The following is a 230,686-nucleotide window of genomic DNA, read 5'->3' as shown; positions in this document are numbered from 1 at the left end:
CTGCGCGGCGACCTGTCGCGGGTGCTCTACGACGACACCCGCGACGGCGTCGAGTACCTGTTCGGTGACCGGATCGCCGAGTTGGTCCAGGACGCGGACGGGGTCGACGTGACGTTCGCGGGCGGCGAGAAACGGCGATTCGAGGTGGTGGTGGGGGCGGATGGACTGCACTCGGGGTTGCGCGAGGCGGTCTTCGGCCCGCGCGAGCGGTTCGTGCGCCATCTCGGGCATGTGCTGGCCTTCTACACCGTGCCGAACGAGTTCGGGCTGGACCGCTGGCTGCTCGACCACCGGGAGGCCGGGCGCTCGGCCGGATTGCGTCCCATCCCGGACCCCACCCGGGCGATGGCGATGTTCTCCTTTCCCGCGGGCGATTTCGACGTCGACTTCCGGGATGTCGCGGCGCAGAAGCGACTGCTGCGCGAGCGGATGGACGGTATGGGCTGGCTGAGCGCCGAGATCCTCGCGCACGTGGACGACGCCCCGGATTTCTACCTCGACCAAGTCGCCCAGGTCGTGATGGACAGCTGGTCGAGCGGGCGAGTGGTGTTGCTCGGGGACGCGGGGTTCAGTTCGTCGCCGATGTCGGGGCAAGGGACCGGGCTGGCCCTGGTCGGCGCCTACATCCTGGCCGGTGAGCTGGCCGCCGCCGGGTGGGAGCCGAAGGTGGGATTCGCCCGCTACGAAGCGCTGATGCGCCCGTTCGTGGAGGCCAACCAGGAGATGGCGCGGTTGAACGCCCGCAGCCGTGAGGTCGACGCACCGGACACGCTCTTCGATGGCGACTGGCTGCCGGAGTTGATCGAGCGCGCGATCAACGGCGTCGACCTGCCCGACTACGCAGGCCTGCCGGACGCGGGCCCGTCGCGGGCGACCTCCCCGACGATCACGGGGTGAGGACGACCATTCCGCGGTGTTCGCGCGCCTCGATGCGACGGTGCGCTTCGGGGGCGAGGGAATCCGCACGCTGGTCGAATCCGTCGCCGGGCGGACGTAGACGGGCGATGCCTGCCGCGACGACTCGCGCGCGCGACGTGGTGGGTGTTCGGATCGCGCCGATGACTTTCCGACCGCCCGGTCGTCTACCTTGCTGGGTGATCCGACGAACAGGAGTGGGCATGGCGGAAGCGTTCGGCGCGGGGTCGGTGCGGGCCAATGGTGTCGAGATCGGGATCGAGGGTTTCGGTGGCAGGGGCGATCCGCTGGTGTTGCTGGTCGGTGGGACGACGATGTTGTCGTGGCCCGACCCGGTGTGTGCGCGTCTCGCGGCGGGCGGGCGGCGCGTGGTCCGCTACGACCTGCGCGACTCCGGGACCTCGACCACCATCGATCCCGAGAATCCGGCGTACGACCTGCGGGATCTCGCCGCGGACGCGGCCGCGCTGGTCGGGGCGCTCGGCGCGGAGACGGCGCATCTGGCCGGGATCGGGGTCGGCGGGATGGTGGCGCAGGTGGCCGTGCTGGACCATCCCGAGGTGTTCCGCGCGCTCACCCTGGTCGGCACGCGGGCGGTCGCGCCCGGTCCGGTGGACGAGGATCTGCCCGATCACGACCCCGAGGTGATGGGCGCGCTGTTCGCCCACGAGATGCCGGACTGGACCGACCGGGAGGCCGTCGCGGCGTTCGCCGCCGCGGGCGCGGACCTGCTGGGCGACGCCCCGGAGCAGGCGCGTGCGACGGCGGCGCGGGTCTGGGACCGCACCCCGGCCGCCGATCCGGCGGTGCACCTGGCGAATCAGTTGGGCATGGTGTTCTCCCGGATCGACTGCGCCCCGCGCTGGCGCGAACGCCTCGGCGACCTGGACCTGCCGACGTTGGTGGTGCACGGTCGCGCCGACCCGTTCTTCCCGGTCGGCAACGGCGAGGCGCTGGCCGCCGAGATCCCGGGCGCGCGACTGCTGGTCCTCGACGACATGGGCACCGCCCTGCGCGACACGGCGGCCGATCGGGTCGCCGCCGCGATGCTCGCGCTCTGACCGCCAAGCGCTAGACCGGGTGGCCGATCATGCTGTGCAGGCAGGCGATCAGGCTGCGGGCCTGCACGTTGACGTAGTGGCTGTGGCGGAGCAGGCCGACGAGTTGGTCGAGGGTGAGCCAGCGGTGGTCGGGGTGGTCGGCGGGGGCGAATTCGTCGTCGGTCTCGACCACCAGGTAGCGGGTGCGGGCGTGGTAGAAGCGGCCGCCCTCCTCGGAGTGGGTGGCGTCGAAGCGGATGCGCGCGGGGTCGGCGTTCAGGACGGCATCGAGGAAGGGCGGTCGGTCCTCGGGGGCCGCGGCGGCGTAGTTGATCACGGTGCACTGGACGGTGGGGGCGAGTTCGACCACGTCGAGGTAGCCGGGTTCCACCCTGGCGTCGACCAGGACGTGCAGGACGCCGTCGATGCGGCGCACCAGGAAGGCGGCGAGGCTGTCGCTCGCCGGGCTGAGCATGGGTTGGGACCAGCGTTTGACCTCGCGTCCCGAGGCGTCGACGTCTACGCCGATGATGCTGAAGTACAGGCCGGTCTCGTGGGCGATCCCGCGCGGCGACCGCTCCCAGCGCCGGACCTCGCGCAGCGGGACGCGCGTGGCGGTGATGTCGGCGCGCGTGCGGGCGTCGGTGATCCAACTCAGGACGGCGTCGGTGGGATGCAGGGCGCCGAATTGCGCGCTGCACGAACGCAGCAGCGCGGCGCGCAGGTCGTCGGCGGCGGGCGCCAGCGCCATCAGGTCGTTGCCGGAGAACGGCAGGCAGGACAGCACCGTGCGGGCGTCCATGTTCACCATGTTCTCCTGCGCGAGCAGGCGGTGCACGAGATTCAGCGGCATCCAGTGGAAGTCCTCGAGGACCTCGATCGCGCCGGTGACCTCCACGACCATGTTCCGGTTGCGTTTCTGGTAGAACCAGGACCCCTGTTCGGATTGGAGCACATCGGAGATGACCCGGTGTCCGCCGGTGTCGGTGAAGTACTCCAGATACGGGACGGGCCTGCCCTTGTGGACTCGGGTGTAGTTGCTGCGGGTGGCCTGCACGGTCGGTGAGAGTTGGATGCCGTTGCAGTTGCCGGGTTCGACCTTGGCCTGCATCAGGCAGTGCAGGACGCCGTCGAATTCCTTGACCAGGATGCCGAGGATGCCGATCTCGGGTTGGTTGATGATCGGCTGGGTCCAGTGCGCGATCCGCGCGCCCAGTTGCCGCACGTCGAGTCCTTCGATGGTGAAGAACTTCCCGCTGGTGTGGGTCAGGTTGCCGGTGTCGGGGGCGAAGAACCAGTCCGACAGGGCGTCGAGGGGAACGGGGGTGACCTGGGTGCGGTTGCGTTCGGCGCAACCGGCGAACCAGTCCTCGAACTCGGCGACCCGACCGGCGGACGGGGCCGGGGCCAGGGTCGATTCGGCTATCCGGATCGGCAGTCTCACATCGCTGGTGCTCAGCAGGCCCGACATCACGCTCTCTCCGGTATCGCGATCATGGTGCGGCGGTGGATGTCTCGCGGATCAGCGCGCGCATCGAGTCGGCGGGTGTGCGACGGGGTCGCCAGCCGAGTTCGGTGTGGGCGCGGGTGGCGTCGACGCGGGTCCAGTCGCCGCCTTTGCTGGTGACCGCGGCGGATTTCTCGCGCACGGCGGACGCGGGCAGACCGGCCGCGGCGACCAGGCCGTAGACCAATTCCCGCAGCGGGGTGGCGGTTCCGCTGCCGATGTTGAACACCCGGTGTTCGCCCCGGTGGCGCGCGGCCAGCAGGACGGCGTCGGCGACGTCGCGGTTGTCGACGTAGTCGCGGCGGGCCTCGGCGATGGTGAGTTCGATGCCGACGTCCGGGTCGACGCCGGGCAGGGTGGCGGCCAGGTAGCCGAGGAAGCTCGCCGCGGCCGGATCGGGGCCGTAGACGTTGGCGACCCGCAGCACGATCGCGTCGACGGTCCCGGCTTCGGCCGCCGCCAGGATGCGCCGTGAGCTCTCGTATTTGGTGCGGGCGAAATCGGTTTCGGGGGTGTGCTCGGTGTCTTCGGCCAGGGCGGCGCCCGCCGGTTTGATGCCGTATTCGTGCACGGTGCCCAGGTGGACCAGGCGCGGGGTGGGGCGCATCGCCGACAGCGCGGCCACCAGGTTCTCGGCGAGGCGGATGTGCGCGCTGGTCAGCTCGTCGGCCGAATTCGACCAACTGCCCGCGGCGTTGACCACGATCCGCGCGTCGAGCGCGGTGAGCGTGGCGGCGAGGTGTTCGGGGTCGACCGCGGCGAGATCCAGCGGGACGAACCGGTGCCGCGCGACGCGCGCATCGGGCGTGCGCGACAGCACGACGACGCGGTGACCTGCCTCGGCGAAGGCCGCGCACACGTGCCGTCCGACGCTGCCCGTGCCGCCGAGCACCGCGACCGTCGATGCGACGCCGTCCTGGTCAGCGGCCATGGTGGATTCCGTCCGCGGCCAGGCAGTCGGCGTAGTCGGGCAGCAGGCCCTGCTCGCGCAGTTCGGCCAGCGTCGGGGCGACCCGGTCGCGGTCGGAGACCACCAGCGCGCCGTCGTCGGACCAGGGCAGTCCGAGCGCGGGATCGAAAGGGTTGAGCGCGATCTCGCGTTCGGCGACGTAGGCGGTGGAGACCATGTAGGCCATCACCGAATCCGCGTCGAGCACGTGGAAGCCGTGGCCGACGCCCAGGGGCAGGTAGACCGCGCGCAGTGATCGCTCGTCCAGTTCCACCACGTCCCACGCGCCGAAAGTCGGTGAGCCGACGCGGATGTCGAGCACCAGATCACGCACCCGCCCCTTCGGGCAGTACACGTATTTGGCCTGGCCCGGTGGGGTGGCGGTGAAGTGGATGCCGCGCACCACGTCGCGCGCCGAGCGGCTGTGGTTGGTCTGCGCGACGGTGAAGCGCTCGCCGGTGGCCGCCTCGAACGCGGCCTCCTGGTAGGGCGAGACGAACAGTCCGCGGTTGTCGCGGTGGATGTCGGGCGTGAATTCGACCGCGCCCGCCACCGCGAGGGGGCGCGCCTTCATCGGCCGTTCCCCGCCTGGATTCCGCCGACCAGTCGCTCGATCTCGGCGACCGCGGCGTTCGGCGTCTGGGTGGACAGGATCTCCGCGCGCAGTTTGGCCGCGCCCCCGCTGAAGGTCGGTTCGTCGAGCAGTCGCCGCACCGCCGCCGTCACCTGCTCGGCGGTGGTGCCGGGCGCGTGCAGGCGCAGTCCCGCGCCTGCCTCTTCGGTGCGCCCGGCACGCAGCCACAGGTCGCCGTGGCGCAGGGTCGGGATGAGCTGGGGCACACCGAGCAGCGCCGCGGTGGACCAGGTGCCGAATCCGCCGTGGTGCACGACGGCCGAGCAGGTCGGCAACAGCACCTGCATCGGCGCGAACCCGACGGCCCGGACGTTGGCGGGCAGCGGTCCGAGACGTTCCTGTTCGGCCTCGCTCAGCGTCGCGATGATCTCGGCGTCGACCTCGGCCAGTCCGGCGAGGATTTCCGAGAAGGGCAGGAAGGTCGCGCCGAGCGCGGCCCCGAACGAACTGCCCGAGGTCACCGCGATGCGCGGGCGTTCGGCCGGTTCGCGCAGCCACGCCGGGACCACCGAGCGGCCGTTGTAGGGGGTGTAGCGCACGGGCACGCGCTCGACGGTCAGCGGCAACTGCACCGTCGCGGGGATCGGGTCGATGGTGAAATGCCCCGACAGCACGGTCTCGGAGAACTCACCGCCGTGGGCGGCCACCTGCCTGCCGACCCAGTCGGCCAGCGGGTCCTGCTGCGCGGCGGCGGGTTGCTGGTCCTTGAGTTCCAGGAACGCGGTGCGCATCGTGGAGTAGATGTCGACGTTCCAGATCAGTCGGGCGTGCGCCGCGCCGATCGCCGTGGCCGCCACGGCGCCCGCGTAGGTCAGCGGGTCCCAGATGACCAGGTCGGGCTGCCATTCGCGGGCGAAGGCGACCAGATCCTCCACGATCGGATCGTTGTAGGGCGCGAGCGCCATCGGCACGGCGATTTGGTACTTCATCATCACCGAGGTCCAGTTGAGCGATCCGACGTAGGGCTCGCTCCAGTCCGAGAGCTCGTTCTCGATCGCTCCCGCGCCCTGCTGACTCAACTGGGCGAGCAGTTCGTGCATGTTGTGGTCGGCGCCGACCGACACCGCGGTCAGGCCCGCCGAGGTGATCAGGTCGGTCATGGCGGGCGCGCTCGCGACGCGCACGTCGTGGCCGCCGGTGCTCAGCGCCCACGCGATCGGCGCTTGCGCCAGGATGTGCGAGTTCTCGGCGATGGTGGTGAACAGGATGCGCATAGCGGGGGTCCTCCGTGCGGTGGTGCGGGCGGGTCAGTGGCGGCCGGAGCCGGGACCGGTGGTGGCGGGCAGCGGGTGCGTGCCGCTCCCCCGGAAACGCAGCAACTGGGGCAGCAGGGCCGCGCGCTTGGCCTGATCGGTGACCCCGAGCCCGGCCTCGGGGGCCAGCGCGAGTACGCCGACCTTGCCGCTGTGCAGGTTGCCGTGCACGTCGGCGGCGGCGCGGCCCGCGCCGGTCAGCGGATAGACCGTCGACAGGGTCGGGTGGACCATGCCGAGGTCGATCAGGCGGTTGGCCATCCACGCTTCGCGGTAGTTGGCGAAATGGGTGCCGACGATGCGCTTGACCGACATCCACAGGTCGCGGTTGTCGTAGAGATGCTGGTAGCCCGAGGTGGACGCGCAGGTCACCACGGTGCCGCCACGTTTGGCGACGTATACGCTCGCGCCGAAGGTCTCCCGGCCCGGGTGCTCGAAGACGATGTCGGGGTCCTCGCCCCCGGTGAGTTCGCGGATGTGCGCGCCGAAGCGGCGCAATTCGCGCCGGTCCAACCCCTCGCCGTCGCCGAGGAAGCGGTAACCGTGTTCGCTGCGGTCGATGACGTGCTCGGCCCCCATCGAACGGACCAGGTCGGCCTTCTCCGAACTGGACACCACGCACACCGGAATCGCCCCGCCGTTGAGCGCCACTTGTGTCGCGTAGGAGCCGAGGCCGCCCGCCGCGCCCCAGATCAGCACCACGTCGCCCTGTTTCATCGTCGCACCGTTGCCGGAGACCAACTGCCGGTAGACCGTGGAGTTGACCAGCCCGGAGCAGGCGGCCTCCTCCCAGGTCAGGTGCGCGGGTTTGGGCATGAGCTGGTTGGCCTTGACCAGCGCCAACTGGGCCAGGCCACCGTAGTTGGTCTCGTAGCCCCAGATGCGTTGCGCCGGATCGAGCATCGTGTCGTCGTGGCCGTCGGGGGCTTCCAGCTCGACCGAAAGACAGTGCGCGACAACCCGATCGCCCGGTGCGAAGCGGTTGACGCCCGCGCCCGTGCGCAGCACGACGCCGGACAGGTCCGATCCGAGCACGTGATACGGGCGGTCGTGCTGGGCGGCGGCGGGCACGGCGCGCGCGTAGCGCGAGAGGAAGCCGAAGGTCGACAGCGGTTCGAAGATCGCCGACCACACGGTGTTGTAGTTGACGCTGCTGGCCATCACCGCGACCAGCGCCTCCCCCGGTCCCACTTCCGGGGTCGGCACCTCGCGCAGGTGCAGTGATTTGGCCGGATTCTTGTCGGCGGTCGCCATTCCGGCGAACATCTCCGTTTGTTCGGCCAGGACCACGACGCCGGTGTATTCCTCGGGAATCGGAATGGCGGAGAAATCGTCACGGTGCGCGGATCCCGAGAGGATCGCGTCGAGAATATGTTCCATAAAGGGTCCTCGGCCGAGCGGCGGGGAAATTCACTTCCCGAAGAGTATCGAGTCGGGGAAAAACTCAGAACCCCTGGATGTGCGGCCGCGCCCCCTAGGCGAAGCCGGGGTCGGAATAGGGGCCGTGGCGGGTGTAGACGGTGTGCGCGCGCAATGCGATGGTGTCGAGAAGCCGTGCCAGTCCTACGGTTTCGTCCACCGAAGGGGACGGATCGGCGGCTCCGCGGACGGCGTCGACGAAGAAGTCGAGCATCCCGAGGAACTGGTCCTCGGGGGGCAGGACTATCTCCTCGGTACCCGATTGCCGATGGATTCGCACCGTCGGGGAGAACGTCGGCGGCGGCGTGAACGCGCGCTCGACCGTCAATCTTCCGGTACTGCCGGACAATTCGTAATCCGAACGATAGGAGTGCTCCAGCCCGAAGTCCAGATGCGCGATGACGCCCGCGCTGTTGGTCAACAGCACCGCGCCGGAGAGCACGACCTCGCGGGAGCGGTCGTAACGCAGGACCGAACCGTCGACGGTCAGATCCGGCCCCAGGAAATACATCGCCGCGCGCGCCGGATAGCAGCCGATGTCGAGCAGCGCGCCGCCGCCGGTCGGTTGGTAGCGGATGTCGTCGGGCGGTTTCGGCGGGATGGTGAAGGTGCTCGTCAGGCCGCGCAGCGCGCCGATCGCGCCGTCGGCGAGCAGTTCGGCGACCCGCCGGTGCCGCGAGTGACGCAGGAACATCATGTTCTCCAGCAGCACCAAGCCTTTGCCGCGAGCGAGTTCGGTCAGTTCGACCGCCTGGAAGTGGCTGCTGCCCAGCGGTTTCTCCACCAGCACGTGTTTTCCCGCGAGCAGCGCGCGCTCCACCCATTCGGCGTGCAGCATGGCAGGCAGCGGGATGTAGACGGCGCTGATGTCGGCGTCCTCGAGCAGGTGGTCGTAGCCCTGCACGGCCGCGCAGCCGAATCGCTGGGCGAAGCGCCCGGCCTTGTCCGCTTGCCGGCTGGCGACCGCCACCAGGTCGATCTCGGGGTGGGCCAGCAGTCCCGGTATCGTGCGCCGCTCGGCGATCTCCGCGCAGCCGATCACCCCGAAGCGTAGTCGCGGCTGATTCACTCCCACCGGAACACCCGCGCCGCCAGGACGGTGCCGACCAGGCCGATCACCGCCGGAACGATCAGGAACCGCGCGTCCGGCCAGTTACCGGCCCAGGCGTCGCGGAAACCGGTCATCGCCGCGCCGAGCGGGGTGTACTCCCCGATCCGCCGGATCGGGTCGGGCAGATCTTCGAGCGGGACGAACCCGCCGCCCAGGAACAGGCTCGGGAACAGCACCGACAGGCCCACCGCCGTCGCGGTCCGGCCGTTGGGGGCCAACGCCGCGATCAGCAGGCCGATCGCGAACAACGCCCACGCGCTGAGCACGAACATCAGGACGAACGCCGGGACCTGCCGCGGCGGAGCCATGTCGAAGGCCAGATCGGCGACGGTGACGACCACCACCGTCGAGATCACCGAGGTCACGAAATTCACCGCCAACTGCGCGATCAACACCCGCGAGGGATGGGCCGGACTCACCGAGAGTCTGCGCAGGATGCCTCGTTCGCGATAGGTGGCCAGATTGGTGGGTAGCAGGTTCAGCGCGATCATGACCAGCGCCAGCGACAGCGCGATCGCGGGCACATACATCTTCAGCGAAGCCCGGTCGGCCTCGTCGGCGGCCTGTTCGGTGGTGATGAAATCGAAGATGACCAGCAGTACCACCGGCAACGCGACGACGAAGAACAGCGCCGTCGGATCCCGCAGCATCAGCTTCGCTTCGACGAGAACGAGTTTGGCACGTCCTGGCACGAATCCTCCTGTGTCGGTGGGGCGCATCAGGCGATGCGGCGGCCGGTCAACGCCACGAACGCGTCGTCGAGGCTGGGCTGCTCGAGCCGGATGTCGGTGGCGAGGACCTCGGCGCGGGCCAGTGCCGCGATCACCGCGTACACGAGATTGCCCGTGCCGCTGACCTCGACCCGCGTGCCGTCGCCGCCGACCTGCTCGACCTCGGGCAAGTCGCTGAGCACCTCCCGACGCCACTCCCCCTCGATTCGCATGCGCAGCTTCTGCCCGGTGCGCACGGAATCGATCAGTCCCGCCGGACTGTCCACGGCGACGACCTTGCCCGCGTCGATCACCGCGAGTCGGTCGCACAGGTGCTCGGCCTCGTCCATGAAATGGGTGACCAGCAGGACCGTGACATCGCGCTCGCGGATCTGCTCGACCAACCGCCAGGTGTCGCGGCGCGCCTGCGGGTCCAGGGCCGCGGTCAACTCGTCGAACACCACGATCTCGGGGCGGCCGATCAGCGCCAGCGCGATCGACACGCGCTGTTTCTGTCCGCCGGACAGTTTCCCGAAGTAGGCGTCGCGTTTCTCGCCCAACCCCCAGTCCTCGAGCAGCTCGCGCCAGTCGGCGGGGTCGTCGTAGAAGGAGGCGTAGAGGTCCAACGCCTCCCACACTTTGATGCGGTCGGGCAGTTCGCTGGATTGCAACTGCACGCCGATCCGGCGACGCAGGCGCGCGCCGTCGCTCGCGGGGTCGAGTCCGAGCACGTCGATGCGTCCGCTGTCGGCGCGGCGCAACCCCTCGACGCATTCGACCGTGGTGGTCTTCCCCGCGCCGTTGGGGCCGAGGATGCCGAAGATCTCGCCCCGTTCGACGCTGAAGGACACGCCGTCCACGGCCTGTTTGGTCCCGTACCGCTTGCGCAGGTCGGTCACCTCGATGACGGGCATGACAGTGCTGCCTCCTCAGATGTGGTCGTCGAGCCAGCGTCGGATCCGCGCGCCGGTCGGCCCGCAGTGCTGCTCCATGATGGAGAAGTGGTCGCCGGTGACGTCGGCGACGTCGTGTGGGAACGGCCACGACGAACGCCAATCCCGGTCGTCGGTCTCGTCTTTCGGTGCGCCGGACAACGGCTCCGTCGCCCGCACCAGCAGGGTCGGCGCGGTGACCGGGGTGGGGTTCCAGTCCGCGAACAGGCGGAAGTACCATCCCATCGCCGACATGCGTTCGGTGTCGCCGGAATCGAATTCGCCGCCGCGCTGGACCATGCCGTCCATCAGGGCCAACCCGAACCGGCTGACGAAATCCCCGCCCGGCAAGTAGGTGTCGACCAGCACGACGGCGGCCGGGCCGCGCTCGCGGCGCTCGAGTTCGGCCGCGACGGCGTTGGCGAACCACCCGCCCGCCGAGGAGCCCAGCAGCACCACCGGGTCCGCGCCCGCCTCGGCCAGCACGGTGTCGGCTTGCAGCGCCACGGCGGCCTCCACCGTCTCCGGCAGCGACTGTTCGTCGCCGAAGCCGGCCAGCGGCAGGCCGGAAACCGTGCGCTCGCCCCGGAATCCGGACGCGAAGCGCGCGTACTGGTGGATTCCGGAGATCGCGACACAGGATGCTATGCACACCAGGTGCGGGCTGCCCTCGGGCCCTCGGGCCAGGCGGACCAGATGCGGAGGCCGTTGCGCGGCGGCCGGTTCGGCGAAGGTGTGGCGCAGTCGCGCGGCGGCGGCGAGCAGGTCCAGTCCGGCTTGCCAGCGGCCGGTCTGGAAAGCGCGCACGAACAGGGAGCTCAGGGTTTCACCCGCGGGGTCGCTCGGTGTCGTGGCCGTGGGTTCGGCTGCCGCGCGGGCGATCTCGGTGCGCAGATGCTCGGCGAGGGCGGCGAGGGTCGCGTGGTCGAAGACCAGTGTCGCCGGGAGACGCAGGTCGGTGGCCGCCGCCAGTCGGTTGCGCAACTCGACCGCTGTCAGCGAATCGAACCCGGCGTCCACGAATTCGGCGTCCTCGGGGACCTCCGCCGGTCCCGGATGGCCGAGCACCACCGCGACGTGTGTGCGGACCAAGTCGGTCATCAGAGCGCGCTGGTCGGAATCCGACAGGGTGGCGAGGCGTTGCCGCAGCGGGGATTCCGTCGTGTCCGCTCGCGCACGGACGGGACGGGACAGTCGGGCCAGGCCTGCCAGCAGCGGCGGCAGGTCGCTCGCGTCGCGGCCGGTCACGTCCAGTCCGAGAGGCAGCAGCAGCGGTTCGTTCGTGGCCGTGGCCGCGTCGAACAGCGACAGACCCTCCTCGGAGCTCAGCGCGACCACGCCCGAGCGCCGCATTCTGGCGGTGTCGCCGTCGTCCAGCCTGCCGGTCATCGTGCCGCGTTCCCGCCACGGGCCCCACGCCAACGAGGTCGCCGGGACGCCCCAGGCGCGCAGGTGGTGCGCGAGAGCGTCGAGGTAGGCGTTGGCGGCGGCGTAGTTGGCCTGGCCCGCCGCGCCGATCGTGGCGGCCGCCGAGGAGAACAGGACGAACGCGGTCAGCGGGGTGTGCGCGGTGAGGTCGGCCAGTGCGCGGGCCGCGTCGGCCTTCGGGCGGAACACCGCCGCGAAACGGTCCGGGGTGAGGTCGGGGAGCATGCCGTCGTCCACCACGCCCGCGCAGTGGACGACCGCCGTCACGGGGTGGTCGGCGAGGACCGCGGCCAGGGCGTCCCGGTCGGCGACGTCGCAGGCGACGAACACGGGGTGCGCCCCCAGGGCGGTCAATTCGCGAGACAGGTCGTCGTCTCGGCCGCCGCGACTCAGCAGGAGCAGATCGCGGACGCCGTGGGCGGTGACCAGGTGCCGGGCCACGGCCGCTCCCAGCGCACCCGTGCCGCCCGTGAGCAGGACCACGCCCGCGGACCAGTTCGGGGTGTCGCCGGGTGTGGCCGTGGCGCGGGTGAGGCGAGGGACGTACGCGGTGCTCGCGCGGACGGCGATCTGGGCGTGGTCGCCGGTCACGGCGGCCGAGAGGCCCGCCGCGATCGACGCGTCGTGGTCCAGCAGCAGGAAGCGGCCGGGGTTCTCGGCTTGGGCGGCGCGGACCATGCCCCAGAGTGCGGCGGCGTCGAGGTCGTCGACGGTTTCGTCGGGGGTGACCGCGACGGCGCGGTGGGTGAGGAAGGCGAGGGTGCAGCGGTCGAGCAGGTCGCCCGCCGCGAGCCAGCGGTGCAGGAGGTCGAGGGTTCGGGGAACGAGGTCCGGTCCTCGGCTCACCACGGCCAGGATTCGCGGTGCGGGGGAACCGGATTCGATCATGGTGAGCAGGGCGTCGAGGTCCAGGTAGGACTCCACGTCGGCGGGGAAGCCCGCGGCGTCGTCGCCGAGGACGGCGAGGCGGTCCAGCGGACGGTCCGGGATCGGGACGGGGGTCCAGTCGACCCGGAACAGGTTGCGCGGGGCGGGGCGGGGCGGTCGCGCGGTGATCGGACGCAGCGCGAGGGAACGGATGGTGGCGACCGGATGACCCGTCTGATCGGTGAGGGTGACGCTCACACCGTCGGGGGTGGGTGTCATCCTGACCCGCACGGTGGTGGCGTCGTTCGCCGTGACCGTGACGCCCGACCACGAGAACGGCAGCAATCCCGTGTCGGTGCCGGGGAACTCGCTGACGGCGAGCACGTGGACGGCTGCGTCGAGCAGGGCGGGGTGGAGGTGGAAACGGCGGGCCTCGGGGTGACGCGCACGCGGCAGGTCGACCTCGGCGTACGCCTCGTGCGCGCCTCGCCAGGCGCGGACCACGCCGCGGAAGGACGGCCCGTAGGCGAAGCCCGCGGCGGCGAGTCGGTCGTAGAGGTCATCGATCTCGACTTCGCGCGCGCCGGCGGGCGGCCAGGCGATCGGGGCGGATTCGTCGTCCTCCGGGTCGGGGTGCAGTGTGCCCGCGGCGTGGGTGGTCCACTCGCCGTCGGCGCGGGAGTGCAGGGTGATCTTGCGCGCGCCCGACTCGTCGGGGGCCTCGACCACCGCGCGCAGGGTGAGCGCGGCGTGGTCGGGTACGAGCAGTGGCGCGCCGAGGGTGAGTTCTTCGACCCGGGCGCAGTCGACCCGCGCGGCGGCGGCCAGCGCGATCTCGAGGAACGCGGTGCCGGGGAACAGCACCGCGCCGTCGACGGCGTGGTCGGCCAGCCATGGCAGGTCGGTCAGGGAGATCCGGCCGGTGAGGACCGAGGTGTCGGCTTCGGGGCCGGTGACGGCGGCGGCGAGCAGGGGGTGATCGATCGGGTCCAGGCCCGCGGCGGCGAGGTCGCGGACCGGAGGGGCGTCGAGCCAGTAGCGTTCGCGCTGGAACGCGTAGGTGGGCAGGGGGATTCGTCGGGCGGACGGGAAGACCGCCGACCAGTCGACCGTGCCGCCGTCCAGATGGAAGCGGGTCAGGGCGGTCAGGACGGCTTCCGGCTCGGTGCGGGCCTTGCGCAGCACGGGGATCGCGGTGCCCGCGGGAATCAGACCGGACAGCGCCGTGCCGGGACCGGCCTCGAGAAACCGCGTGACACCCTGCGCGGCGGCGTATTCGACGCCGTCGCCGAACCGGACGGCGCGGCGCACCTGGGTCACCCAGTAGGCGGGGGAGGTCAGGTCCTCGGCGACCGTGCCGGTGACGTTCGAGATGATCGGGATTCGCGGCGGGGCGAAGGCGATTGTCGCCAAGACGCTTTCGAATGCGGTCAGCATCGGTTCCATGGCCGCCGAGTGGAAGGCGTGCGAGACGGCCAGACGTTTCACCCGGACGCCCGCGCCGACCGATGCGGCGACACGGTCGATCGCCGCCGCCGGCCCCGAGACCACCACCGCCTCCGGCCCGTTCACCGCCGCGATCTCCGCGCCCTCGGGCAGCAGCGGCGCGAGATCGGCTTCGGAGGTCCGCACCGCGAGCATCGCACCGCCCTGCGGCAGCGCGGCCATCAACCGACCGCGCGCGGCGACGACCCGCACCGCGTCCGACAGCGACCAGACGCCCGCGACGTGCGCGGCGACCAGTTCGCCGATCGAATGCCCGATCAGCCAGTCCGCGCGGACACCCCACGACTCCAGCAGGCGATACAGGCCCAACTCGACCGCGAACAGGGCCGACTGCGCGAAATCGGTGCGCTCGAGCAGCTTCTCGTCCGAACCCCACATCACCTCGCGCAACGGGAGGTCGCTCGCCGCGAACACGGCGTCGAGAGTTTCGGCGAACACCGGGAATTCGGCGTACAGCCGCTCCCCCATGCCCGGGTGTTGGGCGCCCTGGCCGGGGAAGACGATCGCGGTGCGGCCGCCGGGGCGTGCCGTCGCGGTGAGCACACCGGCCGCCGGTTCGTCGGCGGCGAGCGCGCGCAGTCCGTCCATCAGGGCAGCGCGGCCCGTGGCCACCACGGCGGCGCGGTGGGTGAAGGCCGAGCGGGTGGTGAGCAGGGAGTGGGCGATGTCGGTGGGATCGCCGGTCGGGTCCGCCTCGACGTGGGCCAACAGTCGGGCGGCCTGGGCGCGCACGCCCGCGGGATTGCGCGCCGAGAGCACCCACGGCACCGCTGGAAGCTCCCCCGAATCGCTCTTCGCCGAAACCGTCGCACCTTCGACGCGCGCGGGCACCATGCTGTCGGACTCCGCGATGCGCACCGACGAGTTCGTCACGCCGCCGACCATACGACCGCCCTCGACCGGGGCGGCATCCTGTGTGACCGCCGGGGAAACGGGCGCGGGATCGCCCTCGGTGAGGATGACGTGGGCGTTGGTGCCGCTGACGCCGAAGGCGGAGACCCCCGCGCGGCGGGGGCCGTCGGCGGTCCAGGGGCGGTTGTCGGTGAGCAGGGCGACGCCCTCGACGCCGACTTCGGGGGACGGGGTGTCGGCGTGCAGGGTGCGCGGGAGGACGGCGTGGCGCAAGGCGAGAACGGATTTGACGAGTCCCGCGACGCCCGCGGCGGCCTGGGTGTGGCCGATATTGGACTTCACCGAGCCCAGGTGGACGTCGGTGGCGCGATCGCGGCCGTAGGTGGCGGCGATGGCCTGGATTTCGATGGGGTCGCCGAGGCGGGTGCCGGTGCCGTGACCTTCGACCAGGTCGACCTGGGTCGAGGCGACGCCCGCGGCGGCCAGCGCCTGCCGGATGACGCGCTGCTGGGCGGGACCGTTGGGGGCGGTCAGACCGTTGGAAGCGCCGTCCTGGTTGACGGCGGAACCGGCTACCACGGCGAGGACATCGTGTCCGTTGCGTCGGGCGTCGGAGAGTCGTTCCAGCAGGAGCACTCCCGCGCCTTCGCCGAATCCGGTGCCGTCGGCCTCGGCGCTGAACGCCTTGCACCGGCCGTCGGCGGCGAGGCCGCCCTGACGGGCGAACTCCGCGAACAGATTCGGTGTCGCCATCACGGTGACACCGCCCGCCAGGGCGAGGGCGCATTCCCCGTTGCGCAACGCCTGGGCCGCCAGATGCACCGCGACCAGCGAGGAGGAACACGCGGTGTCGACCGTGACCGCCGGACCTTCCAGCCCCAGCGTGTAGGCGGCGCGTCCGGACAGGACGCTGGCGGAATTGCCGGTGCCGAGGAAGGTTTCGACCTCGGCGTCGGGCGCGGTGATCCGGGCGGCGTAGTCCTGGGTCATCACGCCCGCGAAGACGCCGGTCCGCGAGCCCGCCAGCGAGAGCGGGTCGATGCCCGCGCGCTCGATCGCCTCCCAGACGATCTCGAGCCACAAGCGCTGTTGCGGGTCCATCGCCAGCGCCTCGCGCGGGGAGATGCGGAAGAAGGCGGGATCGAAATCGGCCGCGTCGGTGAGGAATCCGCCCCGTGCGGCGTAGGCGGTCGGGTCGGCGGTCCAGCCTCGATCGTCGGGGAACGCGCCGATGGCGTCCGTGCCCGCGAGAATCAGGTCCCACAGGTGTTCGGGCGTCCGCACGTCACCCGGGAAGCGGCAGGCCATCGCGACGATCGCGATCGGTTCGTCGGTCGCTACGGCTTCGACCACTTCCGAGGTGGCGGTGTCCGCACCGCGCAGCAGGGTGTCCAGATGTCGGGCGAGGTCGGCGGGAGTGGGGTGGTCGAAGACCAGGCTCACCGGCAGTCGCTCCCCCACCGCCGCCGAGAGGCGATTGCGCAGTTCCACGGCGGTCAGCGAGTCGAGACCGAATTCGCGGAACGGGCGTGCGATCTCGACCGTGCTCGGGTCGGTGAAGCCGAGCACGGTGGCGGTGTGGGCGGTCACCAGATCGAGGAGCGCGGCGGCGCGGTCCGCACCCGCGAGTCGGTCGCGGACGTCGTCGGCTTCGCGGCGCGGGGAGGCGGGAATCAGTGCGCGCAACAGCGGGGGAACGACGGGTAGTGCGCGCAGCGCGGCCGGGTCGATGGGAACGGCGACCGGGTCCGTGTCCGTGAGCCGCAGCGCGGTGTCCAGCAGGGCCAGACCGTGGTCGGTGCTCAGGGCCGTCAAGCCGCCGCGTTCCATGCGGCGCACGTCGGCCTCCGTCATGGCCTCGGTGAGTTCGCTGCGTTCGGACCACAGACCCCACGCGATGGACTGCGCGGGCAGGCCCTGGCCGCGCCGGAGGGCCGCGAGCGCGTCGAGGGCGGTGTTGGCGGCGGCGTAGTTGGCCTGTCCCGCGCTGCCGAAGGTGCCCGCACCACTGGAATACAGAACGAACGCGGACAGATCGAGCGAGGCGGTGAGTTCGTGCAGGTGCCACGCGCCGTCGAGTTTCGCGCGCAGGACCGTGGCGATCCGGTCGGGGGTCTGCGCGGACACCACGCCGTCGTCGAGGACGCCCGCGGTGTGGAAGACGGCCGTCAGCGGGTGTGCGGCGGGCACCGATTCGAGGAGGTCCGCCACCGCCGCGCGGTCGGCCGTATCGCACGCGGTGAGCGTCACCGTCGCACCCGATGTCTGCAATTCCGAACGCAATTCGGCCGCACCCGGGGCGGATTCACCCCGCCGTGAGGTGAGCACCAGATGGCGGACGCCGTGGGTGGTGACCAGGTGCCGCGCCAACACCGCGCCGAGTCGTCCGGTGCCGCCGGTGACGAGCACGGTGCCCGCCGGGTCGATCCGGTGCGCGCTCGGTTCGGCGGCGACGCGGCGCAATCGCGGCACCAGGGCACGACCGCGACGCACCACGACCTCCGGTTCCCCCGAGGCAACGGCCGCGGCGAGGACGGACTCCGATTCGGGTGTGCCGTCGGTGTCGATCAGCACGAAGCGGTCCGGATGTTCGGCCCGCGCCGACCGCACCAGCCCCCAGACCGCCGCGCCCGCGATGTTCTCGGCGTCGGGTCCCATCGCCGAGGTGGTCAGCACCACCAGTGGGGTGTCCGGGGCCGGCCGATCGGCGGCAGACTCGCCCGCAGCCTGCTGAGCAGTGCCGGACTTGTCGTCGAAGAGGGTTTCGTGCGTGTTCAGTCGGACGAGGACCGCCGTGAGCGCGGCGTTGACCGCGTTCCGGACGGCGGCGGGGTCGAGACCGGTGGGAACGCGGTGTAGGACGTACGGGGTGTGCGCGTCGGCGGGCAGGTCGAGGGGGTGCCAGTCGACGGTGAACAGGGAGTTGTAGTGGTCGACGGCAGACGAGCGCAGGGGGCGGACGCGCAGGGCGGCGACGGAGGCCACCGGGGAGCCGTCGGGGGCGGCCAGGTCGAGGGCGAGAGTCTCGGGGGCGGTGGGGCGCAGACGCAGACGGACGGTGTCGGGGCCGGAGGCGTGCACGGTGACGTCGGTCCAGGCGAAAGGCAGACAGCCCGGGGTGATTCCGGGGAAGTCGCCGAAGGCGGTGGCGTGCAGGCAGGCGTCCAGCAGGGCCGGGTGCAGGCGGAACCCGTCGGTGTCCGGGACGCGCACCTCGGCGAAGACTTCGACACCGCGCCGCCAGCCGCGCAGCAGGCCCTGGAAAGCGGGACCGTAGTGGATGCCGGCGTCGGCCAACCGGGCGTAGAGGTCGCCCACGGCGCACGGTTCGGCGTCGCGGGGCGGCCAGCGCAAGGCCCAGTCCGCAGTCGGTGCGGCGGCGGTCGGTGCCGAGTCCGAAGCCCGCGCGGGGTCGGGGGCGGCGAGGAGTCCCCGGGCGTGCACGGTCCACGGTTCGGTCCACGCGGTGTCGGTGTCGGGGGTCGCGGAGATGGTGATCGGGCGGGTGCCGTCCGCGACCGCTCCTACGGTGAGCTGGACGAGCACGGCTCCGTCGGCGGGGATGCGCAGCGGGGTGTGCAGGGTCAGTTCGAGGAGGCGAGGGCAGTCGAGGCGGCTGCCCGCGTAGCCGGCGAGTTCGACGAAACCGGTGCCGGGGAACAGGATCGCGCCGGCCACGGCGTGGTCGGCGAGCCAAGGGTGGGTGCGGACGGCGAGTCTCGCGGTGCACAGCAGGCCGTCGGTGTCGGTCAGCGGGACGCAGGTCGACAGGAGGGGGTGGTCGGCGGCGCGGAGGCCGGCGGCGCCGAGATCGCCGGGGCTCGCGGTGGGTTCGAGCCAGAAGCGGCGGCGCTGGAACGGGTAGGTCGGCAGGTCGACGCGCACGCCCGCGCGGTCGGGGAAGACGGCGGTCCAGTCGGGGGCGGCCCCGGCGGCGACGGCTTCGGCCAGGGCGGTCAGCACGCGGTCACGGCCGCCTTCTTCGCGGCGCAGCGTGCCCACGGTAGCGACGGGGACGCCGAGGTCCTCGGCGTTCTCCTGGATCGCGCCGGACAGCAGCGGATGCGGGGCGACCTCGAGGAACAGGTCGTGGCCCGCGGCCAGCAGCGCGCGGGTGGCGCGGCCGAATTCGACGGGTTCGCGCATGTTGCGGTACCAGTACGCGGTGTCCATGGTGGCGGTGTCGAGGATGTCGCCGGTGACGGTGGAGTACAGCGGGATTCGCGACGGGCGGGGCGCGACGGGGGCGAGGTCGGTGAGCAGTCGCGCACGCAGGGTGTCGACCTGCGGGGAGTGGCCCGCGGTGTCGACGCCGGGGATGCGCCGCGCTTTGACGCCTTCGGCTTCGAGGTCGGCGGCGAGGCGGTCGAGGTCGCCGGGGTCGCCGGAGATCACCGTGGAGTCCGGGGAGTTCACGGCGGCGACGGCGAGGGTGTGCGGCAGTCGCGGGGCGATCTTCTCGGCCGGGGAGCCGACGGCCAGCATGCCGCCTCTGCCGCGCAGTTCCCACCACGCCTGGCTGCGCAGGGCGACCACGCGGGCGGCGTCCTCGAGGCTCAGCGCGCCCGCCACGTAGGCGGCGGCGATCTCGCCCTGCGAGTGGCCGATGACCGCCGAGGGCCGCACCCCGTAGGACTGCCACAGCGCCGCGAGCGACACCATGACGGTGAACAGGGTGGACTGCACCACGTCGACGCGCGCCAACTCGGGCGCGCCCTCGGCCTCGCGCAGCACGTCGAGCACCGACCACCCGGTGAAGGGGCGCAGGGCGGCGTCGCAGGCGGCGGCCTGGGCGGCGAACACGGGTGCGTCGGCGAGCAGGGCGCGCCCCATCCGCGCCCATTGCGAGCCCTGCCCCGGAAAGACGAAGACGATCTCGCCCGCGCCCGCGTGACCGAGCGCGGCGGCGCCGGTGGGCCGTCCTTCGGCGACGGCGCTCAGCGCGTCCCGGTAGTCGGCGGCGCGGTTTCCGAGGACCACCGCGCGATGCGGAAATGTCGCGCGGGTGGTGGCCAACGCGAATCCGACCGCGGCCGGGTCGATCTCGCTGTCGGCCACCCGCAGCAGCGAACGCGCGGCGGCGCGCAGGTCGGCCTCGGTGCGACCGGTGACCAGCCACGGGTGCGGGCCGGTGGCGGGCGGCGGCTGCGGAACATCCACGGGCGGGGCCTGTTCGAGCACGACGTGGGCGTTGGTGCCGCTGATGCCGAAGGAGGACACCGCCGCCCGGCGCGGGCGGTCGAGCGCGGGCCAGTCCCGCGCCTCGATCAGGGGCGACACCGTACCCGCGGACCAGTCGACCTGCGGTGTGGGCGTGCCGATGTGCAGGCTGCGCGGCAGCCGCGCGTGCCGCAACGCCTGGACGACCTTGATCATCCCGCCCACGCCCGCGGCGGCCTGGGTGTGGCCGATATTGGATTTCAATGAGCCCAGCCACAGCGGGTTCTCGGCGGTGTGTTCGCGGCCGTAGGTGGCCAGCAGCGCGCCCGCCTCGATGGGATCGCCCAATTTCGTTCCGGTGCCGTGGGCTTCGACCAAGTCGACCTCGGCCCCGGTGAGACCGGCGTTGTCGAGCGCGGCGCGGATGACGCGCTGCTGGGCGGGGCCGTTGGGGGCGGTCAGTCCGCTGCTCGCGCCGTCCTGGTTGATCGCCGACCCGCGGATGACCGCCAACACCGGGTGACCGTCGCGCCGGGCGTCGGCGAGACGCTCCAGCAGCAGGATCGCCACGCCTTCGCCCCACCCGGTGCCGTCGGCGTCGGCCGAGAACGCCTTGCAGCGGCCGTCGCCCGCGAGCGCGCCCTGCCCGGTGAGTTCGATGAACGCTTCCGGCGAGGTCATCAGGGTGGCGCCGCCCGCGAGCGCCATGGTGGTCTCGCCCTCGCGCAGCGACCGGCAGGCGGAGTGAATGGCGACCAGCGAGGACGAGCACGCGGTGTCCACGGTGACCGCGGGCCCTTCCAGGCCCAGGGTGTAGGCGATGCGACCGGAGGCGATGCTGCCCGCGCTGCCGTTGCCGAGATAGGCCAGCAATTCCTCGGGAACCTCGGTGATCCGGCCCGAATAGTCCTGGTACATGATGCCCAGGAAGGTCCCGATCCGGTTGCCGCGCACCGAGGTCGGGTCGATGCCCGCCCGCTCGAACGCCTCCCAGCAGACCTCGAGCAGCAACCGCTGCTGCGGGTCCATCGCCAGCGCCTCGCGCGGGGAGATGCCGAAGAACTCCGGATCGAAATCGGCGATGTCGGCGACGAATCCGCCCACACTCGCGCGCAGTCGCGTCGCGTCCCATCCGCGATCGGGCGGGAACTCCGACATGCCGTCGACACCGTCGGACACCAACCGCCACAGCGCTTCGGGACCGTCGACCCCGCCGGGATAGCGGCAGGCCATCGCGGTGATCGCGATCGGTTCGCGCGCCTTGTCCTCGGCTTCGCGCAGGCGCACTCGGGTGCGGTGCAGGTCGGCGGTGACCCGCTTCAGGTAGTCGCGGAGTTTGGTCTCGGTCACTGTGCTGTCGGACTGCGCCACGTGCGCCACCTCCCGTTGTAGCCTCGTGGCGTCAGATCACACCGAGGTCGTTGTCGATGAAGTCGAACATCTCGGCGTCGTCGGCCGTGTCGAGCAGGTCGGTCACCGGGCCCTCCACCCGCTCGAGCAGCGCCCGCAGTCGCGTCGCGAGTTCCAGGCGGTCGGCCTCGGCGAGGGCGCCCGCGTCGAGCGCGGCCTCCCACGCGTCCAGATCCGGGGTGTCCGGTGCGGCGTCGAAATCGAACTCCTCGTGCAGGAAACGGGCCATCGCCAGCGGGGTGGGATGGTCGAACAGGACCGTCGAGGGCAGGCGCAGTCCGGTGGCGGCGGCCAGTCCGTTGCGCAGTTCGATGGCGGTCAACGAGTCGAAACCCAGGTCGAGCAAGCCGCGTTCGGGTTCGACGCGGGTCGGGTCACCGTGCCCGAGCACTAGTGCGGCGTGCCTGCGGACCACGCCCAGCAGCGATCTGACCCGCTCCTCGGGGTCGCGGCCCGCCAGGTCGCGGCGCAGCGAATCGGCGGAGTCGGCGCTCGGCGCGCTGTGTCGCTCCGCGCGCGGGCGGACGCCGAGCAGGTCGCGCAACAGGGCGTGGGCGCGATCCGGGGTGCGGCGCAGCGGTGTCAGATCCAACCGTGTCGGGACCAGCACGGGTTCGTCGGTGGCCAGCGCCGCGTCGAACATCGCCAGACCGTCGGCGACGGCGAACGGGGCGATGCCCGCACGGCCGATGCGCCGCATGTCGGCGTCGTCGAGTTTGCCTGTCATACCGCTGCGCTCGGCCCACAGCCCCCAGGCCAGCGACTGCGCGGTCAGGCCCAGATCGCGGCGGTGGCGGGCGAACGCGTCGAGGAAGGCGTTGGCGGCGGCGTAGTTGGCCTGGCCCATCCCCCCGAAGGTCCCCGCCAGCGAGGAGTACAGGACGAAGGCGTCCAGGTCCAGGTCGCGGGTGTGCTCGTGCAGGTGCAGGACCGCCTCGAGTTTGGGGCGCAGCACCGCGTCGACGCGCTCGTCGGTCAGATCCTCGACCACGCCGTCGTCCAGCACGCCCGCGGTGTGCACGACGGCGGTCAGCGGGTGGTCGGCCGGAATGCCGGCGATGAGGGCCGCGACTGCCTCGCGATCGGTGACGTCGCACCGCTCGAAGCGGGCCGACGCGCCGAGTTCGGTGAGTTCGCCGAGCAATTCGGCCGCACCGGGAGCCTCGGCTCCGCGCCTGCCCACCAGGATCAGGTGCCGTATGCCGTGCGCCTTCGCGAGGTGCCGGGCGACGGCGCGGCCCAGCGTGCCCGTGGCTCCGGTGACCAGGACCGAACCGTCCGGGTTCCAGGTCACCGGACGTTCGGGGGCGGGCGCCCGGACGAGTCGGGCCAAGTGGATCGCACCGTCGCGCAGGGCGGCCTGCGGTTCGTCCCCGGCGGCGGCGGTGCCGATCAGGGCGGCCGAAGCCGGGGTGTCGTCGGTGTCGACCAGGACGAAACGACCGGGGTTCTCGGTCTGCGCGGCGCGCACCAGACCCCACAGCGCGGCGTTGGCGAGGTCGGGGGCGGGTTCGCCGGGCAGGGCCACGCCACGGCGGGTGACGAAGACCAAGAGGGCGTCGCGGAATCGGTCGTCGGACAACCACGTTCGGATCGCGGCCAGCCCGCGCGAGAGCGTCGCCCGGACTCGCGCCGGGGTGGCGGCAAGGCCGGTGGCGGCGGCGTCCGCCGTCTCCGGGAAATCGATGCGCACCGCGGCGGGAACCGGTGCGTCGGGCGCGAGATCGACCAAGCGGGGCGGGTTCTCGGAGGCGAAGGGGTCGGTGGCGGGACGCCAGTCCAGGCGGTAGAGCGAGTCGCCGGTGCTCGCCGGGCGCAGCGTGAGTCCGGCGAGGACGCCCACCGGATGACCGGTGCCGTCGGCGAGGTCGAGGCGCGCGGAGCGTTCGCCTTCGGGGGTGAGGCGGACGCGCAGCGTGGACAGCCCGCGCTGGGTGAGTGCGTATCCGTGCCAGGCGAAGGGCATCGCGCCGCGTTCGAGGGGCGCGAAACCGACGGTTTGGCAGGCGGCGTCGAGCAGGGCGGGGTGCAGACCGAAGCGGCGGGCCTCGGCCTGGCGTTCCTCGGGCAGCGCGACCTCGGCGTACACCTCGTCCCCGGACCGCCACACCGCGCGCAGCCCCTGGAAGGTCGGGCCGAAGGCGAAACCGGTGTCGTCCAGGTCGTAGACGCCGGTGAGGTCGACCGGTTCCGCACCGGGCGGCGGCCAAGCGCCGAGGTCAGCGCCCGCGGCCCGCGGTTGCGCGCCGACGGCGCCTTCGGCGTGCACGGCCCATTCCGTACCGTGCTCGGGGCGCGCGTGGATGGTGAGAGCGCGGTCGCCGGTCGGTCCCGCCGGTCCCAGGGTGACGTGCACGAGCACGGCTTCGCGGTCCGGCACGGTGAGCGGGGTGCGGATGGTCAGTTCCGTGACCGTCTCGCAGTCGACCTGCCGTCCGGCCGCCGAGGCCAGTTCCAGCAGGGCCGTCCCCGGGAAGACCGGCGCGCCGGCGAAGCGGTGTTCGGCCAGCCACGGGTGGGTGCGAACGGAGACGCGCCCGGTCAGGACGTATCCGCCGGTGTCGGGCAGCGGAACGGTCGCGGCGAGCAACGGGTGGTCGGTGATGCCGAGTCCGGCGGCGGCGACGTTCCCGGTGGTCGGCGCGTCGAGCCAGTACCGACGGTGTTGGAAAGCGTAGGTGGGCAGGTCGACGCGGCGGCCTCCGGGGAAGACGGCGGGCCAGTCGACGGACGCGCCGTCGACGAACAGTTCACCCAACGCCGCTGTCACCGACTCGATCTCGGAGCGGTCCTTGCGCAGCAGCGGGATCGCCGTGCCGGCCTCCACCAGACTCGTCAGACCGGCGCTCGGCCCCACCTCGAGGTAGCGGGTGACGCCCTCGGCGGCGAGGTGGGCCAGTCCGTCGCCGAAGCGCACGGCGCGCCGGACCTGGTCGACCCAGTAATCGGGTGTGGTCGGGTCCTCGGCGCGACGGCCGGTGGCATTCGAGACCATCGGGATGGTCGGGGCGGCGAAGGTGACCGTCCGCAGCGTCTCCGCGAATTCGGCGAGCGCGGGTTCCACCAGCGCCGAATGGAAGGCGTGCGAGACCGCCAGAGGCTTGACCTGGAAATCGGTCAGGACGGCGGCGAAGGCGCCCACGGCGGCGTCGGGGCCCGAGACGACCACCGCGCGCGGACCGTTCACCGCCGCGATCTCGACGCCGGGCGGCAGCAGCGGCGCGATCTCCGCCTCGGAGGCGCGCACCGCGAGCATCGCGCCGCCGGACGGGAGCGCCTGCATCGACCTGCCGCGCGCCGCGACCACGCGCACGGCGTCCGGCAGCGACCACACGCCCGCCACGTGCGCGGCGACCAGTTCGCCGACCGAGTGGCCGATCAGGTGATCCGGTCGCACACCCCAGGATTCGAGCAGCCGGAACAGGCCGAGTTCGATCGCGAACAACCCCAGTTGCGCGAAATCGGTGCGCTGGAGCAGGTTCTCGTCCTCGCCCCACAGCGCCTCGCGCAGCGGCGCCTCGGTCTCGGCGAACACCGTGTCCAGGGTCTCGGCGAACACCGGATATTCGGCGTAGAGGTCGCGGCCCATCCCGAGTCGCTGCGCACCCTGTCCCGGGAACACCATCGCCGTCGCGCCCGCGGACCGCACCGCGGCGGGGAGCGGTGTGCGTCCTTCGGCCAGGTCCGCCAGGGCGGCGGTGTCCGCGCCGGACAGGTGGGTCCGATACTCGAGCGGCGCGCGGGTGGTGGCGAGGGAGAAGCCGATGTCGACGGGATCGGCCGCCGACGCGACGGCGAGCAGGCGCGCGGCCTGGGCGCGCAACGCGGCCGGTTCGCGCGCCGAGAGCACCCACGGCACCCGGGCGGGCGTCCGCGGTCGCGCCGCGACGGGCGCGACGGGGGCGGCCTGCTCCAGGATGACGTGGGCGTTGGTGCCGCTGACGCCGAAGGAGGAGATGCCCGCGCGGCGCAGGTCCTCGCTCACCCAGGGGCTGTTGTCGGTGAGCAGTTCCAGCAGGCCCGCACTCCAGTCGATTTCCGGGGAGGGCCGGTCGACGTGCAGGGTGCGCGGGCGCACCGCGTTGCGGATCGCCATGACCATCTTGATGACGCCCGCGATGCCCGCGGCGGCCTGGGTGTGGCCGATATTCGATTTCACCGTGCCCAGGCCGACCGGTGTCGAGCGGTCCCGACCGTAGGTGGCCAGCAGGGCGCCCGCTTCGATCGGATCGCCCAGTCGGGTGCCGGTGCCGTGCGCCTCGATGACGTCGACCTGGTGCGCGGCGAGTCCGGCGTTGGCCAGCGCCTGCCGGATGACCCGCTGCTGGGAGGGGCCGTTGGGCGCGGTCAGGCCGTTGGACGCGCCGTCCTGGTTGACCGCCGACCCGGCGACCACCGCCAGCACCTCGTGACCGTGCTTTCGTGCGTCCGAGAGCCGTTCCAGCAGAACGAGTCCGACGCCTTCGCCCCACCCCGCGCCGTCGGCGTCCGCGCCGAACGCCTTGCAGCGCCCGTCGGCGGCCAGCAGTCGCTGCCTGCTGAATTCGACGAAAGTGTCCATGGTCGACATGACGACCACGCCGCCCGCCAGGGCCAGCGAGCACTCCCCCGTGCGCAGCGACTGCGCGGCCAGGTGCAGGGCGACCAGCGACGACGAGCACGCGGTGTCGACGGTGACCGCGGGCCCCTCGAACCCGAAGGTGTAGGAGACGCGTCCGGAGGCGACGCTGCCCGCGCTGCCGTTGATCAGGTAGCCCTCGTACTCGCCCGCCGCGCCGCGCAGGCGCGAGCCGTAATCGGTGTAGCTGGCCCCGACGAAGACGCCGGTCGCGCTCCCGCGCAGGGGTGTCGGGTCGATGCCTGCGCGCTCGAAGGTCTCCCAGGCGGTCTCCAGCAGCAGGCGCTGCTGCGGGTCGATGGTCAGCGCCTCGCGCGGGGAGATGCCGAAGAAGGCGGGGTCGAAATCGGCGGCCTCGTGGAGGAAGGAACCGCCGGTGGCGTAATAGGTGCCGGGCCGGTCCGGGTCGAGGTCGAACAGTCCGTCGACGTCCCAGCCGCGGTCCTGCGGGAACGGGCCGACCGCGTCGACGCCGGATTCCACCAGCCGCCAGAGGTCTTCGGGACTGCGCACCCCGCCGGGGAAGCGGCAGGCCATGGCGACGATGACGATCGGGTCGTCGGTGCTCGCGCCGTGCGCGTCGACCTCGCGCGCGTCGACGGTGTCGCCGCCGAGTTCGGCGAGCAGGTGGGCGGTGAGGTCGGCGGCGGTCGGATAGTCGAAGACCAACGTCACCGGCAGGCGCAGGCCGGTCGACTCGACCAGGCGGTTGCGCAGGTTGACGGCGGTCAGGGAATCGAAGCCGAGATCACGGAAAGGGCGGGTGAAGTCGATGCCGTCGGCGTTCGCGTGGCCGAGGGCGTCGGCCACGGCCGCGCGGACCAGGCCGCGCACGGCGGCGGCGAGTTCGTCGCCGGACAGGCCGGACAGCGTTCCGGTCCCGGAATCGGCGCGGGCCCCGCCGGTTTCGTCAGACAGGTACGGTCGCGCGTCGGGCAGGTCGCGCAGCACCGCGCTCGGGCGGACGGCGGTGAGAGTGGCCGCGAGGCGTTCCCAGTCGATGTTCGCCACCGCCGAGCAGGTCTCGCCCAGGTCGAGGGCGCGTTGCAGGGCCGCGATCGCCAGGTCGGGCCGCATCGCGGGCACGCCGTCGGCCGCCAGTCTCGCCGCGACTTCCTCGGTGACCCCGCCCGCGCCGCCCCAGACCGCCCAGGCGACGGAGGTCGCGGGCAGACCCAGGTCGGCGCGGTGGCGGGCCAGGGCGTCGAGGTAGGCGTTGGCGGCGGCGTACGCGCCCTGCCCGGCCGCGCCGAGGACGCCGGCGAAGGAGGAGAACAGGACGAAGGCCGACAGGTCGCGCTCGGCGGTGAGTTCGTGCAGGTGCCATGCGCCGTCGACCTTGGGGCGCACGACCGCGTCGGCGCGTTCGGGGGTCAGCGAGTCCAGGACGGTGTCCTCGACCACGCCCGCCGCGTGGAAGACGGCGGTGAGATCGGGCAGATCGGTGAGCAGGTCCGCGACCGCGGCGCGGTCGGCCACGTCGCAGGCCCGCACGGTGACCCGCGCGCCCCGCTCGGTCAGTTCCGCGCACAGGTCGGCGACGCCGGGTGTGTCGGGGCCGCGTCGGCCGGTGAGCACGACGTGCTCGGCCCCGCCCGTCACCAGCCAGCGGGCCAGGTGCGCGCCGAGTCCGCCGGTGCCGCCGGTGACCAGTACGGTCCCGGACGGCCGCCAGTCCCGCTCGGCGCGCGGGCGCGCGACCGGTCGCAGCAACCGCCTGCCGAAAGCGCCGCCGTGGCGGATGGCCACCTGGTCCTCGCCCGCGCCGCCGCCCAGGATCTCGACCAAGCGGGCGACGGCGCGGTCGTCGGAGATCTCGGGCAGGTCGACCAGTCCGCCCCAGCGACCCGGATATTCGACCGCGGCGATGCGTCCGAGCCCCCACGCCTGGGCTTGCGCGGGATTGCGCAGCGGATCGGCCTCGCCGATCGAGACCGCGCCGGAGGTGACCGTCCACAGCGGGGCCTGCGCGCGGATCGCGCCGAGCGCCCGCAGCAGCGCGACGGTGGCCGCGACGCCGACCGGGTACGCGGAGGCCGCCGAGTACGGCGTCTGGTCCGAGGCGAGCAACGACACGACGCCGGTGAGCGGTTCGACCGTGTCCGCGACCCGTTGGGCCACCCTGGCGGTCAGCGCCTCGTGCTCGAGATCGTCGCGGCCGACCGGCAGGGTGACGACGCGGGCGTGGCGGGCCAGGGCCGCGCCCACACCGTGCAGGTCGCGGCCGTCGGGCAGGACCAGCAGCCAGGTCCCGGTGATCGCGGCGGCGCGGTCGGCGGGCAGGTGCCGCCAGCCGACCCGGTAGCGCCACCGGTCCTGCGCCGCGGCGGTGTCGGGCGCGGCGACGGTGTGCTCCAGCCAGAAGTGTTCGCGCTGGAACGGATACGTCGGCAGGTCGACCGTCCCGGCGGGCCGGTCGCCGAACAGCGCTGTCCAGTCCGGCTTTCCGCCGTGCGCGTACAGGTCGGCGACGGCGGTGACGAATCGCGCCGAATCGCCGTCGTCGCGGGTGATCGTCGCCGTCGAGACCGCCGCCGCGCCTGCCGATTCGAAAGTCTCGAACAGCGGGATGCGCAGCAGCGGATGCGGGGACACCTCCACGAACAAGTCGTGACCGGCGGCCAGCAGCGCGCGCGTGGCGGTCTCGAATTCGACCGGTTCGCGCATGTTGCGATACCAGTAGTCGGCGTCCATGGTCGCGGTGTCGAGCAGGTCGCCGGTCACGGTGGAGTAGAACGGGATTCGGCCCGCGCGGGGTCGCACGGGCGCCAGATCGCGCAGCAGGCGCTCGCGCAGTTGGTCCACCTGCGGTGAGTGGCCCGCGGTGTCGACGCCGGGGATGCGGCGCGAGTGGATGCCGTCGGCGTCGAGTTCGGCGGCCAGTTCGTCCAGGGCGACGCAGTCGCCGGAGACCACCACGGTGGCGGGCGAGTTGACCGCCGCCACCGCGAGCAGACCCGTCCAGCGGGTCAGTCGTTCGCGCGTCGCCTCGGCGGGCAGTGCCACCGAGAGCATGCCGCCCTTGCCGCGCAACTCCCACCACGCCTGACTGCGCAGCGCCACCACGCGGGCGGCGTCCTCGAGGCTCAGCGCGCCCGCGACGTAGGCGGCGGCGATCTCGCCCTGCGAGTGGCCGACCACGCCTTCGGGGACCACGCCGACCGATTCCCACAGCGCGGCGAGCGAGACCATGACCGTGAACAGCACCGGTTGCACGACATCGACGCGCGCGAGGTCCGGGGCCTGCGGCGCGCCGGTCAGCACGTCGCGCACGGACCAGTCGGTGAACGCGCGCAGGGCCGCGTCGCACTTCTCGACCCGTGCGGCGAACACCGGCGAGGTCGCCAGCAGATCCCTCGCCATCGCGGGCCACTGCGAACCCTGACCGGGGAAGACGAAGGCCACCTTGCCTTTTCCGACGACGAGCCCGGTGACGGTGTTGGCCGTGCCGCCCTCCGCGAGGGCCGTCAGCCCGGCGACGAATTCGGCCCGGTCCGCGCCGACGACCGCCGCGCGGTGGTGGAAGGCGCGACGGCGGCGGGCCAGCGCGTCACCGACCGCGGCGAGGTCGGGTGCGGGCTGGTCGGCCAGGTGGGCCAGCAGGCGGCGGGCCTGCTCCCGCACCGCCTGCGCGTCGCGTCCGGACAGCACCCAGGGCAGCGGGCCGCCGGGGTGCGGAGTCGCCTCGACCGGTTCGACGGCGGGGGCCTGTTCGAGGATGGCGTGGGCGTTGGTGCCGCTGACGCCGAAGGAGGAGACGGCGGCCCGGCGGGGCCGGTCCACCCGCGGCCAGGGACGGGACCGGCGCAGCAGTTCCACCCGCCCGGACTCCCAGTCGATGTGCTCGGAAGGGTTGTCGGCGTGCAGGGTTCGCGGCAACTTCGCGTGCCGCAACGCCTGCACCATCTTGATGACGCCGCCGACGCCCGCCGCGGTCTGGGCGTGGCCGATATTGGCTTTCAGCGAGCCCAGCCACAGCGGCTCCTCGCGGTCCTGCCCGTAGGTCGCCAACAGGGCTTCGGCCTCGATGGGATCACCGAGCGCGGTGCCGGTGCCGTGCGCCTCGACGGCGTCCACCTCGGCCGGGGCGAGCCTGGCGTTCTCCAACGCCTGCCGGATGACCTTCTGCTGGGCCGGACCGCTGGGGGCGCTGAGTCCGTTGGACGCGCCGTCCTGGTTGACGGCGGTCCCGCGCACCAGGGCCAGGATCCGGTGACCGTTGCGTCGCGCGTCCGAGAGCCGTTCCAGCAGTAGGAGTCCGACGCCTTCGGCCGGTCCCATACCGTCCGCGCCTGCCCCGAACGCCTTGCAGCGGCCGTCGGGCGCGAGCGCGCCCTGTCTGCTGAACCCGACCAGCGACATCGGTGACCCGATCACGGTCACCCCGCCGGCCAAGGCCAGCGTGCACTCGCCCGCGCGCAGCGCCTGGCAGGCCAGGTGCAGGGCGACCAGCGAGGACGAGCAGGCGGTGTCGACGGTCACCGCCGGGCCTTCCAGGCCGAGCGCGTAGGCGACCCGGCCGGAGATGACGCTGGTGGAGATGCCGGTCACCAAATGGCCCTGGACGTGCTCGGGGGCCACCTCGATGCTGGGGCCGTAGCCCTGGTAGGCCGCGCCGACGTAGACGCCGACCTGCAGGCCGCGCAGCGCGCCCGGATCGAAGTCGGCGCGCTCGAACGCCTCCCACGCCGTCTCCAGCAGCAACCGCTGCTGCGGGTCCATCGCCAGCGCCTCGCGCGGGGAGATGCCGAAGAAGCCGGGGTCGAATTCGGCGGCACCGGTGAGGAATCCACCCTGGCGGGTACTGAAGGTGCCGTGCCGGTTCGGGTCGGGGTCGTAGAGGGCGTCCACGTCCCAGCCGCGGTCGGCGGGGATGTCGGCGATCGCGTCGACCTCCGAGTCGACCAGCCGCCACAGGTCCTCGGGTGAGCTCACGCCGCCCGGGAAGCGGCAGCTCATCGACACGATCGCGATCGGTTCGCGTGCCGCGGCCGACAACTGCCGGTTGACCGTGCGCAGCCGCTCGTTCTCCCGCAGCGAGGAACGCAGGGCGTCGACGACCTTGTCGCCGGATACATCCATGGTTGACTCCACCGTTCAGTGACCCTGGGGTCAGTACTCGCTCGGGAATTCGCCGCCGTCGTGCGCCATTCGGACCAGTTCGGCCACGTCGAGTTCGCCGATGTGGTCGGCGGCGGGCGTGTCCGGCGCGGTGATCGCCTCGGGTTCGGCGGCCAACAGCAGCAGGGCGTCGAGCAGGCCCGCCTCGCGCAACCGCCGCTCGGACAGTCCGTCCAGCAGCGCGCGGAACCGGGCCTGATCGGCGTCGAGGCCGGACGCGCCTTCCGGCAGCAGTTTCGCCAACAGGAATTCGGCGACCGCGGTGACCGTCGGATGGTCGAAGACCAGCGTCACCGACAGTCGCAGGCCGGTCGCCGCGGCCAGGCGGGTGCGGATGTCCACCGCCGCCAGCGAGTCGAAGCCCAGTTCGCGCAGCGCGCGGGTGGTGTCGACGGCCGCGGGCGAGAGATGTCCGAGCGCGGCCGCCGCGTGGGTGCGGACCAGGTCGACCAGGACCGGAAGTCGTTCGGGCGCGGGCAGTTCCCGCAGCCGGGCCACCAGCGCGGACGACTCCCCGGTGTCGCTCGCGGCGGGCGTCGCCTCGACCTCGAGCAGTCGGCGGACTTCGGGGATCTCGTCGAAACTCGCGCTGGGCCGCACCGAGGTGAAGATCGGCAGGAACCGGTCCCAGTCGACGTCCGCGACCGCGACGAAGGTCTCGTCGTGGTCGAGGACCTGTTGCAGCGCCCGCACCGCGATGCGCGGACTCATGAACGGCACGCCCCTGGCGCGCAGTTGGTCCTCGGCGATGTTGACGGCCATGCCGCCCGTGCCGTCCTCGGGACTCCAGATGCCCCAGGCGATCGAGGTGGCCGCCAACCCACGGCCCCTGCGATGTTCGGCCAGGCCGTCGAGATAGGCGTTGGCCGCCGCGTACGCGCCGTGGTCGCCGCTGCCCCACACGCCCGCGATCGAGGAGAACAGCACGAAGGCGTCCAGGCGATCGGTGTCGAAGACGGCCGAGAGGTTCGCCGCGCCCGCCATCTTCACGTAGACGGTGTCGGTGAAGTCGGCCAGTTCGCTGGTCGCCAACGGCACCAGCGACCCCGCGCCCGCGATGTGCAGGACGGTGCGGATCGGGTCGCCCTCGGCTTCCACGGCGGTGACCAGGGCCTCGACCGCGTCCCTGTCGGCGAGGTCGCAGGCGGCCACCGTGACGCGGACGCCCGCGGCCTCCAGGTCCGCGCGCAGGTCGCTCGCGCCGGGAGCGTCCGGGCCGCGCCTGCTGGTCAGGACCAGGTGTTCGGCGCCGTTGCCCGCCAGCCACCGGGCGATCCGTCCGCCGATGCCGCCCGTGCCGCCCGCGATCAGCACCGTGCCGCGCGGCCGCCAGGTCGGCGCGTCACGGGTGAGCGCGGCGCGTTCCAGGCGGCGGGTGTAGAGACCCGAGGCACGCACCGCGAGTTGGTCCTCGTCCGCGAGTCCGGTCAGAACCGCCGCCAGGCGCGCGGCGGCGCGCGCGTCGACCGTCGCGGGGAGATCGACCAGGCCGCCCCAGCGGTCGGAGTGTTCGAGGGCGGCCACGCGGCCGAGGCCCCAGACGGCGGTCTGGGTGGGCGCGTCGAGCGGATCGCCGCCGCCGACGGTGACCGCTCCCCTGGTCGCGACCCACAGCGGTGCGCTCGCTCCCAGATCGCCCATGGCTTGGATGACGGCGGTGGTCAGCGCGAGACCGACCACGAGTCCGGGGTGGTCGGGATGGACGCGTTCGTCCAGCGCGGCCAGCGACAGCACGCCGTCGACCGGACCGGCCTGCGCGAGCAGCGCGGCCATCGCCGCGCGATCGACGTGCGCGTGATCGGCCGCGACCGTCACGACCGCGACGCCGAGGCCGCGCAATCCGTCGAGAACGTCGGTGACGCCCGGGGTTTCGGCGTGCACGGCGGGCGCCACGACCAACCACGCGCCTTCGGGAATCGCGGGTTCGGGGTCGGGCAGTGTCCGCCAGCCGATCCGGTAGCGCCAGGAATCGACGGTGTCCTGTTCGACGCGGCCCGCGCGCCACGCGGCCAGGGTCGGCAGCAGGGTGTCGAGTCCGGTCTCGTCGGGCAGGCCGACGGTCCGGGCGAAGGCCGCGGGGTCGCCGCTGTCCACCGCGGCCCAGAACCGCGCGTCACCGGGTGCGGCGGACGTCGCGGCGGAGGTCGTCTCGTCGGTGAGCCAATAGGAATCGCGCTGGAACGCGTAGGTCGGCAGGTCGACCACGCGCGGCGCGTACGCGGCGAAGGCGGGTTCCCAGCGGACCGGCACGCCGCGCACCCACAACTCCCCCAACGCCGACTGGAAGCGCGCCAGGTCGCCGTCGTCGCGGCGCAGCGTGCCGAGGACGGTCGCGTCGCGCTCGATGTCCTCGAAGGTCTCCTGCACCGCGGGCGTCAGCACCGGATGCGGGCTGACCTCCACGACCACGTCGTGGCCCGTCCCTGCCAGCGCGCGGGTCGCGGGATCGAGTCGGACGGTGCCGCGCAGGTTCCGGTACCAGTAGTCGCCGTCCATCGGTCGGTCGAGCCAGTCGCCCAGCACCGTCGACATGATCGGGATGTCGGGCGCGACGGGGGTGATGTCGGCCAACGCGGACAGGACATCGTCCCGGATGCCTTCGACCTGGGCCGAATGCGAGGCGTAGTCGACCGGGACGGTCCGGTTGCGCACCTGCTCGGCGTCGAGTTCGGCGACGAGTTCGACCAGGGCGTCCGGGGCGCCGGAGACCACGACCGACCGCGCGCCGTTCACCGCTGCCAACGACAGGCGCTCGCCCCAACGCGCGATGCGCTCGCGGACCGCGTCCTCGGGCGCGGACACCGACACCATGCCGCCCGCGCCGGCCAGCGCCGCGATGGCGCGACTGCGCAGCGCCACCACCTTCGCCGCGTCGGCCAGCGTCAGCGCCCCGGCGACGCAGGCCGCCGCGATCTCGCCCTGACTGTGACCGATCACCGCGTCCGGTTCCACCCCGTGCGCGCGCCACAGCGCGGCCAGCGAGACCATCACCGCGAACAGCGCGGGCTGCACGACGTCCACGCGGGTCAGCGCCTGTTCGTCGGTGAGCACCGCCGGCAGCGACCAGTCGGTGTGCGGGGCGAGCGCTTCGGCGCACTCCCGCATCCGGTCGGCGAACACCGGCGCACTCGCCAGCAGCGCCACCGCCATCCCCGCCCACTGCGCGCCCTGGCCGGGGAACACGAACACGATCCGGCCGAGGGGGCCCGCGCGACCGATCGGGGCCGTGCCCGACACGAGATCGCCGAGTCCCGCGCACAAGCGCTCGGTGTCCGCGCCCACGACGACGGCCCGGTACTCGAGCGCGGCGCGCGCGGTGTGCAGGGTGTGGCCGACGTCGACCGGGTCCGGCCGCTCGGCGGCGACGTGCGCGGCGAGCCGGGATGCTCCGGCGCGCAACGCTTCCGGGCCGCGTGCCGAGAGCAACCACGCGACGGCGGCGGGACGGCTGTGCGGGCGCGGTACCGACGGCGCGTCGTCCACGGGGGCCTGTTCCAGGACGACGTGGGCGTTGGTGCCGCTCATCCCGAACGAGGACACCCCCGCGCGGCGCGGGCGTCCGGTCGCGGGCCAGTGGGTGGTCGCGTCCAGCAGGCGCACCGCCCCTGTCGACCAGTCGACCCGGGTCGTCGGTCGCTCGGCGAACAAGGAACGCGGCAGCACGCCGTGCTGGAGCGCCTGCACCATCTTGATCACCCCGGCCACGCCCGCCGAGGCGGCGCTGTGGCCGAAATTGCCCTTCAGCGAGCCGAGCAGCAACGGAGCGCCCTCGCCGCGGCCCTGTCCGTAGGTGGCCAGCAGCGCGCCCGCCTCGATGGGGTCGCCCAATTCGGTGCCGGTGCCGTGGGCTTCGACCGCGTCGACGTGCGCGGCGGGCAGTCGCGCGTCGGCGAGCGCGTCCTCGATGACCCGGCGCTGCGCCGAACCGTTCGGGGCGGTCAGGCCGTTGGAGGCGCCGTCCTGGTTGATCGCGGTCCCCCGCACGACCGCCAGGACACGGCGGCCCGCGGCGCGCGCCTCGGAAAGGCGTTGCAGCAACAGCACACCCACGCCTTCGGCCCAGCCGGTGCCGTCGGCCGACTCGGCGAACGGTTTGCACCGACTGTCGGGGGCGAGGGCTCGCTGCCTGCTGAATTCGACGAACCCCTGCGGCGTGGACATGACGGTCGACCCGCACGCCAGCGCGAGCCCGGTTTCCCCGCGCCGCAGCGAATCCACGGCCACGTGCAGGGCGACCAGAGACGAGGAGCAGGCGGTGTCGATCGACACCGCAGGGCCTTCGAAGCCGAAGGTGTAGGCCACCCGACCGGACAGGATCGAGGCCGAACGCCCCGTCGCCAGATGGCCTTCCAGCCCTTGCGGCGGGGTGCGCACCTGCGCGCCGTAGTCCTGCCCGCTGGTGCCGACGAAGACACCGGTTCGACTGCCGCTCAACGCCTTCACGTCCAGGCCGGCGCGCTCGAACACCTCCCACACCGTCTCCAGCAGCAGGCGCTGCTGCGGGTCCATCGCCAGCGCCTCGCGGGGCGAGATGCCGAAGAAGCCCGCGTCGAACTGGTCCGCGTCGTGCAGGAAGCCGCCCGCCCGCGCATATGTCGTGCCTTGCCGGTCCGGGTCGGGATCGTAGAGTCCGGCGAGGTCCCAGCCGCGGTTGGCGGGGAATGGGGTCACCGCGTCACGGCCGTCGAACACCAACTCCCACAGGTCTTCCGGGGAACGCACCCCGCCCGGGAAACGGCAGCTCATGCCGATCACCGCGATCGGTTCGTGCGCCGCGTCCTCCACCTCGGCCAGTCGCGCGCGGGTCGCGCGCAGATCGGTGGTGACGCGCTTGAGGTAGCTGCGCAGTTTCGCTTCGCTCTCCGTCGGACCCGCGCCGTTGGAGTTCCCGCCGGTCGGACCCGCGGCCTTCGAACCCATCTCCATCGAACTCAGCTCCTCCAGCTCACGACACACCGAGGTCGTGGTCGATCAGGTCGAAAATCTCGTCGTCGTCCGCCGCGCTGAGGTCGCCGTCGTCCTCGGCCCGCGCGCCCCGATCCAGCGACCACAGCACCGATTTCAGGCGGGCGGTCAGGGTGCGCGCGGCGTGCGGGTCCTCGGCCAGGTCCGCGACCGAACCCGCCCAGGCGTCCAGGTCGGCGACCGCCGCCGCGACCGGGTCGGGGGCGGAACTCGGCAGCAGCGCGGTCACGAAATCGGTGAGCGCGGCGGCGGTCGGATGGTCGAACAGCACCGTCACCGGCAGATTCGCACCGGTCGCCGTGCTCAACCGGTTGCGCAGATCCACCGAGGCCAGCGAGTCGAAGCCGAGTTCGCCGAAGGAGCGCTCGGGATCGAGGACCGTGCCCGGTTCGTGGCCGAGCACTGCCGCGACGTGCGCGGTCACCAGATCCAGCACCAAGCGGCGCTGTTCGGGCGCGGGCCGTCCTTCGAGCCGCGCCAGGAGTGACGCGCCGGGGACCTCCTCGGCGGAACGCGCGGCGCGCACGTCGTCCAGATCGCGCAGCACCGCCGCGGGTCGGCCCGCCTGGAATCGGTCCACGAAGACCGGCCAGTCGACGTCGGCCACCAGCAGGAATCCCTCGTCGTCGGCCAGCGCCTGTTCCAGGACGGTGAAAGCCCGCGCACGCGGGATCGGGCGCAGGCCGCGCGCCGCGAGTCGCGCGCCGACCTCCCCGCCCGCCATGCCGTCCGCCCCGCCCAGCGCGCTCCAGGCGAGGCTGAGGCCGGGCAGGCCGAGGGTGCGGCGATGGTGGGCCAGAGCGTCGAGGGAGGCGTTGGCGGCGGCGTAGGGGCCTTGGCCCGCCGCGCCGACCGTCGCGGCCATCGAGGAGAACAGGACGAAGGCCGCGAGATCGCGGTCGCGGGTCAGTTCGTGCAACAGCGCCGCGCCGGTGACCTTCGGGCGCAGGACCCGGTCGACCCGGTCGGGGGTGAGGGTCGTCAGCAGACCGTCCGCGAGTTCGCCCGCGGCGTGCAGCACCGCGGCCACCGGCGTGCGGTCGAGGATGTCGCGCAAGCGGTCCGCGTCGGTGACATCGGCCGCCTCGATCCCGACCCGCGCGCCGAGTTCGGTCAGTTCCGCGCGCAGCGCCTCCGCCCCCGGGGCGGCTGGACCGCGCCGACTCAGCAGCAGCACCTCGCGGGCTCCCCCGCGCACGACACGGCGGGCCAGATCGGCCCCGACTCCCCCCGTGCCGCCGGTATCAGAACAGCCCCCGGCAGGTCCCAACTCCACGGGGCGGGCACGACCGGACGGGCCCGGACCAAACGACGGACAAGGGTCCGGTCCGCTCGCAGCGCGAGGTGGCGGTCTTCGTCGGCGTTCGCGAGGACCTCGCCGAGGCGGGCGATCTCGGCCGGCGAGCCCAGATCGACTATGCCGCCCCACCGGTCGGGCTGCTCGAGGGCCAGGGTGCCCGCCAGCCCCCAGGCCAGGGCCTGCTCCGGGTCGACTGGTTCGTCCCCGGTGACGGCAACGCCGCGGTGGGTGAGCAGGTGAACCCGCGCGGTGGTGCCGGCCAGCAGGTCCAGGACGGTCGACACGATATTCGCGTCGGCGGTGACGAGGATATCGGTGGGTTCGCCCTCGGCGCGGTTGTCGAGTACCCGAGCGCCTTGCGCGGTCAGGGCGGCGCGGATCGAGGCGTGCCGACCGTCGTCCGGGCCTGTCAGTAACCAGGTGCGGTCCGCGAGATCGTTGCCGGTAGACCGTGATTCGGGCGAGGTCCACTCGACGCGGTAACGCCAGGTGTCGGTTTCGGCGCGGGGGCGGGTGGGTTCGGGGCCGGTCAGCCAGTAGCGGCGGTGGTGGAAGGCGTAGGTGGGCAGGTCGATTCGACGGGCTCCGGGGAACACGGCCGACCAGTCGAGGGAAGCGCCGCTCACGAACAAATCGCCCAAGGCGGTGCGGAGCGCGGGGACCTCGGGACGGTCGCCGCGCAGGGTCGCGATGGCGCGGCCTTCGGTCACCACACCGGACAGCACCGGGCGGGGGCCCAGTTCCAGGAAGCGGGTGACGCCCTGGTGGACGAGGTGGTCGAGACCGTCCCCGAAGCGGACCGCGCGGCGGACCTGCCGCACCCAGTACGCGGGTGTGGTGAGGGCGTCGGCGCGGGTGCCCGTGACATTCGAGACGACCGGAATGGTCGGTTCGGCGAAAACGACGGTGTTCAAGACTTTCTCGAACTCGGCCAGCATCGGTTCCATCAGCGCCGAGTGGAAGGCGTGCGAGACCGCCAGTCGCTTCACCCGGATGCCGGCGGCCGGCGCGGCGGCGAAACGGTCGACGGCGTCGGCCGCGCCGGACACGACCACCGAGGTCGGGCCGTTCACCGCGGCGATCTCCACGCCCTCGGGCAGCAGCGCGAGCAGATCGGCTTCCGCGCATTCCACCGCGAGCATCGCGCCGCCCTCCGGCAGCGCCCGCATCAACCGGCCCCGCGCCGCGACGACTTTCACCGCGTCGGGCAGCGACCAGACGCCCGCGACGTGCGCGGCCACCAGTTCGCCGATCGAATGCCCGATCAGGTGGTCCGGGCGCAGACCCCACGATTCCAGCAGGCGGAACAGCCCGAGTTCCACCGCGAACAGCGCCAGTTGCGCGAAATCCGTGCGCTCCAAAGCTTTCTCGTCCGCACCCCACATGACCTCACGCACCGGGAGATCGGTCTCGGCGAACACCGCGTCCAGCGTCGCGGCGAACACCGGGTATTCGGCATACAGTTCCCGCCCCATCCCCGGACGCTGAGCGCCTTGACCGGGGAACATCACCGCGGTCTTGCCCGGACGCTCGATCCGGCCGGTGAGCACGCCCGCCGTGTCGCCTTCGGCGAGAGCCCGCACCTGTTCGGTGAGAACTTCGCGATCGCGGCCGGTCACCGCCGCGCGGTACTCGAACGGGGAGCGAGTCGTGGCCAGGGAGAAGCCGACATCGGCGGGATCGAGTGCCGGGTGCGCGCGCAGGTGGGCGAGCAGTCGCGCGGCCTGGGCGCGCAGGGCCTCGGGGGTGCGGGCCGAGAGAACCCAAGGTTGTGCGGAGTATCGCGACGCGGCCGCGGCATTCGGTTCGGGCTGTCGCCCCGACTCCGCCTCGCCCGGCCGATCGGTCCGCGCTCCGGTTGCCGCCGAGTGGATTTCGGCGGCGGTATCCGGCCTTGGCCCCCGCTCCGTCGGTGTTCGCGGTTGCGGACCGCCCAAGGGTTCGAGTCGCGAATCGACCGAGAGTCCCGGTTGCGGTTCGGCCAGGATGACGTGAGCGTTGGTGCCGCTGACGCCGAAAGCCGAGACGCCGACCCGACGGATCATGCCCTCCGCGACTTCCCATGCGGTGTTCTCGGTGACCGGGCGCACCGCCCCCACCGACCAATCCACCTTGCTCGACGGGGTTTCCGCGTGCAGGGTGCGGGCGATGGTCTTCGCGTTCAACGCCATGACCGACTTGATGACCCCGGCGATCCCGGCGGCGGCCTGGGTGTGCCCGATATTCGACTTCACGGTGCCCAGCGCGACCGGGGTCGGCCGGGCGCGCCCGTAGGTGGCGAGCAAGGCCCCGGCCTCGATGGGGTCGCCCAAGGTGGTGCCGGTGCCGTGCGCCTCGATGACGTCCACGTCGGCGGCGGTCAGCCCGGCCTCGGCCAGCGCCTGCCGGATGACCCGCTGTTGGGCGCGGCCGTTGGGGGCGGTCAGGCCGTTGGAGGCCCCGTCCTGGTTCACCGCCGAGCCCGCCAGCACGGCGAGCACCGGATGGCCTGCCCGACGAGCGTCGGAGAGTCGTTCCAGCAGAACGAGTCCGGCTCCCTCGCCCCAGCCCACGCCGTCGGCGCCGTCGCCGAACGCCTTGCACCGCCCGTCGGGGGCGAGTCCGCGCTGCCTGCTGAATTCCACCAGCACGGCCGGGTTGGCCATCACCGCCACGCCGCCCGCCAGCGCCAGCGTGCACTCCCCCGCGCGCAGCGATCGCGCGGCCAGGTGCAGGGCGACCAGCGCGGACGAACAGGCGGTGTCGAGGGTGACGGCGGGGCCTTCGAGGCCGAGTTGGTAGGCGACACGTCCGGTCAGCACGCTCGGCACGGTCCCGATGAGCAGGTTGCCCTCGACGCTCGCGGGCGCGCGGCCCGGATCGCCCCCGTACTGGAAGGAGGTCGCGCCGGCGAACACCCCGGTCGGTGTGCCTGCCAGCGACAGCGGGTCGATGCCCGCGCGTTCCACCGTCTCCCAGGCGATTTCGAGCAGCAGTCGCTGCTGCGGGTCCATCGCCAGTGCCTCGCGGGGCGAGACGCGGAAGAATTCGGCGTCGAAATCGCCCGCGTCGTACAGGAACGCGCCTTCGCGGGTGTAGCAGGAGCCCGAACGCTCCGGGTCGGGGTCGTAGAGGTCTTCCAGATCCCAGCCCCGGTCCGTCGGGAACGGTCCGACCGCGTCCACGCCGTCGAGCACCAACCGCCACAGGTCTTCCGGTGACCGGACGTCGCCGGGAAAACGGCAGCCCATGGCGATGATCGCGATCGGTTCGTTCTCGCGCGCCTCGGCTTCGCGCAACTGCTGCCGGGTGCGCTGGAGGTCGCCCGACACCCGTTTGAGGTAGTCGAGCAGTTTCTCTTCCCGGGGATTGGTCACAATTCACGCCCCGAGTTCGTTGTCGATGAAGTCGAAGATCTCCTCGGCCGTCGCGTCGGCGACACCGTTGCCGCCGATCGCGCCGTCGTCGTAGCGCGCCAGCAGCACCCGCATCCGCGCCACCGCCCGCGTGCGCTCGCCCGCGTCGTCGGGACCGAGTCGCGACAGCGCCGACTCCAGTCGGTCCAGTTCGCCCTCGACCGACGCGTAGTCCTGGGACAGTTCGGCCAGCAGGTGCTCGGCCAGCGCGGTCGCGGACGGATGGTCGAACACGACCGTCGTCGCCAAGCGAACGCCGGTGGCCAGGGTGAGCCGATCGCGCAGTTCCACCGCCGTCATCGAGTCGAAGCCGAGATCGGTGAAGGCCAGGTCGGCGGGCAACGTCTCCGGGGAGTCGTGGCCGAGGACCGCCGCCACGTTGTCGCGCACGACCGCGTGCACGGCCTGCGCGCGGTCGACGCCGGGCAGTTCGGCCAGCGTCGACGCGAGACCGTTCCGCTCGGTGACCGTTTCCGCCGTGACCGCCGCGGCGCGGACCTCCGGCAGATCCGCCAGCAACGGCCGTTCGCGGCCGACGGAGTACGCGGCGGCGAACCGCTCCCACCGCACGTCGGCGATGACCGCGGCGGCCGTGTCCGCGCCGATCGCCCGCCGCATCGCTTCGATCGCGCCCGCCGGGGCCATCGGCGCCAACCCCCGCCGCACCAGCAGGTCCTCGACCTCGTCGCCTTCGATCATGCCGCGCCCCGCCCACGGCCCCCAGGCGATCGACGTCGCTCGGTGACCGGCCGCGCGCCGCTGTTCGGCGATCGCGTCCAGGATCGCGTTGGCGGCGGCGTAGGCGCCCTGGCCGCCGCTGCCCCAGGTCGCGGCGATCGAGGAGAACAGGACGAAGGCGTCCAGGTCGTCGCTGCGGAACAGCCGGTCCAATTCCTGTGCGCCGACGACCTTTCCGGCGGCAGCGGCGGCCAGATCGGCCGGCGTCAACTCGGCGATCCTCCCGAAGTCCACGACGCCCGCGGCGTGCAGGACCGCCCGCATCGGCGGGCCGTCGGCCTTCGTCCGTTCCACCAAGGCGCGGACCGCTTCCCGGTCGGCGGTGTCGCAGGCGACGAGCACGACTTCCGTTGCCAGGGCGGACAATTCGTCGCGCAACGCACGCGCGCCGTGCGCGTCGGGGCCGCGACGCGAGGCGAGAACGAGCCGGGCGGCGCCGTTCGTCGCGGCCCAGCGGGCGATCTGCGCGCCGAGCCCACCCGTGCCGCCGGTGATCAGCACCGTGTCGCGAGGCGTCCAGCCCGAACCGAGGGGCGCCGCGCGCCGGAGCCTGCGCGCGCGGACCACGCCGCGCCGCAACGCCACTTGGTCCTCACCACACCGCAACGCACCCGGGAGGTGGGCCGCCGTGTGCTCGTCGAGGACGGCGGGCAGATCGATGAGCCCCACCGGGCGGCGTGGTTCCTCCAGGGCCAGAACGCGTCCCAGACCCAGAACAGCCGCCTGAGCGCCGCCGCGCGCCCGGTCTCCCTCGGCGACCACGAGGGTGTCCCGGGTCGCGAGCCACAGCGGAATCCCGACGGACCCGAGCGCTTGGATCAGCGCGAGGGTGAGCACCGAACCAACGGTCAGCGAGTCGAATTCGGCATCCGGCTGCTCCGCGAGCGCGAGCAGGGAGAACACCCCGGTGAACTCGGCATCGGCCAGTGCGGCATGGACCCGGTCGGCGAGCGCGGAAGCATCTGCCGGGGCGATCTCGACGCATACGCACCGTCTCCCCAGGGCGGTGCGGACCGCCGCCACGAACTCCTCGTCGGCGTACGCGGCCGGGACCACGATCAACCATCCGCCATCGAGGTCGACCGGGGCGGTAGGCGCGGCCGGTGACGAAGCGGAGTCGACGGGACGCCAGTCGATTCGGTAGTGCCAGGACTCCGTGGCCGAGGGTGCCGCGACGACGTCCGGGGCGTCGAACCAGAGGCGTCGGCGCTGGAACGGGTAGGTGGGCAGGTGAACTCGTGTGGCGGGCGCGGGGTACAGGGCGGTCCAGTCGACGGGGACGCCCGCGACGTGCAGTCGCGCCAACGCCGTGAGCGCCGCCTCGTCCTCGGGAACGTTTCTGCGCGCCACGGCTTCCACGGTGACGCCGCTGTCGAGGCAGTCGCGTAGCGCGGGCGCGAGGACGGGCGTCGGGCCGATGTCGAGAAAGGTGTTGACGCCGTGCCCGGCCAAGGTGGTCACCGCGTCGGCGAACAGCACCGTCGAGCGGATCTGACGCGACCAGTAGTCCGGTTCGGACAGGTCCGCGCGGCCGACCGGTTGTCCGGTGACCGTCGACACCACCGGGATTCGCGGTTCGGCGAAGGCGATCGAGGCGGCGACGGCGCGGAACTCCGCCAGCACCGGATCCATCCGGTGCGAATGGAAGGCGTGCGAGACCCGCAACGCACTCGTCCGATGCCCCGAGGCGGACAGTCGCGCGACGAGTTCGTCCACCGGCCCGACCTCACCCGACAGCACCACCGCGCGCGGGCCGTTCACCGCCGCGATGTCGACCCCGGGTGTGAGCAGCGGCCGTACCTCCGCCGGCGCGATCTCCGCCGCCACCATCGTCCCGCCCTCGGGCAGCCGCCGCATGAGCCCGGCCCGCGCCGCCACCAATCGCGCGGCATCGGGCAAGGACAACGCACCGGCCACGTGCACCGCGGCCAGTTCACCGATCGAATGACCCGCCACGTACTCCGGTTCGACACCCCAGGACAGCAACAGCCGCGCCAGGGCCGTCTGCACGGCGAACAACGCCGGTTGGGCGTAACCGGTCTCGGCCAGCGTCCCGGGGTCGCTCCCCCACATCACCTCGGCCAGTGGGCGATCCGAGTGCGCGTCCAGTGCCGCCGAAGCCTCCTCGAGCGCGTCCGCGAACACCGGGAACCGCGCACGCAGAGCCCGGCCCATCCCGTGGGTCTGCGCGCCCTGTCCCGCGAACAGGAACGCGGTCCGCGCGGTCGAGCGTGCCGTCCCGAGAATCAGCCCGCGCGGGGATTCGCCTGCCGCACAGGCCCCCAAGATGCGTCGCAAGTCCGCGTGATCACGCCCCATCGCGACCGCCCGCTGCTCGAAGTGCGTCCGGGTCGTCGCCAGGGCGTGCGCGACACCCTCCGGGGCGATGATTCCCGAGCCATCCGCGTCCGAGACGTTTCCAACAGGCCCCGAGGCGACCGAATCCCCCGCACCAACGACAACTCCCGAAGACCGCCGATCCGGGGATCCGACCGTGGTCGATGCCCCTTCCGCATCACCGGCGGGTACCGCGTCGACCGAACCCCGCACGCGCACTGGCGCTGAGCCGGCGGGCAACTCGGCCAGAGCGGCGGCTTGCGCGCGCAGGGCGTCGGCGGTACGGGCGGAGAACGGCCACGCGATGAGTCGCGGAGGCTCGGCGTCGGGGGCTGTGCCCGCGGCTGTATCCGCCGCACGGAGGAAGCGCACGGGCGCATCGGTGGACTCGGGGGCGTCGCCCTGTTCCAGGATGACGTGGGCGTTGGTGCCGCTGATGCCGAAGGCGGAGATGCCGGCGCGCCGGGGGTGGGCGGTGTCCGGCCAGGGCCGGGATTCGGTGAGCAGTTCGACGGAGCCCGCGGTCCAGTCGACGTAGGTGCTGGGTTCGTCCACGTGCAGGGTGGCGGGGAGCAGGCCGTGGCGCATGGCCAACACCATTTTGATGACGCCCGCGACGCCCGCGGCGGCCTGGGTGTGGCCGATGTTGGATTTGAGCGCGCCCAGCCACAGGGGGCGTTCCCGGTCGGCGCCGTAGGTGGCGAGCAGGGCTTGGGCCTCGATGGGATCGCCGAGGCGGGTGCCGGTGCCGTGCGCCTCGACGGCGTCGACCTGATCGGCCGACAGGCCCGCGTCGGCGAGCGCTTGCCGGATGACCCGCTGTTGGGACGGCCCGTTCGGGGCGGACAGTCCGTTGGACGCGCCGTCCTGGTTGGTCGCCGAACCCGCCAGTCGGGCGAGGACTTCGTGACCGTGGCGGCGCGCGTCCGAGAGTCGTTCCAGCAGAACGAGTCCGACGCCTTCGCCCCAGGCGGTGCCGTCGGCGGCGGTCGCGAACGCCTTGCAACGGGCGTCGGGGGCGAGACCGCGCTGCCTGCTGAACTCGACGAACAACCCCGGCGTGGACATGATCGTCACACCGCCCGCCACCGCGAGCGAGCATTCCCCGTTGCGCAGCGCCCGCGCCGCCCAGTGCAGGGCGACCAGCGACGACGAGCACGCCGTGTCCAGGGTGACCGCCGGACCTTCCAGTCCGAGGGTGTAGGCGACCCGGCCCGAGACCACGCTCGCCGCGCGGCCGGTGAGCAGGTAGCCCTCCAGATCGGGCGGGGCGTGCCGCAGGTGCGCGGCGTAGTCCTGACCGTTGGTGCCGATGTAGACGCCGGTGTCGCTGCCGCGCAGAGATTCCGGGGTGATACCCGCGCGTTCGAACATCTCCCAGGCCGTTTCCAGCAGCAGTCGCTGCTGCGGGTCCATCGCCAGCGCCTCACGCGGGGAGATGCCGAAGAAGCCGGGGTCGAAATCGTAGGCGTCGTAGAGGAATCCGCCTTCGCGGACGTAGCTCTTGCCATGGACGCCCGGATCCGGGTCGAACAGTTCGGCGACGTTCCAGTTGCGATCCTCGGGGAAGTCCGAGATGACGTCTCGGCCGTCGATCAGCAAGTCCCACAACTGTTCCGGGGTGCGCACCGCACCAGGCAGCCTGCACCCCATGGCGACGATGACGATCGGATCGTCGTCGGCGGCCTTCGCCGTGACGGCGGGACGGACCGGTCCGGCCTGGTCGCCGCGCAGTTCGGCGTCGAGGTGGGCGGCCAGGACGGTGGGGGTCGGGTAGTCGAACAGCAGCGTGGTCGGCAACGGCAGGCCGGTGGCGGTCTTGAGCCGGTTGCGCAGTTCCACGGCGGTGAGCGAATCGTAGCCGGCGTCACGGAACGCCTGGGCCGCGCCGACCGCGTCCGGGGTCGTGTGGCCGAGGACCGCGGCGGCGTGCGCGCGTACCAGCTCGACGAGGACCTGGGTGCGCTCGGGCTGGGACAGGGGTGCGAGTCGCCGCGCCAGCGACGTGTCGGCGGTGCGGGCGCGGGCGGCAGTCCGGCGGGTGCGGGGGCGCACCAGGCCGCGCAGCAGCGGTGCGACGCCGTCGGCCGCACGCTCCCGGACGGCGGACAGGTCGAGATCGACGGGCAGCACGGCGGGCAGCCCGGTCCGCAGCGCGGCGTCGAACAGGGCCGTACCCAGCTCCGACGGCAGGGGCCGCACCCCCGACCGCGCCATCCGCAGACGGTCCAGATCCGTGAGATGCTCGCTCATCTCGCTGCGCTCGTCCCAGAAACCCCACCCCAGCGACACCCCGGGCAGTCCGCTGAATCGGCGGTGCCGGGCGAGCGCGTCCAGGTAGGCGTTGGCGGCGCCGTAGGCGGTCTGGCCCGGTCCGCCGAGCGTGGCGACCATCGAGGAGTACAGGATCAGCGCGACCGGACCCGCCAGTTCGTGCAGGTTGCGCGCCGCGTCGACCTTCGCGCGCAGGACCGCGGCGACCCGCGCGCGGGTCTGGTCGGTGACGACACCGTCGTCCAGGACGCCCGCCGCGTGGATCACGGCGGTCAACGGGGGTTCGACGGTCTCCAACAGCGCGCGCACCTGGTCGCGGTCGGCGACGTCACACGCTCGCACCGTGACGCGCGCGCCGAATTCCGCCGCCTCCGCGACGAGTTCGGCCGCGCCGGGCGCGTCGGGGCCACGACGGCTCACCGCGAGGAGGTGACGCACGCCGTGGCGGGTCACCAAGTGACGGGTGAGCAGCGCGCCGAGCGTGCCGGTCGCGCCGGTGATCAGGACCGTGCCGTCTGCGCTGAAAGGTGCGGCGCTCGGAACTGTTTCGGTGACTCGCGCGAGTCTCGGCACCCGCAGTGCGCCCGCGCGGATCGCGCACTGGGCGGCACCGGAGGCGAGTGCCGCGCGCACCGACTCGGGGGCGGCGTGCTCGTCCAGATCCAGCAGGACCAGACGGTCCGGGTGTTCGCTCTGCGCGGAGCGGACGAACCCCCAGACCGCGGCGGCGGGCAGGTCGAGGATGTCCTCGTCGTCCTCGATCGCGACGGCACGGCGGGTCACGAAGACCAGTCGGGAGGTCTCCGGGAAACCGCCCTCGATCCAGTCCTGGATCAGCGACAGAGCCTGCGCCACCGCGGGTTCGACGTCCAGGTGGCCGGACAGATCGACCAGTACGGCGTCCGGGATGTCCGCGATGTCGGCGAGGTCCGCGTACCGGGGGGCATAGAGTCCGAAAGGATTCGCGGCTTCCGTATCACGGTCGCCCGGGTCGACGCGCCGGGATGCCGTGCTCGCCGGATCGGCCGGGACACTCGCGATCCTGCCCCCGGACGAAGCCGCCCCTGTCACGAGTACGGCGATCGTCTCGGCCGGCGTGGGGGTTTCACTGGTGAGCAGCGGCCAGGTGACTCGGAACAGGGCGTCGGACGGAATGGCCTCAGCGGTGGGGGTCGCCTCGGCGAAGGTCACCGAATCGATCTCCGCCACCGGGTTTCCGAGTACATCGAACAGCGAGACCGTGATCGCCCGGGCACCACGGTCGGTGCCGTCTGCCTCGGCGGTGACTCGCTCGCCCGACCCCGGCCCGCCGTTTCCGGTGGTCGCGACCGGGGCGCGAAGATCGTCGTCGCTGCCGGGGACGATCCGACCGTGCACGGCGGTCCCGGCTGGGGTGTCGAGACCGTGGGAGTTATCGTCGGCACGGGAACCGGGGACGATCCGGGCGCGCACGGTGGTCGCGCCCTCGGCGAAGAGGCTGAATCCGCGCAGTGCGGCGGGTGTCCCGCCGGTGCCGAGACGCAGAACCGTGTCCAGCAACAGCGGGGGCAGGCCGAACGCGCTCCCCTGCGATTCGGCGCTCTCCGGGCCGCTGGGCTCCGACTCCGCCGGAACACCCATCTCCGTGTAGATCTCGTCGCCGACCCGCCAGATCTGGTGTCCGTCATGGGTGTCCGCGACCGCGTCGGCGGGTGGCCATTCGAGGAGTGCGGCGGACGGGGCGGGGGTGTGCGGGTGAGCGGTCGCGTGCGCGTGCCGGGTCCACGGGCCGTCGCCGGTGCGGGAGTGGACGCCGATCTGGCGGGCTCCGGTATCGTCGGCAGCGCCGAGGACCACCTGCACGGTCACGCTCGACCCGGCGGTGAGGGTGAGCGGGGCGTCGGTGGACAGGTCGGCCAGGTGGTCGGTCCCGACTCGGCCCGCCGAGTGGGCGGCCAGTTCGGCGAATACTGCCAAGGGGACGACGACGCGCCCGTCCTCGGCGAACTCCGACAGCCACGGGTGGGCGCGTTCGGACAGCAGGCCGGTGAGCACCACCCCGTCGCCGTCGGCCAGTTCCAGGGCCGCGCCGAGGATCGGGTGGTCGGTGCGGGTCAGACCCGCGGCGCCGACGTCGCCGCCGGTCGTGGGGGTCAGCCAGAAGCGGGTGCGCTGGAACGGATAGGTCGGCAGGGCGACCGCGCCGCGGCCCGCGCCGAAGCAGGCGTTCCAGTCGACGGTCACCCCGCCGACCCACGCCTCGGCCACCGAGGTCAGCATCCGCGCGGGGCCGCCCTCGTCGCGGCGCAGCGACGCGACGGTGAGCACAGGCTTGCCCACGTCGTCGGCGGTGTCCAGCAGGGCCGAGACCAGGACCGGATGACTGCTCGCCTCGACGAAGACGGTGTGGTCGGCGGCGAGCAGGGCGCGGGTGGCGTCCTCGAAACGGACCGGCTCGCGCATGTTCCGGTACCAGTACCCGGCGTCCATCGCGGAGGTGTCGAACAGGCCGCCGGTCACCGTGGAATAGAACGGGATGCGCGAGGGCCCCGGCGCGACGGGCGCGAGTTCGGTGAGCAGACGTTCGCGCAGCACGTCGACCTGCGCCGAATGCCCGGCGGTGTCCACGCCCGGCACCCGCCGGGCTTTCACGCCCTCGGCGACCAACTCGGCGAGCAGGGCGTCCAGATCCGTCGGGTCGCCCGCCAACGCCACCGAGCCGGGCGAGTTCACCGCCGCGACGGCGACGGAATCCGGTAGGCGACCCGCGATTCGCGCGACGGGCAGCGTCACCGAGGCCATCGCCCCTTTGCCGCGCAACTCCCACCACGCCTGACTGCGCAGCGCCACCACCATGGCCGCGTCGCGCAGCGGCAACCCGCCCGAGACGTACGCCGCCGCGATCTCGCCCTGCGAATGACCCACCACCGCATCGGGAATCACCCCGTAGGCCCGCCACAGCCGGGCCAGCGACACCATCATCGTGAACAGCACCGGCTGCACCACATCCACCCGCGCCAGGTCGGGTGCACCGTCGACCTGGCGCAGGACCTCCAGGACCGACCAGCCGGTGAACTCCCGCAGCGCCGCGTCACACGCCCGCGCCTGTTGCGCGAATTCCGGTGCGGTGTCGAGCAGTTCGCGCCCCATGCCGATCCACTGCGGCCCCTGCCCCGGGAACACGAGCACCACCTTCGGCGACCCGACCGCCCGACCCCGCACCACACTCGCGTCCGGCGTGCCCGAAGCCAGCGCCGCCAACCCGCGCCGGTGTTCCTCGGGGCTCCGGGCGATCACCACGGCGCGGTCCTCCAACGCCGCACGGGTGTTGACCAGCGACCAACCGACATCGGCGGATCTGGCGAGTCCTCCGGCAGGACCCCGGACTGCTACATCGACCGCGGGACTCGCCGGCTCGGCGGGACCGTCATCGGACAGCCCACCCTTTCTGGCACTCCGGTGAGTCGCCGGGTTCGCGAGATCGCCACCGATCGCCGAGCCGTCGTCACCGCCCAAGCGACTCGCCGGGTCGGGCGACGGCCTGCCCGCGCCATCCCCGACGGCGACGGTCGGGCCTGTGTTTCCGCCATCCGACGCGAGTGGACCTGCGGCCTCGGTCCAGGCGAGCAGTTGTTCGGCGCGGGCATACAGTGCGTCCTCGCCACGCGCGGACAGGACCCAGGGGATGACCGCCGAGCCGGTCGCCGGCGACACCGGCCGAGGCTGTGATTGCGGCTGGTGCTGCGAAACCGACTGTGGCTGCGCCGAATACAGCCCCGATGGAGACAGCGGCCGAGGCTGTGACATCGCCTGCGGTTGTGATCGCGGCAGCGGTAACGCCTCGGGCTGGGTTGATGATTCCGCGTGCGGCTCGGGCTGCCGGGACGAATCCGGCAGCGGCCGTGCCCGGACCAGCGAATCCGAAAGCGGCTGGGGCGCTTGCGGCGATATGGGCTGCGGCGGGGAGGGCGACAGTGCGACGGTCGGCGCTTGTTCCAGGATGACGTGGGCGTTGGTGCCGCTGATGCCGAACGAGGACACGCCCGCTCGGCGGGGTGCGCCGGTTTCGGGCCAGGGGGTCGGTTCGGTCAGCAGGCGCAGCGTGCCCGTCGACCAGTCGATGTGGGGTGAGGGTTGTTCGGCGTGCAGGGTTTTCGGGAGGACGCCGTGGCGCAGGGCGAGGACCATCTTCAGGACGCCCACGAGTCCGGCGGCGGCCTGGGTGTGGCCGATGTTGGATTTCACCGTGCCCAACAGCAGGGGGCGTTCCCGGTGACGGCCATAGCTTTCCAGGAGCGCGCCCGCCTCGACGGGATCGCCGAGGGCAGTGCCGGTGCCGTGTGCTTCGACCGCGTCGACGTCGGCCGCGCCCAGGCGCGCGTCTTCCAGCGCGGCGCGGATGACGCGTTGCTGGGCACGACCGTTCGGGGCGGTCAGGCCGTTGGACGGGCCGTCCTGGTTGATCGCCGAACCGCGCACCACGGCGAGGACTTCGTGTCCGGCCGCGCGGGCGTCGGCGAGGCGTTCCACCAGCACGACGACCGCGCCTTCGCTCCATCCCGTTCCGTCGGCGCGCGCCGAGAACGCCTTGCACCGACCGTCCGGGGACAGTGCGCGCTGACTGCTGAGTTCCACGAAGATGTCCGGGTTCGCCATCACCGTGACACCGCCGACCAGGGCCATCGAGGTCTCGCCCGCGCGCAGCGAGCGGCAGGCCAGGTGCAGGGCGGTCAGCGACGCCGAGCAGGCGGTGTCGACGGAAAGGGCGGGACCGTGCAGGCCCAGCGTGTAGGCGATGCGGCCGGAGGCCACGCTCGTGGTCGTGCCGGTGAGCAGGTAGCCGCTCAGTCCGTCGGGGATCTGGCCCAGGCGTGGCGCGTAGTCCTGCGGCATCGCGCCGACGAAGACGCCGGTGTCGCTGCCGCGCAGCGTGTTCGGGTCGATGCCCGCGCGTTCGAGGGTTTCCCAGGACAGTTCCAGCAGCAGGCGCTGCTGCGGGTCCATCGCGGTGGCCTCGCGCGGGCCGATGCCGAAGAAGTCGGCGTCGAACAGGTCGGCGTCGGGGAGCAGTCCGCCTTCCCGGACGTAGCTGCGGCCGGGCCGGTCCGGATCGGGGTCGTACCAGCTGTCGATGTCCCAGCCGCGCGACTCCGGGAACGGGGCGATCACGTCCCGCCCCTCGGTGAGCACCTGCCACAGGTCCTCGGGGTCGCGCACCCCGCCGGGCAGTCGGCAGCTCATCGCGACGATCGCGATCGGTTCGTCGACCGCCGTCCGTGTGGCGGTGCCCGGCGCGGCTTCGCTCTCGGGCGCGGGGCTGCCGTGGGCCGCGCGCACCGTCGACAGGTGCGCGGCCAGCGCGGCGGGCGTGGGATGGTCGAACACCACGCTCGACGGCAGGTCCAGTGCCGTGGCGGTATTCAGCGAGCGCACCAGTTCTAGCAGGGCCAGCGAATCGAACCCGAGCTTCTTGAACACCCGGTGCTGGTCCACGGCGGCGGGATCGTCGTGACCGAGCACGGCCGCGACATGGTCACGCACCAACTCGACGGGATCCCGGTCACCCTCGAGGGCCGCACCGGGGCCGGAAGCCGCGCCCGGGTCGACAGTCAGGCCGGCATCGGAGCTACTGTCGACCGCGTCCTTCTCGGCACGGGTGGGGGAACTCTCGGCACGGTCGGAGAACGTGTCGAACCAGTACCGGCGACGGTGGAACACGTAGGTCGGCAATCCACGCGGCCGGGGGCGGGGCCCGCCGAACAGGGCAGTCCAGTCCAGCGGTACGCCGTCGACGTGCAGGCCCGCCGCTACGGCGGTGGCGGCTTCGGGTTCGGGGCGGTCCTTCGGCAGGAACGGGAGGACGACGGGATCGGGTCCGACGACGGCGCGGGTGAGGCCGGCGAGGACGCCGCCCGGTCCGGCTTCGACGTAGCGGGTGACGCCGTGGGCGCTCAGGTGGGCGAGGCCGTCGCCGTAGCGGACGGTGCGGCGGATGTGGTCGGTCCAGTACGCGGGCGCGGTGGCCTCGGCGGCGGTGAGAGGACGACCGGTCACGTTGGACAGCACCGGGATTCGCGGCGCTTCGGCTCGCACGTCGGCCAGGACGGCGGCGAATTCGGCGAGGGCGGGTTCCATCCGGAACGAGTGGAACGCGTGCGAGACGGCGAGACGCTTCACCCGTGTGCCCTGTGCGGCGCAGGCGGCGGCGACTCGGTCGACCGCCGACTCGTCGCCCGAGACGACGACCGCGGCCGGACCGTTGACGGCGGCGATCTCGGCGCCGGCGGGCAGGATCGCCGCGACCTGCTCGACGGTGGCCTCCACCGCGAGCATCGCGCCACCGGGCTCGAGCGCGTCCATCACCCGGCCCCGGGCGCACACCACCCGCGCGGCGTCCTCGAGCGACCACACTCCGGCCAGGTGGGCGGCGACTAGTTCGCCGACGGAGTGGCCGAGGAGGAAATCCGCTCGCACGCGCCAGGATTCGAGGAGGCGGTACAGGGCCGTGCCGAGGGCGAACAGGGCGGGTTGGGCGTAGCGGGTGCGGTCGAGCAGGTCGGGGTCCGATCCCCAGAGCACCGAGCGCAACGGCCGGTCCAGGTGCGGGTCGAGGACGCGCAGGCAGGCGTCGAACGCGGTGGCGAAGACGGGCGTGGCCTCGTACAGGTCGCGGCCCGCGCCGAGTCGCTGCGCGCCCTGCCCCGGGAACAGCACGGCCAGCGCGCCTTCGGCGTGGGTTCGGCCCCGGACCAGGCTCGCGGCGGGGCGGCCCTCGGCGAGAGCGGTCAGACCGCGGCGTAGATCCGCGGAATCCCGGCCGAGGACGACGGCACGATGGGCGAAGGCGGCGCGGGCGGTCGCCAGCGCGTGGCCGACGTCGGCGGGATCGAGATCGCCGGGAATCGAGGCCAGCCGCCGCGCCTGGGCCCGCAAGGCGTCGTCACCGTGCGCGGACAGCACCCAGGGAACGATCGCGGGGCCTGCGCCGGCCGACTCCGGGGCCGGGTGATCCGACAGAACCACATGGCAGTTCGCGCCGCCCATCCCCCACGAGGACACGGCGGCGAGCAACGGGCCCGCGCTCGGCCACGGTTCGAGGGTGCGCTGCACGCGCAGGTTCCACTCGTCCATCGGGATGCGCGGGTGCGGTGTGCGGAAGTTCAGCGAAGCGGGAAGTTGCCGGTGCCGCAGTGCCAGCACGACTTTCAGCAGGCCCGCGATGCCCGCCGCGCCCTCCAGATGCCCGATGTTGGTCTTCACCGACCCGAGACGCAGGGGTTCGCCGGACGGGCGGTCGACGCCGTAGACGGCGGCCGCGCTCGCCGCCTCCACGGGATCGCCGACGGCGGTGCCGGTGCCGTGCGCCTCGAGGTAGTGGACCGCCGCCGGGTCGACGCCCGCCCGCGCCAGCGCGCGCCGCAGCACCTGCTGCTGGGCCGCGCCGTCGGGGGTGGTGAGTGTGTCGCCCGCACCGCTGTTGGTCGCGCTGCCCCGGATCACGCAGTAGACGTCGTCGCCGTCGGCGACCGCCCGCGCCAACGGTTTCAGGACCACCACCGCGCCGCCTTCGCCGCGCACGTAGCCGTTGGCGCGCTCGTCGAAGGCATGGCAGCGGCCGTCCGGGGACAGCGCGCCGAATTCGGCGGTGATCCGCGCGGTGGCCGGGGACAGGTTCAGGTTGACGCCGCCGACCAGGACGGTGTCGGCGTCGCCGGAACGCAGTGCCTCGCACCCCAAATGCACGGCCACCAGCGAGGAGGACTGACCGGTGTCCACGACCAGTGACGGACCGGTGGCGCCGAGGAAGTGGGAGACGCGGTTGGCGATGATGCCGCGATGCTGTCCGGTCAGGGTGCGATGGTCGGTCGGCGCGCCCGCCGCGGCGCGCAGCGCGGCGTAGTCGTCGGCGCAGACGCCGAACAGCACACCGAGGGCCTCGCCGCGCACGGCGTCGGGGGTGATGCCCGCGTCTTCCAATGCTTCCCAGGACAATTCGAGTGCGAGGCGCTGTTGCGGGTCCATGGCCGCCGCCTCGCGGGGGGCGATGCCGAAGAAGTCGGCGTCGAATTCGTCCACGCGGTCGAGGAATCCGCCGTGGCGCGGCGTGCCCGCGAGATCGGCCCGCGCCCAGCGGTCTTCGGGCGGTTCGGCGATCGCCGAGCGTCCTTGCGCCAGCAACCGCCAGAACTCGGCCGGGTCGGCGGCCCCCGGCAGTCGACAGGAGACGCCGACAACCGCGATATCCATCTCAGACATGTGCGAATTCTCCTCGTGCGCGCAGTACACGCCGCAACCGAAATTAACACGGAGACCACCATCGGGTTCAACCCCTAGGCGACCCCTGAGCAATGGTCGGAAACCCCTAGAAACGAGTAACGGATACGGTCGTCGAGAAAGACGGAATCATGGCGAATGATTCCGTCCGAAAGCAGTGTCGGGAGGTCGTCAATTAGTGGCGCGGAGCAGCAATTCGATCGGTAGGTCGGCCCGCCGCTTGACGTCCAGCTTCCGGTATGCGCTGGTCAGATGCTGTTCAACGGTACTGACGGTGATGTGGACGCGGTCGGCGATCTCGCGATTGGTGTGGCCGACGGCGGCCAGCGCCGCGACCCGCTGTTCGGATTCCGTCAGTGCGGTGCGGACCGGGTCGTCGGAGACCGACGCCTGCCGTTCCGATATCTCCCCGGATTCCGGGGAATTGTGCGGCGCCGACCCCGACTTGAATATCCGGTCCAATTTCATCGCGCCGCAGCGCAGTGCCGTCGCCTGATCGCGCTGTCCCAGTGTTTTATGGGTGTCACTGAGTGCGAGCATCGCGCGACTGAGCAGATACATGTCGCCCGAGGCGCGCAGCGAGGTGATCGCCTCGCGCAGGATCGGCACCCGCTGGCGGGCCTGCCGCGCGCAGCCGAGCATCATCGTGGTCAGGCCACGGGTGCGCAGACACCGCGCCCCGGCGCCGTCCAGCAACGCGAACTGTTGCTCCAACAGTCCCTGCGCCGCGCTCGGGTCTCCTTTGCGCAGGTGCACCGCCGCCGCGCCGCTGCGCCACGGGACGAAGGTGGGGGTGTCCATTCCCCAGCCGACCAGCAGCCTGCCGCAGAACTCGAAATCGGCCAGCGCGGCGTCCACGTGACCCGCCGCGAGGTAGTACTGACCGCGCGCGTAGAGGTACTGCGCGCCGTAGCGACTGGCGAAGGTCACCTCCGGCACCGGGCTCTGCACGTATTTCGCGGCGGCGGCGAAATCGTCGAGCGCGGTGCTGGCCAGTACCAGCACGCCGAGGGTGCGTCCGCTCTGCGCGCCCCACCCGTGGGCGGGGATCGCCGAGAGCGCCTTGGCGGCGAAACGGCGCGCGGCCACCAGATGCCCCTGCCGCAAGGCGATCTCCGCGCGCACCGAGCCCAGCACCGCCGACCACAGCGGCACCGACCGGTTCTGCGCGTCGTCGAGCAGTGTCGCGCAGTGCGGCGCGGCGTCGGGGGCCTGCTCGCCGAAGACCAAGGTCTCCAGGGCGGCTTCGGCGATGTCGATGGTCTCGTCGGCCAGTTCCAGCGTGGCGACCACCCGGTGCGCCCGTTCGGCGGCCGAGTCGGCGGGGCCGTGGCTGAGCACCCGGCCCAGCGCTTCGGCGGCGGTGGTGCGCAATTCGTCGTAGACCTGGGCGGGGCGGTCGGGTTCGGTGGCTGCCCGACGGTCGGGGTCGGCGACCAGCGGCGGATAGTTGACCGCGAGAAGCCTCCGGTAGGAGGTGAATTCGGAGACCGCGTGGGTGACGTTGCCGTCGGCGGTCCAGTCGATGACCGCGCCCGCCTCGTCCAGCATGCCCTGCCACACCAACTGCCACAGCAGCAAGCCGCCTTCGCGGTCGGCCAGGTGGTCGTTCTTGTAGGCGTCGAGCAGCGCGCCCATGTGGTGTTTGGCGGCGGCCGGGTCCACGCGCATCTCGGTGCGCGCCAACATGGCCCGGATTCCCGCGCGGGTGCGTTCGGTGTCCGCGGAGGCCATCGCCAGTTCGAGGTAGCGGGTGGCCGAGTCCAGATCCTCGGCCGCGGTGAGCGTGCTGCCGGCGCGGACCAGGATCTCCCGGGACTGCGAATCGGTGGTGCGGCCGGCAGCGGTGAGATGGACCGCGACGCGGGCGGGGGCGACCGCGGAATCGTCGAGGGGCAGTTGCCGGGCGGTGCGGGCGTGCAGGTCATCGAGGCGCTCGCGGCCCGCGCCCGCGAGGATCGCGGCGCGGGCGGCCGGGTGGCGGAACGCGCGGCCGTTCTCGGCGGTGATCCCCATCGCGTCCAGCGCCGCGAGCGCGCCCGCGACCTGTTCCGGTTCACGATCGACCAGGCGGGCCAGGAAGCGGGTGCTCGCGGTGGCGAGGGAGTCCGACGCGGCGAGCACCGCGGCCGCCTCGGCCACGGCCACGACGTGCGCGTCGGCGCGGCGCAGACAGACGGCCACCGCTTGGCCGAACCGCGACCCGCCGCCCGCGGCGGGCGCGTCTTCGGGGGTGTGCGCGTCCTCGAGCAGTGCGCGCAGCAGGCGCGGGTTGCCGCCGGTGGCGCGGTGGTAGCGGGCCGCGAGGTCGGCGGCTTCCGGGATGCCGAAGTGCTCGGCGACCGTCCGCCCGACCCCGGCCTCCGACAGATTCCGCAGCACGAACCGGTGCCAGCCGACCGAGTCGACGGGTTCGATCGGGAGCGCGGGACGGGCCGCCCGCGTGCGCATCGACACCGTGTAGACCAGCGTCAGCAACGTGCCGACCGACCGTTTGGCGAGATGGTGCAGGCAGTTCAGTGACGCGGTGTCGGCGTGGTCGACGTCGTCCACCACGATCAGCACCGGCCCCGTGCCCGCCACCTCGAACAGCGCGTTCGCCAGTTCGTGGGCCAGCCGCAGCGCTTCGGCGTTCGTATTCGTCGTGCGCGCAACCTCTTCGGTGGTGCCTGCCGCGAACATCAGCGAATCCAGGCGGCCGAGCGCGGTATCGACGCGTTCGGTGATCCACGGGGCCGAATGCAGCAGTTGGCACACCACTCCCAGCGGAATCGCGGTCTCGTCCGGCGATCCGGCGGCCATCAGGTAGCGGGTTCCGGTCGCCTCCGCGTCGCGGACCAACTCCCGCAGCAACTCGGTCTTGCCGCTGCCGATACATCCGCCGAACAGCACCACGCCGCTGGAAGTTCCGTGCTCTCCGGCGAGGAGTCTCCCGATGAACGCCCTACCCTCGGACCTTTGACCAAGCATTCGAAAATTCCCCACCTGATGTATCAGCAGCACGACAGTGCGGCGGCGCGTCGTCGCTGCCTCGTCACCCGGACATGACCCGATGATTTCACTTCGTGGACAAGGTTGTTGGCCGAGAATTGCGCCGAAGTGCCTCTCCCGCTTCCCTTCCCACCCTGTTTGATCATGCGATTCGGCAAGTCTAGCCCGATATCCCGGGGCACTGAACCCCTATGCGGGAAGCGCGAAACCCTTGGATGCCAACGCGGTCGAACAATTCGGTGAACAGTCCGAATTCCAGGTTTGAAAACGGAAAACCGGGTTCGCCGGTCGGTGCGGGAGGGGCGCGTCACCTGCGGTGTCCGTCGAACGGCCGACACCGGACCTCGGGGGATTCACGTAATGTTCACAGCCGCGCAGCCGTTTGCGCAACCTCCCGATGGCAAGCGTGGTCACATCGTGACGCAATTCCGGGCACGCCATTCTTCCCGACGCGACCGTCCGGTCGACCGCGCCCGGGGCGGCCCATCACACATCGGTATCGATACCGTCCGGTATTCGCGGGTACGGCGTTGGGCATCGGTCGATTACGAGCGGCCCGGCGACGGGCAGATGAAATCCGACGGAACAGCCGGCGATTCGCCCGCCCACCGGTCGCATGTCCGGTACGCAGCGCCGATGATCCCTTCGTGCGAACGAGAAGCATTGTCAGATCCTTGACCCTGGGCGCGATTCTGCTGGTCGGAGCCGCCTCCCCCACCACCGCCGTCGGACAGCAGACCACGGCGATCCCGGGCTGCCCGGATGTCGGACCGGTTCGCTCGCTGGTCGCCGAGCCCCGGACCTTCGAGGCCGTCGCCGTCGACCGTCGCGGGCGTCTGCTCGTCAGCGACTGGCTCGGCAACAAGATCGAGGTCATCGACGCGCCGGGCGCCGCGCCCCGCACGCTGGCCTCCGTCGAGGCCCCCGGCGGCCTCGCCCCGCTGCCCGACGGGACCGTGCTCGTCGGTTCCGGCATCTCCGCCCCCGCCCTGCTCGCCCCCACCTTCGGTTTCGCGACACTGTTCCGCCTGGACCCCGACACCGGCGCGGTGACCCCCTACGCCTCGGAGCTGTCGATGGGCAACGGCGTGGTCCGCGCGCCGGACGGCACCGTGTTCACCTCCAACGACCTCGTCCCCGCGCTGGACCGCGTCGACCCCGACGGCACCGTGCACCGCGGTTGGTACCGCGAGACCCCGGCCAACGGACTCGCCGTCTCCGCCGACGGGCGCACGCTGTTCGCCAACGTGTCGATCGGCGACACCCGGGTCCTGGCCATCGACACCGCCACCGGCACGGCTCGCACCTACTTCCGTCCGCCCGACGGCTACCAGAACGCCTTCCTCGACGATCTGGACATCGACGCGCGCGGACGGCTCTACGCCCCGGCCTATTTCGCCGGGCAGGTGTGGCGCATCGACACCGACGGTTCGGTGTGCGCCATCGCGACCGGTCTGACGCTGCCCGCGGGCATCACCGTCGGCGCGGCGGGTTCCGCGTTCGGCGCCGACAGCGTGTACGTCACCACGCACAGCGGCCAGGTCCTGGAGATCCCGGCCGCCATCCCCCGCGACGGCGTGCGGTGATCGCTCACCGGGTCCTGCGGGTCGCGGCGGCCGACACCTTGTGTGCCCACGGCCGGACCCCGCTCGAGATTCCCGACGTGACGTTCTGACCGGTGCGGACACGATCGGTGTGACGGCCTCGATAGTGTCCGCCCGTGGTTGACGGCTTGGCCGCAGGGTAGGACGACGGTATGGAACTGCTGTTGATACTCGCCCTGGTCCTGGTGGTGGTGATCGTGGTCGCCCGCGGTGTCGCCGTCCGCCGCAAGCCGCGTCCTTCGGACCGCCCGCCCGACTACGGCGAGGGGGCCGGTCCCAGTACCGGCAATCCGCCGTCCTGAACGCGGGAACGCCCCACCTCGCACCGGGCTCGGAACCGAGGGTTCGGCCCGTTTCAGGGGCTCGTGCCCGGGTAGATGTCGGAGTGAGGAGGTGGGATACATGGTCCAACACACGGAGAACCGGCCCGATGCCGACGAACGGTCCATATCGCAACTGGTCGACGACGCGACCACCCAGATGACCCGCCTGGTGCGCGACGAGATCCGCCTCGCGCGCTGGGAGGTCCAGGAGAAGGCGGGCGGCATGGCCCGCGGCATCGGCGTGGCGGGCGCGGGTGCGCTGTTGGCGCTCTACGGTGGGATCGCGCTGGTCGCGGCCGCCGTGTTCGCCCTGGCACTGGTCCTGCCGGAGTGGGCCTCGGCCCTGATCGTGGGCGCGGCGCTGCTGGCCCTCGGCGGCGTGCTGGCCCTGATCGGCAAGCGCACCGTCACCGAGGCGGCGCCGCCGGTGCCGACCGATACCGCTGGAGCCGTGCGCGAGGACTGGGCCGCGGTGCGCGAAGGGAGTCGAGGATGACCGAACAGAAGCGTCAGGGCGGCGGGAAGAAGCCCGCCGCCGAGAACCCCGACGTCCCGCCCACGCCGCCGGGCGAGCCGTCGCCCTTCGGCACCCCCATCGGCGGCGGGCCCTCCGCGGTGCCGGGGACGCCTGCCGATCCGGACGCCATCGTCGTCCCGCCCGTGACCGCCACCTCCGAACCCGCCGCCGCGAAGGCGGCATCGGAGGTGCCGGAGACCGGCGACGTGTCCCGCCCCGCGCCGCCCGCCGAACCGGCGGCGGTCGCCGAACCGGCGGCCGACCCCGAGACGACCACCTCCCGCGCCCCGAAACCCGTTCCCGCGGAACCGGAGACGCCCGAGGAACTGCGGGCCGACCGTGATCGCGCGCGGGAGGAACTCGGCGCGACGATCTCCGAGCTCAGCGACCGGGTCGACGTCCCGGCGCGCGCCGAGGCGAAGCTGCACGAGACCACCGAGTCCGCCAAGCATCGGGCCGCCGAGGTCGCCGACGCCGCCAAGCAGCGCGCGCACCAGACCGCGGAGGCGGCCAAACATCGTGCGACGCAGGCCAAGACGACGGTCACCAACGCCGCGCCGTCCCTGAGCGAACCGCTCGACGACGTCCGCAAGCAGGTCGCGGAATCCACGCGACGCAATCGTGTGCCGGTGATCGCGGCGACCGCGGGATCGGCGGCGCTGATCACCTGGATCGTGTTGCGACGGAGGCGTTCATGACGAGCACGTTGTGCAAGCCGCTGGGCATGGCCGTCGGCGTCCTCGGCGGCGTCGCCGCCAACGCCGTGTTCACGCGCGTGTGGCGCGGGGTCAGCGGTGAGGACCAAGCCCCCACCGCCACCGCGCGCGACCACGGGTGGCGCGAGGTCCTGATCGCCGCCGCCCTGCAAGGCGCGATCTTCGGCCTGGTGAAGGCCGCCATCGACCGCGCGGGCGCGACAGGATATCAGCGGATCACCGGCACCTGGCCGGACAAGTAGCACGAGATACACCGAGGCCCGCCGTGCACCTGGACGGCGGGCCTCCGTTCTTGTGGCACAGCGGATTTCAGGAGCCGATGCGGTCCGCGGCGTCCGCGAGCAGTTCTTCGACGCCGGTCAGCGCGCACCACAGCGTCTGCTCCAGGACGCGGACCGGATCGCCGTCGAATTCGCGGTGCCATTCGCGGGTTTCGTCGCCGTCGGTGACAGCGAACCACACCGAGCCCGCCGGTTCGCCGTCCTGCGCGCCGGGCCCGCCCACGCCTGTCACGGCCACCGCGACGTCGGCGCGCAGCAATTCGCGGACGCCGCGCGCCATCGCCGCGGCGGCGGTGCAGGACACCACCGGCACGTCCGGCATGCCGAGCACCCGCCGCTTGACCTCCTCGGTGTAGGCCACCACACCGCCCGCGAACCACGTCCCCGAATCCGGGGCCGCGCCGAGCGCGGCCGCCAGGTTGCCCGCCGTCAGGGATTCGGCCACGGCCAAGGTGATGCCCCGGTCGAGGGCGTGTGCGGCGATGCGCTCACTCGTCGCGCCGATATCGGCGCGGTCTTCACGCACGGTCATCATCGACCTCCTTCTTCCACTCCCCCACCGACGACGGAACGCCGGGCGGCGGTACCGCCCGGCGTTCGCGTCCGCTCTCACCTGTCCTGGTGTGAGGACTGGCGCGCCTCGTCCACGTCGGCCTCGGCGCGCGCCTTCTCCGCCTCGGCTTCCTTGGCGGCCGCCTCCCGCTGGGAATCGGCCTTGTCCTGCTGCGCACGACCCTCCTGTGCGAGGTCGTCGTGCCCGCTCACCGCGCCCGCGGCTTCCTTGATCTTGCCCTTGACGCCTTCCACGACGCCTTCGACGCCTTCACGGGCACCGCCGGTGTGCTCGGGCATACCTACCTCCTCCATCGCTGGAACGTCTGACGCTCTCGGCCTACCCGTCGTCTCCACGATGAATCCGGGAGCCGACGTGCGGGAGCTCACCGCTCCTGCGGCGCGAGGCGCGGCAGGACCGCGGCGGGCAGCGCTCTCGGCAGTACCGTCGCCGCCGCAGTGGCGGTCCCCGCGCAGGTCAGCGCGGTGGTCCAGCCGACCGGTCCCATCGGCCGACAGCCGAAGTAGGTGCACAGTCCAGGGGTCATGACGATCGCGCCGAGGACCGCGCCGCTGGCGAGTGTGGTCCCCCACACCAGCGGACTGCGGTACCCGGAGACCAGGGTCTGCCCCAGTTGCGCGCCGACCAGGGCCACCAAGCCGATGGTCGCCGCGCGCTGCCGCGTGCCGGTGTAGCGGCCGATGGTCCAGGCCGCCGACGCGCCCGAGGCGGTCGCGATCCCGCGCACCGCCAGCGTGCGGACCAACTCCTCGCCGAGTTCGGCGGGACGCGACTGCGCCAGACGCTCGGAGGCGTGGCGGGCCAGTACCTCGGGGTCGTCCTCGTCGGGCGGGAGGGCGTCACGATCCGGCGACAGCGCCAGCGCCATCGCGGGGAACATGTCGGTGAGCATGTTGACCAGCAGGAACTGTCGAGTGCCCAGCGGGGCCTCCCCGCTGAGCGCCGTCCCGTAGAGCGTGAAGGCGACCTCGCCCGCGTTGCCGCCCACCAGGACGCCGACCGCGTCGGTGACCCGCTGCCACATGCCGCGACCCTCCACCAGCGCGTGCAGCAGCGCCAGCGGATCGGGCCGGGTCAGCACCAGGTCCGCGGCGTTGCGGGCGGCGGCGGACCCGTGCGCGGCCAACCCGATGCCGATATCGGCGGAGCGGATCGCGGCGGCGTCGTTGCTGCCGTCGCCGGTCATGCCGACGACGTGACCCGAACGGCGCAGCGCCGAGACGATGCGGACCTTCTGTTCGGGATCGACGCGGGCGAATACGCTGCTGCGTTCGATCAGCGCGAGTTGTGCGGTGTCGTCCAGGCCGTCCAGGTCGGCCCCCGTGGTCACCCGCGCGTCGTCGATGCCGAGTTGCCTGGCCACGGCGGCGGCCGTCACGGGGTGGTCGCCGGTGATCATGCGGACGCTGATGTCGTTGCTCCGCAACGCTCGCACCAGCGGCACCGTCTGCGGACGCGGCGTGTCGGCCAGGCCGAGGAAACCGAGGACGGTCAGCTCGCCGACCATGCCCTCGACGTCGTCGGGTTCGGAGCGCAGGTCACGGCGCGCGACGACCAGGACCCGCAGACCCTGCTCGGCCAGATCGTGGACGGCGCGTTCGACGCGCTCGCGGGTGGCCGCGTCCAATTCCGTACTGCCGCCGTCGCGTTCGCGCACCCGGGTGCAGCGGCGCAGCACGATCTCCGGCGCGCCTTTGACGATCAATCGCAGCTTGTCGGTGGTGTGACCGAGCGCGGCGGCGTAGCCGCGATTGGACTCGAACGGGATCTCCTCGATCGAATCCCACCGACGGGCGTCCTCGCCCAGGACCTCGGCGGCCGCGTCCAGGATCGCGCGGTCGGTGGCGTGCGCGATCGGGCCGTCGGCCGGATCGGGGCAGGCGCGCACGGCGGCGCGCAGCAGGCGGTGCGCGTCCTCGGAGTCGGCGTCGGGGGCCCACTGCTCGTGCGGGTCCGCCAGCGTGGTCAGCCGCAACTTGCCCTCGGTGAGGGTGCCGGTCTTGTCGAAGCACAGCGTGTCGACGCGGCCCAGCGCCTCCACGGTGCGACTGGCGCGCACCAGCACACCGTGGCGCGAGAGCCTGCGCGCGGCGGCCAACTGGGCGACGGTGGCGACCAGCGGCAGCCCCTCGGGCACCGCCGACACCGCCACCGCGACGCCGTCGGCGATCGCCTCGCGCAGGAACCGGCCGCGCACCACGCCCAACGCGGTCACCAGCGCGCCACCGCCGAGGGTCAACGGCAGCGCGCGGTCGGTGAGCTGCCGCAACTGCGCCTGCACGCCGCCTTTCTCGGGCGGGATGGCCCCCGAGGCCGCGCGACCCGCCTGGGTGGCCTCGCCGACGGCGACGACCACGGCCAGCGCCGTCCCGTTGACCACGGTGCTGCCCTCGAAGATCATGCAGGCCCGGTCGCCCACGACCGCGCCGGGCGTGGCGGCGATGTCCTTCTCGACGGTCACCGATTCGCCGGTGAGACCGGATTCGTCGACCTCGAGATCGTCGACCCGCAGCAGACGGGCGTCGGCGGGAACCACGTCGCCGGGGCGCACCGCGATCAGATCACCGAGGGCGAGTCGGTCCGCGGGCACTTCCCGGTGCCGATCGAGATCCCGCGCGTCGCGGTCGAGCAGCCTGCCGAGGACCTGTTCGCCCTCGAGCAGGCGGTGCAGGGCCTGTTCGGCGCGCCTGCGCTGCTGAGCGGAGACGACGGCGTTCACGGCGAGCACCGAGGACAGCAGCACCGCGTCCGAAGGCGAGCCGAGGATCGCGGTCGCGACCGCGCCGACGCCCAGGATCGGGGTGAGCGGATCGGCGAGTTCACCGCGCAGGTGCCGCAGGAACGAGACCGCGGAGGTGAGCACGGGCCGCTCCGGTCGGCGTTCGGGTTCCGCGCGTTCCTCGAACGGGCCGGGATCGGGCAGACGGTCGAGCACTTCGTCGCCGTCGAGGGCGTGCCAGGGCAGCATGGGGGCCAGACCGGTCGCGGGCTCCTCGCGCACCGCGCGCCACCCGCTGTACGCGCCGCTCATCAGGGCGGTGTAGTGGGCGGCGGTGACCGGCGAGACCATCCTGGTGCGTTCGGAGGCCACCGCCAGCAGCAGACCGCCGAGGCTCGCCGCGGACAGCGCCAGCGCGCGCCCACGGCGACTGACCTCGCGCGCCGGGCCGACGGCGGCCAGCACGCGGTGCGCGTGCGCGCTGTCGCGGCACACCACGTCCGCCGCCCACGGGATCCGCCACGTCCGGTCGTCCTTGCGGCGGGCCAGACCGATCGCGACGTCGGCGGCGGCCATCGCCTTGTGGGCGCGCGGACTCAACACCGCCACCACGTGACCGTCGCGCTGCATCGACCGCACCAGCTTGCTCAGCGACCGCGACCGATCTACGAATTCGTCGGACAGCGACCGCAATTCGGCCACATCCGCGCCGCCCGCCAGCACCGTCCGCAACTCGGCCGCGCGCGCGAGTTCGAGCAGCGCGTGCGCGCGGGGGTCCAGTTCACGGCCGACCAGCACCTTGCCCACCGGTTCGCCGTGGTCGCGCAACTCCCGCCACGCGGGCTTGGCCGTCGCCCCGGCGTCGGGCTTGCCGGACCCGCCGCGCACCAGGGTCAGCCCGCGATCGTCCTCGTCCTCGGCGTTCTCGCGCCACAGCAACCGCTGCGCGGCGCTCCACACTCTCGCGCGCGTCCACTCCGCCGTGCGTCCCGATCCCGCGTCGCCCTCCTCGGTGTCGCGCGCGGCGCCGGTCACCCGGCGACCGTCGGCCTCGGCCGAATCGGCCGCACCGCGGTCACGGTGCGGGCCCGCGCTCTCGTGGTCGCGGCCTTCGGCGTCCAGGACGACGCGGCGGTCGGTCAGCAGCGCGTCGCCGTCCACCACCAGCGCCGTGAGGCGGTCCAGGCGTCGCCACACCCCGGGGTGCAGGGTGAGCACGCCCGCGCGCGACATCGTCATGGCGACGGTCGCGCCGTACGCCTCGCGACACGCGCGGGCGGCCTTGGGCGCGCCGAGTTCGAGGGCTTCGGTGGTGTCCACGAGACCGCGGCGGCCCAGGACGGTGGCCAACGCACCCGCCACCGAGCCGGCGGCGACTTCGTCGGCGACCTGTTCGACCGGCCCGGCGGGCATCGGGACGACGCGCGGGCGGTGCGGAAGCGGTTGACCGACCTCGAAGGCCGCCCCGCCGAGTTCGGCTTCCCAGCGCTGCCACAGGGCGTAGCGGGTCAGGACCTCGGAGAAGGTGAAACCGCGCTGGACGGTGTCGACCACCAGGTTGGCGATGCCCTGGGAGGCGCGGTTGCCCAGCGCGTTGCCCAAGGCGTTGGCGGTGGTGAGCAGGACATCGGTGCGGGGACGCCCGAGACTCTGCTCCAGGACGCCGCGCACGCGCGGTTGGGTGTCGGCGAAGGCCGCGGCGGCGCGCAGCGTGCGAGCGGGACCGCGCAACGGCAGCAGCGCGGCGACACCGGCAAGACCGATCGCGCACAGATCGCCCGCGACCTGGATTCCGGCCGCCAGCACCGGTTCCCGGTCGTCGGGATGTTCGACGGCGCGACTCCAGTCCAGGTCGTCCACGTTCGCGTCGGATTCGACCGATTCGACGGCGGCGACCAGGTCCGGCAGCCCCTGCGCGCCTTCGGCCAAGGCGGCCACGACGTGACCGGTGACGGCGTTGACCCGCCACCAGCGCACGCCTTCGTCGTCGTCGAGCCGATCCGAGAGCGCCTCGATGACCGATTCGGCGCGGTCGGTGGACAGGCCGCGCACTTCGACCGTCGCGCGATCCCGGTGGACGGCGACCCGGCGTTGGCTGCGGCGCGCGTGCGGGTCGACGAGCGCGGTGAGGTCGCGGCCGAAGTCGATGTCGCGGCCGATCTCGGCGAGCGACGCGCCCGCCCGCGCACCGGCCTCGACCGCGCGGCGCGGGACACGCACCACCGCCGAGGTCACATCGGTCGCGAGATCCGCTCCGGCGCGGACGAATTCGGTGGCGAGATCGGTCGGCGCCTCGAACCACCAGGACGAGGCGAGCGCACGCGGCGAAAAACCCATAGTGCCCTCCTACCCGGGTCCGGCCCGGACAAACTGGACACGGGCGGACGGCACGGACGGGGTCAGTCGGCGTCGTCCAGTGACGTCACACCGGTGGCGGTGGCGAGCCCGGAGCCCGTGCACAGCGCGCCGACGGTGCTGCCGGGGGCGAACCCGCCTCGGCTCTCACCGGTGGTAGCCGTGTCGATCCGGGGGCCTGCCTCCAGCGCGGACCCCACCAGCAAACAGTTCCAGTATTCCGATTCCGGATTGCCGCCCACCGCGATGACGCCTTCCTCCTGGGTGTCGGGCGTGCGGACCGGCACCGCGGCCGCGACCCCGCCACCGGCTACTACCAGGGAGAAAGTGGCGATGGAGAGCAGGAAGACGCGAACGGAAGTGCTGCGCGACATGATCTTCTCCTCTCCGTAATCCATATATCGTTCGTTTGCCCAGAGTTGTCCAGGTCAAACCGTCCGCCCGGCTTCGGGGCGGCGGCGCGCGCTGATTGAGCACCCGGTGCGCGGGTAGAAGATCGACATCACCGAACGTGCCCAGGAGGACCGTATGACCGCCGTTTCGGCTCTGGCCCCAGCCCTGCCCACACCACGGGGTGAGCTGTCCGCGCGGGTGTGCGAGGCGCTGCGCGCGGAGCCGGGGACACCCGTGCCGTCCGCGGGCGACCCCGACCCGTTCGGCGCGGACCTGCATCTGACCCTGCACACCTGTTACGAGCTGCACTATCGCGGTTTCGCGGACGTGGACGAGACGTGGGAATGGGACCCGGCGCTGTTGGCGCTGCGAGGCGACCTCGAGCGCCGCTATCTGGCCGCGTTGCGCGAGGCGGCGCCCGGCGGCGACGATCTGGACGCCGAACTCGACCAGTTGACGAGCACGCCCGCCGAACCGTCCGGGCCGAGCGTGTATCTGCGCGACGAGGGCCGGTGGGAGCAGATCCGGGAGTACTTCGTGCACCGGTCGATCTATCACCACAAGGAGGCCGATCCCTACGTGTGGGTGATCCCACGCCTGACCGGGCAGGCCAAGGCCGCGCTGGTCGCGGTCGAATTCGATGAATTCGGCGGCGGCCGCGGCGAACGGGTGCACGCGCGTCTCTACGCCGACCTGCTCGCGGGCGCCGGCCTTGACCCGACCTACCTGCGCTACCTCGACGTGGTGCCGACCCCGATGCTGGCACTGGTCAACATGATGTCGATGTTCGGACTGCACCGCGCGCACCGGGGCGCGCTGGTCGGTCATTTCGCGAGCGTGGAGATCACCTCGCCGCCCGGATCGGCGCGAATGGTGCAGGCGTTGCGGCGATTCGACGCCGATCCCGCCTGCGCGGCCTTCTATCGCGAACACGTCGAGGCCGACGCGGTGCACGAGCAGATCATGCGCCGCGAGGTCATCGGCGATCTGCTCGCCCGCGAGCCCGAGCAACGGGCCGCGCTCGTCTTCGGAATCCAGGTCACCGACCTGCTCGAGGAGCGTTTCGCCGACCACGTCCTCGGGGCGTGGCGGGCCGGACGCGGTTCACTGCTGACAGAGGGAGCGCTCGATGGATGAGATGACCGAGTCCGGGAAGCGCGCGTTGCTGCGACTCCCCGGGGTGTACCGGCCGCAGGCCGATACCTGGCTGCTGTCGCGCACCCTGCGCGAAGCCGGTCTGCGCCACGGGGTTTCGGGGCTGGACGTCTTCACCGGCACGGGCGCGGTGGCGCTCGCGCTGGCGGAGGCGGGCGCGGCGAAGGTGACCGCGGTCGACCTGTCGCGCCGCGCCGCGCTGACGGCGCGGTGGAACTGCGCACGCGCGGGCATCGCGGCCAGAGTGCTGCACGGCGATTTCGCGGAGGCGGCGCGGCACAGGCGATTCGACGTCGTCACCGCCAATCCCCCGTACGTGCCCGCCCCGGACGGCGCGATCGGCGGACGCGGACGCGCGTGGGACGGCGGCCACGACGGGCGCGCGCTGCTCGACCGGCTGTGCGCGATGCTGCCGGACATGTTGCACCCCAACGGCGTCGCGCTGATCGTGCAGTCCACGCTCTCGGACGCCGAACGCACGCTCGACGATCTGCGCGACCGAGGGCTCAAAGCCGCGATCGTGGCCCGCGAGACCATCCCGTTCGGCCCCGTCATGCGCAGGCGCGCGCCGTGGCTGGCCGCGCGCGGCGACATCGGCGCCGACGCGCGCACCGAAGACCTGGTGGTGATCCGCGGTGACCGCCTCGGCGCGTGAACCCCGCCGGGTGACCTTCACCGCGGACGGCCCCGCCTTGGTGGAGGGGCCGCTCGAGGTGGTCACCGCCGACGGCCGCACCCTCCGCTGCGACCGGTTCACCGTGGCGCTGTGCCTGTGCCGCCGTTCGGCCGACTACCCGCTGTGCGACACCAGCCACCGCAAGCGGCGTCGCACCGCACCGGAGGACTAGCCATTGGGATGGCCGCGGCAGCCGATGCCATGCCCAAGCCGAACCCGACCCGTGCCGGTCACCACCCGACGCCGACTCAGCGCCGGGGCGATCCCGTCGACCACAGCGCCAGACCGATCAGCGCCGGTTGGAAGAACAGGCGCACCAGGCGTTTGCGGTCGGTGTCGAGTCCGAACGCGTCCCGCTTGCCGAGGTACTGGGCGAGGTTGCCGGGGAAGACGGCGGCGAAGAACAGGGCGAGCGTGCGCCCGACGCGCGCCCGATCCCGGTTCGCCAGGGCGAGATTCGCGCCGAGGGCGATCTCCACTCCGCCGGAGGCCAGCACCACCGCGTCCTTGTCCAGCGGCACCCAGTCGGGAACCTGTGCCTGGAAGTCGCGCCGGGCCCAGAACAGGTGGCTGAAGCCGGCGAAGATCATGCCGCCCGCCAACAGCAGTCGAGCGGCATTGCGGGGCGCGGAGGTCGGCGGGGTCACGGCCACGGGCGCGACGGTCTCGGGCACGATCGGGGTGGTCTCGGGCATGTCGTTGTCCTCGTTCCTGTTTCGGGAATCGGTCACTGTTCGGCGTCCCGGGCGACGACCCGGACGGTGCGAAGGGCGGAATCCGCGGCGTCCGGGACGTTCATGCCCCCTTCGACGCCGCTGACGAGATAGTCCAACACTCCGGCGTCCAAACGCTCCCCCGGCACGGCCACCGGAATGCCCGGCGGGTAGGGCGTCAACTGTTCGGCGACGATCCGTCCCGCGGCCTCGCGCACGTCGACGGTCTCGACCGGACCGAAGAAGGCGTCGCGCGGCAGCATGACCGTCTCCAGTTGCAGATCACCCGGGCCGGGCAGCACGATCGGCTCTGTGGCCGACCCGTCCGTGGTCGCCGCCCACGCGGTCATCGCCTCGACCAGGGCGTCCACGGTCCGGTCGGTGTCGGCGAACGACAGCGTCGCCAGGACCCGGCGGTGATCGCTCATGCCGATGTCGAGGCGGCGGTGCTCGCGCAACCAGTCCGCGGCGTCGTAGCCTTTCGCGCCGGTGTCGGAGACGTCCATGAGAACCTGCAACCGGTCCAGATCGTGCGAGGCCTCGACCCCCAGCAGTTCGTCCTCGAGCACCCGGACGCCGTCGACGGCGTCGAGTCGCGCGCGGGCCCGGTCGGCGCGGTCGAGCGCGGCGCCGAGCAGGTCGTGTCCCCGCTCGACCATCTGCCGCCGCCACCCGTCCAGCGCCGCGTAGATCAGGACGTTGGGGCTGGTGGTCATCAGCAGGTCGGCGCACGCGCTCAACCGGTCGGGGTCGACCAGGTCGCCTTGCCGATGGAACACCGAACCCTGCTCGAAACCCGCGCCCATCTTGTGCACGCTGACCACGCACACGTCCGCGCCCGCGTCCATCGCCCAGGTCGGCAAGGCGGGGTGGAACGGCAGGTGCGCGCCCCACGCTTCGTCGACGATGAGCGGTTTGCCGCGTTCGTGGCAGATCCGCGCGATCGCGCCGATGTCGGCGCAGGTGCCGTACGGGCTCGGCGAGACGATCAACGCGCCCGCCGCGTCGGGGTGCTCCGCCCAGGCCCGGCGGACCTGCTCGGGCGAGGGCGGGTGCGACAGGTGGTGTTTCTCGTCCCAACGCGGGGTGATCCAGCGCGGGCGCACACCGGAGAAGATCAGCCCGGCGACGATGGACTTGTGGCTGTCGCGCGCCACCAACAGGCCGCCGTCGTCACCGCCCGCCACGGCCATCATCGCCGCCTTCACCGACAGGGAACTGCCGCAGGTGGAGAAGAACGCCGTCTCGGCCCCGACCGCGTCGGCCATCAGCGCCTCGGCCTCGGCGAGATGACCGCCCCGGGTCAGCCGGTCGTCGAGTCCGCCCGCGGCCAGCACGTCGGCGGCGAACGCGTCGCGCCCGATGACATGGAGGACCCGCTCGTCGGCGCCGCGGCCCTGACGGTGGCCGGGCGGGGTGAATCCGTAGCGGTTCGCGCGGCGGTAGTCGGCCAGCGCCGTCAGCAACGGCGTGCGCGCATGGTCCATGCACGTGTCCTTTCGGGTCAGGCGATGAGGGTGACGATCAGTCCGATCGCGACGGCGGCGAAGACCGCGACCAGGATCGCGCCGAGCACGATGGCCAGCACGCCGGTCGGCGGGAACCGGTTGCGGGTACGTGGTTCCGGGGCGGACAGGCCGCTGGTCTGCGGGGTGTCGGGCGGGGTCGAACCGGGCGCGACGCCGCCGCCGCGTTCCAGGTCGGGCGTGCGCTCGGGATCGGGGTCCATCGCCGGTTCGGTCATGATGCTCACCTCTTCCGTGTGGTGGCGGTGATCAGTTCCTGTGCTTTGGTCTTGGCTCCCTGCGCCACCAGGTGCCATCCGTTCGGGTCGCCGCGCAGCACCGCCTCCGCGGTGGCTTTCATCTGGTCCCAGTCCGCGTGCGGCGGGATCGGCGGGACCTCGGGGTCGCAGTGCACGTCGAGCAGGAACGGTTCCTCGGCGGCCAGCGCGCGTTCCCAGGCCGGGCCCAGTTCGTCCGGGTCGGTGACCGTCACGGCCTCGAGTCCGCAGGAACGGGCGATCTCGGCGTAGGAGACGTCCGGAAGCGACTGCGAGGGCTCGAATTTCGGCGCGCCGCCCATCGCGCGCAACTCCCAGGTGACCTGGTTGAGGTCGTTGTTGTGGAAGACGCACACGATCAGCCGACGGTCGTACCAGCGCTCCCGGTAGCGGGCCACGGTCAGCAGTTCGGCCATGCCGTTCATCTGCATCGCGCCGTCGCCGACCAAGGCGATCGCGAGCCGGTCGGGGTGGGCGAATTTCGCGCCGATGGCGTAGGGCACCGCCGCGCCCATCGTGGCCAGCGTGCCCGACAGCGAGCCCCGCGCGCCTTCCGGCATCCGCAGACAGCGCGCGTACCAGTTGGTCGAGGAACCGGAGTCGGCGGTCACCACCGCGTCGGACGGCAGGCGCCGGGACAGCTCCCACACCACCCGCATCGGGTTGACCGGTTTCGCCGCCAGCATCGACTGCCGTTCGACCGTCTCCCACCAGCGGGTGACGTTGCGGCGCACGGTGTCCTGCCAGTCGCGGTCGGTCTTGCGGGTCAGCAGCGGGATCAGCAGGCCCAGGGTGGTGCGCGCGTCACCGACGAGGTTGACCTCGCTCGGGTAGCGCATGCCGATCATCGTCGGGCCGAGGTCGATCTGCACCGCGCGCGCCGCGCCGAACTCCGGAAGGAATTGCGAGTACGGGAAATTGGAGCCGACGATGACCAAGGTGTCGCAGTCGCGCATCAACTCGTAGCTGGGTCGGGTGCCGAGCAGGCCGATCGATCCGGTGACGAACGGGAGGTCGTCGGGCAGCACGTCTTTGCCGAGCAGGGCCTTGGCCACGCCGGCCCCGGTGAGTTCGGCGAGTTCGATCACTTCGGCCGCCGCGCCGCGCGCGCCTTGGCCGACCAGGATCGCGACCTTCGCGCCCGCCTCGATGACCTCGGCGGCGCGGCGCAGATCCGCCGGTTCGGGGCTCAGGCTGCTGTGCCATCGGTCCGGCGGACTCGACGGCACCTGTTTGAACTCGTGCGCGGGTGGTTCGTAGGTCTGTTCCTGGACGTCGGCGGGCAGGATGACCGCGGTCGGCGCGCGCCGGGCCCTGGCGATGCGCATCGCCCGGTCCAGCGCGTTGGGCAGTTGGGCGGCGACGTTGACCTCCACCAGGTATTCCGAGGCGACATCCTTGAACAGGCTCTGGAGGTCGACCTCCTGCTGGTAGTTGCCGCCCATGGCGCTGCGCGCCGTCTGCCCGATGAGCGCGACCACCGGCACGTGGTCGGCTTTGGCGTCGTAGAGGCCGTTGAGCAGGTGGATGGCTCCGGGCCCGGAGGTGGCGACGCACACGCCGACCTCCCCGCTGAATTTGGCGTAGCCCGTCGCTTCGAAGGCGGCCATCTCCTCGTGCCGCGCCTGGACGAAGATCGGTTCGTCGTGCGCGCGCCCGAAGGCGGCGATCAGGCCGTTGATGCCGTCCCCCGGATAGCCGAAGACCTGCTGTACTCCCCATTCGCGTAGTCGTGCGACGACATGATCGGCGACGAGATGCGTCATGCCCCTCCAATCCGTGCTGGTCACGAGTGGTACCCGGGGCGGCTACCCGAACCGTGGCCGGCGAACCAGGGCCGCGTGCGGATGGTTGGGACCGCCGGGCCGGGGTATGGCTGTTCCAGCCCGCCCGGATCCGCCGGGCGACTTCGCGCGTTTCGAGAAGCCCGATGACCGCAGACCCGCCTCGCGGCAGCACCGCCCGATTGTTCGACGGCGCGCGACGGTCGGCGTCCGCCCCCGGCGACGACGGGTCCTCGGAGGTGTCGGCTCCGGAAACCTCGCGGCAGTGGAATCGCCGGGTCCGCGGGGAGAGTCGCACCGAACAACTCGACCGCAATCTCGCGGGACTCGTCCAGGAACTGCGCGTGGTGCAGACCGGCGTCCAGGTGCTGACCGGTTTCCTGTTGACGCTGCCGTTCCAGAGTCGCTTCGCCGATCTGAGCCTGCCCATGCGCGTGGACTACCTGTTCGTGGTGACGACCGCGCTCGCCGCGACGGTCTTCCTGACCGCGCCGGTAGCCACCCATCGCATGCTGTTCCACCGCCGCCGCCTCGATGTCGTGGTGCGCGGCGCGCACCGCTGCGCGATGGCGGGGATGGCGCTGCTGGGATTGGCGCTGATCGGCGTCGCGGTGTTGGTGTTCGATCTGGTCGCGGGTCCGATCGGGGCGATCGTCGCCGGGATCGCGGCGACGGTGTTGTTCGCGGGGGCGTGGGTCGTGCTGCCCTATCGTCAGCGCGCGCACGGCGACGAACCGTCGCAGGACGGCGCGGAGCCGAGTTCGGAGCGCGGAGTCGTCCGACACTGTCGGTGAGAGTGCGGACACGTCGGTTTCGTTCCGGGGCCCGCGCCTTTCCGACCACTGCTCTTTGTAGCGATTACATGAGAACCGACCGGTTCGAACCATGCAACCTTCGCAACTACCTCGAGCCAGAACATTTCCGATCGGGAGTTGCGTTCGCGTAGCCGAAACACCCGGGAAAATCACCGAGCAGTTCGCGAACACGATTATTCGCGGTTGCGCGCGATACGCGGCCTTACATCCGGAACCACCACCGTAGCATCGGCGTAATACGTTGTGTTGCACGGCAACAAGAGGCCGCGATGGTACGAGCGCCTGATCGCCGCCTGCCTCGGGCAGTTGCCCGCGCTGGCGTTGTTCGGCGGACTCACCGTGGCCGTCATCGGACTGACGCCGCGGGTGTCGTGGCTGCCGTGGGTGCTGTTGGCCGGGTCGGCGGTGGTGTCCATCCTGGGTCCGTCGATGGATCTGCCGTCCGCCGCGATGAATCTGTCGGTGTTCGACCACGTTCCGCACCTGCCGGGAACCACGGTCGACGCCCTCGCGGTGACCGTGCTCTCGCTGATCGCGGTGACGCTGGGCGTGGCCGGAGTGCTCGCCTTCACCCGGCGCGATCTGGAATGACCGTCGCGCGGGCCGCCTCCCCGGCGGCCCGCGCTCAGCGGCGCAGCACCCGGCGGAACCGGTTGCGCACCCCGGAAACGCCTTCCTCGTCCGAATTCTCGGGCTCGGGGACACTGTCCTGCGCCGCCTCGGCCAACCGGGCGTGCAACTGCTCGCGGACCTGGTCCGGAGTGTAGGCGCGACGGCGACGTTCACCACGCGCGATGACCACACCCGTGGCGACCACACCGGCCGCACCCGCCAAACCCACTGCCTTCCACCACCTCATACCGCATAGGCTACGGCCATGAGCGGCACAGGTATCGATCTCGACCGAGCTCTCGAACTCACCACCACCGGCGACATCTGGCTCTTCCGGGGTCATTCCACCGCCGACCGGGTGATTCGGATGACCACCAACAGCCCGGTGAACCACGTCGGCATGGCGGTGGTGATCGACGATCTACCCCCGCTGATCTGGCACGCGGAGCTCGGGCGGTCGCTGACCGACATGTGGACAGGGTCGGCCCACCGCGGCGCGCAACTGCACAACCTGCGCGACGCGGTGCTGGTGTGGGCCCACCGCTACGGCCAACAAGCCTGGCTGCGCCAACTGGACCGACCGGTGACCCGGGAGATGGAGGACAGCGTGCTGCGCACCATCGCCCGCCTCGACGGCACGCCGTTCCCGTCCACCGCCGCGCTGGCCGGGCGCTGGTTCAAGGGCCGCGTACGTGTCCCGCGCCGCCGCCCGCGCCGCCCGGCGGTCCGCGACGTCGAGAACGCCTACTGCGCGGAGATCGTCGCCGCCACCTACCAGTCGATGGGGCTGCTGCCCGCCACCCGTGACACCAGTTGGTACGACCCGGGTCGCTTCTGGAGCGGCGACCGCCTGCGCCTGGCGCACGGCTACGACCTCGGCGGCGAGATCGCCGTGCGCGTCCCGCCCGCTGCGGAGATCAGCCCGGAGTGAGCGCGCGCAACGGCGCGTCCACCTCACCGCGGTAGAAGTCGAGGAAGCCGAACGGGTCCGGGCCCGCGTTCTGCATGACGAGGTGGTCGAACCCCGCCTCGACATACGGTTGCGCGGCCGCCAGGTACTTCTTCGGGTCCGGGCCGCAGGCGAAGTTGTCGTAGATGTCCTCGAGCCGCACGGTCGTGGTCGCGGCGGCGAAATTCGCGGGATTGGGCAGTTCGCTCATGACCGGCCAGCCCGTGACCGCCCACCGACTGGTCTCGAGCACCGCCTCGGCCGCGGTGCGCTCGTCGGTCGCCCACGCCACCCCCACCTCGGCGTAGCGGGCTCCCGTACCGCCCGCCGACCGGAATTCCGCGACCAGGTCGGCGTCCGGGTCGGTGGCGAACAGGCCGTCGCCCAGTTCGCCCGCCAGGCGCGCCGCCGCGGGTCCGCCCGCCGCGACGGCGATCGGCGGCAGCGGATCGGGCAGATCGAACACCCGCGCCTCCGACACGGTCAGGTACCGACCGTCGTAGGACCGGTAACCGCCCTCCCACAGCAGTCGGATGATCTCGAGCGCCTCGCGCAACATCCGATGCCGTATGCGCACGGGCGGGAAATCACGTCCGATGACGTGCTCGTTGAGACGCTCGCCCGCGCCGAGCCCCAAGGTGAACCGACCGTTCGACAGCACCCCCAGCGTCGCGGCGGCCTGGGCGATGATCGCCGGGTGGTAACGCAGGATCGGACAGGTGACGCCGGTCGCCAATTCCAGCCGTTCGGTCCGGGCGGCGATCGCCCCCAGCACCGTCCACGCGAACGGTGAATGGCCCTGTTCGTCCAGCCACGGATGGAAATGATCGCTGATCTCCACGAAATCGAAACCCGCGCGCTCGGCCGCCACCGCCTGCTCGACCAATTCGGTCGGCCCGTACCCCTCGGCCGCCAATTTGTATCCGATCCGCATATCCCTACCTCCGGTCGTCGTCGGTCCGTGCGGGCGCTCCCACCTGCGCGAAGGCGACGCCCGCCACCGAGCTACCCGTCCGGGGCACGGGCAATCCGCGCACCCGGGATCGGCGCGCGCCGGTTTGTTCCGCCTCGACCGGGTAGCCGAGGACCAGACCCGAAACGTCGTACGAAAGGGGTAAGTCGTGAGCACATTGGCCGCCACCGTGGATGTGGACGTACCGGTCCGCACGGCCTACAACCAGTGGACCCAGTTCGAGTCCTTCCCGCAATTCATGGAGGGCGTCGAGGTAGTGCATCAACTCGACGACACGCACACGCACTGGCGTATCCACGTCGGTCCGGCCACGCGTGAATTCGACGCCACGATCACCGAACAGCATCCCGACGAACGCGTCGCGTGGAAATCCGACAGCGGACCCCAGCACGCGGGCGTCATCACCTTCCACCGCCTCGACGACGACCACACCCGCGTCACCGCGCAGATGGACGTCGACCCGGAAGGTTTCGTCGAGAACGCCGCCGACAAACTCGGGGTGCTCAAGCACCGCGTGCACGGCGACATGAAGCGCTTCAAGGAATACATCGAGCACCAGCGGCACGAGACCGGCGCGTGGCGTGGCGACGTTCCCCGCCCCGACGCGAGATAGCCGATCAGGACGCGACGCGGCGACCGCACACAGCGGTCGCCGCGTCGCTCTGTTCCCGGCGGCTGTTTCGCCGCCGTATCCCCGGGAATCGCCGCGAGGGAGAACCCAGGAGAGGAGAACGGCGTGTCGAGCGAATCCGGACAGCGCGTGGTCATCGTCGGCGGAGGTTTCGCCGGCTTCGAATGCGCCCGCAAACTCTGCAAGATCATGGCCGCCCGCGGCCGCGACATCGAGATCGTCCTGATCACCAAACAGGACTACATGCTCTACACCCCGCTGCTGCCCGACGTGGCGGGCGGCGCGATCGACCCCCGTTTCGTCACGATCTCCCTGGCCGACGCACTGCCCGCGGTGAAACTGGTCGTCGGCGCCGTCGAATCCGTCGACACCGAGGCGCGCACCGTCACCGTCACCCGCGAACACCACGAAGCCACCGAACTCGCCTACGACCGACTCGTGCTGACCCCGGGATCGGTGACCCGCCTGTTCGACATCCCCGGCCTGCACGAACACGCCCGCGGCCTGAAAACCGTCGCCGAAGCCCTCTACCTGCGCGAACAGCTTCTGCACCAGCTCGAATCCGCCGACGACGAAACCGACGAACAGGTGCGGCGCGCGCGGCGCACCGTCGTCGTGGTCGGCGCCTCCTACGCGGGCACCGAACTGATCGCGCAGTTGCGCGCGCTCGCCGACACCTACGCCGCCCGCCGCGACCTCCCCCGCGAGGAGATCCGCTTCCTGCTGTTGGACACCGCGAAACAGGTGATGCCCGAAGTGGGCGCGAAACTCGGCGACCGGGTGCTCGAGGTGCTGCGCGCACGCGGGGTCGAGATCCGGTTGGAGACCACGCTGAAATCGGTCGCCGACGACCACGTGGTGCTCACCGACGACACCGTCGTGCCGACCCGCACCGTCGCCTGGGTCACCGGCGTCACCGGCGCGCCGCTGTTGGAGAGTCTCGGACTGCCGCTGGAACGCGGCCGCCTGGTGGTCGACGCGCACCTGCGCGTGCCCGATCACCCCGACATCTTCGCGGCGGGCGACGCGGCCGCCGTCCCCGACCTGGTCAAGGGCGAAGGGCAGATCACCCCGCCGACCGCCCAGCACGCCGGACGCCAGGGCAAGGTGCTGGCCCGCAATGTCGCGGCGAGCCTCGGCGAAGGCGTCGCCGTCCCCTACCGGCACCGCGACCTCGGCCTCGTGGTCGACCTCGGCCCCGGATTCGCGGTCGCCAATCCCCTCGGCAAACAGCTCTCCGGCTGGCCCGCCAAAGCCGTCACGCGCTTCTACCACACCTACGCTCTGCCGCGCGGGGTCAACCGCTGGGCGGTCACCCTCAGTTACCTCACCACCGCCGTCACCCCGCGGCCACTGACCCGCCTCGGCCTGGTCAGCGCCGAAGAGGCCGGTTTCCGGGACAGCGAAGGCATCCCGGAACCGGCCTCCTCCTGAGGCGTTCGCCTGCTCGGCCGCGAGTCAGTCGCGGCCGAGCGCGTGCGCCAACTGCGCTTTCGACATCTTCGAGCGGCCATCGATATTGCGTTTCTTGGCCTCGTTGTAGAGCTGATCGCGCGTCAGCCCCTTGGGCCCCTTCGTACCGGACCGTTTCCCGCCGCGATGCTGCGGCGACACATCGTGGGTCGAGGATCGGCTCGCGGTCCTCGTCTGCCCGGCCTGCGCGCGGTTCTTGTTGACCGTGCGCGCCGCCATCTCCTTCGCCCGGCGCGGCGACTCACCGCGCCCCTCGGCCGAATCCTTGATGTGCTCGTACTGCCGTTCCTGTTTTCCGGTCCATTCCTTCGGCATGTAGATCACCTCCTGACCGACGAATACCCGGCGTCACCGAGCGAAACAGCGTGGTCGCCGCCGCTCAGCCCGGCGCGCCGACCGCCGGATTCCGCGTGGCCGGACGCCAGCCGAGCGCGGGACCGATCAGCGTCGCGGTGTCGTGCAGGATCTGCTCGTAGTCACCCCGGTCGAACTCGTAGGGCAGTTCCAGGCGCAGTTCGGCCGTGTGCCGCAACACCGGGTCGGCGTGCAGGCGCTCCAGGATCTCCTCGGCGGTGCCGACCAGATCCGGCGCGAACAGCACGCGACGCTCCCCCTGCGGCGCGAGGGTCCGCTCGTACCGGCTCGCGGCGTAGCGGCGATACCGTTCGCGGGTCGCGGCGTCGGCACTGTCGAACGGCACGACGACCCGGCCGACCGCCACCCGGGACGGCCGATCCGCGGGCAGCGCCCCGCGATAGCGTTCGATCAGGCCCACTTGACTAGCACCGAAATCGTCGCTGCTTTCACCGGTGACGATATTGCCGCTGAGCAGATTCAACCCGTTGCGCCCCGCCCACTCCACCGAACGCAGACTGCCCCCGCCGTACCAGAGCCGATTTACCAACCCCGGCGCGTACGGTTGCAACCGCGGACGCTGCGTATTGCCCGGCGACTGGATCACCGTGTCTTCGTCGCCGAGGAAATCGCCGCGCAGATTCTCGATCAGCCGCTCGATGCGCCCGTAGGACAGATCGAACTCGCGCCACTGCCCGTCGAAGACCCGGTCGCCGATCAGGTCGGCGTGCGGCGGCGTGCCCGCGCTGAATCCGGGCTGCAACCGTCCGCCCGAGAGCACATCGGCCATCGACAGGTCCTCGGCCAGCCGGAACGGGCTCTCGTATCCGATCGGGATCACGGCTGTCCCCAATTCGATGCGCGTGGTGCGCTGCGCCGCGGCGGCCAGGAAGACCGCCGCCGACCCCACCCCGTGCTCGAGATGCCGCTGCCGGATCCACGCACCGTCGAAGCCGAGGCGCTCGCCGAACTCGAACAGCCGCAGCGTGTCCTCGAGCCCGACCGCCGGATCGTCGTCGGGATAGTTGCCCGGGGTCAGGAACGCCAGACTTCGAATCCGGAGTTCGCTCGTCGGACCCGCCATGGGAACTCCTCTCGACCGGGGATGCCGATCTCGAATCCAATCCCTTCCGCGTGCGGGTGAACAGGGTTGCGATCAGCCGGAATTCAACCGGCGGCCGATACCGCCGGTTCTCGGGGTTCGGGCGGTGTCGGCGGTTCGCAGCGCAGGAAATGGACCGCCTCGGCCCACGACAGGTCCGAAGCGAAGTCCGAATGGCCTCGGAGTTTCTCGATCGCGCCGTCCTGGAGGCCCTCCACGGGCGGGTCCTCGGTGTGTCGGTTGCGCACCGGAGTCGGATCGAGCAGCAGCCAGTCGTTGCCGCGCTCACGCCGCCGATTTCCCGGACCTGTCCGGGCCTCGGCCCGCGCGAAGGATCGCTCCGGGTCGGCGATGTGGTGGTACCACTTCCGGGCTTCCGCGTCGCGCCAGGAGCCCACCGGCCCCGGTATCCAGGACAGCACCGGACCGGCGATCGGGTCGGTGTCCCGGTACAGATTCACCCACTTGCGCCCGAGCCCTTCCGCACCGTCGAACAGGGCCTTGATCGTCGGATAGTTGACATAGCCGGGGAAGGCGCGCGAGAAGATGATCTGCAACTGCGAACCGCAGGTCAGCAACGCGACGTGGCGTCGTTCCGCCGGACTCAGCCACAGCAGCGCCGCGAAGGCGATCAGGCTGCCCTGACTGTGCCCGACGATGAGGATGCGGCGGCGGTGACTGCCCGGCGCGGGCGCGCACAACTGCGGGTCGGTCAGGTGATAGCGGATCCGATCGCGGATATCGAGGACGACGTAGGTCGAATACGGCGGCGGCGCGAACGGGTGCGCCGAATGCGGCCAGAAGCAGAACACGTCCCAGATGGTGTTGGCCAACCGTCGGTCACTCTTGCCCGTCACCGCGCCGCGCCCGAGCATGACCAGTCGGCCCGCGAGCACCACCAGCGTCCAGGTCCCGATCCAGATCACCGCGTTGAACTGCGCGGGGTCGGCTTCCCGGCTCGCCCAGCCCAGCCGGCCCGGCAGCACGCCGTCGGTGCGGTCCTCCCCGATCACCAAGTGCCGCCAGATGTTCTGGATGCCGATCATGTCGTGCCCGGCGGCGACGGTCAGCAGCAGGGCGACGACGCCGAAGAGCACCAAGATGGGCGGGAGGCAGTTCTTCTGGCGCGCCATGCCCACCGCGCCCACCGCGTTGTCCAGCCATCGTTGCGGTATGCGGAAGGCCGCTGTGGACGCGGGATCCGTATCGTTCTGCGCGCCGGGGTAATACAGATCCCGCACGTAGGCCGCGCGCGCCTTCGCCCGAACGCCGAACAGGACGGCCAGCACCAGCGCCAGGACGGCCGCGAGCAGGACGGTGATGCCCCAGGCGTTGGAGATCCGCACGAGGATCGCCGATTTCTCGGACGTGCGCAGCAACTGGGCGGCGCCCTCGGCGGCGGCGGCCGAGAAGCCCAACCCGAGGAAGAACCCGGCGGAAGCCACCCAGTAGGCCGTGGTCCCGTACGCGTAGGGACGGAACGCGTCCGGAACCCGTTCGGCCCCTTGCCCGTCGGAGCCCTCGGGACGCACGCCCTTGTCCGGCCACGTACGCCAAGCCAGCAGCGCGATGGCAGCGAGGAAGGCCGGCAGTCCGAGCAGACTGTAGGCCAGCAGTGACACCGCGGTGCCGTCGAAGCGTTCGAGGCGCGTCGCCTGGTCGGGAACGTCCGAGGTGGACAGCCCCCAGAGCGCCACCGCCAGGAGCCCGATCGTGCCGAGTCGGATCGGACCCGAGAGCCGGTGCAGGACCGTCCAGAGCCGCTTGGTCAACCAGCGATCACCCTCGTCCAGCGCCGCCGACCGCTCCGGGTCGCCCAACACGACCACGACGAGGACGACGACTCCGAGCGCGCCCTCGGTGACGTATTCGAGCACCTGATTCCACCCCGACAGGCGGTCGGCGATGACGGCGATCACCAAGGCGGCGAAGGCCAGGTGCAGGTTGCGCAGTATCGGGGTCGTGTGGTCGCCGCCCAGGAAACCGCGCTGCTGCAACAGGGATTCGCCCACCTCCGCGGGCGGCGCCAAGCGCTTCGGGTCACCCGCGCGGGTCGCCCCCTGCTTCGCGAGTCTGCTCAGCAGGAAGATCAGGAAGAAGGCGATCGCCAGCGCGACGGCGACGCAGAATTCGTTGCGATACAGGACCGGGAGCCATTCGAAGGGCTCCCACGTGCGCCCGCGCAGATCGTCGATCCACTCCGGGAACTTCTGCCACGCCAGCAGATCACCCAGGATGTAGGCCAGCGTGAAGGTGAACACACCGGTCATGCACAGGCTGATCAACCGCAGCATCGCGCCGCACACGGCGTGCGCCACCGTGCCGAGCCAGTCCCCCTCGCGCGGCCTCGGCAGCATGAACTGGGCGGAATTGAGGAAACCGAAGGGGATGAGCACCAACCACAGCCCCTGGATCCAGCTCCCCGCGGTGTATCCGCCCCAGTGGTAAGCCTCGAGGACCCGGGTGGACGTGGGCCGCGCGGGCCGTCCTTCGTCCGGCGGTGTCCCCGAATCGGCGGCGGTCGGCGGGGTGTCTCCGAGGGTCAGTGGAGCACCGTCCGCGTCCAACGGATTGCCGAGTTCGTCCGCCGGGTAGTAGATCCGGCCCTTGTCGTCGCCCGCGACCTGCACCGCGTGCCGACACCGCAGCGTCGACTCCGGCGGTGTGCCGCTCACCCCGTGGATGCGCAGTTCCACTTCCGGGCCACCGCACCCCCTCGCTCCGCTCGCCGTCACCGCACCGGCTGCCGCCGTCACGTTCTCGGTCATCGTGGCCTCCCTGTTCACCCCCGAGGTGCGCGAGAAGCCGTCGAATCGACCACCCCGCGCACAGATAGCCGTCGTGCCGAAAGGGATCGGCGACCCGCGCCGCTTTCCGCACCCCGACCGCCTCGCTCGCCCCCGAGCGCCGCTGCCGACAGTTGGTCATACCCCTGTCGGCACGCACGATACACATTTCCGGTCGCTCCGCGAGAGGGAGGACAGCCACCGCCGAGGCGACACGTGCCGCGGTGACCGGCACGCGACCCGCACCGCGGACTGTCGGTCCCCGCGTTTAGGCTCCGAGGAACACGGGCGAACAGGGGGCGATGTGGACTATCGAGGGGTGCCGGACCAACCGACTCCACCGCGCGGCTACTTCGTGGCGGACGGGGCGGGTGCGATCGCGGCGGCGGTGCTGGCGGCGCTCAGCGGCGTCGCCTCGGCAGTCCTGGCGGTCATCGCCGCGCTGATCGTCGCCGACGTCTCCACCGACGAACCGACCGATACCGACGGCCTCCCCGATCTGGGTCCGGTCATCGTGATCCTCGGCGGGATCGTCGCCGTGCTCTGCGCACTGTTGGCGTTGCTGTATCTGCTCGGCGCGGCGCTGCTGTTCCTGCGCCTGACCGCCGGACGAGTCCTGGTCATCCTCGGCGCGGTCCTGACCGTGCCGATCGGCGTCCTCCTCTTCGGTCAGGAACCGAATCCCTGGGCCGCGGCGCTGGTCCTGGCGTCCGTCGCGATGATCATCCTGAGCGCGCTGCCCTCGACCGCGCGCTGGGTCGCGGCCGCCCGACTCCAGCGGCAACCACGTCGATGAGCGCCGCCGCGCGCCGAAATTCATTCGAGGGAGTGCGACTTCGCGCCGTACCCTCGTGCCGTGAACGACGAACCGGACCTGCTGAACGTGGTCGACGTGGAGGCCACGTGCTGGGCGGGGCAGGCTCCGCCCAGCCAAGTCCACGAGATCATCGAGATCGGCTTGACCGTGGTGGATCCGGCCGCTCGCACACGCCTGGCCAGACATCGCCTCCTGGTCCGGCCCGCGCGCTCCACCGTGAGCCCGTTCTGCACCGAACTCACCGGACTCACCCAGGCCGAGGTGGATTCCGGGGTCACCTTCGCCGAGGCGTGCCGCCTGCTGGCGGTCGAGCACCGGGCGGGGTCGCGGCCGTGGGCGAGCTGGGGTGACTACGACCGCAAGCAGTTCCGCCGCCAGTGCGAGCAGACGGCCACCACCTATCCTTTCGGCCACCGCCACACCAACGCCAAACAGGTGTTCGCCGAGACCCGCGGACTCCGTCGGCGACCGGGAATGGCCCAGGCGCTGGTCACGGCGGGTCTGCCGCTCGAGGGCAGGCACCACAGCGGCGCCGACGACGCGTGGAACATCGGCGCGCTGGTCCTGGACATCCTCGAGCGCGACGCGTGGCGGGTCACCCACACCGGCTGAGTCAGGCGCGCGCGGAGAGCACCGCGACGAGGAAATCCGCGTCGGCGGTGAACGGCCGCAGATCCCAACTCGACAAGAGCAGATCCGCGGTGAGTCCGGCGGTTTCGGTGTCGGCGAGGAATTCGTCGAACCCGTAGTCGCGGCCCGCGCCGAAGCCGAGCACGGCGCGTCCGTCCGGCGCGAGGTGCCGTGCGATGGCGCTGAGCGCGGCGACCCGGGTGGCCGGGGCGAGGAAGGGCATGACATTGCCCGCCGCGACGACGACGTCGAAATCCGCCCGCACCCCGCGCGCAGGCAGATCGAGCTCGGCCAGATCGCCCACCAGCCACAAGGGTCCGGGATGATCCTCGCGGGCGGCGTCGATCAGGACCGGGTCGACGTCGACGCCGACCACCGTGTGCCCCGCCGCGTGCAGGTGGCCGCCGATCCGGCCGCCGCCGCAGCCCGCGTCGAGTACCCGCGCGCCCCGGTGCAGCATCGCGTCGACCAAACGGGCCTCGCCCACCACGTCCTGTCCCCGCGCGGCCAGATCACGGAAGCGCGCGACGAACCTCGTGGAATGCGCGGGGTCGGCGGCGGTGATCTCCTCCCACCGACTCGGCACCCGCTCGCGCGGATCGCGTGCGCTCATCCCGGCCTCCTGTCCGCTCGTCGTCGCCCACCCTAGACGCGCCGTGTCGACAGGCGTGGACCCGCACCGAAATGGACGACTGATCAGTACGCTGTCTGCGTGGTCCTCCCGGCCCGGCATCCACCGTCCGCGCCGATCACCCTCGGAACAGGAGTTCGATGCGATCACCGACCCGTCGCCGTGCCCTCGCCGCGCTCGCCGCCGCCACCGCCGCGCTGGTGCTCTTCGGCACACCCGTCCAGGCCCGCCCCGAACCGCCCGCGCGGGTCGCGCCCCTGGGCTCGGACTTCCTGTGGGGCGTGGCCGCGTCGGGATACCAGTCGGAAGGACACGCGCCCGACAGCAACTGGTCGCGCTACGTCGCCCAGGGCAAGACCACCGACCCGTACCTGAACACCGTCGACTTCTACACCCGCTACCGCTCCGACATCGCCCTCGCCGCCGACCTCGGCGTGCGCGTCTACCGCGTCGGCATCGAATGGGCGCGGCTGCAACCCGCCCCCGGCGTGTGGGACGAGAACGGCTTCCGCTTCTACGACGACCTGATCGCGGCCATCCGCGCCGCGGGCATGCGCCCGATGCTGACGCTGGACCATTGGGTCTACCCCGGCTGGGAGGTCGACCGCGGCGGCTGGGCCTCGCCCGACATCGTCGCGGACTGGACCGCCAACGCGCGCCGGGTGGTCGACCGCTACGCCGCCGTCGACCCGCTGTGGGTCACTTTCAACGAGCCCGCCGTCTACGTCCTCAACGAGACCAGGCACGGCGGGATCGCGCCGACCGCCGTACCCGCCATGTTCGACCGGATCGCGCAGGCGCACAACGCGATCTACGACCACATCCACGCCGTTCAGCCGGGAGCCATGGTCACCAGCAACGTGGCCTACATCCCCGCCGCCGAAGACGTCGTGAACGGGGCGACGCTGGTCTCCCGGATCGCCGACCGGCTCGACTACATCGGGATCGACTACTACTACGGCCTGTCCCCCGACTCCCTCACCTCCGGCTACGACTTCACCGACCTGTGGAAGAACCCCTTGCAATCGGAGGGCATCTACTACGCGTTGGCGCACTACGCGCGGCTGTACCCGGGCAAACCGCTCTACATCGTCGAGAACGGCATGCCCACCGAGAACGGGCGGCCCCGCGCCGACGGCTACACCCGGGCCGACAATCTGCGCGACACCGTCTACTGGCTGCAACGCGCCAAAGCCGACGGCATCGACGTCATCGGCTACAACTATTGGAGCATCACCGACAACTACGAATGGGGTTCCTACACCCCGCGTTTCGGCCTCTACACCGTCGACGTGCTGACCGATCCGACACTCACCCGCACCCCCACCGACGCGGTCGCCGCCTACACCGCGATCACCCGCGCGGGCGGCGTCGCGCCGGACTACCGGCCCACCCGGGCGCCGGCGGCCTGTTCGTTCGTGGACGCCGTCGCCAGTTGCGCCGACCCGGTCACCGTGCCGCGCTAGAACTCACCACTCGCCGCGCTCGGCCGCCTTGCGCCGGTTGATCTCCGCGATCTTGCGGGCGATCTCCGCTTCCCTGGCGGCCGCGTGCGAGCCGTCGAGTTGGCGGGCGAATTCCGCGCGCGCCGCTTCGACCAGGCTGTCCGGGACGTTCGGGTGGGCGCGGGCGATCGCCCACAGCGTCTCCTCGGTCTCCATGTCGAGGCCGCTCTCGGAATAGAGGCCGCCCCCGCCGCGCACCGAGGCCAGCAACTCCTCGAAGTTGGCCCGCAGTTCCTCGTCGGACGGTTGATCCAAGCGCACGGTTCCTCCTCACTGTCCGTTCATTGTCGCGTCCGGTGTCACCGGGTGAAGATCCAGGTCCGACGGTCCGGGTCGGTCAGCACGTCACGGATCAGCAGACCGAGATCGGTCTCGGCGGACGTGGCGGCGTACCCGAGATCGCAGACGACGGTGTCCCCGACCCGCACCATGAAGCGGCACGCCCGGCCCGTCAAGGACCACTCCACGTCCACGAACCGGTCCTCGAGATCGACCACCTGGTCGCCGACCCGCAGCCACAGCCCACCGCCGGGCGCGCGATAGAAGACCGTCGTGACCTCACCCAGTGCGCCGAACACGCCCTGGACCGGCCCCACGGCGAACCCGATCTCCCGCAGTCCGCCCTCGTCGATGTCGAACTCCGCGAGTTCCCCGGAGTCGGAGCGCACCAGAATCGTCGCAACGTCGCGTCGCTCGTCCCGGTGCGCACCGCCGTCCCGCCGGGTCCGCCGATCCGATCCCGCGCCGCGTGACGGGGCGGCGGCCATCGGCGGCATCGCGGGCACACCGCCATGTCCGTTCCCGTCCGTCACCTGGGCGGGCGTCGTCGCGGCGGGCGACGCCGCGCGCGGCGCGTCGAATCCCCGGAAGAAGTCGGGCGCGCGGTCCCCGTCGTCGGGCAGCACCGGAGTCCTGAAGCCCGGCACCGTCGGTCCCGGACCTCCGGGCCGCTCCCCCGAACCGGACCCGGGCTGCTCCGGTCCCGCCGGCACCGAAGGAATCCCCGGCACATCCGGCCACCCCGGCACCCCAGAACCACCCGGCACATCGGGGCAGTCCGGCTGTCCCGGGATCTGCGGGGGTTCGGGCGCGCACGGCGGTTCGGTCGGGTCCGGGCAGGCGGGCTGTGCGGGTGGCTCCGGTTCGGTCGGCTCGGGCTCGGTCGCCGGTTCGGTCGGCTCCGGGATGTCCGGAATCGTCGGCGGGCGCGGCGGTTGCGGGGTGGCCGGAGCCTGCGGCATCGCCGGTGGCGTCTGCGGTGCGCGCGGACCCGGCCCCGGAGTCGTCGGCTCGGGCGGACGCGGCGGGTCGGGTCGGGTCGGGGGCGGCGGCGGATCCTCGGGAAGGTTCGGTGGTATCCACACCTGGGGGTCGCGGGCCTCGATGTCCGGGGAATCGGGCATCTCGAAGTCGTAGTGCTTGGGCGGATGCGGGATGTGCGACCGCAGCGATGAACCCGGCAGGTATGAGCGGGAGCGGTCGCCCTCGGCGGACGAGAGGTCGCGCGGGGGAACTCCTCCGTCGGATTCGTCGCCGTCGGATTCGTCGTCCGCGCGCGAATCGGGGTTCCGACGCCTGGTTGTCGCATCGGTGTCGGTCGCGTCCGCGTCGGCGGTCCGATCCGGTCTGCCGCCCGATTCGGAACTCGACGTGGTCTCCGAATCGTCGCCGGCATCGGTTGTCGGGCCGTCGGTCGGTAGTCCGGTTCCGCCTTCGGGGCGCGGAACTCGCCCGTCGGGGACGCCCGCCCCCTCGGCATCGTCGGCGGATGGCACGGCGTGCACGGGCGGCACGCGATGCGGGTCGGCAGGCGATGCGGATTCGAGCCCTTCGGAGTCGTCTGCGGCGGTGCGTGATTCGGGCTCGGGCGAAACATTCTCGGTTGTCTCGGACGAGCGATGTCGAGCCGACGGTGCGTCGGCACCACCCTCCAGCTCCGGAACGGAGTCGCCCGAGGCATGTTCCGGTAGGGCGTCCCGTTCGAGACCCGCGTCGGGCGTGGTCTCGGTGTGACCCGACGACGGCTCACCCGCCGCGAGTTCACCCGCTCCGGGTTCGAGGACGCGGGGCGGGAGGCCGGTGTCGCGGGTGACGGGCGCGGGGGCGTAGGGGATGCCCGCGCGCCAGTCGGTGAGGGGCGGGCGGTGGGCGTTCCAGTCCAGGCCGTTCATGATGACGTGCTGGTTGGCGTCGCGCCAGGTGGCGGTGGGGTTGGCGCGCAGGTACTCCGATTCGGCGAGACCGTCACGCAGCATGAGGATGTCCTCGGGCAAGGGGTTGCCCGCGACGAGGCGGTTCCACGCTTCGGCGACGTCGGCGACCGCGTCGAGGGGCCTGCGGACCAGGACGCCGTCGCGGGGATCGCGGACGAGCATCTCGTCGCGCATGAGGTGGTTCTTGATCTGTTCGATCTCGTCACGGGTGAATTCGGGCGCGGTGTCGGCGAGTTGGTCGGCGACGGGGCGCGCGAGTTCGGCACGGTCCACGACGCCGGTCTGTTCGCGCAGGATGTCGCGTAGGTCGGTGATCAGTTGTTCGGCATCGCCGGGCCGTTCGTCCCGCAGGTGACCGGTGAGCAGGTCGGTCAGGCCGGGCACGTCGACGTCGCCGCGTTCGGCGAGTTGCCGGGCGACGCGGTCCACCAGGTCGCGGGCCTGGTCGGCGCGGTCGGCGGCGCGGTGCTCGGCGAGCGTGTCGAGGACGGTGTCGATGTCGGAGTCGTCGGCGCGGAAGCGACGGTATTCGCCGTCGGCCCATTCCTGCACGCGCGCCCAGTTCGCTTCGGCGGCGCGCTGCGTGCGGACGAACCATTCGCCGAGATCGCCGCGATCGGGCACGCCGTCGCGCACATCCCATTCGCGCGCCATCGGCTGCACCTCGGCAGCGCGTGCACGGAAGAACGGGTGGCCCTTGAAACCCGGTTTGATCCGGCCGGGGTCGGCACTGTCGTTGAACCAGGTGAAGCCGGACAGTTTCGCGGTCTCGAGAATTATGCGCATCGTGTGGTAGAAAGCACCGGCGAAGGGGGCCTCGAAGGTCGGCACGCCCGGGTCGACGGGTTGTCCGCCCGGAATGCGCGGCAGCAGCGCCTCATCGATCGCGCCGGGCGGATGGTCGATGAACGGGTCGACGAGGGACGCCTGGAACGGTTCGACCGCCCACCCGCTGACGCCTTCGGGAAGGTCGCGCGGCGAGAACTTCTTCGGCACGGTCACCGTCGGGTCGCCGTGGGTCTGCCAGTCGGGGCGGGTCGGGTCGACCGGGTGCCACGTCCCGTCACCGTCGCGCCAGCGCACCAACTGGACGCCGGGACGGCCGTCGCGCCACCCGGTTTCGAGGATTTCGCGCCGCGGCGGGGCAAGGTCCTCCACCCGCACGACACCGGTGCGGTCGGCGACCAGCGCGCGGTACTCGATGGTCGTCTCGGGCCGCATGAACGCCTGGGCGACACCGCCGTCGCGGCGCAGCGCGTCGGCCAACGCGGCGTCGTGGTCGGCGCGCGGATGGGCGAGCTCGCCGCGCGGCGCGAGCACGATGATCCGCGGACGTTCGCCCGCGACGATCCCGACCCGGTCGGTGACCTGCCGCGCCCCCTGCTCGGTGAGGTGGTCGCGGGTGGCGCCGCCGAGTTCGGCGATCCGGTCCTGAAGTCGACCGATCTCGTTGTCCACCCGGTTGACGTGCTCGGCGGCCTCGCGCAGCGATGCCAGTTGCCTCGCGCGGTCGGCGACCTGGTCGGCGCGCACCGTTCGGCCCGCGGCTTCGTCGATGGCGTCGGCCAGATCCTCGGGCCCGAGTCGGGTCGGGTCGACGCGCAGGCGCGCGGCCAAGTCGTCGCGCATGACGCGCCACGGTTTGACCGCCAGCACCCGGTCGGCGCGCTCCCTGGCGATTCTGTCGAGTTCGGCCGCGATCTCGGCGGTCGGCGCGGCGCGATGGGTCGCGAGGTCGGCGCGCAACGCTTCGATGCGCCGGTCCAGTTCGGTCAGGGCGGCATCGGCGTCGGCGAACTTGCCGCGGTTCGCCGCGATCTCGGCGCGTTCCCCGATCAGCCGCTCGAGTTCGGCCACCGTGTCCGGGTCCGGCGGACGGTGCGGTCCGACACCCGCCGCGGCCAGTTCGGCCAGGCGTTGATCCACTTCGGCCAACGCCTGATCGGCGTCGTTGAACCGTTCCGCCGCCTCCTGGAGTTCGAACACCCGGCGCAACCGCTCGCGGATCTCCGCCTCGCCGACCAGTTCGCGGGTCTGCGTGCCGGTCTCGTCCCCCAGACCCGCGATGTCGCGTATGCCGACCAGCGTGGCGCTGAGCTGTTCCACCGTCGTGGTCAGGTGATCGTGGGCCAGGGCCCGCGCCGGATCGCGCATGGGCAGCGAACGCGTGTCGAAACGCGCGAACCGGGTGTCGCGTTTGGCGCGCCAGAATTCGCGTTCCGAGGTCAGAGCGGCGCGGCGACGGACCAACTCGTCGTAGACGCCCTCCGGGGTGGCCGCGAGTCGGGTGGCGTCGATCCGCTCGTCCAGCGCACGCACCTCGTCCTCGGCGGCGAGGACGTCCTCGGCGGCGTGTTCGAGCGCATCGATCTCGGCGTGCCTGCGGGGCATCTCCTCGACGCGCATCGTCCGACCGCGCAACCGATCCAGCGTTTCGGCCAGGTTCTCCCGGGTCAGATCAACGTCCGGATCGACGGGCAGGCGGTCCGCGCGGCGGGTGCGTTCGGCGCGCGCCTCGTCCGCGCGGTCGAGCGCCGCGTCACGTTCGGCGGTCAGACGGTCGATTTCCGCCCGCGCCTCCGGGGAGATGCGCTCGGTCGAGGAATCCGGACGCGTCGAGCCGGACTCCGTGTCGATCGCGGCCGACGCCCGTGGATCGGGACTGCTCGCGATCGGGTCGGCAGGCGACGGCGTGTCCGGGATGGCCGACGTTCGCGGATCGGGACTGCTCGCGGTCGGATCGATGGACGACGGGGTGTCCGGGGTGGCGGTCCGGTCGGGGGTCGTCGTCGGGTCCGCGGCGGTCGGTCGAGAGGTAATCGCGGGATCGGTGACGGGCGGGCGCACGCCACCGGAGGAATCGGAGTCGGGTGCGGTGGGAGTGCGCGCAGCGGACGCGCCACCGGCTTCGGGTGGGAGCAGGGTCGTGACCGTGACGCCGTTCTCGTCGACCGTCACCTGACGGTATTCGACGCGCAGTCCCTGCTCGGCGAGTCGCGCGCGGGTATCGGCGGACATGATCGGGTCGGGGTCGGCCAGTGGCGAGGCCACCACGACCCGTCCGTCCTCCGGGATCACCCCGACCCCTTCGGCGACCACGCGCGCGCCTTCGCCGGCGAGCACGTCGCGGGCCGCCAGCACCCCCGCTTCGGCGCGCGCGGTGTTCTCCTCGGCGAGGGCGCGATAATAGTCGCCCACATGGGTGCGCAGATGGCGAGTCGCTTCGCTCAGGTCGGCCACACGCTGCTCGGCGGCGCGCAGGTCGGCGAAGTAGCGCACCATCTCCGGGCCGCGCACATCCTGACGGGCCCGCATCGCGTCCACTCGCGCGGTCTCCGCCAGCATCGCGTCGTCCAGCGCGCGCGAGATCTCCTGTGCCGTGCGCCCTTCGACGCCGAGGCCGATCCGGCCTGCGCGGTCCGCGATCTCGCGGGCGGCCTCGGCGCGCGCGGTCGCCGCGTCGGCGATACGTTGCCGCAGGTTCGGGAGCGCGTCGCGGAACTCGTCGGTCACGGGGGTGTGCGGTCGCGGCGGGCCATCCGGTCGCCAGCCCTCCGGCTCGGGCGCGGGGAGACCGGTGCGCGGCGGATCGTGCGGCGGGTTGCTCGCTCCCCCGTCGGTCCGCGGTTCCGGTGCGGGCGAGTCGACCGGGGTGGGGGTGGTGTCGACCGGGATATCCGCAGGCGCATCACGTTCGGCCGCGGGACCATCGACCACCGGCCCGCGCGGAACGGACTCCGAACGTTCACGATCGCCGGAACCGCCTTCCACGGGTTCCGAAGATGTCATCGCGCGGTCGCCCGCAAGACCATCGACTATCGGCACCGGCGAGGTGGCGCGGTCCTCATCGGTCGAAGTGGCGCGGTCCTCACTGGTCGAAGTGGCGCGGCTTTCATCGGTCGAATCGATGCGGGTCGACTCCTCGCCGAGAGTCGGCTCGACCGTCGAGTCGTCACGTCGCGGCGCGGCGGGTTCCTCGGTCTCGGGCAGTCGCGCCGCGCCCCCGCCGTCGTCGGAGGGGCGCGTGGGCGGGGCCGGACGCTGCGGGGAACCGTCGGCGGGCGGATCGGAGTCGGGCGGATCGCCGGGTGAGCCGGGGTCGGCGGCCGGAGGCAGATCGGGCCGAGTGGGACCGGACGCCGGCGGCAGATCGGGCCGAGGCGAACCTGAACCCGGCGGAAGGTCCGGTCGGGTGGGACCGGCGGCCGGAGGCAGATCGGATGGGGTGGGCCCGGATTCGCGTTCGGGGGTCGGTTCGGGGTTCAGGGCGCGTTCGTATCGGTCCGCCAGGTCGGCGAGGGCGGCGAGTTCGTCGGCGCGGGCGCGGATCTGGTCGCGCAGGCGGGCTTGGACCTCGGCCAGTTGGGCGGGGGTGAGGCGTTCGTGCTGGTCGATCTTGCCGTCGCGGTAGACCTCGTAGATCTTGGCCCACTGGGCGGCGTCGGCGTTGGTGAGGTCGACGCCGACGATCGCGGCCCAGTCCGCGCTCGCGCCGCGGTCGGGGCCGGGCGGGGTCGATTCGTCGTCCAGCAGACCCAGGTCCGGGAGAGCGTCGGCCAGTTCGGCGACGTCATCGAGGACACCGAGCAGGTGTTCGACGGCGCGGTCGTGGGTCGGCAGTTCCACGTCGGCCACACGCGGGTCGATGGGGCGCGTCCGGTCGCCGCCCGCGTAGGGGTCGACACGTTCCAGTGCGGCGACGTATTCGGCGAGTGCGTCGGCGACCTGGGCGCGCCGGGTCGGGTCGGCGACCAGACGCGCGATGATCGCGCGCAGTTTCTTCGCGTCCAGGCCGTTGGGGTCGGGCTGGTAGCGGCTGAGGTCCTTGGTGTGTTTCATCGGGAACAGGTCGGCGGGGTCGACACCGAGGCGGCGTGCCAACCGGTCCCGGGCGGCGTCGACGGCTCGCTTGGCTCCCGGCGCGGTGGGCCCGTCGAGGCCGCGCAGCAGTTTCGCGTACTTGACCAGGGATTCGACCTGCTGCAGACGCCGCGAATTGCGGGTCTTCGTATCCGCGATGATCTCGGCGAGGCGACGTGGCGTCAGGTCGGGCAGGTCGACACCGAGGCGGTTGGCCAGCGCGTTCCTGGCGTCGGTGAGCGAGTTGTAGTCGTCGATGTCCCACGCGGTGCGCGCGTAGTCGATGATCGCTTCGATCCGGCCCGCGCGCAGCGCGTTCTCGTGGCGGGCGCGCGCGATGGCCTCGGCGAGCGCCTCCGGTGAACGCAATGCGCGCTCGTCCAAGCCCAGTTCGCGGGCGGCCGCGTCGCGGGCTCGCCGCAGGTCCTCGGGAGTGCGGGTTTCGCCCGTCTCGTCCGTACGGCCGGTGCGGGTATCCGCGGACTCGGGAATCCGCGTCCCACCATCGGATTCCGGTGTCGGGACCGCGCGCCACGGACCGTCCGGATCGCGCAGCATCGTCACCTCGACCGGGCGACCGTCGACCTCGGTCCGCAGGTGCCGGACCTCCGGGGAACCACCGTCGACCAGATGGACGGTCGCGTAACCCTGGACCCGCGCGCCCCGGACGTCGACCGCCGCCAAACGGTATTCGACCCGCACCGTGCCCGCGTTCACGGCGTCGGCGAGGCGCGCGTTGGCGGCGAGCGCTTCGGCGACCACGCGATCGTGTTCGCCGGCGCCGTCGATGACGATCATCCGGCGCGGTCCGCCGTCCTCGCCTGCCAGCAAGCCGATCTGCGGGGTCAGCATCGCGCCGCCGCGCGACAGGATCCAGTCGTGCAGCGCCAGGCTCGACAGCACGTCGGCGAGTTCGCGCACCTGACTGTCGGCGCGCAGGAAGTTCTCGGTCTCGGCGGTGAAGTCGGCGAGGTCGGCGGCCTGCTGCCGGATGCGGGCGAGTTGATCGGCGACGGTGTCGCGCAACGTCGCCGATCCGAGAGCATCGAGGTCGACGCCGAGCAGTTGCGCCCAGACGGCGCGTTCGTCCTTGATCTGGTCGCGGCGCAACGCGTTCTCGAAGTATTCGCGCACACCCTGGTCGCGGCCGGGCTGATCGGAGTAGGCCAGGTCGCCCCACTCGCGCTGCGGTTCGCCGCCGTTGTTCACGCCCTGCCAGTCGAACAGCACCCCGCGACCGTCGTTGGCGCGCACCACTTCGGCGAGGAAACGCGACATCGGGTCGGTGTCGAAGAAGTCGACTTCGTCGCTGTAGGGGATCCGCGCGTCCTCGGCGTTGTAGCGGGCGGCGGCCTCGGCCAGGCCGACCAGCGCGCCCATGCGCCGGGCCAGTCGGTAGCGCAGCAGTTCGACCGCGTGCCGCACCTGTTCGGGCGACATGTCCGCGACGTCGACGCCGAGTGCGCGCGCGTGCTCCTCCAGGGCGGCGCCGAGTTCGGCGCGCACGTCCAGCGCGTCGCTCAGTTCCCGCACCATGGCGGCCATCTCGGTGTCGGTGCGGGTCAACTCCCTGGTCGGCGGCGTGTCGAGGTCGGCGCCGGGGTCCGGGCCCTCGCGACGTTCTTCGGTCGGTTCCTCGGCGCGCCGCCGCTGTTGCTCGGCGTAGTCGCGCCGCAGATCCGCGAGGTCGACGCCCAGTTCCCGGCGCACCGACTCCGGATCGGCTTCATCGAGCCAATAGGTGTATTCGTTGCCGTCGCGGTCCAGGGGAACGTCGTATTCGCCCGCCCGGTCGACCACGCGACCGGTGAGATGGTGCAGGAACGGGATGAGTTCGCGACGTTTCCACATCGTCGCGGCTTCCTTGGCCATGCGCGCCGGATTGCCGCCGAACTCGGACAGTACGGTGCTGCCGGAGATGTGGCCGGCCAGATGGATGATCTCCTGCTGACCCTGACCGTCGAGTCCCGAACCCGACGGATATTTCGGCGTGTGGCCCTGGTACCCCGACCGCACCGCCTCCCAGAGCCGACGCAGCAGCGATTTGCGGGGTTCCGGTTCCGCGGGACGCGCCGGACTGTCCGACCGCACCGCGGGCGCGTCGACCCGCGTCGGGATCTCGACCCGCCATCCGCCGTCACCGTCGGCCACCAGTCGCACCGGCACGCGTTCGCCGTCCACGTCGACCACGTACCGACGTTCCTCGCCCGCTGCGGGCGGCTGTCGCAACGTCTGCACCACGTCGGCAAGGTCGGCGATGTCACTCGCCTCGCGCAGCACCGACCGACGCAGCGCCGCCAGGTATTCGGGGGTCAGGTCGGCCGGGTCGACGCCGAGACGGCGAGCCCACGCGTCGCGGACCGCGGCGGCGGTATCGGCCTCGTCGGCGGTCGCGCGATCGTGCCGCGCCACCGCGTCCGCAAGGGCCTCGACCGCGCCCGCCCGCAACAGGTTCCGGTAACGCAGATCGGCGATGGTGCGCGCGAGATTCTCGTCGGTCACCTGTGTTTCGGTGAGATCGAAGCGGCGCAGCAGTTCTTCGCGGACGTCGTCGAGCGAACGCAGACGCGGACTCGGATCGGTCGTGGCGGGTTCGGCGGGACGGGTCGCGTCCGGGTCCGCCGCGCGCGGTCGCGGGGTCGGCGTCTCGGTCTGATCGGTGTCCCGCAGGTATTGCGCGATGTCGTCCAGATGCCGCTGACTGGCCTCCGAACGCCAATACGGTTCGTCGCCGTAGACGCGGTCGACCTCTTCCAGCGGCGCGAAGTCGTCGGGGTGACGCATCGGCCGCGGCGGTTCGCCGGTCGCGAAATCGCCGAGGAAGCCACGCGCGCGGGCCATCTCGGCCAGTTCGCGCAGCGCGCCGAGCGGGTCCGGGTGCTCGGCCAGGACCCGATCCAGACCGAGCGCTTCGGCCAACCGCCGCGCGTGCGCCTGCTCGGCCTCGGTGCGGACGACGGGAGTCGCGTTCTCGGCGTGGCGGGTCAGGAACGTCTCGATGTCGGCCATCGGGTCCGGACGGGTCGCCGCCTCGGGGTCCGCGGGGTGGGTGCTCCCCTCGGTCGGCGCGTCGGGATCGGTGCTCGCGTCAGGATCGGTGGGCGCGTCGGGATCGAGCGGTGGGCCGCCGCCCGGGTCGGTCACCGAGCGCGGGCCGGTTGGGACCAGTTCGCCCGGGCGCGGGTGGGTGAATCCACGCAGCGCCGGGTCGGTGACCGTCGGGGTTTCCGGCTCCGCGAACGGGCGGGTGGTGGGGTCCGGGGTGACGCGCGAACGCGGGGTCGACTCCGGCGTCGGAGTCGCGCGACGATCGGGCGTGTTTCGGCCGGAATCGTCTGTGGTCTCGCCAGTTTCGGTCTCGGAGGGTTGGGTGGTGTCGAGGATCGGGCGGTTCGGCGCCGTGGTGGTGTCGTCCGCGGCGACAGGCCGGCGGTCCGGCACGGTGGGTGGGTCGCCGCCGTCGGTACCCAGGGGCGGTCCGTCCGACACCGCGGTCGGGTCGTCGCCGTCCGTACGGGGCGGGGTGGTCTCGGAGAGGCCGGAGATCTGCCGCAGCCACTGCACGCGCTCCGCGCCGATGCGAGCCTCCCACTCGGCGAGTTCGGCGCGGATGCGAGCGGGGAAATCGTCGGGGTCCTGATCGGACAGGCCGCGCAGCCAGGCGGCGCGTTCAGCGTCCATCCGTGCTTCCCACTCCGCCTGCTCCAAGCGCATCCGCTCGAACCACTCGTCGGGACCGTCGGGGCGCACGCTGTCGGTGGATTCCGCAGGCGCGGGATCGATTTCAGGGCGCGGAGCCGTCGTGGGTTGCCCGGCCAACTCGCGCAGCCACTGCGCGCGATCGGCTGCCAGGCGCGCGTCCATCTCGGCGTTGTCGGCGCGCACGCGAGCGGTGAACCGTCGCAATTCGTCACCCGGCAGCGGATGTTCCGGCAGCGGACGGTCGGCCTCGGCGCGCAGCCACCGCGCGTGCTCGGCCGCCATCCGCGCTTCCCAGTCCGCCTGGTCGATCTGCATGCGGTGGAACCACTCCGAGCGTTCGCCCGGCAGTCGCGGAGGCTCCTCGTCCGGGGCGGGCGACGGCGGACGACGCGGCGGTTCCTCCCCGCCGCCACCGGAGTCCGCCTCGGTGCGCGGTTCATCCGGCGGATCCAACGCCATGTCATCGTGATCGGTGCGCGGCGCGTCCGGTCGGTCCAGCGCAGTGCTGTCGCTTTCCGTGCGCGGCGCGGTCGATGGGTCGAGCGCCACGCCGTCGGTGCGCGGCGCGGGCCGATCCGGCGCGGCGCCCTCGTCGTCCGTGCGCGGCGGGCCTGGCGGATCGAGCGCCATATCGTCGCGATCGGTGCGCGGCGAGTCCGACAGGTCCGGGCGCGGTGTGCCGTAGCGCTGGACGGCGTCCAGCAGTGCGGCGTTGAGCACCTTCGACGGGGGCGAGGCGTTCTCGCCGTTGCGTTCGACGTCGGCGAAACCCTCCGGCAGCGCCTCGATCGGATTCAGCGCGCCGCGCGCGTCGAAACACAGGCCCGGCAATTGCTCGAGCCACGCGTGATAGCCGTCCGGGGTGGGGTCGTCGTGGGTCCGCGTGTAGTAGCGGAGCAGATCCGCTTCGACCCGGAACCGGGTCAACGCGGAACCCGAGGTGTCCAGGGCGTGTCCGACCTCGTGCACGATCAGGTTGTAGACCGGACGGTCGGCGTAGTGCGGCGCGAAATGCCCGTCCTCGATGTTCAACGCGATCGAGCGCCGCAGCAGCGCCGGATCGGTCGCCAACCGCTCGTTGAGGGTGATCGACTCGGTGTAGGCGGGCCTGCCGTCCGTCGAACTGCGATGCGAGATCGCCCGCGCGAACCTCCCGTCCGCCATCGGTTCGACGCGCACGCTGTCGAGATGGATCTGCGGGAACCGGTTCAGCCGTTCGTCGATGGCCCGGGCGAACTCACGCAGCGCGTCGACGTCGACACGCGGATTGTCGAACCCGACCACCTCGAGGCCGTGCCGCTGCTCCAAGGTGTGCTGGATCTCCGCGGCGTCCATCTGCGACCAACCGTCCACCGGGGGGCCCGAATGATCCTGAACGCCGTCGGCGGGCGGGTCCGCGGGAACATCGCTGTCGTCGTTTCGCGCCGGGTCGGAGTCCGTGCCGTCCCTACGCGTGGACGAACCGTCGGACGCGACCGGATCGCGAGTCGGGCGAACCGTTTCCGCGGGCGATCGGTCGGGGGCCGCGTGCGCGTCGGGCGACGGATGCACCGGCCATCCGGACGGGTCGCCGGTCTGGTTGCGCGCGGCGTCGAGCAGCAGATCGTTGAGCAGGCGCGCGGGCGGACTGGCGTCGGGACCGCGCAGGTAGACCTCGCGGAAGGCTTCGGCGAGCGCTTCGTTGGGGCGCAGGTGGCCGTTGCCGTCGAAGCTGTAGTTGCCGAGTTGACGGACCCAGTCCCGGTAGCCGTCGACGGTGCCCGCCGGGTCGGTGGACATATAGTGCTGGAGCAGGTCGCCGTCGGGGTCGTAGCGCGCGTCGTGCTGGCCGGTGGCGTCGATCGCGTGGCCGTACTCGTGCACGAACAGGCTGTGGATCGGGCGGTCCAGGACGAATTCGCCGAAATTGCCGCGCTCGACGTTCGCGGCGAGGCGTTCGCGGAAGTTCGCCGGATCGGACATGTCGCGGGTGCTGAGCACGATCCTGTCGGTGCGCAGGCGTCCGGTGGCCGGGTCGATCTCGGAGTACGCGCGGCCCGCGACGGTGCCGTTCAGATCGCCGATGCCCACTCGGCGCAGGTCGACGCCGGGGAAGGCGCGGCGCATGTCGACCACGGCGCGCGCGTATTCGCGGGCGGCGTCGGGGTCGATGCCGGGCAGGTCGAAGCCGAAGGTCTCCAACCCGGTCCGGTCGGCCAGTTCCCGGCCGACCTCGGCCGGTGTGAGATCGGACCATTCGTCCCTGATCGGCGCCGTGTCCGCGGCGGGATCGGCGTCCGCCGGGTCCGGTCGCGTGCCGGGTTCCTCGGCGTCGCCGACGTTGTGGCCGTCGAGCAGGGAACGCGGACCGGTGGTCTCGGGACGGAACGGGATGCCCGCGCTGTCGTAGAGGACGGCGGAGACCCGGTTGAGTTCGCGCGGAACGCTCGGCGGGAAACCTTCGATGACGCCGACGCTCGGATCGGAGACCTCCACGTACCGGCCGCCGTCGGGATGAGCGCGGACGGTGAAGACGTAGGCGTGCGCGCCGACACCGTATTCGCCCGCCGGACCGGCGTATTCGTCGACCACGAGCGCGGACGCGCCTACTTCGCCGCGCGCGAGCAGGGCGTCGGCGATGGGTTGGTGACGGGGTTCGCCCGGTCGTGCGGTGTAGTCGCGCAGGGGCGCGCCCGCGGCGGCTTCGACCTCCGAACGCGACATGCCGACCGGGCCGACCGGGTCCGGCACCCGGATGACGGGACTGTTGGTGTCGCGGCTGATCTGGTCGAGGGCCATCGGGGCGCATTCGCCCCGGTTGGCGGGGTCGACGCGCGGTGGGTCCTCGCGGGTGCGCGTCGTCTCGTCCGCGCGGGGAGCGTCGGTGTCCGGGCGGGTCACGTCGGTCCTGGGACCGGCGCGGTGGTTCGGGTGCGATGCGGCGTCCACCGGCGGCGGTGGCGGGACTGCGAGCAACGCATCCACCTGCGCCTCGGATTCCGTTCGCGAGGAGTCGGATTCGCGGCGTTGTTCCGCAGCGTTGTCGCGCGGTTGCGCGGTGTCGGCACCCCGGGGACGGGCGGTGTCGCGCGGCTGCCCGGTATCGGTGTCACGGGGACGAACGGCGTCGGTGTCACGGGGACGCGCGGCGTTGGTGTCGCGGGATCGGGCGCTGTCCGAATCCCGGTGCTGCGCCCCCTGTTCGGGGCGGGTCTGGGCCTGGGAGCCGTCTGTCACGGGCAATCGCGTGGCCGCCGAGTCGGCCAGACCCGCCCGCAGTGCCCCGCCACGCGGGGGCGCGCCCGCCGGTCGATCCGCGATTCCCGCGCGGGATTCGTTCTGCGGCAGTGTGAGTCGACGCGAATCGGTGGGCTGACCGGTCTGCGGACGTTGTTCGCTCGCCCCGGTCGGCGCGGCCGTGCGTGTGTCGCCGCCCTGGGCCGGCGTTGCCGCGTGCGTGGTGGTCGACCCGGAGGATGCCTGGGGACCTCCGCCAGGCGTCGCGCCGGTATGGGGCGCGGCGGCGGGCGCACCGGCCGTCGGTTCCGAGTGCGAGTCGACGCGCCCAGTGGAGTCGCCCGCCCGGGTGTCGCCCTCGACGGGACGCGTCGCGGTGTCCCCCGCTTGCGAATCCCGCTGTGCGGCAGCGGTGTTCGACTCCTTCGCCTCGTCCGGTCGGGCGTGGGTGTCGGATTCCGCGTTCTGCGCACCGTCGGGCCGGTCCGCCGACGTATCCGGGTCGGTGTGACTCTCTCGCGCGGGCCGGGTCTCGCTCTGCCCGTCCGCACCGCCCTCGGGTTGGTCGGCGCGCGGTTGCGTTCCGTCCTCGGACGACTCGGAACTCTCGCCGTCCCGGGTGGTTCCCGCGCCGTCCTGTTGCGGACCCGCCTCCTCGTGCTTCGAACCCCCGTGCTGGGCGTCTCCCCCGTCTCGCGGCGACCCGGCGGCCTCCTGCTGCGTGCCGGCGTCGAGCGGTTCGCCGGCCCCGACGTGATCCTGGCGCGGCCCCGCCAGTCCGGCGGGCTCGTCCGACACCCGTGTAGCGGTGTCGCTCTCGCCGGGGATGCCCGCGCGCGGCCCGGACTCGCCCGACCCCGGGTCGGCGGACGCCGGTCCGACGCCCGGAGCGGGATCCCCCTCGGGTCCGAGATCGAGCAGCGGACCGTCGCCGTCGCGCCCGCCGCCCAGCGATCCGTCCGAGAGCGGATCGGCTCCCAGCGGACCCTGACCGGGCTCGAATCCCGGTGGTCGCAATCCGATTCGGGGGTCGTCGATTTCGGGTGCGGGGAACAGGTCCGGATGCCGGGAGCGGTAGAACGAGTCGGCGACCGACCGGTTGTAGCCGGACAGCGCGCCGTTGGACACGCCCGCGGTCAGCATGCGCCAATCGAAATCGGTGTTCTTGGCGTTCTCGACGGCGGCGTCCCAGCCGTCGGTGGCCCAGTCGAAACCGAACTGGGTGGCCACGCTGCCGCCGAATCCCGCGCCCGCGCCGACCAGTCCGGCGGACCCGCCGGTGATCGTGCCGCGCAGCCACGGACTCATCTCGTGGCCGAGTTTGTTGCCGAGCCAGTCGCCGAACGGACTCGCCGCGCCCGCGCCCGCCGCCGAACTGACGGCGGTCACGGCGATCTGCTCCCAGTTGACGTTGTCGCGGTTGCCCGCCGCCACCTGGTACTGCTGGATGCCGTAGTCCTGCATCGTGCCGATGAGCGTGTCGATGGCGAGGTGACGGACGATGAACGTCGCGATCTTCTGTCCCAGGAACTTGGCGATCCACTGGATGATCTTGTTCATCAAGCGCTGGGCCAGGATTCGGATGCCGATCCGGGTGAAGCCGATCGCGGCGGCGGTCGCGGCGGGAGCGGTGGGCGGGAACAGCCACACCGCGGCGATCTCGGCCGCCAGCAGCGCCAGCGACGTGATCATCATCAATTGCGCGTACTCGATCTCGGTGCCGACACTGTGCGCGCCGTCGGCGACGCTGTCGAAGACTTCGGCGAGTTTGGCCAGGGATTGGTCACCGGAGCGCAGTTCGTCGAACAGCTTGGCGGTCTCCTCGGAGCCCACGCCGTCGGAATAGGCGGCCAGCGAGGCGATCTTGGCGGCGTCGATGTCGGCGAGGATCTCGCGCAATCCGGCGGCGGCGGTGTGCCAGTCCTCGGCCACGCCCCACATGCCGTCGGGATCGCCTTCGGGCCAGTCGGAGCCCGCCACCCATTCCAGCCAGAGCAGATACCCGGGTAACTCAGCCATGCGCGGCTACCTCGGAGCGCCGCACGGCCGCGGTGACGACGATCCTCGCTGCCTCATACCCGGTTCAGTTGAACCCGTCGGCGTTGTGTTCGTCCTGGTTCTCCAGGTAACCGGCGGTGGTGTACTGGTTGTTGGAGAAGTTGCCGAAGGTCGTGGCGATGTTGGACGTGCTGAGGTTCAGGTTGGTCACCGACGCCTCGTAGCCGTCACCGCCGTTGGGGCCGTTGAAGAACTGCGTGCCGATGGTGTCACCGCCCCAGGGCGCGCCGCGGCCGGCCAGCGAACCGCGCAGCGTCGACATCACGCCGTCTATCCGGTCGCGCACGTGCGCGGTCTTCCGCGCGGCCGTGCGCAGCCGATCGGGATCGAGTTCGACGCGCTCCGACATGACGACACTCCTCCTGTGCTGCGACGGGCCGAATCACTGCTCCGACCAGCACACTCGGACGAAGTGTCGACCGATCGACCGCCATTCTGCCGCCAGGTGGCCTCGGAATGAACGGAAGGTGCTCCGTCTCCGATCATCGCACCGTACCACGGTCGCACCCGGCGCATCGGGTGAGCAAAGCCGGTGCCGTCCAAGATCTTCGGCGGGTACCGTGCTGCGGATGAACCACAAGCTATGGTTGCTGGGACGGTCGGCCACGGTGGGGGCGCACATCCTGGGGGAGAAGATCGGCAGGCCGCGGGCGCGGAGCATCGAGGACGTGCCGGTCTCGGCGCAGACCATCACACCGGAATGGTTGACGGCGGTGCTGTGCCGTGACACCCCGGGGGCCGAGGCACTCGGTTTCGAGACCTCCGACGGCAGCAGTGGCACCTCCACGCGACTGGCGATCCGGGTGGACTACAACGACGCGGGCGTCGAGGCCGGGTTGCCGACGCGCTTGTTCGCCAAGACCACGACCGCGCTCTCGCAGCGGATCCTGTTGGGCGGCGGCAAGATGATCGACGGCGAGACCAGGTTCTTCCGCGACTTCCGTCCGCTGATCGATATGGAGGCCCCGATCGGCTACTGGGGCGCGGCCGATCCGGGGTCGTGGCGTTCGATCGCGTTGATGGAGGACGTCGCCGCGACCCGGGGTGCGCGGTTCAGCGAGCCGAGCGCGCGGATCGAGCGCGAGCAGATGGAGGATCTGGTCCGCAATCTGGCGCGCCTGCACCGCACGTTCTGGGGCGGGCAGCGCATCGAAGGACTCAAGACGACCGTCGAGGCGTTGCAGGCGTATCTGGGCGCGATCGATATGAAGAAGCGGTGCGAGGTGGGTCTGCGCCGCGCGGAGTCGGTGGTGCCCGAGTCGCTGCACGGGCGCGCCGAGCGATTGTGGGCGGGGGTGGCCAAGGCGATCGACCTGGCGACCGAGGAGATGCCGCTGACCCTGCTGCACGGCGATCCGCACATCGGGCAGACCTACGTAACCGACGCGGGCCGGATGGGCTACGTGGACTGGCAGGTGGTGATGCGCGGCGGGTGGGCCCACGACTTCGCCTACACGGTGAACTCGGGGTGCGCCCCGGAGGACCGACGCGCCTGGGACGCCGATCTGCTGCGCGCCTACCTGGACGAACTGGGCGCCGTGGACGGGGGCGCTCCCACCTTCGACGAGGCGTGGACGGCCTACCGGCAACAGTCGATGTTCGCCTATGCCGCTTGGGCTTTCACCATCGGGCGGGCCGCCTATCAGCCGCGGATGCAGAGCACCGAGACCTGCCTGACCCTGCTCGAGCGGATCACCACCGCCATCGACGATCACGACTCGCTGGGCGCGCTCGGCGTCTGAGTCGATTCTCGCGTGTCGCGCGGTGTGCCGCGGCACGCGAGAAACAGTCCATCCAGCCCTTTTTCACCCGACCTCCCGGTTGCGCGCCGAGGGCGTAGCATGGTCGCTGCTCGACGGAGGCCGATCCGGCTCCGCGTTCGCCGTTCGGCCCAGCGTCACTCTTCTCGAATCCGCAGTGCAGGAATACTTTTGGGAGTTCTGCTTGAGCACACCACCTGCCGTGGACCGGGCATGCCCGGTCGTCCACGGCTCCCCCGTCTCCTCCGCCGGCCCGCGGGTGTCCCTGCACTCGCCGGAATTCGCCGCCGACCCGCACGCCCACTACCGCATGATGCGCGAGCGCTTCGGCTCGTTGGCGCCGGTCGAACTCGCGCCGGAGGTGCCCGCCACCCTGGTCGTCGCCTACCGCACGGCCGTGCGCATCCTCAATGATCCCGAGCATTTCCCGGCCGACCCGCGCACCTGGCAGCGCGACGTGCCCGCCGACTGTCCCATCCTGCCGCTGCTGGAGTGGCGGCCCATGGCCAGCCGCAGCACCGGACTGGATTTCGCTCGCTACCGCCAGGCCATCACGGCGGGCATCCGCCAGGTCGACCTGTTCGGCACGCGGCACGCGGTCGAGGAGATCGCCCTCGGACTGGTCAACTCCTTCTGCGGCGACGGTCACGCCGAGCTGATCAGCCAGTACGTGTTCCCGCTGTCCTTCGCCGCCGTCAACCACATTCTGGGCTGCCCGCCGGAGATCGGCCAGCAGGTCGCCGCGGGCACCGCCGCGCTGCTCGAGGGCGTCGACGCGGAGGCTGGCAACCGGATGCTCGGCGAGGCCCTGATGCGGTTGGTGTCGCTGAAGAAGCTGGAACCGGGCGCGGACCTGACCTCGGTGCTGCTCGAGCACCCCCTCGACGACGTCGAGGTGTCCCATCACGTCTCGCAGGTCTACGGCACCGGGATCGAGTTCCAACTCAACCTGATCGTCAACACGCTGCAACTCATCCTCACCGACGACCGCTTCGGCGGCAGCGTCGTGGCGGGCAATCTGTCCTCGCGCGACGCGTTGGACGAGGTGCTGTTCAACGACCCGCCGCTGGCGAATCTGCTGATCACCTACCCGAAACAGCCGATCCTCATCGACGACGTGTGGTTGCCCGCCCACCAACCGGTGGTCATCAGCATGGCGGCCTGCAACAACGATCCGGCGATCCGGACGGGTGATCTGACCGGCAACCGCTCCCATCTGGCCTGGGGCGTCGGCCCGCACGCCTGCCCGGCGCAGTCGCTGTCCTATCTGATCGCGCAGTCGGCGATCGACCAACTGCTCGACGTGCTGCCCGAGATGCGGATCGACCGCGGCGACGGTCCGCCGCAGTGGCGGCCGGGCCCGTTCCACCGGGCGCTCACGGCGCTGCCGGTGGTGTTCACCCCCACCACCCCGCTGGGGCGGTGACGGTCAGGGCCTCGAATCTCCTTCGGCCGTGAACAGTTTCGTCATTTCGGCCGTGTCGAGTTTGCCGCGCGGAGTGCGCGGCAGACTCGACAGGACGAGCAGTCGCACGGGCATGCTCGGGCTCGGCACGCTCGCCCGCAGGTGCGCCCAGATCTCGCTCGTGGCAGGCGGATTCGCGCCGAGGACGACGGCGGCCACCGGCACGTGCCCCATGCGCGGGTCAGGCAGGCCGACGCAGGCGGCTTCGGCGATGCCGGGCAGGGCGGTCAGCGCGGTCTCGACCGCGGCCGGTTCGACGTTGAGCCCGCCGCGGATGAGCATCTCGCTCGCGCGACCGAACAGGGTGAGTCGGTCGCCGTCGAGGCGGCCGCGGTCGCCCACGGTCATCCAGCCGTCCACCGGGCCGCCGGTGAGACCGCCCTCGGTGAGGTAACCGGCGAAGAGCATATCGCTGCGCACGTGGACGACACCGTCGCTGATCCGCGCCTCGACGCCGTCGAACAGCGTTCCCGCCGCGTGCTCGTCGGCGGTGTCGACACCGCGGTCGAAGGAGACGAAGCTGAGTTCGGACGCGCCGTAGAAGTGGACGAGGTCGGCCGCGGGCAGCACCTCGCGCAGCGCGCGTCGTCCCGCCACGGGCCAGCGCGCCGCCGAGGACAGCACGCCGCGCACCCCGGGGAACGGCCCGACGCCCGCCCGCACGAGGTCCCAGGCGAGGGTCGGGACGGTGTAGAGATGGGTGGTGTGCTCGTCCATGGCCTGCGGCAGCGGGCGCAGGTCGGCGGTCGCGCCGCGGGTCAGCGCGTGCAGCGCGCCGTAGAGGAAATGGGTGTGGTCCAGGACGCCCGGCACGCCGACTCGGTCGCCCGCCGCGATGTCGAAGGTCCGGTCCGAGCGGTCCAGGGTGGTGGCCCAGGAGCGTTGGTCACGGACGAACAGCTTGGGCTCGCCGGTGGTGCCCGAGGTCACCCCGACCAGCAGCTCATCCTCGGGACAGGCCGTCGCGTGGGGGCCGTCGGCGGCGAGATCCGCGATGGTGCAGGGGGTTTCGCAGCCGAGTCGGCGCAGTCGGCGATGCTGACGTTCGGCGGCGACCACCGCGCCCGGCCGCGCGAGTTCCAGCACCCGCGCCAATTGGGCGGGCAGCAGATGTCGGTGCAGCAGCACCACGCTGACGCCCGTCCGCATGGCGGCGGTGACCGCCACCAGGGATTCGACGTCGGAACTCGGCAGCACCGCGACCCGCCGCATCCCGCGCAGTCCCGCGGCGGTGCGGCTGACCCTGGTCCAGAACTCGCCGTAGTCCACTCGCTCGTCGGCGGCGAGCACCGCCGTGGCGGCGGGATCGCTGTCGACGCGGGCGGCGATCCGGTCGGTGAGCAGGTCAGTCATCGTCGACTCCGCGGGCGGCCAGGGCTTCGCCCATGGCGTCGGCGGTGCGCAGCGAACGCACCAGGACGGGGGTGACCAGCGCCGTCATCGACCATTCCAGGCCGCGCGCCCGCCGGGCCTCGGCGACTTCGTGGACGATGGTCGCCAGCAGGGGGACGCAGCGGATCGCCAGCGCCAGCAGCAACCCGATCCGTTCGGGGTCCACACCGAAGCGGCGGGTGGGGCCGAGCGCGCGGGTCACGGCGTCGAGCATGTCGGTGACCCGGGTGGTGAGGGTGACCAGGGCCGCGCACGCCACCGAGATCAGCAGCACCCCGCACACCACCGCGGCGCGTGCGGGCGAGGTCAGCAGCACCTGGAAGACCGCGATCACCGCCAACATCCACACCACCGGTCGCAATTGCGCCAGCGCGACCCGCCACGGGATGCCCGCGACGGCGAACAGCGCGACCACGACCAGACCGACCGCACCGACCGTCCACGGCGTGCGCGCGAAGACCGTCGCGGCGATGATCGTCAGGAACAGCAGCAGCAGTTTCACCCCGGCGGGCAGACGGTGCAGCACCGAATTCCCGGGCCGGTAGAGGCCGATCATTCGACCGACTCGCGGTAGGCGGGGACGGCGTCGGCCGGCGTGCCGTCGAAGGCGATCGCGCCGTCGTCCACGACCACGACGCGGTCGAAGGATTCCAGCAGCGCCAATTGGTGGGTCACCACGATGACCTGCTGGTCGACCGCGTCCAGCGCCCGCGCGACCACCCGCGCGTTGCGCAGATCCAGCAGCGTGGTCGGCTCGTCGGCGACGATCACCGACGGACGCCGGATCAGGACCGCGCCGAGCGCGAGCAACTGCTTCTGCCCGCCCGAGAGCAGGTGCGCGGGATGGTCGGCGTGCTCGGTCAGACCGAATCGCTCCAGGATCTCGGTGACGCGCGCGGCGATCTCGTCGCGCCGGAGTCCGCTGCGGCGCAACGAGAACGCCAGATCCTCACCGACGGTGGGCATCACGATCTGGGTGTCGGGGTCGGTGAAGACGAAGCCGACGTGCCGCCGCACCTGCGCGCCTTTGCGCGCGGCGTCGACCCCGTCGACGGTGACCGTGCCCGCGGTGGGTTCGAGCAGGCCGTTGATCATGCGGGCCAGCGTGGATTTGCCGGAACCGTTCGCGCCGATGATCCCGATCCGCCGCTCGGTCAGCGTGAGATCGATGCCGCGCAGCACTTCCCGTTCGCCGTAGCGGTGGGCGACCCCGGTGAAGACGATCTCGCTCACGACACCCGCTCCACGATCATCGCGATCCCCTGTCCGCCGCCGATCGCGCAGGCGGCCAAGCCGAGTTCCGGCCCGTCCGCGCGGGCCATCCGATGCGCCAGACGCACCAGCAGGATCGCCCCGGACGCGCCCCAGGGATGGCCCATCGCGATCGCGCCGCCCTGCGGGCAGATCCGCGACGGGTCGATCGCGAGGTCGTCGGCGACCGCGAGCACCACGGAGGCGAACGCCTCGGTGATCTCCACGACGCCGAGATCGGCGACCCCGACGCCCGTGCGGTGCAGCACTTTTCGGATCGCCTCGACCGGACCGAGGCCGGGCAGGGCCGGGTCCGACCCCGCGACGGCCCCGCCGAGCACCCGCAGCGCGGGCATCCCCGCCGCGCGCTCGGCGGTGGTCACCGCGAGCACGGCCGCGCCGTCGGAGATCCCGCAGGAGTTGCCCGCCGTCGCGGTGCCGTCCGCGCCGAAACTCGGGCGCAGGCGGGCCAGACGTTCGACCGTCATTCCCGCCCGGATCCGCTGGTCGCGCGCGATCGAACCGATCGGCACGATCTCAGCGGAGAAATCGGCGGCAGCCGCCAAGGCGTGCGAACGGGCCGCGTACTCGTCCTGACGCCCGCGGTCGATGCCGCGCAGGCGGGCGAGGTCGTCGGCGGCCACACCCATGTCGGGATCGGGGAACTCGGGCGGGGCGAACGGGGCCCTGGTGTAGCGGACCGGGTCGGCGTCGCCGGTCGGGGGCCAGAATCGCCACGGCGCGGTGCTGGCCGATTCCACGCCGCCCGCGAGCAGCAGTGTGTCCTGTCCGGCGCGCACGCGCAGGGCCGCCTGCAACACGGCGTCGAGGCCGGACCCGCACTGCCGGTCGACGGTCACGCCCGGGATGTGCGTGCCGAGTCCGGCGCGCAGCGCCGCCACCCGCGCCGGATCACCGCCGGGGCCGAGGCAGTTGCCCAACACTACGTCGTCGACCTCGTCCTCGATCCCGCCCGCGCGCACCTCGGCGAGCACGGCGCTCAGCACCGGCGCGGCCAGATCGGTGACGGTCAGGTCGGCGAATCCGTGGCCCGCGTTGCCGATCGGGGTGCGCCGCCCCGCCACCAGCACCGGCGCGCCGGTCACGCGAGCATCGTCCGGAGTCGGCCGCGGGCGACCTTGCCCGAGGCGGTGCGCGGCAGTGCGGGCAGGGTGACCCAGCGGCGCGGGACGGCCTCCTTGGTCAGCAAGGACCTGGCTCGCGCGCGCACCTCGGCCAGTGGCGCGGAATCGTCGAGTTCCACGGCGGCGGTGACGATCTCGCCGAAGACCGCGTGCGGCGCGCCGAGCACCGCGACGGCCACGACGCCGCGCACCCCGCCCAGGACCCGTTCGACGTCCTCCGCGACGACCGTGGTCCCGCCGACGTTGATGACGCCGTCGCCGCGCCCGCGCACGACCAGTTCGCCGTCGGCGCGCACTTCGGCCAGATCGCCGACCGGATACCAGCGCGGGCCGCCCAGGACGGTGTACGGGGAGTCGACGTGCAGCAGTCCGTCGCGGACGTCCACGCGCACCCCGTCGAGCACGCGCAACGCCTCGGGCACGCGGCGCGCGGCCACCAGCGACACCTCCGCCGAACCGTAGTACTCGATGATCTCGACCCCGCCCGCCGCGGCGACCGCGCCGTCGTCCAGGGCGATCCCGGCCACGATCGCGGTTCGCAAGCGGGGTGCGGCGGCGACCACGTCGCGCAGGACCGCCGGCACCGCGTGGGCGACAGTCGCCCCGGCGGGATCGTCCGTGACGCACGCGCCGCTCCACAGCGCGTGCAGCGCGCCGAACAGGTGCATGGTGGCGTGCAGCGGTCCGGTCAGCAGGACGCGGTCGCGCGGGGTGACGCCGGTGAGCGCGCCGAAGGCCGGGAAGCTGTCGTACCACGAGGCCGCGGTGCGGGCCAGCGCCCGCGGCGTCCCGGTCGATCCTGAGGTCGCCACCAGCAGGAACGCGCCGTCCGGGACCTCGGTGCGCACCGGGCGGCAGTCGGGGTTCTCGACGTGCACGGGCACACCCCGGCGCGCGGCGGCGCAGACACGGATCAGGGCCCGCGCGGGCGGCAGCGCCGAGGCGTCGTAGCGGGTGTGCCCGGCGAGATCGCGGTTGCACGCGTCCACGGCGCGATCGAGTTCGGCGTAGCTGTAGCGCTCACCGCCGAGGTCGAGAGCGGGCCGGTCGCCGGGATCGGCGCGGAGCGGATCAACCACCGATGACACCGGGGTAGGCGCGGTGTACCCCCTTGGCCACCACGGTCGCCACGACGACCTTCGCCAGGTCGCCGGGGATGAAGGCGCCGTTGGTGGTGATGGCCTCGCGCAGACCGAGGTCGGTGCGCAGCAGCAGGCCGAGGGTGCCGAACAGGTAGATGACCGGGATGCCGCCGAACGCGTTGATCAGCAGACCGAGCGCCACCGGGTACTTGGGCAGGATGCGGACGGTGAGCAGGCCGATGACGCACGCGGCCGGGATCCAGCCGATCAGATAGCCCGCGCTCGGTCCGGCCAGGGCGGTCAGTCCGGTGCGTCCGCCCGAGAGCAGCGGCAGGCCGATCAGGGTCAACGCCAGGAAGACCACGACCGCCGCGGTGCCTTTGCGCGGCCCGAGGACGGCGCCCGCGAGGATGACGCCGAGGGTCTGGACCGTGATGGGCACACCGCTGAATCCGACCGTGATGGCACCGGGCAGGCCGAGCGCGGCGATGAGCGCCGCGAAGACGGCGACCTGCGCCATATCCCGCCCGGTGAACGCGACCCGCCGTACACGCGGGTTCTCGACGCCGTCCATGATCACCTTCCACCGTCACACTTGAACGGCGTTCAAGGTAGCAAACTCCGGTACCGATGTGCCGATCGACCGGGACGCGCGCTGTTAACCCGACGGGGTCGCGCGCCGATATCCCCTGCGGCGGCCCCGGATCCTCCCCTTCGAATCGGGGCCGCCGCCACACCCACTCAGCCCAGCGCGCGCAGGATGTCGGCGGCCAGCGGGCCCGAGGACGCCGGATTCTGGCCGGTGAAGAGATTACGGTCGACCACCACGTTGGGCGCCCACGGCTCCCCTTCGCCGAATTCGACGCCCAGGTCGGCGAGCCGATCCTGCAACAGCCACTTCGCCTTGTCCGCCAACCCCGCCTGCCGCTCCTCGGCATTGGTGAACGCGGTGATCCGGTAGCCGGCGAACGGACTGGCGCCCGCGCCGTCGACGGTGGCCAGCAGCGCCGCCGGACCGTGGCAGACCACGCCGAGCGGCTTGCCCGAGGCCAGCGCCGCGGTGAGCAGCGCGCCGGAGGTCGCGTCGACCGCCAGATCCTCCATCGGGCCGTGGCCGCCCGGGTAGTAGACCGCCGCGTAGTCGTCCAGGTCGACGTCCTCGAGGCGGATCGGCCGGTTCAACTCACCCGCCGACTTCAACGCGGCGGCGATCCGCTTCGCGTTCTCCGCGCCGCCGTTGGCGTCGGCGGCCAAACTCGCCTGGTCCACCGTCGGGGTCACCCCGCCCGGCGTGGCCACCACCACCTCGTGGCCCGCCTCGGTGAAGGCCAGATAAGGGGCGACCACTTCCTCTGCCCAGTACCCCGTCGGGTGTTTCGTCCCGTCCGCGAGCGTCCAATGGTCGGCCCCGGTCAGGACGAACAGAATTTTCGACATCGCATACCTCCGGATTCCGGATCGTCGTTCGGTTCGGACGCCGCGCGCCCGCCTTACTCGCCCACCAGGCGTCGCGGCGTCGGAATCGTGCTTACCCACCCGGGCGCGACCGAATTCGTGTGAGCCCTCACAACGCCGACCGTACTCCCCGTCGTCGCTTCGACAGCCCGGCGCGAATCGTCGCCGAGGTCGGGCATCCCGGGGATAGCGTGGCCCGGCAGGGTCTGGATCCCGCACGAAGGAGAATCATGACCGTCGACGATGTCGGTCGAACGGGCCTGCCCCTCCCGGGCCAGGTCTCGTCCGCCTCGCTGCGTGACGTCCGAATGCTGACCAGGCAAGTGGTCGGCCGCGTGACCGAGATGGTTCCCCACGGGGCGCTGCCGGGTGACGCGGACAGCGACGTCGGCAACGTCACCCGGGTCTGTCTGCAACTGGCCGTGAGCATGCTCGACGGCCACGACATCGCGGACAAGACCCGACAACTCGAACTCGCCGCCGCGGGCTGGGCGCGCGAGGGCATCCCGATCGACACGGTGCAGAACGCCGTGCACGAAGGGTTCACCCTCGGCCTGGACCTCATGGTCGGGCACGCGAAGGCCACCGACCACCTGGTCGACGGCACCCGCCTCGCCGTGGAGATCCTCGACACGATGATCTCGGCCATCTCGGTCGGCTACGTCCGGGAACTGCGCGCGGTGGGCGCCGAACAGCACACCGCGCTGCACACCCTGACCGCGGCGTTGCTCAGCGGCCACAATTCGGCCACGATGGCCCGCGAATGCGGGGTGGAGATCGCCGACGCCTACGCCGTGCTCGCGCTGTGGGTGCCCACGACGCCGGAGGAGCGCGATCCGCGCGCCGACGCCGCGACGCAGGCGCGACGCACCGCGCACCGGATCCAGGCCCGATTGGCGAGTACACACCGTCATCCGCTGGCGTTGTTCGATCGGCACGGCGGGACCATTCTGGTGCCGGGCGGGAAGTTCGGCCACGAGGCATTGGAAACTCTGGTCGCCGAGTTGTCGGAGGCGGCCCGCGCGCCGATCACCGCGACGGTGGTGGACGCGGCGGCGGACCGGATTCCCCAGGCCGCCGAGCAGGCGCACGAATTGCTGGATATGGTGCGGCGACTGCGCTGTGAGAGCGGCCTGTACCGTTTCGACGATATGGCCCTGGAATACCAGCTGACCCGTCCGGGGCCGGGCCGGGAATACCTCGGCGCACTGCTCGATCCGCTCGACGATCATCCCGATCTGCTCGAGACGCTGCGCCTGCACATCGGCAACAACCTGAACCGGCAGCGCACCGCGCGGCTCATGCACGTGCACACCAACACCATTGATTACCGGCTCAAAAGAATTGGGACGTTGATCGGATTCGACCCCACCCAACCCTCCGGTTTGTGGTACCTGCGGTCCGCGCTGGTGGCGCGCAGTTATCGCCGGTCCTGAAATCCGGCGTCATTCCATACCGCTGGTCGGCTTTCCGTAGGCGCGGTCGACGGTGGCGGTCAGCAATTCCAGCACCTCACGCACCTCGGGCGTCCGGACCCGCCGATCCGCGGGCCGGGCGCCTGCCCCGCCGCAGCGATCCGCGTAGGGTCGCACACTGTCGTGCACGACCCGCAGCACCGCCTCGATCGGAACACCCTCGCGGGCGCGCTGCGCCACGGCGAACTCCAATCTCGCCAGGACCAGCGCTGATTCGTCCAGATCGTCGAGCAGCGCGATGGCCTTGGACAGGGCCTCGCGCAACGCGAGGCGGAATTCCGACCCGGCGCGGCCCAACAGTCCGCGCGGCGGGAGCGCACGCCACTCGGGATTCCACCGGCCCTCGGTGTCCATGGCACTCCTCTTTCGTCACCGGACGTCGCCACCGACGCTAGTGTCCGAATGCCGGGGCGAACCGCGTGACGATCCGACTCGGGCAAACCCCCGAAGGGCGGCGAATCCCGATTGTGAGGTATCCCAGCGAACTCAGGCCGTGGCGCGTTCGTAGGCCTCCACCACACCGGAGGCGACCCGACCGCGCGCCGATACCGGATGACCGTTCTGCCGCGCCCAATCGCGAATGATCGCGCTGCGTTCCCGGTCCGCCGCCGACGCCGACTTCGTGATCAACGAACGTTTGGTCCTCCCCCCGGTGCGCCGCGCCTTTCCGACCCACGGCGCCAGCGAATGGCGGAGTTCGGTCGCGTTGGGGGCAGACAGGTCGATTTCGTAATCGACCCCATCCAGGGAGAATTGAACGGTTTCGTCGGCGATCGAAGTTCCGTCGAAGTCGTCGACCAGGGTGACAGTTACCTTCTCGGCCATTGGAAGCCCCCTCGTGTCATATTCAGCACTGTCTTCGATGATTTTCCGCGATGCTGTCAGCAGAATAGCGCGCGAGCGCCGAACGCTCGCGTTCAGCTCGGAATCAGAAGTATGTCATCGCCCACGCCGGGGTACTCCGCGGGGTCGAAATCCGTTGCCGCCGCGTGATCCGGCGGAGGCGTCCAGAACGCCCGGAAAGCGTGAGTTCGCAGGTAGCGGCCCCGCACGGAACCTCGTCGCGGCGCTCCGGTTTCGTTCCGGGACGCCGGTGACGGTCGCGATCGGACCGAATTCGGGCCGCGCTCAACCGATTCGAGACCCGCCGCACCCGCGTGCCCGCCGCGACCCCGGCCCGCCCGAAGACGACGATCCGGGGCGCGGATGTTCTAGACTCGGCCGGGTGCCCAGCCACCCGTCGCCGACCTCGCGGCCCCTCGAGGGCCGCAGCAGGCGCTGGCAGCCGCACAACGACGAGCGGCGTGAGCGGATCGTGCGGGCGATGATCGATCTGATCGAGGAGGGCGAGCACGGCACCGACGTGCCGATGGCCCGGCTCACCGAGCGGGCCGGACTCTCCAAATCCGTGGTGTACCGCCAGTTCTCCGGTCGCGACGACCTCGACCGGCACACCAGGACGGCGATCTGCGAACAGTTCACCGACACCCTCGACGCCGCACTCGACGTCACCGACGGCTCGATCCACGTCATCCTCGACCGTACGGTCGGCGCGGTGGTCGACTGGATCGACCGCCATCCCCGCCGGCACGAATTCCTGCGGCGCGGGCCCGCCCTGGGCGACCCCGACGAGGTCGACGCGCTGCGCAGCCTCCAGACCGGTATCGCCGCGCGGACCCGACTGCTGGTCACGGGGTTGGCCGGGGTGGTCGGCGTGGTCGATGAACCGGTCATCGACACGATGACCTTCTCCATCGTGGCCATGGTCGAGGCCACGGTCACCCGCTGGGCGCGCGACCCGAATCCGTGCATGGACCGCGACCGCCTGGTGGCCGAACTGGCCGGCTACGCCTGGAGCGTGCTCGACGGCGTGGCCCGCGGACACGGCATCGACCTCGACCCGGACCAACCGCTGCTGACCCTGATCGAACGCCTGGCCGCGCCGCGGCGGTGAGCGCTCAGGCCACCGAGCCGAGCCTGCGTTCGGGTTCGCTGCGGTAGCGCGAGTGGTCGCCGTCGACGCCCAGCGCCGACCACAGCCGCTTCGCGATCGGGTTCATCAGCCCCAGATCCGCTGCCAGCGTGCGCATATCGCCGAAATAGCCGGCGAGGATGCGGCGCTGGACCGGACCGTCCCAGAACGCCTCACGCATGACCCGCTCGGGGATGTCGAAGCGTTCGGCGAAGGATTTCGGCGGGGTCATGATCTCCCCCGCCAGCCACCGCATGACGATCGGGAAGGCCAACGCCGCCGCCATCCGCCCCGGACCGCCCATCAACCGCAGGTGCGCGGCCAGGAATTCGTGGGCGAAGGAGATGTGGCGCGCCTCCTCGGCGATGTGGATCTCCATCGTGCGCAGCACCGCGGGCGGAATGTTGCCGCCGTCGCGAATGACCGCTTTCTGGTAGTGGTCGATCGGTTCCTCACCGCCGAGGATGCCGATGAACAGGATGACCGGCGCGTAGCCGCCCGCGACCCCGATGAACGGCGAGAGCGCGCGGAACAGCGGCCGCATACCGGGCACGTCCACTCCCACCCGGTTCACCAGTTCCTGGAACATCTGGATGTGGTTGCACTCTTCGGTCATCTCGTGCAGGCAGTAGCGGAACTCGGGCGCGCCGTTGGGCAGGCGCATGATGTACTGCATCATCCCGCGGATCAGCACGCTCTCGAAGGCCGCGCCCACCTTGACGACATTGGTGACCCGCCACCGCCCGATCTGCACCCGGCGCTCCAGCGGCAGGGCCCGGTACCACGCGGTCGCGCCGAGCGGGTCGTACTCCGGGGACAGCACCCAGCGAGGGTCGTCCGGGTCGATCGCGAATTCCGGACCGTCCCAGTCGATGTCGAGGTATGGGTCGAACCTGCGGTGCACCGAGCCGTCGGACAGGGTCGCCAGCGTCTCGCGGTAGGCGTCGTCGTACAGGCTGGTGCGAGCCGATTCGGACAGCGTCATCGGTGCCTCCTCGTTCCGGCCGACAGATGTCGGCGGTGCGCTGCGACGCGCACCACATCAGAGTATATGGGACTCTCGGTCCCACACAATACCCCGGGCGGCGACAGCCACCACACCGCTTCAGGATTCGAGACCGAACCCGACCAGCCGCAGGATCTCGTCGAGTTGCAGCTCGAACACCTCGTCCCGATCGGCGAACGTCTCCGCCCCGTACTGATCGAACACGTCGAAACTGACCGCACCGAACAACGCGGGCCACGCCGTCACCCCGCGCACCACCAGCCAGTCCGGCATCGTCAACCCCAACTGCTCGGCGATCGCCGCGAAATTCGCCGACAGCGGGGAACTCACCCGCAGCGGCCGCGCGGGCGGCGTCAGCAGGCCGCGCTCGTAGCCGCGCGCGAAGATCTCCTGCATCGCGATCACCACCCGCGTGCCCGGCACGACCGTCTGCTCGGCGGGCGCGTCATAGCCGGGAACCGGTGTGCCGAACAACAATCCGTACCGCGACGGCTCGGCCCGCGCCCACCCCAGCACCGCCCGCCCGAGCACACGGAACCGCTCCGCCGGCTCCTCGGACGCCCCCGCCAGCGCCGCGTCCACCGCATCACCCAACGCCGTGTACCCGTCCACCACCAGCAGTGTCAGCAATTCGTCGCGACTGCTGACATACCGGTACACCGCCGAGGACACCACCCCCAGATCCCGCGCCACCGCGCGCAGCGACAACGCCGCCGCCCCCTCACTGGCCAGATGCTCCCGCCCGATCCGCACGATGTCCTGCATGGTCTGCGCGCGGGCGCGGGCGCGGGGAGTCGTCGGCATGACGTCACCCTGCTCGCGAACGAGAGCAATGTCAACTCCAGAGAGCGCCGATCTCGGACGGCAGGGTACCGGGCATCAGCGCGTAGCAGCGACCGGCAGCGACCGGCAGCGACCGGCAGCGACCGGCAGCGACCGGCAGCGACCGGCAGCGAAGGATAGCGGCGGGTCGAGCAAAGCCGGGATGTCCGGCGGGTCGTAGGTCCGACGCGCAAGGCGGCGTGGCCATCGCGCCGCCGAGGGTCACGGGACAGCCCGCAGGCGCGGGCGACTGCCGCGTGGTGCGCCTGCGCGGCGGTCCGCTCGCCCGGAATCACTGTCCCCTAGCACTTTTGCGGCTAATGTCACGCGCATGGACGCGGTGCAGGTGCAGAAGAAGCTCGAACTCTCCCCCGATGAGGATTTCGTCCTCACGGCTTGGCAGTACCGAATGATGCAGCGCGACATCGCCGCGTCGAAGGGCAAGCACCTCGCTGCCAAGCGCGAAATCCGCAACACCTTCCGCGACAACGTGATCGCCACCCTCGGCCACCGCGACCAGGACGACTGGTCACCCGCCGTCGCGGACGCGGTGCGCCGGATCGTCACCGACGGCGAGTCTCCGAATCTCGAGTCGCTCGAATCCGCGGGCCCGGAGATCTCCTCGGTCGTGGCGAGGCGGTCGCGGGCGCCTACGGCGCACTGGTGCTCGGATACTCCGGCGCGGTCGCGACTTCCGCGGGCCTGGCCGCGCTGGGCGGCGGCTCCATAGCGGCGGGCGGACTCGGCATGGCCGGCGGCGCCGCCCTCATCACCGGGTTCAGCGGCGCGGCGGGAGCCGGAGCCATCACCCTCGCCGGCAAAGCCACCGGATTCACGGCGGCACGAGTCGCTGCCGACGCCATCCGACTCCATGTCGTCACCCAACTGGTACTCCGCGACATCGACGGGAACGAAGAGGCCGCCAAGGCCGTCATCGTCAGCCTTCGCGAGCGCGTCACCAGCTTGGGCAAGACCGTCGTGACTCTCGCGGAGCGCATCGAGGATCTGCGCGCACAGGTCGAGACCAAGCAGGCGGAGGTGAACGCGGAACGGGAGCAACGCTCGGCGGCCGAAGATCGCGTCGTTCGCTTCCGCGGCGTCGCCGACCGGCTCAAGGAACGTGTCACCGGTCCCGAGAACGATGAGCTCCAGGCCCTGCTCGCCGAACTCGAGGAGCTCGAGGGCGAGAAGAAGACCGTCGAGACCCTGGCCGAGGGCGTCGCCGTGCTCGCCGACGACCTCGAGGACGCCGCGTGAGCGTCGGCGGCGACGACCGGACTTCCCCGATCGATGACGACTACGTCGACAATCTGGACTTCCTCGTCCGTGACCTCGACGCCATCGAGGCCATCGCCGCGTCGGCGCTGTCGGACGAGCCGGACCACCGTGTCGTCCCCCAGCTGGCGAGCAGCGCAACGTCTTCCTTGGGACGGCGGCGATCTGGTCGTGGTCGGACTCTCGGGGCTCATCGGCGCGCTCGGAAACCTCTACGACAACCAGGTGGACTCCGCTGTGCTCCACGGCTTGTCCCTGTTGAAGAAAACCGACTTGCTACGCCGATTGGAGCGCGAAACCGCCCGCCTGCCCATCGATCACACCGGACCGCGGTTCGGCGGTCCCGCACATCGCGTCCGCTCCGCCGGCCACGATATCGGCAGATTCTTCGCCGCCCTCGGCCAGATCCGCACCGGAACCTTCGAGGGCTCCTGGTGGGACGACGGACAGCGAGTGCTCGAACAGGTGACGCGGACCCGCTCCGGTCTGCCGTTCGCGGCAGCGCCCGACCCGCACCACGCGGTGGCGCTGCTGCTCAAACACTGGGCCGCCGATTTCGTCACGACGATGAGCCTGCCGTTGCCGGGCTGGACACTGCTGTGCGAGATGCCGAACCCCGAACTGCGCGAATTCGCCAACGACGCCTACGCCGGGACGAACTCCGGCGACGGCTTGAATCTTCGCTCCGGACTGTTGACCCCGGGACTGGGGATGCTCGCCACCGAGGTCGTGGTCCGCACCCACACCCATCTCGCGGCCTACCGCTCACGTGGCACCGCGCGCCTGACGACCGCGGCGGCGGCCAAGCACACCGAGATGCTGCTCGCCGCGCACGCCGCGGCCGGGGCCATCAGTCTGTCGAAGACCGCGGCGGCGGCCGCCGCCGGTGAGGCCGTGGTCGCCGCCCGCCATCTCGACGTCCCGGTCCTCCTGCGGATCGGCATGCTCGCGGTGAAGGTCCGCGCCGACGCCTCGGCCCGCGCCGAGGCCGGAGCGCCGTCGTGGGAACGGCTACTCGCCGACGAAGCCGCGACGTGGACGCTGCCCGAGGCGGTCGCCCTGGTGGATCTGTTGGCGACCGCGTGACACCGAGTAAGGATCACCGCTTTCGTGAGGGCGCACGGAAGCGAGCGATGCCACCTCGGGCGAGCAGCGCTCTCGACTAGTGTTGGTGACGGCCGGTGACAGTTATCCGATCGGGTCCGGCTAAGCTACCGGGGAGTAGTGTTACCCAGGTCACGCGCAGAACAGAACGTGAGGAGCGCCCATGGACCAGCGGACGACGGATTTCGACGTGCTGATCGTCGGATCCGGGTTCGGCGGCAGCGTCACCGCGCTGCGCTTGGTGGAGAAGGGGTACCGGGTCGGGATCCTGGAGGCCGGGCAGCGCTTCGCCGACGACGAATTGCCGCGCACCAGTTGGGATCTGCGCAAGTTCCTATGGGCGCCCGCGCTGGGGTGTTACGGAATCCAGCGCATCCACCTGTTGCGCGATGTGCTGATCCTGGGCGGCGCGGGCGTCGGCGGCGGATCGTTGAACTACGCGAACACGCTGTATGTGCCGCCGGAGCCGTTCTTCCGCGACCCGCAGTGGCGTGAGATCACCGATTGGCGCGAGGAGCTCACCCCGTACTACGACCAGGCCACCAAGATGCTGGGTGTGGTGCGCAACCCGCACATGACCCCGGCCGACGAGGTCTTCAAGAAGGTGGCCGACGACATGGGCGTCGGCGACACCTTCGTCCAGACGCCGGTCGGGGTGTTCTTCGGTGAACCGGGCGAGACGGTGCCCGATCCGTACTTCGGCGGCGTCGGGCCCGAGCGCACCGGATGCGTGGAATGCGGCGACTGCATGGTGGGCTGCAAGTACGGCGCGAAGAACACGTTGGTCAAGAATTATCTCTACCTCGCCGAAAAGGCCGGGGCGCAGGTGATTCCGATGACCACCGCGACGGGTCTGCGGCCGCTGCCGGACGGCGCCTGGGATGTTTCGACCGTGCGCACGGGGTCGGTCGTGCGCAAGAAGCCGCGCACCTACACCGCGGGCCACGTGGTGCTGGCGGCGGGCACGCTCGGCACCCAGAAACTGTTGTTCCGGATGCGCGATCAGGGCGCGCTGCCGAAACTGTCGGATCGACTGGGCGTGCTGACCCGCACCAATTCGGAGTCGATCGTCGGCGCGGCCACCAAGAAGGTCACCCCCGGCGTCGATTTCACCAAGGGCGTCGCGATCACCTCCTCGATTCACCCGACCCCGGACACCCACATCGAACCCGTGCGCTACGGCAAGGGCTCCAACGCGATGGGCCTGTTGCAGACGCTCATGGTCGACGGCGGCGGCCGGATTCCGCGCTGGCTGCGCTTCCTGCTGCTGGTGCTGCGTCACCCGCTGAACCTGGTCAGCTTCCTGAGCACCAGGAATTGGAGCGAGCGCACCATCATCTCGCTGGTGATGCAGAACTTGGACAACTCCATCACCACCTACACCAAGCGGCGGGTGTTCGGGCGTCGCCTGACCAGCCGACAAGGTCACGGCGAACCGAATCCGACCTGGATCCCGGTGGGCAACGAGGTCACCCGCAAGGTGGCCGACCGGATCGGCGGCATCGCGGGCGGCAGTTGGGGCGAGATCTTCAACATCCCGTTGACCGCGCACTTCCTGGGCGGGGCGGCGATCGGCGCGGACGCCGAGCACGGTGTGATCGACCCCTACCACCGGGTGTTCGGCTATCCGACGCTCAGCGTGGTCGACGGGGCGGCGGTTTCGGCGAACCTGGGCGTCAATCCCTCGCTGACCATCACCGCGCAGGCCGAGCGGGCGGCCGCGTACTGGCCGAACAAGGGCGAGCGCGACACCCGGCCGCCGCAGGAGGCCGGATACCAGCGCATCTCGCCGGTGGCGCCCGCCGCGCCGGTCGTGCCCGCGCACTCCCCCGCCGCGCTGTCGCTGCCGATCGTGGAGATCCGCGCGAGCGACGCCAGCACGGCCTGATCCTCCGGTTCGCCGCGCCCGCATCGGGTTTGGCGACCGCCGTACGCCACCGCGGCGCACTCCGCACGACCGGGAGTGCGCCGCGGTGTTTTCGGAAGGCCGGAAACGATGCGATAACGAAGCGCGGAGATTGTTCGGGACTTTTTGACCCAATGAAACAGTCTCTGTATGTTCGATTCATGGCGCGAGCGCATGACGAACTCGACGAGAAGATCCTCGACGCTGCGCTGCAACGCATTCTGCAAGTGGGAATCCGACGCAGCAGTCTCGATGATATCGCCCGCCGATCCGGCATCAACCGGGTCACGATCTACCGCCGATTCTCCGGTAAGGACAATCTGATCGAGACGGTCCTGAATCGGGAGATCCAGCGAATACTGGCCGAGGCCACCACGATCGTGGCGACCACCACCGGAATCGAAGCGCAGATCGAGGCGACCGTCCTCTACGTGCTGCGCCTGACCCGCACCCACCCGCTGGTCACCCAGATGCTCGCCGTCGCACCCGACGAGGCGCTCGAGTTCTACACCGTGCGCGGCGAAGAACTGGTCTCCCAGGGCATCTCCTACATCGTCAGCGTGTTGGAGGCCGCCCAGGACAGCGGCGCGATCGACCGCTACGACCCGCGACCGGTGGCCGAGATCGTCGCACGGTTCGCCCATTCGCTCATGCTCACGCCCTCGGCCGGTGTCGATTTCGGCGACGACGAGGCCGCGCGCGCGTTCGTCCGCACGGCCATCGTGCCGCTGATGACGCGCGGCATCGTCGCCTCGCCCCCGGCCCCGCGCGCGGCGACCCACCGCGGGAAGTCATCGCGCGGCGGACGCACCGACACCCGCTGACCGCGCGTCTCACCTGTTCGAGCGCGGACTCAGCCCGCACCCCGGGGCCGAATCGGCGCTTCCGGTTGGACCTCGACGAGGACCAGGTGGACACCGCGCGGCGCGCCGACCACGGCGACCGCCGCCGCGGCCAGATCGTCCGGGCGCAGCATGTACGGGTGGCGGGCGAAGCCCCAGTTCTTCCAGTCCTCGAGCACCGGGCCGACGATCTCGGGCGTGGAGTTCATGCCCATGCCGGTCAGCGTCGGACCGGGGCGCACCAGTGACGCCCGAACCCCGGTGCCCTCCAACTCCATTCGCAACTGCTCGGCCATCGCCTCGAGACCCGCCTTGGCCGCGCTGTAGGCGCCCGAGCGCGGGCGCGGATGGTCGGCGCAGTCGGAACTGATCAGCACGAAATCTCCGCGCTGTCGCTCGATCATGCCGGGCAGCACGCGATGGGCCAACCGGTGCGCGCCCGCCAGGTGCACGCCGACCTGGGCCAGGAATCGGTCCGGCGTCATCTCGTGCACCAGACCGAATTCGATATCGCCCGCGCCGGAGACCAGGATCTCCACGGGCCCGAGTTCTTTCTCGGTCGCGGTGACGAAGTCGTCGACCGAGTCGGTCTCGGCGACGTCGAGGAAATGCACGAAGGCGGTCCCGCCCGCCGCGCGAATGCGGTCGGCGACTTCCTCGCATTTCTCGGTGCGGCGCGCGCCGAGGGCGACGGGGTGGCCGAGTGCGGCCAGTGCCGACGCGGTGGCCGCGCCGATGCCGGAGGACGCGCCCGCGACGACGGTGACGCGGCGGTCGGGATTGGGGGCGAAGCGGGGCACTACCGCACCCCTCCCCGCAAAGACAGCATGCTGGACATGTGTCTGGACAGTACCAGCAGCGCCGGGTCGCGACAATGATTCCCGCCGGTGACCGGCGGTTCCGAAACGCGTTCTTGCGCCTCGGCACGGTCCGGGCCTATATTTCCGTACACGTGTCCAGACAGGTTGCCATTCACGTGGGCAGCTCGCCGACCACGTCGCATCCCGACCACGCACCCACCGCAGAGGAGCACGACCCATGACCCGTTTCGCGGGAAGATCCGCCATCGTCACCGGCGCCGCCCAGGGCATCGGCGCGGCGTACGCGCGAGCGCTGGCCGCCGAGGGCGCGAACGTCGTGGTCGCCGACCTCAACGCCGAACGCGGCAAGACGGTCGCCGACGAGATCGTCGCGGCGGGCGGCAACGCCGTATTCGGCTCGGTCGACGTCGCCGACCCGGACTCCGCGACCGCGCTGGCCGAATTCACCGTCGCCGAATTCGGCGGCATCGACCACGTGGTCAACAACGCCGCCATCTACGGCGACATGAAACTCAACCTGCTGCTCACCGTACCGTGGGACTACTACAAGAAATTCATGAGCGTCAACATGGACGGCGCGCTGAACGTCACCCGCGCGGTGTGGCCGCACATGCGCAAGAAGGGCGGTTCGATCGTCAACCAGTCCTCCACCGCGGCCTGGACCTACTCCAGCTTCTACGGACTGGCCAAGGTCGGCGTCAACGGTCTCACCCAGCAGTTGGCATTCGAGTTGGGCGGCAACAACATCCGGATCAACGCCATCGCGCCCGGCCCCATCGACACCGACGCCACCAAGGCGGTCACACCCGACGAGATCGTCTCCGACATGGTCCAGCGCCTGCCGCTCAAGCGCATGGGCACACCGCAGGATCTGGTCGGCGCGTGCCTGTATCTGCTCTCCGACGACGCGAGCTGGGTCACCGGCCAGATCTTCAACATCGACGGCGGGCAGGTGTTCCGGTCATGACCGACCGCGTGGGCTTCATCGGCCTGGGCAACATGGGCGCGCCGATGGCCGACCGACTCGTCGGCCGCGCGGGCGGGCTCACCGTCTGCGATATGCGGCCCGAGATCGTCGCGAAATACACCGAGGCGGGCGCGGATTCGGCCGACACGGCCGCCGCGGTGGCCGAGCGCTCCGATGTCATCAGCATCGCGGTGGTCGACGACGCGCAGGTGCGCGCGGTGGTCGACGGCCCCGACGGCATCCTGCGCGCGGCGAAACCCGGCACGGTCGTCGCGGTGCACTCCACCATCGCCGACACCACCGCCCAAGAACTGGCGAAGCTGTGCGCCGGACACGAGGTGGAATTCGTCGACGCGCCCGTCAGCGGCGGGGCGCAGGGCGCCAAACGCGGCGGGCTCGCGGTCATGGTCGGCGGCACCGAAGCGGCGTTCCGGCGCATCGAAGCGCCGTTCGCGGCCTTCGCCGACCTGATCGTGCACGCCGGGCCGGTGGGTGCGGGGACGCGGATGAAGTTGGCGCGCAACCTGCTGCACTTCGTCGCCTTCACCGCGGCCACCGAGGCGTCGCGACTCGCCGAGGCGTCGGGTCTGGACATCACCGCGCTCGGCAAGGTGGTGCGCCACTCCGACGCGATCACCGGCGGCGCGGGCGCGATCATGCTGCGCGAGAGCACCGCGCCCATCGCGGACGGCGACTTCTGGCAGTCGATCTTCGGTCACGTCCGCGATCTGGGCGAGAAGGATCTGTCGCTGGCCTTGGGTCTCGGCGAACGCCTCGACGTCGCCCTGCCGCTGGCCGCCCTCGCGCTGACCGGTCTGGGTGACGGTCTCGGCGTCGGACCGGGAACGATCGCGCGCGCCCAGGACTGACATCCCGGTCGGTACCTGTCCGACGGGCGTGTCCGCGCCCGGTAGGATGCGGACACATGTCCGACGCCGACTCCGTCAACCTCGAGGCCACGCGCCGCCGCCTGAGCGGTAAGCAGGCCGACACCGTCGACAAACTCACGCGCGCGGCGGTGGAGGTCCTGGCCCGCGAGGGCTTCGCGGGCATGACGATTCGTCTGGTGGCGGCCGCCGCCGGAGTGGGTACGGCGACGGCCTACACCTACTTCTCCTCCAAGGAACATCTCGTCGCCGAGATCTTCTGGCGGCGGCTCAGCGCCTCCCCCTCCCCCGTCGTCGACGACCCGGACCCGGTCGTGCGGGTGGTCGCCGAACTGCGCGCCATCGCCCTGCTCGTCGCCGACGAACAGGAACTGTCCGGCGCGGTCACCAGCGCGCTGCTCGGCCGCGACGCCGACGTCGAACACCTGCGCCTGCGGATCGGCGCGGAGATCCGCCAACGCATCATCACCGCGCTGAGCCCGGACCCCGATCCCGACATCGTCGAATCGCTGGAACTGCTCTACGCGGGCGCGCTGGTGCGCGCGGGCATGGGCTACGGCTCCTACTCCGAGATCGCCGACCGCATCGAGAAGTCGGCCCTGCTGCTCCTGCGCTGAGACGCACACCGTCCGCCCCTGCGGGCGTTGCGGACTCGGTGCTGCCAGGGCAGCCCGTCAGAACGCGGGGACGCGCGCGAAGCCGAGCGGCGGGGTGGGGTCGGGGCCGGTGCGCGGCACCGTCGCGAAATCCGGCAGGACCGGCAGGACGTCGACATTGCGCGCGGCGAAGCAGCGCACCCGGGGCAGCACCCGCGCCACCTCGGCGCGCTCGACCGGTTCGGCGTCGACGAAGGCGATGGCGTCCAGGCTCAACCCGAGCGTGCGCGCGATGCGCAGGATGGACGCGGATTTCGGGCCCCAGCCGATCTCAAGAGCCGAGAACATCTCGTAGACGCCGTGCCGGTAGAGCTTGTCGAGGGTCTTGTCGCGGTCGCTGCGACTGGCCACCGCGTGCCAGATCCCGCGACCGCTCAGCGCGCGCAAGGTGCGCAGGGCCTCCGGTTTGGGCGCGGTACTGGTGGCGTCCAAGACGACGCCGTCCCACAGGGTGTTGTCCAGTTCCCAGACAAGACATCTCAGAGCCGGTCGCATCCGCCTGCCCCTATCGTTCGCCGTCACCGCCTGCCGCCGCGCCGCGCATCTCGGCGGACCCTTGGCCCACCATTCAGGACGCGGCGCGGGCCGGGCAAGCCCCGGCTTCCCGGGGCCATTTCCGGCCGAGGCGATACTACCGGTACCGCACCGTTACTATCGCGTCACAAAAGAAAGCCGTCGCCGAATCGGCCGGCAATACGCCAACGACCCACCGCCCGACGATCGATTTCGTTGTCGCGCAATACTCTCGACTATCCGGTACCGCCGGAACTGGATACCGGGCGTCTTATCGGCACACACCGCGAATGGCGAATTCCCGACCTGTGAACGATCACAAGTGCCCGTCGGAAGCCGGCACGGAATTTCACAGAACGCGCCGATTCGGTCCGTTCCGCCGACTCGACAGTTAGTGTGAATGCGTTACACACTAAAAGTCGGGGGCTGGAAAGGAGTGGCCGATGACCGTCGACAGTTCGGCTAGACCGAGCCTCACCCTGTCGGGGAAGCCGATGTCGTCGCAACTACAGGACGTGCGGACGCTCTCGCGTCAGATGGTGGGCCACTTCGTGGCGAACGTGGCGCCCTGCGGCACTCTACCCGGCGACGCGATCAGCGGCGACGTCACCGCGATCACCCGGGTCTGCCTGGAATTCGCCGTGACCATGCTCGACGGCCGCGACATCCCGACCAAGTTGCAGCGCCTCCAGGACGCCGCGGCGGGCTGGGCTCGCGAAGGGGTGCCGATCGACACCATCCACCACTCGATCCACGAAGGCTTCAAGATCGGCCTGGACCTGGTCGTCTCCGGCGCCTCGATCAAGGACTACGACAACCTCGTCGACGGCGCGAAGGCCGTCCTCGAGATGCTCGACCAGATCACCTCCGCCGTCTCGCTGGCCTACGTGCGCGAACTGCGCGCCGTCATCGGCGAACACCACACCGCCGTGCACACCCTCACCTCGGCCCTGCTCGGCGGACACAGCACCTCCACCATGGCGCGCGAATGCGGTATCGCCATCGCCGAGGTGTACTCGGTGGTGGCGTTGGCGATCCCGGCCCACCGCGACGAACACAACCCGGCGGTCGACGGCCAAGTCGTCGCGCGCCGCAAACTGCGCCGCGTCCAGGCCGAACTCGCCACCCAGTGCGGCAGCAAGGCGCTCTCGCTGCTCAGCGTCGACGGGGGCACCCTGCTGCTGCCCGCCGACGCGCCCGAGGCCGCCGACCTCGACGGCCTGGTCACCCACCTGTCCCAGGCCGCACAGGTCGGCATCACCGCGACCATGATGGACGCGACGCCGAGCCAGATCCCCGACGCCGCCGACCAAGCGCACGACCTGCTCGACATGGTCCAGCGCCTCGAAGCCGTGCCGGGCCTGTACCGGTTCGACGAACTGGCCCTGGAATACCAGCTCACCCGCCCCGGACCCGGCCGCGAATATCTGGGTTCGCTGCTCGACGCCCTGGAGGCGCACCCCGAACTGCTCGAGACACTGCAACGCCACATCGCCAACAATCTCAACCGGCAGCGCACCGCCCGAGTCCTGCACGTGCACACCAACACCGTGGACTACCGCCTCAAGCGCATCGGCCAGCTCACCGGCTTCGACCCGACCCAGCCGTCGGGGCTGTGGTACCTACGCTCGGCGCTGGTCGCCCGCACCTATCGGAGCTGAGGCGGGCGACCGGCACCGGCGCTACTCCCGCGCCGCCGAGGTCATCGATTCGGTCTCGGCGCCGATCATGAACCGTTGCAGCACCGGGCCGATCACCCCGAGGGCCTCGGGGTGGGTCAGCTCGAGGTGACGCGCGTCGACCACGGTGTTGTGGATGCGACCGGACACGTGCGGCCGCCAACTGTTCGCGACGGCGTAGTGGTCGCCGCGGTCACGGCCCGCGGTGAAGAAGACCAGATCGCCGTCGAACAGCGCGGGGCGGTACTCGCCCGCGATGGTGTCGGCGGTCCGGAAGCTCTCCATCAATCGGTCGACCTGCTCGGCGGTGAACATCCCGGTGCCGACGACCTGATCGCGGATCACGCCCCACGCCTGCTCGTGGGTCTGCGCGGTGACGGCGTCGCCGAGCTCGAACAGCTCACGCCACCCGCCGAGCAGATCGGCCATCAGCTCGCCCGGAACGGCCTCGCCCGCGCCGTCGAGATCCACGTCCGCGCCGCCGGCCAAGCTGTCCAGGATCGCCAGCATTCCGACCTCGGCGCCCTCGCGCTGCAACCGGACCGCCATCGCGTGCGCGATCTCGCCGCCCAGCGACCAGCCGAGCAGGTGGTATGGACCGCTCGGTTGCACCCGTCGGATCTCGGCCACGTACCGCTCGGCCAGTTCGTCCACCGATCGCGCGCTGGGCTCGCCCGCGACCACGTGCGGGTCCTGCAAACCGTAGACGGGACGGTCCGCGTCGAGGTGTTCGACCACCCCGCCGTAGAACCAGGCCAACCCGCCCGCCGGATGCACGCCGAACACCGCCGGTTTCGTCCCGCCCGCGCGCAGCGGCAGCAGCACCTGCAACCCCGAACCGCCCTCGGACTCGTCGGCGCGCCGTGCCAACGCCCCCGGGGTGGCGTCGTCGAACATCCACGGCAGCGAGATCCGCACGCCGCGGGCGCGCGCCTCGGTCACCACCGTCGCCGCCAGCAGCGAGTTGCCGCCCAGGTCGAAGAACCCGTCGGTGACGCCCACCCGCTCGACGCCGAGCACTTGGGCGTAGACCTCGCAGATCACCCGCTCCGAATGGGTTCGCGCGGCGACGAATTCGACGCCCGCGTCCTCGAAGACCGGTGCGGGCAGCGCCGCGCGGTCGAGTTTGCCGTTGACGGTCAGCGGCAGTTCGTCCAGCACCACGATCGCCGAGGGCACCATGTAGTTGGTCAGCACCCGGGCCGCGGCGGTGCGGACCTCGGCCGGATCGACCGACTGCCCGTCCGTGCCGACCACATAGCCGATCAGCTGGTCCACGCCGCTCTCGTGGCGGTGCACCGCGGCCGCGGCCCGCACCACCTCCGGATGCCGCAGCAGGGCCGACTCCACCTCGCCCAGTTCGATGCGGAAACCGCGCACCTGCACCTGGGCATCGGCACGGCCCACATACGACAGCTCCAACCCGCGCGGCGTCCGCCGCCAGCGCGCGACGTCACCCGAGCGGTAGATCCTGGTCCCGTTCGCGCCGAACGGGTCGGCCACGAACCGCGCCGAACTCAGCGCGGGCGCGCCGAGGTAGCCGCGCGAGAGTTGGTCGCCCGCGAGGTAGACCTCGCCCGCGACCCCGATCGGCGCGGGCCGCAACCGGTCGTCGAGCACGTAGGCCCGCAGGCCCGGCAGCGGCGTGCCGATGGTGCCCGCCGACTCGGCGGCGTCGAGTTCGGCGACCTCGGACCAGGTGACGTGCACGGTGGTCTCGGTGATGCCGTACATGTTCACCAGCCGTGTCCGGCCCGGTGTGCGCCCCTGGAACCACGGCGCCAGACGGGCCGTGTCCAGCGCCTCGCCGCCGAACACCACGTAGCGCAGCGCCGATTCGCCCGCGGGGCAGCCGGATTCGCGGTACCGGCGTTCGGCGTCGGCGAATCCGTAGAAGGCGGACGGGGTCTGGCTCAACACCGTCACCCCTTCGCGGGCGACCAACTCCACGAACGCCTCCGGGGTGCGGGAGGTCTCGTAGTCGACCACCACCACGCGGCCACCACCAAGCAGCGCGCCCCACATCTCCCACACCGCGAAATCGAAGGCGTAGGAATGGAACATCGTCCACACGTCCGCCGGGCCGAGGTCGAAGCGCTGACCGGCGTTGGTGAACAATGTCACCACCTGACGGTGGGTCACCGCGACGCCCTTCGGGCGACCGGTCGAGCCGGAAGTGTAGATGACGTAGGCGATCCCGTCGGGCCGAACCGTTACCTCGGGGGCGGGCACGGTGGAGTCCGCCACGTCCTCCACCAACAGGACCGGTGTGCCGGTGTCGGGCACCCGATCCACGGTGGACCCGCAGGCCAGCACCACCGCCGGCCGCGCGTCACCGAGGACGAAGCGCAACCGCTCGGCCGGGTAGGCCACATCCAGCGGCAGATAGCCGCCGCCCGCCCTGATCACCGCGAGCAGACCGACCACCAAGTCGACCGTGCGCGGCAACGCCACCGCGACCAGCGATTCCGGGCCGACGCCGAGTTCCACCAGGCGCGCGGCCAACGCGCCCGAACGCCGCTCCAGCTCGGCGTAGGTGATCGCGCAGGTGCCGTCGGAGGCCGCCACCGCGTCCGGGTGCGCCGCCGCCACGGTCGAGAACCACCGCGCCAGTGAGATCTCCGGCACCGCGGCGCTGTCCGTGCCCGCCGCGGCGAGCACCAGGTGCCGCTGCGTCGGGTCGGTGATGTCGATCGCGTCGACCGTCATCGACGGGCTCGCGGTGACCGCGTCGAGGATGCGCACGAACGCCGCGGCGACCCCGCGCATCGTCTCCTCGAAGAACAGGTCGGCGGCGTAGGTCAGCCGACCGGTCATGCCGTCGGGGCCTTCGACCACCTTCACGTTCAAATCGGCCTGGGCCTGGTCGAACCCTTCCTCGATGGGTTCGATGACCAGATCGGGCAAGGTCAGCGACGCCGCCGTGAGGTTCTGCACGTCCAAGGTCACCTGGTAGACGGGCAGGTGCGCGGTCGAGCGCGGCGGGTTGAGCATGTCCACCACCTGCTCGAAGGCGACGTCGGCGTGGCCGAAGGCGGCCACGTCGGCCTCGCGGACCTCGGCGAGCAGATCGGCGAAGCGGTGATCCGGTCGCACCCGGGCGCGCAGCACCACGGTGTTGACGAACATGCCGACCAGATCGTCGAGTTCGCGTTCCCCGCGGCCCGCGACCGGTGTGCCGACCGCGATGTCGCCGAGACCGGACAGGCGCGACAGCAGCACCGCCAGCGCGGCGTGCAGCACCATGAAGGTCGTCGCCTTCGCACCCCGCGCGACCGCTTCGATCCGGTCGCGCAGCGGCGCCGGGATCGTGAAGTCGACGCCCGCGCCGCGCATCGAGGCCACCGGCGGACGCGGCCGGTCGGTGGGCAGTTCGAGCAGTTCCGGCAGTCCGGCCAGGGTGTCGCGCCAGAACCGCAACTGCTGGGAGACCAGCGACTCGGGATCGCTCTCCGCGCCGAGCATGTCACGACGCCACAGCGCGTAGTCGGGGTAGCCGATGGCCAGTTCCGGCCAGGCCGGTTCGACGGCGAGCCTGCTCGCCTCGTAGGCCATCGCGACATCGCGCGCCAGCGGAACCATCGACTGACCGTCGGCGCAGATGTGGTGCACGGTGATGACCACGACGTGATCACGCGGATCGAGCCGGAACAGTTCGATGCGCACCGGGGGGGCCTGGGTCACATCGAAACTCGCCGACACCGCCGCCGTGACGCGTTGCAGGATTTCGGCCTCGCCGACCTGGACGGGTTCCAGCGCGCCCACGACCTGGTCGACCTCGACGATGCGCTGGTGCGGGGTGCCGTTGGTGACGGGGAAGGCGGTGCGCAGCGATTCGTGCCGCTGCACGACCAATTCGCACGCCCGGCGCAGCGCCGCGAGATCGAGGGCGCCGCGCAGGCGGATCGCCAACGGAATGTTGTACGCGCCCACCGAGGTGTCGAACTGGTTGAAGAACCACATCCGCTGCTGGGCGGGCGAGAGCGGGATCAACTCGGGCCGTTCCCGGCGGGTCGGGGCGACCCGGCGGGTGCGTTCGGCCGCGGCCAACCGCTGCGCCAGCGCCGCGACGGTGGGCGCCTCGAACAGGTCGCGCACCCCCACGCGCACCTCCAGCCGCGCGGCCAGACGCGCGGCGACCTTGGTGGCCGTCAGCGAGTTGCCGCCCAGATCGAAGAAGCCGTCCAGCGTGCCGACCCGGTCCACGCCCAGCACGCTCTCGAAGGTTTCGGCGACGACGCGTTCGGCCTCGGTGCCCGGGGCGATCCATTCGTGCCGGTCGGCGAATTCCGGGGTGGGCAGCGCCGAGCGGTCCAGTTTGCCGGTCGCGGTGAGCGGCAGGTCGTCCAGGACGACGACGGCGTCGGGCACCATGTGGCCGGGCAGACGCAGACGCGCGGCGGACCGGACCTCGGCGGGGTCGAGACCGTCGGCGACCAAGTAGGCCACCAGGCGGTCCACACCCCGCTCGTCGGCGCGCAGCACCACCGCGACCCGTGAGACCTCGGGACGCTCGGCGAGCACGACCTCGATCTCGCCGAGTTCGATGCGCTGACCGCGGATCTTGACCTGGAAATCCCGGCGGCCCAGGTACTCCAGTGTGCGGTCGGACTTCCAGCGCACCAGATCGCCCGTGCGGTACAGGCGATTTCCGGGCGCGCCGAACGGGTCGGCCACGAACGCGCCCGCCGTGAACGACGGCCGGTTCAGGTAGCCGCGGGCGAGCTGGATACCCGACAGGTACAGCTCACCGGCGACGCCCACCGGCACCGGGCGCAGCCACGCGTCCAGCACGACCGCGTCCACGCCGCGGATCGGTCCGCCGATGGTCACCTCGCCCTCCGCCGACAGCGCGTCGCTCATTGCCACCATGATCGTGGTCTCGGTGGGGCCGTAGCCGTCGAAGACCGATCGGCCCGGCGCCCAGGTCGCCACCGTCTCCGGGGTGACCGCCTCGCCGCCGATCACCAGCACCCGCAGGCAGTCCAGCCCCTCGGGCGACATCGTCGCCAGCACGCTCGGGGTGAGGAAGGCGTGCGAGACCCGTTGCGCGGCGATGAGTTCGGCCAACTCGGCGCCGGCGTAGACCTCCGGCGGCGACACCACCAAGGTCGCGCCGTTGGCATGGGCCAACAGCAGTTCCAGCACCGTCGCGTCGAATCCGGGTGCGGACACGCCCAGCACCCGCGCGCGGTCGTCGGCCCGGAAGCGCTCGCGCTGCTCGGCGGCGTGATTGGCCAGACCCGCGTGGGTCACGGCCACACCCTTGGGCGTGCCGGTGGAGCCGGAGGTGTAGAGGACGTAGGCGATGTCCTCGACCCGACTGGGCCGCACACGGTCGGCGTCGGTGACCGAATCCTGCGGCCACCCGGCGATGGAGACCTCCACGTCCGGATCGTCGAGAACCAGCAACCGCAGCCCCTCGGGCACCACGTGCCGCGAGACCGCGACGGTGATCGCGACGCGGAGACCGGAATCGGCGACCATGCCCGCGACCCGTTCGGCCGGGTAGCGCGGGTCGATCGGGACGAAGCCCGCACCCGCCTTGGCCACCGCCCACACGCCGACGACGAACTCCACCGACCGGCCCATCGCGAGGCCGACCAGATCGCCCGGACCGATGCCCCAGGCGATGAGCTGGCGCGCGACCCGCGTCGACCAGGCGTCCAGTTCGCCGTAGGAGCAGGCGTGCCCGTCGGCCACCACGGCGGTGGCGGATTCGTCGCGGACGACCAGCAGATCGGCCAGCGGCCAGGGCTGTTCGGCGGGCCTGCCCGCGGCGGGGACCAGTTCCGCGCGTTCCAGATCCGACAGCAGATCGATCGAGCCCACCGCGGCGGACGGGTCCTCGGCCACCAGGCGCAGCGCCCGTTCCAGCCGCGCGGCCAGGCGCGCGGCTGTCGCGTCGGTGAGGCTGCCGCGCTGGTAGCGGACCCGCACGTGCAATGTGTCGAGCAGATGCGCCTGCACGGTGATCGGGTAGTGCGCCGCGTCGGTGCCCGATCCCGCGACCACGCGCATCCCGTCGATGTCGGCCTCGCCCAGACCGCTGCTGTCGACCGGGTAGGACTCGAAGACCACCAGCGTGTCGAACAGGTGCGGCGCTTCGACCGCTTCGAGGATCCGCGACAGTTCGACGTGGTGGTGGTCCAGCATCCGGGTGCTGTCGGCCTGCACCTCGCGCAGCGCCTCCTCGATGCTCTGCCGCGCGCGCAGCGTGACCGGCACCGGGATCGTGTTGATGAACAGGCCGATCATCGATTCCACGCCGGGCAGATCGGCGGGGCGACCGGACACGGTGCCGCCGAACACCACCCGGTCGGCGCCGAGCAGATTGCCCAGCACCAGTGACCACGCGAACTGCACCACCGTGGCCATCGTGATCTCGCGGGCCCTGGCGAATTCGGTGAGCCGCGCCGTCACCTCGGGTTCGAGGTCGATCGGCAGATCGACGGGCAGGTCGACGGCGGCGGCGCCGCGCACGTCGGCGACCAGACTCGGTTCGCCGACCTCGCCCAGCGTCTCGCGCCACGCGGTGATGCTCGCGTCCTCGTCGCGCTCGGCCAACCAGCCCAGGTAGTCGCCGTAGCTCGCCGCCGCGGGCAGCAACTCGGCCCGTGCGCCGGTGGCGTAGAGCGCGATCAGCTCGCGCCACAGCAACGGCAGCGACCAGCCGTCGAGCAGCAGGTGGTGCGCGGTGAGCACCAGGTGGAAACGCCGGGGCGCCACGGCCACCGTCAGCAATCGCAGCAGCGGCGGTTCGGCGGTGTCGAACGGCCGCGAGCGTTCCGCGGCGATCAACTCCGTCAGCGCGTCGTCGCCCGCGGTCACCTCGGCGCGCGACCAGCACGGCGCGACCTCGGCGGGAATCACCTGGGCGGCAACACCGTCGGCCGTCCTGGCGAATCCGGCGCGCAGGTTCGGGTGCCGTTCCAGCAGGGCGCGCAGCGACCGCTCGAGGCGGTCGGTGTCGAGGTCGCCTTCGATCTCGAGCACCGACTGCGCGGTGTAGACGTCGACGCCCGCGCCCTGGGCCAGTTCGGCGTGGAACAACAACCCCGCCTGCAACGGCGCGGGCGGCCAGACGTCGGCGAGCCTGCCGTAGCGCTCGGCGAAGGCGTCCAGGTCGGCGCGCGACAGGTCGATCAGGGTGACATCCGAAGCCGAAAGCCCCCAATCGTCCTCGTGTTCGGCGGCCGTGGCCAGGGTGGTCAGTACCCGCACCCACTCCTCGGCCAGTTCGACCACCGCGTCCTCGTCCAGCAATCGGGACGCGTAACCCAACCGCGCCGACAGCACCGGACCGGACGCGGAATCCAGGACGTTGACGTCCACGGTCAGCGTCGCGGCGGCGGGCATGTCCGAGTCGAACGCGGCGGTGCGATCGAAGTCGTCGTCGGTGGGAATCCAGGCCACCTCGGCCAGCGCGGACATGTCCATGCCGACGCGCCCGAGATTGTTGAAGCTGATCTGTGGGCGCGGGGCGTCCGCCAGACGCGGCGCGGTGCGCGGATTCAAGTGGCGCAGCAGGCCGTAACCGATGCCCTTGTCCGGGATCGCGCGCAGTTGGTCCTTGACGGCCTTGACCGCCGCGCGCGGATCGGAGCCCACACCCGTGAGATCGAAAGCGACCGGGTAAGCGCTGGTGAACCAGCCGACGGTCCGCGACAGGTCCGCGCCTTCCACGACCTGTTCCTCGCGGCCGTGGCCCTCGAGCAGCACCGTCATCCCCGCGTGGGCGACCCCGCGCCGCTGCCGCCACCGCGTGGTGGCCACCGCGAGCGCACCCAGCAACGCGTCGTCCACGCCGCCGCGCGCCGCGCGGGGCACGGTGTGCAGCAGCGCCGAGGTGACCTCGGTGGGCACCGTCACCGTCAACCCGCGCACGGTGGCGTGGGTGTCGAGCAGCGGATCGAATTCCGCGACGCCCAACGGCGGATCGGCGGGACCGCTCATCCGCTGCCACAGCGCGAGTTCGTCCTCGCGCCGCTGCGCCGCCTCGCCGAGCGCGTGCGCCCAGCGCCGCATGGAGGTGACCGGTGCGGCCAATGTCACCGGTTGGCCTCGGGTGATCTGTTCCCAGGCGGTCGCGAAATCGGGCACCAGGATGCGCCAGGACACCGCGTCGACCACGAGGTGGTGGATGACGATCAGCGCGCGCGCCTCACCGTCGATCCCCTCCTCGGGCAGCAGGCACACGACCTGCACCATTTGCCCGGCGGCCGGGTCGAGACGATCGGCCGCCGCCCGCGCGCCCGCTTCGGCGGCGGCGGCGAATCCCGCTGTCCCCGGGACGCTTCCGGCGTCGAGGCGGTGGATCAGGACGCAGTCCCGCGCGTCGAGCGCGCCGGGCGGCGGCACCTCGAGGCGACCGTCCACCAAGCGGGCACGCAGCATGTCGTGGCGGTCCAGGACTGCGCCGACGGTCGCCGCGACCTGCTCGCCGCGCGCCGTGGCGGGCAGGCGCACCAGCATCGACTGCGCGAAGCGGTCCTTGTGGCCCGGCCGGTCCAGGAACCAGGACACGATCGAGGTCGGCGGGATCTCGCCGATCCCGCCGCCGGGCAATTCGGCCAGCACCGTGCGGCCCGCCGACTCGGCCACCGCGGCCAGCTCCCGCACGGTCTTGCGCTCGAAGATGTCGCGCGCGGTGACCAGCACGCCGACGGCCTTGAGCCGGGCGGCCAACTGGATGACCATGATCGAGTCGCCGCCGTGGGCGAAGAACGACGCGGTCGCGCCGACCTCGGGCAGCCCGAGCACCTCGGCGAACGCGGCGGCGATCGTGGTCTCGAGATCGCCCTCGGGGGCGACGGCGTCGGCCGCGAGCGGAGCGGCCTCCGGTTCGGGCAGCGCCTTGCGGTCCACCTTGCCGGTGGAGGCGAGCGGCATGGCGTCGAGCACCGTGACGGTGGCGGGCACCATGTGCGCGGGCAGCGCGGCCCCGAGGTGGGCGCGCAAGGCCGCCGGATCGAGCCCGCCGTCCGGTTCGACCACCACGTAGGCGGCCAGCGTCAGGCCACTCGCTCCCGGGCGGGTCACCGTCACGGCCGCGGCCACCCGCGGATGCGACATCAGCGCGGCGTCGATCTCACCCAGTTCGATGCGCTGCCCGCGGATCTTGACCTGGAAGTCCGAGCGCCCCACATATTCCAGCGCGCCATCGGCGGTCCAGCGCACGAGATCGCCCGTGCGGTACATCCGCTCGCCTGACCCGCCGAACGGATCGGCGACGAACGCACCCGCCGTCACGGCGGGCCTGCCGAGGTAGCCGCGCGCCAATCCCGCGCCCGCGAGGTACAGCTCGCCCGCGACCCCGATCGGAGTGGGCCGCATCCGTTCGTCGAGCACCACTGCGGCGGTGCCCGCGATGGGACCGCCGATGGTGATCCGGTCGCCCGCGGCCAGCGGTTCGCTGATCGTGGTCACGATGGTGGTCTCGGTCGGACCGTAGATGTTGTGCAGTCGCCGTCCCGGCGACCAGGCCGCGATGGTCTCGGCGCTGACCATCTCGCCGCCGACGGCGAGCATCCGCACCGAGGACAGACCGGTGGCGCGCAAGGTGGCCAGCACGCTCGGGGTGAGGAACGCGTGGGTGACCTCGTGCGTCCGGACCAGGGCGTCCAGTTCCGCGCCGCCGAAGACCTCAGGCGGCGAGATCACCAGTGCCGCACCGGCCGACAGCGCCATCAGCGATTCCAGTTGCACCGCGTCGAAGGCGGGTGCGGCGACCTGGAGGACCCGCGACGAGGGTTCGACCCGGTAGCGCTCACGCTGGACGTGCATGAACGGTGCGAGCCCGGCGTGGGTGACCACGACGCCCTTGGGCGTCCCGGTCGAGCCCGAGGTATAGACCAGGTAGGCGGCGTCGTCCATCCGCAACGGACGCGGACGGTCCGCGTCGCCGACGGGCGCGTCGGAGACCCCGGCCAGTTCCGTGCGGAAGGCCGGATCGTCGAGGACCAGCCAGCGCGGGCCTTCGGGCAGCGCCGCCGTGGCCGCACCGACCGTCAGGCCCAGAGCCACACCGGAATCGGCGATCATGTGCGCGATGCGCTGAGTGGGGTAGCGCAGGTCCACCGGGACGAAGGTGGCCCCGGTCTTGGCGATCGCCCACATCGCGACGTGATAGTCCACCGACCTCGGCACCGCCAGTGCGACGAACGCGCCGGGTCCGGCGCCCGACGCCAGCAGGCGCCGCGCGAGTCGGTCGGCCCTGCGGTCGAATTCGGCGTAGGTGAGTGTCTCGTCCACGCCGATCAGCGCGACGGCATCGGGGGTGGCCACCGCGACCGCGCTCAACAACTCGGGGAACAGCGCGGCCGGAGCCGGGTCACCGCCCCACGCCGGCACCAGTCGTTCCGTCTCCGCCGTGTCGAGCAGCGCGATGTCGCCCACCCGCCCGCCGGGTTCGGCGGTGACCGCCTCGAGCACGCGCACCAACCGCGCGGCCATCGCCTCGGCGGTGTCGGCGGTGAACAGATCGGTGGCGTAGACGATCTCGCCGTCGATGCCGCTGGTCGGCGTGCCCGCCTCGCGTTCGGTGAACAGCACCGTCAGATCGGTCTTGGCCTGCGCCAGACCGGGATCGAGGACCTCGACGCCGAGTTCGGGCAGTTCCAGTCGCACCCCGCCCGCGTGCTGCACGCCCACCATCACCTGGAACAGCGGCGAGTAGGCGGCCGAACGCGGCCGGTCCAGGATCTCCACCAGCCGTTCGTAGGGCAGATCGGCGTTGGCGATGGCCGCCAGGTCGATCTCGCGGACCTCGGCGAGGTAGTCGCGGAACGACGCCTCCTCGGGCACGCGGGTGCGCAGCACCACGGTGTTGACGAACATGCCGACCAGATCGTCGAGTTCGCGCCTGCCGCGGCCCGCCACCGGCGAGCCGACGCAGATGTCGGGGTTGTGCGCGGTGCGCGCCAGCACGATCGACAGGGCCGCGTGCAGCACCACGAAGACGGTGACGCCTTCGCGGTGGGCCAGGCTCACCACGGCTTCGTGCAGGGCGGCGGGGACGTCGAAGCGGACACTGCCGCCCAGCATCGACATGCTCGCGGGCCGTGGCCGGTCGGTGGGCAGGTCGAGCAGTTCCGGGGAACCGGCCAGCGCCTCGGTCCAGTAGGCGATCTGGCGGCCGATCACCGACTCCCGGTCGTCCTCCGAACCCAGCGAATCCCGCTGCCACAGCGCGTAGTCGGCGTACTGGAGGGCCAACGGCTCCCAGTGCGGCGGCGTCTGCGCGCAGCGCGCGTGGTAGGCGGTGAACACATCGCGGGCCAGCGGCGGCATCGACGCCCCGTCGGCGGCGATGTGGTGCACCACGACCACGAGCACGTGCTCCTCGACCCCGGTGCGCAGCAACCTGGCTCGCACCGGAACGGCCCGCGCCACGTCGAAGCCCGCGCTCACGGTGGCGGTGATCCGCTCCACCAGCGTCGACTCCTCGATCCGCTCGACGTCGAGGCCGAGTTCGGCGGCCACCAGATCCGCGGGGCGGACGACCTGGCGCGGTTCGCCGTCGACGGACGGGTAGACCGTGCGCAGCGGTTCGTGCCGGTCGAGGACGTCCAGGAACGCGGCGCGCAGCGCGTCGACGTCCAGGCTGCCGGTCAACCGCACGGCCAGGCAGATGTTGTAGGCGGCCGAGTCGGTGTCGAGTTGGTTGAGCAGCCACATGCGGCGTTGGGCCGCGGCCAGCGGTACCACGTCCGGGCGTGGGCGCGGCGCGGGAGCGGCGGACACGGCGGGCGCGCGATCGGCCAACCGCTCGGCGAGATCCGCGACGGTCGGCGTCTCGAAGATGTCGCGGATGCCGACCGGCACACCGAGGGCGGCCTCGGCCCTGGCGGCGATGCGCGCCGCCGAGAGCGAGGTGACGCCGACCTCGAACAGGTTCGCCGTCACGCCGACCCGGTCGACGCCGGTCAGTTCGGCGACGATCGCGGCCAGCACCGTCTCGCGTTCGTCGCGCGGTGCCACGAACTCCTCGCGGTCCTCGAACACCGGGGCGGGCAACGCTTTCCGGTCGAGCTTGCCGTTGGCGCTCAAGGGCATCTCGTCCAGGACGACCACGCCCGCGGGCACCAGGTAGGCGGGCAGCACGCGCGCGAGTTCGGCGCGCACGGCCCGTCCGTCCAGTTCCGCGCCCGGCACGGCCGTGACGTAGGCGACGATCCGTTCCGGCGTAACGACGACCGCCGCCCGTGCCACCCGTTCGACCTCGTACAGCGCGGCTTCGACATCGCCGGGTTCCACGCGCTGGCCGCGGACCTTCACCTGGAAGTCGCGGCGGCCCAGGTATTCCAGCGCGCCCGCGTCGGTCCAGCGCACCAGATCGCCGGTGCGGTAGAGCCGCTGACCGCCGAACGGATCGGCGACGAAGGCGGCGCAGGTCAGATCGGGTCGGGCGTGATAGCCGCGCGCCAATTGCACACCGCTGACGTAGAGTTCGCCGACCACGCCGACCGGGACCGGGCGCAGCCGCGCGTCGAGGACCCGGGCCCGCATGCCCGCGACCGGCGCGCCGATCGGGACCGTCGCACCGGGCTCCCCCGGCGCGGGTTCCGCCCAGGTGACGACCTCGGCTTCGGCGGGTCCGTACCAGTTCACGATGCGCGCCCGCTCGAACACCGCGGCGGCGGTGTCGGCGGTGCGCCTGGTCAGCGCCTCACCCGCGACGAACACCCGCCGCACCGAGGCGAGTCGGTCGCGCGCGGCGGACTCCAGCAGCACGTCCAGCATCGACGGCACGAAATGCACCGTGCCGACACCGTATTCGGCGATCGTGTCCACCAGGTAGGCGGGGTCGCGGTGACCGCCGGGGGCGGCGACGACCAGTCGCGCCCCGGTCTGCAAGGGCCAGAACAGCTCCCACACCGCGATGTCGAAGGTGACGGGGGTCTTGAACAGCACCGTGTCGGTGCTGTCGTGCGGCCACCGCCGTTGCGCCCAGGCCAACTGGCTGACCGTCGCGGCGTGGGTCAGGGCCACGCCCTTGGGCATACCTGTCGAGCCCGAGGTGAACAGGACGTAGGCCAGATCGTCCGGTCGCAGCGGGGCGTTGCGCTCGGTGTCGGTGATCGGCGCGTCGGACAGGTCGCCGAGGTCGAGATGGTCGACGCGCTGACGTTCGTAACCGGTGGGCAGTCCGCCGCCGTCGGCTTCGGTGGTGAGCACCAGCAACGGCCGCGCGATCTCGAGCACCCGCTGGATGCGAGCGCCCGGATGCGCGGGGTCGATCGGCAGGAAGGCCGCGCCCGCCGCCGTCACCGCGTACAGCGCGGTGACCAGGTCGGGCCCACGCTCCATGGCGACCGCGACCACCGTGTCCGGACCGGCCCCGACCCGGATCAACCAGCGCGCCAACCGATTCACGCGTCCGGCGAACTCGCCGTAGGTCCAGCTCGGGCCGCCGGGCACGATCACGGCGGGCAGGTCCGGCGTACGCGCCGCCTGTTCGGCGAACTTGTCGGCGAGCGTGCCGGTGGCGACCGCGTCACCGGTGTCGTTCCACCGGCGCAGTAGGTCGGACTCCTCGGCGTCGAGCAGATCCAGCGCACCCACGGCCAGATCGGCGTCGGAGCTGACCGCGTCCAGGATCCGCACCAATCGGTCGGCGAAGCGGCGCATGGTCGATTCGTCGAACAGGTCGGTCGAGTAGGTCAGCCGCAGCGCGATGCCCGCGGGCTCGTGCCGGGGGCCGAACTCCTCGGACACCATCAGCAGCATGTCGTAGATCGCGGCGCTGTCACCGGGATCGACGTTCTCGACGGTGAGTTCCGGCAGTTCCAGGCGGGCGCGCGCCATGTTCTGGTAGGCCAGCATCACCTGGAACAGCGGGGTGTGCGACGTCGAGCGCGCCGGGGCCAGTTCCTGCACCAACTGCTCGAACGGCACGGTGGCGTGGTCGAACGCCTCCAGGTCGGTGTGACGCACCCGTTCCAGCAGTGCGCGGAAGGTGTCGTCGGGGGCCACGCCGGTCCGCATGACCAGCGTGTTGACGAACATGCCGACGAGGTTGTCCAGCGCACGGTCGCCGCGACCCGCGTGCGGGACGCCGATCGCGATGTCCTCGCCGCCCGAGAGCCGGGCCAGCAGCACCGCCAGCGCGGAGTGCATCACCATGAACGGCGTGCTGCCGGTGCGGCGGGCCAACTCCCCCACCCTGGCCTGCACCTCGGCGGGCACGCTCGCGCGCAGGACCGCGCCGCGCTGGGTGCGCACGGCGGGGCGGGGCCGATCGGTCGGCAGGTCCAGCCGATCCGGGATGCCCGCCAAGCGGTCACGCCAGTAGGCCAGATCGCGGGCCGTCGGCGACTGCGGATCGTCGGCCGAACCGAGCACCTCGCGCTGCCAGAGCGCGAAATCGGCGAACTGCACCGGCAGCGGCGACCACCCCGGCTCGGTGCCGGCCACGCGAGCCCGGTAGGCCGTGATCACGTCGGCGACCAGCGGGGCCACCGAGAAACCGTCGCAGCTGATGTGGTGCACGGCCACCGCGACGACGCGATCGGAGTCGGACAGCTCGAACATCGCGACCCGCACCGGGACGCCGTGCGAGACCTCGAACCCGGTCCCGCGGAATTCGCCCAGTGCGGCGGCGAGCCCGTCCTCGGTGGTCGGGCGGGGCGTGAACTCGTGCGCCCCGACGACCTCGGCGGTGTCCAACACCACCTGGGTGGGCACGCCGTCCACGGCCGGGTAGGTGGTGCGGAGGATCTCGTGCCGCTCGACGACGTCGGCGAAGGCGGCCCGCAGCGCGTCCCGATCCAGCGGTCCGGTGATCCGGATCGCCATCGGCACCACGTAGCCCGCCGAGTCGGGCTCGAACTGGTTGAGGAACCACATGCGGGTCTGCGCGTGTGACAACGGGATCCGCTCGGGGCGTTCGGCGCGCACGACCGGCGGCAGACTCGGGGCAGCGCGCAGTCGCGCGATCGCCTCGGCCAGGCCGGCCACCGTCGGCGCCTCGAAGACGGCGCGCACCGGAATCTCGACATCGACCAACGCGCCGATCCGGCTCAGCGCCCGGGTGGCGAGCAGGGAATTGCCGCCCAGCTCGAAGAATTCGTCGTCGGCGCCCACGGCGGCGACGTCGAACAGGTCGCCGAACACGCTCGCGACGGCCTGCTCGAGCGGTCCGCGCGGCGCGCGGTACTCCGCGACCGTCCGGCCGCGCTCGGGGGCGGGCAGCGCGCGGTAGTCGATCTTGCCGTTCGGGGTCAACGGGATGGCGTCCACGCGCAGGATCGCGGCGGGCACCATGTAGGCGGGCAGGCGCTCGAGCAGGTGGGCGCGGACCGCGGCGACGTCGACGCTCTCGGCGGCGACGATGTGGGCGACGAGGCGGTGCTCCCGACCCTCCGCACGCACCTGCGCGACCGCGGCGCTCACCGCGTCGTGGGTGCGCAAGGCGGCTTCGATATCGCCGAGTTCGACGCGCAGGCCGCGCACCTTGACCTGGGTGTCGGCGCGGCCGACGTAGCGCAGTACGCCGCTGTCGTCCCATCGCACCAGATCGCCGGTGCGGTACATGCGCCTGCCGCTCTCCACCGGATCGGCGACGAAGCTCGCCGCGGTGAGCCCGCGACGCTCGTGGTACCCGCGCGCCAATTGCACACCGCCCAGGTACAACTCGCCCGTCACGCCGGGCGGAACCGCGCGCAGGCGCGCGTCCAGCACCCGCACCGAGACGCTGGATTCGGGGACGCCGATCGGCACCGCGCCGTCGTCGAGTTCCTCGATCCGGTGGGCGGTCGCGCTGACCGCCGCCTCGGTCGGGCCGTAGAGGTTGTCGATCCGCGCGGCGCTGACCTCGCGGAAGCGGCGGACGGTCGCGGCGGGCAGTGCCTCGCCGATGCACAGCACCCGGCAGTGCGCGCCGAGGGTGTCGGCGGGCGCGACCTCGAGGAAGGTCTCCAACAGCGAGGGCACGAAATCGACCGTGGTGACGCCGAATTCGGTGATCGTCCGGGCCACGACCCGCTGATCGGTGTGCGCGTCGGCGGGCGCGACGACCACGGCCCCGCCGCTAGCCATCGCCGTGAACAGCTCCCACACCGACAGGTCGAAGGTCACCGGGGTGCGCAGCAGCAGCACCTCGCCGCCGTCGAGCGCGTAGTGCTCGCGCATCCACCGCATCTGGTTGACCACCGCGGCGTGCGGCACCGCGACGCCCTTGGGGACGCCGGTCGACCCGGAGGTGTAGATGACGTAGGCCAGATCACTCGGCCGCAGCGGGCGAATCCGATCGGCGTCGGTGACCGGCGCGGTGTCGTCGGCGGTCAGGTCGGCCTGCGACCAGCGCGGCAGGTCGCCGGGCAGCGACACCTCGTCACCGGCCCTGGTCAGCACGGCGAGCGGCCGCGCGGTCTCCAGAACGGTCGCGGTGCGCTCGGCCGGGTGATCGGGGTCGATCGGCAGGTACGCGCCGCCCGCCGCGTGGATCGCGTACAGCGCGGCGAGCAGGTCCACGCTGCGGCGCATCGCGACCGCGACGAGGGTGTCGGGGCCAACGCCGCGACCGATCAATCCGCGCGCGAGCGCGTTCACCCGCGCCGCGAAGGCACGGTAGTCCAGGCGCGCGCCCGATTCCGCGTCGATGACCGCGACCGCGTCCGGATGGGCGGCGGCGGTCGCGGCGAACATCTCGGCCAGGGTGCCGGACGGCTCGTCCACGGCGGGGCCGGTCGACAAGGCGACCAGTCGGGCCGCCTCCGCCGTGGTGAGCAGGTCGACGTCACCGAGCGCGCGACGCGGATCGGCCACCGCCGCGCGCAGCAGACGCAGGTAGCGGTCGAACAGCACCGAGACCGTCCACTCGTCGAACAGGTCGGTGGCGTAACCGAATTCGACCGCCATATCGGCGGGCGCGCCGTCGGGGCCGACCGCGTCGACCAGGTTGAGGTGCAGGTCGTACTTGGCGACGCTGGGATCGATCATCCGCGCGGCGACCGTGAGTCCGTCGAAGGACACCGTCGGGATCTCGATGTTCTGGAAGGAGAAGCCGACCTGGGTCAGCGGCGCGTGCGCGGTGGAGCGCGGCGGATTGAGCACCTCGACCAACCGCTCGAACGGGACGTCCGCGTTCTCGAACGCGGCCAGGTCGGTCGCGCGCACGGCGTCGAGCAGCGCGACGAACGACGCGCCCGGATCGACGCGGGTCCGCAGGACCAGGGTGTTGACGAACTGACCGATCAGGCCGTCCAGGCCCGGTTCGCCACGACCGGCCACCGGGGTGCCGACGGCGATGTCGTCGCTGCCCGACATCCGTGCCAGCAGCGCGGCGAAAGCGGCGTGCATGACCATGAACACGGTGGTCTCGCGCCCGCGTGCCAAGGCGATCAGATCGCGGTGCAGATCGGCCGGGATCCGGGCGCTGACAGTCGCGCCGCGGAAGGACTGCCGCGCCGGGCGCGGACGGTCGGTGGGCAGGTCGAGGACCTCGGGCAGATCGGCCAGCGCGGTGCGCCAGTAGTCCGTCTGGGCCGCTCCCGGACTCTGCCGATCGTCTTCGTCGCCGAGCAGATCCCGTTGCCACAGCGTGTAATCCGCGTATTGCACGGGCAACGCCGCGAACTGGGGCGCGACCCCCGCGATCCTGGCCCGGTATCCCACCGTGAGATCGGCGGCCAGCGGCGCCAGCGAGGAACCGTCGATGCTGATGTGGTGCACGACCAGGATCAACGTGTGGCGGCGGGGACCGCTGCGCAGCAGGGTGATCCGGCACGGCGGTTTCGCGGTGACGTCGAAGCCCGCACGCGATTCCGCCTCGATCCGGGCGGCGAGTTCGTCCTCGGCCACCTCGATCGGCGTCAGGTCCGGCAGGGCTGCCGCCGCGGGCAGCACGACCTGGTGCGGCCCGCTGTCGCTGTCGGGGTAGACGGTGCGCAAGGTCTCGTGCCGTTTCAGCAGGTCCGCGACCGTCGCGCGCATCGCCGCCACGTCCAACTCGCCCTCGAGTTCCACCACGACCGGCACGTTGTAGAGCGCCGAGGCGGGATCGAAGCGGTTGAGGAACCACATGCGGACCTGGGCGGGCGAGAGCGGGATGCGCTCGGGACGCTCGCGCGGCGCCAGGACGGGCCGGACGACCCGTTCGGCGACCCGCAGGCGCTCGGCCAGCGCGGCGACGGTCGGCGCCTCGAACAGCGCGCGCAACGGCACCTCGGTGTCGAAGGCCACGCCGAGCCTGCCCGCCACGCGAGTGGCGGACAGCGAGTTGCCGCCCAGGGCGAAGAAATCGTCGAGCGCGCCGACCTGGGGCGCGCCGAGGATCTCGGCGAAGGCTTCGGCGACGGTCCGTTCGGCGGCGTCGCGAGGTTCGACGTAGTCGGCGCCCGTCGCGAAATCCGGGGCGGGCAGCGCAGCACGGTCGATCTTGCCGACCGAGGACAGCGGCAGCGCGGCCAACACCGTCACGGCGTCGGGCACCATGTGCGCGGGCAGGCGCTGTCCGGCGTGACGCAGGAGTTCGGCGGTGTCGATCGGCGCGCCTTCGGCGGGCACCACATAGGCGGCCAGTCGGGTGTCCGAACCCACGGGGACACCGAGCACGACCGCCGTCCCCACCTCGGGACGCGCGGCGAGCACGGCCTCGATCTCGCCCAGTTCGATGCGTTGACCACGGATCTTGACCTGGAAATCGCCGCGACCAAGATATTCCAGGGTGCGGTCGGCGCGCCAGCGCACCACGTCGCCCGTGCGGTACATCCGCGCACCGGGTGCGCCGTACGGATCGGCCACGAACGCGGCGGCCGTGGCGGCGGGCCGGTTGAGGTAGCCGCGCGCCAGTTGCACGCCGGCCATGTAGAGTTCACCGCCGACGCCGACCGGCGCCGGACGCAGCGACGCATCGAGCACGGTGGCCGCCATGCCGCGCAGCGGACCGCCCATCGTGACGGGCTCGCCGACGCGCAGCGGATCGCTGATCGCGACCATGATCGTGGTCTCGGTGGGCCCGTACCCGTTGAACAACTCACGGCCCGGAGCCCACACCGCCACCGTCTCCGCCGAGACGGCTTCGCCGCCGGCGACCAGGACCCGCAGCGATTCGGCGCCCGCGGGTGACATGGTGGCCAGCACGCTGGGCGTGAGGAAGGCATGGGTCACCCCGTGCGCGCGGATCAGATCCACCAGTGCCTGCCCGGCGAACACCTCGGGCGGCGAGATCACCAGCGCGGCCCCGTTGGCGTGGGCCATCAGCACTTCGAGCATGACGGCGTCGAAACCGGGTGCGGCGACCTGGAGTACGCGGGCGCTCGCGTCCACCCGGTACCGATCCCGCTGTTCGGCGGCGAAATTCGCCATGCCCGCGTGGGTGACGGCCACGCCCTTGGGAGTTCCGGTCGACCCCGAGGTGTAGAGCACGTAGGCGACATCGGCGGTGCGCGCCCGGCGCACCCGGTGGCGATCGGTCACCTTGGCGGCCGACCGCTTGCCGATCTTCTTCTCGGTGGCCGGGTCGTCCAGCACGATCGCGCGCACCGTATCCGGCAGCGACGCGCGCGCGGCTTCGACCGTCAACGCGAGCGAGATCGCGGAGTCGGCGAGCATGTGGCCGATCCGCTCGGCCGGGTAGCGCGGGTCGACCGGGACGAAGGCGGCGCCCGACTTGGCCACGGCCCACAGGCCGACGACGAATTCGGCGGACCGCCCCATGGCCAAGGCGACCTGGTCGCCCGGGCCGACACCCGCGGAGATCAGCTCGCGGGCCAGCCGGGAGGACCGCTTGTCCAGTTCGCCGTAGGTCAGCACGCGCTCGCCGGCGAGCACGGCGGGCGCGTCGGCGTCGCGCGCGGTGAGCACCTCGGCCAAGACCCGCGCGGGTTCGGCGGCGGGGCCTCGTGCGGGCAGCAGAGCGGCGGATTCCCGCTCGGAGAGCACCGGTACGGCGCCGACCGGCCGTCGCGGGTCGGCCACGATCGCGGCCAGCACGCGGTTGAGGCGCGCGCCGAACTCCTCGACGGTGGCGCGGTCGAACAGGTCGGCCGCGTAGTTGAGCCGCAGCGCCACGTCGCCGCCGTCGGCGGTGTTCTCCGCGACGGTGACGATGAGGTCGACCTTGGCCGGTTCCGCGCCCGGGTCCAGGATCTCGACCGTCAGGTCGGTGAGTTCGGCCTGTGCGCGCTGGGTGTTGTCGAAGACCAGGTAGACCTGGCACAGCGGGGCGTATGCCTGCGAGCGCGTCGTCTCGACCTCGTCGACGATGCGTTCGTAGGGGAGGTCGCCGTGGGCGAAGGCGTCGATGTCGTCCTGGGCGACGCGGGCCAGGAAGGTCGCGAAATCCTCCTCGGGCCGCACCCGGGTGCGCAGCGGAACGGTGTTGACGAACATGCCGATCAGCGGTTCGAGCGCCCGCTCGCCGCGTCCGGCCACCGGCGTGCCGACGGCCAGATCCGTGGCGCCCGACAGCCGCGCCAGCAACGCGGCCAGCGCCGCGTGCACGACGACGAACGTGGTGACCTTGTTCGCGCGCGCCAATTCCCGCACCGCCGCGAAGGTTTCGGCGGGGATGACGGTGCGCGCGACCTCGCCGCGCAGCGAGGCCCGCGCCGGGCGCGGGCGATCGGCGGGCAGTTCGAGCAGCGGCGGCAGACCCGCCAGCCGTTCGGTCCAGAACCGCAGTTGCCGTGCGGCCAGCGAGTCCCGATCGGCGGGATCGCCGAGCAGCTCGCGGTGCCAGACGCTGTAGTCGGCGTACTGCACGGCCAGCGGCTGCCATTCGGGAGCCTTGCCCTCCGCGCGCGCCTTGTAGGCGGTGGCGACATCGACCGCGAGCGGCCGCAGCGACCACCCGTCGCAGCTGATGTGGTGCAGGACGACCACCAGGACGTGCTCGCGCGCGGATTCGCGCAGCAGCGCGGCCCGGATCGGCACGTGGTGGCGCAGGTCGGTGCCGACCGAGGCCACCGCCAGGACGCGGGCGGCGATCTCGTCGGCCGTGACCGGGACCGGTTCGAGTTCCGGGACCACCTGTGTCGCCGACAGCACGACCTGGGTGCCCGCGCCGTTGACGTCGGGGTAGACGGTGCGCAGCGATTCGTGGCGGTCTATCACGTCGGTCAGCGCCGCGCGCAGCGCCTCGAGGTCAAGCTCGCCGCTCAGGCGCAGGACCAGCGGGATGTTGTAGGCCGCCGAGGTGGGGTCGGCTTGATTGAGCACCCAGATCCGGTTCTGCGCGGGCGCCAGCGGAACCGGCGCGACCCGGCGCGCGGCTTTCAGCGGCGGTCGCGCGGCACGCTGCGCGCCGACCAGGATGGCGGCCAGTTCGGCGACCGTCGGGGTGCCGAACATGTCGCGCACCGAGATCTCGCATCGTGTCACCTCGGCGATGCGCACGGCCGCGCTGGTGGCGGTGATGGAGTTGCCGCCGAGCTCGAAGAAGCTGTCGCGCACGCCGATCCGCTCGACGCCGAGCACCTCGGCGAACACGTCGGCGATCAGCGCCTCGAGATCGGTGCGCGGCGCGACGTAGGGCGCCGCGGAATCGAAGACCGGTTCCGGCAGCGCGCGGGTGTCGAGTTTGCCGTTGGCGGTCAGCGGCAACGCGTCGAGCACGACGAGGGCGGCGGGCACCATGTACTCCGGCAGTCGTTCGCCGACGTGCGCGCGCAGTGTCGCGGCGTCGCAGACCGCCCCGCCCGCCGGTACGACGTAGCCGACCAGCGCCGCGCCCTCGGTGTCGGGCAGGTGCACGGTGGCCACGGCCGCCGCCACCGACGGGTGGGTGAGCAGCGCGTCACGGACCTCGTCGAGTTCGATGCGGAAACCGCGCAACTGGACCTGCTGGTCGGCGCGACCGCGATATTCCAACTCGCCGCGGTGATTCCAGCGGGCGACGTCACCGCTGCGGTAGAGCCGCGAACCAGCCGGGCCGAACGGGTCGGCGACGAACCGCCCCGCGCTCAACGCGGGCCGGTTGAGGTAACCGCGCGCGAGTTGCCCGCCGGAGACGTAGATCTCGCCCCACGCACCGAGCGGGGCCGGCCGCAGTCGGTCGTCGAGGACGTAGGTGCGCAGGCCGGGCAGCGCGCGACCGATCGTGCTCGGCGCGCCGGGGACCGCCGATTCCCTGGTCAGCGCGAGATAGGTGACGAACACCGTGGTCTCGGTGATGCCGTAGCTGTTGATCAGCACCGGCACGTCGGGGTTCTGCTCGTACCAGTGAGCCAACGACCCGGGTTGCAAGCCCTCACCGGAGAGCACCACTTGGCGCAGCGACAGCGGACCGTGCGCTTGCCCCGCGTCGGTGTAGCGGCGGTGGGCGGCCGCGAATTGCTGGAAGGCCGACGGGGTCTGGCTGAAGATCGTGACCCGCTCGCGCGCGCACAGCGCGACCACGTCCTCGGGGGACCTGGATGTCGGACCGTCCACGACGACGAGCCTGCCGCCGGTGACCAGCGGCCCGAAGATCTCCCAGATCGAGTAGTCGAAGGCATAGCTGTGGAACAGTGTCCACACGTCGCCCGCGTCGACGCCGAAACTCGCGCACGAGTTCGCCAAGTAGGTGACCGCCGCGCGGTGGGTGATGGCCACGCCCTTGGGCCTGCCGGTCGATCCGGAGGTATAGATGACGTAGGCCAGATCATCCGGGCGCAGCGGCAGCGCCGGCCCGGTATCGGCGGCGGGCTCCGCGCTGTCGAACAGCACGATCCGCGACGGATCGGCGGGAATGCGCTCGACGAGGTCGGCGCGGGTCAGCACGGCCACGGGGGCGGCGTCGTCCAGGACGTAGGCGAGCCGGTCGGCCGGGTGGCCGAGATCCAGCGGCAAGTAGCCCGCCCCGGACTTGAGCACCGCCACCGTGGCGACGATCAGGTCGGCGTCGCGGGGCATGGCGACGGCGACCAGCGCCTCCGGCCGTGCTCCCCGCGCGCGCAGCACCCGCGCGAGACGGTCGGAGCGTTCGTCGAGTTCGCGGTAGGTCAGCGTGGTCTCACCCGCGGTGACGGCCACGACGTCGGGGGTGGCCGCGGCGCGGCGCACCAGCATGTCCACCAGCGTCCCGGCGGGTTCGGCGCCGTCCACGCCGGCCAATTCGTCCAGGATGCGGGTGCGCTCGGCGGAGTCGAGCAGCGGGATGTCCACGACCGGGGTGGTGGGCGCGGCGGCCACCAGGGCGCGCAGGAATTCCACGAAACGGTCGGTGTGCGAATCGAGTTCGTCCTGGTCGTAGAGATTCGCGTTGCCGTGCAGCTCGATCAGCAGCGGCGCGCTCTCGCCGGAGCGATACATGTTGAGTTGGAGGTCGTCCAGGGTGCCCGAGGTCAGCGCCCGGTAGCGGCCGACGGCCGAGCCGAGCTGGATCTCGTTGTCGAAGAACAGGATGTTGACGATCGGGCCGAACGAGTTGGCGGTGGCGTCGAGCGCGTCGGATTCGCGGCGCAGATCCTCGAAACGGTAGAGCTGGTGGCGCATCGCGGAAACCAGTTCGGTGACCGATGCGCCCACGATGTCGCCGACGGTGGTGGAGGCGTCCACGGCGAAGCGGATCGGCACCATGTTGGCGAGCATGGCCGCGGCGTTGCGCAGGCGTTTGGTGACGCGCGCGCTCACCGGCAGGGACAGCACGACGTCGTCGCGTCCGGTCATCCTGGCCAGGAACGCGGCGAAGGCGGCGATGACGACCTGCGCGGTCGAGGCGTCGTAGTCCTCGGCGAAACGGCCCAACGCTTCGGACAGATCGGCCGGGATCTCCTGTCCCGCATACCGATCGACCTTGTGCCAGCGCGCGGTGCGGCCCGCCAGGCTGACGGGTTCGGGCAGGCCCGCGACCTTGTCCAGCCAGTAGGCGCGGTCGGTCTCGAACCGGGAACTGGTGCGGTAGCTCTCCTGCGCCCGGACGACCTCGCGCAGGTCGGCGGCCACGTGCGGCGCGGGCGAGCGGCCCTCGACCAGCGCGTTGTAGTGCTCGGCCAGGCGGGTCATGATGTTGAACGCCCCGTAGCCGTCGATCACCAAGTGGTGGGCGCGGGCGTACCACAGGTACTTGTCCTCGCCGAGGCGGATCATCCTGGTGGCGGCGAGCCGGTCGCGGCTCATGTCGACGGCCCTGGTGTTGTAGTCGCGGTTCATCCAGGCCATCGCCGCCGCGTGCGGGTCCTCCTCGTCGGCGAGGTCGAGGATGGGTTCGGCGAATTCGAGGCTGTAGTCGACGTACTGGTAGGGGCGGCCCTCGACCTCGACCACGCGCACGCCCATGGCCTCGGTGTCGTGACCGGCCTCGTTGACCGCGCGGGTGAAGGCGGCGTAATCGATCGGGCCCTCGATCTCGACGTACTGGGCGATGTTGACCGGCGGACCGCCGGGCAGGTTGTCGGCCAGCCACATGCCGTACTGCGCGCTGGAGAGCGGGATCAGGTCGCGCTCGTTGTCCCCGGTTCCATCGAACTTCCGATTCATACGTATGACCCCTAACTCCACCTCTGAGGGCGAAGGCATGGCGAAACCACACCTGCGTTCCGCATCCGAAATTTCCCCGATTACGCAATTACCTACGGTGCGACGACACGACCGCTCCCGTGGCGGTACCGATCATCCGGCCACGTGCGGTCCCCCGGGTGGATCCCGAAATAGACAGCAACACGGTTTAGCGCGGTGGAAACCCAACTTCATTACCACATACTCCAACATCTCCAAAGGTGAAACGAGGACGTTTTGCGTGCGATGAAGCTATCGAGCTCAGAGGCGCCCAGCTAGCGGGCGGCATTCTCCGACAGTCTAGACGGATGGAACTCCCCCGGGACAGGGTCACCCGTGGGGCCGATATCTTGTTCGTCGCCCACGGCTCGTACGTTACGGAAGCCCCTCGCCCCCGCCCCGATCCCCGGACTACCGCATTGACCAGTTGATACGGTACCGATTCGGCGACGATGCGGCCACAGCGGGTCGATCTTCCCGCGGCGCACAGCGGCCGACCTGGAGCGATGGAAAAAGCACCGACCGCCCGGTCCGTGCCCGGTCACCGCCGCTCCGACACCATTCGCCCGAATCGTCGGGAATCCCCCGATGACTTATCCAGCGAACGAAAACCGACCGTCCCGGGACGAAGAACAACACCCGCCCATAGGCGACACGCCGTTCGGCACGCCAAACAACGCCCAGCGATTCGCCGGTAATCACCCAGCGAATGGCCGGTACATTTCTCTCCCGCATCTGTGAATATGCGGATTTTCAGACTTTTGTCCCGAACTCGACCGCCATTTCCGCCGCGGGATTGGGATCTCGCGAATCGGGTACGCTGCAAGTCGCTTCCACGGTCGACCGCAAGTGGCCCAGCACACCGCCGGCCAGATCCATGTGATATAAAACACACAACTGCTGGCACCCGCCCTCAGTCTCCGAGCACTCCGCTCCGCCGACCCCGCGACGGCATACGGCACTGCGATCGGCGCTGTCGGTGCCTCGTCACAGTGACATGGCCGTTCGATTCGTCGCCCGCACAATCCCGGCCGTGCTCGTACCAAATCGGCCGTCTCCGCGCGGTGACCTGTCCACACCTTCCGGGAATCGTTGTCGCCGTCGGCGACACCGGTCCCACGATGGAATCCGGAGCCGCCCAAGGACGATTGACGGAGTTGCCATGTCGGACCCCACCAAACCCGCGCGCCGGGCCCGCGCCGCCGCACGCGCGATGCTCGGCGCGACCGCCGTCGCCGCCCTGCTGCTGCCGGTCACCCTCGGCATTCCGGCCGCGACGGCCGTCGCGTCCGCGACGCCCGACCTCGCGCTCGGCTTCCGCGGCCCGGACACCGCGATCGTCGTCCTCGGCTACGGACTGCTGCCCGACGGGACCATGCGCCCGGAACTCGTGGCCCGCCTGCACGCCGGTTTCGCGCAGGCCCTGCTCGCCCCCGCCTCACCCGTGATCGTGACCGGCGGCAATCCGCGCAACGGCGTCACCGAGGCGCAGGCGATGGCGGATTGGCTGATCGGCCACGGCATTCCGGCGCACCGGGTGCACATCGAGGCCGGGGCGGCGGACACGCTCCAGAACGCGGCGGGCTCGGCGCGGGTCATCCACGAGATCGGCGCGCGCGACGCAGTCGTCGTCACCTCCGCCGACCACATCGAGCGTGCGGTGGGTGATTTCGTCGGCGCGGGCGTCACCGTCGTCGGCGCGGTCACCCCGGATCAGCTCCCGCTGCTCGCGCTCCCCTTCGGTTCGCGGATCTGACCCCGCATGGCCGGTCCGCGTACTCCCCTGCCGTTGCCCGTCACCGGGTCGCGCGAGCCGTTGCGGCGCCACCCCGTCGTGCGCGGCGTTCGGCACACGACCGGACCGGTCACCGTGCGGGCGGAGACGATCGCGGAATTCGCGCGCACGGTCCGACACCCGCGGTCGCAGGTCGATACGGGCGGGTCCGGCGCGGTCGCGCCCGTGTCGTTCGCCGCGACCGTTCTCACGCCCGCCCTCGGCGCCGTACTCGCCGAGGTCCTGCCCGACCCCGCGGCCGCGCGACTGCTGCACCTCGACCAAGTGGTCGAGATCCGCAGGCAGGCGATCGAGGGCGATCGGCTCCTGTGCCGGACCGCGGTCGACTCCTACCGTCACTTCGCCGACTACCACGTCCTGGCGATCCGCAGCGCGCTCGTCGACCGGCGGGGCGCGGTCACGCTGTCGGCGACGACGTCGCTGCTCACCCGGATCGGCGGCGACCGCCCCTCGCTCGACCGCGGCGACGCGACCTTCCTGGAGACCGACGAACCCGACATCCCGACCGAGGACGCGGTCGTGCCGCTCGCGCGGTTGCGGATCGGGACCGTGCTCGCGCCGTGGTCGACGGCGCTGACGCGCGCGGATCTGCTGCGCTACGCGGCGTTGACCGGTGCGGGGTCGATGGCGCCGAGCACGATCGAGACCGCGCTGGCCGTGAGCTATCTGGACAGGCGATTCGGGCCGGGCGCGACGCCGCGGCGTCTGCGCACCCAGACCTCACGCCACCTGCACCACCTGACCGTGCCGGTGCCGGATTCGGCGACCGTCGTGTTCGGCGGGCGGATCACCGGACTCGACGCGGCGCGCGAGCGCGCGACCGTCGCGGTCACCGCGCGCTGCGGCGGACGCGACCTGTTCAGTCACGCCTCGATCGACCTGCGGCTGCCGCGCTGATTCGGCGGCAGGCCCGATCGGGCGACTCCCCGACCACCGCGCGATCGGCCCGTCCGGCGACGCCGCGGCGGCCCAGCGGCGCACGGCCGGTGTCCTCCGCGCGCCCGTGCTCCGCCTCCGCGCGGCGGTCGACGGCGCCGTGGTGTGCCTGCGCGGTCGCACCGGTCGACGCGGCGGCCTCGCCGTCGGCGGACTCGATGACCGGGTACAGGCCCGGGGCCCGCCCGGATGCCCGTACGCGGTGGAGCAGGTCGTGGGTCAGGTCGGCGAGTTCGGGGACGCGCTCGGTGGGGCCGGTCGCGACGGCGGCGGTCATCGGGACGCCCGCGGCGTTGCCGACCCATTCGAGCACCTCCGCCGTCACGGTGGGCGGGGTCAGCGCGGCGGCGGTCGCCTCGACGGGGACCAGGACCGTGCCGCCGTTGGTGGACAGCAGCGACAGCGCCCGCGAGCCGAGCGGATCGGCCAAGGCGGCCTGGACCCGGCGCAGTTTGTAGCGGGCGGCCACGGTGCCGCCGCCGGGACCGGATTCGTCGGGGTGCGGCGGGATGTGCACCGCGACCACCTGGTAGGCGGGCGCGATCGCGATGCCGGCCTGCCGGGCCACCCGCTCGACGCCCCGGCCCGCCAGCAGCGCCGAGACGAGTGTCTGCGCCGCAGTCTGGTGCTCTTTGGCCACGACGCGATGTTCTTCGACGTAGGCGGTCGACGCCGCGAGGGTGACCATCTCCAGCGCGCGCACGATCAGTCGCGCGCCCGCCACCACCTCTTCGGGATCGTCGGCCTCGGCCTCGGCGGCGAGGAATTCCAAGCCCGAGCGGATGCCGTCGTGGTATGCGCCGAGCACGGTCTCCAACGCCACGCCTTCCCGGGCCCAGCGGACCGCGGAACCCACGATCTCGGCGGGCTGGGCGGTGGGCGCGGGCGCGCGCCCGAGGGTGCGTACGGCCGCCGCCAGGCAGTGCCGGGTGACCTCGCCCAGATCGTCGGGTCCGGTTCCGCGGCCGGTACGCGCCAGGTGCTCGCGCAGTCGGTCGGTCAAGCTCGCCGAGTTCGCTCCGGCTCTTCTACCCGCCATGACTCGACGCTAGTCACGCGAACCCGGCCTGGCTCCTCCCGCGCGCCCGAACTTGGTATCTCCCGACCCTTTACACCGCATATTGGGCCGAATCACAAGGCGATCACGGTTGTTCGCGAGCATTTTCCACGCAAGGCGGCGACGACCCGCCGGGACAATGCATTTCGGCGAGTCCGGATTGCCGCTCGGTGTTCCGGCACGCACGCCCCGGTATTTGCGGCCCGAGCCGAAACATCGACGAAACACCGGGGGCGCGGCGTCGGCCGCGCATTTACCGACGCCGCGCGAATTCACCGTAGAGGCGGCGCGGCGCCAGGCCACGAAGTCTGTGGCCGATCACGACGGAAGCCGGCGCGGGCCGGTGCCGACCACAACGATTCGCGCGCCGACCGATAGGGTCGGATGACCAAGAGCGCGCGCGAAGCCGCTGTGAGCTGTCCCATGAGATCGGCTGATCGGCTGTGCCGTAGATCTCATCGCGGCTAACATCGAGCGCCGCACCCCCGATGTACGGCGAACCCGTCACGAAGGGGCAGCTACACCGAGTTCGAAGGACAGCACGACACTTATGAGCGGCACGCGAGAAAAGCTGGAAGAACTCCGGGACATCCTGGAGCTCGCCGAGGAACCCGCCGGCGAGACCGGTATCGCGAAACGCAAGAGCAAGGGGATACCCAGCGCTCGCGAACGCGTCCGCATGTTGCTCGACCCGGGAACGTTCGTGGAAATCGGCGCGCTGATGCGTCAGCCGGGCGGCGGCGAGAACGCCATGTACGGCGACGGCGTCGTCACCGGCCGCGGCTACATCGACGGCAGGCCCGTGGTGGTGATCGCCCACGACCAGACCGTGCACGGCGGCTCGGTCGGCGAGATGTTCGGTCGCAAGGTGGCCGCCGCGATGGAATTCGCCGAGGACAACGCCTGCCCGGTCGTGGCGATCAACGATTCCGGCGGCGCCCGCATCCAGGACGCGGTCACCTCGCTGGCCTGGTACGCGCTGATGTGCCGCCGCCAGGAGTACCTGTCCGGGTTCGTGCCGATGGTCGCGGTCATGCTCGGCAAGTGCGCGGCCGGATCGGTCTACGGACCGGTCAACATGGACGTGCTGGTGGCCACCGACAAGTCCTACATGTTCGTCACCGGCCCCGAGGTCATCAAGGCGGTGACCGGGCATTCGGTGACCGCCGAGGAGCTCGGCGGCGCGGCGGTGCAGGCCGAGATCGGCACCATCCACCACGTGGCCCCCGACGAGCGGGCCGCCTTCGACTGGGTGCGCGACTACCTGAGCTACCTGCCGTCGAGCTGCCTGGAATCCCCGCCGATCGTCAACCCGGGCCTCGAACCCGAGCGGACCGCCTCGGACCTGGAGCTGGACACGATCATCCCGGACTCGGACAAGGTCGGCTACGACATGCGCGACATCCTGCTGCGCATCTTCGACGACGGCGCCTTCCACGAGATCTCCGCCGCGACGGCCCAGAACCTGATCACCGGCTTCGCGCGGGTCGACGGACGCAGCGTCGGCGTCGTGGCGAATCAGCCGATGGTGCTGGGCGGCGCGCTGGACGCGCAGTGCTCGGACAAGGCGACCCATTTCATCCGCCTGTGCGACGCCTACGGCATCCCGCTGGTGTTCGTGGTCGACACCCCCGGCGTGCTGCCGGGCGTGGAGGAGGAGCGCGCCGGGGTCATCAAGCGCGGCGGCCGGTTCTTCCGCGCCGTCATCGAGGCGACGGTGCCGGTGGTGACGATCGTGACCCGCAAGGCCTACGGCGGCGGCTACGCGGTGATGGGCTGCAAGCAGCTCGGCGCCGACATCAGCCTGGCGTGGCCGACCGCGCGGATCGCGGTGATGGGCGCGGAGAGCATGGTCGGGATCGTCGGACGCAAGCGCCTCGAGGCGGTGCCCGCCACGGATCGCCCGGCCGTGCGTCAGCAGATGATCGATTTCTACAACGCCACGCTGGCGACCCCGTGGATCGCGGCCGAGCGCGGCTACATCGACGCGGTGATCGAACCGTCGCAGACCCGCCTCGAGATCCGCAAGGCGCTGCGGCTGCTGCGTGAGAAGGACGCCGTGCGCAGGCCCAATCCACGCAAGCACAGCCTGTTGCCGGTCTGATCCAGCACCGCCGCTACCCGAGCCCGGTTGTGTTCGCGCACAAGGCAACCGGGGTGAGGTCGGTGAATCGTCCCAACTCGACCCGGCCGCCGGGCCCGCGCGTTCGCGATACCATACGCTCGCTCGTGTGCCCGGCCCACGTCGCCGCGTTGCGGCCACGGCACGCGGCAGCGCCCGTCGGGCCGGTCCCTACCCCGTCCCGGCGGGCGCGCCGCATCCCCAGCGGCACAGGCGCACTCAGTTCGCGCCCTGCCCGCCCCAGCCGGTCCCCAGCGTGGCCCATTCGAGTTCCCAGCGCTTGGCGCGGCGGCGATCGAGCCCCAAGCGCAACGCCAGATAGCCTGCGACACAGACGATCAGCGTGCCGGCCACGACACCGACGCCTGCCAGCACCGCGCGACTCAGCGGGCGCGTCTCGGCGGGCGGTGCGACGATCCGTTCCCGCGAATCCAACCAGATCGGCACCGTCGCACCGGGTTTGACCATCACATCGGAGTGGTGCTCACCCGTGCGCACCTTGCCGTCTGCCGAGGTCCAACGAACCTTCACCGGGGTGATCGGCGCGTAGAGCGGGGTTCGGCCCACCTCGGTCACCGTGGCCTGCACCCGGTGCAGACGCGAGGTCTCGGCACGCACCTGGGCGAGTTCGCCGGCGTACACCGGTCTGCCGACGAACAGGATCGCCAGCGGCACCGCGAGCAGGACCGCCAGCATCACCAGCGCGCCCGCGCAGGTCTGGCACCGATCCTCCACGCGACGCAAGGGATTGCGGTCGAGGCCCACCCGGCGGCAGGCCCGGTGGACGGCGTCGTCCGACCTCGTCGTCATGACATCGACTCCTCGTACTGCGATTCGATCACCAACTCGTCCAAGGTCGCGAAGTACCGGTCGACGAGTTCGGGCAGCGCCGCGGGGTCGTCCCCGCCCGCCCACGCCTGCAAGGCGGCCAGCAGCATCGCCGACCCCGCCGCCACGGCCGCGGCGGGCCGTGCGTCGACCTCGGCGTCGACGTCGAGCCGAGCCGCGAGGATGCGCACCGATTCCCGCAGGCCCTCGGCCCTGATCCGCTGGTAGCCGGCCAGCAGCGCGGGTTCGCGCTCGACCCGGCGAAACAGCTCCCACCGGCGCGCGGTCACCTCGCCCGGCCCCTCGCCGTGCGCGTCGGCCAGCCAGTCGTGGACCGCGGCGCGGAAGGCGGCCAGCGGGGGTTCGTGGGCGGGACGGCGCAGCAGCGCGTCGTTGAACTCGTGGGCGTCCTGGTCGACCTCGCCGAGCACTGCTTCCTCGAGGGAGCCGAAGTGCCTGCTGAAGGTGCGCCGGGTGACTCCGGCGCGCTCGGCGATGCCCTCGACGTTCACCGCCTCCAGACCGCGTTCGGTCAGCAGGTCGACGGCCGCGCGCGACATCGCCGCGCGGCTGCGTCGGGTGCGCAGCCTGCGCCCGTCGAGATCGTCGTCGATGCCCACGTCTCCATCCTACGACTATTGTCCCGTCGGGACATTACCTTGCCCGCGCCGCGGCGGCGGGCCGCACCCAGCCCGGATAGCCCTCGGATATCACGGTGAAACGAACGGAATTCCGAGAACGCATTCATGACTTGTCCCAAAAGATCATCCGAATGCGCACCGGAGATCGCGGGCGGACGCCCGGCGAATTCTGTGGACATTCCCGAAAATGCCGCGAACACATGCGCTTTCATTCCGCCTACCACACTTCCTCGGCCCCGCGCGCCTGCCCGGCAACCCGTGCTTGACCGCAGGTGAATCCAGGGTTACAAAGGAAATCTCCGCCGACCCGAGCTGTTCGAACCGGCCGACGAGAATTGCACGCCAGTGGTAGCCGATGTCCTAGACGTGGTCGCGGAGTTCGCGATCCCCCGCTCCTCCGTATGGGATCTGCTGGTCGAACCGCAGACCTACCCCCGGGTGTTCACCGGCATCGGCGCGTGCGAACCGCTCGAGAGCGCCGACGGGCACGCGATGCTGCGCTTCCGGATCGGCACCGCCGCCACCGGGATCAACACGCCCAGCGTGCGCATGGTGATCGGACGCATCCGCGACGGATTCGAGTTGCAGTGTCCGGCGCTGGGCAGCTTCGTCTCGGTCCGGGTGACCGGCGACGACAACCGCGCCAAGGTCGTGGTCACGCTGTTCGCCGTCGGCCGCTTGCACCCGGTGGTCGCCGCCTCCTCCAACGCCGCGATCACCGACTGGATCCGCCGCGGTCTGCGCCGGGTGGAGGATCTGGTGCGCGGCGCGCCCACCTCGGTGGTCGTCAACGGGGAGAACAACCCGCTGCGCAGACAGGCGGAGGTGGCCCGGCAGATCGTCACCGCGGGCGTCGCGGTCACCTATCGTCTCGACCGCGGGGTCAAGCAGTTGCGCAGGCTGGCCGAATGGGGGTTCAACCTGGCGGGCGGCTACGCGGCGGCGGCGGCTTTCGCGCCCCGGCACACCGCGCTGGTCGACGCCGACGGCACCCGCAGCTTCGCCGAGATGCACGAGCGCACCCACGCCTTGGCGGCGGCGATGTTCGCGCGCGGACTGGCCCCCGGCGACTCCATCGGCCTACTGGCCCGCAACCATCGCGGCATGGTCGAGGTCATGGTCGCGGCGGGCAAACTCGGCGTCGACGTGGCCCTGCTCAACACCGGCCTGCCGACCCGGCGCATCGAGGAGGTCGTGCAGCGCGACAAGCTCTCGGCGCTGTTCGTGGACGCCGAATTCGACCATCTGGTGCAGTACCTGCACGCCGACATCGCCCGCTACGCCGCCGATCACCGCCCGCCGGGCGTCGGACCGCCGGGCCTGGACGAGCTGATCGCCGACGCCGAGCAGAGCACCGCGAGCTTCCCGAAGCCGACCAATCCCGGCAAGCTGATCGTGCTGACCTCAGGTACCTCTGGCGCGCCCAAGGGCGCGCGCCGTCCGCACCCCAAGGGTTTCGGCACCGTCGCCGCGCTGCTCTCGCGCATTCCCCTGCGCACCGGCGACACCATGCTGATCCCCGCGCCGCTGTTCCACACCTGGGGTCTTGCCGCGCTGCAACTGAGCACGGCGCTGCGCTCCACGGTGGTGCTGCCCGCGCAGTTCGACGCCGAGCAGTGCCTGCGACTGATCGCCGAACACCGGGTGACGGTGTTCATCGCGGTGCCGATCATGGTGCACCGCATCCTGGAACTGCCGGTGCACGTGCGCGAGCGCTACGACACCTCCAGCCTGCGCGTGGTGGCCAGTTGCGGCGCGCCGCTCACGGCCAAGACCGTCCTGCGGTTCATGGACGACTACGGCGACATCCTCTACAACGTCTACGGCTCGACCGAGGTCTCCTGGGCGACCGTCGCCGACCCCGAGGACCTGCGCGCCGCGCCCACCACCGCGGGCAGGCCGCCGCTGGGCACCAGGGTCGCGGTGATGGGCCCCGACCTGGAACCCCTTCCGGTCGGCGCGACCGGGCACATCTTCGTCAGCAACCACATGCTCTTCGACGGCTACGTCAACTCCGCGCCGCCCAACGAGGCCAAGGGCATGCTCGACACCGGCGACCTCGGATACCTGGACGCCTCGGGCAAGTTGTTCATCGACGGACGCGACGACGAGATGATCATCTCCGGCGGCGAGAACGTCTTCCCGCGCCCGGTCGAGGAGGCGCTGGCCTATCTGCCGCAGGTCAGCGAGGTCGCGGTGGTCGGGGTCCCGGATCAGGAATACGGCCAGCGGCTGGCCGCCTTCGTCGTCAAACGCGAAGGGGCGGGACTGGATTCGGATATGGTGCGCAACTACATCCGGCACCGGCTCAGCCGTTTCTCGGTCCCCCGTGACGTCACCTTCCTCAGTTCGCTCCCGCGTGGCGAGACCGGCAAGATCCTCAAGCGCCTGCTCATCGGACCCGACGCGAGCGACCCGCCCGTGCTGGGCTCGGTGGCTCCCGGCTCGCCGTGAGGGCTGGAGATCTCACCACGGCCTCGCCGCCGCGCCTGTGAGTCCGACGAGGTATGCGCCGAACCCGCCTGACCGGGTCGCCGGATGTTTACCGTCGCGGATATGACAGCCACGACCCGAAACCACGAAATCCTCAACTATTTCGGCAAATGCCCGTCCTGCGGATACCCCGCCCGCGCGACCGAGGTCCGCGGCATCGTGCGCCGCGGCGCCGAGGTGACGGTCACCGCCAGCTGCGAACTTCCCTGCGGTTGGTCGGGACCGGTGCCGCTGACCATCATGACCTGACGGGCTCGGCGGCCCGTGCCTCAGCACTCGTTCGGGGCGGGCAGGCCGCGCAGTCGGTCGTCGAGCCAGACCATCGCCTCCGGATAGCCGAGCCCGCCGGCGATGACGTGTTCGCCCGGCACACTTCGATAGACGACCGCGACCCCGAGCGCGCACTGTTCGCGGAACAGTTCGCGCGCGCCTTCGGCGGGGATCCACCATTCCTGTTCGCCGTTGTAGAGGTAGAGCGGGACCGGTGAGCGACGGTCCGCCATGCGCGTCTCCCGGTAGATCTCGGCCGCGAAGTCCGAGTGCAGCGGATCGGGGAAGTTCGCCCCCACGTCGATGGGCAGCATCAGCACGCCCGGCAGCCCGAAAGTACTGGCGCAGGAATCCTTCAGCGGCGAGGTCGACACCCACTGCGCGAGATGGTTCATCCGGCCCAGGATCTCGACGCGTTCGCGCGCGATGCCGAGCACCGCCCCCATGAAGACCCCGGAGGCCAGGTTGGCGTTCATGCTGCGGGCCAGGATCGCGTAGTCGGCGGGTACGCCGCCCAACGTCGCGCCCACCACCACCTCGGCCAGTTCCGGCGCGTAGTCGCCCATCTGCTTGACCGCGCCGTTGGTCGCGATGGCCCCGCCGGAGTAGCCGGTCATCCCGTAGGGGCTCGCGCCGAACTCCTCGGGCAGCAGAGCGCGGACCGCTCGGATCGCGTCGAGGATCGCGCGTCCGGCGACGACGGGTTCGGCGTAGGACATCCACGGTCCTTCGTGATCGGGCAGCAGCACCGCGTAGCCGCGCAGCAGACCCACTTGCAGCGTCGGCGGGACGTAGTCGGTGACGCTGAGGTCACCGGACAGGCCGTGGGCCATGCTGTAGCCGATCGTGCACTTGCGGCCGAGGGCGTTGATCGGCAGGTTGTTCACCACGACCGGCCGCTGTCCCGGACCGGTCCACTCGCCGGTCGGCACCACCAGGGTCGCCGTGGCGAAGGAGGGCCTGCCGCTCGCGTCGGTGGTGCGGAACTTCAGTTGCAGCGCCTGACGGAACGGCATCAGCACCAGCGCGCCCGCGGTCGCGCCGACATCGCGGACTTCGACCACCTGGCCGGGCTCGGCGTCGGCGAGTTCGGCGGGCCACCGGTCGAAGAACGCGTCGCCGACCGGGGACGGCAGTACCGCGGCGCGCAGCGCGGCCAGGTCGGGACCGAACTCCGGGACGTCCGACGGCGGCATCGCCTCCGGTGGCGCGTCGGGCGGCAGCGGCGCGACGGGCGCGGGCGGTAGGATCGCGTCGATCCATTCCTGGACACCGGGCAGCAGGTCGGCCGGATCGGGCGGCGCGGGCAACGACGGCGGGAGTGGCGGTGCGGGCGGTTGGGCCGCGGCGGGAGCGACCGCCGACAGGATCAGAACCACTGCCGCGAAGACGCCGCGTACAGATCTCATGGCACACGCCCCTGGGTGCGAGGTCTACTACTGCGCCCCGGTGTGTGCGGTTACCGTCTCGATGTGCCCCCCGCTCGTGCGGACGCAGGACATTCAGCGTAGGCCCGACGCGCCGGGCGCGATGCGGTCCGTACCCGAGTTGTGCGTGTCATGACGCCGAATCGCAACACCCCGGCGCGGACCGGCGGTTTCCCGGTCCGCCCGGCCGCGACGCGCCCCATCGGCCGCGCCGTCGTGACCCGTCCCAGACCTCCCCTGGCCCGGCGCTGTGAATAGTCAAGCGCGTCCGCACGCCCGTGGTCGCGACCACGGACCGCGCCTTACCGTCGACAGACGGCGGGCGGTATCGCCCGCGCGAAGGGAGACGGTGGCATGGACGGCACTGTGACGACCAGGACGGCGAAGACCCGGCCCGCGACGCGCGGGCGGCGGGCCGCCGAGATCCCCTCGCGCCGGGTCACCGTGTACTTCGACGGACCGAATCCGGACGACCCGATGGTGCTGGAATATCTCGCCACGGGCACCGAGGCCGCCGAGTTCACCTCGGCCGCCCTCCAGGCGGGCCTCACCGTCACCGTGGACGGCATGATCCGCCCCGGCATGCGCAGGTTGCCCTGCTCGGGACTGTGGCACTGACCGGTCAACCCCGGTCGAGCACCCGTCGCAGGAACGCCTTCACATCGTCGAAGGACGCGCGCGCCGCGCCCAGGTGATCGGTGGAATACACCCCGACCTCCAGATCGGCCCCGCCCGCGACCAGATCGGCGACGAGTTTGACGCTGAGCGGGACCGGCACCTCCTGATCGGCGAGTCCCTGACCGACGAACAGCGGCACGGTGTAGCCCGTGGTGGGGATCTCGAGCATCGCGCGCACGGCGGCTTGCAGCGCCGGATCGTCGAGCGGGCGGGTGAGCATGTCCCCGATGGCGACGTCGCGGACCAGCGGATCGGCCTCGATCGCGCAGGTGTCCTCCACGATGCGCACCACCTCGCGGCCCGCGGGCGTCAGGTACCGGTCGACGTCGAGTTCGGGCGCCGAGGCGCGCAGGCCCGCCACGATCATGCCGAAATAGGTGGTGGTCATCCGCAGCGGCAACCGGGGCACCCACGGGCCCAGCAGCGGTGCGACCAATTCCAGATTCGACGGCGGCCCGGTGGCGGCCGCGCCACGGAAGTCCAGATCGGGGGCGTCCGTCGGGGCCAGGGCCGCGGTGAACAGCGCCGTCTGACCGCCCTGGGACTGGCCGAGCACCGCCCACTCGGGACTCACGTCGGCGCTCACCGAACGGGCCGCGCGCACCGCGTCGATCACGCTGCGCGCCTGCGAGGGGCCGTCCAGGTAGGGGTGCGTGCCGGGCGTGCCCAGGCCGACGTAGTCGGAGATCACCACCGCGTAGCCGGCCCGCAGCAGATCCGGGTAGACCGTGCGCAGATAGAAGTCGCGCCGGTTGACGGTGAACGCGCAGTCGTCGGCGATCCCCACGGTGCCGTGCGCGTAGGCCACCACCGGCCACCCGCCCGGCGGCGGCACTCCCGGCGGGAGGTACACGGCCGCGGTGCTCTGCATGGGCGTGCGCGGACCACGCGACCAATAGGACACCCGATAGGACACCCCCGCCTCCGGGACGAGCACCTGATCGGGCAACCCGGTGATCCCCGTGACCTCACCCGGCCGGTCCGCCGCCGCCGTCCCGCACACCGACATCGTCACCGCGACCGTCACGGCGGCGACCGCCACCCATCGACAACCCACCACGGCACCGACTATCGCGGCCGGCCCCGCCGCGGGCAAGCCACCACTCTCGGTGGCCGGATCACCGCCCGCCCCACACCGACTGGCTAGGCTCGGTACGGGCGGCAGCCTGTCGCCGAGACCGCGGAGAGGATGTTCGTTCGTGACATCGAGGACCCCGGACCGGACGGCCGCGCGCCGTCGCGTCACCGTCGCGCGCCGTGCGGGCGCACTGGCCTGCCTCGCGTTGGTCCCGCTCGCCGCGGGATGCGGCGGCCGGGACGCGCAGGTGTCCGCGGACAAGCCTGCGGACACGTCCTCGGCGACCACGGCGGCTCCGGTCACCACCACCGCCACCAAGGTCGCCTCCGCGCCGCCGTCTCCGATGGCGTCGCTGCCGACCGCGGACCCGTACGCGGACCAACCGCTCATCGACCACGTGGAGTGGACCGAGAACGTCGACGGCGCAAGGCTTCTGGTCTTCCCCACGGTCGCGGGCAGGCGCACGGTCACCGGGGGCAACGACGAGCGGGCCTGGCAGGAGGTGCTCGCCCGCGCCGCCGACGCCGAAACCCCCGGCATGCGTGACCAATTCCTCTGCCATTGGGAATGGGCCCGGTTGGTCGCGCCGAACAAGCCCAGTTGGAATCTCGAACCGTGGCGTCCCGATGTCGGGTATCAGGCCACGGTGCAGGCCTCGTGCAATCCGGGCGGCCCCGAACGGTGAGGCCGCCCCGGCGCGGGAACAACCACACGAACGATCGAGAGGAGCATGTCCATGCACATCGTCATCGCGGGTGGGCACGGGAAGATCGCGCTGCTGCTGGCCGAGGCGGCCACGCGGCGTGGTGACACGGTGAGCAGTCTGATCCGCAATCCCGACCACGCCGAGGAGGTCGTGGCGGCGGGAGCGACGCCGGTGCGGGCCGATCTGGAGGCGCTCGACGCCGCGGACCTGGCGGCGCTGCTCGACGGCGCGGACGCGGTCGTATTCGCCGCGGGCGCGGGCCCGGGCAGCGGGGTGGCCCGCAAGTACAGCGTGGACCGCGACGGTTCGGTGCTGCTGGCCGACGCCGCCGAGCGGGCCGGGGTGTCCCGATTCGTGCAGATCTCGAGCATGGGCGCGGGTCAGGCGCCCGCCGCGGGCGCCGACGAGGTGTGGGCGGCCTACCTGGACGCCAAGACCCAGGCCGAGGAGGACCTGCGCGGGCGGAAACTGGACTGGACGATCCTGCGGCCGGGCCGCTTGGTCGACGAGATCGGCACGGGTTCGGTGCGGTTGCAGCGGACGCCCACCGGGCGCGGCGACATCCCGCGCGCCGACGTGGCGGCGGTGGTCCTGGAACTGTTGCACACTCCGGCGACCGCCGGGGCGACTCTCGAGGTGATCGGCGGGGACACACCGTATGTCGACGCCGTGGCCGCCGTAGTTAACTGAACAATAACTATTCGCCGGAGGCGCACCGGGTTACGCGATCCGGGACATCGACTGTCCCGGATCGCGACCACTCCCCGCGCACCCATTCCGACACGCCGGAGCCGAAACGACGACACGCAGTGCGACCGGCGTGTGCGCCGCGAGTCCCCCACCGCCTACGCACCACGCGCACAAGATCACCGCCCCACCTGCGCGGGACAGGCCGAACGGTCGGGTCCGGCCGTCTGGCACACCTCCGGCCATCGGCGTAACACCGGACGCACCGGGTGATTCCGCGAACGCGAACCTTCGACGCGCCGGTCGCGCAACCGCCGGGCGTGTCCGCCACCCGCGCGAACCGCCCGGTCGGAACGGCGGGTCCACGGGGCGGAAAGCTCGAAAACCTCGTTGCGCGAATACAAATGGATCGTACAGATGTACTTGCATCCGAAAGGTCGACGGACCTAGACTCAGTCGCGCAGCGCCAGTCAGGGCACAACAAGGGGAGGCCCGTGAGCTGACGGAAGGCAGTGTCGCCAGAAGTTTGCTGCCGCCACGAATCAGGGGATGGGATCGCTCGACCACCCCCGGCGGCCGGCTCGGTCACGCCGATGCCGCACCGGTCGAACAGTCAAGGAAACGGTTATGACAACAATGAGTACACCGTCGGCCTTCACCGGCCGCAGGAATGTCGCCTACTCGCGGGAGACCGCCGTCGCCTTCGTCATCGACGCGGTCGAATCCACGGGAGCCGCCACCCGCAACGATTTCGACATCGACCGGATCGTCAGCACCGCGCACGCGATCGCCGACGACTGGGATATGAACGCGTTGCAGCCCGACATGTTCTGGCGGATCACCTCCACGTTCATCAGACAGTAGGTTCCGGCTCCGCGCGTCCGTCCCGCAAGACCGACGCGCGTGCTCGCCGTCGCGGTCACCGACCCGCGACGGTGCATCGTGTAACCGACCGCGGCGATGCACCACGGCGATGCACCACGTAACCGAAGAGCCCCGGCTCTCCGGCGGCGACTTCCCGTGCCGTGACATTTCCGGCCGGCCACCACGGCTCACCCGTCCGGCCGACGGCCCCGTAGCATCGCCCCCCGGCGCAAGCCGCACGGTACCTGCGAACTCTCGCGATTCCCTCGGCGCATTCGCGCCCTCCAGCGCCCAGCGCCCAGCGCCCAGCGCCCAGCGCCCAGCGCCCAGCGCCCAACGCCCAACGCCCAACGCCCAACGCCCAACGCCCAACGCCCAACGCCCAACGCCCAACGCCCAACGCCCAACGCCCAACGCCCAACGCCCAGCGCCCAGCGCCCAGCGCCCAGCAGGGAAGAATGCTCGCGCTGCCGCACGCGAATCGCATGCTGTCCGCGCACGAAAATCGGGTGCGAGTCGAATTCCTTCGACTCGCACCCGATCGGTGCTCGCGCGGCGCCTGCCGGTCGTGACGAACTACAGCGTCTCCGCGAAATCCCTGAGCATCTCGATCGACTTGTCCGGTGGCAGGGCCTGCACGCTCAACCTGTCCATGACCGACAGGTACTGCGCGAGGTCCTGACGACGATCGAGGTAGAGCGCACTGGTCAGGTGTTCCAGGTAGACCACGTCGGGCAGTTCGGGTTCGGCGAAGCGCAGGATGCTGAACGAACTCCCCGCCGCGGCGTGCTCGCCCGCGGAGTAGGGCAGGACCTGGATGGTGACGTTCGGAATGCCCGCCAGCTTGATCAGATGGTGCATCTGGTCGCGCTGCACCCGAGTGCCGCCGACCGGGCGGTGCAGTGCCGCCTCGTCGATGACCGCCCAGATCACGGGAGCTTCGTCCCGGTACAGCAGTTCCTGGCGGCGCTGGCGGATCTGCACGCGCCGTTCGGTGTCGGAGTCGTCGCTGCCCAGCGACAGGACGGCCCTGGAGTATTCGGGGGTCTGGAGCAGGCCGGGCACCAGGTGCGCCTCGTAGGTGCGGATCTTGCGCGCGGCCTGTTCCAACCCCAGATATGTGCCGAACCAGGTGGGCAGCAGATCGCTGTAGCGATGCCACCACCCGGGTTCGTTGGCCTGGCGCGCCAATTCGAGGAACGCTTCGCGCTCCTCGGTGTCGAGCACGCCGTACAAGGTCAGCAGATCGCGAATATCGCGTTCCTTGAAACCGGTGCGTCCCAGCTCCAAGCGACTGATCTTCGCGTGGGAACCACGTATCGCGTCGCCGGCGGCCTCGCGGGTGATGCCCCTGCTCTCCCGGAGTTTGCGCAACTGTCCGCCGAGCGCGATCCGAAGCACGGTCGGACCACGTTCCACGGCAACCGATTGCACACGACCGTCGTCATCGGGTTCTGCGATCATGGAGTTCGTCTCCGTACTAGAGGGTGCCCATCAGTGTGTCACAGAACATCGGCTGTAGAACACACCGCGCCGACCTCAATGTTACCTTTCAGCTAGTCAAATCGTCGAATTCGCCGGCTTTCGCCCCGCGAACGAACGCGTCGATCTCCGGACGCGTGTAGAACAGCACGGCCCCTTCGGGATCACGCGAGTTCCGCATCGCCACGAGTCCGCCCGTCGCCTCGGCCACCTCCACGCAGTTGCCACCGTTCGGGCCGCTGAACGAGCTCTTGCGCCAAGCGCTTTCGATCTTGCGCGTGGACATTTCGGACATTCTTTCACTCCTCGGTCGCACCGGATGAACATTGCCGTGAGAATCGGCGGTCTTGCAAATGCACGCTCAAACGTTCTTGCATTCGCACCGCCGCGGCGACGATAGCACGAACTTCCGTGACGCGCGGCCGATAATTCAGACCTACCGGTCGGCTTTTAAACGGGCACAGAAGAAGTCGCGGGATGCCGATTCCGGGTCGCCGAACCGGCCCGCTGCGGGCCGACGAATCTTGTACTGTCACAGAGCACATCGGATGCACCAGCCCGTCGCGACACCCACCCGGCGTGCCGCCAGGACACGCTTGCTGAGGAGCACAACGCAATGCCCGAAGACCATGCCCCCCTGATCCGCACCGACATCCCGCATTCCGCCCGGATCTGGAATTACTGGATGGGCGGCAAGGATTACTACGAAATCGACCGCGAGGCCGGTGACGCGGGTATCGCGGTGGACCCGGAGATCACCACGATGGCCGTGCAGTCGCGACAATTCCTCATCCGCGCGGTGCGTTACCTCGCTGGCGAGGTCGGCATCCGGCAGTTCCTCGACATCGGCACGGGCCTGCCGACGATGCAGAACACCCACGAGGTCGCCCAGGGTGTGGCCCCGGAGTCCAAGGTCGTCTACGTCGACAACGACCCGCTGGTGCTCACCCACGCGCGCGCGCTGCTGACCAGCACCACGCCGGAAGGCGTGACCACCTACGTGGATTCGGACTACCACTTCCCCGAGCAGATCATCGCCGACGCCAAGAACGTACTGAACTTCAACGAACCGGTGGCCGTGATGTTCATGGGCGTGCTCGGCCACGCGAAGTCCTACGACGACCTGCTGCGGATCGTGCGCACGGTGCTGGACGCGGTGCCCTCGGGCAGTTACCTGGTGATGTGGGACGGCAGCGACGACAGCGAGGCGTACGTGACGCTGTGCCAGAACTACACCGGAACCGGCGGCACGCCCTACGTCCCGCGCCCGCAAGCCCAGATCCGCGCCGTCTTCGACGGTTTGGAGCTCGTGGAGCCCGGCTTCGTCTCGCTCACCCAGTGGCGGGCCGGCGATACCGAGGTCGGCGAAGTTCGCCCCATCTCGGCCTACTGCGGGGTGGCGCGCAAGCCCTGAGCTCGAGTTTTCCGCGCGAGTATCGCGCGCGTGACGGCGATTTCCGACCCGGGGGTAGGAAATCGCCGTTTTCGTACCTGTCGGTTTATTTCAGCGGCGAACCCGATTGTTCGTGCAGATGTGCTTGCATTCGCAACCTGGAGACCCATAAACTCGACAGAACAGTCGGGGAGGAACCGACGGCGGAATGTCCCGGGAAATCCGGGAATCCGAAGCTCCGAGCATCACCGTCGATGCCACACCTCCACCTCCCCCGAGCCACACGCGAGGGGCGGTCGACATGAGCCAGGCATTTCGCACTTCCCATCGAAGCGCCGCGGCCGTCGGCGCCGAGTCGGATCGACCCCGTAGTACCACAGCCGATCGCGTCACCGCCGAATGCGGCGGCGAGCCCGGCGGGTTGACCTACCGCCGCGCCCGCGAGATCCTGCGCGTGCACGAGGTGCACGGCCCGCAGTGCAGGCAGTGGCTGGCCGCGGCGGCCTATCTCTCCGCCGGCCTCGACGAGGAATAGCCCCTCCCCCTCCCCGCAGTCCTTCCCTCAGCCACGCACATGCCGGATGTTCGCTCATTCGTCCTTGCGAACGTTCTTGCACCCGTACCGTAAACCGCCCTAGACTCGGCCGGGTCACATCACGGGAGTTCGCACCCGGAGCCGCGTCGGCGTCGCCGTTCGGATTTCGGTGCGCCAGAGTCCAAGGGCACCACATGGACCAGCCACCACGCCGTCGGCGCCGCATCGGCATCGCGGAGATCGCCGCCGCCTACGGCACCGAAGCCCTGCACCATCGCATCGCCCAACTGCACGCCTGCGGGCAGCACTACGCCGCCGTCGCCATCGAACACGAGATCCGCGACGGCGCCATCCGGGACCGCCCGGAGGACTGACACCACGCGCCCGCACCGCCGTCCTCGGCGAACAGGCGCGGGCACAACGGCTTTCGTCGCCACGGGCCCGACGATGAACTCACCCGAACCCGGCACCGCGGTCATATCCATTCCGTATAGTGATGCGACGAATTCGGGCCGGATATGTCGGCCCGAGGGCCCGGGAGCGACATCGATGACCAACTCCGCGCTTGATCTGTCCGCCGAACTACCCGATGCGGCACTCGAAATCGGCGGCTTCCGCGCGTCGGTCTCGTTGCGGAACACCGATCGGGTGGCCTCGCGAATGGTCGGCTATTTCGATTCCCGCACGAACGCCTGCCCCGGCGCGACGGGCGAGCAACTGCGTGGCGACGTCACCCGGCTGACCGAGAACTGCCTGGCGTTGGCGGCCGAGATGTTCGACCGGCGCGCGGTTCCCGGCGCCGAGCGATTCGGTGAGATCCGCGACGCCGCGAGCCGGTGGGCCCGGCAGTCGGTGCCGCTGGGCGCGGTGCTCAGCGCCTACCACGAGGGTTTGCGGATCGCTTTCGGGCTGGTCACCGCGCACGCCGGAGCCGAGGACGTGCGCGAGGTCATGGCGGCGACGGACCTGCTGTTGGCGCTGCTCGCGGCGATCACCGCCGAGATCTCCGAGGTCTACCTCGACGAGCAGCAGGTGGCCGACCGCGAACACCAGACCGCGGCGCAGACGGTGGCCTCGGCGCTGCTCGGCGGGCGCGGCGCCGAAGCGCCGGCCCGGCAGGCGGGCATCCCGATCGCGGCGGCCTACCAAGTGGTGGCGCTGGCCGTGGCCGAGCACCCCGACGAAACCGACCCGAGGGCCGACCCCACCGTCGTCGCCCGGCGCACGCTGCGTCGATTACAGTCGCGGCTCGCCTCCGCGCTGGAGTCCAGGGCGCTCGCGCTGCTGTCCCCCGAGGGCGGCACCCTGCTGATTCCGGCCGACGGGGACGGGCCGCTGTTGACCCCCGAGATCCTCACCCTGCTGTCGGAGGCCGCGCAGGTGCCGCTGCGCGCCGCGGTGGTCGACAGCGTCACCGACGAGGTGCCCGCGGCCGCCCGGCAGGCCCACGAACTGCTCGGCCTGGTCCAGGTCGGCGCGCGCGGTCCCGGCCTCTACCGGATGGCGGACCTGGCCGTGGAGTACCAGCTGACCCGGGGTGGGCCGGCGGGCCACCGCATCGCGACCGTACTGGACCCACTCGACGATCACCCCGAACTGTTCGCCACCATGCGCGCCTACCTGGGCAACGACATGAACCGCAGGCTCACCGCCCGCCAGCTCTACGTCCACCCCAACACCGTCGACTACCGGCTGCGGCGCATCGCCCAGCTCACGCCGATCGACCTGGCGACCTCGGCGGGCATCTCCCAGGCGGCCATCGCGCTGCTCGCCCGCGACCTCGAACGCGGGGTCCCCGACCGCCCCTGACCGGCCGTAGCGGATTCGTGCTGGTCACCGGGAGGCGAAGGGGGGATGCTTGAACCCCGTGCCGAGGATGGTGAGCTATGCGAATCGCGGAAATCTTACGGAGTAAGGGCAGTCACGTCACCACCGTGACCCCCGCCACGACGGTCGGCGTGCTGTTGGCGATCCTGGCCGAGCACGAGATCGGCGCGGTCGTCGTCTCCCCCGACGGCGCGAGGATCCTCGGCATCGTCTCCGAACGCGACGTGGTGCGGCATCTGCACCGCCACGGTCCCGGACTGCTCGACGCCGCGGTCGCGACGATCATGACCACCGAGGTCCGGGTGTGCGCGCCGCAGGACCAGGTCGACGGGCTGCGCCGGGTGATGACCGAGCACCGCGTGCGCCATCTTCCGGTGGTGTCGCAGGGCAGGCTGGTCGGCATCGTGAGCATCGGCGACGTGGTCAAGAGCGCGCTGTCGGAGCTGAGCACCGAGCGCAGCACCCTGGTCGCCTACGTGCAGGGGCAGTACTGACCGACGGCGCGCGAAAGATGTTGTCCCTCTGAAACCTTCGATGCACCCGGGAAGAATTGCGTATCGTGGACAGCGTCCTGCGAAGGGAGCGATACGTTGCCCTCACCCGCGCCCGGGTCGCGTGCCGCCCGGCCGTCGTCCGTGCGTCCGGCGCCGCGGGTCGTCGCCGTGCGCGCCGAGGCGCGTGAACTCTTCCCGGCGTTGACGCGCGCCCGAGAGGTGTATCTCGACAGCGCCGCCACGACGCAGAAGCCGATGCCGGTCATCGACGCGATCCACCGCTACCACACCTCGCGCACGGCCAACGCCGACCGCGGCACCCACGCCTGGTCCAGCGGTCTCGGCGCCGAATTGTCCGCGGTGCGCGCCCGCGCGGCGGCGTTCCTGGGGGCCGAACATCCCGACGAGGTGGTGTTCACCTCCGGCGCGACGGCCGGGATCAACGTCGTCGCCCAGTCCTGGGGGTTGACGGCGCTCGCCGACGGCGACCAGATCCTCTACAACCCGAACGACCACGCCTCCAACGTCTACCCGTGGCACCACCTGCGCCAGACGCTGGCCCATTTCGGTCGGCGCGTCGAGTTGGTGCCGTACGCGACGACGGCGACCGGCGAAGCCGACACCGAGGACATCGCGGCGAAGCTGACCCCGCGCACCCGCCTGATCACCGTCGCGCACCTGCACCACGTCTTCGGCTCGCGCAGCACGCTCGAGGAACTGCGCGGCCGCCTCGATCCGGAGGTGCTGCTGTGTTTCGATTGCAGCCAGAGCGGCGGCCATCTGCCGATCGACGTCGCCGAACTGGGCGCGGATTTCGCGATCTTCGCCGCGCACAAGATGTTCGGCGCGCCGGGCACCGGAATCCTGTACTGCCGCCGCCGGATCCACGATCGCCTGCGACCGTTCCTGCCGGGCGGCAATTCCGGGGTCGCACTGACCGAGGGCGGACTGGTCCCCACCGGGATGCCGCGTCTGCTCGAGGGCGGCACCCCCGACATCCCCGGCATCCTGGCCCTAGGCGCGGCGATCGAGGTGCTGGAATCGTTCGGCCTCGACGTCGTCGCCGAACACGATCGCGCGCTCACCGCGCGGTTGATCGAGGGACTGCGGCCGATCCCCGGCCTGGAGTTCCTGCCCGGTCCCGCGCACGCGCGCTGCGGCGTCGGCTACGGCATCGTCTCGTTCACCCTCGCCGGGATCTCCAGCGCCGACCTGGGTTTCGTGCTCGGGGAGTACGGCTTCCTGGTCCGCACCGGCCTGCACTGCACCGTCCCCGACGCCGCCCTCGGGCGACGCGAACTCGATTCGGTGCGCGTCAGCACCCACATCTATACGACGTTCGACGAGATCGACCGGTTCGTCCGGTGCGTCGCGGCGATCGCCGAGGAGGTTTCGTGACCGAGCGCAGCGATTCCCCGCGCTACGACCGGCGGGCCGCGTCCCGGGTGCTGGCCGACCTCGCCCGGCCCGGCCTGTTCGAGATCGCCGCGCCGCTCGCCGCGCGGCGTCTGGAATACACCGGCACCGCGCTGCGCACCGAACCCAACAGCCACCTCACCTACTCCCAGCGGCTGTATCTCGACCGGTTCATGCGTCCCTGCGCGCCCTACCAGGTGACCAGCGCCTCGCACCGGATCACCTGGGTCGACAGCGACGGCATCCCGAACGCGGGCCACTACCGCGCCGATGGACTCGGTCCGGTGGTGCCGATCCTGGCGCGCGAGGCGGTGTTGACGCTGTGGCACGGGCTGACCGCGAACACCGCGCTGGCCGAGCGGATCGCGGCCCTGTCGCCCTACGCCCGCGCGGTGCTGACGGGGACGACCACCGATCACGAACCGTTGGAGATCTTCCGCGTCGGGATCGAGGCCACGGGGCGCGCGCTGGCCCAGCACGCGCTGCTGGCCCGGCAGACGCCGTATCGCACGCCGGTCGAATTCGCTCGCGGGATCGAGGAATCCGGGATCTTCGCCGCGGTGGCGACGCGCTGGTACTGGGAGTTGCAGGCTTCGACCTATCGGCGCGGGATGATCCCGGTGACGTTGTCGGCCCAACCCGGCGGCACGGTGCGCTACACCGCCGACACCGTCGCGACGTTGCGCGCGATGAAGGACGCCACGATCACCGAGGCGCACCTGGTGATGCGGCGCGCGACCCGGGTCGAGGGGCTCGGCGTGGACGAGGCGATCCGCAAGTACCACGACGAACTCGACCTGATCTCGCGCCAGTACGCGCTGCTGCCCACCGGCACCCGCCCGGCCTGCCTGGCCGCGATGCCGCACCAGTTCGACGGCGCGCACTACAGCCTGCTGCCCGAGGTGGCGGCACTGTTCGTGGACGTGTTCTGCGACCTGGTCGACCGGTGCGAGATCGTGGAGATCGCCACCGACATCGAGGATTCCATCGCCGACATCCCGGCCACCGGCGAGGACCGGGTCTTCTACGTCCCGGACATGAACTGCAAGCACTGTGTGCACACCATCACCGGTGTGCTGGAGTCGATGGATATCGCAGTCGCCGAGATCGACCTGATCAGCAAGCGGGTGGTGGCCGAATTCCGCAGTCCGCGCAATCGGATCCGCGCGTTCGAGGCGATCCGGGACGGCGGCTACAACCCGGTGACCCAGCGCCCGCGCGCCCCGCGGACCTCGGAAACGGTCGGATGAACACTTCGCCCGCACTGCCCGCGCTGCTCGATCCGACGGTGCGGGCCTTCCTGGAAGATCCCGTCGCGCCCGCGCAGGCCGTCGCACGCTTCGGCAGTCCGGTCCACCTGGTGTTCCCGCAGGTGTTCACCCGCAATCTGTCCGCGTTGACGGAGGTGGCGCGGCGTCGCACGGCGGATCACCGGATCTGCTACGCGCACAAGGTGAATCAGTCCTCGGCGTTCGTGCGGACCGCCGCGGCGGCCGGGATCGCGATCGACGTGGCCTCGCCCGCCGAACTCGCGGGCGCGCTCGCGGCGGGGTTCGCGCCGCGGCGCGTGGAGGTCACCGGCCCCAAGGGCGACCGGTTCCTGCGCCCGGTCCTGGACAGCGGCGCGACGGTCAACGTCGACAATCTCTGGGAACTGGGCCGGATCGTGGAGTCGGTCGCCGAGGGCGCGCGAGTTCCGCTGCTGCTGCGCGTCGCGGGGGTACCGGGCACGCCCGCCACCCGTTTCGGCATCGCGTTGCGGCAGATGTCGCGGGCGTTCGAGATCCTGGACGACGGCGGCGACCGGGTGCGGCTGCTAGGATTCGCCTTCCACCTCGATTCCGGCGAACTCGCCGACCGGGTGCACGCCGTGGAGGCGTGCCTCGCGCTGATCGAACAGGCGCACGGGCGCGGGCACCGTCCCTCGGTGCTGAACATCGGCGGGGGCCTGCGCCAGGTGTTCACCGCCGACGTGGCCCGGTTCGACGGGTACGTGCACGCGCTGCGGGAATCGCTGCTGGGTCGGGGCGCGCCGATGAGCTGGGGCGAGAACAGCTTCGGCTACCGGATCGAGGCGGGCGCGGTGAACGGAACGCCGGTCTTCCACAAGTACGGCAACACCGTCACCGCCGCGCGGATGCTCGAGGATCTGCTGACCGCCCCGTTGGCACGGCACGGCGGGCGCACGATGGCCGAGGTGGCCGCCGACAATCTGCTGAGCGTGTGGCTGGAACCCGGCAAGGCGCTGGTGGATCACGCGGGAGTGACGGTCGCCTCGGTCGAGTTCACCAAAGAACTCGCCGACGGCACGGTGCTGGTCGCCCTCGATCTGAGCCGCGACGCGGTGACCCCGGCCGATCAGGAGGTCATGGTGGACCCGATCGTGCTGGCCCGCGACGGCGCGGACGCCGACGGTACGCCGGTGGGCGTCTATTTCACCGGTCACCTGTGCCTGGAGCGGGACATGATCACCAATCACCTGGTGCGCCTGGCGCGGCTGCCGCGACCGGGTGACCTGGTGGTGTTCCCCAATACCGCCGCCTACCACATGGATCTGTCGGCGGCACGGGCCTGCCTGCACCCGCCGATCCCGAGAGTCGCGGTGGTGCTGGCGGATCGGTTCCTGCTGTGTCCGGACGCCGAGTACACGCCGGATCCGGTCGAGGTGGGTTGATGCGCTACGACAACGTCGCCGAACTGATCGGCGATACCCCCCTGCTGCGCCTCGACCCGGCCGTGCACGGTCTCGACGGGGTCGAGTTGTACGCGAAACTGGAGTCGCACAACCCGTTCGGCTCGGTCAAGGACCGGGTGGCGGCCGCCATGCTGAGCGAGGAACTACCGGGCATCACCGCGGACGGACGCACCCTGATCGAGGCGTCCAGCGGCAACACCGCCAAGGCGCTGCGCCTGCTCGGCGCACCGCACGGAATCGGACTGCGCGCGGTGACCAACCGGATCAAGGTCGCCGAGGTACGCGACCTGCTGCACCTGCTCGGCGCCGAGATCGTGGAACTGCCCGGCCTGTCGGAATGCCCCGACCCGACCACGCCCAACGACGTGTACTCCGTCATCGCCTCGACCATGGCCAAGCACCCCGAGACCTACCACCACCTCTCGCAGTACACCAATGAGAAGAACATCGAGGCGCACAGCCTCGGCACCGGCCGCGAGATCCACGAGGATCTGTGCGGCCCCGGCGGTCCCGGGCGCGTCGACTATCTGATCGGCGGCCTCGGCACCTCGGGGTCCACCCGCGGGACCGCCACCTACCTGCGGGAACGTCATCCGGGGTTGCGCACGATCGCGGTGGTGTCGCATCGCTCGGATTTCATCCCGGGGATCCGCTCGGAGACCGAGATGTGGGACGTCGGCCTGTTCCGGCCGGATTTCTACGACGACATCGTCACCGTCGAATCCGGCGCGGCCGTCGACGGCGCGCTGCGGTTGGCCACCGGATACGGCGTACTGGCCGGACCGACCAGCGGCGCGGCCTACGCGGCGGCGCTGCGCACCCTCGCGGATCGACCGCCCGCGGACGACGCCCCGGTGGTCGCCGTCGTCATCGTCTGCGATCGGCTCGAGCCCTACCTGTCCTACATCAAGAAGCGCCGACCCGAACTGTTCGGCCGCGCCGAACGCCGCCCCGAACCCGACGCGGCGGAAGTAGCGGCGGCGCGGGCGCTCTCGCCCGTCGAACTCGCCGACCTGCTGCGCGACGGACTGCCGGTGATCGTGGACACCCGCGGCGCGATGGCCTACCGGATCGGGCACGTGCCGGGAGCGATCAACATCCGCGACGACCACCTCGACGAAATGCTCTCCCAGGGAACGCCTTTCCCCCGTTCCCGGCCGGTGGTCTTCGTCTGCCCGGTCGGTGAGCTGTCGCGGCGCTTCGCCGCCCTCGCCGCCGCCGCGGGCCTGGACGCGGCGAGTCTGGAAGGTGGCGTGCTCGCCTGGCGCGACGCGGGCCTGCCGCTGGAATCCGACCGGTGACCAGCGCCCCGCCGCCCACACAGGTACCGGGGCGTTCCGGACTACTAGTGTGGGGCGGTGCGGACAAGTCAGGAAGCAGAGGACGGCGGCCCCCGGATCTGGGGCGGGACGACGCTCACCGAGCGGCGCGAGGCGCGGCGGGTGGCGTTGCTCGAGGCCGCGTTGAACCTGATCGGGGAGTCCGGGGCGGCGGGGGTCACCATGCGCGCGGTCTGCCGTCGCGCCAACCTCACCGACCGCTACTTCTACGAGAGCTTCGCCAGTCGCGACGAACTGCTCGACGTGCTCTACCGGCAGGTCGCCGAGGAATTCCTGGAACCGATGACGGCCTTCGCGGTCGGCGACGACCCGAGCCGCGACCGCGCCCTGGCGGCCATCCTCGTCGACAAGGTGCTCGAGGATCCGCGCAAATCCCGGCTGTTCCTGGTCGAGCCGTACTCCAGCACCGGACTCGGCCAGACCACCATCGCGGTGATGCCCGCGTTCACCCGGCTCATCCAGGACCACCTGTTCGCCCACATCGAGGACCCGGTCCGGCGGCGGTTGGCCGCGGTCACCATGGCCAGCGGGAACGCGGGCATGTTCTCGGCCTGGCTCAACGGGTCGCTGCGCGCCACCCGCGAACAGATCGTCGACCATTGCGTCGCGACCATCACCGCCTACCGCACCCTCTACCGCTAGCGGGCGCAGCCAGGAGAACGTTTCGATGACCGATCCGGTGACGGGGTTGACGGGTACCATGACCTCACCGATTCGCGACAGCGGGGCGTTGGGAGAGGTCCTGGTCGCGATTCGCGGGGGAACCGAGTCGTACATCGCGCGGGCGCAGGAGCCGATCGCGGCGGGGACGAGCGTGCTGATCATCGCCGCCCACCCCGGCCGCATCGTCGACGTCGTTCCGTGGGTGCCGCTGACTCCGGGCCCCGTGGAAGACATCTGAGCTGAACAGAGGAGTTCGACGTTGCTGGGTTACCACGTTCCCGATCCCGACGAGGCCATGCTCGTCAGCGGTGCCAAGGTCAAGGACAACGCGCCGTTCAAGGTCATCATCGGCCGCGGCACGTGGGTGGTGCCGCTGTTCCGCAAGGTCAGTTTCCTGTCGCTGGCCATGTTCGAGTCCGAGATCAAGGAACGCTGCGTCACCAAGCAGGCGATCCAACTCGACGTCCGCGCGGTGATCGCGTTCAAGGTCGCCAACGACACCCAGTCGATCGTCAACGCCGCGCAGCGTTTCCTGTCCGAGCAGGAGCGCGAGATGTCGGTGCTGACGGGCCGGATCTTCTCCGGTCACCTGCGCTCGATCGTCGGCTCGATGACGGTCGAGGAGATCATCCGGGAACGGCAGAAACTGGCCGACGAGGTGCTGGTGGCCTCGAAGGTGGAGATGAGCAATATCGGCCTGTGGGTCGACTCGTTCCAGATCCAGTCCATCGATGACGGCAATCTCGGCTACATCAACGCCCTGGCCGCCCCGCACAACGCCGCCGTGCAGCGCGACGCGCAGATCGCGCAGGCCCAGGCGGCGCAGCGGGCCGCCGAGGCCGAACAGGAATCGTTGCGCAGGCAGGCCGAATACGAGCGCGAGACCTCGATCCTCAAGGCGCAGTACCAGCGCGACATCGACCGGGCCAACGCCGAGGCCGGGCAGGCCGGTCCGCTGGCCGAGGCGATCGCGTTGCAGGAGGTGCTCACCGCGCAGGCCGAACAGGCCGTCAAACAGGCCCACCTGCGCGAACAGCAGTTGCAGGCCGAGGTGGTCAAACCCGCGCAGGCCGAGGCCGAGCGCGTGCGCATCCTGGCCGAGGCGGAGGCCGCGCGCACCCGGATCCAGGCCGAGGCGGCGGCGTCGAACAACCGCATCGCGCTGGATCAGCTGCTCATCGAACAGTTGCCCGAAATCGTGAAGCAGGCTTCGGCCGGACTGTCCAACGCGCATCTGACGGTGTTGAACGGACCCGACGGCGTGGGCGAATTGGTGAACGGAATGGTCGGTCAGGGGTTGACGGTGTTCAATTCCCTGCAAAAGGCTCTTTCAAACGACGAGGAAGGTAAAGCGGGTTAGAGTGACCCGTAGTGGTGACGGCGGCGGCGAGGAGCGGGTGTTGGTGTCCATCGGGAAGTTGGTGTCTTTCGACGGGTCGCGGGGGTTCGGGTTCATCAGACCGGACGACGGCGGACCGGACGTGTTCGTCCATGTGAACGACATCGGTTTGGACGAGGACGAGTTGCGGCAGGGGCGGGTGTTCGAGTTCGACGTGACCGAGGGTGATCGTGGCCCCAAGGCCATCAATCTGACGGCGGTCGGGGGTGCGCCCGCGGCCACCCCGCCGCCGCGCGGCAAGAAAGGGTCGGGCGGCGGCCTCACACCGGCCGAACACACCCGGTTGATCACCGAGTTGCTGCTGGACGCCTCCCCCGCGTTGACCGCCGGGGAGATCCTGACCATCCGCGAGCGGCTGACGGCTTTCGCCGAACAGCACGGCTGGCTGGATTCCTGATCCGCGCCGGTCTCCTCGCGCTTCAGAGCAGCGCGAGGAGACCGCGCACGGTGAACAGCGCGCCGAAGGCGAGCAGGACGCCGATCGTGACCGCCCGGTCGTGGGCGATCATCCATCGCTTCGCGTCGTCGAGCACGGTTCTGGCGCGCACGCCGAGCAGGACGTACATGCCGATCGGCACGAGGAAGTCCAGGGCGGCGGCCAGCAGCAACAGCAGGATCGCCGCGATCGAGGCCGCGGGTCCCGCGCCGGCGCTCGCGATCACGCTGATGCCCGACAGCATGATGAACAGGTTTGGGTTCAGCACGGCCAGCACCAGTCCGGCCGCGAATGCTCTACGCGGACCGGCGGATTCGAGTTCGCTCACCCAGCGCGGCGGCTGTCCCGGCTCGTGCGCGGGCGGTCGCGAGGCCAGCCGAAAGGCCAGGACGAGGAACAGCAGGCCGACCAGCAGTCCCACCCAGTGCGCGGCTCGCTGCGAGCCCGCGTGCGCGTCGGTCGCGCCGCCGAGCAGACCGGCGAGCGCGATTTGGGTGTAGACCAACAGGAACGCGCCGCCGAAGCTGAAGGCGTTGCGTACCGCGTTGCCCGAGCGCAGCAGCAGTACGCAGCCGACCACGGCGGCCGGGGTGATGAGCAGGCCGAGCAGTTCCGGGAGCAGTCGCCCGAACAGTCCGTTCATCACCGCTCCCGTCGCGCGTCGGAGATGGCTTGGCGCACAGTCGGATACACCTTCAGATCGGCGCCGGGCACCGCCTGGCGCAGGGTGTCGCCGAACTGTCCGATATCCCGGGCGATCCGCAGTTCGACGCCGCGGCGGCGCAACCCGTCGTGCAGTTCGGCCAGCATCCGGGCGGCGCTCACGTCCACGAACGGTGAAGTCTCGGCGTCCAGGACGACGATCTCGGTGCGGTCGCCGCACAGGTCCTCGATGCGGGTGCGCACGTGGTCGGCGTTGGCGAAGTACAGTCCGGCCTCCACCCGCACCACCAGCACGCTCGGATCGCTCACGGCCCCGGGATGATCCGCGATCTCGACCCAGCGGTTGTCCGCGCGCACCAGTGCCGCCACGTGCGGGCGCGAGGAGCGGTAGAGCAACAGCAGCATGGACACGGCGATGCCGATGACCAGTCCGGGCAGCGTGTCGAACAGCAGCACCCCGACCATCGCGGCCATCGCCGCCGCGAAATCCGCGCGCGCCGCCGCGCCGTAGATGCTGCCGAGCCTGCGGGTCCACACCCGGTACAGCGCCCGCAGCGCCGCGAAGTCGACCAGTTCGACGACGGCCGCGATGACGACCGCCGCCAAGGTGGCCTCGGGCAGATTCTCGAACAGTCCCGTCAGGAACAGCAGCGTCAGGACCGTCGCGAGGGCCACCACCAGACCGCTGAGCTGGGTGCGCGCGCCCGCGCCCCCGTTGACCGCGGTCTTGGACAGGCTGCCGTTGACCACCATGCCCGCGCACAGTCCTGACCCCAGGTTCGCCGCGCCCATCCCCGCGAGTTCGCGGTTGGCGTCGATCTCGTAGCCCGCGCGGGCGGCGTAGGTCTTGGCCGCGCCGAGTCCTTCGGCGAACCCGATCAGCAGCACCCCGCACGCGGGGCCGACCAGATCCAGGAACATGTCCGCGCCGACGCCGTCGGGCAGGCCCAGCGTGGGCAGTCCCGCGTCGATGTGGCCGACGATGGCCACGCCCTTGTCGTCGAAACCGAACAGTGCCACGGCGGTGATCGCCAGCAGCACCACCAACAGCGAACCGGGGATCAGCGGCAGCCAACGCTTCACCGCCAGGACCAGGATCAGGCTGACCGCGCCGATGATCGTCGTCCGCACGTCGAGGTCGCCGAGTTCGCCCAGCAGCCCCCAGGTCTGCTCGAAGAAGTTGCCTTCGGCGCGTTCGACGCCGAACAGCTTGGGCACCTGTCCGACGATGATGGTCAGCGCCAACCCGACGATGAATCCTTTGAGGACCGGTTCGGAGATGAACGCGGCGACGAACCCCAACCGCAGCAGGCCGGCGAGCAGACCGACGATCCCGGTGACGATCGCCAGGGCCGCGGCCAGCGCGACGTACCGGTCGCTGCCGCCCGCGGCCAGCGGCGCGATGATCGCCGCCGACAGCGCCGCGGTCGCCGACATCGGCCCGACCACCAGGTGCCGGGAACTGCCGAGCGCGGCGTACAGGACCAGAGCGGGGACCGCGGCGTAGAGGCCGACCACCGGCGGCAGCCCCGCGATGCCCGCGTAGGCCAGCGACTCCGGCACCAGGACCGCCCACACCGTCAGCCCCGCCAGCAGATCCGGGCGCAGCCACCCGCGCCGGTATCCGCCCAGCGAGGCGAACAGGAACCGGCGGCGGGCCGGGTCGGTTTGCTTGCGGGAGGTGCGGCCGGCGGAGGTCATCGATGCCACCCTTCGTCGCCGGCGAATCGGATCGGCCGCCGGAGGTGGACACGGGTGGGCCGCTGCTCGACTCTCACACGACCGGCCGCGCGGACACGTCATCCGTTGCGGGTGAGGCACGCGGGGCGATGCGCGGCGTGGCCCGCGCGCAAAGCCGGTTCGGTGTCGGTGGGTCGGCCTACGATCGAGCCGACGTGCGGGGACCGACGCCGAACCGATGAGTTCCGTTCACCCGCGGCGTCTACAACGGTGTCCGACGACCCGAGGAGAACCGCGTGGATCTACCGGTGCTGCCGCCCGTGCGCCCGATGCTGGCCAAGGCGACCCCGTCCGTGCCGCGCGAGCCGGGGTTCCGCTACGAACCGAAATGGGACGGGTTCCGCTGCGTGGTCTTCCGCGACGGCGACGAGGTCGAACTAGGTTCCCGAAACGACCGCCCGCTGACCAGGTATTTCCCCGAGGTGGCCGCATCACTGAAGAAGGCGCTGCCGCCGCGCTGCGTGGTCGACGGCGAGATCGTGGTGGTCACCGACCAGGGCTTGGATTTCGACACCTTGCAGAACCGGCTGCATCCGGCGGCCTCCCGGGTGGCGAAGCTCTCCGTGGAGACGCCCGCCAGTTTCGTCGCCTTCGACCTGCTCGCCCTCGGCGAGGACGATCTGACCGAACAGCCCTTCGCCGAGCGCCGCCGCATCCTGGAGACGATCCTGGACACCGCGCTCGCGCGGGTGCACCTGACCCCGATCACCGACGATCCCGACGTCGCCGAGGATTGGTTCACCCGGTTCGAGGGCGCGGGCTTCGACGGGGTGATCGCCAAGGCCGCGGATCTGGCCTACCTCCAGGACAAACGGGTCATGCTCAAGATCAAGCACGAGCGGACCGCCGACTGCGTGGTGGCGGGTTTCCGCTGGCACAAGGACGGTCGCGGCGTGGGCTCGCTGCTGCTGGGTCTGTTCGACGACGACGGCAGTCTGCACCATGTCGGGGTCGCGAGCAGTTTCACCGCCGCCCGGCGCGAGGAGTTGGTCACCGAGTTGGCCCCGCTGCGGGAGAACGCGCTGGAGAACCACCCGTGGCGGGAATGGGCCGACGCGGCGGCGCAGGCCAGGGCCGACGGCAAGATGCCCGGCGGGATCTCGCGCTGGACCGGCGGCAAGGATCTGTCCTGGGAGGCGCTGCGCCCGGAACTGGTGGCCGAGGTCCGCTACGAGCACGTGCAGTCAGGACGTCTGCGTCACGGCGGCAGGCTGGTGCGCTTCCGCACCGACCGCACACCACGATCCTGTACCTACGCCCAACTCGACGAGGTGGCCCCGGCCGAGTTGGCGACGATCTTCGAGGAAGCGGCGCGGCGATGAGCGAGTCGATCGAGATCGAGACCGACGGCCGTACCGTCTCGATCAGCAATCCCGACAAGGTCTACTTCACCAAGCGCGGCGACACGAAGCTGGACCTGGTGCGGTACTACCAGGCGGTCGCCGCGCCGTTCCTGGGCGTGGTCCGCGACCGGCCGCTGCTGTTGGAGCGCTATCCGGACGGGGCGTCGGGCAAGTCCTGGTTCCAGAAGCGGGTGCCGAAATCCGCGCCCGACTGGCTGCACACCGTCGAGGTCGCCACGCCGAACGGCACCACCAGCGACGCCTTGGTGGCCCACGATCTGGCGCACATCCTGTGGGCGGTGAATCAGGGGTGCCTGGGCTTCCACGTGTGGCCCAATCGGGTCGGAAATCTGGAGATCGCCGACGAACTGCGGATCGACCTCGATCCCTCGCCCGGAATCGGATTCGAGGATCTGCGGCGCGCGGCGCGACGGACCCGGGAGTTCTTCGCCGAACTCGGCATCGAATCCGCGGTGAAGACCTCGGGGTCGCGCGGATTGCACCTCTACGTCGCGCTGGAACCGAAATGGGACGGCTATCAGGTGCGCGCGGCGGCGGTCGCGCTGGCCCGCGAACTCGAGCGCCGTTATCCGGACGAGATCACCGCGCGGTGGTGGAAGGAGGAACGCGGGAATCGGGTGTTCATCGATTTCAACCAGAACGCCCCGCACAAAACGGTGTTCGGCGCGTGGTGCGTGCGACCGAAGGTGGGCGCGCAGGTCTCCACGCCGATCACCTGGGACGAACTCGACACCGTGGTCCCCGACGACCTGACCATCGCCACCGTGCCCGCATTGCTGGCCGAACGCGGCGACCCGTGGGCCGATCGCGCGCCGCAGTCGATCGAGACGCTGCTGGCGATGTCGGAACGGGATATGGCGGCCGGACTCATGGACGCGCCGTGGCCGCCGCAGTATCCGAAGATGCCCAACGAACCGCCGCGGGTGCAGCCCAGTCGCGCGAAGAAGGGCGACTGAGGGTCATTCGGTCCACAGCGTCCAGGCGCCGCCGCGGCCGCTGCTCTCGCAGACCAGCGCTCGACCGTCGTCGGTGCGCCCGGTCTTGGACACCCCCGGATCGCAGGTCGCGCCGGATTCATAGCGGCCGGTGCCCACGTTGTAGGGCCCCGACCACTGGTAGCTGCTGGATGTCCCGCTGACTTGCAGGCACAGCAACGTACTGCCGTCGCTGCTCTGGCCGATCGCGCCGACCTGGGCGGACGGGCAGGTCGCGCCCTTGCGCGCGGCCACGGGAGTGGCGCTCGGCGCGGCGGTCGTGGTGGTCGGTGCGGCGGTGGTGGTGGGCGCGGCGACGGGTGGGGCGGCCGTGAGGGCGGCCGACGGGGTGCGTTCGGCGGCGGCCTGCTCGGTCCCGGGTAGCTTGTCGGTCAGCGAACTGCCGCTCGCCACGACGAAGGCGACCACGGCGACGGCTTGGGCGATGCCCAGCAGCAGCGCGAACGTCGCCATCCCTCGGCCCTTGGGGTAGCCGAAGGAGATCAGGGCGAACACGATCGCCACCGGGAACAGCAGGATCAGGGCCGCGACGAGGGCGACCACCGCGTAAGGATTGACGATCGGCAGCGGATCGTCCTCGCCGTTGTCACCGTCGGCGACGCGTTGCGGCCACCGCTGTTCCGAACGCGGATCGGACCACTGCGTTTCGTCGTCCGATTCCGGCCACCGCGAGCGTTCCTCCCATTGCCGACCCCGTGCCATTCCCAAGTCCCTCTCGCGTGAAACCACTCGCGCAGGAACCTCGGGCAGCCCGAACCCCCGCCCCGATTTACGACACACAATAAAGGGCCTCGGCAACGCGCGGTAGGAAAGCGGGGGCCGTGAATTGTTCGATAGATCACGCCGGAGTTCGCGCAAAGCGCCGCGCGCGGAAAGGAAAGCGGCTACCACGGGACACGAAAGCGCGCCCGTCGCATATTCGCGGCGGGCGCGCTTTCGGGTTCAGGACGCGCTGTCGATCCTGGGCATGGTGGTGGTGACCAGGGTGGTGAGCATGTCCACCAGCAGCGCGAACACCTGTTCGCGGCGCAGGGTTCCGCGCACGATCCATTCCCGGCCCGCGACCTTCACCAGTCCGCCGTAGGCGCGGACCAGCGCGCGCAATTCCGCGCCGTGCGCCGAATCGCCCATTCCGACCATGAGCAGCATGCGTTCGGCGGCGGCGTCGTCGGCCTGGTCGAGGATCTGCTGCACCTCGGGGTCGTCGCCGACGCCCTCGTGACTGGTCACCTTGACCCAGGTGTTGCCGTGTTCGGCCACCGTCGCGAGCAGCCAGTGCACACTGGCCTCGACGCGCTCGCGCACCGACCCGGTGGGCACCACCATCTCCTCGGGCCGCGGCAGCGTCACCATGCGGCGCACGACCGCGAGGTAGAGATCGCGCTTGTTGCCGAAATAGTGGTTGATCAAGCCGCGGGCGACGCCGGCGCGCTGGGCCAGTTCCGCGGTGGAGACCGCCGCGTAGGGACGTTCGCCGAACATCTCGATGGCGCAGGCCAGGATCTGGGCCCGCCGTTCGTCGGGTTCGAGTCGCCTGCGGCGCGGGGCGTCCTCAGAGAGATCGTGCAATGAGATCCTTCATCACTTCGTTGCTGCCCGCCAGGATGCGCAGCACGCGGGCACCGGTGTACAGCTGGGAAATGGGGTATTCGGTCATGTAGCCGTAGCCGCCGAACAGTTGCAGGCAGCGATCGACCACGATACCCAGCTGGTCGGTCAGCCAGTACTTCGACATGGCCGCGGTGGGGATGTCCAGTTCGCCGCGCAGATGCTTGGTGATGCAGTCGTCGAGGAAGGTGCGCGACACCTTGGCGAGGGTGGCACATTCGGCCAGCTCGAATTTGGTGTTCTGCATGGCGTAGAGCGGCTTGCCGAACGCCTCGCGGCCCTTGGTGTATTCGATGGTCAGCGCGACGGCCTTCTCCATCATCGCCACCGCGATGATGCCGGTGACCAGGCGTTCCTGGGCCAGCATCTGCATCATCTGGTAGAAGCCCTGGCCCTCGGCCTCACCGAGCAGGTTGCTCGCGGGCACGCGCAGTCCGTCGAAGAACAACTCCGCGGTGTCCTGGGCCTTGCCGCCCATCTTGTCCAGGATGCGGCCGCGCTTGAAGCCGGGGGTGTCGTCGGAGACCTCGGCGAAGATCAGCGAGACGCCCGCCGCGCCCTTGGTGGGGTCGGTCTTGGCGGCGATGACGATGCCGTCGCACAGCCAGCCGTTGGTGATGAAGATCTTGGAGCCGGTGATGACGTATTCGTCGCCCTCGCGCACGGCCCTGGTCTTGATGTTCTGCAGGTCCGATCCGGTGCCCGGCTCGGTCATGCCGATGGAGAGCACCATCTCACCGGAGACGGCCTTGGGCAGCACGCGCTGCCGTAGTTCCTCGGTGCCGAAGTGCTGGATGTAGGGGGCGATGATCGAGCTGTGCACGGAGACGCCCAGCGATCCGTCACCGGCGAAAGCCTGTTCCTCGATGATGGCGGCCTCGTGGGCGAAGGTGCCGCCACCGCCGCCGTATTCGGCGGGCACAGCCGGACACAGCAGACCGAGTTCGCCCGCGCGGTTGTACAGGTGGCGGTCCGGGTGTCCCTGCTTGACGTACTTCTCCTCGTGCGGGACGACTTCCTTGTCGAAGAAGTTCCGCGCGAGTTCCCGTACCGCTTCAACCTCGTCGTCGCTCCACGCCGCACGTGCCATTGCCGATCCTTTGTCTCGCTGCCGATGGGCCGACCTCCGTGTCCGCCCTGCATCAGAGTCCCCAATTATTGGCATCCTGTCAACAAAACGGCGCGCACGTCGGACCGGCGCTGGTCAGCGGGTTGCCGGTGCGGGGGCGCGGGCGATCAGCCCGCGGCGCGACCGCGCTGGTCGACGGCGGCGAGGGTGGTGAAGATCGGGGTGTCCGGATCGGCGGAGATGCCCTGGCGACGCAGGTAGCCGTCGATCAGACCCCAGACGAATTCGCTGGCCTGATCGACGAATTCGTCGGTGTGCTCGGGTTCGGGCCTGCCCGCGTCGCCCAGCCACAGATCCGTGGTGGCCACCACCACGCCGACCACCGCGCGGGACAGGTAATCGATGCCCGCGGCGTCGATCGGTAGCGGTTCGGCGATCTCGCGGGCCTGCGCGGCGACCCGGCCCGCGGCCGCGCGGCCCAGATCGAATTGCAGGACCGAACCGTCGTCCTGCTGAGCCAGTTGCGCCTGGCCGAGGAAGCGGAACACGTTGGGGTGCCGCAGGATGGAATCGGCGTACCCCGTCAAAACCCGCCGCAGCGCCACCCGCGGCGGTTGCAGCATCAGCGTCAGGTCCGCGCCCGCCGCCGCGGCGGCCGAGCGGGCCATCCGGTCGCCGATCTCGGTGTAGAGGTCGGCTTTGTCGACGAAGCGCCGGTACAGGCGGGGTTTGGTGATGTGGGCCTCGCGGGCGATGTCGTCCATGCTCGGGCGCGGTCCGTCGCGATCGATCACCCGGATCGCGGCGTCGACGATCTCGGCGCGGGAAATGGTCCGCGGCGCTGATCGGGTTCTCGCACGTGGCACGCCAGGCAGCTTACACGTACCGCCGGTACGCTCGGCCCGTCCGCGCGGCGCGATCGCCGGTCGGACCGCGCGTGACCCACGTCATACGCGGTCCGTACATCGCCCGTTGCGGAGGGGGCGGACGTACTGTCAGTATCGAGCAACGTACCGGTGGTACGTACGGGTGCCCCGCGCGCCCGGCCGAGCGCCCATCGACCGGAGCAGCCCATGAACCGACCCTCCGACGGCGCCGACCCGGCGAGCGTCCACCGGCCCAGCCGCACCTCGTTCGTGCGGGGCGCGGGCATCGACCTGGCCGTCTACGAATGGGGGTCGCTCGCGGCCGATCCGCTGGTGCTGGTGCACGGACTGACCGACACCCACCGGGTCTGGTCCGACGTCGCGGTGCTGCTCGCCGACGGATTCCGGGTCATCACCTACGACGTGCGCGGCCACGGCCGCTCCGACGGCCCGAACGCCTGCGCCGACTACCGCCTCGATCGGCTCGCCGAGGACTTCTTCGCCGTGATCGACCGCGTCAGCCCGCACCGCCCGGTGCACGTGTGCGGTCACGGGTGGGGCGCGGTGCAGATCTGGGAGGCGGTCTGTGACGAACGCGCCAACACCAGGATCGCCTCGTTCACCGCCATCGCCGGACCCAACCTGGACCATGTCGGGTCGGTCCTGCGGGAACTGGTGACCCACCCCCGCGACACCGTGCAGATGCTGGCCGACCACCGACTGTGGTGGCGCGGCGGACGCACGGTGCGCATCGCCGCGCAGCGACTGGGCCTGCCGCCGCGGGTGCGGACCTGGGCGATCGAACTGCTCGGCGGTTACTCCCGCGCGCACGCGACCTTCGCGCCGACCTGGCGTTCGGATCTGGGCGCGGGCGCGCGCATCGCCTGCGTCAACCTGGCCCACCACCTGTTGCGGCCCCGGCACCGCCACACCGCCGTCCCGGTGCAACTGGTGGTCGACACCACCGACGTGTTCGTCCCGCCGTTCCTCTACTACAGCAGCGCCCGGTGGGTGGACCGGCTGTGGCGCAGTTCCATCCCGGCCGATCACTGGCTGCCGGTGACCGAACCGCTGCTCGTCGCCGAGGCCGTCGCCAACTTCGTCGACGACCTGGAAGCCGCCAACACCTCCCATCCGGGGACCGACAGCGCCGGACGCTGAGCGGGCCCGCGGGCCGCCGGTCCCGGCCCGTCGGACCGCACGCTGCGGGAATGCGACAATGGTCGGGTCCGCACGCACCCGTTCACGAAGGATCGCCCCGCACTCCGATGGCCGCACACACCCCGTCGCCCACCCTGTCCGACCCGGCCATCGCCCCGGAGGATCTCGCCGTCTGCCTGCGCGTGCTCGAGCAGGCGGGCGCGCTGGACAAGGACCACCCGGATTCGGTGGCCGTGCAGCGGGCCGTGGGGCACATGTTCAAGAAGCTGAAGAACCGTCGCCGTCTGGAGGCGCGGGCCGCGGTGTCGGAGGCCGACCGCGCGGTGGTCGCCGCGACGGCGACCGGATCGCCGAACCGCATCGATGACGAGACGGCGGGCATCCCGCTCAGCTCGGCGACCCAGGGCGGCAGCGCGGGCACGCTGCTGCGGCCGCGCCCCTGCTACATCTGCAAACAGCGCTACACCCGGGTCGACGCCTTCTACCACCAGTTGTGCCCGGAGTGCGCCGCCGACAGCCACACCCGCCGCGACGCGCGCACCGACCTGTCCGGCCGCCGCGCGCTGCTGACCGGCGGGCGCGCCAAGATCGGCATGTACATCGCGCTGCGACTGCTGCGCGACGGCGCGCACACCACCATCACCACCCGCTTCCCCAACGACGCGATCCGTCGTTTCGCCGCGATGGAGGACAGCGCGCACTGGCTGCACCGACTGCGCGTGGTCGGCATCGACCTGCGCGACCCGGCCCAGGTGGTGGCCCTGACCGAGGATGTGGCCGCGCAGGGACCGCTGGACATCCTGATCAACAACGCCGCCCAGACCGTGCGCCGCTCCCCCGGCGCGTACAGCGCGCTGGTGGAGGCGGAGTCCGGTCCGCTGCCCGCCGGGGAACTGCCCGAGGTGGTCAGCTTCGGCAAGACCATGCAGGCCCACCCCACCGCGCTGACCGCGTCGCTGACCCCCTCCCTCACCGCCGCCGACGTCGCCGAACTGGCGATGGTCGCGGGATCGGCCACCCCCGAACGCATTTCGCGCGGGATCGCGATCGACGCGGGCGGGCTGGTGCCCGACCTGGCGCACACCAACAGCTGGGTGCAGACGGTCGCCGAGGTGGACCCGACCGAACTGCTCGAGGTGCAACTGTGCAATTCGGTGGCGCCGTTCATCCTGGTCTCGCGGTTGCGGCCGACGATGGCGGCGGCCGCGGCGCGCCGCAAGTACGTCGTGAACGTCTCGGCGATGGAGGGTCAGTTCTCCCGCGCCTACAAGGGGCCTGGACATCCGCACACCAATATGGCCAAGGCGGCGCTGAACATGCTGACCCGCACCAGCGCGGCGGAGATGTTCGAGCAGGACTCGATCCTGATGACCGCCGTGGACACCGGGTGGATCACCGACGAGCGCCCGCACTACACCAAGATGCGCCTGGCCGAGGAGGGTTTCCACGCGCCGCTGGACCTGGTCGACGGCGCGGCGCGCGTCTACGACCCGATCGTGCGGGGCGAGAGCGGAACCGATCTGTTCGGCTGCTTCCTCAAGGACTACCGCCCCTCCCCCTGGTGACCGCTTCCCCGTGACCGTCGCCGTACCGATATCGGGTGGTCACGCGCGCGCGGCCACGCGACGGACACCGTTGCCGCGCAGCGGGGTCGGCGTCGGGGCGGCTCGATTGCGCTGTATCGCAGCGCGGTTGCCGTAACCGACCGGGCGGCCTTCGAGGCAACGCATGCCGCCCGGAACTATTACTGTCGGTGTGGTGAACGATCACGCACGGCTGGTCCACGAGTACGAAACCGGCATAGGTGTCCCCACCTCCGTCATCGACCGGGCGCCCGACCCCGGCGGACACCTCGCCGCGACCTTGCCGGTGTGGAGTCTGGCGGCCGGTTCGATCGCGGCGTTGACCACGGCGGCCAACCGGATGCGCGACGCGCACGGACTGGCCCCGGTGGCCCATCGGATCGTTCCCGAACGCATCGCCGCCTCGTTCTCGAGCGAACGCCTGTTCCGCACCGAGGGCAGGCCGCCCGCGATCTTCGCCGACCTGTCGGGCTTCTTCCCGACCTACGACGGCTGGGTCCGCACCCACGCGAACTACCCGCACCACCGCGCCCGCCTGCTGGGCGCGCTCAACCTACCCGACAACGCGCCGATCGATCTGGCGGTGGCGCAATTGGCGATGAGCCGCGCCGAGGACGTCGAGGAAGCGGCCGCCGCGCACGGCGCGATCGCGGTGCGGGTGCGCACCGAAGAAGAGTGGGCGGGTACGCCCGAGGCGATCGCGGCGGCTTCGGGGCCGCTGGTGGCGATCGAGCAGCGGCCGGATCGCGCGGGCAGTCTGTCCCGGTCCGACGCCACGCCGTTCCAGCCGCTGCGCGGCGTGCGCGTACTGGACATGACCAGGGTGATCGCCGGTCCGGTCGCCACCCGCACGCTCGCGCTGCTCGGCGCGGAGGTGCTGCGCGTCGACCCGCCGTTCCTGCCGGAGATCTCTTGGCAGTACCTCGACACCTGCCAGGGCAAGCTGTCCACCAGGGCCGATCTGCGCGCGCCGGTGTTCGAGGATCTGCTGGCCTCGGCCGACGTCCTGGTCACCGGTTACCGGCCGGGAGCGCTCGAGTACGCCGGACTCGACATCGGCGTGCGGCCCGGTCTGGTGCACGGCCGCGTGTGCGCATGGGGTGAGATCGGCCCGTGGGGCGCGCGGCGCGGTTTCGACAGCATCGTGCAGGCCGCGACCGGGATCTCGATCGTGGAAGGCGCGCCGTCGGTGCCCGGGGCGCTGCCCGCCCAGGCCCTCGACCACGCCTCGGGGTACCTGTTGGCGGCGGGCGTCATCGACGCGCTCGCGGCCCGCACCTACGACGGCATCGGCCGTGACGTGCGAGTCGCGTTGGCGCGCACCGCGTCCTGGTTGCTCGCCGCGCCGGGGCGGACCCTCAACCACCCGCAGGCCACGCCGCCGTCACCGGAGGCGACGGTCGCGCACGGGCCGGTGGTGACGGCCGCGCCCGCACTGGCCGAATATCCGGACTACGCCTGGCCCGCGCCCGGTTACGGCAGCAACTATCCCGCCTGGCCGGTGCGCACCCGCTGACCGTCGCGCCCTCGCGCGGGCGGTGTCGGGCCGGTCGATAGGCTCGACCGATGCGCAGGCCGATCATTCTCGACGTCGACACCGGGATCGATGACAGCTTGGCCCTGCTGTACCTGCTGGCGAGCCCGGAGGCCGAGATCCTCGGCATCGCGTCGACGGCGGGCAACGTCGCGGCCGACCGGGTGGCGTTGAACAATCTGGCCTGGCTCGAACTGTGCGGTGTGCCCGAGATCGAGGTCGCCCTCGGCGCGGCCGAACCGTTGGCGATCCCGCTGCGCACCACCGAGGACACGCACGGCCCGCACGGTGTCGGGTACGCCGAACTGCCCGCGCCGACCCGGACCTGGTCGGACCGTTCGGCGGCGCGGATGTGGGTGGATCTGGTGCGCGCGCGTCCGGGCGAGATCATCGGCCTGTGCACGGGGCCGTTGACGAATCTGGCGCTGGCGCTGCGCCTGGAACCGGACCTGCCGCGACTGCTCGGCAGACTGGTGATCATGGGCGGCGCGTTCAACCATCCCGGCAACACCACGCCGACCAGCGAGTGGAACGTCCACGTCGACCCGGAGGCCGCCAAGGAGGTGTTCGACGCCTTCTCCGCCGCGCCCGCCGACCGCCGTCCGCTGGTCTGCCCGCTCGATGTCACCGAGACCATCGAGATGACGCCCGAACACCTGGGTCGGCTGGCCGCGCTGGCCGGTTGCGTGAGCGCACCGGTCGCCCTGACGGACCCGCCGGGCACCCGCTCGCGCGCGAGTTCGCCGATCGTGCGGCACGTCGAGGACGCCGTGCGGTTCTACTTCGAGTTCCACCACCACTACGACCAGGGCTACCTGGCGCACATGCACGATCCGTTCGCCGCCGCCGTCGCCCTGGACCCGGGGCTGGCGGTACTGCGCCCCGCGACGGTCGACGTCGAACTCACCGGCGCGCTGACCAGGGCCATGACGGTGGCCGACTGGGCGGGCATGTGGGGCCGGGAACCCAACGCCGACATCGTGGTCCGCGCGGAGCCCGCCGTGTTCTTCGATCGTCTCCTGGACCGGGTTGCCGCGTTCGCCCGCTCGGTCGCCGCGTCGAGCCCGATGGAGGTGCCGTGAACGAAGCCGACGAGGTCACCGCGTTCTGGACGGGGCTCGACCTGCCCGGAATCATCGACGTCCACACCCATTTCATGCCCGAACCGGTGATGCGCAAGGTGTGGGCCTACTTCGATTCGGCGGGACCGCTGATCGGCCGGGAATGGCCGATCACCTATCGCGAGGACGAGCAGGTCCGGCTGAAGACGCTGCGTGAGTTCGGTGTTCGCGCGTTCACGGCACTGGTGTATCCGCACAAACCCGAGATGGCGGCCTGGCTCAACGAGTGGACGGCCGAATTCGCCGCGCGCACACCGGATTGCCTGCACACCGCCACGTTCTTCCCGGAGCCCGGTGCGGCCGACTACGTGCGCGCCGCCCTCGCGGCGGGTGCGCGGGTGTTCAAGGTGCACGTCCAGGTCGGGGCCTTCGATCCGCGCGATCCGCTGTTGGACGAGGTGTGGAAGGTGTTGAACGACAGCGGGGTTCCGGTACTGGTGCACTGCGGGTCGGGGCCGGCGCCGGGCGAGTTCACCGGGCCGGGACCGATGGCCGAGGTGCTGCGGCGCTTCCCGCGACTGCGGTTGATCATCGCGCACATGGGCACGCCGGAGTTCACCGAATTCCTCGATCTGGCCGAGCGGTATCCCAACGTGTGGTTCGACACCACGATGGTGTGGACCGATTTCGCCGAGGCGGGCGCGCCCTTCCCCGACGCCGAACGCGGTCGGCTGGTCGACTTCGGCGACCGCATCATGTTCGGCAGCGACTTCCCCAACATCCCCTACACCTACCGGCACGCGCTGCACGGGCTGGAACGGCTCGAGCTGGGCGATTCCTGGCTGCGCGGCGTCTGCTACGACAACGCGGCGCGACTGTTCGAGCTCGCCTGAGGCCCCTGCCCGGCCTCGGCCGTCGCCGCGCCACGTGACAGTCCGCTGGCGCGCAGCACGCGGCGCGCGATCGCGGCGCGGATCGATTCGTCGGTGCCGACGACCCGCACATGCCTGCGGGCCCTGGTGATCGCGGTGTAGAGCAGTTCCCTGGTCAACAACGTGGATTCGGGTTCGGGCAGCACCACCGAGACGGTGTCGTACTGGCTGCCCTGGCTGCGGTGGATGGTCATCGCGAACACGGTGACCACGGCCGGGAACTGGGTGGGGTGCACCAGGTACGGCGCGCTGCCGCGTTGCAGGGCCGCGCGCAGCGACCCGTCCGGCAGGCGCACGATCACGCCGGTGTCGCCGTTGTAGATCCTGGCCTCGTGATCGTTGGCGGTGACCAGCAGCGGTTGGCCCGGATACCACGGGGTGTGCGCGGATTCCGGTCCCGCGCCGCTCGCGGCCGCCCACTCCGCGGCCATCCGGTCCCAGCGCTCCACGCCGAAGGGGCCTTGGCGGTGCGCGCACAGCAGGCGGTGCGATTCCAGGGCGGCCAGCGCGGCGACCGCGTCGCCCGCCAGTGCCGCCGAGGTCACCGCGAGCGCGGCGGCGGCCACGTCCGCGCGGACGGCGGCGGTGTCCTGCGGGGGACACAGCGACACTTCGTCGCCGCCCGCGCGCAACAGGTCCAGCGCGGTGTCGGCGTCACCCGCGCGCACCGCCACCGCCAGGTCGGCGATGCGGCCGCCGAAGCGGCGACCCCGGGTCAGGCGGACGATGCCGCCGCGCATCCGGGTCCGTTCCAGCGGTGTCAGCGCGTCGGGACCGGCCGCGTCGGCGTCCGTGGCGAGGATTCGGTCCAGCGCCGGATTCGGCACGCCGAGAACAGGTCCGGCGACCAGGTCGGCCAGGACCGCGCCCGCGTCCACCGAGGCCAACTGGTCGGGGTCGCCGACCAGGACCAGTCGGGTGTCCGGGCGCAGCGCGGACAGCAGGCTCGCCATCATCGTCAGCGACACCATGGAGGTCTCGTCGACCACGACGACGTCGTAGGGCAGCCGGTTGAACTCGTGGTGGCGGAACCGCGCGCCGCGCCCGCGCTGCCACCCCAGCAGTCGATGCAGGGTGGCGGCGGTGAGTTCGGGCAGACCGAGGCCGGCCGCCTGCTCGCGCACGGCTTCCTGGAGGCGGGCGGCGGCCTTGCCGGTCGGCGCGGCCAGCGCGATCCGCAGCGCGGGGGCCTTCGGATTCGCCGCGCGATGGGCTTCGAGCAGGGCCAGTACCCGCGCGATGGTGTGGGTCTTGCCGGTGCCGGGGCCGCCCGCGACGACGGTGGTCCACTGCGTCGCGGCCAGCGCGGCGGCCAACCGCTGTCGGTCGGGGCCGGCCTCGGCAGGGCCGAACAGGCGATCGAGTTCGGCGCGCACGATCTCGGCGTCGACCACGGGGTGGCTCGCGGCGCGCTCGATCAGCACCCGGCGGATCGTCTGCTCCTGGCGGTAGTAGCGATCCAGGTACAGCAGGGGGCCGCTGTCCCCGCCCGCCTCGTCCTCCACCAGGCGCAGCGGCGTGAGCGGCCCGGCCGTGCCGCCGCGGACCAGCGGGCTGACCCGCAGCGCCGCGATCACCGCGTCGATGTCCGGCCACGGCAGGGTGGCGGGATCGACCCCGCCGTCCCAGGTCTCCTCGGCGTCGAGGCCGATATCGCGCATCCGGCGCAGTTCCAGGCAGACCGACCCGGAGCGCACCGCGCGCACCGCCAGCGCCGCCGCGAAGATCACCTCCTCGGCGGATTCGCCGCCGAGGCGGCCCAACCGCAGCGCGACGTGCACGTCGGCGGCCGCGAGCACCCCGGCCTCGTTGAACAGCCGCAGCAGGCCCGTGCCGCGCTGGGCCACCTGGATCGCGGTCACGCGCGCTCTCCCGCCAGCAGATCCGACAAGGCTAGGATCAGCGCGGTGGGCGGTCGCCAGTCCAGGACGCCGCAACCGGGCGGGGTGTCGGGACCGATCATGCCGCGCACGAACAGGTACGCGCAGCCGCCCAGGTGGGTGTCCGGGTCGTAGCCGGGCAGCCGCCAGCGCAGATACCGGTGCAGCGCCACGGAATACAGCAGCGCCTGCAACGGATAGTGCGACCGGACCATCTCCGCGGCCATCCGTTCGCGCGTGTAGTCGCCCACGGTGAGCTCGCCGGCGCCGATGCGGTTGGTCTTGTAGTCCACGACGACGAAACGCTGTGCGCCGTCCACGGATACCCGCAGGACGGCGTCGATGCTGCCGGTCAGGTAGCCGCGCAGGTCGACGTCCTCGAGGTCGGCGACCCGGTCGGCGTAGCCGTGGAACATCTCGTCGGGGCCGAGGTGTGCGCGCAGCAGCGCCGCGATGCCGTGCAGGGTGCCGGTCGCGGCGGCGGGGGTGTCGCCGCCGGCCAGCGGGAGCTCGAATTCGAGTTCGTCGAGTTGGTCGCGGCCCGCGATGTCGGCCAGACGGCCGAAACCCAGCGGAGTGCGCAGCACGGCCAGCAAGGCGGCGGCCAGCAGGTCGACGTCCACGTCGGCCATCGCGCGCTGCACCGCCTCCGCGCAGCGCAGGCGCACCTGCGCGGCCAGGTCGGCGACGTCGCGGTCGAGGTGTTCGAGCACGCCGTGCACCAGCGTGCCGAATTCCGCGCCGTAGGGCAGGTCATTCATCAGCGAGGGCGCGCCCGAGGGGGCGGTTTCGGCGAGCGGCATCGGATTCTCGGGCTCGTCACCGGGTCCGCGTTCGTCCTCCGGTTCGGTATCGAGGAACGTGTCGTGCGCGCTCGCGGTGAGCGCCGAATAGGAGGTGCGCCGCCACTGCGCGTCCACGACCCGCTCGAAGCGCGCGGCGACCACCGCGTCGGTGGCGGGTTCCACCCGCACCCGCCGGATCTCCACCGACTCCGGGGTGTCGACCGCGGTCACCGAGATGGCGCGCGGGACGGCCGCCGCCCAGTCGGTGAGTTTGCGCAGCGCGACGGCGTCGGCGGGCACCGAGGCGCGGTCGGGCACCTGTTCGCCGCCGTCCGGTCGACCGAGGATCAACCGGTGCAGAGGCGCGGCCCCGGTGGTCACCGACGGGGCCCACCACGCGACGACCTGGCATTTCGCCCTGGTCACCGCGACGTAGAGCAGGCGCAGTTCCTCCCCGGCCTCCTCGGCGTCGGCGCGCGACTTGCGCTGGGCGTAGCCGGGAGCCTCCTCGCCGCCGACGTCGAGGACCCGCGCGCCGTCCTCGGTGTGGAACAGCAGCGTGGCCGGATACGGGTTCTTCGCGCTGTCCCACGCGAAAGGCAGGTAGACGAAGGGGAATTCGAGCCCCTTGCTGGCGTGCACGGTGGCGATCTGCACGGCGGCGGCGTCGCGATCGAGGCGGCGGCTGCGGTCGGTGACGCTGCCCGAAGCCGGATCGCGGACGCGGTCGGTGAGCCAGCGCGTCAGCGCGGTCAGCCCGAATCCCTCGACCACGGCGACGTGATCGAGCAGTTGCGCGAGGTGCCGCACATCGGTCAACTGCCGTTCGCCGTTGTCTACGCCGAGCAGGCGACGCGCCAGATCCGCTTCGGCGGCGAGCTTCTCGTACACCGCCGCGAAGCCCGCGCGGGCGAACAGGCGCGCGGCCTCGCGCAACTGGGTGCTCAGCCTGCCGACCAGATCCGCTCCGCCGCTGTCGATCTCGGCGGCGGTGACGCCCAGGATCGGGGTGCAGGCGGCCAATCGCACCCGGTCGGAGCGGTGCGGCTGTTCCATCGCGCGCAGCACCCACAGCCAGTCGGTGGCGCTCTCGGTGGCGAACACGCTGGCGCCGCCCGCCAGGACCGAGGCGACCCCGACCCGGTCGAGCGCCGCGCGCACCACGTCGATCTGAGTGCGGGTGCGCACCAGCACGGCGATGTCGCCCGCGCTCACCGGGCGCGCGGGCCCCGCGCCGTCGGCCAGGGTCAGCCCCGATTCGAGCAGTCCGACGATGTCGGCGGCCAGATCGTCGGCCACCTTCGCGCGCTGCCTGCCGACCGCGGGAAACCCGGATTTGTTGAGCGGTCCCGCGCCGGTGCGCGGCAGACAGCGCAATCGCAGCGGGAACAGCAGATCGGCGGGGCCGTCCAGGCGGCTCCACGGACGGGTCGCGGCGACGGGATGCACCACGATCTCCCGATGGCCGAGCGCCGCGCCGCCGTGCAGATGGTCCAGCGCGGCCAGCAGTCCGGCGTCGCTGCGCCAGTTGGTGGTGAGTTCGCCGCGACTGTCGGCGTGCGCGACCGCGTCCAGGTAGCTGAGCACCTCCGCGCCGCGGAAGGCGTAGATGGCCTGCTTGGGGTCACCGACCAGCACGGTGGTGGCGTGGCCGTGGAAACAGCGGCGCAGGATGTCCCATTGCAGCGGGTCGGTGTCCTGGAATTCGTCCACCAGGGCGACCCGGAAGCGCTGCCGGATGCGGGCACACGCCGCCGGACCGTGGGTCGGGTCGGCGAGCACGTCGTGCAGCAGGACCAGCAGATCGTCGAAATCCCGCAGGCCCAGCAGGCGTTTGCGGCGTTCGGTCTCCGCGCGCACGGCCGCGGCGAAGGCCACCCGCTCGCCGGCCGGGCCGTCGCCCTCGGGGGCGAGCACCGCGTGCGGGTCGGCAACCGCGGCCAGACCAAGAGCGTGCGCGCGCGCCAGGTCGAACGGCGGGCCGGTGCGGGCGTAGCGGTGCAGGTACAGATCGTCCGCGACGGTGCGGACCAGATCCTCGACCGAGTCCACCAGGCGCGCGCCGGGATCGTGTTCGCCCGCGAGGCCGAGTTCGTCGAGCATGCGCTGGCAGAAACTGTGCGTGGTGACGATGGTGCCCGCGTCGAAATCCGACAGCGCCGCCAGCAGGCGGGCGCGGGCGACCGAGGCCCCGTCGGCCAGATGGCGCACCAGTTCGTCGCCGTGGGTGCGGGCCGAATCCGGGTCGGCCAGTGCCGCGGCCACCGACACGAACCGCTCGCGCGCGCGTTGGCGCAGTTCCTGGGTGGCCGCGCGGCTGAAGGTGACCAGCAGCAACTGGGAGATGTCGATGCCGAGTTCGGCGACGTAGCGCACCGCCAGACCGACGATGGCGTAGGTCTTTCCGGTGCCCGCGCTGGCCTCGAGGACGGTGGTGCCGGTGGGCAGCGGGCCGAGCGGATCGAACGGACGCGCGCCGCCGAGCAGCGGTGACGCGAGTTCCGCGTCCTGAACCGTCATCCTCGACCCCGATTTCCGCCCGGCGCCGTCGCGACTCGACCGTGCCGCGACGCAGCGCACAGCCTACTGCGCGAACCCCGCCCGACCGCGGACCTCGGCCGCGCGTCGCCTCGATCGCTCACGGCTGCCCCTGGATCTCGGCCGCCAGCAACGGCGCCCACAGTCGGCGGGCGAGCGCGCCGAAGCGGGTGGACTCCCCCGGTTCGCCCGCCGGGGCGGCGGCGCGAGCCAGATCGTCCAGACGCGGCGCGGCTCCCCAGATGTAGCGCAGGTGCCGGTCGGTGTGGTCGCCGTACTTGCCGGGACCGTTGGGGCCGCCGTCGAATTCGCGCTCGGCGGCGGCCTGGGCCTCCTCGCGGCTCCCGCCGCGGAAGCGCCGCTCGGCGTAGGCGGCGGTCGCGGTCGGGGCCACGGGCAGCGCCTCGCTGAGCCCGGCGTCGCGCAACCGCACCAGGTCACGCAGCAGGGTGACGGCTTCGGGCGCGGTCGGCGCGGTGATCCGCGACTGCCAGGCGGGCCTGCGGAACTGGCCGCGGCCGGTGGTCACCGCCTGCCAGGTGCGATCCTCGGTGGCGGCCAGCGCCAGCACCGAGACCCACGCCGCCAGACGGTGTTTCGGCGCGAGCCGGGAGTAGGTGGCGCGCACCAGTTGTTCGCCGCGCACCTCGGGGACCGTGCCGGTGAGGCGGCGGCCGTTGCCCAGATCGATGGCGACGTCGACCGCGCGGGGCGCGATCCGGTAGTCCTCGGCGCACGCGCGCACCAGCGTGTCCACGGTGCGTTCCACCTCGTCGAGGACCGCGGCGCCCAGTCCGAACGGGGGCAGGGTGCCGCGCCGCCACTCCGCGGCGCGCAGCGTGTCCGGGTCGGCGCCGGTCAGTCGCGCGGTCAACATGCGTTCGCCCAGTTCCCATTTCGCGAGTCCGTCCAACTCGATGGGCATCCGGTCGGCGATGTCGTCCTCGTGTTCGGGCACCCGCAGCCCGAGTCGCTGCCACAGGAAGGCCCGCACGGGGTGTTCCACGAAGGCCAGCAGGTCACCGAGCGCGACGTCCTCCGGGTCGCGCACCGGCAGCGGCGCGGGCAGGAACACCGGGCGCGCCCGGGTCGGTTCGCCGGCGGCCAACGCGCCCGCCAGCGCGGCGGTGTCGAAGCTGAACGGGTTCTCGGCGCGGAAGTTGCGTCGGTCGAAGCTCTGCAACGGGTGCCGGGTCAGCACCGACTCCCCCGGCGGGAGGTAGGCGCGCGCCGCGTCGAGCAGTTCGGCCACCGGGATGGCGGGCGGGCGGTGCGCGCCGCTGACCGGGTCGGCGCCGGTGTAGAGCAGCACCAACCGCTCGCGCGCGGCCGACACGGCGTCGAGCAGCAGTTGCCGGTCCTCGCCGCGCGGATCCCGTTCGCCCGGTAGCGGATCGCGGCCGAGCACGTCGTCGCCGTCGGCGCCGCCCGTGCGCGGGAACACCTCGTCATCGATGCCGAGCAACACCACGACGCGGTGCGGGACCGAACGCATCGGCGTCATGGCGCAGACGGTGAGTTCGCCGGTGCGGAAGTTGGCGCGGGCCGGGCGGGCGGCCAGGCGACCGGCCAGCAGAACGCCGACGTCGGCCAACCGCAACGGGGTGTCGTCGGCGTGTTCGGTGGCTGCCGCCAGTTCGCTCCGGGCCTCGGCGCGGATCCAGGACTGGCTGTCGGGGACGTCGGTGAGCAGATCCAGCGCGCGACCGAGCACAGCGGCCCAGTCCCGGGCGGGTCGCGGCCCTCGCAGGTCGCGCAGGCACACCGCGAGGCGGTCGACGAATTCGGCGAATCGGCCCGCCAGGTCGACGTCGTTGCTGTCCACGTCCTCCAGCGGCAGCGCCAGATCCAGCCAGTCATCACCGGATTCGTCGGCGGTGACGCCGAGCAGGATGCGGTCCACCGCGCCGTTGAGGGTGTTCTGCCCGAAGTCGGCGAGCCCGAACGCTTGCCGCTGCCGCTGCCCGATACCCCAGCGCGCCCCCGATTCGGCGGCCCACTCGCGCAGGCGCTCGATCGCGTCGTCGTCGAATCCGCAACGCCTGCGCACGGTTTCGGTCGCGGCCAGGTCCAGCACCTCGGTGACGGTGACCCGCCCGTCGGCCAGTTCCAACAGGGCCGCGACGACGGCCAGCAGCGGATTGGTCACCCCGCGTCCGCGATCGGCCGGGCGCACCCGCAGCAATTGGGCGGGGTGCGTGGGGGTTTCGGGCGACGCGCCGGTGCGCGCGCCGAAGGCGGCGAGGACCAGCGGCGCGTAGGTCCGAGCCTCGGGACACAGGATGAGCACGTCGCGCGGTTCCAGCGTGGGGTCGGCGGCGAAGAGGCCGAGCAGAACCTCGCGCAGGACCTCGACCTGGCGGGCCGGGCCGTGGCAGGCGTGTACGCGCAGGCTGTCGTCGGCCGGGAGCACGGCGCGCGGCGGCCACCGGTCGGCCGCGATGTCGGCTTGCAGCGCGCCGAGCAGGGTGACGGCGGGCGGCGCGCTCGACGGCGGCAGGTGTTCGTCGGTGTGCGCGGCCCCGCGCAGGCGGTATTGGAGTTCACGTACGTCGCGGGCCAGACCGGCCAGCAGGGGATGGGCGGGCGCGCCGCCGGTGTCGGCGGCGCGGGTGGCGGGAACAGGGCGCTCGCCGAGCGCGTCCCACATCGCGGGGCTGGGGTGGGCCAGCCACAGGTGCACCTCGCGGTGCGCGGCCAAGGCGTCCAGGACGGCGAACTGATCGGCGGGCAGACGGGTGAGGCCGAAGACCGAGAGTCGGTGCGGCAGGTCGAGGCGCTGCGGGTGCGCGCGCACCGCGGCGCAGGTGTCGGCGAGGCGTTCGGCCGGTCCGGGAGCGCCGATCTCGGCGCGCAGTCGCCGCCACAGTCGCGGCTGCCAGAGCAGGTCGGCGGGGACCGCACCGCCCGCGCCGTCGGTGTCCTCGCCCGCCGCCCATTCGGTGAGCAGCGCGGGGCGTTGCGCGGCGTAGCCGTCTAACAGATCGCACAGGCGCGCCGCCGTGGCGTAGCGGCGACCGACGCGGTGCTCCCCGGAGGTGTCCGCGCCCGCGCCGAGATGACGGGCCAGCACCGCGGCCCACGGTTCGCCGACGGCGGCGTCCACGACCCGCAGCATCGCCCACACCATCCGTTCGCGCGACCACGGATCGTCCTGCGCGCGCAGACCCGCCGCCGACGCCTGCACACCGGCGACCAGCGCGGCCGGTGCGGGAAAGGCGATGTTGGCCGCGATCCCGTCGCGCGCGGCGGACCCGGAGACGCCCAGCACACCCGAAAGGCGTTGCGCGAGCCACCGTTCCACGCCCTTGGCGGGCACGGCCACCACCTCGGCCGCGAACGGGTCCGACAGCGGGACGGCCAGCAGCGCGGCCAAGCCGTCCGCCAGGGCGTCGGCGCGCTCGGCCCGGTGGAGGTGCAACGGCATTGGTCGTTTATACGCCGGCGACTCCGGAGCAACCGACCCGCCCCACCCGGCCGAAAGTGAAATGGGCCACACATTCGCCGCGTGGTGGGTCGTGTCGCGTCCGACCCGCGCGCGCCGTATGCCAAGGTGTCGGCCCTGGGGAGGGACGGGTAGAGCTGCTTGGAAAGGCTGGTTGAACGTTCATGAACACCTCGGTGACCCCCCTCGTCCCGAAAGGCGGGTTCACGGTGCGTCGGATCGGTGAGCGCTGGGAGTTGGTCAACACGGGTTTCTACGGGCGCGACGTCGTCCTGCACGCCTGGCCGCGCGCGCGGCACGCGGAGGCGTTCGCCCACTGCTATCGGCTCAACGGCCGCACCGTCGAGGAACTGCGCGCCGCCTTCCGCTGATCTCCGCGCCGAAACCCGCTGCGGTACAGCCGCGCAACCCTCGGCGAGCGCGCGCGGAATTCGGGCACGGGAGGTGCGTCGCCCGCCCGGATGTGACATCGTGGTTTCTCGTGCGTTACCCCTCGACCCCCACCCGGACACCTTCCCGCGTGGCCGCATCCGCCTGTGTCCTCGCCACCGCGGCGATCATGCTGTCGAGTGCCCCCGCGCTGTTGCCCGCCGCGGCGACGCCCGGTGCCTCCGCCGCCCCGCTGCTCACCCGCGGCTGCCCGCCCGGCTTCGACTGCGCCATCGGCGCGCGCCTGGACGCCGTCGATTCCTATCTGCGCGACAGACCGGGCATCACCGGCTATGTGCTGCGCGATCGGGTCAACGGCGGGGTGTACGCCAACGAGAACGCCGAACAGCAGATCTGGACCGCCTCCACCATCAAACTCGCCATCGCGGTGGACCTGCTCAACCGCGCGCGGGTCGGCGCGATCAACTTCACCCCCGAGGACCGCGGCCTGCTGGAGTCGATGATGGCGACCTCCAACGACCAGGCCGCCGACCTGCTGTGGAACAAGTACGCCGGATTCGATCGGATGGCGTTCAACAACGCCTTCCGCGCCAACGGCATGGCCACGCTGGTCCCGCAGCCGACCTCGACGGCGCTGTTCCCGGACTGGTCCTTCCAGAAGTGCACGGCCGCCGACCTGGACCGGCTGATCAACAACGCCCTCGACACCATGCACCCCGACGACCGCAACTACCTGGTCGACCGGATGCGCGCGGTCGACTCCAACCAGCACTGGGGCGTCTGGGGCGCGGGCGCGGGCATGCGGCCCGGCCTGAAGAACGGCTGGTCGGCCGAGGAGGGCGGCTGGGTGGTCAACTCGGTCGGCTTCGCCGGCGCGGGCGAGCGCTACACGCTCTCCATCATGACCTCGCTCGGCGCGGAGGGCGGCTACACCGAAGGCGCCGAGACCGACACCAAGGTCGCCGAACTGCTGCTCGCCGGCTTGCGCTGAGCCGTCCGACGCCGCGACGACGGGCCGCGACCGGCCCGTCGTCCGCGCTGATACCCCCGCGTGTCGTGCTCACCGCGCGGGTCGCACGGACGTGAGCGGGACCGCCCGCGAAGATCACGAACCGGAGTCTCGTCGCGACGCTGCCGATCACGCCGACTACCGTTGGTCACGACCGAGGAACACCTTCGCCGGGGATCGGCCCCAGCCTGTCGAGGAGCACGACGATGAGCACTCCAGATGTCGAAACCCGTCGCCACCGCGTCGTGGTGATCGGTTCGGGCTTCGGCGGCTTGTTCGGCACCAAGCACCTCAAGCGCGCCGACGTCGACGTCACTCTCATCTCCAAGACGTCCACCCACCTGTTCCAGCCGCTGCTCTACCAGGTCGCCACCGGCATCCTCTCGGTCGGCGAGATCGCGCCCGCCACCCGCCTCGTACTGCGCAAGCAGAAGAACGCCAAGGTGCTGCTCGGCGACGTCATCGATATCGACCTCGAGGCCAGGACAGTCACCTCGCGACTGCTCAACCAGGACACCGTCACCGAATTCGACAGCCTGATCGTCGCCACCGGCGCGCAGCAGTCCTATTTCGGCAACGACCGGTTCTCCACCTATGCCCCCGGCATGAAGACCATCGACGACGCGCTGGAGTTGCGCGCGCGCATCCTGGGCGCGTTCGAGGGTGCCGAACTGGCGACCTCGCAGGAGACCAGGGACCGACTGCTCACCTTCGTCGTGATCGGCGCGGGCCCGACGGGCGTCGAATTGGCCGGTCAGATCGCCGAACTGTCCGACCGCACGCTCGAGGGCACCTTCCACAACATCGACCCCACCGACGCGCGGGTGATCCTCATCGAGGGCGCGGGCGCGGTGCTGGGTCCGATGGGTCCGAATCTGGGCGGCAAGGCGCAGCGGCGGCTGGAGAAGATGGGCGTGGAGATCCAGCTCAACGCCATGGTCACCGATATCGACGCGCACGGGGTCACCGTGAAGGACGCCGACGGCACCGTGCGCCGCATCGAATCCGCGTGCAAGGTCTGGTCGGCGGGCGTGCAGGCCAGCCCGCTGGGCAAGATGCTGGCCGACCGGTCCGAGGGCACGCAGACCGACCGGGCGGGCCGGGTCGTGGTGGAGCCGGATCTGACCGTCAAGGGCCACCCGAACGTCTTCGTCGTCGGTGACCTGATGTCGGTGCCCGACGTGCCCGGCCAGGCCCAGGGCGCGATCCAGGGCGCCACCTACGCCGCCAAGCAGATCAAGGCGGGCCTCAAAGGCCAAGCGCCGCAGGACCGCAAGCCGTTCACGTACTTCAACAAGGGCAGTATGGCCACCGTGTCGCGCTTCAGCGCGGTCTGCCAGGTGGGCAAGCTCGAATTCGGCGGATTCATCGCGTGGCTGGCGTGGCTGGCGCTGCACCTGTACTACCTGGTGGGCTACCGCAGCCGGATCATCACCGTCATCCAGTGGTTCGTCACCTTCCTCGGCCGCAGCCGCGGACAGATGGCCGCCACCGAGCAGTGGGTCTTCGCCCGGTTGGCCGTCGAGGCGGTCCAAGCCGATCAGGAGGACGCCGACGAACTAGCGGCGGCCCTGGGCGCACCGCGCTCGGAGGCCACCCGCCTCGCCGCGCAGAAGGCCGCCGAGGAACGACGCGTCGGATAGGTCACGCGACCGACCCGCGTCCGCCTGCCACGCGGGTCCGTCGCCGACGCGCCCGGATCACCGGCGCGGGCTAGACCTCGAGTTCCTCCTCGATGCCCTTGAGGCGGTGCCGCGCCAGCGCCAGGTTGCCGCGGTTGCGGTCCAGCGCCAGGTAGAGGAACAAGCCCTTGGACTTGCGCCCGGTCATCGGGCGGATGATGTGGTACTGGCTCGACAGCGTGATGAGGATGTCCTCGATGTCCTCGCTGAGGCCGAGTTGTTCGATGGTACGCAGCTTGGCGCGGACCACCTCGGTGTTGCCCGCGGCCGCCACCTGGAGGTCGAGGGCCTTGGAGCTGCCCAGCGTCCCCAGCGCCATACCGCTGTTGTAGTCGACCACGGCCGCGCCGAGCGCGCCGTCGATCACCATCATGTTCTTCAGTGACAGATCCATATTGGACATGTCGGTTCCTTCCTTCTACTCACTCGGTGTTCGTTCCCTGCTCGCCGCCGTCGGCGACGGCGTTCAGGTGTTCGGCGATGGTGCGAGCCACCGGCCGCGATTCCAGGTGCAGCCTGCCGACATTGGCGTCGGGGCCGGCCAGGACCGTCAAGGAGGTCCAGCCCGCGGCGTAGACCACCACGTGGCCTTCGGTGCCGCGCACCACGACCTCGTGGAAACCGCCGCCGTGGGCCGTGGTGGCCAGGCGGTAGGACAGCGAGAGCTGGGAGGCCGACAGCGCCGCCATCCCGTTGGGTTCGATGTGGGCGGGCAGATCGTGGGCGATCAGCAATCCGTCGCTGGAGGCGACCAGCGCGCCGGTCAGCGCGGGAACGCGTTCGCGCAGCGCCTTGAGCTCCGCCAGCACCACCTCGTCGGGGTCGGGTCCGGATACCGGCACCTTGGTCAACCTTCCCATCCAATCGCCGAGCAGTTTTCTCCGCGCGGTCACGCAAGCTCCTTCAACGCCGCGAGCAGGCGCACGAGCACATCCCGGTCGACCGGTTCCCAGCGATCCGGAACGGACTCGGCCTCGGTCCGCACCCGCCGCCGCAGCGGCGGCGCGGACGACTGCCGCGAGAACGACACCGACGACTGCCGCCGCGGGGGCGGCACCGGTAACGCCTGGCGCGGGGGCGGCAGCGTCGGCGTGTGCTCGCGCGGTCGTGCCGCGTGTCGTGGCGGCGGGACGCGCCGCGGGTGTTCGATCAGCCCCGCCGCCGTCAGGTCGCGCACGGCGACCAGGCAGCCGTAGGTGGTGCGGCCCAGATCGCGCGCGATCCCCGCGACGGTGCGCTCGGCGTCGGCGGCGGCCAGCACCTCGGCCTGACCGCCGGGCAGTGCGGGCCGCCGCTTCCTGACGCCGCGGATCGGGACGACCGGGACTCGATCGACCAGATCCACGGGCCACGGCCCGGAGTCGGGGTCGCCGCGCCGCGCGCATTCGCGGACGAGGACCCGGGGCGGGACGCGGCAGACCGGGGCCAGCCAATGTGCCGGGGCCGGACGGAATTCCGGCTCCGCGGCGCGCGAGGCCAACAGGAAGTAGCCCGCGTCGAACACCGACAGCATCGCCAGCGCCTCCAGGCGCGGGTGGCCGAGCAGACTGTCCGGGTCACCGACGCCCGCGCGCCGCCAGTCCTCGGCCTCCGCGACGCCCGCTTCCTGCACCAGACGGTCCAGTCCGGCCGTGCGCCTGCACTCCACCGAGGCGATGGCCCCGCCGGCCAGGTGGAACACCCCGTCGCCGGTGCACAGGGTCCCCGTGCGTTCCTCGCGTTCCAACCGCCGCAGTTCGACGGCCAGCTCAGCGCCCATGACCTACCTCGGCGAAATCGGCGAGGACGCCCCGCAACCGGTAGCGGGCCATGGCCAGATTGCCGGTGTCGCCGTCGAAGACGACGTGCACGAACAGTCTGCCGTCGAAATCGCCCGGCACCGGGTTGAGCAGGTGGTAGCCGAGGGTTCCGCACACGATCAGTTCGGTGATGTCGTCACCTTCGCGAGCGGTGGTCAAGGCCGAACAGCCGACGACCGCGCGGATCACGTCGGTCGTCGCCGCCGCGTCCTCGTGTTCGTCCACCAACTCGTGTCTTCCCGCCGCGGCGATCGCCAGACCGCTCGCGCCGTCGACCAAGGTCACACTGCGCGCACCCGGAATCTCCATGATGCGTTGCAGGCAGCCGTCTATACCGATCACCGCGCCCCGCCCTTGTCCTGTAAGGGTTTCTGGGTTGCAGACGCTACACAGCGTTCGCGAGCCGCGCAAAGGAAACGGTGAGAATTCCCGCCCCCGAAGCATTTTCCCAGCAACCGCCGGAAGAATACCTTTCGGTTTCTCAATTCCGGCGCGGGGCGGGCGACCACAGGTTCGAATACCGCCGGGTAACAAAACCTTTCGGTCTCTAATTTGCGCCGTGCCCGCCGACCGCTGTTCCGCGCCCGCGCAACGTCCCGGCGACCGCCCCGGCCGACGCCGGGCAACCCCACCGCCGTACACCTCGTCGACGCCGTCGCCGCCGCCCCGACCGGACAGATCCGTCCGCGGACGGGCGCGCGCGTCACCCGAGCACAGCGCGCGGCATTACCTCGGGCGTTATCGCCCAACGGAATACGACGATATCCAGCGGCACCGCTGTGACACCGCACAACAACACCCGCGCTTTCGCGCGCCGTTCCCGAGGCGGGCACCCGGCGGACCGGACGCGCGGGCCGGTGGATACCGCTCGCCGCGCGCCGCGCGAAAGTTCCCGGTACCGTTCGTCATCACAAGGACTCCGGGGCGCCGCCCGGGCAGTACCGTCCTGTCCAGCGATTTTCGCCGGTCCGGGCGATCTTGTTCGACTGCGAAACAGTCGGCGACCCTTTATCCGAAAGAAATACACGACACCGCGCGCGGAATTGTGTCACAGCAGCGGAATTCGGTGTTCCGCAAATTCTCGCGAACTCGGGAAATGCACCGTAGAGCGGTCTACGTAATAGGGCGTTCGCACTTTTGCGAACGCTCGGCGGCACACCCGACACGCCCATGACGGAAACACCGGGCCCCGTGCGGGACACGCGCCGCCACACCGCGTCTCAGTCGGTCGCGGCGACAGCGATCGACCGCGGCACCGCCGCCGGGGCCGGATCCGCGCCCCTCGGGGCGAGCGCCGCCAGGGTCGGCCCGACGCTGGTGAACAGCGAGCCACCTCCGGCCAACGGCAACCGCGCGGACGTCGTCCCCACGAACTCCACGCGACGGTCGTCGGGGTAACACAATTCGCTGTCCAGAGCGCGCGGCGCGGACAGCGCGTCATCGGTCGCGCCACCCCCGCCGAGTTCGAGTCGGTGCCGCAGCAGCGGGGTCACGACCTCGGCGGTCCGCAGATCGGCGATCAGATCGCCGCGCCAAGCGCCCACGTCCTCTCCCGCGCGCCCGATCTGGACGCGCTCGCGCAACCGCAGGCGCGCGTCCGCGGCCAGGCGCACCGTGGTGCGCACCTGGTGGCGCGCACCGCCCGCCACCACCAGCGGTTCCGGATCGACGTCCAACCACCCGCCGGAATCCACCTCGAAACTCCAGTGCGCCACCGAGATCGGCGTCGCGGTACTCGGCAGCGCCAACGTCGCCGCCACCGAGCGCACCGTCAACCGCGCGCCCGCACCGACCACGACCGTGACCTCGATCTCGTCACCGCCCAAGGGCGTGGCCGCCGTTCCGATCAGATGCACCCGATCCGGGCCGGTGCGCCGCGCGGCCAGCCCGCCGAACGCCTCGATCCGGGGCAGCGCGCCGCGCGCCGCGACGATCCTGAGCTCAGTGCGCAACCGCGGCCGACTCGTTCGCGATCCGCAACTGTTCGCGCACCCACGCCAGGACGGGCCCGGCCGCCGGGTCCGCGGTCAGCGAGATCAGCGCCGTCGGCCTGCCCTCGCGCACCGCCGCCGCGTCACGTTCCATCACCCCGAGATCCGCGCCCACCAGCGGGGCCAGGTCGGTCTTGTTCACCACCAGCAGATCCGAGAACGTCACCCCCGGACCGCCCTTGCGCGGCACCTTGTCCCCGCCCGCGACATCGATGACGAAGATCTGCACGTCGATCAGGCCCGAGGAGAACGTGGCGGTGAGGTTGTCGCCGCCCGACTCGACCAGGATCAGATCCAGCGGCGGATTCGCCGCGATCAGGTCGTCGATGGCGTCGAGGTTGGCGGTGATGTCGTCGCGGATCGCGGTGTGCGGGCATCCGCCGGTCTGCACGGCGGTGATCCGCTCGTCCGGCAGCACCGCGTGCCTGCGCAGGAAATCGGCGTCCTCGGTGGTGTAGATGTCGTTGGTCAGCACCGCCAGCGACAGTTCCTCGCGCAACTGCCTGCACAGCGCCGCGACCAGCGCGGTCTTCCCCGACCCGACCGGACCGCCGATCCCGATCCGCAGCGCCTCCCCCGCGCTGCGCTCGCGTTTCGGACGATCGTGGGAATGATCGTGCGGTTCACCATCGATCAGATGCGGCGGCATGGCGGGTGGTCCCTTCTCTCGGAAAATCGGTGTCAGCTGGCGAACAGCGGCATGTCGCGGCGCAGGTGCCGCTCGGCCAGCACGTCCTGGAGCGGATCGGACAGCGCGGCCGGTCCGGCGGCGGCCTCGACGGCGGTGCTGTCGCACAACGCCGCCAACCGCACGGTGCAGGCCGCGACGGCGGCCGGGTCGAGGGCGAGCAGGCGCTGCGCCGCGGTCGCCGCGCCGCTGAGGGTCGTGTACACGACGACGTCGGCGATCTCGGTCGCGGTCAGGTCGCAGGCCGCGCCCACCGCCCCGAACACCGTCGACAGGTGCGGACGCGGCCCGAGCGCCGCCCAGTCCCCGGCAGGCCAGAGCTGTTTGGCCAGGCGCAGCAGACCGCGCCCCTGCGCGCGCGAGGCGGCGCGGGCGGCGGGTGACGGGGTGCGCGCGTCGGCCTCGACCTCGGCTTCGGCGACGTCGAGCGCGCCCGAGCACACCGCGGCCGCGAGCGAGGCCGTCACCAGCGCGGTGGTGCGCACGCGGCGGCGCAGGTACTGCTCGACCGTCGCCACGTCGCGCACCAATCCCGAGGCCACGGCCTCCTCGACCCCGCCCGAGTGCACGTGCCCGCCGATGGGCAGCCGCGAATCGGCCAGGGCCAAGAGAATCGCCCGACTCCGCGCACCGCTGTCCCGCATCCGACGATCCTATGCGCGCGCCGTACGGGTATTCCTACGCACCCGCGCGGGTAGAAGCGCGCTCGCGCCCGCTCGCCCGCCGTACGACGATGGACCGATGTCGCACCAGGGGGAGCCGCCGGTCTCCATCGCCCAGTGGATCGCGCGCGCCGTGGCCGTGGTGATCCTCATACCGCTCCGGCTCGTATGGGAAGGGGTGAAGCTGTGCGGCAAGGTCGTCGTGCTGAGCCTGGTCTTTCTCGCCGAACACCTGCTGTTCCCGCTGTGCTCGTTCACCTGGCACTGGGTGATCCGGCCGCTGTGGCTGTTCTGCAAGGATTTCCTCTGGGGTTGGCTGCTCCAGCAAGTCCTCTGGGGGCTGATCCTGACCCCCGTGCTGGCCTTCGTCCTGGATTTCGTGCTGCGACCGCTGCGGCACGCGATCGAACGGTGGCTGTGGCAGCGGGTGCTGCGGCCCGCGCTGACCTGGCTGTGGCGCGCGGTGCTGCGACCGGTCCTCGAATTCGTGCTCGGTGCGCTCTGGCTGACGATCGAATGGCTCATCGTGCGCCCCTTGGTGGTGCTGTGGCGGTACGTGCTGAAGCCGCTCGGCCGGGCACTGGGCGCGACGCTGCGCTTCGGCTGGCGCGTCGCCACCCGCGTGGTCCGGGTGCTGCTGGTGATCCCGTGCGCGTTCGTCTACCGCATCGCGCTGCGACCGGTGCTCGTCGCGCTGGCGGCGGTCTGGGTGCTGCTCGTGGCGCGACCGGTGGCCTGGGTGTACCGCACGGTGCTGCGGCCGATGAACAAGTGGGCGGCCGAGATCGTCACGAGCGTGTTCGGCAAGTGAGCGACCACGCTTCGAGCCGGACTGGTCGGCATGGACCGGACGGCGCGGGTGGGCGCGGGTCGGCACGGGTCGGGCCTCGAGAGGTTCGTGCGGGCGCGAGGCTCCGACGGTCGAGTGCGGGGTGATCCTGTGGTTCGACATCACGCCTTCGGCGCGGACCTGCGGGTCGCGACGAAGGCGATGACCGCCATGATCACCAGCAGCGCCGCCCCCACCGTGGTCGCCACGTGCAAGCCGTCGACGAAGGACGCGCGCGCGGCATCGGACAGCGCGGTGTCGGTTCCGGCGATCTCGATGGTCTCGCCGAGCGTCGCGGCGTAGTCGCCGCCGGAGCGGAAGACCAACGCCGCCAGCGATCCGAGCAGCGCGAGGCCCAGGGCGTTGCCCAACTCGAAACTGGTCTCGGAGATGCCGACCGCCGACCCCGCCCGTTCCGAGGGCACCGAGGACACCGCGACATCGGAGACCAAGGTGAACGACAGGCCGTAGCCGACGCCCGCGATGGCCGAACCCGCGAGGTACCAGCCCACGCCGCCGTCGACCGCGATGCCGAGCAGCATCAGGTTGCCGACCGCCGAGGCGAGCAGCGCCACCACGAACGTGGCGCGCACGCCGAGGCGGTGGGCCACCCGCGCGCCGCCCATCGAGAACACGAACACCGCCACCGCCATCGGGATGCCGAACAGGGCCGCGGCCAGCGGATCCCTGCCGGTGACCGATTGCAGGTAGATGCTGGTCAGATAGCTCATCGCGGCCAGCGACATCATGCCGACCAGGCTCGCGCCGATTGCCACCGAGAACTGCGCGCGCCGGAACAGGCGCAGGTCCAGCAGCGGTTCGGCCAGGTGCCGCTGACGCCGGACGAACAGCGTCAGCATGGCCGCGCCGAAGACCAGAATGATCAGGCTCTGCGCGTCGACCCCCTCGGCCGCGGCGTGTTTCACCGCGTACACCACCGGCAGGATGCCGCCGATCGAGAGCGCGACGCTGGGCAGGTCCAGCGGGCCGAGCACCGTCGAGCGGTGTTCGGGCAGCAGGAACGGCCCGAAGGCGAGCAGGATCAGCAGCACCGGCAGATTGATCAGGAAGACCGCGCCCCACCAGAAGTGGTGCAGCAACAGTCCGCCGATGATCGGGCCGACCGCCGACCCGCCGGCGAAGAAGGCCGTCCACACGCCGATCGCGGCGGCGCGTTCGCGCACGTCGGGGAACAGGCCGCTGATCAGCGACAGACTCGACGGCAACAGCGTCGCGCCGCCGACGCCCATCAGGGCGCGCGCGGCGATGAGCACGCCCGCGCTGGGGGCGAACGCCGCGAGGACCGAGGCCAGACCGAAGATCGCCGCGCCCGCGAGCAGGATGTTGCGCCTTCCGACGCGGTCGCCGAGATTGCCCATCGTGATGAGCAGGCCCGCGATGAGGAAGCCGTAGATGTCGAGGATCCACAACTGCTGGGCGGCGGAGGGGTCCAGATCGGCGGTGAGGGTGGGCATCGCCAGGAACAGCACCGAGATGTCCATCGACACCAGCAGGACCGGCAGCAGCAGCACCGCCAGACCCAGCCACGCGCGCGGCGCGCGGACCGGCGCGTCCACCGTCTCCACCTGTGTCATTCCCGTCGTCCTCTCCGTCTCGCGTACACCGTACGCGTCAGCCGGGTACAGTGTACGCATGACCGACGACAAGCGGAAGCGGGGTCATGGGATGACCGACCGGAAACTCACGCGCGAAGCGATCATCGACACCGCCATCGCCCTGGCCGACGCCGAAGGACTCGACGCGCTGTCCATGCGGCGCATCGCCGAACGCATGGAGACCGGCGCGATGTCGCTGTACCGCCACGTCGCCAACAAAGACGAACTGCTCGCCGCGATGACCGACGAGGTCTCGCGCCGCAACCCCTATCCCGATGCCGCGGGCACCGGATGGACCTGGCGCGACCGCGTCCGCATCGCCGCCGAGATCGACTGGGCCCTCTACCGGCAGCACCCCTGGGTGATCCTGGCCTTCGCCACCCCCCGCTACAGCTTCGGCCCCGCCGGTCTGGCCTGCCTGGGCTGGCTGGTCGAAGGATTCCGGGAACTCGACGTCACCCCGCGCGAGGCGATGCAGATGTCGTTCTCGGTGTGGAACTACATCTCCGGAGCCACCCTGCCCGAGATCAGCTCGGCGCTCATGGCTCGCAAAGGCATCGAACCCGACACCACCAACGGATTGCGCGCTTTGCTGGTCGGACGGCCGATGTGGACGCCGCCCGCCGCACTGGCCGACCTCGAGGGCGCCGGGGTGAGCGAACTCACCTCCGAGGAACTGCTCTACGCGGGTCTGGCGACCCTCTGCGACGGCATCGAGGCCCGCCTGCGCGCCCGCGCCCCGCTGCTCGGGGCCGATCGGACATCCTGATCGCCCGCGCGCTTGACCCCAACCTCACTCGAGGTTGAACAGTGGTCCCATGCACGCGATCCGACTGCACGCCTTCGGCCCCGCCGAGAACCTCCGCCTCGACACCGTCCCCGACCCGGTCCCCGGCCCTGGCCAGGTGCGCGTGGCGGTGGCCGCCGCCGGGGTCCACCTGGTCGACACCACGCTGCGGCGCGGACTCCCCGGCCCTTCCCCCCGCCCGACCTGCCGACGGTGCCCGGCCGGGAGATCGCGGGCACGGTCGACGCACTCGGCGACGGCGTCGACCCCGCGTGGCTGGGCCGACCGGTGGTCACCCATCTCGGGGCAGCACCCGGCGGTTACGCCGCCCTCGCGGTCGCGAACGTCGAACGCCTGCACGACATCCCCGACGGCCTCACCCCCGCCGAAGCCGTCGCGATGATCGGCACCGGACGCACCACCGTCGGCATCCTCCAGTACGCCGATCTCGGCCCGGACAGCGTCGTCGCCGTCACCGCCGCCGCGGGCGGCATCGGCACGCTGCTGGTCCAAGCCGCCGCGCACGCGGGCGCACAGGTCATCGGGTTGGCGGGCGGCCCCGACAAAGTCGCCCGCGTCGCCGCCAACGGCGCGCACCTGGCCCTGGACTACCTCGATCCCGCCTGGCCCGAAGCGCTCCGCGCCCGCTACGGCGACCGCGCGGTCACCGTCCTCTTCGACGCCGTCGGCGGCGACGTCGCGGGAACCCTCACCGACCTGTCGGCCGACGGTGGCCACCGCCTCGTCTACGGCTTCACCGACGACGAACCCCCGGCGAGCACCCGCGACGTGACCGTCACCCACGTGCTCGGCCCCACCCTGCTGGCACCGGTGGGCGGGGACATCCGCGTCCTCGAGACCCGTTCGCTGGCCGAGGCCGCGGCGGGTCGGCTACGGCCTGCTATCCAGGCGTTCCCCCTCGCCGACGCGGCCGCCGCGCACCGCGCGCTCGAAACCCGCGCCACCACCGGAAAAGTCGTACTCATCCCCTGACCGGACGCCGCGGCCACCCGTTCGGCGTCAGGAGTCGGTGTCGTCCGCGACCACGGCGTAGGCGAAGCCGTCCCAGCCCTTCGAACCGACGGTCTGCACGACGGTCGCGTCGAGGCGGGGTTCGGCGGCGAGTTGTTGACCTTGTCGGCGTCGATGAACACCAGATCGAACGGGGCGGGCCCCTCCTCCAGCAGCACGGGGAGGCTGTCCAGCGCCGCGCCCACCCGGATCTCGACCCGGTCGCCGACGCCCGCCGCGTCGAGGTTGGCGCGCGCCACCTCGGCGTGCCGCGGTTCGTACTCGAGGGTGAGCACGGACCCTCCTCGCCCACCGCGCGCGCCAGCCAGATCGTGCTGAAGCCGCCCAGGGTGCCGATCTCGAGCACCCGGCGCGCGCCGACCGACCGCGCGAGCAGATGCAGGAACTTGCCCTGCGCGGGCGAGACGTCGATGGCGGGCAGTCCCGCCTCGGCGTTGGCCCGCAGCGCGGCGGTGGTCTGCGGATCGTCCACCACGCCCGCCACGATGTAGTCGTCAACGGTCGCCCAGTCAGGTGCAGTCATGATCGAAAGTCTGCCACCGGACGGCGCACCGTGGGGATGCCTGCGCTCGCCGTGCGCGCAATGGCGATGCGTGGCGGACGGCGTCATCCGGGCAGGTCAACCTCCGCGCCCCTGTCCGAAGCGCCTCGGACGAACCCGACCGTCCCCGGCGATTCGCTGGCCGCCCACCCGCTATCCCTGCTTCTTCTGATCTACCGTTTTGCACATCAGCCCGGCAGTGACAAACCCACGAGCACATGTCTCAATGCGCATATTTACGTATCCGAATGGTTTTGCGATCAGCCGAACCCGAGCGACCGAGATCGACGCGACTCCCGATCAGGAACCTCGCGAGAAAGTTCGGACACACCGCTGCCGCCACTCGCACGGCCAAGCCGACCGCGACGACCGTATCTTGCGGACGATGACAACCGGCCGACCACTCCCCCACGCCCCCAGCGGGATTCACCGATAACTCGGGTCGTTCTCCTCGCGATGACTGGTGACGGTGAATCGGATGACGCGTTCGAGATCGGTGCGCAGGCCGACCCGGTCCACGGGTTCGGCCTGGATCAATCCCCCGCTGTTGCGCACCAGGTAGCGCCCGTCCGGGTAGTCCATGACGTGGAAGCCTCGCGAGGGCGCGGGACGATTGTCGAACGCCGGTCCCCCGTAGACGGCGAAATGCACGACCAGACTGCGCGGACGTTCGAAGAAGCGGCGGGCGCGGGTGCGCGGCGAACGGTCGGCGTCGTCGTACCCGTAGGACCGGCCTTGGTCCTCCTCTTCGATCTCGCGGCGCGAGACCTCGACACCGCTGCCCTGTCCGCGCGGGGTGTCGGGCAGCAGTCCGACCAATCGCTGCGGTAGTCGCCCGGCGTCCATGATGGTCAGACGCACGGTGCCGCCACGGTAGGGCGACCCGGTGGGTTCCTGCACCAGCAGGACCGCGTGCTGATAATGCGCGGCCGCGTGGACGCGCAATTTGTCGCCGTCCTTGGCGCCGGCCACCTCGATGCGCGCCTCGGGTTCGGCCAATACCCGGATCGCTCCGTACAGTTCCTCGTCGAGGACGCGATGCAACGCGTCGGCCTCGACCTTCCACGCCTCGTCGTGTTCACCGACCGTCGCGAAGGTGGATCGATATTGCAGGGGATAAGGCAATACGTCGCGGTCGGCCGCACGCCACAACACCTTGAATGCCAGCGGGGTGAACTCCCACTCCCGTAAGCTCATTCGCCGATCACCGGCGGAACGGTCCTCGCCCGGTTCACCTCATCCAATCCCGTCAGTTCCTCGCCGTTACGCTGATTGATCAAATAATCCTTCGTCTTGCGCTCTTTGTCATCTTCCCCGTTGTTTCTGGGCGACATTCCGCCCATTCCGGGGGTTCCGGTGCTCGCGCGGCCCGTCCCGGCGCCACGATTCCCGGAGGCCGCCGCCGCGGCGCCACCCGCTCCGCCGGGGGTTCCGGCGCGACTGCGCCCGGGCGACCCCGTGCCGTTGCCCGTACCGGACCCGCCGGGGGTGCGGGAGAGTCCGGGCGTGCCGGACAGACCCGGACCGCCGGACCCGGGCGTGCCCGATCCCGGTGTGCCGGTGGTGGGCCGGTTCTGGGTGGGATCGCCGCCGGGGGTGGTCGGCGTGGCCGAACTCGGGGTGGTGGGCGTGTAGTTCGTCGAAGAATCGACGCCCGAAGGGGTGGTCGACTGCCCGGCGCCCCGGGGGTCGGTGGCGGGAGCGCCCTGGGACGCGGGGTCGGCGCCGGGGGTGGCGGGATTTCCGGTCGACGGCGTTGCGGTGCCGCCCGGCGAATATCCGCCCGATTTCTCGTAGCCCGGGTCTTTCGGTTGCGGCGGGTCCGTCGAATCCTGGATCGGGTTGTACGGTTTGGGCACCAGCGGGACCTGGGTGTCGGCTTCGCGCACGGCGGGATAGAACACATTGCGCACGACATTGACGTTGGCGTCGTGATATTGCTCGTCGCGGTGATGGTCCAACCGCCAGGTGGGGCCGGGCACCCAGCCCGCGACCGTGCTCGACCACGTGGAATCGGGGGCTTCCTGGACGGCGGGTTTGGTGATGTCGACCGCCGAGCGCACGATTTTGACCTTCTCGGCGATCAATTGGACCGAGCCGACCAGATCTCCGGATTTGTCGACGTAGGCCGTGATGCCCTCGGCGGCGGCCGAACCGGCGCTGCCCGTCCATTTCTCGGCGATCGCCTTGGTGATCTTGTCGCTGAACACCGGCAGGCCGTCCCGCAATTTGTCGCGGATCGCCTCCCAGCGATCGTGCAGGTTCTTCAGCTCGCCCGGCTGCATGGCCTGGACGCGGGCGACCAGATCGTCCATGCCGTCGGGATCGGCGAAGGAACTCGCGGGCACCGCGGACCCTTGGTAGGTGACCGACTCGACCGCCTCCATGACCTCACGGATGCGGTTGCGCGCCTGGATGGCCTCGACGCTCTCGTCGCCGGACAGTTCGGGCGGACCCGATTTGCCCTGTTCCATCAGCACCGCGGCCATGGCCACGATGAACGGTAGTGCCATCGCTCCCCCTGCTCAGCTCGCCCATTCGGATCCGTCGATCATGCTTGCAAGTTTGGACGCGCCCGCGCCCCCTTCGGTTCCCCCGAATTCGTCCGTCCCGGGGGAACCGTCATTCCAGCCAGGACCTGCCCTGGTAGCACAAATCACCTCGCTAGACCCTACCGAGCGCGCCACGCCGACCCGCGTGCCGGTCCGCGCGGCCCGGCGCGCGAGCTCAGAACAGGAAATAGCGCTGGGCCATGGGCAGTTCCGTCGCGGGCTGCTCGGTCCAGACCTCGCCGTCGACGCGCACGGTGAAGGTGTCGGGGTCGACCTCGATGCGGGGCATCGCGTCGTTGCCGGGCATATCGGCCTTGGTCACCGCGCGAACGTTCTTGACCGGCGCGAGTTTTCGACGGACGTCGAGGCGATCGGCCAGTCCGTCGGCGATGGCCTGTTCGGAGACGAAGTGCAGGGAGGTGGCCGCCGCGGCGGGGGCGGCGGCGCCGAACATCGGGCGCGGCAGCACCGGTTGCGGTGTGGGGATCGAGGCGTTGGCGTCGCCCATCGCGGCCCAGGCGATCATGCCGCCCTTGAGCACCGCGTGCGGGCGCACGCCGAAGAAGGCGGGCTCCCACAGCACCAGATCGGCCAGTTTGCCGACCTCGACCGAGCCGATCTCGTCGTCGAGACCGTGCGCGATCGCCGGGCAGATGGTGTATTTCGCGACGTAGCGACGCGCCCGCAGATTGTCGGCGCGGCCGTCGCCGGGCAGCGCGCCGCGCCTGCGCTTCATCACGTGCGCGGTCTGCCAGGTGCGCAGGACGACCTCGCCGATGCGGCCCATCGCCTGGGAGTCGCTGCCGATCATGGAGATCGCGCCCAGATCGTGCAGCAGGTCCTCGGCCGCGATGGTGGAGGGCCGGATCCGGCTCTCGGCGAAGGCGAGATCCTCGGGGATCGAGGCGCTCAGGTGGTGGCACACCATGAGCATGTCGAGGTGTTCGTCGAGGGTGTTGACGGTGTGCGGGCGGGTCGGGTTGGTCGAACTGGGCAGCACGTTGGGGTGCGCGGCGACGGTGATGATGTCGGGCGCGTGCCCGCCGCCCGCGCCTTCGGTGTGGTAGGCGTGGATGCCGCGGCCCGCGATGGCCGCGATGGTGTCCTCGACGAAACCCGCTTCGTTCAGGGTGTCGGAGTGCAGGGCGACCTGCACGCCCGCCGCGTCGGCGACCCGCAGGCAGGCGTCGATCGCCGCCGGGGTCGACCCCCAGTCCTCGTGCAGCTTGAAACCGGAGGCCCCCGCGCGCAACTGCTCCCACATGGCTTCTTCGCTGACCGTGTTGCCCTTGCCGAGCAGCACGATGTTCAGCGGCCAGTGATCGGTGGCCTCGAGCATGCGGGCCAGATGCCATGCGCCCGGGGTGACGGTGGTGGCCTTGGAGCCTTCGGCGGGGCCGGTGCCGCCGCCGATGAGGGTGGTGATCCCGCCGCCGAGCGCCTCGTCCATCAGTTGCGGGCAGATGAAGTGCACGTGGCAGTCGATCGCGCCGGCGGTGAGGATGCGACCGTTGCCCGCGATGATCTCGGTGCCGGGCCCGACGACCAGGTCCGGGTGCACTCCCGACATGGTGTCGGGGTTGCCCGCTTTGCCGATGCCGCAGATGCGGCCGTCGCGAATGCCGAGGTCGGCCTTGACGATTCCCCAGTGGTCGAGGATCACCACGCCGGTGATGACGGTGTCGGGCGCGCCCTCGGCGCGGGTGGCGCGCGACTGCCCCATGGATTCGCGCAGTACCTTGCCGCCGCCGAAGACGGCTTCCTCGCCCGCGAGTCCCGGTCCGCCGCAGCGGTCCTCGGTGATCTCGATCAGCAGATCGGTGTCGGCGAGCCGGATCCGATCCCCGGTGGTGGGCCCGAACAGTTCCGCGTAGCGGGCCCGACTCAACTCACTCATCTTCCGACCTCCCGGTCTCGCCGCGTCCGTTGCCGTGCCCCGCAGCCATCGAGTCGACCGGGCGGGTTCGGGCCGATGCCGTACACCTCGCGCGTGCCGCCCAGCGGTACGAGCCGGACGCGTTGGGCCAGACCGGGTTCGAACCGGACCGCCGTGCCCGCCGGGATGTCGAGGCGACGGCCGTGGGCGGCGGCGCGGTCGAACTCGAGCGCGGCGTTGGCCTGCGGGAAGTGCACGTGGCTGCCGACCTGCACGGGTCGGTCACCGGTGTTGACGACGTCGAGTTCCACGCGCGGCGCACCCGCGTTCAATTCGATGACGCCCTCGTCGCAGAGGAATTCTCCGGGGATCACGCGCGCCCCTCAGCCGATCGGATGGTGGACGGTGACGAGTTTCGTGCCGTCGGGGAAGGTGGCCTCGACCTGCACGTCGTGGATCATCTCCGGCACACCCGCCATGACGTCGGCGCGGGTGAGCACCGTGCGCCCCGAGGACATCAGTTCGGCGACCGACCGCCCGTCGCGCGCGCCCTCGAGCACGTGGTCGGTGATCAGCGCGACCGCCTCGGGGTGGTTGAGTTTGAGTCCGCGTGCCTGCCTGCGGCGCGCCAGTTCGGCCGCGTAACTCAGCAGCAGCCGCTCCTGCTCGTGCGGCGACAGTCGCATCCGGGCTCCTCACCGATTCCGACGACACGGGTGACGGTCATTCTGGCACGGCCGTTCCGGGGATGCGGAACGAGCGCTCAGTCCCGGTTCGGCAGGTTCTGCAACCGCACCTGGCCGTGCGCGACAGGGCGGCGCTGTTCGTCGACGATGACGACCTGCCACAGTTGCTGGGTGCGCCCGCGGTGCACCGGGGTCGCCTCGGCGGACAGGGTGCCTTCACGTACCGCGCGCAGGAAGTCGGTGTTGTTGTTGACGCCGACGACGGTGCCGCCGGTACCGAGCCAGACCGCGCCCGCGATGCTGGCCAGCGTCTCGATGACGGTGCAGTAGACCCCGCCGTTGACGATGCCCATGGGCTGGTGCAGATGCGGTTCGACGACCCATTCGCCGCGCACCCGGTCGGGGGTGATCTCGGTGTAGCGCAGGCCGACCACGTCGGCGAAGGTCCCCTTGCTCGCCTCGTTCATCTGCTCGGGGGTAAGGCCCGCCAACGACGCGGGGCGCTCCTGGTTGCTCATGCTCTCACCTTGGCATTGCCGGCGGATCGCCCGCGTGGGGGGTGTGTCCGCGCGCCGGAGTGCGCTGTGCGCGTGGGAAAGACCGGCGAAGACGTAGCGGCGGGCTCCCACCGGAGTGGAAGCCCGCCGCGGCAGGGGATCGGGGGTCACCGCAGCCCTCGGGACTCTCGCTCGATCCGTACGCCGTGATCAGTATAGGTCAGGCTTACCTAACTAAGCAAGGGCTTCGGCGCACCGGCAGTCCGCGCTCCTCGAGGGCGAGCAACAACCCTTGTCCGCGGCGCGCGCCCGCCAGCGCGTCGGTGCGCGCCAGATCCGGGACGTAGGTCGCCGCGCCCACGATGGATTCGCCCACCAGCGACCAGAATCGGCGCGCGCTCAACCCGGAGCACCGACCGAGACCGTGCTGGATCAACGACAGCGAGGCGACGCAGCGGTGCGCCAGCCACACGTACATCGCCCGCTCGCACGGCAGCGCGACGACGCCGGGCTCACCCGCGCGCCGATCGCCCGCGACCACGCGGATCGTGGTGTCCGACAGGCCGGCCCAGTCCAGGCCGCCGTCGTTGTCGTTGTGCACCCAGAGATTCTCCAGACCCGGGTCCCACGCCGCGCCCTCGGCGACCAACAGCGCGGCGACCCGGCCGACGACGGCGTGGATGAGCGCCGTGGCGACCACTTCCGCGGCGGTGTCGGCGCTGATCATCTCCGCGGCGTGCCGCCGGTACATGAGTTCGATGCGCCCCTCGTGCAACCCTTCCGACAACTTCCACCAGCGGCGTTTGCCCTGATCGTTCATGGCCGCGACGGCGTAGACGCGCGGATGCTCGGGTTGCAGCGCGCGCAGCCGATTACAGGCATGGCCGAAGACCGCCTCGCTGTGGCGGGCGGCGAATGGTGTCATGGGCTCGAACATCGAACCTCCTCGGGGTCGGCTCCGTCGCAGAGTCGAATCAAAAGATAGGTTAGGCTTACCAGACCTAGCAACCCCAGCACCACCTCTAGTCAGGAGTAAGTTCGTCGCCGTGACACCACTGGGTTCCCTGAGGCGACGCCGCTTGACCGGCCTGCTCGCCCTAGTCGCGCTGCTCGCGCTCGCGGTGCTCGCGAGTGTCGCCATCGGCACCCGATCCCTCTCCCCCGCAACCGTTTACGACGCCCTCCAGAACGCGCTCAGCTGCCCCGGCGGGCCCTTCAGCTGCCCCGCGGAATCGACCGCCGCCGAGATCGTGCGCGGTCTGCGACTGCCCCGCACGGCGTTGGCGCTGGTGTGCGGCATCGCACTCGGGGCCACCGGCGCGCTCATCCAGGGCTACACCCGCAACCCGCTCTCCGACGCCGGACTGCTCGGCCTCAACGCCGGCGCGGCCTTTCTCGCCGCGCTGAGCATGTACCTGTTCGGCTTCACCCGGCCCGACCAGTACATCTGGTTCGCCTTCGCGGGCGCGCTGATCGCGGGAGTCGTGGTCTTCGGCGCGTCCTCGCTCGGCGGCAAGGCCAGTCCGCTGAGCCTGGTGCTGGCGGGCGCGGCGGTGACGCTGTTCCTACAGGCCATGACCAACGCGGTGGTCACGCTCGACGCCTCCGCGCTGGACACCTACCGCTTCTGGGTGGTCGGCACCGTCGCGGGCCGCGACGCCGAGATCTTCTGGCAGATCCTGCCATTCCTCGCCGTGGGCCTGCTGATGGCGGTGGCCGCCTCCCCCGGGCTCAACCTGCTCAGCCTCGGCGACGACGTCGCGCGCGGACTCGGCGTGAACATCGGCCGCAGCCGCGCCATCGGTCTGGCCGCCATCGTGCTGCTGTGCGGGTCGGCCACCGCGGCGATCGGCCCGGTCGCCTTCCTCGGCCTGGTCGCCCCGCACATCGCCCGGTTCTTCACCGGCCCCGACTACCGTTGGCTGGTCCCGTATTCCGGCCTGTTCGGCGCGCTGCTGCTGCTCGGCGCCGACGTCCTTGGCCGTGTCGTGGCCCGCCCCGACGAACTCCAGGTCGCGGTGATGCTCGCGGTGATCGGCGCGCCGTTCTTCCTCGTCTTCGTCCGCCGCCGGAAGCTGGTGAGTCTGTGAGCGCCACCGTGAAGACCGACGCCGACACCTTGCGCGCAAGCCGTCCCGCCCTGCGGATCGGACCGCTGTCTATGGTGCTGCGCCCGCGGATGACGATCATCGCGCTGGCGTTGATCGCGGCGCTGTTCGTCCTGTTCTGCCTCGACATCGCCGTCGGCGACACCCACATCCCGCTGGACCGGGTGCTCGACGTGCTCGGCGGCGGCGGTACCCGCGCCCAGCGCTTCATCATCTGGGAATCGCGGATGCCGCGCGCGCTGACAGCGCTCGTGGTCGGCGCGTCCCTGGGTCTGGCGGGCGCGATCACCCAGTCGATCCTGCACAACCCGCTGGCCAGCCCCGACATGCTCGGCATCACCTCCGGCGCGAGCCTGGGCGCGGTCGTCGTGCTGATCGGCGTCGGCAACACCGGCTTGGCGGCCTCGGTCGGCGCGCCCGCGGCGGCCGCGTTCGGGGGCCTCGCGACCGCGCTGATCATCTACGCCCTGGCCTGGGGACGCAGCGCCACCGGCGAATCCGGGGCCACCGGAATGCGGTTGGTGCTCATCGGCATCGGCGTCAACGCGGTGCTGGTCGCGGGCATCAGCTGGGTGCTGACCCGCGGCTCGCTCGAAGACGCCACCCGCGCGCAGTTGTGGGTCAACGGCTCGCTCAACGCCGCCGACGACTCGACCCTGATCCCCGCCGCGCTCGTGCTGGGCCTGTCGCTGCTGGTCGCGACGATCTCCGCGCGCACCTTGGCGGTGCTGCGCCTGGGACCGGAGAGCGTCACCGTCCTCGGCGTGCGGGTGCAGACCCAACAGGCGCTGCTGCTCGGCACCGCCGTACTGGTCGCCTCGGTGGCCACGGCGGCGGTCGGCCCGGTCGGCTTCGTCGCGCTGGCGGCGCCGCAGATCGCGCGCATGGTGTTCCGCACACCCGGCGAACCACTCGTCGGCTCGGCCCTGTTCGGTGCGATCCTGGTGGTGGGCGCGGACGTGGCCTCGCGCACGATCTCGCCGGTCGAGCTGCCCGTCGGCATCGTGACCGCCGCCTTCGGCGGACCGTTCCTGCTCTACCTGCTCGTGCGCATGAATCGGAAGGCGACCTTGTCATGACCACCGCACCCGACTCCACCGCACCGGAAGTCACCGTCCCCGCCGCGCAGCACCGCCTGCGCGCCGAGGGCGTCACCCTCGGCTACGGCGAACGCGTCATCATCGACGGCTTGGACCTCGAGATCCCGACCGGTGTCGTCACCACCGTGATCGGCCCGAACGGCTGCGGCAAGTCGACGCTGCTGCGCTCGCTGGGCAGGCTGCTGCGCCCGCACCAGGGGCGCGTGCTGCTCGACGGCAAGGCGATCACCTCGATGAAGACCAAGGACGTCGCCCGCGTGGTCGGCATGCTGCCGCAGACGCCGGTCGCCCCCGAGGGGCTGACCGTCGCGGATCTGGTCGCGCGCGGACGTCATCCGCACCAGTCCTGGATCCGGCAGTGGTCGGCGACCGACGAGGCCGAGGTGATGACCGCGCTCGAGCAGACCGGCATCGCCGATCTGGCCGACCGCGCGCTCGACGAACTGTCCGGCGGGCAGCGCCAGCGCGCGTGGATCTCGATGGCGCTGGCCCAGGGCACCGACATCCTGCTGCTGGACGAACCGACCACCTACCTGGATCTCGCGCATTCGCTCGAGGTGCTCGACCTGGTGGACCTCCTGCACGACGAGATGGGCCGCACCGTGGTGATGGTGCTGCACGACCTGAATCTGGCGATCCGCTACAGCGATCGGCTGATCGTGATGCGGGCCGGCCGGATCGTCGCCCAGGGCGCGCCCGCCGACATCATCGATGCCGAGCTGTTGCGCGAGGTGTTCGGTCTGGCGGCCACGGTGCTCGAGGACCCGGTGTCGGGTCGTCCGATGATCGTCCCGATCGGGGCCAGGCACGTCCTGGGATCGGACACGCCGCGCTGACCGGGTATGACCAATACCACACAGCTACCCGACAGTTACGACAAGGTGTAGTACGCCATTGCGTCGTTGAGTCTCTAAACTTGTGGGATGGCAGGACTTGGTGAACTCGAGAAGGCGGTCATGGACCAGCTGTGGTCCAGTGACGAACCGCAGACGGTCCGGCAGGTGCACGAGGCATTGGCCGCACGCCGTGAGCTCGCGTACACCACGGTGATGACGGTGCTCCAGCGGCTCGCGAAGAAGAATCTGGTGGTGCAGCGGCGCGACGACCGCGCGCACCGCTACGCCCCCGTGCACACCCGCGACGAATTGGTCGCGAGTCTCATGGTGGACGCGTTGCAACAGGCCGAGGAGGCGGGCAGTCGCGCCGCCGCCCTCGTGCACTTCGTCGAACAGGTCGGCCCCGACGAGGCCGACGCCCTGCGGGAGGCACTGGCTAAGCTCGAATCATCCGAAGGTTCCTGATACCTTCGGCGCGACGCGCACAACGCCGTGCGCGTCTTGGCCCCACAACGCAGTGAGCTGAGTCGATGAACGCAACCGCGCCGGTCTTCGCCGGTCTCGCTTTGCTTCTCGCGGGGCCTGCTCCAGCGCTGTTGAGCCGCGCGACGTGGCCGTACCGAACGCCACGCGCGGCGTTGGTCCTGTGGCAGGCCATCGCGCTCGCCGCCGTGCTCAGCGCCTTCGGCTCCGGCCTGGCGATCGCGGCGGAACTGTTGGTCCCCGGCCCCGACGGCCGCCCGACCACCTCGCCCACCCGGGAGATCGACGCCCTCGGACTCCCCCTGTGGCTGGCCTACGTCACCGTCTTCGCCCTGACCCTGCTGGTCGGCGGCCGCCTGATGTTCTCGATCGTGCGCGTCGGCGTGCACACCCGCCGTCGCCGCGCCCGCCATCGCATGCTGGTCGACCTGCTGGACCAGAGCGGGCCGCACCGCCGCGCCGCCGACATCCGGGTGCTGGCCGCCACCGAACCCATCGCCTACTGCCTGCCCGGCCTGCGCCAGCGCGTCGTCCTCAGCGAGGGCACCCTGACCAGCCTCGACGAACCCGAGGTCACCGCGATCGTCAGCCACGAGCGCTCGCACCTGCGGGCCCGCCACGATCTGGTGCTCGAGGCGTTCACCGCCGTGCACGAGGCGTTCCCGCGCGTGGTGCGCAGCAAGGCCGCGCTGGGGTCGGTGAAACTGCTCATCGAACTGCTCGCCGACGATTCGGCGGTCAAGGTCACCGGCCCCGCGCCGCTGGCCCGCGCGCTGGTCGCCTGCGCCAAGTCCACCGCGCCGCAGGGCGCGCTCGCCGCGGGCGGGCCGACGACGCTCATCCGCATCCAACGACTCAACGAACGCATCGGCGATCTGCGGGTCGCCTCGGCCGCGTATCTGGGGTCGGTGGCCATCCTGGTCGTCCCGACTCTCGCGGTCGCGGTACCCTGGTTGGTCGAACTCAGCCGACTCTTCCACGGCTGACGCGACCGGCGGCGGCTCGACGAGTCCGCCGTGGCTCCGTGCGGTGGGACACACCACCGAGACCGATCAGCGCCACCGGTCGCTGAAATACGAAAGGCACCTTTTGACCTCCTCGCTCACCGCTGCCTCGACGTCCCCAGTGACGTTCGCGGACCTGGGCCTTCCCCCCGTGCTCGTCCAGGCCCTGCGCCGCGACGGCATCGACGCCCCGTTCCCGATCCAGGCGGCGACCGTTCCCGATGCCCTCGCGGGCCGTGACGTGCTGGGGCGAGGGCCGACCGGATCGGGCAAGACCCTGGCCTTCGGCCTGCCGATGCTGGTCACGCTGACCGGCGGCGCCGCCGCGCCCGGCCGCCCGCGCGGTCTCGTACTCGTGCCCACCCGCGAACTCGCCGCCCAGATCGAGAAGTCGCTCGACGCGCCCGCCCTGGCGCTGGGCCTGCGCATCGCCTCGGTCGTCGGCGGCGCGCCGATCAAACGCCAGGCCGACCGGCTAGCGCGCGGCGTCGACCTGCTCATCGCCACCCCCGGCCGCCTCGAGGACCTCATCGCCCAGCGCTCGGCGGATCTGTCCGACGTGCGGGTCACCGCGCTGGACGAGGCCGATCACATGGCCGACATGGGCTTCCTGCCGCAGGTGGTCAAACTGCTCGACCGCACCCCGAAAGACGGTCAGCGCCTGCTGTTCTCGGCCACCCTCGACGGCGACGTCGACAAGCTGGTCAAGCGCTATCTGCGCGATCCGGTCACCCATTCCACCGCGCCGCCGTCGGCTTCGGTGTCGACCATGTCGCATCACCTGCTCTACGTCGGCGACAAATTCGCCAAGCGCGCCGTGGTCGCCGAGATCGCCGCGCGCGACGGGCTGACCATCATGTTCGTGCGCACCAAGCACGGCGCGGACCGTCTGGCCAAGCAGTTGCGCGGGGTCGGGATCGCGGCGGGCGCGCTGCACGGCGGCAAGGCGCAGAACAACCGCACCCGCACGCTGGCGGCCTTCGCCGACGGCACCACTCCCGTGCTGGTGACCACCGACGTCGCCGCGCGCGGCATCCACGTCGACGGCATCTCGCTGGTCGTGCACGTCGACCCGCCCGCCGAGTCCAAGGCGTATCTGCACCGGGCCGGGCGCACGGCGCGCGCGGGCGAGGACGGCGTGGTCGTCACGCTGGTCACCGCCGAGGAGCGCTCGGACGTGGAGAAGATGACCCGCAAGGCGGGCGTGGACGTGGTCGGCGTCCAGGTGGTCGCGGGCGACCGCGATCTGCGCGACATCACCGGCGCGCGGACGCCGCCCGGACCGGGCGCGGCGATCGTGCCCACCCCGCCCGCGAACGTCGCGAGCACGGATCAGGCCGGTACGTCCACGGGTCGCCGACGCGGGCGCGGCGGTGCTTCCGCGCGCGGTCCGGTGGTGGGCGCGACAGGTGCGGCGGGCTCGTCCCGGCGCGGTCGCGGTTCCCGGCAGGGCGGCGAATCCGACTCGTCGACCCGCTCGGGCGGACGCGACGGGGCGGGCTCGGGGCGCACCGGCGGCGATCGTTCCG

Annotated in this window: 149 protein-coding genes and 2 pseudogenes (1 of these 151 cut by a window edge); 72 read left to right on the top strand and 79 right to left on the bottom strand. The window is 71.3% G+C overall.

Going from position 1 to position 230,686, the window contains the following annotated elements:
* Positions 1-897 carry the 3' portion of an FAD-dependent monooxygenase gene (locus ON30_RS13095; RefSeq protein ID WP_040706973.1) on the top strand. It extends 309 nt beyond the left edge of the window, so 897 of the gene's 1,206 nt are visible here — the last part of the coding sequence; its start codon lies beyond the left edge, outside the window; its stop codon occupies positions 895-897.
* On the opposite strand, the gene ON30_RS39120 is transcribed toward ON30_RS13095, so the two are convergent.
* A complete protein-coding gene (locus tag ON30_RS39120) occupies positions 887-1,120 on the bottom strand; it encodes a hypothetical protein (RefSeq protein ID WP_157183716.1) in 234 nt (77 codons plus the stop codon). The genes ON30_RS13095 and ON30_RS39120 overlap by 11 nt on opposite strands.
* Here ON30_RS39120 and ON30_RS13090 point away from each other — a divergent pair.
* A complete protein-coding gene (locus tag ON30_RS13090) occupies positions 1,119-1,976 on the top strand; it encodes an alpha/beta fold hydrolase (protein WP_040706971.1) in 858 nt (285 codons plus the stop codon). The genes ON30_RS39120 and ON30_RS13090 overlap by 2 nt on opposite strands.
* Positions 1,977-1,986: 10 nt before the next feature.
* Here ON30_RS13090 and ON30_RS13085 read toward each other — a convergent pair whose 3' ends face one another.
* The 15 genes and pseudogenes from ON30_RS13085 to ON30_RS13015 all read right to left on the bottom strand — a co-directional run bounded on the left by ON30_RS13085 (position 1,987) and on the right by ON30_RS13015 (position 57,664).
* The gene (locus ON30_RS13085) at positions 1,987-3,399 is read right to left on the bottom strand and encodes an NDP-hexose 2,3-dehydratase family protein (RefSeq protein ID WP_245554024.1); all 1,413 of its coding nucleotides are present in this window, start codon (positions 3,397-3,399) and stop codon (positions 1,987-1,989) included.
* A 49-nt stretch (positions 3,400-3,448) separates the two neighbouring features.
* Positions 3,449-4,393, bottom strand: coding sequence for an NAD-dependent epimerase/dehydratase family protein (locus tag ON30_RS13080; protein ID WP_040706968.1), 945 nt, complete (start codon positions 4,391-4,393; stop codon positions 3,449-3,451).
* A complete protein-coding gene (locus tag ON30_RS13075; RefSeq protein WP_040706966.1) occupies positions 4,383-4,985 on the bottom strand; it encodes a dTDP-4-dehydrorhamnose 3,5-epimerase family protein in 603 nt (200 codons plus the stop codon). The genes ON30_RS13080 and ON30_RS13075 overlap by 11 nt, the downstream gene beginning before the upstream one ends.
* Positions 4,982-6,259 (bottom strand): activator-dependent family glycosyltransferase, encoded by a 1,278-nt coding sequence (locus ON30_RS13070; protein WP_040706964.1) that lies wholly within the window; start codon positions 6,257-6,259, stop codon positions 4,982-4,984. Before ON30_RS13070 ends, ON30_RS13075 begins: the two co-directional genes overlap by 4 nt.
* Before the next feature lie 33 nt (positions 6,260-6,292).
* Entirely contained in the window at positions 6,293-7,678 is a 1,386-nt protein-coding gene (ccrA, locus tag ON30_RS13065) for a crotonyl-CoA carboxylase/reductase (RefSeq protein WP_051029265.1), read from the bottom strand.
* Between the two features lie 94 nt (positions 7,679-7,772).
* Positions 7,773-8,792, bottom strand: coding sequence for a Gfo/Idh/MocA family protein (locus ON30_RS13060; protein WP_051029264.1), 1,020 nt, complete (start codon positions 8,790-8,792; stop codon positions 7,773-7,775).
* Positions 8,783-9,520, bottom strand: coding sequence for an ABC transporter permease (locus ON30_RS13055; protein ID WP_040707101.1), 738 nt, complete (start codon positions 9,518-9,520; stop codon positions 8,783-8,785). The genes ON30_RS13060 and ON30_RS13055 overlap by 10 nt, the downstream gene beginning before the upstream one ends.
* Positions 9,521-9,546: 26 nt before the next feature.
* Positions 9,547-10,452, bottom strand: a complete 906-nt coding sequence (locus ON30_RS13050; protein ID WP_040706962.1) for an ABC transporter ATP-binding protein — start codon at positions 10,450-10,452, stop codon at positions 9,547-9,549.
* A 15-nt stretch (positions 10,453-10,467) separates the two neighbouring features.
* Positions 10,468-21,654: a type I polyketide synthase gene (locus ON30_RS40595; protein WP_218006255.1), complete on the bottom strand. Its 11,187-nt coding sequence runs from the start codon at positions 21,652-21,654 to the stop codon at positions 10,468-10,470.
* Positions 21,655-21,685: 31 nt separating this feature from the next.
* Positions 21,686-31,393: a type I polyketide synthase gene (locus ON30_RS13040; protein WP_040706961.1), complete on the bottom strand. Its 9,708-nt coding sequence runs from the start codon at positions 31,391-31,393 to the stop codon at positions 21,686-21,688.
* Between the two features lie 30 nt (positions 31,394-31,423).
* The gene (locus tag ON30_RS41715) at positions 31,424-36,358 is read right to left on the bottom strand and encodes a type I polyketide synthase (RefSeq protein WP_157183715.1); all 4,935 of its coding nucleotides are present in this window, start codon (positions 36,356-36,358) and stop codon (positions 31,424-31,426) included.
* A 19-nt stretch (positions 36,359-36,377) separates the two neighbouring features.
* On the bottom strand, positions 36,378-37,595 hold the full coding sequence (locus ON30_RS40100; RefSeq protein ID WP_051029261.1) for a beta-ketoacyl reductase: 1,218 nt from the start codon (positions 37,593-37,595) through the stop codon (positions 36,378-36,380).
* On the bottom strand, positions 37,562-41,053 hold the full coding sequence (locus tag ON30_RS13025) for a type I polyketide synthase (protein WP_051029260.1): 3,492 nt from the start codon (positions 41,051-41,053) through the stop codon (positions 37,562-37,564). The genes ON30_RS40100 and ON30_RS13025 overlap by 34 nt, the downstream gene beginning before the upstream one ends.
* A gap of 66 nt (positions 41,054-41,119) precedes the next feature.
* Positions 41,120-54,652, bottom strand: a pseudogene (locus tag ON30_RS41015) (type I polyketide synthase); the annotation flags it as partial.
* Between the two features lie 213 nt (positions 54,653-54,865).
* A complete protein-coding gene (locus ON30_RS13015) occupies positions 54,866-57,664 on the bottom strand; it encodes a helix-turn-helix transcriptional regulator (protein WP_083911349.1) in 2,799 nt (932 codons plus the stop codon).
* Between the two features lie 695 nt (positions 57,665-58,359).
* On the opposite strand from ON30_RS13015, the gene ON30_RS13010 reads away from it, so the two are divergent.
* The 5 genes from ON30_RS13010 to ON30_RS12995 all read left to right on the top strand — a co-directional run bounded on the left by ON30_RS13010 (position 58,360) and on the right by ON30_RS12995 (position 61,087).
* Positions 58,360-59,271, top strand: a complete 912-nt coding sequence (locus ON30_RS13010) for an SMP-30/gluconolactonase/LRE family protein (protein ID WP_245554023.1) — start codon at positions 58,360-58,362, stop codon at positions 59,269-59,271.
* 170 nt (positions 59,272-59,441) lie between these two features.
* Entirely contained in the window at positions 59,442-59,591 is a 150-nt protein-coding gene (locus ON30_RS39080; RefSeq protein WP_157183714.1) for a hypothetical protein, read from the top strand.
* 100 nt (positions 59,592-59,691) lie between these two features.
* Positions 59,692-60,108 (top strand): phage holin family protein, encoded by a 417-nt coding sequence (locus ON30_RS13005; RefSeq protein WP_040706955.1) that lies wholly within the window; start codon positions 59,692-59,694, stop codon positions 60,106-60,108.
* Complete coding sequence (locus ON30_RS13000; RefSeq protein ID WP_040706954.1) at positions 60,105-60,827, top strand: DUF3618 domain-containing protein; 723 nt, start codon at positions 60,105-60,107, stop codon at positions 60,825-60,827. The genes ON30_RS13005 and ON30_RS13000 overlap by 4 nt, the downstream gene beginning before the upstream one ends.
* Complete coding sequence (locus ON30_RS12995; RefSeq protein ID WP_040706953.1) at positions 60,824-61,087, top strand: DUF4235 domain-containing protein; 264 nt, start codon at positions 60,824-60,826, stop codon at positions 61,085-61,087. The genes ON30_RS13000 and ON30_RS12995 overlap by 4 nt, the downstream gene beginning before the upstream one ends.
* 67 nt (positions 61,088-61,154) lie before the next feature.
* Here ON30_RS12995 and ON30_RS12990 read toward each other — a convergent pair whose 3' ends face one another.
* From ON30_RS12990 to ON30_RS12975, 4 genes are all read right to left on the bottom strand, one after another.
* Complete coding sequence (locus ON30_RS12990; protein WP_051029259.1) at positions 61,155-61,658, bottom strand: CinA family protein; 504 nt, start codon at positions 61,656-61,658, stop codon at positions 61,155-61,157.
* 77 nt (positions 61,659-61,735) lie between these two features.
* Complete coding sequence (mbp1, locus tag ON30_RS12985) at positions 61,736-61,978, bottom strand: microaggregate-binding protein 1 (RefSeq protein ID WP_040706952.1); 243 nt, start codon at positions 61,976-61,978, stop codon at positions 61,736-61,738.
* 86 nt (positions 61,979-62,064) lie between these two features.
* The gene (locus tag ON30_RS12980; protein ID WP_051029258.1) at positions 62,065-66,756 is read right to left on the bottom strand and encodes a cation-translocating P-type ATPase; all 4,692 of its coding nucleotides are present in this window, start codon (positions 66,754-66,756) and stop codon (positions 62,065-62,067) included.
* A 62-nt stretch (positions 66,757-66,818) separates the two neighbouring features.
* Positions 66,819-67,172, bottom strand: coding sequence for a hypothetical protein (locus ON30_RS12975; RefSeq protein WP_040706951.1), 354 nt, complete (start codon positions 67,170-67,172; stop codon positions 66,819-66,821).
* 130 nt (positions 67,173-67,302) lie between these two features.
* Here ON30_RS12975 and ON30_RS12970 point away from each other — a divergent pair, with 130 nt between their 5' ends.
* The 3 genes from ON30_RS12970 to ON30_RS12960 are packed head-to-tail and all read left to right on the top strand — an operon-like array spanning position 67,303 to position 69,170.
* A complete protein-coding gene (locus ON30_RS12970) occupies positions 67,303-68,304 on the top strand; it encodes an iron-containing redox enzyme family protein (protein WP_040706950.1) in 1,002 nt (333 codons plus the stop codon).
* Entirely contained in the window at positions 68,297-68,977 is a 681-nt protein-coding gene (locus tag ON30_RS12965) for a HemK2/MTQ2 family protein methyltransferase (RefSeq protein ID WP_245554022.1), read from the top strand. Before ON30_RS12970 ends, ON30_RS12965 begins: the two co-directional genes overlap by 8 nt.
* On the top strand, positions 68,958-69,170 hold the full coding sequence (locus ON30_RS12960; protein ID WP_040706948.1) for a CDGSH iron-sulfur domain-containing protein: 213 nt from the start codon (positions 68,958-68,960) through the stop codon (positions 69,168-69,170). Before ON30_RS12965 ends, ON30_RS12960 begins: the two co-directional genes overlap by 20 nt.
* Positions 69,171-69,246: 76 nt before the next feature.
* Here the strand turns inward: ON30_RS12960 and ON30_RS12955 are convergent, their stop codons facing one another.
* The 4 genes from ON30_RS12955 to ON30_RS12940 are packed head-to-tail and all read right to left on the bottom strand — an operon-like array spanning position 69,247 to position 73,260.
* Entirely contained in the window at positions 69,247-69,693 is a 447-nt protein-coding gene (locus ON30_RS12955) for a DoxX family protein (RefSeq protein WP_083911362.1), read from the bottom strand.
* 32 nt (positions 69,694-69,725) lie between these two features.
* Entirely contained in the window at positions 69,726-71,198 is a 1,473-nt protein-coding gene (locus ON30_RS12950; protein ID WP_040706947.1) for an aminotransferase class I/II-fold pyridoxal phosphate-dependent enzyme, read from the bottom strand.
* A gap of 17 nt (positions 71,199-71,215) precedes the next feature.
* Positions 71,216-71,455 (bottom strand): DUF6480 family protein, encoded by a 240-nt coding sequence (locus tag ON30_RS12945; protein ID WP_040707086.1) that lies wholly within the window; start codon positions 71,453-71,455, stop codon positions 71,216-71,218.
* Positions 71,456-71,460: 5 nt separating this feature from the next.
* On the bottom strand, positions 71,461-73,260 hold the full coding sequence (locus ON30_RS12940; RefSeq protein ID WP_040706946.1) for a thiamine pyrophosphate-requiring protein: 1,800 nt from the start codon (positions 73,258-73,260) through the stop codon (positions 71,461-71,463).
* Between the two features lie 164 nt (positions 73,261-73,424).
* On the opposite strand from ON30_RS12940, the gene ON30_RS12935 reads away from it, so the two are divergent.
* Complete coding sequence (locus ON30_RS12935; RefSeq protein WP_245554021.1) at positions 73,425-74,072, top strand: DUF6328 family protein; 648 nt, start codon at positions 73,425-73,427, stop codon at positions 74,070-74,072.
* Positions 74,073-74,339: 267 nt separating this feature from the next.
* Positions 74,340-74,684 carry an efflux permease Rv1217c-related protein gene (locus ON30_RS12930; protein WP_157183713.1) on the top strand — a complete coding sequence of 115 codons (345 nt, stop codon included), beginning with the start codon at positions 74,340-74,342 and terminating at the stop codon, positions 74,682-74,684.
* A gap of 34 nt (positions 74,685-74,718) precedes the next feature.
* Here ON30_RS12930 and ON30_RS12925 read toward each other — a convergent pair whose 3' ends face one another.
* Positions 74,719-74,952 (bottom strand): hypothetical protein, encoded by a 234-nt coding sequence (locus tag ON30_RS12925; protein ID WP_040706944.1) that lies wholly within the window; start codon positions 74,950-74,952, stop codon positions 74,719-74,721.
* Positions 74,953-74,970: 18 nt separating this feature from the next.
* Between ON30_RS12925 and ON30_RS12920 the strand changes: the two genes are divergently transcribed.
* Complete coding sequence (locus ON30_RS12920) at positions 74,971-75,636, top strand: hypothetical protein (protein WP_040706943.1); 666 nt, start codon at positions 74,971-74,973, stop codon at positions 75,634-75,636.
* Here ON30_RS12920 and ON30_RS12915 read toward each other — a convergent pair.
* On the bottom strand, positions 75,623-76,588 hold the full coding sequence (locus ON30_RS12915) for a TIGR03557 family F420-dependent LLM class oxidoreductase (RefSeq protein ID WP_040706941.1): 966 nt from the start codon (positions 76,586-76,588) through the stop codon (positions 75,623-75,625). The genes ON30_RS12920 and ON30_RS12915 overlap by 14 nt on opposite strands.
* Before the next feature lie 187 nt (positions 76,589-76,775).
* On the opposite strand from ON30_RS12915, the gene ON30_RS12910 reads away from it, so the two are divergent.
* Positions 76,776-77,240, top strand: a complete 465-nt coding sequence (locus tag ON30_RS12910) for an SRPBCC family protein (protein ID WP_040706939.1) — start codon at positions 76,776-76,778, stop codon at positions 77,238-77,240.
* A gap of 123 nt (positions 77,241-77,363) precedes the next feature.
* Positions 77,364-78,692 carry an NAD(P)/FAD-dependent oxidoreductase gene (locus tag ON30_RS12905; protein WP_040706937.1) on the top strand — a complete coding sequence of 443 codons (1,329 nt, stop codon included), beginning with the start codon at positions 77,364-77,366 and terminating at the stop codon, positions 78,690-78,692.
* Positions 78,693-78,716: 24 nt separating this feature from the next.
* Here ON30_RS12905 and ON30_RS12900 read toward each other — a convergent pair whose 3' ends face one another.
* The 3 genes from ON30_RS12900 to ON30_RS12890 form a co-directional block, all read right to left on the bottom strand.
* A complete protein-coding gene (locus tag ON30_RS12900) occupies positions 78,717-79,046 on the bottom strand; it encodes a plasmid stabilization protein (protein ID WP_040707084.1) in 330 nt (109 codons plus the stop codon).
* A 64-nt stretch (positions 79,047-79,110) separates the two neighbouring features.
* Positions 79,111-80,169: an LLM class flavin-dependent oxidoreductase gene (locus ON30_RS12895; protein WP_040706930.1), complete on the bottom strand. Its 1,059-nt coding sequence runs from the start codon at positions 80,167-80,169 to the stop codon at positions 79,111-79,113.
* 83 nt (positions 80,170-80,252) lie between these two features.
* Positions 80,253-82,955, bottom strand: coding sequence for a hypothetical protein (locus ON30_RS12890; protein WP_157183712.1), 2,703 nt, complete (start codon positions 82,953-82,955; stop codon positions 80,253-80,255).
* Between the two features lie 337 nt (positions 82,956-83,292).
* Here ON30_RS12890 and ON30_RS12885 point away from each other — a divergent pair, with 337 nt between their 5' ends.
* A complete protein-coding gene (locus ON30_RS12885) occupies positions 83,293-83,769 on the top strand; it encodes a hypothetical protein (protein ID WP_040706927.1) in 477 nt (158 codons plus the stop codon).
* Positions 83,770-83,829: 60 nt separating this feature from the next.
* On the top strand, positions 83,830-84,402 hold the full coding sequence (locus ON30_RS12880; protein ID WP_040706925.1) for a 3'-5' exonuclease: 573 nt from the start codon (positions 83,830-83,832) through the stop codon (positions 84,400-84,402).
* 1 nt (position 84,403) lies between these two features.
* Here the strand turns inward: ON30_RS12880 and ON30_RS12875 are convergent, their stop codons facing one another.
* Positions 84,404-85,033, bottom strand: a complete 630-nt coding sequence (locus ON30_RS12875; protein WP_040706923.1) for a class I SAM-dependent methyltransferase — start codon at positions 85,031-85,033, stop codon at positions 84,404-84,406.
* 158 nt (positions 85,034-85,191) lie between these two features.
* Here ON30_RS12875 and ON30_RS12870 point away from each other — a divergent pair, with 158 nt between their 5' ends.
* Entirely contained in the window at positions 85,192-86,517 is a 1,326-nt protein-coding gene (locus tag ON30_RS12870; protein WP_040706921.1) for a family 1 glycosylhydrolase, read from the top strand.
* A gap of 3 nt (positions 86,518-86,520) precedes the next feature.
* Here the strand turns inward: ON30_RS12870 and ON30_RS12865 are convergent, their stop codons facing one another.
* From ON30_RS12865 to ON30_RS12855, 3 genes are all read right to left on the bottom strand, one after another.
* On the bottom strand, positions 86,521-86,817 hold the full coding sequence (locus ON30_RS12865; protein ID WP_040706919.1) for a hypothetical protein: 297 nt from the start codon (positions 86,815-86,817) through the stop codon (positions 86,521-86,523).
* A gap of 38 nt (positions 86,818-86,855) precedes the next feature.
* Positions 86,856-102,566, bottom strand: a complete 15,711-nt coding sequence (locus ON30_RS12860; RefSeq protein ID WP_040706918.1) for a WXG100-like domain-containing protein — start codon at positions 102,564-102,566, stop codon at positions 86,856-86,858.
* A 64-nt stretch (positions 102,567-102,630) separates the two neighbouring features.
* Positions 102,631-102,954 (bottom strand): WXG100 family type VII secretion target, encoded by a 324-nt coding sequence (locus ON30_RS12855; protein WP_040706916.1) that lies wholly within the window; start codon positions 102,952-102,954, stop codon positions 102,631-102,633.
* A 220-nt stretch (positions 102,955-103,174) separates the two neighbouring features.
* Here ON30_RS12855 and ON30_RS12850 point away from each other — a divergent pair, with 220 nt between their 5' ends.
* Entirely contained in the window at positions 103,175-104,347 is a 1,173-nt protein-coding gene (locus ON30_RS12850; RefSeq protein ID WP_040706914.1) for an aminoglycoside phosphotransferase family protein, read from the top strand.
* 202 nt (positions 104,348-104,549) lie between these two features.
* Complete coding sequence (locus tag ON30_RS12845; protein WP_040706913.1) at positions 104,550-105,791, top strand: cytochrome P450 family protein; 1,242 nt, start codon at positions 104,550-104,552, stop codon at positions 105,789-105,791.
* 3 nt (positions 105,792-105,794) lie between these two features.
* Here the strand turns inward: ON30_RS12845 and ON30_RS12840 are convergent, their stop codons facing one another.
* The 7 genes from ON30_RS12840 to ON30_RS12810 form a co-directional block, all read right to left on the bottom strand.
* The gene (locus ON30_RS12840; protein ID WP_040706911.1) at positions 105,795-107,183 is read right to left on the bottom strand and encodes an AMP-binding protein; all 1,389 of its coding nucleotides are present in this window, start codon (positions 107,181-107,183) and stop codon (positions 105,795-105,797) included.
* Positions 107,176-107,778 (bottom strand): energy-coupling factor transporter transmembrane component T family protein, encoded by a 603-nt coding sequence (locus ON30_RS12835; protein ID WP_040706909.1) that lies wholly within the window; start codon positions 107,776-107,778, stop codon positions 107,176-107,178. The genes ON30_RS12840 and ON30_RS12835 overlap by 8 nt, the downstream gene beginning before the upstream one ends.
* Positions 107,775-108,455, bottom strand: coding sequence for an energy-coupling factor ABC transporter ATP-binding protein (locus ON30_RS12830; RefSeq protein WP_040706907.1), 681 nt, complete (start codon positions 108,453-108,455; stop codon positions 107,775-107,777). The genes ON30_RS12835 and ON30_RS12830 overlap by 4 nt, the downstream gene beginning before the upstream one ends.
* On the bottom strand, positions 108,452-109,579 hold the full coding sequence (locus tag ON30_RS12825) for a thiolase family protein (protein WP_040706905.1): 1,128 nt from the start codon (positions 109,577-109,579) through the stop codon (positions 108,452-108,454). Before ON30_RS12825 ends, ON30_RS12830 begins: the two co-directional genes overlap by 4 nt.
* Entirely contained in the window at positions 109,576-110,697 is a 1,122-nt protein-coding gene (locus ON30_RS12820; protein ID WP_040706903.1) for a class I adenylate-forming enzyme family protein, read from the bottom strand. Before ON30_RS12820 ends, ON30_RS12825 begins: the two co-directional genes overlap by 4 nt.
* Positions 110,690-111,274, bottom strand: coding sequence for a biotin transporter BioY (locus tag ON30_RS12815; RefSeq protein ID WP_040707082.1), 585 nt, complete (start codon positions 111,272-111,274; stop codon positions 110,690-110,692). Before ON30_RS12815 ends, ON30_RS12820 begins: the two co-directional genes overlap by 8 nt.
* 167 nt (positions 111,275-111,441) lie before the next feature.
* Complete coding sequence (locus ON30_RS12810; RefSeq protein WP_040706901.1) at positions 111,442-112,137, bottom strand: type 1 glutamine amidotransferase domain-containing protein; 696 nt, start codon at positions 112,135-112,137, stop codon at positions 111,442-111,444.
* A 248-nt stretch (positions 112,138-112,385) separates the two neighbouring features.
* Between ON30_RS12810 and ON30_RS12805 the strand changes: the two genes are divergently transcribed.
* Positions 112,386-113,591 carry a PucR family transcriptional regulator gene (locus ON30_RS12805; RefSeq protein WP_040706900.1) on the top strand — a complete coding sequence of 402 codons (1,206 nt, stop codon included), beginning with the start codon at positions 112,386-112,388 and terminating at the stop codon, positions 113,589-113,591.
* 9 nt (positions 113,592-113,600) lie between these two features.
* Here the strand turns inward: ON30_RS12805 and ON30_RS12800 are convergent, their stop codons facing one another.
* Both ON30_RS12800 and ON30_RS12795 read right to left on the bottom strand, forming a co-directional pair.
* Complete coding sequence (locus tag ON30_RS12800) at positions 113,601-113,984, bottom strand: hypothetical protein (RefSeq protein ID WP_040706898.1); 384 nt, start codon at positions 113,982-113,984, stop codon at positions 113,601-113,603.
* Between the two features lie 132 nt (positions 113,985-114,116).
* Complete coding sequence (locus tag ON30_RS12795) at positions 114,117-114,455, bottom strand: histone-like nucleoid-structuring protein Lsr2 (RefSeq protein WP_040706896.1); 339 nt, start codon at positions 114,453-114,455, stop codon at positions 114,117-114,119.
* Positions 114,456-114,855: 400 nt separating this feature from the next.
* Here ON30_RS12795 and ON30_RS12790 point away from each other — a divergent pair, with 400 nt between their 5' ends.
* Positions 114,856-115,584 carry a TetR/AcrR family transcriptional regulator gene (locus tag ON30_RS12790; protein ID WP_040706894.1) on the top strand — a complete coding sequence of 243 codons (729 nt, stop codon included), beginning with the start codon at positions 114,856-114,858 and terminating at the stop codon, positions 115,582-115,584.
* Between the two features lie 4 nt (positions 115,585-115,588).
* On the opposite strand, the gene ON30_RS12785 is transcribed toward ON30_RS12790, so the two are convergent.
* Together ON30_RS12785 and ON30_RS12780 are read right to left on the bottom strand one after the other, a co-directional pair.
* Positions 115,589-116,587, bottom strand: a complete 999-nt coding sequence (locus ON30_RS12785; protein ID WP_085999322.1) for an AurF N-oxygenase family protein — start codon at positions 116,585-116,587, stop codon at positions 115,589-115,591.
* A gap of 120 nt (positions 116,588-116,707) precedes the next feature.
* Positions 116,708-117,412 (bottom strand): TetR/AcrR family transcriptional regulator, encoded by a 705-nt coding sequence (locus tag ON30_RS12780; protein ID WP_040706892.1) that lies wholly within the window; start codon positions 117,410-117,412, stop codon positions 116,708-116,710.
* 349 nt (positions 117,413-117,761) lie between these two features.
* Here ON30_RS12780 and ON30_RS38420 point away from each other — a divergent pair, with 349 nt between their 5' ends.
* From ON30_RS38420 to ON30_RS12755, 5 genes are all read left to right on the top strand, one after another.
* Positions 117,762-118,160, top strand: a complete 399-nt coding sequence (locus ON30_RS38420) for a hypothetical protein (protein ID WP_040706890.1) — start codon at positions 117,762-117,764, stop codon at positions 118,158-118,160.
* Complete coding sequence (locus ON30_RS12770; protein WP_040706888.1) at positions 118,094-118,687, top strand: hypothetical protein; 594 nt, start codon at positions 118,094-118,096, stop codon at positions 118,685-118,687. Before ON30_RS38420 ends, ON30_RS12770 begins: the two co-directional genes overlap by 67 nt.
* A 129-nt stretch (positions 118,688-118,816) precedes the next feature.
* Positions 118,817-119,791, top strand: coding sequence for a hypothetical protein (locus ON30_RS12765; RefSeq protein WP_157183711.1), 975 nt, complete (start codon positions 118,817-118,819; stop codon positions 119,789-119,791).
* Between the two features lie 181 nt (positions 119,792-119,972).
* Positions 119,973-121,697: a GMC oxidoreductase gene (locus ON30_RS12760; RefSeq protein ID WP_040706884.1), complete on the top strand. Its 1,725-nt coding sequence runs from the start codon at positions 119,973-119,975 to the stop codon at positions 121,695-121,697.
* Positions 121,698-121,876: 179 nt separating this feature from the next.
* A complete protein-coding gene (locus tag ON30_RS12755) occupies positions 121,877-122,539 on the top strand; it encodes a TetR/AcrR family transcriptional regulator (protein ID WP_051029257.1) in 663 nt (220 codons plus the stop codon).
* A gap of 29 nt (positions 122,540-122,568) precedes the next feature.
* Here the strand turns inward: ON30_RS12755 and ON30_RS12750 are convergent, their stop codons facing one another.
* The gene (locus tag ON30_RS12750) at positions 122,569-123,357 is read right to left on the bottom strand and encodes an SDR family oxidoreductase (protein WP_040706882.1); all 789 of its coding nucleotides are present in this window, start codon (positions 123,355-123,357) and stop codon (positions 122,569-122,571) included.
* Positions 123,358-123,595: 238 nt separating this feature from the next.
* On the opposite strand from ON30_RS12750, the gene ON30_RS12745 reads away from it, so the two are divergent.
* From ON30_RS12745 to ON30_RS12735, 3 genes are read left to right on the top strand one after another with little or no spacing between them, the layout of a single operon-like run.
* Entirely contained in the window at positions 123,596-124,345 is a 750-nt protein-coding gene (locus ON30_RS12745) for an SDR family oxidoreductase (protein WP_040706880.1), read from the top strand.
* On the top strand, positions 124,342-125,214 hold the full coding sequence (locus ON30_RS12740) for an NAD(P)-dependent oxidoreductase (protein ID WP_040706878.1): 873 nt from the start codon (positions 124,342-124,344) through the stop codon (positions 125,212-125,214). Before ON30_RS12745 ends, ON30_RS12740 begins: the two co-directional genes overlap by 4 nt.
* Before the next feature lie 56 nt (positions 125,215-125,270).
* Positions 125,271-125,849, top strand: a complete 579-nt coding sequence (locus ON30_RS12735) for a TetR family transcriptional regulator (RefSeq protein ID WP_040706876.1) — start codon at positions 125,271-125,273, stop codon at positions 125,847-125,849.
* A gap of 57 nt (positions 125,850-125,906) precedes the next feature.
* On the opposite strand, the gene ON30_RS12730 is transcribed toward ON30_RS12735, so the two are convergent.
* Complete coding sequence (locus tag ON30_RS12730; RefSeq protein ID WP_040706874.1) at positions 125,907-126,383, bottom strand: HAD-IIIC family phosphatase; 477 nt, start codon at positions 126,381-126,383, stop codon at positions 125,907-125,909.
* 461 nt (positions 126,384-126,844) lie between these two features.
* Here ON30_RS12730 and ON30_RS12725 point away from each other — a divergent pair, with 461 nt between their 5' ends.
* Complete coding sequence (locus tag ON30_RS12725; protein ID WP_040706872.1) at positions 126,845-128,062, top strand: PucR family transcriptional regulator; 1,218 nt, start codon at positions 126,845-126,847, stop codon at positions 128,060-128,062.
* 21 nt (positions 128,063-128,083) lie between these two features.
* Here ON30_RS12725 and ON30_RS12720 read toward each other — a convergent pair whose 3' ends face one another.
* Entirely contained in the window at positions 128,084-152,485 is a 24,402-nt protein-coding gene (locus ON30_RS12720) for a non-ribosomal peptide synthetase (protein ID WP_051029256.1), read from the bottom strand.
* A gap of 1,180 nt (positions 152,486-153,665) precedes the next feature.
* Here ON30_RS12720 and ON30_RS12715 point away from each other — a divergent pair.
* Both ON30_RS12715 and ON30_RS12710 read left to right on the top strand, forming a co-directional pair.
* The gene (locus ON30_RS12715) at positions 153,666-154,259 is read left to right on the top strand and encodes a YdcF family protein (RefSeq protein ID WP_040706870.1); all 594 of its coding nucleotides are present in this window, start codon (positions 153,666-153,668) and stop codon (positions 154,257-154,259) included.
* Between the two features lie 6 nt (positions 154,260-154,265).
* Positions 154,266-155,195 (top strand): FAS1-like dehydratase domain-containing protein, encoded by a 930-nt coding sequence (locus ON30_RS12710; protein WP_040706867.1) that lies wholly within the window; start codon positions 154,266-154,268, stop codon positions 155,193-155,195.
* Here the strand turns inward: ON30_RS12710 and ON30_RS36080 are convergent.
* Entirely contained in the window at positions 155,158-156,273 is a 1,116-nt protein-coding gene (locus ON30_RS36080) for an RsbRD N-terminal domain-containing protein (RefSeq protein WP_174387480.1), read from the bottom strand. The genes ON30_RS12710 and ON30_RS36080 overlap by 38 nt on opposite strands.
* Positions 156,274-156,841: 568 nt before the next feature.
* Between ON30_RS36080 and ON30_RS12700 the strand changes: the two genes are divergently transcribed.
* Positions 156,842-158,395 carry an acyl-CoA carboxylase subunit beta gene (locus ON30_RS12700; RefSeq protein WP_040706865.1) on the top strand — a complete coding sequence of 518 codons (1,554 nt, stop codon included), beginning with the start codon at positions 156,842-156,844 and terminating at the stop codon, positions 158,393-158,395.
* Between the two features lie 237 nt (positions 158,396-158,632).
* Here ON30_RS12700 and ON30_RS38415 read toward each other — a convergent pair whose 3' ends face one another.
* Positions 158,633-159,223: an Rv1733c family protein gene (locus ON30_RS38415; RefSeq protein ID WP_040706863.1), complete on the bottom strand. Its 591-nt coding sequence runs from the start codon at positions 159,221-159,223 to the stop codon at positions 158,633-158,635.
* Positions 159,220-159,861 (bottom strand): TetR/AcrR family transcriptional regulator, encoded by a 642-nt coding sequence (locus ON30_RS12690; protein WP_040706861.1) that lies wholly within the window; start codon positions 159,859-159,861, stop codon positions 159,220-159,222. Before ON30_RS12690 ends, ON30_RS38415 begins: the two co-directional genes overlap by 4 nt.
* Before the next feature lie 366 nt (positions 159,862-160,227).
* On the opposite strand from ON30_RS12690, the gene ON30_RS12685 reads away from it, so the two are divergent.
* Both ON30_RS12685 and ON30_RS12680 read left to right on the top strand, forming a co-directional pair.
* Complete coding sequence (locus ON30_RS12685) at positions 160,228-162,336, top strand: AMP-binding protein (protein ID WP_040706859.1); 2,109 nt, start codon at positions 160,228-160,230, stop codon at positions 162,334-162,336.
* A gap of 102 nt (positions 162,337-162,438) precedes the next feature.
* Positions 162,439-162,624: a hypothetical protein gene (locus ON30_RS12680; protein ID WP_040706856.1), complete on the top strand. Its 186-nt coding sequence runs from the start codon at positions 162,439-162,441 to the stop codon at positions 162,622-162,624.
* Between the two features lie 20 nt (positions 162,625-162,644).
* On the opposite strand, the gene ON30_RS12675 is transcribed toward ON30_RS12680, so the two are convergent.
* Entirely contained in the window at positions 162,645-164,054 is a 1,410-nt protein-coding gene (locus ON30_RS12675) for a lipase family protein (RefSeq protein WP_040706855.1), read from the bottom strand.
* Between the two features lie 372 nt (positions 164,055-164,426).
* On the opposite strand from ON30_RS12675, the gene ON30_RS12670 reads away from it, so the two are divergent.
* The gene (locus ON30_RS12670; protein ID WP_040706854.1) at positions 164,427-164,690 is read left to right on the top strand and encodes a hypothetical protein; all 264 of its coding nucleotides are present in this window, start codon (positions 164,427-164,429) and stop codon (positions 164,688-164,690) included.
* Between the two features lie 4 nt (positions 164,691-164,694).
* Here ON30_RS12670 and ON30_RS12665 read toward each other — a convergent pair whose 3' ends face one another.
* Positions 164,695-165,759, bottom strand: coding sequence for a lipase family protein (locus ON30_RS12665; RefSeq protein ID WP_051029281.1), 1,065 nt, complete (start codon positions 165,757-165,759; stop codon positions 164,695-164,697).
* Positions 165,760-165,949: 190 nt separating this feature from the next.
* On the opposite strand from ON30_RS12665, the gene ON30_RS41010 reads away from it, so the two are divergent.
* From ON30_RS41010 to ON30_RS12650, 3 genes are all read left to right on the top strand, one after another.
* Positions 165,950-166,513 carry a DUF2599 domain-containing protein gene (locus tag ON30_RS41010; RefSeq protein WP_063719869.1) on the top strand — a complete coding sequence of 188 codons (564 nt, stop codon included), beginning with the start codon at positions 165,950-165,952 and terminating at the stop codon, positions 166,511-166,513.
* Positions 166,514-166,564: 51 nt separating this feature from the next.
* Positions 166,565-167,224, top strand: a complete 660-nt coding sequence (locus ON30_RS12655; RefSeq protein ID WP_040706852.1) for an NAD(P)H-binding protein — start codon at positions 166,565-166,567, stop codon at positions 167,222-167,224.
* Positions 167,225-167,848: 624 nt separating this feature from the next.
* On the top strand, positions 167,849-168,085 hold the full coding sequence (locus ON30_RS12650) for a hypothetical protein (protein ID WP_245554019.1): 237 nt from the start codon (positions 167,849-167,851) through the stop codon (positions 168,083-168,085).
* Positions 168,086-168,661: 576 nt separating this feature from the next.
* Here the strand turns inward: ON30_RS12650 and ON30_RS12645 are convergent.
* Both ON30_RS12645 and ON30_RS12640 read right to left on the bottom strand, forming a co-directional pair.
* Positions 168,662-169,549 (bottom strand): Sco1979 family transcriptional regulator, encoded by an 888-nt coding sequence (locus ON30_RS12645; protein WP_040706849.1) that lies wholly within the window; start codon positions 169,547-169,549, stop codon positions 168,662-168,664.
* An 88-nt stretch (positions 169,550-169,637) separates the two neighbouring features.
* Positions 169,638-169,862 (bottom strand): DUF397 domain-containing protein, encoded by a 225-nt coding sequence (locus tag ON30_RS12640; RefSeq protein WP_040706848.1) that lies wholly within the window; start codon positions 169,860-169,862, stop codon positions 169,638-169,640.
* Positions 169,863-170,183: 321 nt separating this feature from the next.
* Between ON30_RS12640 and ON30_RS12635 the strand changes: the two genes are divergently transcribed.
* From ON30_RS12635 to ON30_RS12575, 13 genes are all read left to right on the top strand, one after another.
* A complete protein-coding gene (locus tag ON30_RS12635) occupies positions 170,184-170,981 on the top strand; it encodes an SAM-dependent methyltransferase (RefSeq protein WP_040706847.1) in 798 nt (265 codons plus the stop codon).
* 280 nt (positions 170,982-171,261) lie between these two features.
* On the top strand, positions 171,262-171,495 hold the full coding sequence (locus ON30_RS12630) for a hypothetical protein (protein WP_040706846.1): 234 nt from the start codon (positions 171,262-171,264) through the stop codon (positions 171,493-171,495).
* Positions 171,496-171,689: 194 nt separating this feature from the next.
* Positions 171,690-171,869, top strand: a complete 180-nt coding sequence (locus tag ON30_RS12625) for a hypothetical protein (RefSeq protein WP_040706844.1) — start codon at positions 171,690-171,692, stop codon at positions 171,867-171,869.
* Positions 171,870-172,044: 175 nt separating this feature from the next.
* Entirely contained in the window at positions 172,045-173,304 is a 1,260-nt protein-coding gene (locus ON30_RS12620) for a PucR family transcriptional regulator (protein WP_051029254.1), read from the top strand.
* A 77-nt stretch (positions 173,305-173,381) separates the two neighbouring features.
* Positions 173,382-173,816: a CBS domain-containing protein gene (locus ON30_RS12615; protein WP_040706842.1), complete on the top strand. Its 435-nt coding sequence runs from the start codon at positions 173,382-173,384 to the stop codon at positions 173,814-173,816.
* Between the two features lie 96 nt (positions 173,817-173,912).
* On the top strand, positions 173,913-175,214 hold the full coding sequence (locus ON30_RS12610) for an aminotransferase class V-fold PLP-dependent enzyme (RefSeq protein ID WP_040706841.1): 1,302 nt from the start codon (positions 173,913-173,915) through the stop codon (positions 175,212-175,214).
* A complete protein-coding gene (locus ON30_RS12605) occupies positions 175,211-176,482 on the top strand; it encodes a heavy-metal-associated domain-containing protein (RefSeq protein ID WP_040707073.1) in 1,272 nt (423 codons plus the stop codon). The genes ON30_RS12610 and ON30_RS12605 overlap by 4 nt, the downstream gene beginning before the upstream one ends.
* Entirely contained in the window at positions 176,479-177,906 is a 1,428-nt protein-coding gene (locus ON30_RS12600; RefSeq protein ID WP_040706840.1) for a type III PLP-dependent enzyme domain-containing protein, read from the top strand. Before ON30_RS12605 ends, ON30_RS12600 begins: the two co-directional genes overlap by 4 nt.
* On the top strand, positions 177,906-179,228 hold the full coding sequence (locus ON30_RS12595) for a pyridoxal-phosphate dependent enzyme (protein WP_040706839.1): 1,323 nt from the start codon (positions 177,906-177,908) through the stop codon (positions 179,226-179,228). The genes ON30_RS12600 and ON30_RS12595 overlap by 1 nt, the downstream gene beginning before the upstream one ends.
* A 57-nt stretch (positions 179,229-179,285) precedes the next feature.
* Entirely contained in the window at positions 179,286-179,909 is a 624-nt protein-coding gene (locus ON30_RS12590) for a TetR/AcrR family transcriptional regulator (protein WP_051029253.1), read from the top strand.
* 25 nt (positions 179,910-179,934) lie between these two features.
* The gene (locus tag ON30_RS12585; protein ID WP_040706838.1) at positions 179,935-180,168 is read left to right on the top strand and encodes an NfeD C-terminal domain-containing protein; all 234 of its coding nucleotides are present in this window, start codon (positions 179,935-179,937) and stop codon (positions 180,166-180,168) included.
* 21 nt (positions 180,169-180,189) lie between these two features.
* On the top strand, positions 180,190-181,290 hold the full coding sequence (locus tag ON30_RS12580; RefSeq protein WP_040706837.1) for an SPFH domain-containing protein: 1,101 nt from the start codon (positions 180,190-180,192) through the stop codon (positions 181,288-181,290).
* A 37-nt stretch (positions 181,291-181,327) separates the two neighbouring features.
* Entirely contained in the window at positions 181,328-181,726 is a 399-nt protein-coding gene (locus tag ON30_RS12575; protein WP_051029280.1) for a cold shock domain-containing protein, read from the top strand.
* 22 nt (positions 181,727-181,748) lie between these two features.
* On the opposite strand, the gene ON30_RS12570 is transcribed toward ON30_RS12575, so the two are convergent.
* Positions 181,749-182,408, bottom strand: a complete 660-nt coding sequence (locus ON30_RS12570) for a GAP family protein (RefSeq protein ID WP_040706835.1) — start codon at positions 182,406-182,408, stop codon at positions 181,749-181,751.
* Positions 182,408-184,129 (bottom strand): SulP family inorganic anion transporter, encoded by a 1,722-nt coding sequence (locus ON30_RS12565; RefSeq protein ID WP_051029252.1) that lies wholly within the window; start codon positions 184,127-184,129, stop codon positions 182,408-182,410. The genes ON30_RS12570 and ON30_RS12565 overlap by 1 nt, the downstream gene beginning before the upstream one ends.
* Positions 184,130-184,404: 275 nt before the next feature.
* Between ON30_RS12565 and ON30_RS12560 the strand changes: the two genes are divergently transcribed.
* Both ON30_RS12560 and ligD read left to right on the top strand, forming a co-directional pair.
* The gene (locus ON30_RS12560; protein WP_174387477.1) at positions 184,405-185,490 is read left to right on the top strand and encodes an ATP-dependent DNA ligase; all 1,086 of its coding nucleotides are present in this window, start codon (positions 184,405-184,407) and stop codon (positions 185,488-185,490) included.
* The gene (ligD, locus tag ON30_RS12555; protein ID WP_040706834.1) at positions 185,487-186,488 is read left to right on the top strand and encodes a non-homologous end-joining DNA ligase; all 1,002 of its coding nucleotides are present in this window, start codon (positions 185,487-185,489) and stop codon (positions 186,486-186,488) included. The genes ON30_RS12560 and ligD overlap by 4 nt, the downstream gene beginning before the upstream one ends.
* A gap of 3 nt (positions 186,489-186,491) precedes the next feature.
* On the opposite strand, the gene ON30_RS39075 is transcribed toward ligD, so the two are convergent.
* The 4 genes from ON30_RS39075 to ON30_RS12535 all read right to left on the bottom strand — a co-directional run bounded on the left by ON30_RS39075 (position 186,492) and on the right by ON30_RS12535 (position 190,070).
* Positions 186,492-187,229: a hypothetical protein gene (locus ON30_RS39075; protein ID WP_040706833.1), complete on the bottom strand. Its 738-nt coding sequence runs from the start codon at positions 187,227-187,229 to the stop codon at positions 186,492-186,494.
* Between the two features lie 240 nt (positions 187,230-187,469).
* A complete protein-coding gene (locus tag ON30_RS12545) occupies positions 187,470-188,096 on the bottom strand; it encodes a TetR/AcrR family transcriptional regulator (RefSeq protein WP_040706832.1) in 627 nt (208 codons plus the stop codon).
* Positions 188,080-189,225 carry an acyl-CoA dehydrogenase family protein gene (locus ON30_RS12540; protein ID WP_040706831.1) on the bottom strand — a complete coding sequence of 382 codons (1,146 nt, stop codon included), beginning with the start codon at positions 189,223-189,225 and terminating at the stop codon, positions 188,080-188,082. Before ON30_RS12540 ends, ON30_RS12545 begins: the two co-directional genes overlap by 17 nt.
* A 146-nt stretch (positions 189,226-189,371) precedes the next feature.
* Positions 189,372-190,070, bottom strand: a complete 699-nt coding sequence (locus ON30_RS12535; protein ID WP_040706830.1) for a TetR/AcrR family transcriptional regulator — start codon at positions 190,068-190,070, stop codon at positions 189,372-189,374.
* A gap of 207 nt (positions 190,071-190,277) precedes the next feature.
* Here ON30_RS12535 and ON30_RS12530 point away from each other — a divergent pair, with 207 nt between their 5' ends.
* The 5 genes from ON30_RS12530 (at position 190,278) to ON30_RS12510 (ending at position 196,302) form a co-directional block, all read left to right on the top strand.
* Entirely contained in the window at positions 190,278-191,231 is a 954-nt protein-coding gene (locus tag ON30_RS12530; RefSeq protein ID WP_051029250.1) for an alpha/beta fold hydrolase, read from the top strand.
* Positions 191,232-191,338: 107 nt separating this feature from the next.
* The gene (locus tag ON30_RS12525) at positions 191,339-192,796 is read left to right on the top strand and encodes an SDR family NAD(P)-dependent oxidoreductase (protein ID WP_051029249.1); all 1,458 of its coding nucleotides are present in this window, start codon (positions 191,339-191,341) and stop codon (positions 192,794-192,796) included.
* 193 nt (positions 192,797-192,989) lie between these two features.
* Positions 192,990-194,330 (top strand): CoA transferase, encoded by a 1,341-nt coding sequence (locus ON30_RS12520; protein WP_051029279.1) that lies wholly within the window; start codon positions 192,990-192,992, stop codon positions 194,328-194,330.
* Between the two features lie 50 nt (positions 194,331-194,380).
* Positions 194,381-195,430, top strand: a complete 1,050-nt coding sequence (locus ON30_RS12515; RefSeq protein WP_040706829.1) for a nucleoside hydrolase — start codon at positions 194,381-194,383, stop codon at positions 195,428-195,430.
* Entirely contained in the window at positions 195,427-196,302 is an 876-nt protein-coding gene (locus ON30_RS12510) for an amidohydrolase family protein (protein ID WP_040706828.1), read from the top strand. Before ON30_RS12515 ends, ON30_RS12510 begins: the two co-directional genes overlap by 4 nt.
* On the opposite strand, the gene recD is transcribed toward ON30_RS12510, so the two are convergent.
* From recD to recC, 3 genes are all read right to left on the bottom strand, one after another.
* Complete coding sequence (gene recD, locus ON30_RS12505; protein WP_083911340.1) at positions 196,266-198,203, bottom strand: exodeoxyribonuclease V subunit alpha; 1,938 nt, start codon at positions 198,201-198,203, stop codon at positions 196,266-196,268. The genes ON30_RS12510 and recD overlap by 37 nt on opposite strands.
* A complete protein-coding gene (locus ON30_RS12500; protein ID WP_051029247.1) occupies positions 198,200-201,526 on the bottom strand; it encodes a UvrD-helicase domain-containing protein in 3,327 nt (1,108 codons plus the stop codon). Before ON30_RS12500 ends, recD begins: the two co-directional genes overlap by 4 nt.
* A gap of 118 nt (positions 201,527-201,644) precedes the next feature.
* A complete protein-coding gene (gene recC, locus ON30_RS12495; RefSeq protein ID WP_040706827.1) occupies positions 201,645-204,971 on the bottom strand; it encodes an exodeoxyribonuclease V subunit gamma in 3,327 nt (1,108 codons plus the stop codon).
* 182 nt (positions 204,972-205,153) lie between these two features.
* Here recC and ON30_RS12490 point away from each other — a divergent pair, with 182 nt between their 5' ends.
* The 3 genes from ON30_RS12490 (at position 205,154) to ON30_RS12480 (ending at position 208,031) form a co-directional block, all read left to right on the top strand.
* Positions 205,154-205,360: a hypothetical protein gene (locus ON30_RS12490; protein WP_040706826.1), complete on the top strand. Its 207-nt coding sequence runs from the start codon at positions 205,154-205,156 to the stop codon at positions 205,358-205,360.
* Positions 205,361-205,509: 149 nt separating this feature from the next.
* Complete coding sequence (locus ON30_RS12485) at positions 205,510-206,370, top strand: serine hydrolase (protein ID WP_083911339.1); 861 nt, start codon at positions 205,510-205,512, stop codon at positions 206,368-206,370.
* Between the two features lie 224 nt (positions 206,371-206,594).
* On the top strand, positions 206,595-208,031 hold the full coding sequence (locus ON30_RS12480) for an NAD(P)/FAD-dependent oxidoreductase (protein WP_040706822.1): 1,437 nt from the start codon (positions 206,595-206,597) through the stop codon (positions 208,029-208,031).
* Between the two features lie 70 nt (positions 208,032-208,101).
* Here ON30_RS12480 and ON30_RS12475 read toward each other — a convergent pair whose 3' ends face one another.
* From ON30_RS12475 to ON30_RS12445, 7 genes are all read right to left on the bottom strand, one after another.
* Positions 208,102-208,473: a hypothetical protein gene (locus ON30_RS12475; protein ID WP_040706820.1), complete on the bottom strand. Its 372-nt coding sequence runs from the start codon at positions 208,471-208,473 to the stop codon at positions 208,102-208,104.
* A 19-nt stretch (positions 208,474-208,492) separates the two neighbouring features.
* Positions 208,493-208,963 carry a roadblock/LC7 domain-containing protein gene (locus ON30_RS12470; RefSeq protein WP_245554018.1) on the bottom strand — a complete coding sequence of 157 codons (471 nt, stop codon included), beginning with the start codon at positions 208,961-208,963 and terminating at the stop codon, positions 208,493-208,495.
* A complete protein-coding gene (locus tag ON30_RS12465; protein WP_040706818.1) occupies positions 208,960-209,829 on the bottom strand; it encodes a hypothetical protein in 870 nt (289 codons plus the stop codon). Before ON30_RS12465 ends, ON30_RS12470 begins: the two co-directional genes overlap by 4 nt.
* Positions 209,819-210,211, bottom strand: a complete 393-nt coding sequence (locus tag ON30_RS12460; protein ID WP_040706816.1) for a hypothetical protein — start codon at positions 210,209-210,211, stop codon at positions 209,819-209,821. The genes ON30_RS12465 and ON30_RS12460 overlap by 11 nt, the downstream gene beginning before the upstream one ends.
* Positions 210,212-211,089: 878 nt before the next feature.
* Positions 211,090-211,821 (bottom strand): urease accessory protein UreD, encoded by a 732-nt coding sequence (locus ON30_RS12455; protein ID WP_051029246.1) that lies wholly within the window; start codon positions 211,819-211,821, stop codon positions 211,090-211,092.
* Complete coding sequence (gene ureG / locus ON30_RS12450) at positions 211,811-212,509, bottom strand: urease accessory protein UreG (RefSeq protein WP_040706813.1); 699 nt, start codon at positions 212,507-212,509, stop codon at positions 211,811-211,813. The genes ON30_RS12455 and ureG overlap by 11 nt, the downstream gene beginning before the upstream one ends.
* Before the next feature lie 32 nt (positions 212,510-212,541).
* A complete protein-coding gene (locus ON30_RS12445) occupies positions 212,542-213,192 on the bottom strand; it encodes an urease accessory protein UreF (RefSeq protein ID WP_040706811.1) in 651 nt (216 codons plus the stop codon).
* 97 nt (positions 213,193-213,289) lie between these two features.
* Between ON30_RS12445 and ON30_RS12440 the strand changes: the two genes are divergently transcribed.
* The gene (locus ON30_RS12440) at positions 213,290-214,021 is read left to right on the top strand and encodes a hypothetical protein (protein WP_040706809.1); all 732 of its coding nucleotides are present in this window, start codon (positions 213,290-213,292) and stop codon (positions 214,019-214,021) included.
* A 140-nt stretch (positions 214,022-214,161) separates the two neighbouring features.
* Here ON30_RS12440 and ON30_RS12435 read toward each other — a convergent pair whose 3' ends face one another.
* Positions 214,162-215,634 (bottom strand): MFS transporter, encoded by a 1,473-nt coding sequence (locus tag ON30_RS12435; RefSeq protein WP_051029245.1) that lies wholly within the window; start codon positions 215,632-215,634, stop codon positions 214,162-214,164.
* A gap of 58 nt (positions 215,635-215,692) precedes the next feature.
* On the opposite strand from ON30_RS12435, the gene ON30_RS12430 reads away from it, so the two are divergent.
* Positions 215,693-216,424, top strand: a complete 732-nt coding sequence (locus ON30_RS12430; protein ID WP_245554017.1) for a TetR/AcrR family transcriptional regulator — start codon at positions 215,693-215,695, stop codon at positions 216,422-216,424.
* 231 nt (positions 216,425-216,655) lie between these two features.
* Complete coding sequence (locus tag ON30_RS12425; protein ID WP_245554016.1) at positions 216,656-217,435, top strand: zinc-binding dehydrogenase; 780 nt, start codon at positions 216,656-216,658, stop codon at positions 217,433-217,435.
* Positions 217,436-217,462: 27 nt separating this feature from the next.
* Here ON30_RS12425 and ON30_RS37335 read toward each other — a convergent pair.
* From ON30_RS37335 to ON30_RS12385, 8 genes and pseudogenes are all read right to left on the bottom strand, one after another.
* Positions 217,463-217,997: pseudogene (locus ON30_RS37335) on the bottom strand (O-methyltransferase).
* 444 nt (positions 217,998-218,441) lie between these two features.
* Positions 218,442-219,212 (bottom strand): ESX secretion-associated protein EspG, encoded by a 771-nt coding sequence (locus tag ON30_RS12415; protein ID WP_040706803.1) that lies wholly within the window; start codon positions 219,210-219,212, stop codon positions 218,442-218,444.
* Complete coding sequence (locus ON30_RS12410; protein WP_040706800.1) at positions 219,209-220,528, bottom strand: hypothetical protein; 1,320 nt, start codon at positions 220,526-220,528, stop codon at positions 219,209-219,211. Before ON30_RS12410 ends, ON30_RS12415 begins: the two co-directional genes overlap by 4 nt.
* A 214-nt stretch (positions 220,529-220,742) precedes the next feature.
* The gene (locus ON30_RS12405; protein WP_040706798.1) at positions 220,743-222,464 is read right to left on the bottom strand and encodes an urease subunit alpha; all 1,722 of its coding nucleotides are present in this window, start codon (positions 222,462-222,464) and stop codon (positions 220,743-220,745) included.
* On the bottom strand, positions 222,461-222,817 hold the full coding sequence (locus ON30_RS12400) for an urease subunit beta (protein ID WP_051029241.1): 357 nt from the start codon (positions 222,815-222,817) through the stop codon (positions 222,461-222,463). Before ON30_RS12400 ends, ON30_RS12405 begins: the two co-directional genes overlap by 4 nt.
* 9 nt (positions 222,818-222,826) lie before the next feature.
* Entirely contained in the window at positions 222,827-223,129 is a 303-nt protein-coding gene (locus ON30_RS12395; RefSeq protein ID WP_040706796.1) for an urease subunit gamma, read from the bottom strand.
* A gap of 77 nt (positions 223,130-223,206) precedes the next feature.
* The gene (locus ON30_RS12390; protein WP_040706793.1) at positions 223,207-223,596 is read right to left on the bottom strand and encodes a PaaI family thioesterase; all 390 of its coding nucleotides are present in this window, start codon (positions 223,594-223,596) and stop codon (positions 223,207-223,209) included.
* A 256-nt stretch (positions 223,597-223,852) separates the two neighbouring features.
* A complete protein-coding gene (locus ON30_RS12385) occupies positions 223,853-224,563 on the bottom strand; it encodes a hypothetical protein (protein WP_040706791.1) in 711 nt (236 codons plus the stop codon).
* 109 nt (positions 224,564-224,672) lie between these two features.
* On the opposite strand from ON30_RS12385, the gene ON30_RS12380 reads away from it, so the two are divergent.
* From ON30_RS12380 to ON30_RS12355, 6 genes are all read left to right on the top strand, one after another.
* Positions 224,673-225,716 carry a FecCD family ABC transporter permease gene (locus ON30_RS12380; protein ID WP_083911337.1) on the top strand — a complete coding sequence of 348 codons (1,044 nt, stop codon included), beginning with the start codon at positions 224,673-224,675 and terminating at the stop codon, positions 225,714-225,716.
* Between the two features lie 71 nt (positions 225,717-225,787).
* A complete protein-coding gene (locus ON30_RS12375) occupies positions 225,788-226,813 on the top strand; it encodes a FecCD family ABC transporter permease (protein WP_083911360.1) in 1,026 nt (341 codons plus the stop codon).
* Positions 226,810-227,670 (top strand): ABC transporter ATP-binding protein, encoded by an 861-nt coding sequence (locus ON30_RS12370; protein WP_040706785.1) that lies wholly within the window; start codon positions 226,810-226,812, stop codon positions 227,668-227,670. Before ON30_RS12375 ends, ON30_RS12370 begins: the two co-directional genes overlap by 4 nt.
* An 87-nt stretch (positions 227,671-227,757) precedes the next feature.
* Positions 227,758-228,135 (top strand): BlaI/MecI/CopY family transcriptional regulator, encoded by a 378-nt coding sequence (locus ON30_RS12365; RefSeq protein ID WP_040706783.1) that lies wholly within the window; start codon positions 227,758-227,760, stop codon positions 228,133-228,135.
* A gap of 65 nt (positions 228,136-228,200) precedes the next feature.
* Positions 228,201-229,139, top strand: a complete 939-nt coding sequence (locus ON30_RS12360; protein WP_040706782.1) for a M56 family metallopeptidase — start codon at positions 228,201-228,203, stop codon at positions 229,137-229,139.
* A gap of 139 nt (positions 229,140-229,278) precedes the next feature.
* The coding region (locus ON30_RS12355; protein ID WP_245554015.1) for a DEAD/DEAH box helicase at positions 229,279-230,686 on the top strand (1,408 nt) is incomplete at its 3' end.

The sequence above is a fragment of the Nocardia takedensis NBRC 100417 genome, assembly GCF_000308695.1.
GTDB classification, from domain to species: domain Bacteria; phylum Actinomycetota; class Actinomycetes; order Mycobacteriales; family Mycobacteriaceae; genus Nocardia; species Nocardia takedensis.
The sequence above is the reverse complement of the archived record's forward strand: the minus strand, read 5'-3'. Positions and strand labels throughout refer to the sequence as shown.

Bases quoted from the DNA above. Each gene is read 5' to 3' on its own strand.
- ON30_RS13090 (WP_040706971.1), top strand. From the start codon at position 1,119: ATGGCGGAAGCGTTCGGCGCGGGGTCGGTGCGGGCCAATGGTGTCGAG.
- ON30_RS39120 (WP_157183716.1), bottom strand. From the start codon at position 1,120: ATGCCCACTCCTGTTCGTCGGATCACCCAGCAAGGTAGACGACCGGGC.
- ON30_RS13080 (WP_040706968.1), bottom strand. From the start codon at position 4,393: ATGGCCGCTGACCAGGACGGCGTCGCATCGACGGTCGCGGTGCTCGGC.
- ON30_RS13075 (WP_040706966.1), bottom strand. From the start codon at position 4,985: ATGAAGGCGCGCCCCCTCGCGGTGGCGGGCGCGGTCGAATTCACGCCC.
- ON30_RS13070 (WP_040706964.1), bottom strand. From the start codon at position 6,259: ATGCGCATCCTGTTCACCACCATCGCCGAGAACTCGCACATCCTGGCG.
- ccrA (WP_051029265.1), bottom strand. From the start codon at position 7,678: ATGGAACATATTCTCGACGCGATCCTCTCGGGATCCGCGCACCGTGAC.
- ON30_RS13050 (WP_040706962.1), bottom strand. From the start codon at position 10,452: ATGCCCGTCATCGAGGTGACCGACCTGCGCAAGCGGTACGGGACCAAA.
- ON30_RS13040 (WP_040706961.1), bottom strand. From the start codon at position 31,393: ATGGATGTATCCGGCGACAAGGTCGTCGACGCCCTGCGTTCCTCGCTG.
- ON30_RS41715 (WP_157183715.1), bottom strand. From the start codon at position 36,358: ATGGAGATGGGTTCGAAGGCCGCGGGTCCGACCGGCGGGAACTCCAAC.
- ON30_RS13015 (WP_083911349.1), bottom strand. From the start codon at position 57,664: ATGCTTGGTCAAAGGTCCGAGGGTAGGGCGTTCATCGGGAGACTCCTC.
- ON30_RS39080 (WP_157183714.1), top strand. From the start codon at position 59,442: ATGGAACTGCTGTTGATACTCGCCCTGGTCCTGGTGGTGGTGATCGTG.
- ON30_RS13005 (WP_040706955.1), top strand. From the start codon at position 59,692: ATGGTCCAACACACGGAGAACCGGCCCGATGCCGACGAACGGTCCATA.
- ON30_RS13000 (WP_040706954.1), top strand. From the start codon at position 60,105: ATGACCGAACAGAAGCGTCAGGGCGGCGGGAAGAAGCCCGCCGCCGAG.
- ON30_RS12995 (WP_040706953.1), top strand. From the start codon at position 60,824: ATGACGAGCACGTTGTGCAAGCCGCTGGGCATGGCCGTCGGCGTCCTC.
- ON30_RS12990 (WP_051029259.1), bottom strand. From the start codon at position 61,658: ATGACCGTGCGTGAAGACCGCGCCGATATCGGCGCGACGAGTGAGCGC.
- mbp1 (WP_040706952.1), bottom strand. From the start codon at position 61,978: ATGCCCGAGCACACCGGCGGTGCCCGTGAAGGCGTCGAAGGCGTCGTG.
- ON30_RS12980 (WP_051029258.1), bottom strand. From the start codon at position 66,756: ATGGGTTTTTCGCCGCGTGCGCTCGCCTCGTCCTGGTGGTTCGAGGCG.
- ON30_RS12975 (WP_040706951.1), bottom strand. From the start codon at position 67,172: ATGGATTACGGAGAGGAGAAGATCATGTCGCGCAGCACTTCCGTTCGC.
- ON30_RS12970 (WP_040706950.1), top strand. From the start codon at position 67,303: ATGACCGCCGTTTCGGCTCTGGCCCCAGCCCTGCCCACACCACGGGGT.
- ON30_RS12965 (WP_245554022.1), top strand. From the start codon at position 68,297: ATGGATGAGATGACCGAGTCCGGGAAGCGCGCGTTGCTGCGACTCCCC.
- ON30_RS12955 (WP_083911362.1), bottom strand. From the start codon at position 69,693: ATGCCCGAGACCACCCCGATCGTGCCCGAGACCGTCGCGCCCGTGGCC.
- ON30_RS12950 (WP_040706947.1), bottom strand. From the start codon at position 71,198: ATGGACCATGCGCGCACGCCGTTGCTGACGGCGCTGGCCGACTACCGC.
- ON30_RS12945 (WP_040707086.1), bottom strand. From the start codon at position 71,455: ATGACCGAACCGGCGATGGACCCCGATCCCGAGCGCACGCCCGACCTG.
- ON30_RS12940 (WP_040706946.1), bottom strand. From the start codon at position 73,260: ATGACGCATCTCGTCGCCGATCATGTCGTCGCACGACTACGCGAATGG.
- ON30_RS12935 (WP_245554021.1), top strand. From the start codon at position 73,425: ATGACCGCAGACCCGCCTCGCGGCAGCACCGCCCGATTGTTCGACGGC.
- ON30_RS12925 (WP_040706944.1), bottom strand. From the start codon at position 74,952: ATGAGGTGGTGGAAGGCAGTGGGTTTGGCGGGTGCGGCCGGTGTGGTC.
- ON30_RS12920 (WP_040706943.1), top strand. From the start codon at position 74,971: ATGAGCGGCACAGGTATCGATCTCGACCGAGCTCTCGAACTCACCACC.
- ON30_RS12915 (WP_040706941.1), bottom strand. From the start codon at position 76,588: ATGCGGATCGGATACAAATTGGCGGCCGAGGGGTACGGGCCGACCGAA.
- ON30_RS12900 (WP_040707084.1), bottom strand. From the start codon at position 79,046: ATGCCGAAGGAATGGACCGGAAAACAGGAACGGCAGTACGAGCACATC.
- ON30_RS12895 (WP_040706930.1), bottom strand. From the start codon at position 80,169: ATGGCGGGTCCGACGAGCGAACTCCGGATTCGAAGTCTGGCGTTCCTG.
- ON30_RS12890 (WP_157183712.1), bottom strand. From the start codon at position 82,955: ATGACCGAGAACGTGACGGCGGCAGCCGGTGCGGTGACGGCGAGCGGA.
- ON30_RS12875 (WP_040706923.1), bottom strand. From the start codon at position 85,033: ATGAGCGCACGCGATCCGCGCGAGCGGGTGCCGAGTCGGTGGGAGGAG.
- ON30_RS12870 (WP_040706921.1), top strand. From the start codon at position 85,192: ATGCGATCACCGACCCGTCGCCGTGCCCTCGCCGCGCTCGCCGCCGCC.
- ON30_RS12860 (WP_040706918.1), bottom strand. From the start codon at position 102,566: ATGGCTGAGTTACCCGGGTATCTGCTCTGGCTGGAATGGGTGGCGGGC.
- ON30_RS12855 (WP_040706916.1), bottom strand. From the start codon at position 102,954: ATGTCGGAGCGCGTCGAACTCGATCCCGATCGGCTGCGCACGGCCGCG.
- ON30_RS12850 (WP_040706914.1), top strand. From the start codon at position 103,175: ATGAACCACAAGCTATGGTTGCTGGGACGGTCGGCCACGGTGGGGGCG.
- ON30_RS12840 (WP_040706911.1), bottom strand. From the start codon at position 107,183: ATGACTGACCTGCTCACCGACCGGATCGCCGCCCGCGTCGACAGCGAT.
- ON30_RS12835 (WP_040706909.1), bottom strand. From the start codon at position 107,778: ATGATCGGCCTCTACCGGCCCGGGAATTCGGTGCTGCACCGTCTGCCC.
- ON30_RS12815 (WP_040707082.1), bottom strand. From the start codon at position 111,274: ATGGACGGCGTCGAGAACCCGCGTGTACGGCGGGTCGCGTTCACCGGG.
- ON30_RS12810 (WP_040706901.1), bottom strand. From the start codon at position 112,137: ATGTCGAAAATTCTGTTCGTCCTGACCGGGGCCGACCATTGGACGCTC.
- ON30_RS12805 (WP_040706900.1), top strand. From the start codon at position 112,386: ATGACCGTCGACGATGTCGGTCGAACGGGCCTGCCCCTCCCGGGCCAG.
- ON30_RS12800 (WP_040706898.1), bottom strand. From the start codon at position 113,984: ATGGACACCGAGGGCCGGTGGAATCCCGAGTGGCGTGCGCTCCCGCCG.
- ON30_RS12795 (WP_040706896.1), bottom strand. From the start codon at position 114,455: ATGGCCGAGAAGGTAACTGTCACCCTGGTCGACGACTTCGACGGAACT.
- ON30_RS12785 (WP_085999322.1), bottom strand. From the start codon at position 116,587: ATGACGCTGTCCGAATCGGCTCGCACCAGCCTGTACGACGACGCCTAC.
- ON30_RS12780 (WP_040706892.1), bottom strand. From the start codon at position 117,412: ATGCCGACGACTCCCCGCGCCCGCGCCCGCGCGCAGACCATGCAGGAC.
- ON30_RS38420 (WP_040706890.1), top strand. From the start codon at position 117,762: ATGGACGCGGTGCAGGTGCAGAAGAAGCTCGAACTCTCCCCCGATGAG.
- ON30_RS12760 (WP_040706884.1), top strand. From the start codon at position 119,973: ATGGACCAGCGGACGACGGATTTCGACGTGCTGATCGTCGGATCCGGG.
- ON30_RS12755 (WP_051029257.1), top strand. From the start codon at position 121,877: ATGGCGCGAGCGCATGACGAACTCGACGAGAAGATCCTCGACGCTGCG.
- ON30_RS12745 (WP_040706880.1), top strand. From the start codon at position 123,596: ATGACCCGTTTCGCGGGAAGATCCGCCATCGTCACCGGCGCCGCCCAG.
- ON30_RS12740 (WP_040706878.1), top strand. From the start codon at position 124,342: ATGACCGACCGCGTGGGCTTCATCGGCCTGGGCAACATGGGCGCGCCG.
- ON30_RS12735 (WP_040706876.1), top strand. From the start codon at position 125,271: ATGTCCGACGCCGACTCCGTCAACCTCGAGGCCACGCGCCGCCGCCTG.
- ON30_RS12730 (WP_040706874.1), bottom strand. From the start codon at position 126,383: ATGCGACCGGCTCTGAGATGTCTTGTCTGGGAACTGGACAACACCCTG.
- ON30_RS12725 (WP_040706872.1), top strand. From the start codon at position 126,845: ATGACCGTCGACAGTTCGGCTAGACCGAGCCTCACCCTGTCGGGGAAG.
- ON30_RS12720 (WP_051029256.1), bottom strand. From the start codon at position 152,485: ATGAATCGGAAGTTCGATGGAACCGGGGACAACGAGCGCGACCTGATC.
- ON30_RS12715 (WP_040706870.1), top strand. From the start codon at position 153,666: ATGTCGGACCCCACCAAACCCGCGCGCCGGGCCCGCGCCGCCGCACGC.
- ON30_RS12710 (WP_040706867.1), top strand. From the start codon at position 154,266: ATGGCCGGTCCGCGTACTCCCCTGCCGTTGCCCGTCACCGGGTCGCGC.
- ON30_RS36080 (WP_174387480.1), bottom strand. From the start codon at position 156,273: ATGGCGGGTAGAAGAGCCGGAGCGAACTCGGCGAGCTTGACCGACCGA.
- ON30_RS12700 (WP_040706865.1), top strand. From the start codon at position 156,842: ATGAGCGGCACGCGAGAAAAGCTGGAAGAACTCCGGGACATCCTGGAG.
- ON30_RS38415 (WP_040706863.1), bottom strand. From the start codon at position 159,223: ATGACGACGAGGTCGGACGACGCCGTCCACCGGGCCTGCCGCCGGGTG.
- ON30_RS12680 (WP_040706856.1), top strand. From the start codon at position 162,439: ATGACAGCCACGACCCGAAACCACGAAATCCTCAACTATTTCGGCAAA.
- ON30_RS12675 (WP_040706855.1), bottom strand. From the start codon at position 164,054: ATGAGATCTGTACGCGGCGTCTTCGCGGCAGTGGTTCTGATCCTGTCG.
- ON30_RS12670 (WP_040706854.1), top strand. From the start codon at position 164,427: ATGGACGGCACTGTGACGACCAGGACGGCGAAGACCCGGCCCGCGACG.
- ON30_RS12665 (WP_051029281.1), bottom strand. From the start codon at position 165,759: ATGTCGGTGTGCGGGACGGCGGCGGCGGACCGGCCGGGTGAGGTCACG.
- ON30_RS12655 (WP_040706852.1), top strand. From the start codon at position 166,565: ATGCACATCGTCATCGCGGGTGGGCACGGGAAGATCGCGCTGCTGCTG.
- ON30_RS12650 (WP_245554019.1), top strand. From the start codon at position 167,849: ATGACAACAATGAGTACACCGTCGGCCTTCACCGGCCGCAGGAATGTC.
- ON30_RS12645 (WP_040706849.1), bottom strand. From the start codon at position 169,549: ATGATCGCAGAACCCGATGACGACGGTCGTGTGCAATCGGTTGCCGTG.
- ON30_RS12640 (WP_040706848.1), bottom strand. From the start codon at position 169,862: ATGTCCGAAATGTCCACGCGCAAGATCGAAAGCGCTTGGCGCAAGAGC.
- ON30_RS12635 (WP_040706847.1), top strand. From the start codon at position 170,184: ATGCCCGAAGACCATGCCCCCCTGATCCGCACCGACATCCCGCATTCC.
- ON30_RS12630 (WP_040706846.1), top strand. From the start codon at position 171,262: ATGAGCCAGGCATTTCGCACTTCCCATCGAAGCGCCGCGGCCGTCGGC.
- ON30_RS12625 (WP_040706844.1), top strand. From the start codon at position 171,690: ATGGACCAGCCACCACGCCGTCGGCGCCGCATCGGCATCGCGGAGATC.
- ON30_RS12620 (WP_051029254.1), top strand. From the start codon at position 172,045: ATGACCAACTCCGCGCTTGATCTGTCCGCCGAACTACCCGATGCGGCA.
- ON30_RS12615 (WP_040706842.1), top strand. From the start codon at position 173,382: ATGCGAATCGCGGAAATCTTACGGAGTAAGGGCAGTCACGTCACCACC.
- ON30_RS12600 (WP_040706840.1), top strand. From the start codon at position 176,479: ATGAACACTTCGCCCGCACTGCCCGCGCTGCTCGATCCGACGGTGCGG.
- ON30_RS12595 (WP_040706839.1), top strand. From the start codon at position 177,906: ATGCGCTACGACAACGTCGCCGAACTGATCGGCGATACCCCCCTGCTG.
- ON30_RS12585 (WP_040706838.1), top strand. From the start codon at position 179,935: ATGACCGATCCGGTGACGGGGTTGACGGGTACCATGACCTCACCGATT.
- ON30_RS12570 (WP_040706835.1), bottom strand. From the start codon at position 182,408: ATGAACGGACTGTTCGGGCGACTGCTCCCGGAACTGCTCGGCCTGCTC.
- ON30_RS12565 (WP_051029252.1), bottom strand. From the start codon at position 184,129: ATGACCTCCGCCGGCCGCACCTCCCGCAAGCAAACCGACCCGGCCCGC.
- ligD (WP_040706834.1), top strand. From the start codon at position 185,487: ATGAGCGAGTCGATCGAGATCGAGACCGACGGCCGTACCGTCTCGATC.
- ON30_RS39075 (WP_040706833.1), bottom strand. From the start codon at position 187,229: ATGGCACGGGGTCGGCAATGGGAGGAACGCTCGCGGTGGCCGGAATCG.
- ON30_RS12540 (WP_040706831.1), bottom strand. From the start codon at position 189,225: ATGGCACGTGCGGCGTGGAGCGACGACGAGGTTGAAGCGGTACGGGAA.
- ON30_RS12530 (WP_051029250.1), top strand. From the start codon at position 190,278: ATGAACCGACCCTCCGACGGCGCCGACCCGGCGAGCGTCCACCGGCCC.
- ON30_RS12525 (WP_051029249.1), top strand. From the start codon at position 191,339: ATGGCCGCACACACCCCGTCGCCCACCCTGTCCGACCCGGCCATCGCC.
- ON30_RS12515 (WP_040706829.1), top strand. From the start codon at position 194,381: ATGCGCAGGCCGATCATTCTCGACGTCGACACCGGGATCGATGACAGC.
- ON30_RS12500 (WP_051029247.1), bottom strand. From the start codon at position 201,526: ATGACGGTTCAGGACGCGGAACTCGCGTCACCGCTGCTCGGCGGCGCG.
- recC (WP_040706827.1), bottom strand. From the start codon at position 204,971: ATGCCGTTGCACCTCCACCGGGCCGAGCGCGCCGACGCCCTGGCGGAC.
- ON30_RS12490 (WP_040706826.1), top strand. From the start codon at position 205,154: ATGAACACCTCGGTGACCCCCCTCGTCCCGAAAGGCGGGTTCACGGTG.
- ON30_RS12480 (WP_040706822.1), top strand. From the start codon at position 206,595: ATGAGCACTCCAGATGTCGAAACCCGTCGCCACCGCGTCGTGGTGATC.
- ON30_RS12475 (WP_040706820.1), bottom strand. From the start codon at position 208,473: ATGTCCAATATGGATCTGTCACTGAAGAACATGATGGTGATCGACGGC.
- ON30_RS12465 (WP_040706818.1), bottom strand. From the start codon at position 209,829: ATGGGCGCTGAGCTGGCCGTCGAACTGCGGCGGTTGGAACGCGAGGAA.
- ureG (WP_040706813.1), bottom strand. From the start codon at position 212,509: ATGCCGCCGCATCTGATCGATGGTGAACCGCACGATCATTCCCACGAT.
- ON30_RS12445 (WP_040706811.1), bottom strand. From the start codon at position 213,192: ATGCGGGACAGCGGTGCGCGGAGTCGGGCGATTCTCTTGGCCCTGGCC.
- ON30_RS12440 (WP_040706809.1), top strand. From the start codon at position 213,290: ATGTCGCACCAGGGGGAGCCGCCGGTCTCCATCGCCCAGTGGATCGCG.
- ON30_RS12435 (WP_051029245.1), bottom strand. From the start codon at position 215,634: ATGACACAGGTGGAGACGGTGGACGCGCCGGTCCGCGCGCCGCGCGCG.
- ON30_RS12430 (WP_245554017.1), top strand. From the start codon at position 215,693: ATGACCGACGACAAGCGGAAGCGGGGTCATGGGATGACCGACCGGAAA.
- ON30_RS12415 (WP_040706803.1), bottom strand. From the start codon at position 219,212: ATGAGCTTACGGGAGTGGGAGTTCACCCCGCTGGCATTCAAGGTGTTG.
- ON30_RS12410 (WP_040706800.1), bottom strand. From the start codon at position 220,528: ATGGCACTACCGTTCATCGTGGCCATGGCCGCGGTGCTGATGGAACAG.
- ON30_RS12405 (WP_040706798.1), bottom strand. From the start codon at position 222,464: ATGAGTGAGTTGAGTCGGGCCCGCTACGCGGAACTGTTCGGGCCCACC.
- ON30_RS12395 (WP_040706796.1), bottom strand. From the start codon at position 223,129: ATGCGACTGTCGCCGCACGAGCAGGAGCGGCTGCTGCTGAGTTACGCG.
- ON30_RS12390 (WP_040706793.1), bottom strand. From the start codon at position 223,596: ATGAACGAGGCGAGCAAGGGGACCTTCGCCGACGTGGTCGGCCTGCGC.
- ON30_RS12385 (WP_040706791.1), bottom strand. From the start codon at position 224,563: ATGTTCGAGCCCATGACACCATTCGCCGCCCGCCACAGCGAGGCGGTC.
- ON30_RS12375 (WP_083911360.1), top strand. From the start codon at position 225,788: ATGGTGCTGCGCCCGCGGATGACGATCATCGCGCTGGCGTTGATCGCG.
- ON30_RS12370 (WP_040706785.1), top strand. From the start codon at position 226,810: ATGACCACCGCACCCGACTCCACCGCACCGGAAGTCACCGTCCCCGCC.
- ON30_RS12365 (WP_040706783.1), top strand. From the start codon at position 227,758: ATGGCAGGACTTGGTGAACTCGAGAAGGCGGTCATGGACCAGCTGTGG.
- ON30_RS12360 (WP_040706782.1), top strand. From the start codon at position 228,201: ATGAACGCAACCGCGCCGGTCTTCGCCGGTCTCGCTTTGCTTCTCGCG.